This is a genomic window from Rickettsia massiliae MTU5 (genome assembly GCF_000016625.1).
Taxonomy (GTDB): domain Bacteria; phylum Pseudomonadota; class Alphaproteobacteria; order Rickettsiales; family Rickettsiaceae; genus Rickettsia; species Rickettsia rickettsii.
This window is the reverse complement of record NC_009900.1, coordinates 115,344-346,029: the sequence shown is the minus strand read 5'-3', so window position 1 is coordinate 346,029 and position 230,686 is coordinate 115,344. Positions and strand designations below refer to the sequence as shown.

Below are 230,686 nucleotides of genomic sequence, written 5' to 3'. Positions count from 1 at the left end.
CTAATTTCGTCTAATTTAAGAGCAAAAATAGGACTGCCCTTATTCGCATTTAAAACCTTTAATATTGTAGGCTCATCGACATTTTGCTGTCCTTCAATGATAACATTCTCAAGTTTAAACCCAAGTTTTGTTGTTGTTTGGTATATATTTGTTGTTAAGTAGGTTTTTATGCCGGCAAAATATTTTGTAAAAACAAATAGACATACAAAGATAATTAAAGCAATCTTAAGCCCTAATATTGCTTTTTTGTAAATTAGTCCTAATTTTCGGCGTAATGAGATATTATTAGTTTTGTTTGTTTGTTTTTTTTTATTAGAGCTTGTTTTTTTTCTCATGATTCAAAGCTTGCCGTCTTTATAATTTCTTCAATTAAGTTAGTAAAATTTATCCCTGCATAAGCTGCAATTTCCGGCACTATTGATAAAGGTGTCATACCTGGGTGAGTATTTAGCTCCAAAGCATATAACTTGTTTGTCTGCTCTTCTAAAATAAACTCTGCTCTAGCAGGACCTTTACAATTCATTGTTTTATAAATTTTTTCTGATTCTATAAGTAATTTCTCATATAAATTAGCAGGTAGCGGAGCAGGACAAAGATGATCAGCAAATCCTTCGGTATATTTAGTTTCATAATCATAGAAACGATTCTTTAGTAATTTAATCTCTAAAACTCCAAGAGCTTTGCCGTTTAATACCGCTACTTGCAATTCTCGCCCTTTTATATATTGTTCTATTATTACCTGATCACCGTAAGGAAAATCATAATCGGCAAAGTTAAAATTATCTTCTGCAAATATCACCTCAACACCAATACTTGAGCCTTGCGTAAGAGGCTTAATAACGTACGGTCGTTTCATAGGATCATTTTTTATATTATCACTTTTATTTACAACAATGCTTTCTGCCATATTAATATTATTCGTTAAAAACCAGCTCCTAGAATGTATTTTATTGAATGCTAAAGCTGAAGATAACATGCCGCTATGAGTATAAGGAATCCGCATTATATTAAGTAATCCTGGTAAACAACCGTCTTCACCGTATGTACCGTGCAGGCAATTAAAAACGATATCAGGTTTTATTTCTTGTAATCTAACTGTAATATCCGCTCCCATATCAATAAAGGTAACGCTATATCCTAATTCAATTAAAGCTTTACTAACTCCTTCGCTTGACACTAACGATACTTCACGCTCAGCAGACATACCGCCCGCCATTAATGCTATATACTTTTTACCGGCACTACTTAATATTTTGACTATAGAGTGTTCCACCCAATGTGTTTGATATTTATGCATGTTTTTTCCTTTCTTATTAAATCCATTGTAATTCCTAACTAAAAGCGGCCTTGTTGCATAGCTCGAAAAACCTACTCGATGTCATCCCCGCGTAGGCGGGGATCCAGAAAAATAACTTCAATATTGATATAGAAGTTACATATTATAAAATAAACATATAAAAAACTTGTTTTTTATATGTTTTACTGGATTCCCGCCTTCACGGGAATGACATAAACTAGCTGCAACAACGCCATTGTTAATTAGGGATGACGTCCGATTCTCTTAATCTCCCACTCTAACTTAACCCCGCTATCTTCAAATACTTTCTGCCGGACGAAATCACCTAAATCTTCTAAATCCTTAGCAGTAGCATCACCGTTATTTATCATAAAATTACAATGAAGTTCTGACATCGAAGCACCGCCTATTCTATAGCCTCTAAGTCCCACCTTGTCAATAAGTTCCCAAGATTTACGCCCTGCAGGATTTGCAAAAGTACTACCACCCGTACGCTCTTTAATAGGCTGTGTAGATGATCTTGCGTTATTTATTTCATTCATCCGTAACAATATATTTTCACTATCGCCTTTATTTATTTTAAAAACAGCTTTGAGAATAATTAAATTCTTTGGTAAATTATTACTGCGATATTTAAAACCGATTTCTTCATTTGTGAATGTTAAAAAGTTTCCTGCAAAGTCAATCGCTTCAATCTGCACTATAATATCTTTAAATTCAGAACCGTAAGCACCGGCATTCATAGCAACACCGCCGCCGATAGTCCCTGGAATACCTACTAAAAACTCAAAACCGGAAATAGCATTTGCTTGACAAAATTTTGCTAAATTATAATTAAGGCAGCTGCTACCTACTATTAAATGATTATCTATAAACTCAATATTGCTAAAATTCTGACCAAGTTTTATAACGACCCCTTCTATGCCGCCGTCTCTTATAATAATATTTGAGCCTGCTCCAAAAGTCTTTATAGGTAATTTTTGCTTATTTTGTATTAAGAAACTTTTTAAATCTTCTCTATCTAAAGGTTTAAAGAAAATTTCAGCATTACCGCCTACTTTAAACCATGTTAAGTGTTTTAAATTATAATCTTTTTTATACTCGCCTTTTACTATCGGTAAAATTAACATATTTAGTCCTGCTATTCGCTTTACTGTTATCTTCACTCTTTTGTCCCCTAGTTCGCTTGACCCTATGCTATATGAACAGATGTCATGCAATAAGACCGGTCAAACCACGGTATGACAGCTGAAGCCACGGGATAACAATCTCCTATCTAATTCATTAGCAAAACTTGAAATATTACCTGCTCCCATCATAATTATCATATCACCGGAAGCTGCATTATCTATAATAACTCCAACCGCATCATCTAGCTCTGCTAGAAAATTTGCTTTATCGTGATGTTTATGCTTAGTAATCTTATCAACTAAACTTTGTCCTGTAATTCCTTCTATAGGGTTTTCACCTGCAGCATATATATCGGTAATATAGAGTATATCGGCATCAGCAAAGCAAAGCATAAAATCATCAAATAAATACTGCATTCTTGAATATCTGTGAGGCTGAAAAATAGCAATAACTTTACCGTTTTGTTTATTTGCTATATTTTTAGCCGTCGCAAGCGTTGCTTTGATTTCCTCAGGGTGATGAGCGTAATCATCGATAATTGAAGCCTTATTATATTCAGCTACTTTAGTAAATCTCCTCTTCACTCCTTTAAAATTATTAAAACCGTTTTTAATAGCTTTAATACCGAAATCTAATTCGATCCCAACGGCAATTGCAGCAAGACTATTTAAAATATTATGTCTTCCGGGCGTTGGAATAGTAATTTTTTCAATAATCGTTGTACCTAGTACATTTGGTAGACTAATTTTTACATCAAAAGTAGAGGAGGCAATATCAGTGTTAATATTAAACGCTATAATATGAGCATCTTCCGAATCGATGCCATAAGTAACAATCTTCCTTTCAGTAATATCGTCTACTAACTTACGAACTATTTTATGATCGGTACAACAAACGGCAAAACCGTAAAATGGCAAATTAGTAATAAAGCTTCTAAAAGCACCAATTAATGTTTCAAAATCTTTATAATAATCTAAATGTTCAGGATCAATGTTAGTTATTATCGCAATAGTTGATGGAATATGAATAAACGTTGCATCCGATTCATCAGCCTCCGCAATTAAATAATTACTTGAACCAAGATATGCATTAGTCGATTTATTATTTATGATCCCACCGTTAATAACCGTAGGACATAAACCGGCTGCCTCAAATAAACAAGCAACTAAAGAAGTAGTAGTGGTTTTACCGTGCGATCCCGAAACTGCTACTGAACATTTTAATCTCATAAGTTCAGCAAGCATGTCCGCACGTCTAATAATTGGAATTTTACGCTCCAAAGCTTCTTTTATTTCAGGATTCTTTGGATTAATTGCCGATGAAATAACAACATACGACACATTGGTAATGTTCTGCTCGGCGTGTCCTAAAAATATTTTAATGCCGTATGACTCAAGTCTTTTAGTATTATAATTTTCTACTAAATCGGAACCTTGTACTTTATAACCTAGATTATGTAATATCTCGGCAATACCGCTCATGCCAACGCCGCCGATACCTATAAAATGTATAGTTTCTAAGGTTTGATTAGTTTTTTTTAATTCAAGTAACAGCATCTAAGTTTAATCATTTAAAATTGAGTTCTGCATATAGGTTTTAAGTAACATTGTCAAGCACTCACTGTGTCATACCGCGACTTGATCGCGGTATCCAGTTTAAAATATTAAAATCATTGATATCAAAAGTTATTTTTATGGATACCGTGGTCAAGTCACGGCATAACATCGGAGTCTTTTTCAAGAGCCATACAACAAAACCGGTTCAGTATGACAATCATTAAACCTCATCCACCCTATCAAATTTTGCTTCGGAATAGAAGTTTCCTTGTAGCCCACCGACTTTTAGATCAATTAAAAATTTAGCTATTTCTCCGTTTTCTACGAATTCAGCTACCGTTTTAATACCTAAATCTTCTGAAATTTTAATTAACCTTTCTACGAAATACCTACTTTGTACATCACTTGTAATACTACGCACATATTTACCGTCAATTTTGATAATATCAATTGGTAAGCTTTGAAGTTGTTTAAAAGAAGTAAAACCCGCACCAAAATCGTCTAATGCAAATTTACATCCGTACTTACGTAGTTTATTAATAAATAAAGTTATTTTATCGTAATTCTCATTGAAAGAAGTTTCCGTAATTTCAATAATTAAACGATCCCGCACATTATGAGCTTTTAATAAGTTTTCTGCTATTTCCCATAAAGCTTCATCGCCTATTCCTATATTTGAAATATTAACGGCTAACATTAAGTTTGGGTTGCGGGCAAGTTCATTAACAGTCATTTCTAAAACAATTTGATCAATTATAAAAATTAATCCTTTATTTTCAGCAATAGGGATTATAGGACCTACGGAAATATAAACACCGTTCTCGTCAGGTATACGAAGCAGACATTCATAATAATGAATCTTCATAGTATTACGATCTATTATAGGCTGATAAGCAAATCGCATAGTCTTTTTTGCTAAGGCTTGTCGTAGTAAGTTAAGCTGAAGATTAGATTTTCTTATATTTTCCAAATCATGTTCTGTACTGCTATATTCACGGTAATAATAATTATTATTTTGTGAAAGTAACATATTTAACGTTTTTTCAATTTCTTTAGCATTATTACTTACTTTTGGAAATTTAATACTAGCAATATAACAATTCATATAAATTGCCGGCTTCTGTTCATTAATATAAAGCTGCAAAAATAAATATAATTTTCTAGCAAAATTTTTAATTAAGTCAGAATCAGTAGTATTTAGGATAAATAATATTCTATCTTTCTTTATTTTCTTAAACTTTGAAAAAATCTTAAGTTCTTTGCTTACATCTTCAATGATTTGATCTAAATCTTCAATTATAAAATGCTTACCCTGCTCTATAAATTCTATTTCATAATAGTTAACTAATCTACAAGCAAAACATACGCCTTTTTCCAATTTATCTATCGCATCTTGTAAATCTTTATAATCCGTTATTAATTCCAACATTGCAATGTGTATCATAAAATTATATACTTAAGAATATTAGGATATTTTTACTGTAAATGAAATAAAAATATGAGCCGCATAGAAAGGATACAAGAAAAATTAAGTGTGTTAAAACCACATTTTCAAGAAATAATAGATGAAAGCTATAAACATGCTAGTCATTATAACGGAATTCACAGCCATATAAAAATAAGAATTTCTGCAGAAACATTACAGGGAAAAAGGCTAATTGCCAATCATCGCACTATTAATAACTTACTTGCCGATGAATTTAATAGCGGCTTGCATGCTTTATCGATAGAGGTACTATGAAAACAAATAATATTTTAAAAGTAGCCGTTGGAGCTAGCAGCGTAGCACAAAAAGCCTTAAATAGTATAACGGATAAAAGCTGTGGCATAATTGAGGATAAAATACTTAAAGGTAATTACGTCACTCGCGAAGAATTTGAAAAATTACAAACTTTAGTAATAAAACTCAAGAAAGAATTAGCAGAGTTAAAGAGCAAATAATTTTAATCAACTAGTTTCAGAATTTTCTATTTTTGCTTTTAGCTCTTCTATTGCTTCTATAGTTAGCCCTGTTGAATCTGCTATTATATTGACATCTATATCTTTAAGTAACAAGTTCTTTGCTATTTCTATGCTTCTTTCAGCTTTCCCTTTTCACACCTTGCTTCTAAAGCTATTTCCTCGGCATCTTCCATTAATTTCGCTCTTATATAGGCATCATATTCTTCGGCAGTGAGGTTATGCATTTCTATTATATTGTATACATCTAATACTTGCTCGCTCTTTATATTTGCAGGTAGGCTGTTTTCTGTTTCTGCACACTTAAATAAATGTAGCCACGCATCTATAGTAGTTTCAAACTTATCTTTATCAAATTTTTTAAGCTCTATAAATACATAGGAAAAATCAAATAAATATTGCTTATTTGTTTTAGTTTCAAGCATTTTATGAAGACTTATACAAGGTACTTCATCATCAAACATTTTAGTCTTAATAAGTGAAATAACTATTACCAGTAATAAATCTTTATGCTTTATTCCTTGTGTAAGTTGCTGTACGTAAGAATGAGCAGAATAATATTGCACTCTTTTTAAGTAATCGCTTTCATTTCTTTTTTGCATCTCGATGTTATATACCAGCAACCGGCTTCATCTTTAACCTTTAAATCAAATATGCTTTTTGTTCCCTTTATCGAGCATAGGTACTTGCTCTACAGATATAAATTCTATTGCTTTAATTCTAAGCCCCTCAGGTGGTTCAAGAACTGCATTGATAAATTCCTTGAACCTCTCTAAATCACGAAAGATTTTTTTAAATACACTATCATTAGTGGGATCTAAATATCTTTGCATATTAATTATTACTTTTGGTATTACTCATATTATTATAGCTTTTTAAGTAAGCAGTAAATAATACTAGAATATGTACTTATTAATAGAATAATTATTGCTATTTTTTAACAAAAATTACGTACTTTGATCCGTTCTAATGGATACGATTGCTGACATGCCGGGAACTAGATTAGCATTTGGGGATTCAAAATCTATTAAAACAGGTACACGTTGTACGCTTTTAGTAAAATTACCGGTAGCATGATCTGGTGGGATTAAGCTAAATTTAGAGCCGGTAGCAGGAGCAATATTACGAATCTTCCCGTAAATTACCTTTTTAGGCAAAGCATCAAATTCAATTTTGACTTTCATGCCGGACTTAAATTTCTGAATTTGTGTTTCTTTAAAATTAGCCTGAATATACATAGTATTATCTTGAACTATAGAAAACAACGCCCTACCCGGTACTATGTAATTTCCGATTTCTAAACTACTATTACCGAATATACCGGGTACCATAGCAATAAGTTTAGTATTTTGTAAGCTCCTTAAGGTTACTTTTTTATTTTCTGTTAGCTCTTTAAGTTTTTCCTGTTCTGCTGCTTTTTCAAGCTCAAGAAGCTGTAAATGTTGCTTAGATATATCTAAATCTAACTGTGCTTGTTTATAATCCGTTTTGGCTTTTTGATATGCGTTTTTAGAATCATCTAACGTTTTAGAGCTAGCAAATTTTGCCTTATTTAATTCCTGCACTCTAATAAAATCTGTTGCCACAATATCAAAGCTTATTTTATTAAGCTTTAATTTTTCAGCTGCTTGCTCTAGGCTAATCTGCCCTATTGAGATTTTTTGCTCTATAATTTCTATATTTTTTATGCAAGCTTCAATAGATGCTTCAAGTGCTGCAAGCTTTGCCTTATAATCTCTATCGTCAATTTCACCTATCAGATCGCCTTTATTAACTTTAGTATTATCGGTAACAAATAACTTTGTTAAAACACCGCTAACTTCAGCACTAACATTTGAAATATCTGCATCTATGTAAGCATTATCCGTGGATTGTGTATTTGCCCAAACATAAATTCTATATCCCAAATAAATAAATATGATTAAGGCTATAATAATTACATATTTAGTAAATGGATGATGTTTATATTTGTCGATAGCTTGTTGTAATACACTCGGCATAATTAACTTTACCAATACCCTCTATGTTTAAAAAAATAACAAATTGGTATAGAAAGAATATATATAACTGCAATTAACGGCAGTGAGTACCATGGATATATGATAAGATTTATAATAACAATAGCAACTAAAATCATTGCAAGCGATAAATATTCAGGTTTAATACTCAAATTTTTTGTTGAGATTGTAGGAAGCCTACTAGCAAGTAGAAAAGCTATAATAGCCAAATATATATTAATTGTTATAGTGTGAGTACGGATATTGATATTTAATAACGTACCGATTTCAAAATCTATCATTACAGGCATTAAAGCAAGTAAAGCACCGCATGGGGCAGGTACACCAGTAAAAAAATAGTCAGTTTTTTTATCTTGTTTCGGTTGATAAATACCAACGTTAAAGCGAGCTAAACGTAGTGCCATACACACTATAAATAATAACATTACCGCTGATGAAAATACCTTATACTCATATTGTTGAAAAGACCATAAATATATCAGATAGGCAGGAGCTATACCGAAATTAGCAAAATCGCATAATGAATCAAGCTCTGCACCAAATGGGCTAGCTGCATTTAGCATCCTTGCTATTCTACCGTCGATACCGTCAATAATTGCCGCTACTATAATGCAATATACCGCAAGTTCCCATCTGCTATCCAAAGCAAATTTTATAGAACTCATACCGGTTACTAAACCAAGCAACGTAATAGAGTTGGGAATTAATTTTATTAGAGGTACAGGCTTAGTTATTATAGATTTACGAATTTTTAACAATTTTTATACTCAAAATGTATTTATTTATAACGTGATTGCAAGGAAAAAACAGTTTTTTATACGTTTCACTGGATTCCCGCCTACGCGGGAATGACATAAACAAGCCATGCCTACGGCTGCTCGCAATAACGGTTTTAAAGTTATGAGGCTACTTCCTCTCAAACTTAAATTCTGTTGTCTTTTTACGTCCAAAATCAGCAATGATAGTTTCACCGCCTATAGCAGTCTGCCCTTTACTCACTAATAAAGCTGTTTTCAACGGTAGATAAACATCTACTCTGCTACCGAAACGAATTATACCGTATCGCTCGCCCGTTTTAACTTCATTACCCTCTTCTAAATCACAAACTATACGTCTTGCTATAAGTCCGGCTATTTGAACAAAAACAATTTTCTGCCCTTGAGCAGTTTCCATTAATACTGATTGACGCTCATTATAAATACTAGCTTTATCGAGTGAAGCATTAAAAAATTTTCCCGGATTATAATGAAGTGCTAAAATTTTTCCGTTTGCCGGGATTCTATTAACATGGACATTTAAAAGATTTAGAAAAATACTAACTCTAATCATTTCCACATCACCAAGCCCTAATTCCGGGGGCGGCAATGCTTCCTTAATTTCTTGAATTATTCCATCTGCAGGACTTATTACCAGATCATCACTTATAGGCACAAAGCGATCAGGATTACGGAAAAAATAAATACACCAAGCAGTAGCAATACATCCAATACAGCCAAGTTTTTCATTAAATGATGCTAATAAAAAACTTACTAATGCAAAGCTAGCAATAAATATATATCCTTCGCGGTGAATAATTTTAAATAAATCATTATATTGTTTCATTTTAATCTCTATGAATCTCCTTATTATTTTTAACTATGCCTGCTCTGCTTTATCCTCTTGGTTCTCACTCTCGTCTGCATCTTCGTCTTGAGGGGTAGCTTGGGCTTCGTGCGCAAAACCAAGAGCATATACGCATAAATCCGGGAGTGGAACACCGTTTTTTTTGGCAAGATCATTTAGCTGTGATATTGCTTTCATAACATCATCAGGAATAGTACCGCCTCTTTCGTCAGATAACCATTTTGCTTGAAATTGTAGCGGATGATGCCCTTCTTGAGGCGTACCTATATAAAACTTAAACTTGGCTCTTTGTCCACCAAAATCGCAGTCAAATTCAAACTCTTTATAATGTGCCATAACTTTATGAATTAATAATTATATTAATATTATTATAACAATAAAAATGCAAATCTAAAATAATTTCTTGTCTAATATTTTTTAAGTTTTTTAGCAATATAACGATTTGAATATAGAAATTTATCGCTAGAATCTATAATTATCCCGCCTGCTTCCTTAATAAAAAGCTCAAATGCATAATATAATGTAAAATTTAATAATGATAAACATATTAAATCCGCTTTACCTGACGCTACAAGTGTAGCCCCGTAGCAAGGAGAACCAAAAGATCTAATATTATCTACCTCTATCGCCTCCAAATCATTATGATTTACATCTTCAATAATTGCTAAACAGTTTTTTAAATCGGCATTATCGGAAACTCTAAGTCTTAATCCTTGATAATTAGAGTTTAAATTATTTTTTTCTATCCAAGCTCCCTTACCTTTTTCAGCATAATAAATTTCATTAAGAGCAGGAAAATATATTACTGTAGAAGTAGGAGTTAAAACTGCTTGATTCCTTTTTAAATAAGTTACGGATATCGCAAAAAAAGGTATGCTTCTGGCGAAATTATTTGGGCTATCTATAGAATTAATTAAAAAAACACTCTCATAATTATTATTTAAATCGAATTTATCCTCCGGAAAAAATAAATATTGTGTATGTTTTTGTAATTCTTCACATAATAAAGTTTTTAATTTTAAATAAGATCGCTTACAAAATTCTTCATTTCTTACAGAATTTTTTTGTAGCATTTCGAGTTCTAAAAAATCTCTATGCAAAAACTTAACAGCTTTACGCAGGGCATTAATTAATAAATTAGTTATAGGTTGCATTTGATATTTTTAATTTAAGATATTAGTTTTAGAAATTATGTCATATGGCTTTAAAAAATCGATACCATTCTCCTAGCTAAAAGCATTGCCTGAGTGGATGCTGAAAGTCGTCATTGCGAGGAAAAACTGTACGTTTTGACGAAGCAATCTCAGGATATTTGGCGAGATTGCCACGCAGCCTACGGCTGGCTGCTCGCAATGACGGGGTGGTATCCACACGGGCAATGCCTTCGCTGGAATGGTATCCATAGTTCAATAAAACAGCTTACTTCGCTCGCTCGACATATGTCATATCATCAGTTTTAACAACAATTTTTTCTCCTATTTCTAAATATTGCGGGACCTTAACTTTAATACCGTTTTCTAAAATTGCTGGTTTATAAGAAGCGGTAGCGGTTGCTCCTTTTATTACTGGATCAGTTTCACTAATTTCAAGTATAACAGTTGGAAGAAGCTCAATATTTAAAGGCTTGTCATTATAAAATTCGACTTTAACAATCATATTTTCAGTTAAGAAAGATAATTTTTCTTCTAACATTTCCTTGGGAATATTTATTTGATCAAAATGTTTGGTATCCATTAATACCAAATCATCACCTTCAAAATATAAAAATTGATAATCTTTTTGTTCAAGCTCGGCTTTTTCTAAATAATCGGAAGAACTAAATCTTGCGTTACGCTTTGTCCCTGTTTTTAAATTTTTCATCTCAACTTGTACATAAGCTCCACCTTTCCCGGGTTGAGTATGTTCCGGTGTTTTGCTTACAACCCATAAATCATTATTATAAACTAATATGTTACCTGTTCTAATTGAATTTGCTGAAATTTTCATATATCATACATTTAAGACTCAAAATTAAAGTATAAATATACAAATTATTTCCTTTAAACACAAGAATTTAATCTTATACAAGAATTTAATCTTATGACCACAATATTAGTAGTAGATGATATAGAACCCAATATTAAGTTACTAACAGCCAAACTTTTACAAGAGTATTATACGGTGCTTACTGCAAATAGCGGCAAAGAAGCACTAGCAATTCTTAAAAAGGAAAAAATTGATATTATACTACTTGATGTTATGATGCCGGAAATAGATGGATTTGAGGTATGTAAAACGATAAAAACCGATCCGGCAACTACTCATATACCGGTTGTAATGGTAACTGCACTTTCCGATATTGATGATCGAGTTAAAGGTCTTGAGGCAGGAGCTGATGAGTTTTTAACAAAGCCGATTAACGATACTGCTCTATTTGTAAGACTTAAATCGCTATCTAGAATGAAAAGCTTAATTGATGAGTTAAAGCTTCGTAATAGCACTAATGCATTATTAGGCGTAACAAATATCGAAATGCATGACACTTTTGCAGATAAAAAAATATTACTAATTAATGATGATGTGGTACAAGCTAAAAATATAAAACAAATGTTACTTAAGATTACCCAAAACGTAAAGGTAATAAGTAATTCCGATGAATTAGATATTATAAATGAATATACCCCCGATTTAGTAATTATCAGTAGTACGCTCGAAAATGACGATCCTTTGAGGATCAGTGTTATTTTAAGAGGTAAAGCAGAAATAAGCGGCGTGGTAATAATTTTACAAATTGATGAAGACGGTATGCCTTTGGTTGTGAAAGGTATTGAACTCGGTATTAATGATTATTTCGTTTATCCTATAGAGGAAAGCGAATTGCTTGCTAGAATTAGAACACAATTAAAACGTAAGCAATATCAAGATAATTTACGTAATGATCTTGAACAAAGTGTCAATTTAGCAGCTAAAGACGGTTTAACCGGCTTATTTAATCGTCGCTATTTCGATATACATCTCAAACAAATGATTGAGAAAGCTAATAAAGAAAGTATTAAATTATATTTACTTATGTGCGATATCGACAATTTTAAACATGTAAATGATACTTACGGTCATCAAGCAGGCGATAAGGTTTTAACAATTGTATCTCGTATTTTGAAGAATACTCTCAGAGTAACAGACTTAATAGCAAGATTCGGCGGTGAAGAATTTACTATACTCTTAACGGATATAGATATTTCTAAAGCAATTGAAACTGCGGAGAGAGTTAGAGTTAAAATAGAATATATGGATTTTCACATTGAAGATCAAATTGAACCTTTAAAAAACACTATTTCAATCGGAGTTACGAAATATAAAAAAGAAGAATCAATAGAATCTTTCATTGAACGTGCTGACAAAGCTATGTATGAAGCTAAAACAACGGGTAAAAATAAAGTAGTAAAATTATAATTGATTTTTTAAAGTAAAAAAATAATGAGCAATTCTTCCAAAAAACATCTTGATTTACCATATAGACCAGGGGTCGGCATGATGATATTAAATGCCGATAACCATATATTCGTCGGTAAAAGAATAGATACAAAAATATCTGCATGGCAAATGCCGCAAGGTGGGATAGTTCCTGGCGAAACACCAAGTATTGCAGCAATGCGTGAGATGTTAGAAGAAATAGGCAGCGATAAAGGATATATTATTGCCGAAAGCAAATGCTGGTATAGTTATGATGTACCAAGCTTTTTAATACCTAAACTGTGGAACGGTAATTTTCGTGGACAAAAACAACGCTGGTTTTTAATTAGGTTTACCGGAAATAACGAAGATATTAATATAAAGACCTCTAATCCGGAATTTGACCAATGGCGTTGGGCATCACTTGATGAACTCTTATCTATTATAATACCGTTTAAACGTAAACTTTACCAAGCCGTCGTAAAAGAATTTGAATCATTAATTCAGTAAAAATTTTATATATATAGTAAAAGAAGTTGAATTATGTTCAATTTCTTTTACTATACTTAATTATTTAGAGCCTCTTGATCCTCTATTTGACCTAGACATATATTATGTTGATCGCTATCATCATGGTAATCAGAATTGATATGTACCTTAATTTTATTAGCTATGTATCTTATGCCTAATATACTTAATATTACTGCTGTTGTAATATAAATAAATATAGTACTTGTAGCAGCACTATTTACCTCTTTATCACCTTCAATTCATTCATTTATAGCACTAAATAATGAAGTATCCTTATCATTGCCTAAAGTAAATACAACACACTCATTTGTTCCTCTAGACAATAAACTAATATCTTTATCGCAACTAGGGTCAATCATATAATATGTACTATCATTCTTTATTAGGTTATAATTATTATCACCAATTATATGTGCAGTAAATACATTTGCTAGATTAGCTATAGTTATATTAGCAATAAAATCTTTTACTTCTCTGATATGAAACAAGTTTATAATAAAATTACTTAAACAGTGATTTGTTGTTGTTTCAGTTGCCCAATTAACCGTATCAATTTGAGCTTCCGGCATTAAAAATCATGAATTTATATCTTCAAACGCAAATTTTAGCTTTCTAACCAATCCACATAAAATATATTTTTTATCAGCAATATGTACAAAGGTATGATCAGGATGCTCATCTAAAAAATATGTAGAGGTATTAGAAAAAGGTTTTAAATGTACAGAATATACCTTATTTCTATCAAGGCTTTGGTCATAACTATTTTCACTAGAATCAGCTGGTATTAAATTTGGTAATAAAATAAGTCTACAAAAATAACCGATTAAATTAACTATATTTGGTACAAATTTAATATGATAATTTGGCATAACGTTACTTTATGTTTATTATAACATGTCTTATTATTAAATATAATTAAGATTATTGTTATAATTCAATTAATTTAATAAGAAACCATCGTTTAGCTGTTGATACTTGTGTGATTTTTGCTATTATTCTTTTCACTTAAGTAATTAATTATTACAACCTGAAAATAATTAGATTTTACTTTCTATCTTTGCAGCCAATATAAAGTCGTTTTCCGTAAGACCGTCGATTTTATGAGTCCATATTTCTACACTACATGCTCCCCAAGATATAGTTAAATCGGGATGATGTGCTTCCTGCTCTGCAATTTCAGTTATCTTATTTGCAAATTCCATAGCTTTTATAAAATTAGAAAATTTATATTTCCACTCACTTTGTAATTGAACTAATAACTTATCAATTTCTTTTTTCTCAAGTGGCGGAACTCCACCCTCACATGGTATGCATCTTTTCTCACTTAATACTGTCATAGTTTTTTCTATATCAAAGTTAAAATATTGATCTTTATAAGGCTCATCTGCAAGTGTATAATGCCACTACTCAATTTTACATGCTTTAAAATTATGTTTTTGCATCTTAGAACGTACATAATTACGTTTTGCTAAATATTGCTTATCAATTAACTGTCATGAGGTAAAGCTTCATCAAATAAGTCAAAAGAAGTATACATGTCTACCGTATTGTCACCTAAATAGGATTATAACACGCTCGTCTTTCAGCTTTCTCTTAATGACTTCAGAATTATTATTACTTCTGAAGCTTTATTATTGATCAATCTACAGTACTACACCCCTACTATGACTAGAGCTTTCAGCTATATAACCTAATATAAAACATTTAGACGTATCTTATATATATGGGTAAAAGCTTTCCTTATTTTTTGATCAATACTATCTTTGCTCCATCTTAAAAAATGTTGTACAGCTTTTTGTGGTCTATATGCATCATATATAATCAGCGAATAACCATCTTTTTGTATCTCAGCTTGTACTGCTTTAAGAGCCTTAACAGCTTCTATGGTTACTTCCGGTGCTTTATAACCATCTACCTTTTTACCAACAAAATTTTCATCTGAATAATAATGCATATTTTGAATAATTGTAGGGTCGATATCTTGCAGATACACGAACCCTTTAGGTAAGGACTTAGCATATATTGGAAGAAAGCTCATAAATATAAAAATTAAACTTGTTAAACTCAACCACTACCGGCTGAGAGCCGGTAGGTTGATGATAGGCACTAGAAGTGCCGTAGAGTTTAAGCTAAAGCTTATTCCAATCTAATGTTAGAAATAGAAGTTGGTTTATGAGCTTCTGTATGGTTATTTATATACTCATTAATTACTTCATCTGTGATATGACCACTTGTTGTACTAAAATAACCTCTTCCCCAAAAATGCTTCCCCCAATATCTCTTTTTTAATTCTGGGAATTCTTGTTGTATTCTACGTGCAGTTCTACCTTTTGCTCTTTGTACAAATTCACTTACTGCTATATTAGGAGGTATCGATACTAAAATATGTAAATGATCAGATGATATCACCCCATTTACTATCCTAATATTCATTTCCTCTGAAACTTGAGCTATGATTTCCCTAATCCTTTCTTTGATAACTTGGGTTAATACTTTATAACGGTATTTTGTTATCCATACTATGTGATACCTGTGATAATATACCGTATGTTTCCCTTTTTCATATTCTGTCATAGTCATCCTATAAAATAAGTCCTACTTACTTATTTTATATAAGACGACTATGACTTATTCAAACTAAAGTTTCTCCACCTGAAGGTGGAGGTTTGAACCATCAGCTGGATAATCAATTTCATAAAATGCTAGGCTTTGTAAAGATTTCTAATTGATTTGTTATTTTGAGATATTTTATAAAATAGACTTCTTACATAATCTCTTGCTAAAGGTAATTTGTATGTCGATCCGGTACTCGAATCCTTACATAGATTTGGCTACGCTCCGGTTCTATGTTCCGCGCTTCCTTCAAATTCCTCTTTATAAAATAGGTTATGCAAGAAGTCTAATATTTATCTTATACAAAATTTTATTAAACACTATGGGATTGTTAACAGCACTATAGTAAACTCAACCCCATTTTGTGACAGGCACGAAGGTAGAGCCTATATCTATATATATAATAGACGAGAGGATGAACAACGAAGCACACAGTTCAAATCAGAGTTTACTATAGAACTGTCAAAAAGACGAATGAATGGTAGCGAGGGAGGGATTTGAACCCCCGACACACGGATTATGATTCCGTCGCTCTAACCAGCTGAGCTACCCCGCCAGGGGAAAAGTGTTTACATAATTTGTTAAGAAGTGTCATTCTAGATAAAAGCGGTTGCATGGCTTGGAAAATGTACTGAGTGTCATACCGTGGCTTGACCACGGTATCCCCATCCCCCAAAAAAATAACTTAAAATACTAATAATGTAAATATTTTAAGCTGGATCCTACGCCCACGATCAAGTCGCGGGATGACAATAAAAAATTGATCCATGCAACAATTGACTAGCAACTTCTCAAATTTTATCTTAACGTTTAGAGAATTGTGTTTTCTTACGTGCTTTACGTTGTCCGTATTTCTTACGCTCTACTACCCTAGAATCACGTGTTAAAAGACCGCCTTTACGCAAAATAACATGAAAATCCGGAGCAGATTTATCTAAAGCTTTAGAAATTCCATGTAAAATAGCACCTTTCTGTCCTGAAATTCCTCCACCTCTAACAGTACAAATTACATCATACTGATCAATAGTTTTTGTTAAGACAAACGGCTGTAAGATAGTTTTCACATAAGTTTCAGAAGGAAAATACTGGGCTATTGTTTTTTTATTAACAACTATTTTTCCTTTTCCTACTTTAAGCCATACTCGTGCTATAGCATTTTTTCTTTTACCTGTAGCATAAAACTTGCCTGAATTATCTATTTTTTCTTTAGGAGTTTTTAATACTAAAGGTTCTTTAGTTAACTGCTTTTCTACTTTTTCTGTTTTAATTTTTAACTCGGGCATATTCTATTACTTTTTATTTTTTGGATTTTGGCTTGCAAAATCATAAACAGTAGGTTGCTGTGCCATATGAGGATGATCACCATTTGCATAAACATACAAATTACTCATTTGCTTCGCACCTAAAGCATTTCTTGTAATCATTCTTTTTACGGCCATTTTAATAACTCTCTCAGGGTATTTACCACTTAAGATTTTACCTGCCGTAGTATCTTTTATCCCACCTGGAAATCCTGTATATCTGTAATATATTTTTCCGTCTTTGGGATTCGCTTTTTTACCTGTTAATTTTACATGCTCCGCATTTATTATGATTATATTATCACCACAATCTAAATGAGGTGTAAAGCTAGGCTTATGCTTACCGCGTAGCATATTAGCAACTCTGCTAGCGAGTCGTCCTAGCACAATATTTTTTGCGTCTATGACCCACCATTTCTTTTCAATTTCCGATGGCTTTGCCGAGTAAGTTTTCACAATAGTATCTTTTTAATTAGAATTTAAAATTAAAGAATCAAACAACATGTTTAATAGCATTAATACCCGCTATCTGTCAAGCTAAATATAATTTATTTACTTCCGAATATTATTTTTCTATCGGTAGAAAAATATAAATTATTATTTGCTCTTAGCCCATAATAACGAATATTTTTTATAATTTTGACAATATGAGGTATCATGTTTAATCCATTATTATCAACATCAAAACTATATAAAACACCATTAACGGAAATAACATTTAAACTTCGCTCATTGTTATTATCAACTCCAACAAAAGGTACTAAAAAAGCAGCAGATTTTAGTTTCTTAGGATCTTTTCCATCATTTAAATCAGCTACAAACTTTACTTTCCCTGTTTCAGGATTAAATGCTGCTATTTGTCTAGCATTATTTGTTACAAATAGGCTATTACCGATTAAAGACATTGATTGAATATCCTCGGCATTTACCTGCCAAATCACACTGCCGGTTGCTACATTAAGCTTAATAAGCTTACCAAGACCGGTTGCTATATACAGATTCATATTATCATGAACGGGAGTACATAAAATACTTGATTCGTCAAAATTCGGTATAGCTGTACGATCATTAAGATTTGCAAACTCAAAATTCCATTTTACTTCACCGTTTGTTATATTTAAGGCAAGTATTTGCCCGGAATTATAAGTTACTATTACATTATCATACTGTACGATCGGCGTCATAAAATAACTAGCCGACAAAACTTCCGCTAGACTTTCATGTTCCCATACGGTTTTTAAAGTTTCTGCATTTAAAGCAATAGTTTGATTACTGATAGTTTGCACTAAGACAGTATTATCATTGAGCACAATAGGCTTAATTCTAATAATATCCGGAAGTTCTTTTCTAATTATTTCATAACCTGATTTTGCATCTAGCACTACTAACAACCTTGAACCGTATGTTACGTATAATTTTCCGTTATGGTGTAAAATTCCGCCGCCTATATAATTATCTTTTTTATGTCTACTTAAATTATAAGACCAAATAATCTTATTTTTCTCTATAGAAAATGCAGAAATATTCGCTCTAATATCCAATGCATAAATCATATCGCCTATAAAAACCGGCTCGGTAATCGTTTTGCTTCTAGCGAAACTATACTGTTTATTCTTAAGCATATTTGCATTAAATGCATATATATTTGCATTAGAATCTAAATATATAGGCTCATGAGTCTGAATTGCTAATTTAGGAGTCAACTCAACAATATTTTTTACCCTTTTTGGTCCAAGCCCGTTACATGAAATTAAAATAAACGGTAATAACAGAAGTGCTATTTTTTTTGTCATATTTTTCCTTAAGTACGAATTATGATTTATTTAAATTTACAAGCAATGCTTTAGCCTGATCTTTTATTAGATCAGATACATTATTTGAAATTAATAAATTTTTTAGATTTTTTTCTGCTTGCGGTTTCATATTATTCTTAATATCCCACATAGCTTTTATAATAGTTGCTGTAGCCCAAAAAGGTTTTTTCTCGTCATCAAAATAGTTTAAATATTTGGTCAATTTCTCTTTATCTTGAATATCTAGATTTTGATCATCAATAACAAGACCACACCATGAAATACGTGCATAAGAAGTAGAAATTTCAGAATATTCTTTATTTTCAATAATTTTATTAAGCAGGTCTTTCGCTTCTGAATATTTTTTTTCTGAAATCTTTATGGCTACTTGTGCTAATGCAGCTATTTCTTTGATTTTAGTATTACTAGTAGTAACTAAATTCTCTAAAGTATTAAAAACTAATTCTTCATTATCTTTTGTTGTTTTCAAACCAACAGTCTTAACAAGAATATCTCCGTTTTTTTGGTTATTTTTAATTCTTTTATCTTTATTATTATTAATAACAACCATTATAGTAATAGCTATTATAGAAATGATTATTATTATAGGTAAAAGCTTTTTGAAAAAAATTAACCTTTTTTCTTCATTTTGATCACTCAGTACTTCATCCAAAATATCAGTCATATTTTATTATTTTTATTTATTTTTACAGCCAAATTTAATCTTAGCATCTTCTGCCATTTTCTTGGATGCGGCAGTTCTATTAGTTGGAAATTCGTTATCAAACTTAGCAAGCATATTACATGCTTCCTGAGTTTTTTTTAGTTCGCCTAAGGAAAGCGCTAACTTCAATAACCCATCGGAAGATTTTGCCCCTTTCGGTGACTCTTTATAGCCTTTTAAATAGTTAACCGCTGCCCCGTTATAGTCTTTTTGTTTAAAAAAGCATTCCCCATACCAGAAATAAGCATTACTAATTAGCGAACTGTTAGGATATTTTTGGATAAAATTTTTAAACTTATCTTTTGCTTCAGTCAGTTTATTATCTTTATAAGCAGCAAGAGCCAAATCGTAAGCTTGCTTATCAGGAGCTATATCCTTATTAACCGCAATAGGTTTTTTAGGAGCATTATCCAGCATATCTTTAAGCAAAGCTATATCAAAAACATCTTGTTTTTTTGAATCACCGGCTTCTAAAACTTCAGTATTTTCTTCTTGATTTGCAATATTTGAGTTCTGCGTTAGCATATCAATTTTATGCTGTAAAACCTCAACTTTACCAATTAGCCTTCTGATTGCTTGTTCCTGTTCATCTAGTCTATTTTCAAAATCATTATTTGCTGCATATTTTAAAGGCTTTCCTTTAATAGTTTCGCTTTCTCCGAAAGAAAACATAGAAAATAAAAAAGTAAATAATAAGACAATTAGTTTCATATATTTTTTAAAAATTTATAATTTTTTTATAATACCGAAAAATTTTTAATATTCCACACAATTTTTTATATTTCAATACTACCGTCATATGTAAAAGTTATTGTTATGGTGGTACCTTCATTTATCTTACTTTGCAAATCAAATTTACCGTTCATAAGTTCAACCAGCTTTTTAGTAAGCGGCAACCCAAGACCAGTACCTTCATATTTTCTACTAAGCTCACTATCAATTTGACCGAACACCGATAAAGTTTTTGGGATATCTTTTTCCTCAATACCGATACCGGTATCTATAACTTTTATATATACTAATTTTGCTAACTCATCTTTTTCAAGTGCAATAGTAACACTTCCTCCGGAATTTGTAAATTTCACGGCATTTGATAAAAGATTTAAGAATACTTGTTTTAGCCTTTTTGGATCAGCCTTTATAACCACATGCTCTTTCGGTAATCTACTAATTAAAGCCACTTCGGCTTGATCGGCACGAGGCTTAACAAGTATAAGCGAAGAACTAATTAATTTATTTAAATCAAGATCCATACTATCTACTTTTAATTTATCGGCAGAAGCTTTAGAAAGATCTAAAATATCATTAATCATACTAAGCAAATGCTTACCGGCATCATTTATATCTTTAATATAATTTTTACTTTTTTCTGCATCTCTTTCCGACATAAGAATTTCCGAAAAGCCTATTATAGCATTAAGCGGTGTACGCAATTCATGACTAATATTAGCAAAAAACTTTGTATTTGAAGAGCTGGTTTTTTCTACTTTTACTATTCGAGCTTTTAAATTTCTATTTGTTTCAAGCTGCTCCTCAATAATTTGTCTAGCATAGTTAGTATTACTAATAATTATAGTGCAGAATATTATAAAAATAATGATAAAAGTTATAAAAACCTTTTGCTCAAGAGAGGTTATATTTTGCCACTGGCTGGTAATATTAGTGTTAATCTCCAATACTGCAGCTACGGGAAAATCTAAATTATTATCTATAACAGGGATATAGCTAGTAACAAAAGAAGCCTCTTCCACTGTTAAATCACTTTCATTTTCTATTACTACCCTTGGTAATAATATATGACTTGTAATACCTTCAAAAGCATCTCGAAGCGGAGCTTTTGAAGTAAAGGATTTAAAAAAAAATTTATCGATTTTTGCGGTAACCATCTCAACCAAACTATCATCTTTATAATTGTCTACACTATACATATGTAACATATTACTAGTGATGAATTTATTACCTTTGAGATCGTAGAGAGAAATATTAATATTAAGACTGGTGAACCATTGAGCGGTAATCTTTGCAAAATTAATAAAATCTTGATCTTGTAATAGTTTTAAATAACCGAATTTATGTAATTTATTGATTACGTTCTGATGAGTATTCCAAATATTATCAGTGTAAAGTTCTACAATTTTAGTATGTTCCAAAGCCACTTGTTTTACTATCATTTCTTTTATCATAAAATAACGATAAAACATCATATTTATGACAATATTAAGAAACAATATAATGAATGACAATCTTACTATATACTTATTATGGTTCATTATAAGACCTAGTAGTTATTTTTAGCTCAACTGATGTCATCCCTGCGGAAGGCTTGCTTGCATACCAAATCGTCATTGCGAGTGACTAAAAGGAGCGTGGCAATCTCATAAACCAGGGTTCCTGAGATTGCGTACGTACACAACTTACAGTTTTTCCGTAGCTTATGACGAAGAATCTATCCATGCAGCAACACCGAAAATGATATTATCCTTCCTACTTATCTTCTTGTTTAACTTTCTCTTTTGTTTCCAGCTTCTTATTAATAATCAACCCTGTAATTACATCATAAGCACGAGCAAATTGATAATCTTTTTTGTATAATTCCGATAATTCATTCTCTTCTTGTTTATTATTTTTGGCTTTTGTTTCTTTTGTGCTATCTTTGTTTTTTTCATTATCATTCTTCAAATAATTTTTTAAAGAACTCTCAGAAAAACGCTTATCTATTTTTTTCACTTCTGGATACTCAACTTTCGCCGGCTCAATTAAAATATCAGGCTCTATTCCTTCTGCTTGAATAGAACGACCGCTTGGGGTGTAATATTTAGATATAGTCAGTTTTACGGCAGCCCTAGAATTGATTTGCGTTAAAGCCTGAACTGATCCTTTACCGAAAGACTTAGTGCCAAGTATTATTGCTCTTTTATGATCTTGCAAAGCTCCGGCAACTATTTCCGAAGCAGAGGCAGAATTACCGTTTATTAAAACTATCATAGGTACTTTGGGAGCTTTTAACGAAAACTCATTTGCTTTAGTTTCGCTATTACTTGATGTAGTTCTACCTTTTGTTGTTACAATTACACCGGAATCAATAAAATAATCACTAACGGCAATAGCTTGATCGAGTATACCTCCAGCATTATTACGTAAATCTAGAATTATACCTTTAAGGTCATCTTTACTCTCAGTTTTTAACTTCTTTACTGCTGCCTTCAGCTCAGAAATTGTTGACTCATTAAAAGTAGTTATACGTATATATGCAATATTATTTTTTTCTAAATGTGCTTTTATCGGCTTGATTTTTACTATTTCGCGAGTAAGCTCTAGCTCTTGCGGTTTTGCCTCTTCTTCCTTAATTATCAACAATTTAACCTTAGTACCAGGCGTACCACGCATCTCTTTTATAGCTTTATTAGGACCAAGCGTAGAGACTAACTCGTCATTCACGCCTACTATATAATCCCCGCCTTTAAGCCCTGCTTTGAAAGCCGACAAATCGTCGATAGGCGATATTATCTTAATTGCTCCGCTATCATACATTATTTCAACACCGATTCCGCCGAATTCACCTTTTGTAAAAGTAAAAATATCTTCTAAATCCTCATCGGTATAATAGCTTGAATGAGGATCAAGTGAGTTTAACATACCGTTAATTGCTTCATCTATCATTTTTTGCCTATCTGGTACCTGTACATAATCCTTTTCGATACGTTCAAATACGTCTTGAAATTGCTTATAAGCTTCCTGATTTGATATTTTATTTTCAGTTTCTTTTTCTCCTTCTGCAAATGCACAAATAGAATTTATAATAAAAAATAGTGTTATAATTAAACGTAATAACATAATACTCCAAATATGTGTGTTTTTTAAGTAAAACGTCATTGCGAGGAAAATTACGAAGTAATTTGACGAAGCAATCTCTGGATATTTGACGAGATTGCCGTGTCGCCTACGGCTCCTCGCAATAACGATTAAATATCCAGCTCACTAATAATTTTATCCATTTTAACTAAAGCCTGTTCATAAATAAATTGAAATCTTTTCTCCGGCTTTTTACCCATTAAATCATCTACTATTTTATCGACATTTTGAAAATCTTCTAAAGTTACCTTTAAAAGCGATCTTTTCTCCGGATGCATAGTAGTTTCCTTTAATTGTGCAGGCATCATTTCACCGAGACCTTTAAACCTACCTACTTCAATTTTAGCTTTACTAGCTTTTAATAATTTATCCGTTAACTTAGCTTTTTCCTCTTCATCGCCTGCATAATAAGTTTTATTAGACTGCGTTAAACGATAAAGCGGAGGCTTAGCTAGATATAAATGCCCCTCTTCTACCAATTTCGGCATTCGTAAAAAAAAGAAAGTCATTAATAGCGAAGCTATATGAGCACCATCAACATCTGCATCAGTCATAATAATTATTTTTTCGTAACGCAGATTTTCTTTTTTATAATTCTTTAAACTACCACAGGCAAGAGCTATTTCTAAATCTTGTATTGCTTGATTATTAACAATTTTCTCAAGCGTAGAACTCGCAACATTTAGAACTTTACCCCATAGCGGTAATACTGCTTGCGTTTCTCTATTACGTGCTTGTTTTGCAGAGCCTCCGGCCGAATCACCTTCTACAATAAATAATTCCGTCCCTTCAGGTGAAGTGCGTGTGCAATCGGCAAGTTTACCGGGTAAACGTAATTTTTGAGTGGCATTTTTACGGGAAATATTTTTTTCGTTTTTCTTACTGATTCTAAACTCAGCAATGCTAATTACATGCTCAAGTAAATTAGTAGCTAAAGCTTTATCTCTACTAAGAAAATGGTCAAAATGATCTTTTATTATATTCTCGACCGGTTTACTTACACCGTTTGATACTAATTTTTCCTTAGTTTGTCCTTGAAAAGACGGCTCAGCTATAAAAATAGAAAGTACGACACTTGCGGTTTCTAAAATATCCTCAATAGTTAGATTAGCAGCTTTTTTATTCCCTATCATTTCACCATATGCTTTAAGACCACGTAAAATAGCCGACTTAAGTCCTTGCTCATGTGTTCCTCCTTGAGGAGTCGGAACAGTATTACAATATGATTGAATAAATGCCGAACTATCGTTATTTTGCCAACAAATCGCCCATTCAAGTTTTATCCTGTCCGGCGTAGACCCTATATTACCTGCAAAAATTCCCGGAATAACTAAATTATCTAAAGTTATTTTTGAACTTAAATAATCTTTTAAACCGTTCGGGAAACTTATTAATGCCTTTTTAGGTATATCTGACGGTACTTCTACTTCGCATACCCATTCTATAGCAACACCGCGATATAAATACGCTTTTGACCTTGCAAGCTCATAAATCTTTTTAGGATTAAAATGTAATTTTTCACTAAAAATTTCCGGATCGGGAGTGAAATTTATTGATGTACCTCTTAGCCTTTTAGATGCTTCTTCACATATTAAATCAGTTAATTTTTCTCCTTTAGAATAACTTTGGCTATATAATTTACCTTGTTTATAAACCTTTATTTCTAAATGTTTAGATAAAGCATTTACTACCGATATTCCAACACCATGCAATCCGCCTGCAGTATGATAAACATTATTTGAGAATTTACCTCCTGAATGAAGAGTAGTTAAAATTACTTCTAAAGCTGATTTGTCAGGAAATTTAGGATGATGATCAATAGGGATACCGCGACCGTTATCAAATATAGTAATACTATGATCATGATGCATTTTTATCGTGATGATACTTGCAAAGCCGGCGACTGCTTCATCCATAGCATTATCCAGCACCTCAGATACTAAATGATGCATAGCATTTGAATCAGTACCCCCGATATACATCCCCGGTCTTTTACGAACAGGCTCAAGCCCCTCTAATACTTCAATATCTTTTGCACTATAGTTATTATCGACTAGCTTATTTTTCTTTTCTTTGTTAAAGCTGAATAAATCGCTCATATATTAGAGATTTAATTAATTATTTTCTCTCCTAAATTAAACTATTTAACATAGAAAAGCAATTAAGCTTTAAAGAAATTGTTTGAAAATTCTACGTCATTGCGAGGCAAAACTGTAAGTTTTGACGAAGCAATCTCAGGATTTTATACTATTTCATGAGATTGCCACTCTCCTTACAGTCGCTCGCAATGACGATAAAAATAATCTTATCAATTATATCCCTTAGCTTTGATTAACATACAAGCTATGTTAGCGTTTCCTTGAGCTAATGCAACATCTAATGGATATTGGCACTCATTATTTAGAGTAGAAATTTTAATACCTCGTATGACCAAAAATTTTGCTAAATAGTAATTATCGTTATAAATAGCGGCAGTTAGTAATGCCTCACCGCTTCTACCTTTTTCTTGCAATATAGGATAAACGTCAAGTAACGCACGCAACCCAAAAAGATTGTTGCTATCCACTGCTCTAAAAGCATTCTCTACTGCACTACTATAAGATAGATTGGCATAAATATCTTTCTTTTTATTTATATCATTATCATATTTAATAAAACTCTCTACAACTTTTCTTCTTTCGGTACTTGCTATCCATTCTTCTTGCTTTTGGAACAGCTCTATATATGCATACATATCCATCTGCTCTAAAGTCGCCTGCTCTGTTAGTTTACCAAGAACTATATCATCATCAGGTAAAAGTAACATTTGTGTTTCATCTTTAACAAATTTTGTTACCAACTCCGATGTTTCATTATTTACGTTATTATCTTGTTTTTGAATCGTGACATTTGGAGAGCTTACCGGAGGTGATTTCTCTTGATTATTTGTAGTTTGATTATTATTAATTTGCTTCTCTAAAGGCTGAAGTTGATTCGGCTTCACTACAACAACGGGTATAAGCGGCATATTCCAATCTTGGTTTTTTGAAACAGCCACAAATGTCTCTTGCGAGTTATTGAGTTCCGCCGAAGAATCGGTTGTAGGAACTACTTGAGACGGAGTAGTAACGGGTGTATTTGGGCTAGTCGGTGTTATAGGCTGTGTAGAAGGTTGATTTGTAGGCATTACCGGAGGTGCAGGTACATTACTAAGTACTGCAGGAGGTACTGTTGTCGGCATAGTACTTGATGTAGTATCTTGGGTTACCGGCGGGCTAACTACAGGCGGAGAAACAGCGGGCATATTAGGTATAGAGGGCGGTGCTATCGGTGCTACGCTTTCTTCCTCTTTATTAGCATCAGGAGGGGGATTAAGCGGAATAGGCTTATGCACAGGCGGCAAATTGGTTGGTTTATATATTTGCACCGGTCGCTGCGGAGGCACTACATAACTTCCTGCTTGAGCCGGAGGCATAGATACTATCGGTCTCGGTACGTTAGGAGTGATAATATTAGAAGCTAAATTTGTATCACTATGCTCATTAGAAGCAACTTGTTCTTCATGCATTTCATTACTTGTAACACTAGGTAACGTTGCACTACCAATATCTATAAAAGGTTCAGATGCCTCGGCTTCATTAGATTCCTGCATGTCATGAGAAGCTAAATTTACACTACTTTCATGACTGGGATTTGTATGAACGTTATCACTTGTAGCACTAGGCAATGCTGTATTACCGACATCTATAAACGGCTCAGCTTGTTCATTGTCATTAGGCTCTTGGGAAGCTAGCTTTAGTTCTTCTTGATGGGCTGCTTTAGTTTGTTCATTTGCTTGTTTAGGGGGTATATCTTTCTTTTTTGATTTACTAAAAAATTGCTTAAATTTATCAAAAAAAGAAATATCGGCACTAGAGCGAACATCCTTATCTTTAGTATCTACTGCGACAACCGGTAATGATGGCGGCAAGGGCGGAGGTGAAGCATAACTTTGAACTGTCACTAATAACAAATTTATAAAAAATAATATCTTACATAATTTATTTAACATATAATTCCTTATTAAATAATTTATTTGATAGCAGGAGGTTGTTCGATGTCATTCCCGCAAAAGCGGGAATCCAGGGTAAAGCAAGATAAATCGAGCTTTTAATATTAAAAACTTACTGTGTATATACCTTTTAATTGCTGGATTCCCGCTTCCGCGGGAATGACATAAACGAGCCATACACCTCCCCCCGCTTTTAGCTAGCAATGACATTCACTCCCCTACCTCTTACTATTCTGCACCAATTTCTTTATCTCAATCTCTACTAACTCTTTAACAAGTACAGGTAGATTTTTATCAAGCCAAGCTTTAAGTTCTGGTTTTAACATCTCAACGACTAATTCTTCAAGTGCATTTTTAGATGAGATATTATTATCCAGCTTTTTATCTTTAATAGTATCGGTAAAATTTTTAAAAATATCACCTACCTCTTCAGCAGATTTAGTTGATATTAACTTTTCTTCTTCATCTTGATTTACTATTTCCGTTAGCTCTAATACATCTTCATTTTCATGAATAGGATTTTTACGCTCGTTTATTACTCCTTTAATCGATTTTAATATGTCTTCTATCGACATGTCTTGGTTCTTTTTATTTTCCTTACTCACGTTAGAAACCTATAAACATTTTCTTTTTAATAGTCTTAAACTCTTCTTCAGGACTAAAATATTTTACTTTAAGTTTTAAACGTTGAGCCGTTAGCTCGCCGGTTAACAATTTCATTTGATATGCCGCAAGTACTGAAGATTTATACGCATCCACACGAGTTATTTTGGCTTCGTATAATTTTTCTTCGGCAGTTAAAACATCTAATATTGTTTTAGATCCGACTATTTCCTCTTGCACAGTACCATCATATGATATTTGAGCAGCATCCACTCCTTGATTAGCGGCAACAATACGAGATTTTGCTGCTTCAAATCCCTCCCACACGCTTACAACCCCTGCTTGGGTCTGCTTTATCGCACTATCAAGTTGAACTGCACTATTTCTTGTTTGATTTTTAGCCGATCTGATTCTTGAATATTGAGCTCCTCCCTCAGGATAAATAGGGATATTTACCGAAAGAGTAGTAGTATAGCTTCTATTATTTATAGCATTTATATCATCTTGTGGATTGTAGTGTGTTCTACCGGATTGCAGTTGCACACTTACTTGCGGTAATAATTTCCCTTTTTCTGCCATTTCTAAAGCTTTAGCCGAAGTTACATTATGCCTTGCTGAATCAATATCAGGATTGAGCTTAGCAGCTCTTCTGGTTAACTCATCTAATGAAGCAGGTAACATTTTAGGTAACTCAGGCATAGTTATATTAGTCGGCTCTATTCCAAATACTCTAATAAAATTTGCTTTTTTTCCTTGAAAATCGGCATAAGCAGCTAGTTTATTCGTTTCTGCTGCCGCAAGCCCCGCTCTTGCGGTTGCTATATCTACTTCCGTTGCTTCTCCAAGTCTTAATTTTTCCTCAACGGTGTTAACTTGTTGTATGTTAGTGCGAACTCTACTTTCGGAAATATCATATTTCACTTTGCTCTCAACACAATCAAGATACGCAGTTATTAAATTTAATAATATTTTTTGTTCACCGGCATAATATGCACCCCGTGCGGCTCTAAATCCTGCTTGAGCAGCTTTAAGAGCCGCAACGCTAGAACCACCATTAAATAGAGACTGTTGAATTGTTAATGCACCTTGATCACTATCTGTTTTCCTTGGAGTAAGACCAAGCCTATCAGCATATTTTTTATTATATTTAGTCTTATTATTTTGTCTATTAATCTGTAATCCGGCACTAGGCATAAACCCCGAAAAAGCTCGCGGAAACTGCTCAATCGAGCCTAAAAACTTAATTCTAGCAGCTTTCAGCTCCTCATTATTCTTATATCCTTCAGTTAAAGCTTCCTGCAAATCAACTGCTGCAACCGAACTAGTTAGTAATAATGTAACAATAAATGTAGTTAATTTACACATAAATTTCTTGAATAATTGATAATATGTTAGTTAGATTAGTTTAATCTTTCAAGAATATACCTATATCCTAATAAAACAATATAAATCTATTGTAGCAATGTTAGCACGTAATATAACAAAAATTAATCTCAAGGGCAATGATAACTATTTTACATTTTATTTTACGGTTATAAAGCTTTAAGATTAATTAATATTTGATAACAAAATAATAAATTTTATGTCTATAATTGATTCTTCTAGTTTCAGCGGATTAAATAAAGAACAACAAGAAGAACTACAAAGACTTTTAATAAAATTAAAAGGTTTTACAAAAGCTTTGAAAATGAATGTAAAAGATTTAGAAGATCATTTATTTTATATTTTACAAAATTCTTTAAATGAATTATCTCACACTGAAAATATCGATGTAGCGAAAATAGAAAAACTTTTTAATAGGACATCCAAGAATCTATAACTACTTTATCTGAAGCGCTTGAGACAGCATATCAAGAACAGTTAAAAACAAAAGATATCTTTTTATTTGACGGTTATTGTAGAAAAATGTTTAAATGTTTTAGAACAAATTTTAAAATTTCAAAAAGAATTAGATAAACTCTATCCTGGAGCTTCTAAAAATTATAGAATCATTAGATAATATATTAGTCGGGGTTATATCGACTCAAATACCGATGCTTGGAATATTTATACAAACAAGCGGAATACTTGAAAAAGTAAATAATCTTATTGAATCTGAAAAATTATTGCCAAAAATAACAAAATTGCATAATGATATAAAAGAAATAAGGGAAGAGGCTAAATCTCATGAGAAGCTTGAAAACATCTATGAAAAAGCCAAAAAAGTTGCCACAATTTCAGAAATATCAAAAGAACCGCCTTGAAAAATTATTGAAATAGCAAATAAAAACCCTAATAACCAAACTTCACTAGAGAATGTTGTAAAAGCTGCTAAAGCTATACCAAAAAGCAAAGATGAAGTAGAAGAAAAAATAACAGAACTAAAAAGTAATATTGAAAGTGCAATTCCACAAGATATAAATATTGACAAATTAAACTCTGTAAACAATACTATTTCTGGTAATCTAAATGAAGCTAAAACAGAATTATTAAAAGTATTAAATCCGGAAGCTTCTTGTGGCGAAAAGATAGAATCCTTATGTAAAGCAGCAGAAAAAGCTACGGGAATTGCAAGCGACATAAAAAAAATAGTAGAGTAATACCAGGAAGTAAAGAACTCGGAAATGTTATAAGTCTAACAATAAAAACTAACTTATTACCACCTCCGGTCTTAGCAATTGCAAAGCTAACTCCTGATATAGCTAACTTAGTTAATGCAGGTAAAGCAGTGGTTACTATACTTGCTAAAACACACAACTTAACTCAACAACAAGGAAGAGCAAAGATAGTGTCTAATTCTAATACTCATATTTTAATTGCCATAGGTTGCTTAGCATTATTATTAATATTTTTAATGTATAAGAAAATAGCAGCACGTAAAAAAAATATATTACCTGCTGAAGGAGGTAATATTGATGATTCGCCAAATGTTGCCCTTAATAGTCAAAAACCAGAAAATAAAAAGCTGACATTACAAGAAAGAATAGAACTATCTTGGAAATTCCTTTATAACATCACGGAAGTTATTTTAAATAAATTCTCTAAAGAAGATGTTATTCAAGTGAATAAATGCGGTCAAGTTTTATTTGAAAATGGCGTTAGATATGAACATGTAGTCGATCTTGCAATCCCTCAAGTTAAGTCTCATACTCAAGCAGTTGAACAAGAACAATCTAAAGAAAAAAAAGCCTTAGGGGTATAACTCTTTTCTTTGAAAAGTAGTATTTTATACTTTTCTTTAAAGCATGTTTAAAATCAATTATGTTTTTTATCCTTTACTTATATACTAATATAACTATTTAGGAGTTTATTCCTAAATAGTAAGCTTTTTTCACTCCAATTAAGTTAGATTATAAAAGGCAGCATTCTTAGCTAAATAGGTAAATTTTATTTAAACTATGTCTAATATATATCTTGTTACTATATCGTTTAATAAAAGTAAGCAATTCTTATTAAAGGATTACGGAAAGGCTTGGCATTTACTTTGTAGTTTTATCGGTTCTTTATACCAAAACGGTAATATATTAAATAATGGAGATTTTTTTAGTCCTACAAAAATAAATTGGTTTTTTATGCAGTAATTCCTAATAAAGATGCTTTGCATGCTTCACATTTAAGCTATCATGCATTGAAAGAGAAAGATGAATTAGAAGAGCAATTGGGCGTAATAATTAGTTATAAAATAACAGCAGACTAAGACTATGTTAGTGAAACACCTATTGATATCGAAAAAAATATTGAAAATGCAAAATTTCTCTATTTATATCCTATTTCATGGTCAAAAGCTTATGAAGAGCAGCTTGTATTACGTACAGATGAGGGGAGATATCTACCTTTATATATAATAAATGATAAAGACCGATATCTCGGAGGCACAATTACTTCTTGGCAAAATGATTATGCGGCGGCTTACAGCTTATGGCTTTCAAGCTATAAACATTAGAACCTTTAATGGAAAAACAATTAGCAGAATTAGATAGTGATATTTCTCTATAAAAGGAAGAAAAATTAGTAAGCGAATACAAAAATGTTTAAAAAAGAAAGTTTTTTATCCTATAGCAGAACCGGTATCAGGAAACTCCTATGCACGTTCTAATTATTCAAATTGTCCATCTTGTAAAAAAGATTGACAATTCAAAACAACATTTCATGAAATATTTGATTATAAATGTAATAAATGCCTTTTATTAGGTTATGAACTTCATAGTTAGCTTTTTGTTGCCTAGAGATACCTTACATATTCTTAATAAACACCGGTTTAAACAAATCCGTTAACTTGATGCTCCCAGAGTTCCTTAAATGCCGTCTTCTACGATCTTGCCTTTATTCATAACAATAATTCTATCCATATGCTTGATAGTAGATAATCTGTAGGCTATAGCAATTAGCGTTACATTCTCAATATCAAGCATGGTATTAATAGATTTTTTTGCTCTGTATAACTATCAAGGCGTGAAGTTGCTTCATCTAAAACCAAAATCGGAGCGTTTTTAAGAATAGCACGGGCAATTGCTATACGTTGCCTCTGTCCGCCACTTAGCTTTACTCCTCTCTCACCGACAATGGTGTTATATTTTTCCGGTAAACTTTCGATAAATTCATGGATATTTGCAGCTTTGGCGGCATTTTCTATTTCCCAAGGCAAAGCATTCTCTTTTGCATATCCGATATTCTTACCTACTGAGCGATGAAAAAGCATAATATCTTGAGGAATTAATGATATCTGCTCCCACAGGCTGTTAGAGGAAGTATCGTAAAGGCTTTGGTTATCAATTATAATATCACCAATTCCGACTTTAAAATTTTTCAATAATAATGCAGTTAAAGTGGATTTACCGCTACCTGAATGCCCGACAATACCCACTTTCTCACCGGCTTTAATATGCAAATTAAGAGACTGGAATACACTACTCCCCTCTTTATAAGCAAACGATATATCCTTAAATATAATCTCCCCTTTGAAGATTTTTAATTCAGCAGCATTTTCTTTATCTTATAGTATCTTGTGGGATTTGCATGATTGTAAAGGCGGAGCGAAACGCTGCTATATCTTCTAAAAAGTCTTTAAGTTCCATAGTGGCATGCCACGAATTTTCAGTAACTAAAAAAGTAAGGGACATAATAAAAGCAATATCGCCGATACTAATTTCACTAAGATTACGTAAATGAATTACATACAAAAATACACCTGTTAAATATACCCAATATACTAAACTGAATATTATACAAATAATGTGAGTTTCGAATTAATAGAACATAGAATTTAGACTATCAAGAGAGATGTAATAGAAGGTTTATTATCAGACATTTGATAATTTTTATCAGTGCTGCAACCATATGAACAAAGGCATTTGTAACTGATCTATGCCTTGAATGCTCAAACTTACTCAATAGTTTAATTTTGCTAAAAATAGATTCTAGCAATGATCTTTTAAGCAATAATATTTTATCCAACATAGACATAAGCTTATTTTTCATATTTTTCTTTACTCTAGTTACTATAAAAACTCCTTGCTCTAAAAGTTGTTGAAATAATTTTTGTGAAATATAATCACGATCTCCAAATATTTTACCAAAAAGATTTTTTATCATCAATTCTAGCTGTTTTCTATCATCCTTATTACCAGGACTAAAAGATGCTTTAACTTATACCACCAGCTCTATTAATTATTAAATGTAGTTTGAGTCCATAGAACCAACCTTTTGTTGTTGCACCACGTGCTGCTTATACCAGCAAACACTTTATTCATTGAAATACGATATTTCTTGCATACCTCTATACTACTTGAATCTACAAAAGATAGTCCGTCACACTGATCCAAAATAGAATTTAATATTAATACTAATAGTGGTAAATGTGGACCTATTATTTTTATAAATTGGCTATAAGCTTACTAACTGAAAATCTCTTTGATGATGAATTCATATCTGTTTCAGATAAAATAGTTTTTAAAACAATCATAAGATGACTGTCAGTAACCTATTATAATCGTTATTACCTCACTTCTATGCAGTCTACTTTTTGGACCAGATTTGTTGTTATTTTGAGTCATTGAATTTGTATGCTTATCTAATTCTTGCAAATCGACGTAGCAAAATATTTCTATAAAATCTATGCTCATAGGTTATTGCTCTTTATATTATTTTTCAATAACCTATAAACTTTTTTCTAATACTGTAAAGACACTACCTTAATTCAAAACGTGTGTTTTCTCACTAATTTTATAACAAAAACAGTATTATTAATACACTCGTAACCTAGTGATTATCAGCTATAAAACGCCTTTATTAATACAAAACTCGCATAAATAATTAAATCATATTTGTAATATTTTATTGTTAGAGGATTATGTACATTATGGTAATAATCATTTACTTTATTTAATTCTCACTGCTTTGCTGCAAACGAAAAAATAGTAAAGATGTTTGTAATACAATCAACTACTATACCAAAAATCTTGCTTATCTCTTATCTTATTCCACTTTAGCAAGTTTAGTAAAAAACTGTAAAGCAAGCGGTAAGTCAATAGCCATAAAGGTACTAATGACAACAAATACTTTAATATTAGTAAGACCCAGTGCAATACCGGAAAGCAAGGTAATTAATAACGGTTTGCTTAATTGATACTCGATTGCTTGGTGCATTTTATAATAATTATCACCTATGCCCCGTACTCTTCCGACGATAGAACCGGAAAGGTTATTTTGAAAATAAGTATACGGCAAATTAAAACAGTGATTACATATTTTATTCATCATGCCTTGAAAGATATGAGGCATTGCTTTAAGTTGTGCAAAGTTATGAGCACGCCAAGCACCATCAAGCATAGCTTGTGCTGCTACAAACCATATTATCGGTTTATAACTTTGAGCAAATATAATCTTTTCATTTTGGGTAAATAAATCAAGCAAAAGCTTTACGGCATAATTATAATATAATAGGATGAAAGCCGCTTGCAATAGGCCCAGCATCATAACAAAATACCAATATTTATACGGCTTTATAACAGACCATAAAAAAGAAACAGGATAAGTTTTGATTTTCATAAGTTGAGAAATGTATGTTATTCTTAGATAAAAGCGGCCTTATTACATGGGCCCGTTTTATATCATACCTGCGTGCCCTTGTTGCATGACTCTTATGTCATTCCCGCGAAGGCGGGAATCCAGTACCTTAAAGCTTTATTTGAAAAGTAAAATTTATAAAAAAATCTTGGTCTAAAAGATTTTTTGGAAAGCTCGATTTATCTCGCTTTACCCTGGATTCCCGCCTTCGCGGGAATGACATCGATCCTTAAGTTGTCACCCATGTGCGATCAACGGAATGACATTATTGTAGATAATCTATTAATATATTAATATCAAAGGTAGCTTTCATTCGTTCCACTCATTACGTAATTTAGCCTGATATTCTAAACTATCTAGATTTTTATCTTTCCAAAGTCCAAAAGCGAAATGCCTTATTATTGTGGTCATTACTAGCAATGTAACTAGTTAAAGCTTGCCCCATAATCTTATCTCTTGATATTTTTTTCTTGGATAGTTTATCTAGAATTTTAATTTGCGAATCAGCTATATTAATAATAGTTCTCACATAATCTCCTTAGGATTTTTCCTAATTGGGATATCATATCCCTATGATACGTATTATTATCTTATATCATCCTTTAGATTTAAAATCTACAAATATTTCTCATTCTCTTCTTTAACCACAGCTATTAACTGCTCAACCGATAATACTTCTTGGTCAGTAGTTCCGAGCCTTCTAATCGCTACTTGTTTATTTTCTTGCTCTTGTTTACCGATTACTGCAATCATCGGTATTTTTTGATTAGAAAACTCACGAATCTTATAGTTAATTTTATCAGGTGAGATATTAAAATCCGTTCTTACCCCGTTATCAATTAAAGCTTTCTGCACTTCCAAAGCGTAATCGTTCAAATCGCTGGTAATAGTTGCAATAGCAACCTGCACTGGTGCAAGCCAAAGCGGAAACCTACCTGCATATTCTTCGATCAATATACCAATAAAACGCTCAAGTGAGCCAAGGATCGCTCTATGTAGCATTACGGGTCTTTTTTTCTCTCCGCTTGCTGCAACATAGCTAGCGTCTAACCGCTCCGGCAAAACAAAATCCATCTGAAGCGTACCGCATTGCCATTGCCGCCCTATCGCATCGGTTAATACAAACTCAAGCTTCGGACCGTAAAATGCCCCCTCACCTGGGTTTAGTGTATAAGTAAACCCTGCTTGTTCTACTGCTTCTTTTAAAGCATTCTCAGCCTTATCCCAAACTTCATCGCTCCCTGCTCTGACTTCAGGACGATCAGAGAATTTTACCTTTATATCAGTAAAGCCGAAATCCTTATAAACTTCAGTCAGTAATTTACAAAAACTAACCGTTTCATCGGTAATTTGTTCCTCAGCACAAAATATATGTGCATCGTCTTGCACTAAACTCCGCACCCTCATTAAACCGTGCAACGCACCGGACGCCTCATTACGATGGCACAAACCAAACTCCGACATACGAAGAGGTAAATCACGATAACTCTTGATACCTTGTTTGAAAATCTGCACGTGGCAAGGACAGTTCATCGGCTTCAAAGCTAATGTCTTGTCGTCTGTTTCTAACACAAACATATCATCACGAAACTTTGCCCAATGTCCTGAAACCTCCCAAAGGCTTTTATCGACCAAAACAGGAGTCTTAACTTCGGTATAACCGTTTTTACGAATCTTTTTCCTAATATACTGCTCAATGGTATTATATATACTCCAGCCTTTATCATGCCAAAATACCATTCCTTGAGCTTCTTCTTGGAAGTGGAATAAATCAAGCTCACGCCCAAGCTTTCTATGATCACGCTTTTCGGCTTCTTCAAGCATCAAGAGGTAACTATCTAGCTGCTCCTTCGTGGCCCAAGCAGTACCGTATATACGCTGCAACATCTCATTACGACTATCACCTCGCCAATACGCTCCTGCAACTTTCATCAACTTAAAATGCTTAACAACCCCTGTAGAAGGAGCATGCGGACCTCGGCATAGATCAATAAAATTACCTTGCCTGTATAAAGTAATTGGCTCACCTGCCGGAATTGAAGCAATAATTTCGGCTTTATAATGCTCTCCTATCGATTTAAAAAACTCTACGGCTTTATCCCTATCCCATAGCTCTCTTGTTACTTTCTCGTTCTTTTGTGAAAGTTCTTGCATTTTAGCTTCTATAACGGCTAAATCATCAGTGGTCCAAGGTTTATCACGAGCAAAATCGTAATAATAACCGTTTTCAATTGCAGGACCAATTGTTACCTGAGTTTCAGGGAATAGTTCCTTTACTGCTTCTGCTGTTAAATGTGCCGCATCGTGCCTTATTATCTCGAGACATTCAGGATCTTTCGCAGTTAAAATACGAAGCTTGCAATCATTTTCAATTACGATACTTAAGTCTTGAAGCTCACCGTTTATTTCAGCAACTATTGCTGCTTTAGCAAGTGACATTGAAATTGCATTTGCTACTTCATAGGCGGTAATGTTTTTTGCAAATTGTTTTATACTCCCATCGGGAAAGGAAATATTAATCATTCTTTTATAACTTATTTTTTCTTCAAATTTTTTACTTGTGGACCTTATCTCGTAGCTCTTATGTCATTCCTGCAAAAGCAGGAATGACACTTAGAAGACTACTTTCTTTCTTGATCTATCATAGCCATGGCATTCATAAATTCTAATACTCTTGCATCACTAAGGATCTGATCAATAGCTTTATCGTTAAAGGTTAGTCCGGCGTCTTTATTTTTTACATCAACTACTAAAGATTCACCGTCTTTTAATTCAGAATTTTTACTAAAAACTTCTATTGCCCTAAAACCGTATTGCTTTATTACTGAAGATTGTTTTCCTAGATTTAAAGCAAATTCCTTAGAATCTGCTATTTTATTAAGCACCGGTACAATAGCATTATTAGTATAATGCACAAAATTATTTATAACCGCACTCGGATCCGATAATTTTATTACGCTTTCTAGATTCAGAGGATTATCTATAGTAGGCATATCAATATCAATAGCAAAATTAAAATCATCCATTACAAGATTAGTTTTACCGGATAATTTTTTTGCTTCAGGATCAAACTCACCTTTTAAATTAAATTCGGAATTATTTATTTTTGCAAAAACACCCATTACTCTTTCCCCATCTTCTTGAGTAATAGGGCTAGTTAGTTTAAAAATTTTATCTAACTCAGCTCTTTTGTTTAAACCATTACTAAAGTAGCTTCCTAAAGCTTCAGCTGCCGTTTTTTGGTATGTTTCAGAAGGTTCTATAGTAGATTTAATATTTAAAGCAAAAGCAAAAATTTTATCTTTTTCTATATTTAATTTATATGCATTACTTTCTACTTTTCCTTTTCTTTCAATATCACAAGCAAATAAAAACGGCTTACCTTTTACTAATTCTCCTAACATCTGCATAAAAATAACAGCATGCATATTCTCATCTTGCTTTTGATCTAGAGAAAAATTTTGAATTAATAATTTCCCAAGAGCTACTAACTCATCACTATATTTTAGTTTTAATTTGGAATTATAAGAAACAGGTAAATTCAATATATCTAACTTTGTCAAACCATACTCTGGTTTGACAAAGAAAGCAGTATCAGAGTTATTAGCTATTTTATCTCTCAAAAATTCAAAAATTTTATCATATAAATTTCTTCTGTAATTTTCAGAAATAAAAGAAACAGTATTTTTTCCATCCAAAATTAACAAATTAAGGTTATCCGATGTCTTAGTATTAGTAATTACAGAATTACTAATATCACTCTCTGCTAATTTTTCTGCATCTAGAGAACTATAAAGAGTTGATTTATTGTCACTCAAGCTTAATTTCCAATAATCAGGCTCTCTATTAAACAAAGATTTTCTAAACCAAATTGTTGTATGATGATCAGGTGAGTAAAAAATATTTTTTTCATCTTGAGCGGTAGTAATTTTTACATTATTTCCGTAAGAATCAATTTTTGTAATATTCAAAAACGGTATATGTCTAATAACTATTTCATCAAAATAAAAATCTATAGGTTTTAACATTACTTTATTTAAAGTAACACTAAATCCATGTTTATTAACTTTTATTGCATCATAAGTTATATATTCTTCATATTTATCAAGAATAGAGATAATATTTTCTTTACTTTGATGTTCAAATTTATAGGCAGCATATCCCCACCCTACTAGGATTAGAACTATAAAGCTTATTATAATAAATCGTATTTTCATCTTTTTGACTGTAAAAAATTATTAAAAATCAGAAATGTTGTTCCTGAGTAGACACCTAATCGTCATTGCGAGCAGCCGTAGGCTGCGTGGCAATCTCGTCAAATATCCTGTGAGATTGCTTCGTCAATTACTTTGTAATTTTCCTCGCAATGACGAAAAACCGAACTTTGTAATAAAACCTTAAACAGTCCAAAATAGCATATATCGCTTAAAAAATATATTTATTTTTCTTTTAAACGATCAGCTATTAGCTGATATGATTCAAAAACCTTATTTGGTTCTTTTTCGAGCAATTCAAATCCCAATTTTTCATTACTGTTAATATGCCATAATCTACAATTATCCGGACTAATTTCATCAGTTAACATAATGATAGATTCTTCACCGTTAAACACACGCCCAAATTCTAATTTACACTCAACAAGCCGAATCCCGACACCAATAAATAAGCCGCTTAGAAAATCATATATACGCAAAGCCTGCTCTTTTACCGCTTTAATTTCATCCCTAGTTAACCAGCCGAAATTTAATATTTGATACTCATTAACTATCGGATATTTAAATTCACGACTTCGGACCTTAAAATCAATGATAGGTTTATCAAATACATACCCTTCATCCATTCCGAATTCTTTTACAAATCTACTGCACGCTACTGATGATATTATTACTTGTATCGGGAAAACTTCGACATATTGAATTAATTGCTCCCTCATATTTATTTTTTCGATAAAATGATTTTCAATGCCGATCATTTCCAGTTTATCCATTAGAAAGGAAGAAATATTATTATTAAGTACTCCTTTACCTGATATATCAACAGTCTCACCGGTTTCTAAAATAGCCTTATCGGAAAAAGCCATTATAAGTAAAAAATCTTCTTCGGCAGAATATAAAATTTTACTTGAACCTTCATATATTTTTTTTTTCATTTATTTGTCTCAAAATTCATTTTCCTCGTCATTGCGAGAAAATTACGAAGTAATTGACGAAGCAATCTCAGGAGCTTGTTATTATTTCATGAGATTGCCACGCAGCCTACGGCCGCTCGCAATGACGACTCTGGGATCCACACAAGCATATCATTAAAATCCTTGAAGATCATTCGGACCGATAATTGCCGACGTAGTAGTGCCACTAAATATTTTATTTGCCGTATTAATAATATCATCAGCTTTTATGCTCATGATAATTTCCATAATCTCTTCAGGAGAAATATATTTACCGAAAACAGAATAATTTTTACCTATTTCTTCTGACTTATAGGTATTTTTCTCTTGAGCCATTTGTACATTACTACGCAGTTGTGTTTTAGCTCTAAGAATCTCTTCTGTGCTTACTTGTTCAGTCATTTTTATTATTGCGTTTTTAATCTCTCTATATAATAATTCTAATTTATCATGTGCAGTGGATGCATAAATTATAAACACTCCACTATCAAAATAAGCACTATTATAACTACCTACTGCATATGCTAAACCTAATTTCTCACGAATACTTTGAAATAAACGCGATGACATACCGCCACCGAATATTATAGAAAGTAGATGGGTTTGGTAAAGCTTTTCTAAATTAATATATGATGTACCTTCAAACCCTAGCACTAAACTAGTTTGCTCTAACTCCTTATTAATAAAGCCGTTTCCACCTATATATTTTGCCGGAATAAAGCTACTTTTGACTCCTTGCTTCAAAGCAGAAAATAACTGTTCCGCTATAATTACTATTTTATCATGATCAATATTACCAGCAATTGATAAATAGAGATTTTCAGCATTATAATGTTTATCTATAAAATTAAAAAAATGTTCTTTCGTAAAAGTTGCAAGGGTTTTAGCAGTACCTAAGATTGACTTACCCAATGGTTGTTCTCTATAAACTTTATTATAAAATTTCTCATATACTAGGTCATCTGGATTATCCTGATGATGAGCAATTTCCTGCATGATCACCTGATATTCCTTAGCTATTTCCTCATCAGCAAAAATAGAATTTTGAATTATATCGGCAAGTATATTAAGTGCTTTATCACAATTTTCAGACAAGACTCGTGCATAATATACCGTATTCTCATGACCGGTATAGGCATTAAAATGTCCGCCTATAGAGTCAAACTCTTCTGCTATCTGTTTTGCCGTTCTAGTTTTTGTACCTTTAAAAGCCATATGCTCAAGAAAGTGAGATATGCCTTCCTCTTCTGCATTCTCATAACGTGCTCCAACTTTAGCAATTAAATTTATTGCTACCGAGTTAACATAAGACATATTATATGTTAAAATTGTCAAACCGTTTTTTAATTTACTAACATTAAAATTTTCTTTCATAATGTATCTTTTATTTTCTAAATCGTCATTGCGCGGAGATGCATAGCATCGACGCGGCAATCTCAGGAATTTTATATTACTTCATGAGATTGCCACGCTTCTTATAGTCGCTCGCAATGACGTTTTTTGATTTAAGCGATGACTCTCTTAACTTCGCAAGCCTTAGAAATCTTGCAACAGCAAAAATTATTGAATCTACAAAACCGTCAAAACCAAATACAAAATAGCGTCTGATAAAAAACGCTTTAAAAAACCACCATATCATTTCAGTTGTTAAACGAAAATTTGAAAGCTTTTTTCCTTGCTTAACTAAATCTTTTACTTGCTCGCTAGAATAAAAATTTGCTTTAGTGACCAACTGCTCAATTGAAGTACCCGAGTAATGATAAGCAGCTTCATTTAATAGATAAATTTTACCTGCAAAATCAACATCTTTATTAAATATTACCGAATCATGAGTAGTACTATTTACGGTATTTGCAAAGCTTGCAAATTTTGTATTATACAACCGAGTACATTTATTAAATGGAGCAAACATTCGTGGCTTTTGGTCATTACGATGCATTATTAACAGCTTTATTTGATAAGCTAAATAACGATCTTGATTATGAGAGGCAAAAATATACTCTATTTCGTCTTGTAACTCTTTAGACAACTCCTCATCGGCATCAATATTAAGAACCCAATCATTTACGCAAAGGCTTTCGGCAAAAGATTTCTGTCCTACATAACCAAGCCACGGTTTTATTACTACCTTTGCTCCTAATTTTTCAGCTATTGCTACCGTATCATCAGTACTTTCGCTATCGACCACTATCACCTCATCAGTAATATTTTTTACGCTATTTATAGCTCGTGCTACCCTTGCGGATTCATTTTTGGTAATAATAAATGCTGAGATTTTTTCAGTTAACGACTTATTCATAATGCGTATACATTCTAAGAATTTTTACAACTTTTTCTTGTTTATAAACTTCATAAACCAACCTATGTTGAATATTAATTCTTCTTGAATAGCAACCGCTAAAGTCACCAACGAGCTTTTCATATGGAGGGTAAATTTTCCAAGGATCAGTACTAACTATGTTTAATAAAACTTCTACTTTATTCTTTAAACCGGCTTGCACTATTTTCTTAGCATCTTTTTGTGCTTGTGTAGTATAACGAATTATATACATTTATAAAAAATTACCAATTTAATTTATCGCTACACTTTTCTATAGGCTCTGCTCGTCCTGCAATTATAGACTTGTGCATATTTGGAATAGATAATAAATATAAAGTTTCTTCCATATTACGATAATCTTCTTCTGAAATTATAACTACATTATTTCTTTTACCTTTAATATAAACAGGTTTGTGTACATCAGAAACATAATCTATAAGTTTATAAAGCTTACTTCTTGCTTCGCTTGTATTATATATTTCCATTATTTTTTCCTTATAGTTAGTGAGACTTAATATTAATAACGTACTATAAACAGTACGTTTTGTCAAGGTTATATTCCTACTATCACCCTAAACACCAGCTTAACTACATAAGTTAAAAGTAATGTGGATAATAATCCGCTAAGCCATAGGATAATAAACCATTGCCACCCTTTGAGACAAGAGGTTATTTTTTTAAATTTTTTAATATATTGGATGATGAGATGATTTGCCACGGAATATATAATAACAATAGAATGTGTAGCCAAGTATGACAGGTAGGAATATCCCAGCCCCTATCAACAGTAAAGACTGTGACTCCGGCGCTGCTGCTGCAGTTTCAAGCGTAACTTTATAAGGAACGATATATGGCCATATGCTTATCGCGAGCCCTAAATATCCTAATAAAAATAACAAGATCGTATAAATAAACGGCTTTACTTCTTTTTTCTGCTTAACGGCTTTAATTAACTTGATAAATATTAAAGCAGTTACAATAGGTACAATAGATAAATAGTAAATATTAGGTACACTAAACCAACGATGATGTATGTGGTTATTTAAGAAAGGAACCCATAAGCTTACAAGCCCCATAAAAAGTGCAACGTAAAATAAAATATATAAAGCAGATTTATAAGCCCAATCTTGTGTTGTCTTTTCTGTTTTCAGAATAAGCCAAGTAGCACCCAGGAGTGCATAACCGAATATTAATGCTATCCCCGTCATAACGGAAAAGGGAGTAAGAAAATCAAAGCTTCCTCCCGCAAATTCTCGTCCTTCTATCTCTATTCCTTGGACAAACGTACCAAGCATTAAACCTTGACAAAAAACAGCAAGCATAGAACCGAAATGAAAAGCGTAGTCCCAAATATAACGATGACCTATATGAGCCTTAAAACGGAATTCAAAAGCCACACCACGAAATATTAGACCGAGTAACATCAATATAATAGGAATATATAAAGCCGGCATTAATAGCGAATATGCCAACGGGAAAGCCGCAAATAAACCACCGCCGCCAAGTACTAACCAAGTTTCGTTACCGTCCCAAAAAGGAGCAATAGAATTGATCATTTTATGACGGCAATCATCGGTAGGTGCAAACGGAAATAAGATTCCTACTCCTAAATCAAAACCGTCTAATAAAACATATAAACAAATAGCGGTAGCTATAAGCACACCCCAAACAAGCGGTAAATCTATATAAGGTGCAAAATTTAACATAAGCTTATTACTTTTCTAATAATGGGTTATTCAAACCACTCTCTCCGTACATTTCTTTATTATCTATCGCTTCTATACCTTTCTTTATCAAATGCATTATATAATATATACCCGCTCCGAAAATGAGCACATACACTACTATAAAAGCAATTAGAGAAATAAATACATATTTGCCGAGTACCGGTGATACCGTATCCACGGTTTTTAAAATATTATATACTATATAAGGTTGTCTACCTACCTCGGTTACGAACCAACCGGCAAGTACTGCAATAAAACCTGAAGGTGACATTAATATATACCAATATTGAAACCAATGTGTAGTATATAATCTTTTCTTCAAGTAAAGATATAACCCCGCAATACCTGTAAATACCATTAAGCAACCGATTCCTACCATAATACGAAAGCTAAAAAATACTACTGCAACCGGCGGACGCTCTTCTTTTGTCCATTCTTTTAATCCTTTCACTTCACCGTCTAAGCTATGCGTTAAGATTAAACTACTAGCATAAGGTATTTCTACAGCATATTTTGTTTTCTCTTCTTCCCCGTCAGGAAAGCCGATAAGATTAAAAGCTGCTCCTTTTGCTGTATTCCAAATACCTTCCATAGCCGAGACCTTGACCGGCTGATATTTAAGAGTATTTAAACCATGCAGATCACCAATAACTATTTGAATAGGTGCAACGATTAACGCCATTAACACCGCCATAAAAAGCATAATTTTAGCATGCTCTTTATAACGATTATTTAGTAAATAAAAGCTAGCTACACCACCGATAACAAAAGAAGTAGTTAAATAAGCCGCCGTAATCATATGGAAAAAGCGATATGGGAAAGAAGAGTTAAAGATAATTTCTAGCCAATTTAAAGGATAAAAGAATCCTTCGCCTCGCAGTTCAAAACCAGCAGGCGTATGCATCCAGCTACTAGCTGCAAGTATCCAAAAAGCTGAGATTACAGTACCAACGGCAACTATTAACGTAGAAATAAAATGTACTTTTTTACTGACTTTATTAAAGCCGAATAACATTATACCTAAAAAAGAAGATTCGAGGAAAAAGGCAGTAAATACTTCAAAACCGAGAAGCGGACCGAGGACATTTCCAACCTTATCTGAAAAATTCGACCAGTTAGTACCGAATTGATAAGACATTACAACGCCCGAAACTACTCCCATACCGAAAGTAACGGCAAAAATCTTCACCCAAAATTTGTATATTTCTTGATAAACCGGCTTTTTTGTTTTTAACCATAACCCTTCAATTACCGCTAAAAAGCTTGCAAGCCCTATAGTAAAAGCAGGGAATATTATATGAAAACTTATGGTAAAAGCAAATTGAATCCTTGATAATAATACTTGATCAAATTCCATATTTAAGCTGCTGTTTTAAGATAATAAGCTTTGTGGCAATAACAATATACTTCCAATGTAATAACGTATACTTAATACGTAAGTACCACAGTACTTATAGGACGACGTAGCCAATTTTTCAAATTAAACGAGTATACAGTATTTGATTTAATCATCCACCTTTGCTATTATTAAATTCTATCTGATTAGCTTTAACAAATTTTCCTTTTTCGGAGTTCCAATTATAATGAACATTTACTATTCTTACTTCTGTAACATTAATATCACCATTGGGCAATTGCGTTACATCATACCCTTTTCGGATAGAATCCGTAATTAATAAACTTGCTTGACAAATATATTTTACATCAAAGAACGGAGAATCGTCTTCCGTAGACTTTTCTTGTTCTTCTAAAAAATTATTAGATAATTCTTTTTCTTGCATTTCTAATGATGTTGAAGTTATTTTCTGAACTTTGTAGCATTATTTAAGGTAAGAAGCAAGGCTTGTTTATTATTTTCCACAGATTTAATATTTTTAGGTATATTTTTGCAAAATAATTAAATTAAAATATGCTCCAAAATAACACGAATCAATATATTATTTTAAAATCGAGGTACATTATCGTGATAAAATACCCTACTTTATCTAAATCAACATTTAGCTTAGGTATTTATTTTTTAAAATTCGATAAAGTTAAAATGACTTTATTGACTGTAATTTGTATTTTACTTGGTATAATTCCGGCGATTGATAGTATATTACTTCAGAAAATCATTGATTTAATAGAATCTTTCAGCGATGAGAACGCTAATAATCTTTTATCTTCCATGATTTACTGGGCAGTATTTTATGCTCTTTGGTGGGAGAGTATTAATATAGCATACCGTTCATATGATTATTTGTATATCAAGACTATGCCCGTAATAAAAGGGAAAATACTAAATGAACTTTATAATTATACCCAATATCATAGCCATAAATTCTTTCAGGATAATCTAGCAGGACATATTAGCAATCGTATTACCGAAACTGCAAGATCGTTTGAGATGATTATTTCAATATTCGGTGAAAAAATTCTTCGTAAACTCGCTATTATTGTATTTGCATTAATTGCTTTATATTCGGTACATTACGTTTTTGCTACGATATTTATTTTATGGATTACGTTTTTTTTAGGACTTAGTGTTCTTTTCTCGGATAAAATCAATAAATACTCATTAAATTATGCTAAAAGCCAATCTTTTGTTGCCGGTAGTATCGTAGATGCAATTAGCAACATTAATGCGGTTAGAATGTTTACAGCCCATAAATTTGAACGTCAATATCTAGAAACAAGAGTAGAAAATGCCGTAGCCGATGAGCAGACTATGCAATTCTTTATGTTCAAATTGCGTTATGCTCTTGGGACTTCTTGTTCAATAATGATTTTTATAATGATTTATTATTTATCTAAAATTCGTAGCGAATTATCTATAAGCATAGGTGATTGCGTATTAGTGCTAACATTATGTATAAATGTAGCAGACGATATTTGGGATTTAACGCAAGAAATCGGTGATATGTTCGAGCAGGTCGGGGCATTTAATCAAGGCTTATCTTTAATGGCACCACATATTATAACTGATATTGAAAACGCTACTCCATTAGATATCAAAGAAGGGGTTATTGAATTTAGAAATGTTACATTTAATTATCATCATAATAACAATCTATTTTATAATAAATCGGTATTAATACCGAGTAAACAAAAAGTAGGACTAGTGGGATTTTCAGGTTCAGGGAAAACCACTTTTATTAGTTTACTCACTAGGTTACATGATATAGAAGAAGGAATGATTTTAATAGATAATCAAAATATTAAAAACGTAACTCAAGATTCTTTAAGAAAAGCCATTAGCCTTATACCTCAAGAACCGGTGCTTTTTCATCGTACCATTTTGGACAATATCAGATACGGAAAAAAAGAAGCTACTCTTGAGGAGGTTATAGAAGCAGCAAAAGCTGCACATATTCATGATGTTATCGATAATCTACCGGACGGTTACGATACTATGTGCGGTGAACGGGGGAATAACTTATCAGGCGGTCAGCGTCAAAAAATTATCATAGCAAGAGCCATCTTAAAAAATGCTCCTATTTTAATTCTCGATGAAGCAACAAGTAGCTTAGATAGCAAGACGGAAAGCCTGATTCAAGAGTCAATAGATTATTTAATGCAAAATAAAACCGTGATAGTCATTGCCCACAGATTATCTACTTTACTCAATATGGATAGAATTTTAGTTTTTGAAAAGGGAAGTATAATCGATGACGGTAGCCATGCAGCATTACTAAAAAATAGTAAGCTATATCAAAAATTATGGAACTCTCAAGTTAAAGGGTTAATAGTGTGAGGAGGTATTACCTATGTATTATGTCATTCCTGTGAAAGCAGGAATGACATAATACCAGCCTCAACCTTTAAACTAAATCATTATGAGCCACTGTTTCTCCTGTTGCTTCAACTTTAAGTGGTCCGTGCTCTGTCATCGCTTTTATTACACTCTCAAGTAATTCTATCTTATCTGTAGCGTTACTATCAATAATATCTTCAATTTTTAAAATACATAAAAACTCTAAAGGCGGTATCAATTTAGCTATCTTTTCTCCTAATTCTATTAATGGTTGTTTTATAGAATCATCCGAATCCAAACTCATTTGACCATTTATATAGTTCTAATAGGCTTTTAATATACTCATCCTCAAAAACATCTTTTGCAACCGGTAATATTGCTGCTTTCCATTGAACAAATGCAGCTAAATCTTTCTTGTCAATAACCTTAATTTTCTTGTAATCATTCTTACGAAATGCGGATTTAAGCGTTAAAAGAGCTTTCAAAGGTTCATAAATTGCTTCCTTGTCGGACCATTTGACCGTCAGGATCGAGTATATCCGGATTAGCACCATACGCGAACAATTTAGTTACCATGGCTATATTTAGGTATAGGAACGTACATATTTCTAAATAAGTCATATTGTCACCTGTTACGTAATTAGGATCCGCACCATTTTCAATTAGAAATGCTGCTATATCAAAATGTTGAGCTGTTAGGGCAGTGTGAAAAACGGTCATACCGCTCTGTTGTGGTCAAGGATTATATTTGCACCTTGTGCAAGTAAAAGCCTTACTATCCCTTTCTGATTATTATGACACACAAAATATAAAAAAGATTGAGCCTCACCTTCCAATGTATATACTTCTGTATTTGGATCAATATTTAAAGCGGTTAAAATACTATCAACTAAATCATAATCACCTTGACAAATTGCTTTAACTATAGCAGTGTCAGGAGATCTTGCTATTTTATCTACAGTGCAGTATGCCATATTGTACACACTAGAAATATTTGTATTTGGATCTTCAATCAAAGCTTTGAATTCTTTGACAAAACTTTCTCTAAAAAATTCATATCTTCATATCTTTTTATTTTATATATATTATTAAATCCCATACTTTGCTGTTCTTCTATATCTTTACTGCTTAATATCTCATGAAATTTATTTCTAATGATATCATCGGTTATCATAGTATTTCCCTTAATGATTCAATTGATAGTATTTTGTATCGTACAGAAAAAAATTATTTTATCAACAAATAGTTTATTTATTAGTAAGCAATCAATAAACTAAAATATTATATTAAATATTGTCATATGATGTTATAATCACTTTTTTAGCCACTACACTAATATTTAAACAATGAAACTATCTGATTTTGACTTTGATTTACCAAGCGAACTGATCGCACAATATCCATCTAGTGAACGTGATAACTCAGATTTACTAATTGCTGTTACGCCGCCTATTAAAACCAAATTCTACAACATAATAGATTACTTAAAAGAAGGGGACTTATTAGTCTTTAATAATAGTAAGGTAATAAAAGCAAAGTTAAATTTGGGGAAAAATATTACAATAAATTTGAATCAAAAATTATCAGATGATAGTTGGTCGGCTTTTGCTAAACCAGCTCGAAAGCTTCATGTAAATGATGAATTTTATTTTGATAATCATAAGGTAATTATTACCGAAAAACTTGCAATGGGTGAGATTAAAGTAAAATTTGAGCTTAATGATATTTCTGTATTCGAGTTCTTAAATAAATACGGTGAGATGCCGCTACCGGTTTATATTAGGCGTTCACACTCATTATGTCATCCCGTGGCTACGACCACAGGATCCAAAAAATATTTAAATAATGACTGGATACCGTGGTCAAACCACGGAATGACAAACACTCCAAAACGACAACGACCGCTATCAAACTGTCTATAGCCAAATAGAAGGTTCAGTTGCAGCACCGACGGCAGGCTTGCATTTTACAAAGGATATACTTAATAAGCTTAAGGCAGAAGGCATACAAGCTACATTTTTAACATTACATGTGGGAGCTGGAACTTTTTTACCTGTAAAAACCGAAAATATTCATGAACATAAAATGCATACCGAATATTGCTCTATTACTCCTGATACTGCTGAAATCATCAATAAAGCAAAGCAAGAAGGGAAACGTATTATCGCAGTCGGCACTACAACACTTAGAACACTTGAGAGTTCTTGCAATAACGGCATCGTAAAAGCAGGTAGCTTTGAAACCGATATTTTCATAACCCCAGGTTTTAAATTTCAAACAGCCGATATGCTACTTACTAATTTCCATTTTCCTAAATCTACTTTATTTATGCTTATATGTGCTTTTGCCGGATTTAAAGAGATGCATGAATTATATAAATATGCTATAAAAGAAGCAATGCGTTTTTTTAGCTACGGCGATGCAACGCTTTTATGTAGGAAATAATAATCACAACCGTCATTGCGAGCGACTAAAAGGAGCGTGGCAATCTAGCAAAAATAACAAAAAAACGCTAAAGGTTAGCATTTTTCACTGGATCCCGTGGCTACGACCACGGGATGACGGAGGTGAAATTGATCCACGCAACAAAGCCTTCCTGCTTTTAGCTAGGAACGACATTTTAGAAAAAACCTATAACAAACTAGATAAAAAATATTTTGGATGATTAAATCCTCTATTTCATTAATACTAGATTCAAAACAAACTGCTTTACGAGAAGAATTAAAACAGCTGGCAGCAGCACTTAATAAGCCTAAAAGTTTATTCAAATTCTTTAATCAAAACAACTTAAAAAGCGGAATTTATTTATACGGTCCGGTGGGCAACGGTAAAACTATGCTCATGAATTCTTTTTTTGAAGAATTAACCACACCTAAAATAATAATACATTATCAGAACTTTATGCAGGAAATTCATAAATCTATGCATAAATTACAAACAGCAAATCAGAAAGATGTCATCCCTAAAATTGCTAAAAACTATGCTAAACAAACTAAAGTGTTATGTATAGATGAGTTTGAAATTAAAGATATTACTAATGCAATGATAATCGGTAGATTATTTAATGCATTAATAAAGCAAAATATTTTTATTTTTATAACTTCTAACACGAGTCCCAATAATCTGTACAAAGACGGATTACAACGAGAATCTTTCTTACCTTTTATAAAGATAATCAATAATACATTTTATGTTAAATATCTAGATAATCACCATGATTATCGATTTGATAAAGCGTTAGGATTTAAAGAGGCAAGGATAATTTATCCTTTAACTTTAGAAAACCAAAACAAACTTGAAAAAATTATCACGGATATTAGTGATAATAATCTTGCTCCTCAAAATATACAGGTTCTAGGTAGAGAAATATCCTTTCAAAAAGTGCATAAAAGAATATTAGTAACAGATTATAATGAATTATGTACAAGAGACTTAAGCTATATCGATTATGTTAATATTTGCCAAAATTTCAACGTTATTATAGTGGGGAACGTTCATACTATCGATGCTAACGATACAAATACAGCCGTTAGATTTATCAACTTTATCGATAATGCCTATTTCTATAAAATACTCTTATTTATGAGCCTAGAAGATAACCCAAATAAAATATATCAAGGTTCAGCACGAGCCGCAGAATTTAAACGCACTATTTCAAGACTAAATGAAATGAATAGCGAATCTTATTTATTCAATAATGATTTTAAGAATTAACTTCCTTGAGAGGTTGAAATGGATATTATAGTAAATCACCTTAAATTAAGTACGATTTCTATTTTATCTTTTAATTTCTTATAAATCTCACCTAAGTTAAGATGATTTACTATATTCTTTCAAAAATCTTATCAATTTTCGCTAAAAAAGCTCTTTAATTACTAATTAAAATTTATTTACAGGACCTCTAAGAAACTTAATAAATTCATCAATATTGATCTTTATATCGTCTTCTAAATGCTCGTCTGTTGTCTGATCTACATAAAAAGGATAATAATCGCATGACATATAATTTGCCATTCTTTTATAACAACTTCTAGAGGGAGTTGTACCATAATCAATCTCTACTACTTTGCATTTTGGAGCCGCAAAAATGAAAGTTAGCAAATCCTGATCCGTGCGGCCCAACTATTATTTTTGCTTTATTAAAAAGCTGGGCCTGTTCATACGGGGAGGATAGCTCTAGATATATTACTTTAAAACCGAATCTCTCAATTTTTTCTATTAATTCCTCTTCATTAACTATTTTGCGGGTAGAAGCGTATTTACGAGCAATATATATTTTATCGTATGCTTTACTATTATCTTTAATAAAAATATTTCTTAAATCTTTTTTTAACCATAAAGGCAAAGGCGTACCTTGTACTGGAATAAACGGTACAGATGGAACAATTAGTCTAGTAGCTTGAATTATACAGTCACTATTTTACTACAAAAAGCTTATTTTCCGGTATATTTAAATAATTTAATACTATTTCTAATGACTTAATTTGCCATGAATATTTTAAATTATTAATATAGATACGATCATATTCAAGAGCTGATTCTTTTAATATAATTAATCTAGGCAAAACTTGTAGTAGCCAATGATACCAATTTTCAGAACCAGAAGATGAAATTACTGCTAATTTTCCATTAAAATATGAAGGATTTTCAGTATTAATATCTCGTTTTTTTAATAAACGATGTTGATCACCTAAGCTTGTTTGAGTATCTTGTAGAAGATAACCTTCTTGAGTTAAAATTCCACCTTCATTAATTACTGTGCCATTTGGTCACTCTCAAATAAGCGTAAGCATTACTAATATAGAGAAAGGTAAAAATTATGAATATAAAATATCTCATAAAGAGAAAGAAAGATAATTAAAAATTTGCATTGCAAGCTTGGCAGCGACTTACTCTCCCATGCCTTATGACATAGTACCATTAGCGCTACGAGGTTTCACGTTCGAGTTCGGGATGGGATCGTGTGTTTCACTCATGCTATAACCACCAAGCTAGCAATACAAACTTTTAAAAAGATAGATTTGTATTATAGTTTGCTGTTAATGTTGTTGCACGACTCAAAAAAATTCTTAACATCATATCTTAACTTTTACTACGATACTCAGCAAAATAATTTTTGCTAGATATCGTGGCGGGGCTACAGTATAACATTAGTGATGCAATAACATTTTTATTAGTTGATAAAGCTATTTAACCTGATAACTTTGTGAGTTGATACTACACTCTTATAACATTAACACTATATGCATATGTAATCTCACAGCAAAGTAAATCAATCGAGCTATTAGTATCGGTTAGCTACACACATTACTGTGCTTCCACACCCGACCTATCAACGTGGTGGTCTTCCACGGCTCTAATGGGGAAGTCTAGTTTTGAGGTGGGTTTCCTGCTTAGATGCATTCAGCGGTTATCCCTTCCGTACTTAGCTACCCAGCTGTGCCGTTGGCACGACAACTGGTCCACCAGGGGTACGTCCACCTCGGTCCTCTCGTACTAAAGGCAGATCCTCTCAAACTTCCTACACCCACGGCAGATAGGGACCGAACTGTCTCACGACGTTCTAAACCCAGCTCACGTACCACTTTAATCGGCGAACAGCCGAACCCTTGGGACCTTCTTCAGCCCCAGGATGTGATGAGCCGACATCGAGGTGCCAAACGATTTCGTCGCTATGGACGCTTGGAAATCATCAGCCTGTTATCCCCGGAGTACCTTTTATTCGTTGAGCGATGGCCCTTCCACTCGGGACCACCGGATCACTATGACCGACTTTCGTCTCTGCTCGTCTTGTCAGACTCGCAGTCAGGCTAGCTTATGCCATTGCACTCTAAAAGTTGATTTCCGACCAACCTGAGCTAACCATCGCGCGCCTCCGTTACTCTTTGGGAGGCGACCGCCCCAGTCAAACTACCCACCATGCATTGTCTCGGATCCTGATTCAAGGATCTCGGTTAGATGTCAAGAACCAAAAGGGTGGTATCTCAAGGGTGACTCCACAAAGGCTGACGCCTTCGCTTCGTAGTCTCCCACCTATCCTGCACATCTGATTCCTAACACCAGTGCAAAGCTATAGTAAAGGTTCACGGGGTCTTTCCGTCTGACCGCGGGAACTCCGCATCTTCACGGAGAATTCAATTTCGCTGAGTCGATACTGGAGACAGTGGGGAAATCGTTACGCCATTCGTGCGGGTCGGAACTTACCCGACAAGGAATTTCGCTACCTTAGGACCGTCATAGTTACGGCCGCCGTTCACTGGGACTTCAATTCAGAGCTTGCACCCCTCCTTTTAATCTTCCAGCACTGGGCAGGCGTCAGACCCTATACGTCGTCTATTGACTTTGCAGAGCCCTGTGTTTTTAATAAACAGTCGCTACCCCCTAGCTTGTGCCACCTGCACATGGTTGCCCATATACAGGTCATCTTTCTTCCGAAGTTACAGATGCAATTTGCCTAGTTCCTTCAGCATCGTTCTCTCAAGCGCCTTGGTATACTCTACCTGTCCACCTGTGTCGGTTTCGGGTACGGTCTATAATGAAGGTGTTATTTCCTGGAAAATATTCACCGCACAATCAATCCAATAAGACTGTACAATTTACTATTGTCGTCACATCCTTCAGGTTCAGGAATATTAACCTGATTCCCATCAATTACGCCTTTCAGCCTCATCTTAGGGGCCGACTAACCTTGCGCAGATTAACTTTACGCAAGAACCCTTGGACTTTCGGCGAGAATGTTTCTCACATTCTTTATCGCTACTTATGTCAGCATTCTCACTTCCGATACCTCCAGCAAACCTTACGGTTCACCTTCGCAGGCTTACGGAACGCTCCGCTACCATTTATGCCAAATGCATAAACCCGCATCTTCGGTACATGACTTGAGCCCCGTTACATTGTTGGCGCAAGAAAACTTATTTAGACTAGTGAGCTATTACGCTTTCTTTAAATGATGGCTGCTTCTAAGCCAACATCCTAGTTGTTTTGGTCTTCTCACATCCTTTAACACTTAGTCATGATTTAGGGACCTTAGATGGCGGTCTGGGCTTTTTCCCTCTCGACTATGGACCTTAGCACCCATAGTCTGTCTGCTATGCTGTACTCATCGACATTCGGAGTTTGATTGAGTTTGGTAAGTCTGTGGGACCCCCTAGCTCATTCAGTGCTCTACCTTCGATGGTAATCGCTATAACGCTCTACCTAAATAGATTTCGCGGAGAACCAGCTATATCCGAGTTTGCTTGGCCTTTCACCCCTAACCACAGCTCATCCCCTACTTTTTCAACAGTAGTGGGTTCGGTCCTTCAGTGGATTTTACTCCGCTTTCAACCTGGCCATGGCTAGATCACCCGGTTTCGGGTCTAATTCATCTAACTAAACGCCCTATTCAGACTCGCTTTCGCTACGCCTACACCTAACGGCTTAAGCTTGCTAGATAAACTAAGTCGCTGACCCATTATACAAAAGGTACGCCGTCACAAGACATATAAATACGCTTGCTCCGACTGCTTGTAAGCATTTGGTTTCAGATACTATTTCACTCCCCTTGTCGGGGTACTTTTCACCTTTCCCTCACGGTACTTGTTCACTATCGGTCACTAGAGAGTACTTAGGCTTAGAGGGTGGTCCCCCTATGTTCAAACAGGATTTCACGTGTCCCGCCTTACTCAAGGGCTTCAAACTTTTTACCTATACGGGACTATCACCCTCTATGGTCAACCTTTCCATGTTGTTTTAGTTATTTTTTTGAAGCCACTGGCCTGGTCCGCATTCGCTCGTCACTACTAACGGAGTCTCGGTTGATGTCCTTTCCTCCAGCTACTTAGATATTTCAGTTCGCTGGGTTTGCCTCATATAGCTATGTATTCACTATACAATACCTAATAAATTAGGTGGGTTTCCCTATTCGGAAATCTTCGGATCAAAGTTTATTCGCAACTCCCCGAAGCTTATCGCAGCGTATTACGTCCTTCATCGCCTTCTAGTGCCAAGGCATCCACCAAATGCTCTTATTATATTTACTTATGCTTTTAACTTGAGATTACACGATGCATACAGAATTAATTTCACAATTATTTTCAGCATCTACTCACGATATAAATTTTTATTATCGCAGTGTATTTAGTTTTTAGCTTTATCAACTTTTTAAACAGCTACAAAGCTTTACGTTTCAAACTTTGTGTGATGATTTTATATCTATATTTTTAAAGCTTGTCAAACACTAATTTCAAATAATTTTAATTTTATTTCTTAATGAGAGGGCTTAAAGTTATTTAAACCTCTTTTTAAAGTAGGCTTTGTCGGCTTTTTGTTTAGATTTGCGGTCCCTAATTTTGTATCTACCTTACCGCCTAAATCTTCAAACAAAAATCTGCCTTTTTGTAAAACATGATTTACTACTGTCATTTCTCCTTCTCTGTTTATCAAACCGCTTTGCGTTTTAACAAACAATAAATTACCGTCTTTTCTAAAGACTAGATTTTCATCAATTGCAAAATCTTTAGTGATACTTAAATTACCGTTCTTATTAAATTTACCTAAAATATTTTTCTGTAAATCAGCAAATGCGGCATGAGCGTAATTTTGAAATTTCTTTTATTTGCTTTGGATCGTTTATATGTTCGGCGGCTTTGTTAATAAAGCCGCTAATTTCATATTGAGATGTTTTACCATGTGGAGTTTTTTTCACAAGAAATTGAGTTTCCGTAAATAGCTTAGTTTGATCCTCTACTTCATCATCTACTATATTAATTACTTTCCTTTTTACAGAATAAATATCACTATTCTTTTCAAGCTTTGAGGTACACTCCTTAACGTCTCAATTATCATTAAACCTAACTTCTTTTTTATCTTTACCCATAATAATACTGTTATTTTAATACTGTATCTTTTAAAATATTTGTACCACGTAAAAATTCTTCTATATTCAAAGCTTTTTTACTCTCTTGCTGCAGTTTTTTCACTCGTAATATACCGCTTCCACAAGCTATTTCCAGCTTATCGCTAATAACGGTACCGGAAGTAAAGTGATGATCCGCATTTAAATATTCTGCTTCAAGGATTTTAATTATTTTATCATTATAACTAAAATATGCTCCGGGCCAAGGATTCATGCCCCTTATTTTACAATCTATTTTATATGCGGATTCATGCCAATTAATTTTTCCTTCTTCTTTAGTTAATTTATGAGCATACGTAACGCCGTCACTTGACTGTTTTATTGGTACTATATTATCGATATTTGCAAGTATTTTAATTAATAACTCCGCTCCGAGATTTGCACATTTGTTATGCAGTTCTTCCAATGTTGTTCTTTCTTCTAAATCAAAATCTTCTTTCATCAATATATCACCTGTATCAAGCCCTGTATCCATACGCATAATACATACACTACTTTTCCGGTCACCCTCTATAATAGTACGCTGCAGAGGAGCCGCTCCTCTGTGACGAGGCAAATCGGATGGATGGATATTAAGACAGCCGTATTTCTTAGCTTCTAATATAGCTTGCGGCACAATAAAACCATATGCAATAACAACTATAATATCAGCATTAACTTTATTAATTAGATTTATTACATCATTACGAAGAGTAGAAGGAGTATAAACAGGAATTTGATGCTCAAATGCTAATTGATGTATTGGAGATTTAGCTAAGTTAAGTCCTCTGCCCTTAGCTTTAGGTTGCTGTGTAAAAACAGCTTTAACTTCGTGATGAGTTATAAGTTTTTTAAGAGCGGGAACAGCGAATTCAGGCGTTCCCATAAAGATTACTTTCACACTATATTATTTTTGAGTTTCTTAAGCTTACGAAGTACTACATCTCGTTTTAAATTACTTAAATAATCAATCATAAGCTTACCTTCTAAATGATCATACTCATGCTGGATCACTCTTGCAAGCCAATCATTTGCTTGAAGCTCTTGCGATTTACCATGATAGTCTAAACACCTAATCTTTATAGATTCCGGTCTTGCCACCTCAATACGTTGCTCTGGTAATGAGATACAACCTTCGTTAGCCGTAACTAGTTCTTCTGATTTTTCTATTATTTCAGGATTCACTATAAAAAGCGGATAAAAATCTTTTGGTCTTGCTACCGAATCATGATCTTTTATATCAATTACTAAAATACGTTTCAATACCCCTACTTGTACTGCTGCAAGCCCTGCACCGTCTTTATGGTACATAGTTTTAAGCATATCATCCATAAATTTTCGTGTTTGATCGGTAAACTCTAAAACCGGCTGAGATTTCTGCTTTAATCTTTCATCAGGTGCCGTTACTATCGGTAATATTGACATAATAAAATCTTAATATTTTATTTTAAAATACCATAAAATCACCAAAATGTAAAGAAAGCAAACCTGCCTAATTCCAGCAATAGTTGCATAATAAACTCACCTATTTGCAATAATTTGTTGAATTAATAATATTTAGTAAAAAATAATAGCAAATATCAGATAACATGTTAATAAATAAGGCTTACATAAAATTAAGGAGGAATAATAATGCATTGGGGTGATATTGAAGAAATTGCCGAACAACTCGAAGAACATTGTAGCGATCAGTATAATGAAAAAAAAATTTCATTATTAAAGCTAGAGAAACTGATTAGAGACTTAAAGGACTTTGAAGATGGAGAGAAAAAAGTCGAAGAAGTTACATTAGAAGAAATTTTAGACAAATGGGAAGAATTACGTGAAGAAATTAGAGAAATCGATTAAGTAGCTTTTGAGTTATTTTCAGACATTTATAAATTAACTTTATAAAAATACATTATAATCAATAAAAATATAGCAACTGCCTGAAAAAAAACTCTTAAAGTCATTAACTTTGAACTAAATTTCTTATCAAACTTTCCTCCGATAACCATCGACACTACCCCTATAATAAGAACCGCAACGGTTAAACCAATCGCAATTAATAACCACATCATAATTTATTACCAATATATCACTTTCCACACAAAGATTATATGCTTTTTCTCTTTTAAATCAATTATCTAATTAATATTTGAGATTTGGTTAAAAAATTCACTAATTCTTCGTAAAAAAATAATAATTCAAGGAACACAAATTTATCAAATATAGATAATTCAACAATTACTTTAAAAGAAAAAGAGATATTAGGCTCTTGCGTTCTTATTAATTTTTGCCCTAAAATATCTAAAAATACAAATAATTTAATTTTCTGCACGCAAGAACCTAGAGTATTTTATTTTGAGAAACCTAGTCCTATGGCTAAAATATTTATTAATGCTCATGGTGGAACATGACTTGCTCCATGCAAATTTGTTTAAATTAAGCTTTCTGAGTTACACTAATATTATCTATCAGTTTAACAAAAGCACCATTTCCTAAAACATTAGCACAAGTGATCACAGGATCAAATAAGATATAAAAAGAGCTGTAATCAGAGACATCATATTAGTATTAAAACCTAGATATTGTTCAAGTATAGGGAGCATTACAATAATTCCGCCACCTGGTTAGGTGCTACTGAAAATTTTGCCAATACAAAATAAAAAGTAAAAATAAAATAATTAAATAAAGTAGGTTCAGCTAATCCATAACTTTTTAGTATAGTATAAGCCAAAATCGGTATAACAAAACAATCGCCAACAAGATGTATATTTACTGTTATTGGACAACGGTACGAGCGAGTGCTTTATTATTTGTATTATTTTCCGCTCCTATTATACTAAGTGGCATACTTATAACACTAGACATTGCACTAAGTCCACTCATAGACACTGGCATCATATTACTGAGGCTAGCTATGAATTCCTTAACTCGACAGTTACTTAAAATAAGCAAGAAAGATATAACCAAACTGAGCAAATGCGATCGTCACAAAAATGAACATATAATCTTTAATAATTATATCTAATACTTCATCAAACTGTAGTTTTACGATAAAGCCCATTATAAATAAGGGAATTATATAGATAAACAATCGCAATATTTTTGCAACAACTGCTTCTAGCTTGCAAGCCAATCCAATTGCAACTTCAGCACACAATTTTGAAGAAATAAAGCCTAAGATTAATACTACTAAATACGATTTGATCATTAGAAACAATATTAGGAAAATTAAAGCAACCATAAAGGCTTTAAGCTATCATTTTCTATAGGAGAGATCATTGATAAATCGAATTGATATATGTATATACCTACATAATGACTTATGCAGGTAGAACAAAAATTAGACCCACATACTAGTAATAATATTAAGAAAACTATACGTATTGCATCTTTGGCTAGCATTACAACAGATTTAAAAAGTAAGCCAAAAATAATTAAAGGCAGAAATAATCCAATTATATAGATTTAATAGATAGACTTATTGAATACAATAACCTTTGTACTTCTAAACTCATTAGTGGGTTTAACAATATGATAGCTATGGATAATAGCCATTAAAATAAGTGGCATTTTACGCAACATAAAACTTACCTAATAATAATTAGTTAATTTAAATAGATGGATATAATTAAAAGAAAGATATAGAGATATTGTTACCGTCTTAGACCGGTTGTAGTAGTAAAAAAAGACTGGAAAGTTAATATTTGCATATTCATAAATTCAATATACAGTTATGATAGAGAGAAAAATTAGTGTTGCAATACTTTTCTAGAAGTTCTTTGGGGGGTATTGTTAACTAAAAGCAGATCAATTAATAAATTAACGTCATTGCGAGGAAAATTACAAAGTAATTTGTACGTCCGCAATCTCAGGAGTTTTATTATTTCATGAGATTGCCACGTAGCCTATAGCTGCTCGCAAGGTATTGTTGCGTGAATCAATTTCACCTCTGTGTCATCCCGTGGTGTGACCACGGGGTGACACAGTGGGTTTTACCGGTCCACGCAACAATACCTCCTCGCAATGATGACTTAGGTATCTACGCAAAATGCTTTCGCAAGAATGACATCGAGAGCTTTTTAAGAGCTATGCGGGCATAACAACGCCTCAGCCCTTACACCTCTTCAGATTGCTCTAATCCCTCTTCCTCTAACTCACTATCTTCTTCACTTTCAGAAGTTTCAGCAATTAAAGAGACAGACACGACTTTTTCACCATCATCTAGCTTAAATAGGATTACGCCGCTAGTGTTACGTCCCGTAATACGTACTGACTCAAGTTTACAGCGAATTAACTTACCGCTATTGGTAATTAGCATTAACTCATCATCCATTTTAACCGGCATAACACCAACGACTAAACCAGTTTTGTCGTTAATATCCATATTGATTATACCGCTGCCGCCACGGTCAGTAATTCTATAGCCATAAGCTGAGCTTCTCTTACCAAAACCGTTCTCAGTTACGGTTAAAATGAATTCTTCAGACTTTGCCATTTCCAAAATAGCCGGGGCAGTTAAGCTTACGCCAAGTTCTTCAGGATTAAACGCCTCACCTTTAGCAATCTCTAATCTCTGCTCCCACGGCACGGATAAATAAGCATCTCTATCCTCTTTTGTACTACTAATACCTTTAAGCACAGTCATAGAAATTACGGAATCCTCTTTGGCAAGCTTCATACCTCGTACCCCATCGGAAGTACGGCTCTTAATAACACGCAGTGATTCAACAGCGAATCTTAAAGCTTTACCGGCTTTGGTAGCAAGTAAAATATGCTCGTCTTCTTTACATGGTTTTACGTCTATTAATTTATCGTCCTCATCAAGCCTAATAGCAATTTTACCGTTCGACTGAAGCTTTTTGAAAGCTAATAAATCGCTTCTTCTGATATTACCCTTGGCAGTTGCGAACATAATGTTTAAATTATCCCTCTCATCCTGATTTTCAGGTAACGGCATAATATTCGTAATATACTCATTTGCTTTCAACGGTAATATATTAACCATCGGTCTACCCTTGCCCTGCGGATTACTTAAAGGCAGTTTATACAGTTTTAAACTATAAACCTGACCGATATTTGAGAAGAACAACATAGGAGTATGAGTACTACCAACAAAAACTTGCGTGGTAATATCTTCATCACGCATTGAAAGCCCTGATCTTCCTTTACCGCCACGTTTTTGCGCACGATAGCTACTGAGAGGTACACGCTTGATATACCCGCCAAGCGTTACGGTTACCACCATTTCTTCACGCTGAATTAAATCTTCTATATCTTGATCAAATTCGCCGAATTCAATTGAAGTAAGACGAGGAGTCGCAAATTCTTCTTTAACTTTAATGAGCTCTGCCTTTAAAATTTCAAGTAACCTTGTACGAGAGCCGAGTATATTAAGATATTCGGTGATTTCCGTAGCGAGGTTCTTTAAATCCTCTTCAAGCTTGTTTTTCTCCATAGCGGTCAGGCGTTGCAATCTCATTTCTAAGATTGCCTTAGCTTGCACTTCGGTAAAGTTACATTTACCCTGTTCGTTTAACATTGCTTTATCATCAACCAACTTTACAAGAGGTAGGATATTTAATGCTTCCCACTGACAAGCCATTAATTCTTGTTTAGCTGCATTCGGGTCATTTGAAGCTTTAATAATACGTATTATTTCATCGATATTACTAACGGCAATAGTGAGTCCTAGTAAAATATGAGCTCTATCTCTTGCTTTATTGAGTAAATATATAGTACGGTTAGTAATTACTACTTCTCTAAAACTAACGAAAGCTGCAATTACTTCTTTCAAATTCATCACTTTCGGTAGCCCGTCTTTAAGAGCAAGCATAATAACACCGAAGCTAGTTTGTAGCTGCGTACATGCGTATATTTGATTTAAGACTACTTCAGCAACTACGTCTTTCTTTAACTCAATAAAAATCCTTACACCGTTTTTATTCGATTCATCACGTAAATCACTTATACCTTCTATACGCTTTTCCTTAACCATTTCAGCGATTTTCTCAATTAGCCTTGCCTTATTTACCATATACGGTATTTCGGTAATAATAATTGCTTGACGGTTATTACCGATATTCTCAATCTCGGCTCGACCTCGCATAATGATACTACCTCTACCGGTAAGATATGCCGACCTAATACCGCTAATGCCTAAAATCATTGAACCTGTAGGAAAATCCGGTCCTTTAACGACTTCAAGTAAATCTAATATTTCTATATCGTTATTATCTATATATAAACAGCACGCATCGATAACCTCACCAAGATTATGAGGCGGGATATTAGTTGCCATACCGACCGCAATACCTCCGCTACCGTTCACCAATAAATTGGGAAACATTGCAGGAAGTACGGAAGGCTCTTCTTCAGAACCATCATAATTAGGGTTAAAGCTGACAGTCTCTTTATCGATATCCTCTACGAGCTTATGCGAAACTTTGGCCATTCGAGATTCGGTATATCTCATTGCTGCCGCCGCATCACCGTCCATCGAGCCAAAATTACCTTGCCCGTCTACAAGCGGTAAACGCAAGGAAAAATCTTGTGCCATACGTACTAACGAGTCGTAAATAGCACTATCGCCGTGCGGATGGTATTTACCCATCACGTCACCGACTATTCTAGCGGATTTTCTATAAGGTTTACTAGCATGATTACCGGCTTCATGCATGGAATAGATAATTCGGCGATGTACCGGCTTTAAGCCGTCCCGAACATCCGGTATAGCTCTACTTACTATAACGCTCATAGCATAATCAAGATAAGATACTTTCATCTCATCTTCGATATTTACCGGTACTAAATTAGAAGAAGATTTATCAGTCACGATTACTTAGCCTTAAATTTAATAAATTATATTTAATAATAGAGACATAATAAATTTCTTTCAAGGATTGCTTGTATTTATAATCGTAGCATTGTTTCTAAGTTACCGATGTCATTGCTGCGGGGCATTGTTGCGCGGATGCCGATGTCATTTCCACGAAAGCGGGAATCTAGTTTTTTAAGCAAATTATATACTAAATTTTTATGTAATTTTCTTTTGTTTTATCATTTTTTACTGGATTCCCGCTTTCGTGGAAATGACATCGGCATCCGCGCAACAATGCCCCGCAGCAATGACATCGAGTTGGTTTTACCAAACCACTTAATAAAGCTTGTAGTTGATATAATGATAACTTTTAAGAATGTTCCTCTTCTTGCTGTTTATACCAAAGTTCGGCATAATAGCCTTGGTGCTGTAGCAAGGTTTTATGGTTGCCCCGCTCAACTATATAACCGTTATCTAAAACGATAATCTCATCTGCATCGATAATAGTTGAGAGTCTATGGGCAATGATAAGGGTAGTATGGTGAGCCGAGATCTCTTTAAGGCTTGCTTGAATTAGCTTTTCGGTTTTAGTATCAAGCGAACTTGTTGCCTCATCAAAAACATATATTGCTGGATTTTTTAAGATGGTTCTTGCAATTGCAATACGCTGTTTCTCACCGCCCGAAAGCTTTAAGCCTCTCTCGCCTACCTGCGTCTCATACCCTTCGGGTAACGTGCTAATAAACTCATGAATATGAGCATTTTTCGAGGCTGCTATAACCTCATCGTAGCTTGCTGCATTATTACCGTATGCGATGTTGTAATATATAGTATCGTTAAACAGTACCGTATCTTGTGGGACAATTCCAATAGATTTACGCAGCGATTGCTGCGTGACTTCTCGTATATCCTGACCATCAATAGTAATATTGCCGCTATTAATATCGTAAAACCTAAAAAGCAAGCGTGATATCGTCGATTTCCCTGCCCCACTACTACCGACTACTGCTAAAGTTTTACCACTCTTGATCGTAAAACTTATATTATGTAAAATCGGACGTTCCTGATTATAAGCAAAGCGAACATTATCGAAACTAACCTCACCTTTTAAGATAATTAGCTCCTTAGCGTTCAAAGCATCCTCTACTTCTGCCGGTATATCAAGCAGCTTAAACATATCTTCCATACTCACTAGAGCGTTTTTAATTTCTCTATAAGCAAAGCCAAGTATTGAAAGCGGAATTGATAGCTGAAATAGATAAGTATTAACCATTATTAAATCGCCGACGGTCATTTTATTTTGGTTAATAGCATTTGCTGAAAGTATCATAAGGGTAACAAGCCCTAAGGATATTATAACATCCTGCCCGATATTTAAAATCGATAGGCTGTTAGTAGTTTTAGTAGCTGATTTTTCATAAGTTTGTAAAGCCTCATTAAACTTTATCGCCTCATATTCTTCATTACCGAAATATTTAACGGTCTCAAAATTCAGTAAACTATCGATTGCTCTATTATTGGCGGTGTTATCGCTTTGGTTCATTTCCCTTGCAAAAGAAATACGCCAAGTACTGATTAGGCAAGTATAACCAACATAAACTATCATTGTTATTAAAATAGTTACGGCAAACCAAATACCGTAAACATACCATAACATCCCGCTGACTAATATAATTTCTACGCTTGTCGGAAAAATATTAAATAACGAATACCGCAGTACCGCTTCAATACCTTTAGTACCACGCTCTATTGACCTACTTAAGCCCCCTGTTTTTCTAGTAATGTGAAAACGCATACTTAAATTATGCATGTACTTAAAGACATTTAGAGCAACTAAGCGAGTTGCTTGATGCCCTACTTTTGAAAAAATGATATTTCGTAATTCACTGAAAATTTGAACAAGTATTTTTGTTCCGCCATATGCAACAATAATCCCGATAATAACCGAAAGAGCAAAGTTTTTATTTAGCCCATCTATTATATATTTATAAACAATAGGAACGAAAATATTTATTACTTTAGCTATGACTAGACAAATAAGAGAGGTAACAATACGCAGGCGTATATCAAAATCCTTCGACCATAAATACGGCAGAAGTAGATAGAATGAATTTTTGCGAGTTTTGTTTTTGGACATTTTGATTGTAGTTTTCAGCATCATTACGAGCGGGCATTGCTCGCGTGGATACTAAATCATCATTGCGAGCGACCGTATGGAGCGTGGCAATCTCATGAAATAATAACAAACTCCTGAGATTGCTTCGTCAATTACTTCGTAATTTCCTCGCAATGACGTTTTTATTAATTACGCTCCGGCAGCAGGTGAAGTCTTCTTTGGCTGATTTTCTAACAGCTTATCTAGCCTTCCCTCTTTTTCAAGATCAAACAGAGCATCACAACCGCCAACATGCATATTATCTATAAATATCTGCGGGACGGTCTTTTTTCCACCGGATTTCTTAATAAATTTTTCTTTCTCTTCCTGAGTAAAATTACTTACTTCAATTTCCTCATAAGCAACATTTTTCTCATCAAGCAATGCTTTAGCTTTTATACAATAAGGACAACTAGCGAGAGTATAAATAATAATTGTGTGTAATATAGCTTTATTCATAATGTTATATTTTTTTGTTAGATTTTATAATATATTATCTTAAACTATAGTTTTTAAAGCAAGTAAAAATGCATGAATAATTTTTCTATTATCTCAGAATATAAACCAGCAGGCGATCAACCAAAAGCAATAGATGAAATTATAGCAGGGTTAAGTAGCAAAAAACGCTCACAAATATTGCTTGGTATTACGGGATCAGGCAAAACCTTTACTATGGCAAATATTATAGAAAGAACTAATCGTCCTACTCTTATTATGGCTCATAATAAAACTTTAGCTGCACAAATCTATTCAGAGATGAAATCGATTTTTCCAAAGAATGCCGTTGAATACTTTGTCTCATATTATGATTATTACCAGCCCGAAGCTTATATAGCACGCACCGATACTTTTATAGAAAAAGACTCATCAATTAACGAACAGATTGATTTAATGCGTCATGCCGCTACAAGATCGCTATTAGAGCGTCGTGACGTTATAGTAGTTTCTTCCGTTTCCTGTATTTACGGGCTTGGCTCTCCCGATTTATATTACCAAATGATGGTTAATCTAGAGCCTGGTCAAAGCTACCCTCGTGATCAGCTACTAAACGATTTGATAAATCTACAATATGAGCGTAACGATATCGGATTTGAGCGTGGCTGTTTTAGAGTTAAAGGCGACAACATCGATATTTTCCCCTCACATTACAGCAATAAAGCTTGGCGTTTATCGTTTTTCGGTAATGAACTCGAATATATCCATGAATTTGATCCCCTAACAGGTGCAAAACTTGCTAAGCTCGATAAAGCTATGGTTTTTGGTAATTCACATTTTGTGATGCCTCAAGAAACGGTCAATAATGCCATATCAGGTATTGAAGAAGAATTACAAAAACGCTTAGAGTTTTTAAAGTCACAAGACAAACCACTTGAAACTCAAAGGCTAAATCAACGTACTCAATATGATCTTGAAATGTTAACGGAAACCGGCAACTGTAAAGGCGTTGAAAACTACTCTCGCTTTTTCACAGGACGTAATGCCGGTGAGCCGCCTCCTACATTATTCGAATACCTACCAGAAGATGCATTATTATTTGTTGATGAAAGCCATGTATCCGTACCGCAAATTAGAGCGATGTATAACGGCGATCGCGCAAGGAAAGAAGTTTTGGTAGAGCATGGGTTTCGTCTACCCTCTGCACTTGATAACAGACCTTTAAAATTTGAAGAATGGGAAAAATTTAGACCACAAACTGTGTTTGTATCTGCAACTCCAGGACCGTTCGAGTTAGAAGAAACCGGCGGCACGGTTGTAGAATTGATTATCAGACCTACGGGGCTGCTTGATCCTGAATGTATTATTAAACCCGCTACCAACCAAATTGAGGATTTAATTAGCGAAATTCAAACCACTATCGCTAAAGGTTTTCGTGTTCTAGTCACCACCTTAACTAAAAAAATGGCAGAAGATTTAACCGCCTATTTGCAGGAGCTAAAATATAAAACTTCTTATTTACATTCTCACGTTCATACTCTAGAGCGTATAGAGATTTTACGAGATTTAAGACAAGGTACTATTGATATTTTAGTCGGTATTAATCTATTAAGGGAGGGGCTTGACATCCCTGAATGCGGCTTAGTTGCTATACTTGATGCAGACAAAGAGGGGTTTTTGCGGTCGGAAGTATCGTTAATACAAACAATAGGAAGAGCTGCAAGAAATAGCGAGGGTAGAGTTATACTTTATGCCGATAAAATGACTAAATCTATTGATAAAGCCGTTAGTGAAACGTTGCGTAGAAGGCAAATTCAGCAGGAATATAATGCAAAACACGGCATAATTCCAAAAACCATCAACCGTACTATTCACGCTTTAGCAGAATTTGAGAAAATCGATAGTAAGCTTGATAAAAAACAAGCTCATACTTTATTTGATAATCCTGCTAAGCTAAAAACCCATATTGATAAATTAAAGAAAGAAATGCTTAAAGCCGCAAGTAATCTTGAATTTGAACAAGCCGCAAAACTTCGTGATCAGCTAAAAACTCTAGAAGAGGCGGCACTCGAGTTGAGTTAATGGTGTGCGTTGTGGGTACCAAAATCGTCATCGTCATTGCGAGGAAAAACTGTAAATTTTGACGCAGTAATCTCAGGAGTTTGTTATTATTTTATGAGATTGCCACGCAGCCTATGGCTGCTCGCAATGACGATTCAGTGTCCACACAGGCAATACCATTAACAACACCTAAAACTCCTACGATGATACGGTGATAAGCCGTGTATATTAATAGCTTCGATATGTTCTTTGGTACCGTAGCCGGAATTTTTGTGCCATAAATATTGAGGCAATTCAGCACTTAAGTCTAGCATCAAACGATCCCTAGTAACTTTTGCAACAATAGAAGCCGCAGCAATCGATAATGATAAATTATCACCGTTAATTATACTGACAAATCTTTCATCCTTAAACTGCATATTACCGTCCACTAACACTATTTCTGGCTCAAGGCTAAGATTTGCCACAGCAATAGAACAAGCTTTTTTAGTTGCCTCTAATATATTAATATCATCAATTTCGGTATGAGAAATAATAGCAGTTGCCCAAACATAATTACTAGTGATTTGTTCATATAGTAATTCTCTTGTCTTTTTGGAAAGCTTTTTAGAATCTTTAATGCCCGTTATAATATTGGCGTTATCTATTATAACGGCACTTGCTACTACCGGACCTGCGAGCGGTCCTCTACCTGCTTCATCTATACCTGCTACAATACAGTTATGATATTTTTTTTCAAAATATAATAGATCTACTTCCATAATTGTATTTTTTTAATTTTTGATATATGATAGAGCAGTTTAGAATTACAAAAAAGGAAAAGTGCAAAATTATTTTCAATTATTAGGACTTCCGCAAGAATATAATATTAATTTAAAGATATTAGAAAAGCAATATTTTGCTATGCAGGTAAAATATCATCCCGATAAAGCAAAAACTTTGCAGGAAAAGGAACAAAATCTAATTACTGCGGCTGAATTAAATAACGCTTACTCTACTCTTAAAGATGCCTTAAAGCGTGCTGAATATATGCTACTTTTGCAAAAGATAAATTTGAATGACGAAAAAACACGTAGTTTACTTTCGCCGCTAGAATTAAGCATATTCTGGGATGAAATGGAAATAATCGAAAATACTATCTTATTTAGTGATTTAGAAAAAATAAAAGACAAATATGAATTAATGAAAAAGCTTGAAATTGATTCTTTAAAACAAGCTTTTGAAGAACAAAATCTATCAGACGCAACTATAAAAACTAGCAAGCTTAAATATATTAGGACATTGCTGCATAAACTGCAAGAAAAAATAAAATCATGCAAATAATAGAAATTAGGGAACCGGAGCAAGCTGATTTTAAGCAAGAACGGCAAATAGCAGTCGGTATCGATTTTGGCACTACTAACTCATTAATAGCTATTGCAGCTAATAGAAAAGTTAAAGTTATTAAATCTATAGATGATAAAGAATTAATCCCAACTACTATAGATTTTACAAGTAACAATTTTACTATAGGTAAGAATAAAGGACTGCGTTCTATTAAAAGACTCTTCGGTAAAACATTAAAAGAAATTCTAAATACTCCGGCACTTTTTTCGTTAGTTAAAGATTATCTAGATGTAAATAGTAGTGAGCTTAAGCTAAATTTTGCAAATAAACAACTGAGAGTACCCGAAATTGCAGCAGAAGTTTTTATTTACCTAAAAAATCAAGCAGAAGAACAATTAAAGACTAATCTAACTAAAGCAGTAATAACAGTACCTGCACATTTTAACGATGCAGCAAGAGGCGAAGTAATGCTTGCGGCTAAAATAGCAGGTTTTGAAGTATTAAGGCTAATTGCCGAACCTACTGCAGCTGCCTATGCTTACGGCTTAAACAAAAATCAAAAAGGCTGTTATTTAGTATATGACCTAGGTGGCGGCACTTTTGACGTATCTATTCTTAATATACAAGAAGGTATTTTTCAAGTTATAGCAACAAACGGCGATAATATGCTTGGTGGCAACGATATAGATGTAGTAATTACACAATATCTTTGCAATAAATTTGATTTACCTAATTCTATAGATACTTTACAACTTGCAAAAAAAGCAAAAGAAACTTTAACATATAAAGATAGTTTTAATAATGATAATATATCAATTAATAAGCAAACATTAGAGCAATTAATTTTACCTTTAGTAGAACGTACTATCAATATAGCTCAAGAGTGTTTAGAACAAGCAGGAAATCCAAATATAGACGGAGTTATTTTAGTAGGGGGTGCAACCCGCATTCCTTTAATAAAAGACGAATTATATAAAGCATTTAAAATAGATATTCTATCAGATATCGATCCTGATAAAGCAGTTGTATGGGGGGCTGCATTACAAGCAGAAAATTTAATAGCACCCCATACCAATTCATTATTGATTGATGTAGCACCTTTATCGCTGGGTATGGAATTATATGGCGGTATAGTTGAAAAAATCATCATGCATAATACTCCGATTCCTATTTCGGTAGTAAAAGAATTTACGACTTATGTCGATAATCAAACCGGTATACAATTTCATATATTGCAAGGTGAACGTGAAATGGCTGCCGATTGCCGCAGTTTAGCTCGATTTGAGTTAAAGGGACTTCCTCCTATGAAAGCAGGATATATTAGAGCCGAAGTTACTTTTGCTATTGACGCAGACGGTATATTATCCGTTTCTGCTTATGAGAAAATCAGCAATACATCACATGCTATAGAAGTAAAGCCAAATCACGGTATTGATAAAACAGAGATTGATATTATGTTAGAAAACGCGTATAAAAATGCTAAAATAGATTATACTACAAGATTATTACAAGAAGCAGTAATTAAAGCAGAGGCTTTAATCTTTAGCATAGAACGTGCTATAGCGGAATTAACAACTTTATTATCGGAAAGTGAGATATCTATAATTAATTCTTTATTAGATAATATAAAAGAAGCCGCACACGCTAGAGATCGGATCTTAATTAATAATTCTATTAAAGAGTTTAAATCCAAAATAAAAAAATCTATGGATACAAAGTTTAATATAATAATTAATGATTTGCTAAAAGGCAAAAATATCAATCAAATTAAATAGCCTCAGTTATATATAAAATATTATAATATATAATTAATCGAACTAATTTAGATAAGGAAAAATAAGAAGAATGTCAGGAAAAATAAAAGTAACATTTATTATAAATGATGGAGAAGAAAAAACAGTAGAAGCACCGATAGGGCTTTCTATTTTAGAAATTGCCCATAGTAACGATCTAGACCTTGAGGGAGCTTGTGAAGGATCGCTTGCTTGTGCTACTTGTCACGTTATTTTAGAAGAAGAATTTTACAACAAATTAAAAAAACCTACGGAAGCAGAGGAAGATATGCTTGACTTAGCCTTTGGTCTTACCGACACTTCTAGATTGGGATGTCAAATTATTTTAACCGAAGAATTAGACGGCATAAAAGTGCGCCTTCCTTCTGCTACTCGTAATATAAAATTATAATGGATTAAAAAAGTGATACGTAAAATACTTCTTTTTGTGTTTTTAGCCTTTACTATAATATGGTTTGCAACTGCATATACTATAAAAAATAACGTTGTAAGTTTAATTAAGAATTCTGAATCTGATAATCTTAAAATATCTTATAATGCAGTTAAGTTTTCAGGCTATCCTTTTAATTGGAAAATTACCGTAACGGATCCTAAAGTAAAATTAATTGATCATGTAAATTCTAAAGAATTTACATGCAAAAATATTGTCCTAAATATAGCTTTTAGTACTAAAAGAGCCGCTCTTAATTTCGGTCCTTTTATTAGAGAAGTCGATAATTACGGCGACAAAACATTTACCTATGATGTACGCAGCGATGATGACCTAAAGGGTATAGGAAAATTTAATAAACCTTTATATAAAATATCAAAAGATGATAATTTAAAAGAAATATTAAAATCAATTCAGTTAAATAATAAAGCATTATTGATATTTAAAGATAATCAAGAAATCTTTAAAATTAATGATTTAGCATTTCTTATAAGAAAACAGAATTTAGCAAGTGAGGAAAATATATCCTTATTTTTAAATATGAATTATTATTCAGAAAAAGATATTTTGAATTTTAAAAATGCTAATTTAGATATTGCTGCTTCTTTAAAATTTGCTGAAGACGGAGAAGATTCAGCTATTTTACAAAATTTTAATATAGAAAGATTTATTTTTACTTGTGATAATGATTCTACAATTAATTTAAACGGTGCTTTACAACTCTTTGCCAATAAATTACCGAAAGGAAAACTACATTTTGAGCTGGAAAATTATAATTCCATAGTTGATAAATTATTACCGAATAATATTATTTTTTCTAAGAAAATAATTAAAACAATTAATAAAGCTTCCGACGCGCAATTAAATACAGAGCAAAATGATTCAAATTCGGCTTACAACAATATAGAAAAAGCTAAGTTTGATATTGAGTTTTCAGACAAAGGAATAAATATCGGTTCTATTAATTTATTAGAACTAAAACTTGGTGAACATAAAGAAGACCAAAATACCGCAAATAATGCAAATTAGTTTTATGAACAATTTTAAACTAGCGACTATTATTAGCATATTTCTTATTTGCAGTAATATTTATGCTGCTCCAAAAGTCATTAAAATCGGTACCGGCTCTATTTTAAAAGGATATTATGCTATTGGACTTGATTTATGCAAGACTATTACAAATGACGATAAAAATAATGAACATATTAAATGCGAAGTTGTTGCAACAAACGGTAGTATAGAAAATTTAAAATTATTACAACAAGGCAAAATTGATTTAGCCCTAGTGCAAGCTAATATTGCAGTAGAAGCATATGAGGGCATAGGTTATTATCACGATCAAGAAAAAATGCAAAATTTACGTCAGGTGCTTAATCTACATGATGAGTTTTTTACGGTTATTGTAAAAGATGAGGATAAAATAAAAGTTTTTGCTGATATTGACGGAAAAAAAATAACTAACGGTCCGGCATTTTCCAGTAGTAATATTACTTATGATGCCGTACGTTCTTTATATAAATTTGCTAAGGAACCTGAAGAGCTACACATTAATTATGAAGATTCTAGTGATAAATTCTGTAATAAGGAAATAGATGCTATAATAATGATGGTTGGACATTCTAACCCCTTAGTAAATTTAATAGCTAATAAGTGTGGAATTGATTTCGTTTCAATTGACAATGATAAAATAACGGAAGTAATAAAACAAAATAGAGCTTTTCATAAAGCCATACTTCATAAGGGCCTATATCCAGGGATTACCGATGATCAAACTACAGTAAAAGTATCAGCAATCCTAGTAACTAGAGATGAGGCGAATCGTAATATTTTAGATAAATTTATCGGAGCTTTTCATAGAAACGTAGCAAATTTTAAACTTTCTAATTACTTATTAAATAACCTGGACATTAACTATTTCGCCGATACTAAAAATTTTGTTCTACCAAAACATGATTCAGTAAGAAACAAAAACTAACAATATCTTATGTCTGAAAATACTATATTTAAAAATATACTTATACCTATAGATTTAAATGATAAAAAATCTATAAAAGGTATTCTTTCTAAGGCTTTAATGCTTGCGACGCACTTTCAAGCAAAATTACATTTTATGTATGTAATTCCTGAATTCGGTACGAAAATGTTTGAAGATTACTTACCTAAAAATTGGAGAACGGAGAAAAAAGAAAAGTATAAAGCTCAAATTAAAGAGCTTATCAAACAATATATTCCCGATGCAATTGAAACAGATTATTATATAGGTAGCGGTGCCGTTTATGATGAAATAATTAAGCACTCTAATGAAATTAAAGCCGATTTAATAATAATATCTGCAGTCAGACTACAATTAAAAGATTATATGCTTGGACCTAATGCTTCTAAAATCGTCCGTCATTCAGATATATCAGTGTTAGTAGTAAGAGACGAGTAATAAGTATTATTTACGACTCTTGGGAGTGCAATTGCTAGCGTGGGTCCATAATCGTCATTGCGAGCAGCCGTAGGCTGCGTGGCAATCCACAAAAAATAAAAAAAATGCTAATTTATAGCATTTTTTTACTGGATTGCTTCGTCAAAACTTACAGTTTTTGCTCGCAATGACGATTTTGGCTGTTATAACTTCACTTTCAACTGCATAAAGCCTTGATGGCTTTGATATTTCTTTTGTAAATGACAGTTATATTCAAGTAATACGCTTACATTATCTTTTTCAGTTAAAACGCTAGCACCGATATTATAAGCGACTTTAGGTTGCTTCGGTAATGCGATAGTGTCATTAACTTCTCTATCTTTCCATTTTACTTTAGCATTAAGTTTTTTCCTATTGTCATTAAAGTAATGTTCTACAGATGCTTGAAGTGCAGACGTGACACTGAAACCTTCAGCTATTTTCTGCGGTGCTAAAGCTACCTTACCGCCTAAAATACCGCTCCATAAATGCTGCTTTTTAGAAGCGATACTCAAATGCTGAATACCTACATCACTTTCTTGATATGTATCGTCTTTAGAGTGGCCGTATCTTATACCAAGATTTGTAGTAAAAGTAATATCACCATTCATAAGATGATTATAACTTAATAAAGTTCCAAAGTTATAATTATTATTCTTATATTTACCGGTTGCAATAGTACCTAAACGGTTGATTTTACTCTTTACTATATTATGATTGTAAGCAAACATAGCTTATATCATAAAGTTTTTCGGTAATTCTTTTTGTCCGTATAAAGTTACGATATGGCTATCGATATTAGTATTTGACCTACTACCGTTAGATTTAAACTTTGAATCCAATTTAGTATAAGCAATACCGACTAAATCTTTGTAGTTATCAGAACCAATATCAAAACCTATAGTACCCGCCCGAAGCATGACCTTTATAACCGGCAAAACCTTTTTGCATATTAGTACCGTAAGTACCTGCAATCCAAAGGCTTTTATCTAACACTTTTGCATCTTCATCCCCGCAGCAACCGCAGCACTAGAGAACATTCTATGCGATATAATATTACAGCTCATTTGAGTGATATCATGAATCGGATTATATATTGCTCCAATCATTTCTTCGTCTTGTTTTACTGCATTTTGCATTTTTACAACTTCCAGCAGCTTCAACTCTTACAGCTCCAGCAATGCTTGCTTCTACAGCTTCCTTTATAGAAGCAACTACTTTTGCCTCCTCTTCTTGTCTAGCTTCCTCTTGCTTCGAGTTGTCAAGGCTAACTTCAGAATCCTTAGATGCTGATTTATTTGTACTACTAGATACTTCTACTTTTGTTCGCTCGCTGTATTATATTATAATCATCATCAAAGCCTTCAATATTGCCCTCTACAGGAACAATCCTCTCTATACGTTGAACAATCATAATTTCTGCACCAGTATGTGGAGCTTCTTCCACCGGAGGTAGGGAACTACCCCTACATCTTTCATATTAATAACTACCGGTGCCGGTGCTAATGGAGCTGCAACTGCAGGAACAGCTATTACCTCTTCTGCGTCCTCTTCAGGATCTGCCGGTAAAACCAATAGTGCAACAGAAGCCACAGAAGCAACAGCATGAGCTACTACAACTACTCCACCATAGCTTACGTCTCCATTTGCTACTGCGCTTGTGCTGCTGCCTGACTTAGGACGTCTTGTAGCCACTTCTGCTTCATTTATAGCTGCCGCTTCTATAATTGCTGCTAACCTAGAATTATTCGCTTTAAGTTACTGCATTAATCCTGCATCTTGATTCATTCTAACACATAGATTTCTTGTTGCCTGATCTATATATAACTTGCTACTTCTCTTTTAGGACCTATGAACTCAATATTGGTTCCTTCTTTTATAGCTTGAGTTAATTGATTTATATTAACATCAAGTGCATCTGCATTTTTAGTTGTATATTTCTCAAAAACTTCTTCTACAATTAATGCTTTTAGTTTTTCCTTTCCTTGAGTCTTTATTGCTAACTCTCTTTTTAAATCCGTGTCAACTGAAGCTGCTATAGCTTGAACAGCGGTTTCATATTTTTTCCCCTATTTTAGAAGTAGGAGCAATATAAGCTACTGCCACTGCAACCGCAGCATTTTTTTTAGGAAAAAGATTTTCGATAGGCTTTAGACTGTTCCTCTTTCTGACTAAACCGTCCATACCAAGCCCATTATATCCTACCCTCGTAGGTAGTGGCGGTGTGTCCACCTGTTACCACTATTACCGGTGCCACAAACAGGGGTATTAGCAGCTTTCGCTGCTTTTACTCCTTTTAATACCGCTTCTATTTTCTCATCACTTATTATATTAAGAAATTTTACAATTGCCTCTTGGGAGAAATCTTTAGTATTAGGTATTAAAGCTTTCATTTTTGCATTAAAATTATTTTGTACGGCGTCTGTTATATTTTTCTCTGTAATGGTTTTAGAAGCTTTAGATAAACCAACTGCATTATCGGCTAAAACTTTTCTTAGTAATCTAGCGTTAATATTAACTGCCGTTTCATAAATTCTTGATAATGTTGCCGGTGCAGCTTTATTTTGTAAAAATGTTAGCCGCTATCTATATTACTTTCCACTGTTAAATTAACAATATTGTTATTAATCCAATTATTTATTTGAGTATTTACGTTTACTTTAGGAGTAAGGGCTATATTATCGCGTACGTCTCCTTTATTAAGAGCTAGATCTAGTACATCGGAAAATTTTAAAGTATTAAAATTATCAACAATTCTCTCTATTTCATTATTTAAAGAATTTGCTCCTAAAACATTTTCATTTTTAGCAATATAATCTATTCTTTATATAATTGTTTTCTTATCTTGTAGTTCATCTTTTATTTTTATTTCAGTACTTCTTGCCGTAATATGATTTTGTAAGTCCAGCGGTAATGTATCAAAAGTATAGTTTAAACGGTCTATTGCATTATGTTCTTCTTCATTAAATAGCTCTTTAAAAAATTCCTGGTTGGCTATTTTATTATTTCAAGTTAAAGCTTGCCTTGAAATTTGCTTTATTACATTATCATCTTTTAGTCTATTCCAAATATTCTCAGCTTGTATCATTAATTGTGCTTTATCAGGCTTTGCTTCTGAAAATAATGCTAAAGACTCGAGTGGACTTTTCCTTTCTTCTAAAGTTAAAAGTGTTTTGATAGTAATCCTTAAATCTGTTTCTGCACCTAATGTTCTTACTTCTAGCTTTCCGGGATTTCCATTATTTTTAGCTAAATACATCTCATTATGAAATATTCTGTCTAAAGTATTCGGAGCTACAAGAACTTCTGCAACTGCTCTGCCTACAACCGGTGCCAGTGCAGCTATTCTTCCCCTTAATGCAGCATCTTCTTTTGCCTTTAGATTTATAACCTACTAATTTTAGTTATCATCACCTATGGCATCTAGATTTGCTATATCCCTAGCTATTGCAAGTCTTATACCTACACCTGCCGGAGGAGGAGCTGCTACTCCACCCGGTAGAGACGGAGGAGGCGGTACTACTCCTGCCATTGCTTGAGGTGCTATATTACAAGACCTACTAGACCCTCATTATCTATTCTTATTTCACCTACAGTCTTTTTTAGGACAAGTGCCAGATCGCTCATTGTTAAAGCATTTTCTTACCATCCAAATCTTTAGTTATTAAAACGACATCTTTCAAAATCTTGTTATAACTTTTTAGACCTTGCTCATCAACTACCTTATCGTTTTCATTCACTATCTTAATTTTACCGTTATCAATATATGCTTCTTTTCATCTGCTCTAAATAATTAACTACTATTGCAGGATCAGCTAAAACTTCATTACGGATGGTCTTATGGGAATACTAGATTGTTTAGACTCAAGCTCAACTAAGTTTTGATTAACATAGTTTTTAAATTGATCTAATAATTTATGTTTTGCTTCCGGAGTAGCTACGCTTTTAAACTTATTTAATAAAGGACTGTTTCCTGATTCAGAGTATTTAGCATTAATATCGATGCTTCTTACAGTAGGATCAGTAATATTAGTACCAAAAAATACATGTTCAAAAGCTTCTGTTGTTAAAGGAGCTTCAACATAATTATTTACAACTTTTAAATCGTCATTAGCATCTACACCGCCTGTCATAGCTATATATTTTAACTGCTCCAAAGGTGTATTTAAATTTTCTATGTTATTAAAATGTATAGCCTTTTTAATTTTATCGTTAATACTGACAGCATTTGCCCCTTCAGCTTTAGCAAGGATTTCCAATACTTGAAGTCTATTTTCTAGAGCCATCTCTTGCTCGTTACGTCCTGTTTCTACTGCTGTATCACCTGTTAAAATCAACAACTTCAACACCGGGCTGCACGTACTTCTCTTCTTTCTCTAGCACCGTTAAGTACAAGAGCAACTGCTTGAAGTCTAGTGACTTCTATTATTTCATTATTGAATAATCTTCTTTCCCCCGGCATAAGATCGTCAACAAGGTCACCAAAATCCGTACGGTCCTGAATTCCTTTTATAACATTAAGCTTTTGAGCAGGAGTTAATATTTGGTAGTCAGCAGTATGGTTTAATATATCATAGATTTCTATATCTGCTCTTGCTTCCTTGGTCACAGCGGTAAGGATTGCAGCATTAGCACAGCTAAGTAAGAATAATTTTGTAAGTTTAGAATTTATAGATTTAATATTTTTTCCATAATATCTAATTTCTCTTGAAATCTTAACAATTACTTAAAATATTAATACTTGTTTGTTATTAAAGATAATGATACATAAAGAAATATTATGTCAAAAATTTATATTGATGGGCTTTATATTGATGGGCTATAAAATAGGATAGTAACGTGGATTTTATATGATATTTTAGTATTTATAGGAAGTGTAAAGCTTAATTTTGTTAACGTTTGGTTAATTGATTAAAATCTCGTAGAGTATTATACGATATTACTTCTATACATGCAAGCTATATTATTAAAAATTTCATTATTTTTAAAATGCTTTATAATGATTGTTATATAACATGATGTCATTATGATGTCATTCCAGCATGAATACCCAAGTCGTCATTGCGAGCGAACGTTAGTGAGCGTGGCAATCTCAGGAATTTTTCCAATATTGCTTCGTCAACACTTACAGTTTTTCCTCGCAATGACGAAAAAATCGTTCCACGCAACCGCGCTTTCTTGCCTACGCGGGAATGACATTAAACTATAAGGTATATACTTTGTCTCTCAAAACCAAATTACTTTTTATTACAATCAGCGGCATTATAATATTATATTTTGCTATTCCTCCTGCACCTTTACTTAAAGACGTAAGTTTCTCACAAAGAGTATTTGACCGAAACGGCGAGTTAATGCGTATTTCGCTTTCTAAAGACGATAAATATAGGATATTCACTCCTATACGTGAAATACCGGCAAGTTTTATAGACGCAGTACTATTATATGAAGACAAGCATTTTTATGAGCATTTTGGCGTTAACCCCGTTTCTTTAGCCAAAGCTTTTTATTCTACTTATTTACAGAATAATCGTAAAATAGGCGGCTCTACTATAACAATGCAAGTAGCACGTTTAAGATATGGAATACACTCTTCTACTATTCTTGGTAAAATCCATCAAATCATTAAAGCTATTCATGTAGAGCTACATTATTCAAAAGATGAAATCCTAGAAGGTTATCTAAATCTAGTGCCTTACGGTAGTAATATTGAAGGGATAGCAGCCGGCAGTTATATTTACCTCAACCGTGACCTAAAAGATTTAAATTTGATCGATATTCTAAGCCTTGCAGTAATCCCACAAAATCCGCTTAAAAGAGGCGGGAATGATATTAATATTTTTAAAGCACGTAAATATCTATTTACCGAGTGGCTCACGATTCACCCACAAGATATTATTTATAATCAGTTAATTAGTTTGCCGATTAAATTTAATCAAAATAAAAAGCTTCCTTTTATTGCACCGCATTTTACTTTAGACATACTAGCAAATAATGATAGCCCTATTATACGCACTACTATAGATAAAAATCTGCAAGCTACTATAGAAAAACAAGTGCGGCTATATATTAATGATCGGAAAAAATATGGCATTAATAATGCCTCCGTAATTCTTATTGATTTTACTACTATGGAAGTGCTTGCAAGTATTGGCTCCGGAGAGTTTTTTAATAACGATATTTGTGGACAGATTAACGGCACTAAAAGCCATAGATCTCCAGGCTCAGCTTTAAAACCGTTTGTCTATGCACTTAGTTTTGATCAATCACTAATACATCCATTAACTTTACTAAAGGATACACCTACTTACTACGATCATTATAAACCGGAAAATTTTGATAGTAGGTTTGCAGGCGGTTTAAGTGCTAGAGAATCGTTAATAAAGAGCCGTAACGTACCTGTAATCTTTCTGGCGTCTAAGTTAAAAAAACCGAATTTTTATGAGTTCTTACAACAAGCAAAAATTAGCGGCTTACGAAAACCTGAAAATTATGGTTTATCTATAGTACTCGGCACAGCAGAAATTACTCTTGAAGAGTTAACTACTCTTTATGCTATGCTTGCTAATTTCGGTACTTATAAACCGCTTAGAAAAGTATTGGATTCTCCTATGTCATTCCTGCGAAAGCAGGAATCCATAAAAAATGACCTAAATATTGGAACAAAAATTTCATATGATTTACTGGATTCCCGCTTTCGCGGGAATGACACAGGAGAGGACAAGGATGACACGGACACCGTACTACTATCCCCCGAGGCAAGCTATTTAACACTTGATATTATAAAAGATACGACTCGTCCTATTACCTATAATAATACAAGGCATAACTTACCGATTTATTGGAAAACAGGTACTTCCAGCTCATTTAGAGATGCACTTAGCGTCGGCATATTCGGAAAATACGTACTTGCTGTTTGGGTTGGGGATTTCAAAGGGCAAACTCACGGGACATTTACGGGTAATATTTCTGCAGCCCCTTTATTCTTTAATATTATTGAATCCATAGCTAGACCAAATAAAGATGAGGATTTAATCCTTTCAAAAATTAATGCACTAAATATTACTAAAGTAAAAGTTTGTGCAGATACGGGAGATATCGATAACGATATGTGTCCGGTTAAAGCAGAAACCTTATTCATTAAAGGCAAATCACCGATAAAACAATCCGGTATTTATAGAAAAATGTTGATAGATTTAAAAACCGGTATGCCTGCTTGTAACTTTATTAAAGGACAAACAGAATATAAAACAGTCAATTTATGGCCAACAGATATGCTGTCGGTTTATCAAAAAGCAGGAATACATATATTACCGAAACCGATACCTACAAACCATTGTAATAGGTTGATAAATTGGCATCATCAAAAACCTAAAATTATATACCCGTTAAAAAATTCCGTACATTCAATTAAAAATAGTGATAACATTACTTTTAGTGCGATTAGCGATAATAAAACCAACAACATTTTTTGGTTTGTGGAAAATGAATTAATAGCAACCGCAAAACCAAACGAAGCAGTAATATGGAAAGCAAAAGCTGGTGAATTTATTATTAGAGCTATCAGCGATAGCGGCGAAAGCGACAGTATAAAAATTTATATTAAAGAATAGATTAGCGGTTATATATGAAATTTAAAATTCCCACAGAAGTTGATATTAAACCTTTCACAGAAGAAGAAACTGCTCTTGATTCTTTAAAAGCAAATATTCTAAATGCATTGACTGAAGTGAATTATTCACTAATACCAGCAGGAAAAACACCAGAAGCTACAGTAGTAATAGGATTACCTTATAGCGGAAAAAGCACATTTTTAAATGCTCTTGGGAACAACCTTAAGATTATCGCAAACGGTAAAGAATTTACATTTGATAAATTATTTGATTTTGAAACAACGCCGGAAATTCAGCATAAATATGAGCCGGCTATATATGTGATCCCAAAAAATTTGAAATTGCAGAAAAAGTATTTTGGGAATGCTCTAACGGAGTACCCGATACAGTGCAAGAGTTAATCAATGTATTTTTCATTAAAAAGCTAGTTCAAATGACCGATAAATTAAAATTTATCATAGTAGCAAAAGAAGAGACCGTAAAATCCCCTATTATCTTTAACAGGATTATAGAAGACTTTAAAAATATTTTTCCTACAGAAAAACACAAAACTACAGAAAAACACAAAAAATTAAAAGGAAATGTTATATGCGTAATAACACAACATAATGAAAATAATCATGAAAACATTATACCGATGTTACAAAATAGCATTGCTATTAACAAGGATATATTAGAATTCTCTGATATAAAATTTTTCTATAAACCTACTTCTCAAAATGGGGAAATAAACCTCTCGCTAGAATTAAAACGCCTAGAAGAGAAAAAAGGAGTACAAAATTTAGAGATAAAGAAGCTCAGTTCATTGCTAAAGGACAAGACAGTCTGATAGAAAATTTACATACACAAATACAGATAAATGTAGAATGTATAATTAATACTATCCAATCAATTTTTGAAGACTTTAATGTATATACACCTCTTAACTACTCAAAATTTTTAGATAATAACTATGAGGGTTATATTAAACCATCTTTACCAAGTTCTCTAATACAATATCCGGCTACAGAAAAAACTCTTTCTTGTTTTGAAGGATTAGCACAATTATCAGAATTTCAAGCTATCATATTAAACAAACAAGCTAATAACCTTATAGGGGTAATATTTCAAATTTTAGACTCTATTGAGCAATTCACAGATAATAAACCGGTTATTCAAGCTTACCGATATGTATTAAACCTACAAATTAAAGAATTATCATTATTTGAAGAAATGTTATCTACAACATGGTCTCAATCCAATGATTGCTATAGTTCCTTAATTGAAATATGTGATTTATTCATACAAAATAACTATCTATCTTCTATAAAAAATATAGAACCTAAACACGATCAACCAGTGCAATATTATAAAGAAGCCATAGAGTGGTTAAATAAGTACTCGGACAAAGAGCAGAAGTGACTCAAACTATAACTAGCTGCTACTCTAAAATAGGCGATATATTGAGCGAAGAAGAAGATTATAATGGAGCTTTAGCTAATTATAATGCAGCTCTAACATGTAATGAAGAACTTAAAGAAATGTACAATAAAATCGGCGATATGCTACTTAACTTAGGACGTGAAGACCCAGCTATCATATTTTATAGAAAGAATAATAAATTAGACTCTATATGAAAATGTTATGACAGTCTTATAAATAAGGCTGAAAAGCCTATAAAATATGATTTATATATGGCACAAGGAAACGAACTTTGCTTTCAAACACAACAGGCAACAAATGCTGCAGAATCATATTTTAAAGCAGCTGGTGTTGTACGTGATCCTCAAAAATAACGAGATGCAATGCTTATGGCATACAATACTTTCTTAGGAACCCCAAATAATAACGCAATTCAACAAACAGATATTTCAGAACAACAACAAAGAGAGGGATATCTTAATGGTATAATCGGCGATATTATTGATCTGTGATCGTTCACTGGTGTTAAGCGGCTTATTATTCCTCTCTATCATCCCGTGATTTATTCACGGAATCCAGTAAAACATATAAAAATTTATTTTTATATGTTTATTTTGTTAAACATGTAGTGTAGGTACAATATTGAAGTTATTTTTTCTGGACCCCGTGGTCAGGCCACGGGGTGACAGTGAAAAACCCATGAACGCTCACATTGATCTATCTATCTCAGTAAATCATTTATGTTTACTTTAGCTCTAGTAGTTTTATCGACTTGTTTTACAATAACTACGCAATAAAGTCCAGGCTTACCGGCTTCCTTAGCAGGTAATACTCCTGGAACTACAACGGAATAAGCCGGAATTCTGCCGTAAATAATTTCACCTGTATCTCTGTATACTATTTTTGTAGAGCTACCGATAAACACCCCCATACTAATTACTGCTCCTTCCTCTACTATTACACCTTCTGCTATTTCCGATCTTGCACCGATAAAACAATTATCTTCAATGATAACAGGCTTTGCTTGCAACGGCTCAAGCACCCCACCTATTCCCGTACCGCCTGAAATATGGCAATTCTTGCCGATTTGAGCACATGAGCCAATAGTAGCCCATGTGTCAATCATTGTTCCCTCATCTATATAAGCACCTATATTAATGAAAGAAGGCATAATTACAACATTTTTAGCTATATAAGTACCGGTTCTAACAACAGCTCCGAACACTTTGCGTATAGCTGCTTCTTTGAATGTATTTTTATCAGTATCTGCAGAAAATTTAGGAGCAACTTTGTCATACCAACTATCATAATTGTTATTATAAAGTTGTGATTCCGTAGTGATAAAATATAGCAATATAGCTTTCTTTACCCATTCATTAACTTGCCAACTATTTTCTTTCTTTTCACAAACACGAATCATACCTTGATTTAAGCTTTCTATACTATCATTAAGAGTTTGCTTTAATGTTATAAGCTTTGAAGAATCTTGAAGAAGTTTGTCCTTCATTTGCCAAGCTTCTTCAATTTCTTTAATAAGAGAGGACATATCTTTTAACTGTTTTATTGCCAAAAATAATAAATGAGATTATCATGAAGTCAAACATAATAATTATAATTAACTATGTATATTACTTGCCCAAATTGCCAAACAAGATTTATTGTCACAATCAATCAAATAGGTATTAACGGACGACGAGTAAAATGTTCCAAATGTAGCCACTTGTGGTATCAGAAATTAGACTATAATACTAGTACATTAAATGATTTTAAAGATAAAGTAAACACGGGAACTATTAAAACTCCTATTAAAAATCATTACAATGCTAATGTGCCGGTTATTTTACCGTATATGCCTCCTAAGAAAAAATATAATATATTTCCAATATTATGGACTAGCTTTATAATTTTTTGTTTAGTGATATTACTAATAGATAGCTTTAAATTCTTAGGTAAATATGATCAATTAAAGATAGAAGAAATTAATTTAGGCAAATCTCATCATATAGGCGGTATGAAGATATTCTATAAATTATCTAATGAGTCTGATTATTTAATTTCCGATCCTATAATCAAAGTGAGAGTAATGGATACTAATAATCAAGCTTTAGATGAATATGTATCAATTACAAAACTACAAACAAAAATCCCTGCAAAACAAGCAATATATCTAGAAATGAATATTGAAGGGATCCCTATTACAGCAAAATATATTGATATTGCTATAGGTAATAGATTAGGACTTTTATTTAAGTGAGGACGTTGTTGCATAGACCGACAAAATCCACTGTCATCCTGTGGTTTAACCACGTGGTCCATCAAAACAATTAAAACACTATTGAGTATTGTACAAATGTTGCCGTTGACCTGAGTATAAAGGCAATTGATGTTATTCCCACGTAGGCGGGAATTCAGTAAAACATATACAAACTTGTTTTTATATGTTTATTTTTATTAAATATGTAACCTATATTCAGGTTGTCTTGTCCCTGCTTTTGCAGGAATGATATACTAAACGTTCATACAATAGAGAGTCAAGCCACACTATAACACATAACGCATTTTTCGCCCCACGCAACGATGCCATGTGGGAATGACATAGAAGCTATGCAACAACATCACTTAAAAATAAAATACCCATAAGCTTCGGCTTATGGGTATTACTAAAGATATAATAATTTTTTCGTGTATTAGGAAACACCACAACTTGAGCTATTAGTATCACTTGATACCATATTAACAATATCTGGAGCTTTAAATAATATAATGATTGCAGTAACTACCACTAAAGCTACTTCCCACTGCAATTTTCCTCTTAATGTTTGAATTCCCAGAACAATTATACCGACAACAGCTATACCTTTTGCAGTATTGCCTCTGAATACTTTAATTAACTTACATAATGCATCACCTACAGGATCGTCGACATTACCACTACCTAAGCTATCAAAAGCTACCATAATAATAGCCACGCTTAGAATAGTAAATAATATGCGTAATGATAGATTATAATCGATTAACTCTTCGTTTAATTTACGAATAGGAAAGTTCATATGTTTTACCTCAATAAAATAATTAGCATTTAAAAAATAATGTATAATTTATTTATATATAAATCAACTCCTAAATATATGCAATTTTAATTAATATGCAAAAATATTTTAAAAACACTTATTTTAAGTCACATTATAATCACATATAGTATAATTTAACTTCCAAATATATAAACAAATGTAAATAAAAATAACCAAACCACATCCACAAAATGCCAGTACCATGCAGCACATTCAAACCCTAAATGTCCATTACCTTCTGTAGTAAAATCTCCTCTTTTTGCTCTAAAGTAGCAAATTATTAGAAATATAGTACCTATAATTACATGAGCTCCATGCAAACCCGTGGCTAAATAAAAATTAGAAGCATATATACCATCTGTAAATTTAAACTCCGCATGATAATATTCATATGCCTGCATAGTTGTAAAAAATATTCCAAGCAATATGGTAAGAGCAAGTGCAGTTACACAATCTTTTTGATTTTTTTCTTCTAAGGCGTAGTGAGCCCAAGTAACGGTAGTGCCTGATAAGAGTAGTATTAAAGTATTGATAAAAGGAATATCAAACGGCTCAACAGTTTTAATTGTAGGTGGAGGCCACATGCCCTGCTTTACAACCCATACACCGTCTAAAAGACCTACGGGTGATAGACTTGATTTAAAAAAAGAAGCAAAAAATACACCAAAAAATACTATTTCCGTTAAGATAAATAACGCCATACCTATTTGTAAACCTTTTCTAACAGGACTAGTATGCTGATGTTCGACTATTCCTTCTTTCACTACATCTCTCCACCAAGAATATAAACAGTAACCTACTGAAATAATCCCTGCAGATAAAATATATATATTAAATTTGTAGCCATGCATACACGAGACGCCGCCTATAACCAAAAGAAGTAAAGCAAAAGATGTTAGGACGGGCCAAGGGCTTGGGTCTACTATATGGAATAAGTGCGATTTAGTAATAGAATATGAATTATTTAAAATTATCTTTTGACTCATATTGTTATTTTATATTTCCTAATTATCACCAATAACAAACTACAAAAGTAATCTGCTATTCTCGCATGAGTGAAAATAAATATAAATTATTATTGATGTAAAAGCAAATTCTAGAAGCAGATTATATAGAAAATATACCCCGTAACTCAGAATTACATTATTTATTATTAATGACAACTAAAATCTCTTGACTCTTTATATTATTCAACTAATATATAAGACCGCTAATAATGTTTAAGCACCATTGTTGCAAGACCAATCTGTCAAAACTTAATATTTAAGTTATGCCAGGGGTCTATTATTATAAGTGAGTAAAATCATGAAGTATAATGGAGGTTGTTGTTGTCTTACAGCAACGGAGCTTAAAACCCCTGGCACCTTTATTTATTAATTCTAGATTAGGTTTAGGCATAAATTAAATAAAGGAATTGCGAGTAGTATTAGCTATGTTTGATAAAAATAAAGATTTATTAATTCTAAAAAATACAAATGCAAAAAATAAAAAAAATTTAAAAAAGTTTTTCTTTTCATCACCATTTCTAATAATATTAATGTTTTTTTATTATCTTCTTAATGTCTTAGAAGTAAAATATTTCTAGATTTTTCAACTAATTAAGCTGTTAACTCTAAATTTTCTTACTTAAAAGTATAGAGATACGACAAATTATCTTCACTATTTTACTAGTTATTTCTGTAAATATTGCCTCAGTACTATCATTCATTATAGCAATATTTTTATGTGCAATTTCATCAAGTCGAAATTTAATAATATTATTTAATAATTCTGGCTCAACATTTTTATTTTCTAAATAATTTATTTGCTGTTCATAATGTTTTTCTATTACTTCTTCTACACTCTCGGTAATAAGCATCGCCGTTTTTATTCCCATCAAGGAAGATAAAGCACCAAGTAAAAATCCGTAATGATGCCAAAAAAATAATAAAAACGTGGGTCTTACTTCTTTTTCCAGTAATTTTTTTTCAAAATAATTTAAATGCACTTCTTCATGGTCAAGCATTTCTTTAATCAATATATGACCATTTTGAGATTTAATATATTTTAGCTGTCCTTGATAAATTCTTTTTGCACCATATTCCCCGGCATGATTAACTCTAATGATCTCGTGAATTTGTTTGTCAGGGTCAGAAAAATCAGGTCTAGGCATAATGTATACTCGTTTAATTTGAAAAATTGGCTACGTCATCTTAAGAGCTACGGTGCTCACGTATTAAGTATACGCTCCGCTCCTCGCCTTATAGTCTCCTTGCTCTTTTCCAAATTAAACTTCGTCTACTCTTCATTTACTTTGGAGTATACTTTGGAATAAATCGAAACTAGCAGGATTTAACTTATAATCCACTTCTGCCTGTTGTAGTACTTTTAAAGTCTTTAGACATTCAGTGAGGCTAAGACCGTTTGCTATCTTCGTAAAATCATTAATATACTGATAGAAAATCGGTGGTGATAATGATTTTATTGCGAGTTCCAAACGCTCACCGTTTTTTACTTTCGACAAAACTATATATAAATTTAAATAATGCCTTATTAATGCTCTAATAATTAAAACTTCATTGATATTTTGTTTTTTTAATATATCAAGCTCTTGCAGAAAATTACTATAATCTTTTTTTGAAAAATACATTGCTAAATCACTGCCGTTTGCCGTAATTTCGCTACTTATAACTTCTAGAACATCGTTTAAAGTAATTTCGCGTGCGTCGTGAACAAAATATATTAATTTATTTATTTCGCTACAAATTAAATCATGATCACCTTTTAAATGAGCTTTTAAATAAGTGATAGCTTCTTTACTTATAACTTTATTAGTTTTTTCTACTTTACCTAAAATAATTCGTTCAATTTTTGCTTCATCGTCATGATAACAAGCAACTGCCGCTAAATATTCTTCGGTTTCAAAAAACTTTCTAATGCTCCCACTAGAAATCATTTCTTCACCTATAAATACAGGAAAATTTATATAATCACTGCTTAGAATTGTTTTTAAATTCTTATCGATTGAATTCCCAACTGATCTAATTTTAATTAATTCTTTTTGACCAAAAAAATTAGACGAATTAAGTAATATTTCTAAAGATGAAATATTAAGATCTGCGTATTCTATAGAAGTTTGTAGCATATTTAAGCTTTTTACTAAATGCTTACAAATTTTTTCTATATAACCTTTATCAGGACCATATAGTAAAAGAGCTCTAATCTTTCCGGATGTTATTAGTTCAAATAATCTACCTATTTGTGAAAAATAAAATTTCATAGCTTAACTATTTCCGTGTAAAATATAAAATTAATCTGCTACGAATTTCTTCTGCTGCTTGATATGCCAAGTCTATTCCTGTTGCATCTCTTTCAACATTTGTTGCATATGGTGTAAAAATAGCATTATATGACGTGTTTTGGTAAAACTGCTCTTCAATTAAAACCTTTTGGCTTTCTATATCAATTAATTTATATCTAACTAATTGATTAATATATTCCCTTAAAACATTGGAGTTTTTTTCAATAGTAGCAGGCATAGTTGTTGCGATAAGCTTTACTTTAAGCAGGTATTTTGCTTGTGCTTTCTGAGGTAAAATACTAGTTAAACGATGATAAAACTCAGCTCCTTCAATTGTTCGAATCGGTTCAACTTCAATAGCTTCTAAATCATTATTTCTACTGTATGTTTCACTATATACCGGTTTTAAATTACAACAATTACAACTGCTCATTAGAAAGAATATAATTATTACAAATAAAGAACGCATATATTAGATTAAGATTGTTTTTTTATATTAATAACAGTTTATTTCGATTTTGTGCAAGAAAATTATAATAATTAGCATTTATTAATATTTATAGTAATAACTTATGTTGACATTAATAAGTGAGGCTTGTATACTGCCGCTTCAAAAATTTTAAGGTATTATTAAATAGATGGTATTCAATAAACTTGTTCTAAGTATTCTAATACAAATACAAATAGCATTGGTAAAAATAAGAACATATTTTCCACTCCTAGAAAAAGAAAAAGTAACTTTAACAAAATATAGCTTAACAGCAAATATTGAAACACTCAAAGTAAATACAGATGAAGCTAAAACTGTAAAGACAGATGAAGCTAAAACTGTAAAGATTACAAAAGAGGATTTAGAAAAATCTTTTGAGTTATATGAAGAAAAATTGATAATATTAGCACAAAAACTATCATCACAAACATCAATTAGTTATGATGCTTATAACCCTCAAACAGAGTATCACCTATTGATAGGAGAAGATGGAAATATCCAGTGTATCCCTACTACTGAATTATAATTTTTTAAGCTTTAAATTTAATCGGTAAGTTTTACATACTTACCGTTTTTTATTAAAGAACTCTCTATATCTTCCTTGCAAATCTAATACTCTATGTTAAATTTACAAGGAAGATGCTTGTCCGATAATTTACAAATTTTTTATACAAGCTCCATTATTGTATGCTGATTTTTTCCGATTATAGACATATTATCTTCTAAATATTTCTTCTCTGCCAACCGTGCCATGGTTCTATATTAAGCCGGTCTATAATAATATATCTCGTTCACCATTTTGCAATATTTCTAATATTTCTTTACTAGTATTATAATATCATAGAGTAAGACCTGAAGCATCTTTGATCATTACTAAATAAGGATTTTTTGCTAATAAAGCTTTGATAATCTCTTTGTTAGCAATTCCTGTAACTACTGAATGTAACACTGTTGAAGCGTTATAGGTTAACACTGTTACGTATGTAGCTAATTCTAATATTTTTTCAACTAATGTTTGTTCTTTATCCTCAACCGCATCATGTAAGATATACTTATTATTTTTATCAAATAGAAATGCTTTTAGTTCATCTTCATCATTCTTGTCTATTAATACTTTGAATTTTCTTAATAAGCTTCTTTTTTAGAAACATCCCTCTCTATATCATCACCTGAACGTGGTGATGTTAGTGAATCCTGAGTATTAGATTTTTTGTAAAAAACTAAAAAAAAGATGTTTTTTGTTTTATCTACTGTAGGTATTTGTTCTTTAGTCATTAATTCTCCTAAATTTATTAATTATTTTAGGAGGAATTGTTAATTAGCTATGTTTCTTAGGTGGTGAGTAAGGGGCGTTTTTTCTGTCATTGCGAGGAAATTGCATAGCAATTGACGAAGCAATCTCAGGAGTTTGTTATTATTTCATGAGATTGCCACGCAGCCTAAGGCTGCTCGCAATGACGGTTTTAGTATGTATCCACGCAACAATGCTGTCTCGCTTTTGCAGGAATAACATAAAGAATATTTATCAATCCACACAAAAATAATGGTATGGACCTATCCTATATACAGAATGAGAAGCAGAAGCTAATCTTCTAGGATAGGAAATGAATCCTAAACAACAATAAGGAGGTCCATATGGAAGTTACCACAATTGGTATAGATATTGCAAAAAGAATTTTTCAAATTCACGGTGTAGATAAAAATGGTAAGACAATATTAAAGAAAAAATTAATGAGAGAGCAGGTTATAACTTTTATGGCTAATTTACCAAGAAGATGTCTAGTAGGCATGGAAGCTTGCGGTGGTTCTAGCTATTGGGCAAGAGAATTAACAAAATTAGGTCATAATGTAAAACTAATGGCTCCACAATTTGTTAAGCCTTATGTTAAAACTAATAAAAATGATCAAGCTTGATGCAGAAGCAATATGTGAGGCAGTAGCAAGACCTAATATGAGGTTTGTGCCTATCAAAACTGTAGAGCAACAAGATATTTTATTTATTCATAGGGTAAGACAGAGATTGGTAAAAAATCGTACAGCTCTTGCTAATGAGATCAGGGGATTATTACATGAATTTGGTTTTGTTATTCCGCAAGGAATCAATAAGATTATGACAAAATTAACCGAAATTTTAGATGAAGGGGATTTAAGTCAGCTAAGCTATCGAACGTTTAGTGAGTTAAAAGCAGAATTTCTAGAGAATGATAAAAAAATAAAAGAATTAAAACAAAGATTAAAAATTATAGCTAGCCAGTATAGTAATCACCAACAACTAATGACGATACCAGGTATAGATTTAATAACTGCTACAGCCTTAATAGCATCAATAGGTAATGCTAGTTGTTTTAAAAATGGCAGGCAATTATCAGCATGGCTAGGATTAGTGCCAAGGCAACATTCTAGTGGTGGCAAAGATAAGTTGCTTGGTATTAGTAAAAGAGGTGATATCTATTTACGCACTTTGTTGATTCAAGGAGCAAGAGCAGTACTGAATAGTAAGATAAGATTTACCACGGAAGAGCAAAAATCTAAAAAAGATTATAGCAAGTTTACCAAGTGGATGTTTAATTTATCTGAACGAAATGGGCATAATAAAACAACTGTTGCAGTAGCTAATAAACTAGCAAGAGTGGTGTTTACAGTACACAGTTCAGGTAATGATTATACTGAGAGTAAAGTTTGTAGCTAAAGAATTGGTACAAATAGTTGACGAGATAATATTATAGGTAAGTAGAAATTTAATAGATTCTAATCCGGAATATGCGAAAGAATGATAATATTGATGGTAAATAAGACGAACCTTAGCTTACAAAAAAACTGAACTGGACAATGACTCTTTAGAAGTCGACAAAATGATAAGTAATATAGTTTGTAAGCCAGCGAATTCCATCAGGGCTATAGGGTAAATTTAAAGTGATTTATTAACTATAAGCCGGATACATGACTGCATTCGATTTTTTTGCTGTTATATATTATTTTTTTCTTGCATTATCGGGTAGGTCCATACATGACCTAGTTGGCGAACTACTCTGAGCTAATTTGCAATTCTCCTAAAATATAAGATTATAAATTTAAGAATAATAACACAACAAACCAAGTTGAATTATATATTACTTCATTGATGAAGAATTGTTAATTTATCACAATGTCATTAGTTACTGAAGTTTTATATTTTCCATATCCCAATCATGAGAAATAGTATTATACTTTAATATAGAAGGCTTAGTATCTATAGAATCTAGAGTTACATCAGCAATCATATCATCATGCGACGAGATAAGTTCATTATAACCGAAATTAGCATAATAAGGTTGATAATTTCTAAATCTAACCGTTATAAACTTCTCTTTAGTAATAGCCGGTAAGAATTTCACCAAATCATCAAGATTACTTAAAGCTAAATCTTTCATCTCAAAAATTTGCAATCTGTAAACATTTTTATAATCTTTAGTAAAAAACGTTGGTATAGAGCTAAAACTACTACCGGATTGAACGGAAGCTATACTTAGAGCTTTAAGCGGAATACCTGATTTATGACTAAAATAATCATCGGCTTCAAAAAATACTGCACCGCCGAAATTTATCATTTTAGCGATTTTATTATTGTTCACATCATATAAATCTACTGCTTGTTCTAGCTTTTTTCCTTCACGAAATATAGTCAGTTTAATAGCTATTCCTTTGAAATTATCCATTTCTCTATCAAATAATGCTAGATTGCCGCCGAGTTCCTTATCATTAACTGCCCAAATAATATCACCGGCTTTTAAAGATTTTGCAGCAGGTGATCCGGCTAGAACTGTCTGAACGCTTATCACTCTATTTCTACTATCAGGAAATTTCTTTATATATTTATCCATTTCTTCTTTAGGGAAATTGTGATGTCTAACTGCTTTATTTAAAGAATATAACTCACTTATTATTCCTATATGTTTTCTGCCTGGTTGTTTATTATTCTTTAAACTTTCTAAAGTGCGAACTACATAATCACCGTGCAGCGCTAGAGAATGAGTTTTACCGCCACCATATAATACTCCTATAGCCTCAATCTTATCGTTTAATACCGGTGAACCGCTAGCACCTCCTGTAGTATTTAAATTAATAACATAAGTACATTGCGGCATTAAACCTGCAATATTATAAAGATCGGACAAATAACCGGTATGGAAAGAAAAACCTTGTGCTTCTGTGTTACCGACTACAAAAACTTTTTGATTTAATTTTGGAAGTTCGCTTGCAAAAGATATTTGCGTTGCTGATGCCGGTATATCTTTACTCTCTACTTTTAAAACGGCATAATCTTGCCAAATATCGTAATAGATAAGTTTTGCTTCTGCCTGCTCACCGTTATAAAAAGTAACAAAATAAGTTCCGATAGACGCACCGCCGACAACATGAGTATTAGTAATTATATAACCATTGTTCTTATCGTTGATAAATCCCGTTCCAGTCCAACTACTTGTATCGTCATATGCCGATACGGCAATTCTAGTATCGATCGTTACGATTGCTTTCTTTGCTTTTTCAAATATAATAGTGCTTGTTTCGCTAGATGCTAAAACTATATTATTTAGGAATACTAAATTAATAATAAATAAAAGTTTTAGTAAAATCGGTAGTTTTTTCATTGTCACCTCTTGTAAAATCATTTAAACCACACTATATCAAATTAAAAGTTATAATAAAACAAAAAAAGAAAACGAGGAATCTTATGGGAAAAGTAATAGGTATCGACCTTGGGACTACCAATTCTTGTGTTGCGGTCATGGAAGGTAAAGAACCAAAGGTAATAGAAAATGCAGAAGGTGAAAGAACTACGCCGTCAATAATAGCTTTTGCAAACGGCGAAAAATTAGTCGGGCAATCTGCTAAGAGGCAAGCAGTAACTAACCCTCGCAATACTATATATGCGGTAAAGCGATTAATCGGTAGAAATTTTATCGATCCTATGGTTAGGAAAGACCAAGGTATTGTACCGTATAATATAGTTAAAGCCGATAACGGGGATGCATGGGTCGAAGCGGATAATAATAAATATTCACCAAGTCAAATTAGTGCATTCATTTTACAAAAAATGAAAGAAACTGCTGAGAATTATTTAGGGGACAAAGTAACACAAGCAGTAATTACCGTACCTGCTTATTTTAATGATGCACAGCGTCAAGCAACGAAAGATGCCGGTAAAATAGCAGGTCTTGAGGTCCTTAGAATAATCAACGAGCCGACTGCTGCAGCTCTTGCTTACGGTTTCGAGAAATCGGCAAGTAAAACTATTGCAGTATACGATCTTGGCGGCGGAACATTCGATGTTTCAATTCTTGAGATCGCTGACGGTGTTTTTGAAGTGAAATCAACAAACGGCGATACATTCCTTGGTGGTGAAGATTTCGATACAAGAATATTAAACCATTTAATAGATGTATTCAAAAAAGAAAACGGTATAGATTTAAGTAAAGATCCTTTAGCACTTCAACGTTTGAAAGAAGCCGCAGAAAAAGCTAAGAAAGAGCTATCTTCTGCAGTAACTACCGATATTAATTTACCTTATATTACGGCTGATAGTAGCGGTCCAAAACACTTAAATATTAAATTTACTAGAGCTGAACTAGAAAAATTAGTAGATGATTTAATTGAAAAAACAATTGAGCCTTGCCGTAAAGCATTACAGGATGCAGGTTTTAAAGCTTCTGATATTCAAGAAGTAGTATTAGTAGGCGGTATGACTAGAATGCCGAAAGTACAAGAAGCCGTAAAAAAAATCTTCGGACGTGAGCCGCATAAAGGCGTAAATCCCGATGAGGTTGTAGCTCTCGGTGCTGCTATTCAAGGCGGAGTACTTAATAAAGAAGTAACGGATATATTATTATTAGACGTTACACCTCTATCCCTTGGCATTGAAACTCTTGGCGGCGTATTTACAAGATTAATCGATCGTAATACTACTATACCTACTAAGAAAAGTCAGGTATTCTCAACTGCTGATGATAACCAGCATGCCGTAACTATTAGAGTATTCCAAGGTGAACGTGAAATGGCAAAAGATAATAAATTACTTGGTCAGTTTAATCTCGAAGGTATACCTCCTGCACCAAGAGGTTTGCCGCAAATAGAAGTAACGTTTGACATTGATGCTAACGGAATAGTGCATGTTTCAGCTAAAGATAAAGCAAGCGGTAAAGAGCAGAAAGTAACTATTCAAGCTTCCGGTGGTCTTAGCGATGCGGAAATTGAACAAATGGTTAAAGATGCCGAACAAAATGCTGATGAAGACAAAAAGCGTAAGGAACTTATTGAAGCAAAAAATGCTGCCGATAGTTTAGTTTATTCTACTGAAAAAACTCTTACAGAATATGGCAATAAATTATCATCAGACGATAAAGGAGCTGTTGAAGCAGCACTAGCCGCTTTAAAAGCCGTGCTTGAGTCGGAAGATGCTGCTTTGATTAAAGAAAAGACCGAAAGTTTAACTGCAGCTAGCATGAAAATCGGTGAAGCGATGTATAAAGCACAAAGCGAGAGCCAACCTGCTGAAGAAAGTGCCGCTAATGATGAAAAAATAGTAGATGCCGACTTTCAAGATGTAGAGAAGAAGTAGAAGTAATGTCGTCATTGCGATCAGCTATAGGCTGTGTGGCAATCTCGTAAATATCCTGAGATTGCTTCATCAAATTACTATGTAATGTTCCTCGTAATGATGTTACAATCTCATTTTATAAATTAAATTATGTCACAAAATTATTACCAAATACTAGGGGTTAGTAAAACAGCTAGCCAAGCTGACCTTAAAAAAGCCTACCTCAAGCTAGCCAAGCAATATCACCCTGATACTACTGATGCTAAAGATGCTGAAAAGAAATTTAAAGAAATCAATGCAGCTTATGATGTTCTAAAAGATGAGCAAAAAAGAGCTGCTTATGACCGTTTGGGACACGATGCTTTTCAAAATCAACAATCACGAGGGGGAGGAGGAAATCATGGCGGTTTTCACCCCGATATTAACGACATATTCGGTGACTTCTTTAGCGACTTTATGGGAGGCAGCAGAAGATCATCACGCCCAACTTCAGCTAAAGTTAGAGGCTCAGATTTAAAATATAATCTGACAATTAACCTAGAGGAAGCATTTCACGGTATAGAAAAAAATATTAGCTTTTCTAGCGCAGTAAAATGCGATACTTGTCACGGTAGCGGTTCTGAAAAAGGTGAAACCGTAACTACTTGCGATGCTTGCAGCGGTGTTGGAGTGACTAGAATGCAGCAAGGATTCTTTACGATCGAACAAGCTTGTCATAAATGCCAAGGTAACGGACACATTATAAAAAAGCCTTGCAAGAAATGTCATGGCATGGGACGTTACCATAAACAACGAAATTTATCGGTAAATATTCCTGCCGGTGTTGAAAACGGTACTAGAATAAGACATACCGGAGAAGGGGAAGCAGGTATTAGAGGCGGTAATAGCGGTGATTTATACGTTGATATAGCAATAAAACCACATGATATTTATAAAGTAGATGGAGCACATCTACATTGTAAACTACCTATTAGTTTTGTGAATGCTGCTCTTGGAGGAGAGATAGAAGTACCGGTAATTGAAGGCGGAAAAGTAAAATTAACAATTCCTGCAGGCACACAAAACGGTGATCAATTAAGGCTACGTAACAAAGGTATGTCTAAAATGAGATCAACTATTAGGGGTGATATGCTTACGCATATGCATGTCGAAGTACCTAAAAATTTATCTAAAAGACAACGTGAATTACTAGAAGAATTCAAAAAAGAATCCATAAATGAAAAAGAAAATGACGGCAGCTTTTTTAATAAAATGAAAAGTCTGTGGTCGTAAATTTTATTTACCTTTCCTATAGAAATGAAACCTCCACTCCAATATTATAAAATTTTATAATAATTATTTGCATAATATTACCGGAGGTTTTTATGCCTTATAAAAATAATAACAATTTACCTGATTCAGTTAAAAATCATCTTCCGAGCCATGCTAAGGATATTTATCGCGAAGCTTTTAATCATGCATTTGAACAATATAAGGATGCCCGATAAAAGACGTGGAAATGACTCTAGAGAGACAGTTGCACATAAAGTAGCATGGTCCGGCCGTAGAAAACAAATACCATAAAAATGATAAAGGACATTGGGTAGCGAAATAAGTCCAAGAATATAGACCTATTCAGAAACTCTACTTCTAGGGGTAGGTAATTTGTAAGTCGATCCGGTACTCGAATCCTCACGTACAAAAGTGTACGCTGCGGTTCTGCGTTCTGTGTCTCCTTCAAATTCCTCCCTATAAACGAGTTTCTGAATAGGTCTAATTTATAAGTTTGTGAGATTTTAAATTGAATCCTTGAAATTCTGTAAACCTATATGTATATTTAGTTATTAACTGAATTTAAGTTCTTATGAAATTAACAAAATTATTGAGTACCCTTTTAGTTATAGGGTTAGTTTTAGGCGGGTGCACAAACAAAAAAAACAGTGATGACATAGTAGTCCCTATGCCTACCCTTTATAATGAAGGTATTACCTTATTGGAAAAGAAAAAATATAAGAAAGCTGCAGAAGAATTCGGAAGAGTATTTTACCAGCATCCAGGTAATGAAATGACGCCGCAAGCCGAATTGATGCAGGCTTATTCTTTATTTCTCGCCGCTCAATATGAAGAAGCGGTTGATGTGCTTGATATGTTCATTAATTTGCACCCTGCAAATGTTGACATTGCTTATGCATATTACCTTAAAGCATTATCATATTATATGTTAATTTCAGACGTAAATCATGATCAATCTAGAACTTTCCTAGCTAAAGATAGTTTTGAAGACGTAATAGCAAAATTCCCAAATACTAAATATGCTATTGATTCATCTTTAAAAATTGACCTAGTAAACGATCATTTAGCAGGTAAAGAGATGATGGTAGGTCGGTTTTACTTAAAGAAAAAGAATCCGATGGCAGCTATAAATAGATTTGAAGAGGTAATTGATAATTATCAAACTACTTCTCACTCGGTAGAAGCTCTTTACCGTTTAGCCGAGAGTTATATGATGCTCGGACTTCCGGATGAAGCAAAAAAATATGCCTCAGTGCTAGGGTACAACTATCCTGATAGTCAATGGTATAGTTATGCGTACAGGCTAGTTCAGAACCACCAAAATTAAGCAGCATATGTTCTGCAGTCTCTCAGTTAAAAACTTCATTCTAATAGACGAGCTGGAAATTGAGTTTAATAAAGGTTTATGTGTTATTACCGGTGAAACGGGAGCCGGTAAATCTATTTTACTTGATGCTATTTTATTTTGCTTAGGTTATAAAACTTCAAATAATATAATAAAGCGTGGAAAAGATTACGCTGTTGTTAATATAATATTCTCTTTAAATGAAGAAATAAAAAATTTTCTGATTCAAAATTTGATTGAACCTGAAGAGTTATTGTTTGTAAAGTGTCTGCAAAAAGCCGAAGGACGAAAAAATTTTTTCATTAATAATCAAGTGGTTACTAAAGCTCTTATGCAGCAATTAGCTACTTATTTATTCGAGCTTCATGGACAAAATAATAATATTTCTCTTCTAGAAGCAAATACGCAGCGTGATATTTTAGATAGTTATGGAAATCTTTTGGACTTTCGAGCGGAGCTTTCCAAATGCTATCAGACTTGGCAAAATACTCGGAAAGAAATGGCCGAAATAACACTTAAGCAAAATGCTATAGAAGAAGAAATTGATTATTTGAGCTTTGCAACGGAAGAATTAACTAAACTGAACATTCAAACAGGTGAAGAAAAAAAATTAGCAAATCTACGAAAAGATTTGCAAAATAAAGATAAGGATTTACAGCTAATAAAAGATATTCTAGAACAGATTAATAACCCTGAAATAAATACATCGATTAATAGAGCAGAGAAATTATTAGCAAGGCAAGGCAACAATGAGCGTTTTGAAGCTATCGTTACAAGTTTAGAGGAAGCCTATAATAATCTAGAAGAAGCACGCCAAGAATTATCAAATCTGTTAGATAGTTTTAATTATGAGGAATATAATCTTGAAGAAACAGAAGAAAGATTATTTTTAATAAAAGCTATTAGCCGTAAATATAATGTTCCTGCTGATGAGTTAGGTGTATTTTTAGATAAATCTTTAGAGCAGCTCAGTATATTAAAAAACAAAATAGCAAATAGTAATGAGTTAAAAGCTCAAGAAGTACTACTGCAGAAAAAATATTATGAACTAGCGAGTAATTTATCTGCAAAGCGTCTTATTGTTGCAAAACATCTAGAAGAATCGTTGCATCAGGAGCTAAAGCAGCTTAAAATGGCGAAAGCAATTTTTGAGATTGAGATAAATGCTAAAGAACCAACAGCCGACGGTAATGACGATATTGTGTTTAAAGCGTCTACTAACCCGGGAACGGCAGCTGCAGCAATTAATAAAATCGCTTCCGGCGGTGAATTATCAAGATTCATGTTAGCTTTAAAAACTTCTTTGTTTGATAAAATGGTAAAACCATCTATTATATTTGATGAAATAGATGTCGGGATTGGCGGAGAGGTCGCAGATAAAGTAGGTGAGCGATTAAAAAAACTTAGTAGCGTTACTCAAGTAATAGTTATTACGCACCAGCCGCAAGTAGCAGGTAAAGCGGATTTGCATATAAAAATCGAGAAAACACAGCTAGAGAAAGAAACGAAAGTAACGGTAAAAGCTTTAAATTTAGCTGAAAGACAGGAGGAACTCGCCCGCATGATTTCAGGTAAAACAATCACCAAAGCAAGTTTAAAAGCAGCAAAGGAGTTGTTGCATTTGTAATAGGCACTAGCGGTACGGTTTTTATGTCATTCCTGCGAAAGCGGGAATGACATAATAGGGAACATATGAACAACAACTACACAAAATTAGAAAACGAATTTGCAACCATCTCACATTTTAATAATATCTTGAGCATATTATACTGGGATGTTGCCGTAAATATGCCTATGGGTTCAGGTGAGAATACGTTTAACTACTAGGTATGATAAAGATAATTTCATAAGCGGTTTAATGGGAATTATTCACGAAACAGGACATGCTTTATTATGAGCAGAATCTACCAGAAATGTATAAAGGGCAGCCGGTTGGGCTTGCTAAAGGTATGGCCTTCCATGAAAGCCAATCTTTATTTATGGAAATGCAAGTAGGTAGATCAAGAGAATTTACCGAATTTTTAGCTAAATTACTTAGAAACGAATTTGCTTTTAAAAGCGAAGAATATTCAGCGACCAGTTTATATAGAAAAATTACAAGAGTTACGCCTGATTTTATAAGAGTAGATGCAGATGAAGTAACCTATCCGATGCATGTAATATTACGTTTTGAGATAGAGGAAATGCTTATCAATGGCGACTTGAATCTCGATGAGTTACCAAGCTGTTGGGATAGTAAGATGCAGGAATATTTAGGCGTTAAACCGATAAGTTTTAGTAACGGCTGGCTTCAAGATATTCATTGGTCACACGGAAATTTCGGTTACTTTCTCGCCTATACAAACGGTGCAATTATCGCATCAATGGTGATGAAAAAAGTAAAAGAGATGCATTCAAATATAAAAGATGATATATTAAAGGGTGATTTTAGTAATCTAAATAAGAATTTTAGAAATCTCGGTTCGTAAAAAAATTCAGCCGATTTATTAAAAAGTGCTAGCGGTGAGGAAAAAATTAGCCCTGAGGTGTATATAAGATATTTAGAAGGGAAGTATTTATAGTAATAAAATCGTTATTGCGAGGAAATTGCATAGCAATTGACGAAGCAATCTCGGGAGAATTGCTGAGATTGCCACGCTCCTTGCAGTCGCTCGCAATGACGATTAGGTATCTTCGCAATGACAGCTTATGACAAAAACTAAACAATACAAACAATAATATGGAAGAAAACTTAAAAAAAACAGGTTATTTATTTGGCGGGAATGCTGTTTTTGTTGAAGAGCTATATAAGCAATATCTAGCCAACCCTGCCTCGGTTGATCAAACTTGGCAAGAATTTTTTGCCGGCATTAAGGATAATAATACTTTACTCAATAAAAGTACTGCAAAAATAATTATCCCTGATGAAATACAAAAAGAATCGTTAAATAATAATTTATCTTCTGAAGACTTAAATAGTTTAAAAGCTAAGGAAATGATCAATGCTTATCGCAAGCATGCTCACTATTTAGCGAATCTTGATCCGCTTGGTCTTGAGCTACGTAAAACAAAAAATGATTTAAAGCTTAATATAGAAACTTTTGGTCTTGATAGCGGTCAGCTAGAAGAAAATATCAATATTACGGATGAATTTGTCGGTACTTGGAACTGTAAATTATCTGAATTAGTGACCAAGTTCGATAAAGTTTATACAGGTTCTATAGGTGTAGAGTTTGAGCAAATAGAAAATGTAGAAGGAAAAAACTGGTTATATAATAAGCTAGAAAGCGAAGTTACGTTTTCTTCTGAAGACAAAAAAACTATCTTAAATGATTTAGTAGAAGTAGAAGGGTTTGAGCAGTATTTACATACAAAATTTCCCGGAGCTAAGCGTTTTTCCGTTGAGGGTGGTGATGCTTCTATAGTTGCTATGAGTAAAGCTATAGATTTATCCATGCATCAGGGCGTCTCAGAAATCGTTATCGGTATGGCACATCGAGGGAGATTAAACACTCTAACTAAAGTAGTAGGTAAGCCATATAAAGCCGTTATTGCGGGCTTCATAAGCGGCAGCATATTTCCTGATGAGCTAAATGTTTCAGGCGATGTAAAATACCATTTAGGCTATTCGTCCGATAGAACTCTAGAGGATAAGAAAATACACTTGTCGCTAGCCTATAACCCTTCACATTTAGAAGCGGTCAATCCTATAGTTGCAGGAAAAGTAAGAGCAAAGCAAGATATTCTTGGAGATACTAAACGCAGCAAAGTCAAAGCTATTTTAGTGCATGGCGATGCTGCTTTTTGCGGTCAGGGCGTGGTTGCCGAGAGTCTATCAATGTCACCTTTAGCTGCTTATGATATCGGCGGGATATTGCATTTCGTCATTAATAATCAGTTAGGTTTTACGGCTAATGCTGCAGATACTAGAGCTAGTAGATATTCTACGGAGTTTGCTAAAATCATAGCTGCCCCGATTTTACACGTTAACGGTGACGATATAGAAGCAGTGTTAAAAGCCACCAATATTGCGGTAGAATACAGGCAGAAATTCGGTAAGGATGTTGTAGTAGAAATTATTTGTTACCGTAAATACGGGCATAATGAGTGCGATGAGCCGATGTATACTCAAGGCAAGATGTATAACATTATTAAAAACAAACTGACCCCTGGAAATATTTACGCAAATGAGTTAGTAAAAAGCGGTGTAATCGACAATAATTATTTTGCTAAGTTAAAAGAAGAATTTAAAGCAAAACTAGATAAGGAATATGAGCAGGCAAAAAGTTATAAGCAAGAAGCACATTTCTTAGGCGGATTATGGCAAGGTATTTCTCGTACTCGTACACAAGCTACAATAACGGGTATCAGTAAAAAAACATTACACGATTTAGGAACTAAACTATGCGAAATACCGAAAGATTTTGCCGTTAATCCAAAACTTGTAAAACTATTTGAAGCTCGAAAAGCCACTCTAACAGCTGATCAACCTATTGATTGGGCGACGGCAGAGCAACTAGCTTTTGCAAGCTTGCTTGTTTCAGGCACAAATATAAGGCTAACCGGACAAGATTCGGGACGCGGTACTTTCTCGCATCGTCATTCAGTGTTGCACAACCAAATTGATGATACTACCTATATACCTCTAAATAATTTATCTAAAGAACAAGCAAAATACGAGGTAGCCGATAGTAATTTATCTGAATATGCGGTGCTTGGTTTTGAGTATGGTTATTCACTCGCAAACCCAAAAAATTTAGTTTTATGGGAAGCACAATTCGGTGATTTTGCTAATGGAGCTCAGATTATTTTTGACCAGTTTATTTCAAGCAGCGAAACTAAATGGCTTCGTATGAGCGGGCTTGTGGTTTTGTTACCTCATGCATTTGAGGGACAAGGACCGGAGCATAGTTCGGCAAGACTTGAGAGGTTCTTACAACTGGCGGCTGAGAATAATATGTATGTTACATACCCTACTACCCCTGCTTCGATTTTCCATCTGCTACGTCGCCAAATACTTGATGATACCCGTAAACCGTTAATCGTAATGTCGCCGAAATCATTATTACGTCATAAATATGCCGTATCTAAACTTGACGAGCTAGGTGAAAATACTACTTTCTTACCGGTTTTAGATGAAGTAACTAAAGTAGATACAAACAATATTACTAAAGTAATTTTATGCAGCGGTAAGGTATATTACGATCTATTTGAAATGCGTGGCAATAATAGTAATATAGCGATTATTAGGCTTGAGCAATTATACCCTTTTGAAAAAAAACTTGTAGCATCGCTATTAAAAAAATATAATAGGACGCAGGAATTTATTTGGTGTCAGGAAGAACCAAAGAATATGGGAACTTGGTGTTATATAGTTTCTCACTTAAACGATGCTTTAAAAGAAGCAGGAATTAATAATGAATTTAAATATGTAGGTAGAGAGGAATCAGCCTCTCCGGCAGTAGGTTCGCTGCAAGCACATAATAAACAGCAAGAGAAGCTATTAAGGGCAGCATTGGGAATATGATTCTTAGAGTATTGCCTAATAATCGTCATTGCGAACGACTAAAAGGAGCGTGGCAATCTCAGGAATTTGCCTGAGATTGCTTCGTCGACGCTTATAGCGTCTTCTCGCAATGACGATAAAACTATACAGGGCGATGCTATACAAATATAGGAGTAAAATAAATTATGAGCGTTAAAATTATAGTACCGTCACTTGGGGAGTCCGTAACGGAAGCAACTATTGCCAAATGGTATAAGCAAGAAGGCGATTCGGTTAAAACCGATGAATTACTGTTAGAAATCGAAACCGAAAAAGTGACTTTAGAAGTGAATGCTCCTTGCAACGGTACTATAGGTAAAATATCGAAAACTGACAGTGCAAATGTAGCAGTTGGCGAAGAAATAGGCGAAATAAATGAAGGGGCAGCTGCAAATACTGCCGGTACTCATCATAATGAATCTGCTAAAGCTCAAGCAGCGACGCAACCTACTTCAGAAAAGCCTGTAGAAAAACCTGCCGTGGCTAATAATACTCTTGCTCCTTCTGTACAAAAATTAGTTACCGAAAATAAGCTTGACCCCAATAATATCAAAGGAACAGGTAGAGACGGTAGAATTACCAAAGGTGACGTGCTTGAAACAATAAACACTACGGCTACTTCTGCTCCTGCAATAAGTAAATCTAATGAAGAAAGAGTGCAGCGTGTTCGTATGTCACGCTTGCGTAAAACTATTGCACAGCGTTTAAAAGATTCACAAAATACAGCAGCTATTTTGACTACTTTTAATGAAATCGATATGTCAAAAGTAATTGCTTTGCGTAATCAATATAAAGAAGAGTTTGAGAAAAAGCACGCTGTGAAACTTGGGTTTATGTCTTTCTTTGTTAAAGCAACAATTGAAGCTTTAAAGCTTATTCCGTCGGTAAATGCTGAAATAGACGGCGATGATTTAGTATATAAAAATTACTATGATATAGGTGTAGCTGTCGGAACAGAGCAAGGGCTTGTTGTACCGATTGTTAGGGATGCCGATAAAATGGGATTTGCCGAAGTGGAGAAAGCTATAGGAATTTTGGCTAAAAAAGCTCGTGAGGGTAAGCTTTCTATGGCTGATTTGTCAGGTGGGACATTCTCGATTTCTAACGGAGGCGTATATGGCTCATTATTATCTACACCGATTATTAATCCTCCTCAATCAGGTATTCTAGGCTTACATAAAACCGAGGAAAGAGCTGTAGTTATAGACGGTAAAATTGAAATACGTCCGATGATGTATATAGCTTTATCTTACGATCATCGTATAATTGACGGGAAAGAAGGAGTATCGTTCTTAGTAAAAATTAAGCAGCTTATTGAGAATCCTGAAAAGTTATTGTTAGATTTGTAAAAAATTGTCATTGCGAGCAGCCGTAGGCTGCGTGGCAATCTCATGAAATAATAACCAAACTCCTGAGATTGCTTCGTCAATTGCTATGCAATTTCCTCGCAATGACGTGGTCCCGTTTTTACTCTTTGAAAAAAAGTAAAATCATTCAAAGAAAGGAAGTATATAATAATGATAAAATGTACTCGTCGTATTGAGTTCGATGCAGGACATAGAATTATAGAACATCAAAATAAATGTCAATTCCTGCACGGTCATCGCTATGTTCTTGAGATCACTATAGCCGCAAACCAAACCGATAAACTTGGTATGGTAATCGATTTTGGTTTAATTAAGGATTTAGCTAAAAAATGGATTGATGAAAATTTTGATCATAGCTTAATCCTACATCAAGACGATAAGGAAATGGGGCAGCAAATAGAAAATTGTACCGGTCAAAAAATATATTACATGCAAAATAACCCGACTGCAGAAAATATAGCGACACATTTAAAGAATGAAATTTTTCCTAAACTTTTCGTAAGTCAAAACTTCTTCGTAACGAGCCTCAAACTATATGAAACACCGAATTGTTTTGTTGAGGTTTAGGCATGCAAGATTGCTGTTTAATTTTAACTACTACTAATGATTTACAAATTGCCGAGAAAATAGCATCTGTTTTGTTAGAATTAAATCTTACTGCCTGCATTCAAATTGACGATGTCAAAAGTTACTTTAGATGGGATGGTAGAGTAACTTTAGCAACTGAATATAGACTTGTAATTAAAACAAAATCTTCTAATTATAACGAAATTGAAAATAAACTCCTTGAAATTCATAATTATGAATTACCGCAAATAATAAAAATAAATATTGACTATGGCTTTCAAAAGTACTTAGAATGGATTGACCAAAATAATAAATAAATTTATAGTTGAGCAAATTTAAAAATTAAGTAAGTAAATTATGAAATTATGGCAAAAAGTTACCTTAGGGTTAATCTTAGGTATTATATTTGGTATATACTTACCACAATATGTTAATTATATTAAACCTATCGGTGACATTTTCTTACGTTTGATAAAAATGATCATTACCCCTGTAATTTTCTTCAGTTTGGTTTCCGGTATCACTAGTATGAATGATAATTCTGCCCTTGGTAGAGTAGGAATGAAAGCGGTAGCCGCTTTTTTAGGTACTACTTTTTTTGCCACGGTTTTTGGACTCACTGTTGCCTTAGTATTAAAGCCAGGAGTCGGCATACATATAGATTTCACCTCTTCAGGAACAACAAGCAGAACTGCATTTAATATAATTGATTTTTTTGTAAATATCGTCCCTGATAATGCTGTTGGGGCTTTTGCAAACGGTGATGTCTTACAAGTTGTATTTTTTGCTATTTTTGTTGGAATTACCTTAAACAAAATGAAATCTATCGGTGAACCTATTACTGATTTAATTCATGTAATGTCAAAATTAATATTAAAAATGATATCGTTTGTTATTCAATTATCCCCTTACGGTGCTTTTGCTTTAACAGGCTGGATTGTAGGTATGCAGGGAGTTGAGGTAATGATTAGTTTATCGAAACTTGTTGTAGCGGTAGTTGTGGCGATGACATTCCAATATTTAGTTTTTGGCTTACTTATATGTGTATTCTGTCGTGTTTCACCTATACCTTTTTATAAGAAAAGTTTTGAGTATCAGATACTTGCTTTTTCTACTTCAAGTAGTAAGGCGACTCTTGCAACTACTATGCAAGTTTGTCGTGAAAAGCTTGGCATTTCAGAGTCTAGTACTTCGTTCGTACTTCCGATAGGTGCGTCAATTAATATGGACGGCTTTGCTATAAATTTATCTCTTACCACCATATTTTTTGCTCAGATGATGGGAGTAACGCTTGCTCCTCACGACTATTTAGTAATTATTCTCACCTCAACACTTGGATCTATCGGTGGTGCCGGTATTCCCGGTGCCTCTTTGATAATGCTTCCTATGGTTCTTTCTTCGGTTCACTTACCTATAGAGGGAGTAGCAATTATTGCTGGTATTGACCGAATACTTGATATGCTACGTACTACTATCAATATTACCGGCGATGCAACAATTACTATGATTATAGATAACAGCGAAGATACTTTAGATAAGGAAGTATATTTATCTTAATGATTCTAATAAAGTAGCGGCAATATTCCCAAAAGAAAAAATATCTGAAATAGTACATCCTATACTTTGCATAGAAGATGCTCATATTAATACTATAGGTATTTTTTTTCATAATAATATTTTTGAAGAAGGGGATTATCTCATCATTGCAGATACTAATATTGACTATGAATAATGCGTGCTATGATGTTTGGAGGAAAATTTTAGATGAAAAAACTTGTACAGCAAAATTAGAAAATTTAAACAATAAAATCGTTAGATTAACTAGCTGGTTGAAAGAAAACAACGATTTATATTTAGTAGATACACAATATGTAGATCCTTTCGGTATTATTATGCTTCTAAAAATTGGAACTCAGTTATAAAAAAGATTTAGATAAATTATGAGAAAGGAAATTGATCTAAAAAATTTTAATATTAATAGTGATGAGATTTTAAACAATTTTACTAAAAATCCATATAAATCTACTGTATTTTTTAAAAATTTTTTAGAAACAAAATATGTAAATTATACAAAAGAAATTAAAGATACCGTAAATAATAATGCAGAAATTATACATATAAAAAATATCGATCAAAAAAATTATAATATAATGACTCCTCCCTATGACGGTGAGGTACGGATTAGCGGAATAGAAGAATTAATTTGTCATATGTATGGAGTAATAGGGATAATGGGTAGTGTGCCTGTATTATATAAAGAGGAAGATAAGAATATTATTAGAACAGTAGCACCAAGACGTAATTCTCATAATGAACGTAGCTCGCAATCGCCGTATAATGATTGAGATTGGCATGTAGATGCTGCATACCGTCCAATGACCAAGAAGAGTGATAACTTATCTCCTATAGTTGACTATTTAATTTTTGGGATTGTACATAAAGGACATGAGAATCTACCTATAGTATATATTAGCCTTAAAGATATATTAAATCAATTGAGCTACCAAGATATCTTAATCGGGCTTAGTAATGAATTTACAGTAATAAGTGCAGATTCTTTTTCATGTAAAATAGTGAGCAAGAGCCTCCCTTTATTAGTAGAACATGCTACCGGTTATTATAGCAGAATAAAAATGGATGCTATTCCTGAAATACAAAGAGCAGCAGGGTTTTTAAATCAAATGAGAGAAATCGTAGATCAAAAATCTATTCAAAACTATATATATGTTACGTCCGGTGATATTGTTGTATTAAGCAATAAAACGGTTTTACATAAAAGAGATAGCTATAGTCCTAAATGGGATGGGAAAGACCGTTATTTTATTAGAATATATTCAGTGAAAGATATAAAAACCACGGTATATTAGCAAATGCTGCTCAACCTTGGATATGGGTATAATAACCATTATACCAGACGGCTTTATGTAAATCACGTAAAAACGTCATTGCGAGCATTCATAGAATAGTGGTACTTGTCCAGTAGATAGGATCTTGTTGCATGGATCGATTTTTCAGTTGTCATACCGCGACTTGATCGCGGTATCCAGCTTAAAATACTAAAATTATTAGCATCAGAAGTTGTTTTATAGATATAATAGTCAAACCACAGCATGACATTGCATGCGTTTGTCTGATACATGCAACAACATCGCAGTCGTAGACTGCATGGCACTCTCCAAAAAATAATAAAAAAATTCTGTAAATCAGAATTTTGTCTCTTCCTTACTTCGTCAATTGCTATGCAATTTTCTTGCAATGACAGAGACAGAACATAAGGCAGAAAATTAAGATAGGTTTTTATCCTAACTTGTGAAGTATAAATAGAAACGCTACAAAAATTTAACGGTGAGAATTGAGAAGCTTTTTTATTTCTTTTTTCTTTTCTTTGTTTTGAGTCTTTATGCTATTTCTTTCTTTTATAATTTTCAGTTTAGTTTTAAATGGAGCAACAAATAAAGCAGTATAGTATTCTGCGTTAGAAGCATGTAAGGTTCTATTAGGGTCCACCGCTATCCAATCTAAAGCTCTTTTCCCTTTGAAATCTTTAATTTTTTGATCTGCTCCATATTCTAATAAAATACGAGTAGGTTCAACATTAAGATATGATGATGCATAATAAGGAAAATCATTCTAGTTTTAGAATTTTGAACATTAGGATTAACACCTAACTTAAGCAAAAGTTTTATTAAATCAAGATTATTTCTTTCTTCTTTCTGCGGCTAGCATCATTCCGGTAATACCGTCTTCATATCTTAAATTAGGACTCATTCCCTGATTAATTAAAAGTTCGGCAATTTCCGGCTTCATAAATCCTATATTTATATGGATTAAATTCATGGATGCACCACACTTTAATAAAAAATCGGCAATTTTTATATTATTATTCGATATAGCATAATCTCAAGGAGTCCAGCCCAAGTATGGTTGATTTACTCCATATCCCTCATCTAATATTTTTTTACTTCATCAATATTATCTGCTTTAATAGCATCTGCTATCGGTGTAATGGGATTTCCGACTTTTTGATCATACTCAACACCATTCACATATATCTTTTCGGTCTTAAACTAAAGTTTACATTCCATAACATGAATAGAAGAAATAATAAAAATAATTATAAACTTTAAAATTACTTGAATAATTTTCATATAATCAATCTAGGTACTATGTAGCTATGCAGCATTAAACCTTTGTCGGTAAGATAAATATTTTTATCTAGTCTAATTAAGTCTAACGCTTGATAATGCTTAAGATTATTCATGTCTAAAATATTCTCTAATTTCGTGTTTAATTTCTGCTCTAATGTAGAAATATTTATACCTTTGCTAAGGCGTAAACCCATCATTAGCATTTCTTCAATAACCTCTTGATGAGTTAACTTAGTATTAGTTTGAATACCAACATTTTTTGTAACCGAATCTAACCATTTTGCAGGTTTATGCCACATCATAATTGCCGATACCGAACTTGAGGATTCAATGATTCTACTATGAGCTCCGGGGCCTATACCTAAATAGCTATTATAATTCCAATAAGTTAAATTATGCAAACATTCATACCCTATCATAGCATAATTGGATATTTCATATCTAAAATACTTTTTAGATTCTAGATAATGATTCGTCCATTCATACATTTCAGCTGCCGCATCTGAATGCGGCAAAATCAGATTACCCTCCTTAAATAATTTATAAAACGGCGTGCCTTTTTCGATAGTCAATTGATAAAGAGAAATATGCGAGGTAGCGAGCTGCATAGCTTGTTTTAATTCTTCTTGCCAGTCTTTTAATGTCTGACCGCTACGTGCATATATTAAATCAAATGACACTCGTAGAAAAATCGTATTTGCCGCCTCAATTGTTTTAATGGCTTGTACACAATCATGAGTTCTACCTAATTTTTTTAAATCGTCTTCTTTTAAGGATTGCACTCCTATTGAAACACGATTAATTCCGGCGGCTTTGAATGCTTTAAATTTTTCAGTTTCAAAGGATGTGGGATTAGTTTCTAGAGTTATCTCAGTTTGATTATCAATAATTGCTAGATTACTGATTTTATTTATTATTCCTTCAACTATTACAGGATTCATTAAAGAGGGAGTACCGCCCCCAAAAAAAATAGATTTTATATATTTATTTTGAATAATATCCTTAAAATATTCAATTTCAGTTTCATAAGATTTAAGCCACTGATTATGATCTATAGTACTTGCCACATGAGAATTAAAATCACAATACGGACATTTTGACAAACAAAAAGGCCAATGAATATAAATACTTAAATCATTAGCCATAACTCTCATATTTTGTATTTTTGCTAGTGCTAGCTTTTAGGTTTTGTGGACATTGCTAATTGATTTACTATTTTGAGGTCTTTTTTAGCGAAAATTAATAAGATTTTTGTAGAAATAGTTATTCATATTTCAAAAAAATCTTATAATTTGTAGCAAAAAATAACCAAAATTAAATCTTTTTAGAAATGTCCACAAAACCTAGCATTTTCTTTGATTTTATTCAAGGTGTATGATAAAATACTATTCTAATTCAAAGAAAACTTTAAATAAAGCTTTTAATTTAATAGATATTATTAAAATTATGAAAAAAAATTACCCACTATTTTATAATTTTTTTATTAACTTTTTGTGTTCAAGCTATGGGAAAGTAATAATGAACAAATATATAACCCAAAAGACACTAAATTTCTAGAAGAAGCTGAAGCTCTAAAATGGGCAAAAGAGCGTACTGATAAAATAGAAAAGGCTTGCCAATCTATGCCTACTTATAAGATAGTTAAGAAAGAAATAGAATCTGTTTGCTATGATCAAAGAAAAACTCCTTTTGGTGCTATACGTAAAGGTTACGTGTATAATTTTTGGATGGATTATAAAAACCCGCAAGGGTTATAGCGTAGGACATTGGTTGAGAATTACTCGAAAGATAAACCAAATTGGGAAGTTCTAATCGATTTTGATAAATTATCCAAAAAACTCGGTAAAAAAGTAATGTATCGAGGTGGGAGTGATTGTTTTCAAAACCCTAATTGTTTCTTAATTACCATGTCATTTGGCGGTAAGGATGAGATGTTTTTTAGAGAATGGGATTTAGAGAAAAAAGATGTTGTAAAAAATGGTTTTGAGCCAAAAACAAGTAGCGGAAAATTACTAGCAAGTAAATTTACTGTCCCTACTTGGGTTGATCAAGATACTATTATATTTAATCCAGTTTTGTATCAAGAGGAAGTGACTGACTCTTTATATCCTAGCTCGCTCTACATATGGAAGCGAGGAGCACCTATAGAGAAAGCCAAAAAACTATTTGAAATACAAAAGAATTATATACGTGTATCAGCCAGTAAGCTTTTATCCGATAATATTTCTTCATCTTTAAATATTTATATCTGCAGACAAGGATTTTTATAATTACGATAATTATATTTTAGATACTAAAGATGAGAGCTTAAAATTACAAAAAATAAATATGCTATCAGAGGCAACACCTGAAGGTTCTTTTAAAGAATATGTATTTTGGCTACTGCGTTCCGATTGGCAATTTAAAGATAGTACTATAAAGCAGGTTCACTTGTTGCCATACACTACGCTGATCTTCTAAAAGAAGATAGCGATAAAGCTAGCTTAAAAATATTATTTACCCCAACAGAGAGGGAAGTATTGTATTTTGTAGGAATGACTAAAGATACGGTATTTTTAACTAGCTATGAGAATGTTATTTCAAAAGTAGTAACATTTACATTAGAAAATAATTAATGGACAAAACCGGTAACTTTAAAACTGCGTTATGAAAATACAATTTTTGGTATGTTGTCTGATGATGAGGAAGAAGATGCATTAATTACTATAGAAAATTCTATAGTTCCTCCAACTATCTATTTATGGGATAAAACTCATGAATTAAAAGTTATTAGAAAGCCTTTATATCCGTTTGATATCAAAAATTATGTTGTAGATCAAAAGGAAGCTACAAGCTCGGATGGAGTTAAAATACCATATTTTATTGTCTATAAAAAAGGTACAAAATTTGATGGTAAGAATCAAACATTACTTGAAGCATACGGCGGTTTTCAAGTAATCAACTCTCCATATTTCTCTCGCATGGAAAATGAAGTATGGGTTAAACATGGCGGGGTTAGTGTTCTTGCTAATATTAAAGGTGGCGGAGAGTTGGGTCCTGAGTGGCATAAGGCGGCTCAAGGAATAAAAACCGGCTTGAATGATTTTATTGCGAGGATTTAATAAAGCATCAAAATATTACTAGCCCTGAGTATTTAGGAATTAAAGGAGGAAGTAACGGCGGATTGCTAGTAAGTGTTGCAATGATGCAGCGTCCTAATTTATTTGGAGCTATAGCATGTGAAGTGCCGATACTTGATACGATATAAAGAATTCGGAGCAGGACATTCATGGGTTACAGAATATGGTGATCCAGCAAAAGTAGAAGATTTAGTACATATCAAAAAATATGCACCGCTAGAGAATTTATCCTTAACGCAAAAATACCCAGCTGTGTTAATTACAGATTCAGTATTAGAGCAGCGTGTACACCCATGGCATGGAAGAATTTTTGAGTATGTGCTTGAGAAAAACCCAAATACTAAAACTTACTTTCTAGAAAGCGTAGATAGTGGGCATGGTAGTGGTAGTGATTTAAAAGATAGTGCTAATTACTTGATCAATATTTATACATTGCTTTGAAATTAAAAATTAATTAAATTTAATACTAGGTCAATATTGTGTTACTTATTATACTACCGGATAGTTAAAAAAAAAACCGTCGATGTCATTCCTGCGAAGACACATGGGTGTCAACTTAAGGAAAAGGTCACCCCGTGGCTTGACCACAGGGTCCATATAATTTTAGTATTTTTAACTAGATCCCGCGATCAAGTCGGCATTGTTGCATGGATCGGCAAACCTACTCGATGTCATTCCCGCGTAGGCGGGAACCTAGATAACTTCAATATTGCTACAGAAGTTACATACTTGATAAAATAACCATATAAAAACTTGTTTTTATATGCTTGACTGGATTTCTGCCTTCGCAGGCATGACATAATGTAGATATAATATAAATTCAAGAAAACAATTTTCCAATTCCGCTACGTAATAGATTTTTAGGATTCATTTTACTGGTTTTTTTCATCATCTCGCTTATTTGTTTATATTGCTTTAGCAAAATATTTACCTTTTGTACCGTAGTTCCTGCTCCAGCAGCTATACGTTTCCTACGAGAAGCATTAATTATATCGGGATTTTTACGTTCTTTTGGCGTCATAGATAAAATAATTGCTTCTTGATGTTCAATTATTTTACTATTTAATTTTGATTGATCTATTTGATCCATAATTTTACCACTACCCGGTAACATACTAAGTATACTTCCAAAACCTCCCATTTTTTTTATACTTCTCATTTGCTGAAGATAATCATTTAAATCAAACTTACCCTTTTTTAATTTAGCTGCCGTTTTTTCGGCTTCTTCTCTATCAACGATACTAGCTGCTTTTTCAACAAAAGAGATAATATCACCCATATCCAGTATTCGAGAAGCTAAACGTTTAGCATCGAATTCTTCTAAATCAGTTAGGTTTTCACCGCTACTTAAAAATTTAATCGGCTTTTTAGTAATATATTTTACACTGAGTGCTGCACCACCCTTGGAATCACCGTCAATTCTAGATAAAATTAATCCTGAAATTTCTAATTTTTCATTAAAACTACTTGCCGTAACTACTGCATCCTGCCCTGTCATACTGTCGATTACTAACAAAGTTTCTGTAGGCTCCACTATCTTTTTTATTGCAAGCGCTTCCTCCATCATCGCTTTATCAATGTGTGTACGACCTGCCGTATCATAAATTACGACATCATAAGCAGAAATTTTAGCCTCGGCAATAGCTCTTTTGACAATATCGAGGGGTTCCTCACCTTGCACAATAGGTAATGAATTAATCTGTACTGAGTTTGCAAGTATAGCGAGTTGCTCTTGTGCGGCCGGTCTGTAAGTATCCAAAGAAACAAGTAAAACTTTCTTATTTTGATTTCTAAGCCGTAAAGCAAGCTTACTACTCGCCGTAGTTTTACCGCTCCCTTGCAGCCCTACCATTAGGAAATTTACGGGCGGCTTTGAATTTAAATTTAGCTTTGTCTCACTTTCACTTGAAGCTAAGAGATTTATCATCTCTTCATGGAGAATTTTAATTATCATCTGTCCAGGTGAAACAGACTTAATAACCTCCTGCCCTAAAGCTTTCTGTTTAACTTCCGCTATAAAATCTTTTATCACCGGTAATGCAACATCTGACTCTAAAAGAGCCACTCTTATATCCCGCATAGCAGCATCTATTTGGGCTTCCGTCAAAATACCTGAGCTAACTAGCTTATCAAAAATCTTCGTTAAATTTTGTGTTAAAGTTTTAAACATGCAAATAATTTAATTTATAAAGTTCCTCAAACCTAATATACTACGAATAAATGAACAATAGTCAAAATAAAACATAAGTTAAATTTATATTCTAGAGGGAAACCGCTTGCTATCTTGAATATCTATTAACTATTTAAAAAAAAAGGAGTATATTTCTCTCAATATATTTTGTTGTTTTATGGATAACATAGAAAGGAACGTAGTGATATCGTGTTAATTACTAGAAAACGCATTCACCACTAATATATAACTTGTTTTTAAGTCCAAATCATAATCAATGGTATTATATATTAACTTTTTTATGTCGGTAAATTTTTGCAGTAAATATGAAGGGTGTCTATTTGATAGTTTATTAAAAATCTTATTTTCCAAATCTAGAAGTTCAATATTAACGTGGGCAGATTTTTTAAGGATTCTATTCATTAATAATAATAAATTATCAATAAAATCTAGCCATAATTCTCGGTCTTTAGTAGTAAAGCGATTAATAAAATCTAACGTTTTGTTATCTGCTATCGACTGAATAAACTCGGAATATAATTCGTTTTTAGTATGATTGATAGATGATCTAACATTAATTTTAAAACATCTTGATCTAATTGTAGAAATAATACTTGCAGCTCTTGAAGTAATTAAAAAAATGTAACTATTCTTTGGTGCATCTTCAAGAATTTTTAAGCATGAATTCGCTGCATTCAAATTCATAAGATCCGCCGAATAAATTATTGCAACTTTATAACCTGAAATTGCAGAAGTTTTACTTAAGAAGTCTTGTAATTTTCTTATTTGTTCAATAGAAATATTTTTAGCATTAGATGTAGCTGAAGTTTCCCTAGCGATGAAATGATAATCAGGATTGTTTTCAAGAGGAATGCTATTCTTAAAAAGCTTAATATATATAAACTCTTCTAAATCTTTTAAAGCTTGCTCTATATTTTCGGCTTCAATAAGCCAACTATTGTATAGCTTATTATGTTTTAAGTTAAACTCTAGGCGTTCAATTATCAATGGTTGTAATATCGTTATGAATTGTACTTAAGAAGTATGCTATATCATTCCGGCTTTTGCAGAGCATTGTTGCATGAGCCGGTTTTTCTAGTGTCACCCCGCAAGCTTGCAACGGGGTTCGGAAATTATTAGTACTGTAAATACGTTACTTCTTTTAATTACAAGCTTCTTTCATTTTTCTTCCGGCTCTAAAAGTAGGTTGATTGTAAGCATCTATTTTCATTTTTGCTCCGGTTTTTGGGTTACGACCCTCACGTGCTTTTCTATGATGTATTTCAAATGAACCAAAACCTGTTATATTAATATTATGGTGGCTCTTTATAGCACTAATCACACTATCAAGAACTAAATTAAGTGCTTTCTCGGCCTCAGCTTTTGTTAATGTTTTATATGAAGTATGACCATGGTCGGTCATAAATGCTATAAATTCGGTTTTATTCATTTTTTTTGGTTCTTTTTTGTTATGTGTACTCATAATAAAATCAACTCTCCTTTGATAGGTTAATATGTATTGATGTTTTTTTATAAAACAATATATACAACTGGCAATAATATACATCAATATATTTTTTATGTGAGTTAATTATAACAAACTACCCACATACTGCAAATGCCAGTTATTTACAAAGTTTAAAATATATACGTTATTATATTAATTTATAGAAAAATGTAGCCATTTTACATCAGTTATACTGTTAAAACTATCTTAATCAAGTAATTAAAGTGAAAATTTATCATTAAAACCCTAATTTATTGTCAGTAGTAAATTACAAAAACTAATTTTCTACTCTATAAAAAATTATAAGTTTTTTAATAAAAAACAATATATACTTAATTTACATAAAAAGTGGAAACCGTCTTTCACCTTTTATATAGAATATTTCTAACCGAATAGCAGATTATGTAATAATTCGCTATTCACATTAATTTAGAATAAAATTTTTAAAGAAAAATATATTAAATCCAATGTTATTGTCTGAAATTTGTATTAAACGCCCTGTCTTTGCTACAGTTTTGAATTTGGTTATCGTAGCTCTTGGAGCAATTTTTTTTACCAAACTACAAATTAGAGGCACTCCGGATATTTCAGTTCCCATTATAAATGTCAAAGCTCATTATGCAGGTGCCGATGCCTTATATATGGAGCAAGAAATAACGACACGTATAGAAAAAGCTTTAAAGACGGTTGAAAATTTAGATTATATAACTTCTCAAAGTTCTACCGGCGAAAGTAGTATTACTTTATCGTTTCTATTATCTACCGATATTGAAGTAGCACTAAACGATGTCCGCGCCAAAATATCGGATATCACTTATATGTTCCCGCAAGATATGAAAGCCCCGTCAGTTGCAAAACTTGATGCCGATAGTTTCCCAAGCCTCTTCATAAGCGTTGAAAGTGATCAATATAGCGATTTAGAATTAACAAAGATCGTCGAAGATAATCTACAAACACCGTTAGATAAACTTGAAAGCGTAGGACAGTCACAAATTTACGGCGGTCGGGAATATATAATGAGAATCGAACCCGATTCTAAAAAATTATATCAACATAAAATTTCTTTATTGGAGCTTGAATCCGCAATAAAAGCGCAAAATAAAGATTATCCCGCAGGTACGATTAAAACAAAAAGTAATAATTTTATAGTAACTCTTGAAGGTTCTTTATCTACACCGGAAGAATTCGGTAATATTATTCTAAAAGTACAAAACGGAGGTATCATAAAATTACGAGATATAGCAACAATATCTTTAACTTCTCCCGATGAGGACATAATTTTTAGATATAACGGCAAAAGCTCTATTGCCCTTGGTCTTATAAAAGAATCAAAAGCTAACGTCATAGATTTATCACATGAAGTAACGAAAGCACTAGAAAGAATTAAAGAATCCATGCCCAAAGGAATAAGCATGGGTATCGCATATGATGGAGCAACGCCTGTAAAAGCATCAATTTATGCAGTATTTCAAACAATTTTTGAAGCTTTAATATTAGTAATTTTAGTCACTTATTTATTTCTTGCTTCTGCTAAAATTAGCTTAATTCCGTTTGTGACGATTCCGGTATCGTTGATCGGTACTTTTAGCGTAATGTATGCTTTTGGATTTTCTATTAATATATTTACGCTCCTTGCTATGATACTTGCTATAGGTTTAGTGGTCGATGATGCGATAGTTATGCTTGAAAACATTTTTAGATATAATGAAATGGGGCATAAACCCATGGAAGCGGCTATGCTTGCTTCTAAAGAAATCGGCTTTGCAATCATTGCTATGACTATTACGCTTGCTGCCGTATTTTTACCCGTGGGTTTTATAGAGGGTTTTATCGGGAAATTATTTATTGAATTTGCTTGGACTTTAGCATTTTGTGTTTTGTTCTCAGGATTTGTTGCTTTAACTTTAACTCCTATGATGTCAAGTCGTATGGTTACAAAACATAACACGGACTTACCGCAATTCTTAGTAAAGTTTAACGACATTCTACAATTTATTCAAAATAAATATATTTACTATCTAAAGCTAACTTTTGACAATAAAAAGAAATTTGTCATCATTATTGCATCATCATTTATAGTGCTGATTATTAGTTTTAAATTTACTCAAAAAATTTTCGTACCCCAAGAAGATGATGGATTTTTACAAGTTTCTCTTAAAGGTCCTGAAGGTTCTAGTTTAGCATCTTCTACTAAAGTAGTGAAAGAAGCCGAAAAAATCCTTGCTAATTATAAAGATATCTTAGGTTATCTGATGGTAATAGGTGCAGGCGGTAGCGATAATGTTTTTGGATTCATTCCTCTAAAAAATTGGGGTGAGCGTTCTCGTTCCCAAGAAACTATTAAGAATATGTTAAATAAGCAGTTTTCTGAAATACCGGGCATGTCGATTTGCGCTATGGATCCACGTTCAATGGTTAGCGGGAATGCAAGTAGCCCTATCGAGTTTACTATTCAAACGAACCTTGAATATGATGATCTAGATAAAATATCACAACAATTTATTGATATAATGAAAACAAATCCTATTTTCTTAAACGTCAATAGAAATTTACAATCGGCAATGCCGACTATAAGTATAGAAGTCAACCGTGATAAGGCTTATTTATACGGAATGGATTTGGCAAATATAGGCAAAACGGTACAATATTTACTTGCAGGTCAACAAATCGGGGATTTTAGAATGAGTAATGATTTATATGACGTTATATTACAATTTAATCAAAAAGATCGAAAAGATATTAGCGATTTTAGTAAAATTTTAATCAGAGCAAAAAATAATAATATGTTACCGCTTGAATCGATAGCCAATATTACGGAAAAAATATCAGTAAAATCATATAGTCATTATAATAATTCAAAATCCGTTACTATTTCTTCCGATCTTGCTCCTGACGGAAAAATTGATGATGCAATTAATGAAATCAATAAAATAGCCGCTAAGTTACTTGATCCTAGTAATACTATAATTGAATATATCGGAGAAATTAAACAAATGAGAGAGGCAGACAGTAATATGCTTATAACATTTGTGTTCGCTCTTATATTTATCTATTTAGTGCTTGCAGCTCAATTTGAAAGCTTTACTGACCCTTTATTAATATTACTCGCCGTACCTTTCTCAATAACCGGCGGTGTACTTGCTCTCTGGCTTGCCGGTAATAGCCTTAATATGTATAGTAATATCGGACTTATTACTTTAATTGGATTAATTACTAAGAATTCTATTATGATAGTAGAATTTGCTAATCAGCTAAGAGAAAAAGGAGTAAAGGTTCAAGAAGCTATAATAGAATCCTCAAAACTTCGCTTGCGTCCAATTCTTATGACTACTCTTGCTGCCGTAGTCGGAGCTTTACCTCTAGTTTTTGCAGACGGGGCCGGTGCTGCTGCTCGTAATTCTATAGGCTTTGTAATAGTTGGAGGATTAAGCATCGGTACTATATTTACAATTTTTGTTATACCTGTAATATATCAAACTTTTAAGAAGGATTAATAAATTATAGAATTATAAAATTTAGTAGACATATAGCTCAAAATGAGAAATGATTATTTTACGTTAGTTTTGTTGCATGACTCGGAAAACGCACACAGTGTCATCCCGAGGCCTTGCCACGGGATCCAAAAATGTAACCCATAATACTAGTAATTTTAGTATTTTAACTGGACCCCGCTATCAAGTTGTGGGATGACAGAGGTATGAGCCACGCAACAAGGTCTTTTACGTTTAACTAAAAGGAGCTTAAATATGTTAATAAATACTTCTAATAATCCGCTTATTACTACTATACATTTATTATCTTCTATAGGTGCTATAAATTGGGGCTTAGTCGGCTTATTCAATTTTAATTTTGTCACACTTTTATTTGGCTCATTTCCAATTATTGTTACAATACTTTATATAATTATAGGCTTTTGTGGTGTATATTCTTTCCTTTGTTTAGGTAAGCTATTTTGTAAACCCGGAATAGAAAAGGTGAAGTAACTCTACCTTTTCGTCATTACGAGCAGCCGTAGGCTGCGTGGCAATCTCATGAAATCATAACAAACTCCTGAGATTTCGTCCATTGCTATGCAATTTCCTCGCAATGACGACCTAACAACCTCACTTGTACTATAGCAGTTATTGCTGCTGTTTCAGCACGTAATATATTCCTTCCTAAACTTATAGATTTTGTATTCTTATATGAGGCAAGAAGTTCCAGCTCATCATTAGTAAAGCCTCCCTCCGGTCCTACAATAATAGTTATATCACTATTACTAAGTGATGATGAAATGCGTAATATAGAATTGTCTTCTTTTTCATGTTCATTAGCATATAACATCAAATTATTATTCTTTTTTAGATAATCTTGTATTGTGATAGCTTTTTCAATTATCGGGGGAGTAAGACGTTCTGATTGCTCTGTTGCCTCAATAACACATTTCGTTAAACGTTCAATATTTACCGATCTAAATTGACACCGCCTAGTAATTAACGGAATAATTTTAGTTATACCGAGTTGCGTAGCCATATTTATTGCAAGCATTAATTTATCTTGCTTTATTATAGCAACAGCAAGAGTTAACGTAGATTCTGTATAAGGCTTTTTTAACTGTTCTTTAAGTCTAACCGATAGGTTATTTTTACCTATATCGTTAATTTGTGCTAGAAATTCTCCATCCGTACCGTTAAAGAGACGCAAGCCATCATTTACTTTAAGACGTAGCACCGTTTTAACGTAATGAACATGATCACTTGCTAATTCTATCTTGCTATTTTCAGCTAAACGACTATTAATATAAATACGGTTATATTTCATATATTTAGTACTATGAACGATAAAAAAGATAATAGACATCTTTCCAAACCAGCTTATAGAGAGGAATTTACAGGAGACACGGAACGCAGCACCACAGCGTATATGGACATACGTGAGGATGCGAGTACCGGATCGACGTCTAAATTACCTCTAGAAGCGAAGTTTGTAAAGATGTCTATTAATATATCAGAAGAAGAAAATTTACCAAAAGAAAAAGAAATTGGCGGTGTTAAAGGTCTAGAACCGACAAGATACGGGGACTGGCAGTATAAAGGTAAAGTCACAGATTTCTAATGCCTTGCCTTCAACACACTAAAATTTTACCCTATAAACCGCAAGAATTGTTTGATTTGGTCTGGGATGTAAAATCTTATCCTAAATTCTTGCCTTGGTGTTCTGCTTCTAGAATTATTTCAGAAAATAATCAAGAGGTTATTGCTGAATTAGTAATTCAGTTAAAAGGCTTTTCAGAAAAATATAACTCACGAGTTACAAACGAAATAACAGATGATGGAATATATTTGATTAATACGGTAGCTATTTCAGGACCTTTTGAATATTTAAAAAGTACTTGGCAATTTATTCCATACACGGCAGGAACTGAATTAAAATTCTTTATTGATTTTAAAATGAAATCCGTAATACTGGATAAATTAATCGGCACTTATTTTACCAAAGCAACCGAAAAAATGATTATAGCTTTTGAAAGGAGAGCTAAAGAGGTTATTAAATAAAAAAGAGTAAGGTTATAGATCTATAACCTTACTCTCTAGAAAGTTTTGTATTTAGTTACTAGGCAATATCAGATATATATCCTTCATCTCCCTCATCTCCTAAGATTTGAGTTTGATCATCATTAAGATTATTATAATCAAGGCTATAAAACTGCCCTTCTTGTTCTTCACTAGTACTGGAAGTATGATCATTAAATAATACTTCATAAGCTTCATTTATTTCAGCATATTTCTGTATTTCTTTTGAAAGTTCTACTTCTTTATTTTGCATAGCTTTTTCTGTACCATGCCATAACGTACTTGTCAAATTTGGCTTGTATTCTGCTAATTGCTTATTTTTGTAACTTTCTCTCTTTGCAACAGTTCCTAAACTTAAAGCTTTTTCAACATCTTCACTTGAATAACCATTTTGTATTAGCTGCTGAATAATACAAGCATGTAAAGAAAGAATACTAGTATCTAGAACTAATTTATTTGTATATTGTCCTTTCACGCCAGGTATTTCCTGATATAACGCACGATCTGTTGATTCTACTATTTCATAGCCACCATTATGTTTGTAACCAACGCCGTCTTCCGTTAAACTTAAGGTTGGTACACGAGTTATTGCATTAGATATTATCTTACCGTTTATTCCTTCAATATATTTACCGGTAAATTTATCTATACCGTTTTTATCTATAGCAGTACCGTATACAAAACTTCCTAACCCCGAAGTAGCCAAATACTCTTCAACTTTAGTTGCTTCATGAGCTTTAGTAAAAAGCTTTATTTGTTCATTACTATCCATAATGCCTTTTGCCCCATAACTAGTACCAAAAACAGCCCCTATTATTAAAGGTATTTTGCTTAACCAACTACTAGATGAAAAAAAACTACTCATTCCTGCCAAAAAGCTTCCTGATGCTAATTTTATATAAAAACTATACTCTGCTTTTGCTTTTTCTATTAAAGATAAGTAAGTAATCGGTTTATTACTTCCGAATAAATTATGTGGTAATAATGTAAACATAGTCTATCTCCTTGTTTGAATCACCATATTTCATGGTTGTTAAATATTAATGCAAATGCACTATATAACCAAAGTAATCAAATGTCAATCTTTATTTAATAATAGATTAATAAGTATTAATATTTGACTTGACATTTTTTAGAAAAAACCATATTTTATGGTAAAATTGATCAAAAAGAGGTAGATATGTCTACGTACAAAAATTCTAAACATATTAGCACTAAAAAGCTTGCTTATATAGGGTTAGACCTCGCATATAAAACAGATGATTTAAATATTTATAAGCTAAAAGCATCAAAGGTCAATGAACAATTAACAGATACCGGATGGGAAATACTGACTGCTTCATGTGATAATATCAGCACTGCTAAATATGCTTATAAAGCCGTCGCATTTATAAATAAAGAAACTAAAGAAGTTCATATTGCTAGTGCCGGCACAAAATTTAATATATATGATTTATTAGACGACTTACTTATCGCTCTGCACTATTTACCTACTAAACTAACTCCACTTCAGGATTTTGTTAGTGCAATAATTAACAAATTAGGCGGCTTAAGTAAAGCCACAGAATATAGTTTTAATACTAGCGGTCATTCACTTGGAGCAATAATTGCAGATTTAACCTTAGTAGAAATACATTCTCGCAACCTACATTTTAATAAATCTACAACTTTCGATAGTCCTGGTTCAAAACCGATAATTGAAAGAGGCATAGAAAAAAATTTATTTACCGGAAAAGTAACAACTCCAATAAAAGAGCTAGCTACCCATTCTAAGATATATAATGCAAAACATAATCTTATTAATATTACTAATAAGCATTTGGGAAAAACAACGATGGTACTTCCTGGTAAAAAAACAGAACTATCACAATCAGAAGAATGGGCATCATATTTATATAATTTTGCCAAACAAAAAGTTACAAAATATCTAGGAATTAATGGAATAGTCGAAGGCTTTGAAGAAATCATAGCCGGAATCAGTAAACATGGACTTGTTAATTTTTCTGATTTGAAACAGAATATTACTTTAACCGTAGATGATTGGGAAGCAGCAACACAAAAATATGCTAAAAATACTCTAAATTTAAAAAATAATTTATATAATCAAATAGTTGAAACTGAAACCGGAGCTAATTTAGTTTGGATGTATAATAATTTTCAAAGCTGCAGTCAAGAATATGCTCAGGAAGTCAAAACAACAGGAGATATAAGTAATTATCATCTATATCCTCTAATATGCTAAATAAAAAAATAACATATATAATAAATTTATAGGCAGAAATCACCTTTCGCCTTTTATATTCATTATTTCTTATTTAGAGCCACTAAATAGATTTCTGTAGATTCACTGCGGCTGGATGAAGGTTTAAAATGTTTCACTGTTTTAAATTCACGCTTTACTTTATTTAATAATTCATTTTCTGCACCGCCACGAAAAATTTTAGCAATAAAATGACCGGAGGGTTTTAGTACTTTTAAAGCAAATTCAAAAGCTTGCTCACATAAAAGTAAGGTTCTTATATGGTCTGTAGCTTTATGACCTATGGTATTTGATGCCATATCACTCATTACTATATCAGCTCTACTACCGTCTAAAGCCTGAATAATTAATTCTTCCGTATCTGCTTCAAAAAAGTCCTTTTGAAAAAATTCAACTCCAGCAACAGGTTCGATTTCTAACACATCGATAGAGATTATTTTATTATTTAGGTTATTATCCGAAGCTTTAATAAGCTTGGAAGCTACTTGACTCCATCCCCCAGGAGCTGCTCCTAGATCAACAATTTTCATGTTAGGAGTAAAAAGTTTAAATTTTTCATGAATTTCAAGTAGTTTATATGCAGCTCTCGACCTAAAGCCGTCTATACGTGCTTTTGCAACATACGGATCGTTTAATTGGCGTCTAAGCCAATTACTAGAAGAGACGGTGCGTTTTTTAGAAGTCTTAACTCTAATGAATTTATTTCTATAACCGCTTAAATTATTTGTCATAAAATCTTTTATACTTATAAATAAATGAAGAATAAGTAGACGAAGTTTAATCTGGAAAAGAGCAAGGAAATCCACAAGACAAGGAACGAAAGCCGTTAATAATACTTGAGTACCACAGTACTTGTAGCCAATTTTTCAAATTAAACGAGTATGCTCTTTTGCTATTTTATCTAATACAGAATTAACAAAACCAATTTCATGCTCATTTAACATATCATTTGCTATGTCCGTATATTCGTTGATTACTACTTTAGCAGGCGTAGTAGGGCAAAATAATAGCTCACATATACTAACACGCAATAAAGCTCGGAGTAAGATCGGCATATGTGCAGGATCTTTATCATTTGTTAAATGATTGTCGATAATTTCGTCTAGTTTATTAATATTTTCAAATACTGACTTTACCAGCATTTTAAAATGACTTATACTTAATGATATTTTTAAATTCTCAGGTAAATCTGTTATAGAATTATTATTTTGATAAAAAGAAAGTACATTTTGCATGATATCATCCATATCGTCGTTATTTTGCAATATGTTTTGATAAATAGCTTGCACTGCTGCAATACGTGCAATCGACTTTTTATTAATTTTATTTGAACTCATAGAGAAAAGAAATTTAAAATTTAATTTTCGTCATTGTGAGTGGACGTTGCTCCTTGGTTTTCGATGTCATTCCCGCAAAAGCGGGAATCCAGTAATTAAAAAACATAAATACTATTAGTTTTTAAAACTAATACATTTGGATTACTTCATTTTTTGTGGATTCCCGCTTTTGCGGGAATGACATCGAAAACCAAGGAGCAACGTCCACTCACAATGACGAAATGATATCTATACCCTTGCAAGGTATACCTTAAAATAATTTATTAGTAAACTTATAAAATTTTTATGCTCTCTATAATAGGATTTATTATAACAATTAGTATCTTGGTATTTATCCATGAATTTGGGCATTATTGTATTGCTAGATATTTTAATGTAAAAGTTGAGGAGTTCTCGATAGGTTTCGGTAAAGCACTAATAGGCATTACCGATAAAAAAGGAGTTAGGTGGAAGATTTGCCTTATACCGCTTGGTGGTTATGTCAAGATTTACGGCTATGATCGCAGCCTTATGGATAAGACTAAAGACGTTAACGAAAAAGTAGCTTTTTATGCTAAATCTTGTTTAGAACGCTTTTTAATAGTTGCAGCAGGTCCGTTAATTAATTATTTACTTGCCGTAATAATATTTGCAGGTTTTTATTGTTACTTTGGAAAAACAGCGATTCCTCCTATAATAGGTGATGTAGTAGCTTCATCACCGGCAGAGAGAGCAGACTTAAGAGCAGGAGATAAAATTGTTAAGGTTAACGATAGATCTGTTAAAGATTTCGGGGACGTGCAGAGAGAGATATTAATTAACGGTTTTAACTCTTCTACTTTAACTATAGAAAGAAAAAGTGAGGAATTTATCGTTAATATAATGCCTCAAGAAATAATTATATCACCTCCCGAAGAAAAGCAATTTAAGAAAACTCTTCGCATCGGTATTATAGCTAAAAATGAACCTATTCATACTAAAATAGGAATTTTAGGAGGATTTTGGGAAGCTATTAATACTACTATAGATATGTCTGCTTTAACTCTAAACGCAATATCACAAATGATTGTAGGAAAACGTTCATTCGATGAGATAGGAGGGCCGGTAGCTATTGCTAAAGAGTCAGGCAAATCTATAGCTGGTGGAACCCAAATGTATCTGTTATTTATAGCAATGCTTTCCGTTAATTTAGGGTTACTTAACTTACTACCTATACCGGTGCTTGACGGCGGACATTTAGTATTTATATTATATGAAGCAATTACAGGTAAATTACCGAATCCTAAGATTAAAAATATTTTGTTACAATTAGGAGCAATAATCATAATTTTTCTTATTATAATTTCTGTTTCCAACGATATACAAAATTTGTTTTCCTAAATTATAGATTTGCTTGCTCTCGTTTATATTATCTACTATAGTGGAGTACATTAATTATGTTTGAATGCATTAGTTAGGAGAACTTTGTATTATTCTTAGCTAAAAGCGGGAATCCAGTTCTTTGTCATACCGCGACTTGCACACGGTATCTAAGTTATTATTTTTACCGTGGTCAAGCCACGGGATGACATCGGGTTTAAACACAGAAATTTAAATTAAATCTTAAAGAAGGTTTTAGGTGACAATCAGATCAATTAGTAAGTTAACAATTTTATTATTAACGATTTTTTATTATCATATTTCATTAGCTGACTCTGTAATTCGTAAAATAACTATCGAAGGTAACCATAGGGTTGAGCGTTCTACTATTGAGAGCTATTTAAAGCTTAAGGTAGGAGAAACCTATAATAATTCTAAAGAAGATGAGGCAATAAAACGTTTATATACCACCTCACTTTTTAGAAATATAAATATGCATATAACAAATGATGGTCATTTAATAGTTAACGTTACTGAAACGCCTTTTATAAGTAGTGTAGTATTTAACGGTAATTCTAAAATCAAAACGAATATGCTCGCTAAAGAAATTTATACAATGTCGGGCGAGTCTCTTAGCCAAGCTAAAATTGAATTAGATGTAAAGAAAATATTAGAAATTTATAAACGTAGCGGACGTTTTGCTACTACAGTAACACCTAAAATCGAAAATTTAGAAAACAACAGAGTTAAGGTTATTTTTGATATAGCAGAAGGACCAAAAACCGGTATTAAATATATTTATTTTAGCGGTAATGAAAATTATAGTGCTGCAGAACTTAAATCTATTGTTTTAACTAAAGAATCTCGTTGGTTTCGTTTTTTAGAAAGTAACGATACTTACGATCCTGATAGAGTGGAGTATGATAAAGAATTACTGAGAGAGTTTTATCAATCTGTAGGTTTTGCAGATTTTAGAGTAATTTCGGCATCAGCAGAACTCAATAATACTAAAGAATATTTCACCCTTACCTATTCCATTGAAGAGGGAGAAAAATATAGCTTCGGTAATATTACAATAGACAATAAATTAACTAATATAGATATAACACCGCTTAATAAAATTGTTAATATTAAGCAAGGCAAGGTTTTCAATATGAAAAAGGTTGATGATATAGCTGAAAAAATCGGAGAATATTTTACAGCGAACGGTTACCCTGCGGTAAATGTTTATCCGGATATAATGAAAAATGCTAATCATACTGCAGATATTAAATTTATTATTGAAAAAGCCGATAAGGTTTATATTAATAAAATTAATATTATTAATAACCTTAAAACCGAAGACCATGTTATAAGAAGAGAATTTAAAATAGAAGAAGGTGATATAATTAATCGTTCATATATTGAAAAAGGTGAGCGTAATCTTAGAAATTTAGATTATTTTGAGAAAGTAGCAATTAGCTTAGCTCCGACTAAAGCTAAAGATAAATATGATGTTAACGTTGAAGTTGATGAAAAATCTACTTCCTCTATAGGTTTTGATTTAGGATATAATACTGCCGGCGGTTTATTCGGACGTTTCTCTTTCTTAGAGCGTAATTTAGTCGGTACCGGGAAACTGCTTAATGCCGGTGTACAAGTAAGTAAAAACACTACAAGCTATTACGGTGGTATTACCGCACCGCACTTTTTAGATCGTGATTTATCACTTGGCGTAAACGCATTTAGAAACTATACCGGACGCGGTGCTAGTGTATTAAATACAACTGATCAAAGCTATAAGTTACACTCTATAGGAGTCAAAACTTCTCTTGGTTATGAAATTAAAGAGGATTTAGGTCACGAAATAGATTATTTAATCAAACGTGATATTTTAAGTGCTCCAACTCCATCAAGCTCAATATTCTTAAAGGAGCAAATGGGAAGATTCATTACTTCTGCTATAGGACATACTATTACTTATGATCAAACCGATAATAAAATTGTTCCAAAGAACGGTTATTTAGTAAGCGGCACACAAGAATTTGCCGGCGTTGGAGGTGATAACAAATATATAAAGCATGAAGTTGACGGTAAATATTATAAATCTTTCATACATAACAAGCTTACTTTAAAATTATCTGCTTCCGGAGGCGATATTGCAGGGCTTGGAGGAAAAATTATTAGAATTTCCGATCGCTTTAATTTAGGTGATTATAGTTTAAGAGGCTTTACAAGCGGTGGTGTAGGACCTCGTGAAAAGGTCACTAACGAAGGACTTGGCGGTGAGCGATATTACACATTCTCAACAGAGCTTAATTTCCCAACACCTGTACCTGAGGAATTTAATTTAACCGGTGCAGTCTTTATGGATTTAGGAAGCGTTTGGGGAGTAGGCCTAAATAAGAAACAATATCAAACTCCAAACGGTTTTTATAACGATAAATCTCTTAGAGCTTCCGTTGGTTTCGGCTTTATTTGGGTAACACGTTTTGCACCGATCAGAATGGATTGGGGTTTCCCGGTTAAGAAGAAGAAATATGACGATACGCAGCATTTCCATTTAAGATTTTCAACGCATTTATAAAGATATTTCATTGTCACCCCATGGCTTGACCACGGGGTCCAATTAAGGATGCTAGTCTTGAGCATTTTAAAATTTTTTTATTGGATTGCCACGCTCCTTATCAGTCGCTCGCAATGACGAAACATGTCTCGTAGGAATCCATATCTCAGCATAATATAATCATATTTCAGCCGATGTAGCTCAGCTGGTAGAGCGGCGCATTCGTAATGCGTAGGTCTGGGGTTCAAATCCCCACATTGGCACCATTTTCTAAATAAAACTATAGCCCTATTTTGTGATAGGCGCGGTAGAACCTGATATACTAATAATGTGTAGAAAAACGCATTCGTGTCATACCGTGGCTTGACCACGATAAAAATAATAACTTAAAATACTAATCATTTATTATCACCATCAATCCAAGTGGTCAAAAAGTCCAGCATCTAAAGAACCTAAAGCGGTTTTAAAAAATGCTTATAAAATAAGTAATGATACTGCAAGACCTATTGCTGTTGATATAAAAAATGACCAGTTTGTAATATTTGATAATACAGGTGGTAATGTAGCGCATGTAAGGACATATAAAGAAATAGAGAGAGATGCTGTTTTAAAAAATAACCTAATCACAACAAAAACATGCAAATAAGGTAATAAAAACTTTAATGAAACCTCGAAGCGGTATAAATTATTGGAATAACAAAATGAAATAAACAATATTTCTGATCCAAATATAAAAAACTGAAATAAACAATGACAGATAAATTATGGTATGAAAAAATAAATGAAGAAGATGCATATATCAGAAAAACGCTTCAAGAATATATAGATTTATATTTCTTTGATTCTGTAGAATTTAAAGCAGTAGAAGATATAACCTTAGAAAATTTAGGTGAATTTTTAGAAGTAATGTTAAAACATTATCAACAATATCATTTTCATTTAGGCGAATTATATGATACTGGAGAAATATTAGAAGAATATTTCGATTATGTTTTTATGGATGATGAAAAATATATAAATTATCCTAAATATTCTAAAGAGGATAGACCTAATTTAGGTTGGTTATTGATAGTAAATTATATACAAATGTGTAATCCAAGACTATTTCCAGAAGATGTCCCGCATTTAATAGAATTTTTACACGCTAAAGATGGAGAAGTGATAAAGGCTCAAGAAAAGCTAAATACCGACCTTGCCCAATTTGATTTAATGAAAAGACAAGATGAAGATTACAGATGCTGGAAAGCAATCATGAAAGAACGTCAGCAAGCTATAGCAGAAAATAAACCTTTACCAATAAGACCTATGAGTATTGAACTATCAAAATGCTTGCAAGATTGAAGTTGGAAACTTTTTTAAGACCATCATAGAGCTAGCAAAAGCATCGGGAGTACAGCTGGCGAAGATGATAGCGATAGAGAAAGTAACGGAACTTGCAGTAAATGCTGTAAATAACAACGCACTATCTATCTGGTTTAGGGAAAAAGATAGAGAATAAAATAGCGGGGAGCGTTACTCCAGCTTTAAATTCTAATAACGGGATATTGCTAAGTGCTTACAGTCGTTTAGAGCAGGACGGTAACAAGAGAACATGACGCCATTCGTGATTCCCTGAGCCATAACTATAGGCAAGATTGCAGCAACTGCGGTAATGCACTTTATTAACCACAAGATCACCTTAGTATTTTAAACTGGATCTCGCTACAAATGAGCTAGGATGACAGGGTGGAACTAATCCATGCAACAACACCAATGCTACACGGAAATGACAATAAGGTCTTTTTAAGAGTGGTGTAAAAACAAAACTACCTTTTTTAGGTAATTCCATTATATTTTGTAAAGAATTATAAGTTTTTGCTAAAAAATAATATATACTTAGCTTTATATAAAAAGTGAAAGCCAATTGTCACCTTTTATATTCAACTTCTTAAGCCGAATAGCAGATTATGTAATAATTCGCTATTCGTGTTAATTAACTATTATCTTTTTTCTTGGAGGAATATAGATTGTTTCATCTTCAGCATACGAAATCTTTTCTAAAAGTCCGATAAAACGGTCTTTATTAGGTACTAGCTTTACTATCGCCCACCCCTCTTCTATTGATTTCTTTATGCGTTCTATATCAGATTTATGCTCTGAAAAAGATATAACTTTTTGTGCTGGGTTTTGCATATTGATAAATCAATTATAGTTAATTAATATTATAGTAAATATTTTGAGTAAATCAATCACATATTTATTATTTGCTAAATATAAATAACATGATTACCATATATTATGTCTTGTCTACTTATATCCTAATAAATAGTTTAATTAAAAATTAAAAGTTGTACAATAATTTTTTATTTTAAACATATACGTCACTTATTAACTTTATTTAATTTAAACTGTATAATTTAATTATGTCAAATGATAATTTACAACCGCCTGCTCTTTCTAAAAAGCAATTATTTGCTTTTTTTGGTATGGTTGTCGGCATGTTTATGTCGGTACTTGATATTCAAATTGTCGCTAGCTCATTATCCGTAATAGCTGCCGGTCTTGCCGCTTCAAACGATGAACTTTCTTGGGTTCAAACATCGTACTTAATAGCTGAAGTTATCATTATTCCTATTACCGGCTTTTTAGCAAGGTTACTTGCTACTAGAATTGCTTATTTTATTGCAGCTTTAGGGTTTACGGTTATGAGCGTATTATGTTCGCTTGCAACTAATATTGAATCCATGATTATCTTTAGAGCATTACAAGGCTTTTTTGGCGGTGCTATGATACCGACGGTCTTTAGTACCGTTTTTATACTTTTTCCTGCATCGCAACGTCCTATTGTTACTATCTTAATTGGACTTGTCGTAACTGTTGCCCCTACTTTAGGACCTACACTCGGTGGATATATTACGGAGATTTTATCATGGCATTTTATGTTTTTATTAAACGTCATACCCGGTATTTTCGTATGCACGGTAGTTTTTTTATATGGGGATTTTGATAAACCAAATTATAAATTACTGAAAAATTTTGATTTTCTCGGTATATTACTAATGGCTTTAACGCTCGGCTTATTACAGTATGTGTTAGAAGAAGGAAACAAAAAAGGTTGGCTTGAGGATAATTTAATATTATTCTTAAGTATTGCAGTAATTTTAGGTTTTATTTTATTAATCATTAGAGAACTAACCTTTATTAATCCAATTTTAGACTTAAAAACATTTCTTTATAAAGACTTTACTTTTGGTTGCCTTTATTCGTTCGTTATGGGTATCGGATTATACGGGGCAGTATATATATTACCGCTATTTCTCTTTACTATTGCCGGATATGATACATTACAAATCGGGGCTACTATGATGGTGACGGGCGGAGCACAATTTTTATCTGCACCACTCGCCGGTAGAATGTTAGGGCTAGGGGTAGATTTACGCCTGATGCTTATTATAGGGCTTGGAGGGTTTGCTCTTGGATGCCATTTGAATAGTTTTCTAACGCCTGATTCTCAATTTGCTGCATTTGTACTTCCTCAATTTGTTAGAGGGCTTTCATTAATGTTTTGTTTTATACCGACTAATAATATAGCTCTTGGCAATATGCCGAAAGAAAGAGTAGGCAACGCTAGCGGGCTTTATAATCTTACTCGTAATTTAGGAGGAGCGGTAGGGCTTGCAATAATCAGTACTATACTTACTAATGATACTAAAGCCTTTATGCAATATTTATCGGAAAATATCTCGTCTACTTCTATAATGGCATTAGAACAACTAGATTCTTATACTGAATTATTAAGCGGGAAAGTTTTGAATCCCGAAAAAGCATCATATTTGTTATTAGCAAACAAATTAAATCATGATGCTTTTGTAATTGCAATAAATAATATATTTAATATGATAGGGCTGTTATTTGTATTTATAATGCTACTAATACCTTTTACTTCAAATATCAAATTAACTGAAAATGTTAATGCTCACTAAAATTAAATTTATATTATATTTTCCTTGGTTATTATTAGAAATATGGAAATCGGCTTTCGCGGTTATTAAAATAATTTGGCAAAGAAAGATAGGAATAGAGCCGGTTTTTGAATGGGTGGACGCAGAAGGGCTAGAAGAAATAGGCGCAATAATGTATGGTAATTCGATTACTCTAACTCCAGGTACAGTAACACTTGATATAAATAATAATATGTTATTAGTGCATGCACTCCATAAATCATCGATTACCGACCTACAAAGAGGTATAATGATTAAAAAAATTAAGCAGATATTAAAAACAACTTGAAGCAGAAAATGATATCAGATATAAACGCTCTAAAGTATAAAAAAGTTTTACTTAAAGTGTCAGGGGAAGCTTTAATGGGAGATAAGCAATTTGGGCATGAATATGACGTAATAAAAAAGATTGCCGGCGATATTAAAGAAGTTATCAATTTAGGAGTAGAAGTCGCTATTGTAGTCGGCGGTGGAAATATTTACCGCGGGATTAATGCATCACTTGTCGGTATGGACCGAGCTTCAGCGGATTATATAGGTATGCTTGCAACGATGATTAATGCTTTAACTTTACAAAACGTTATGGAAAGCCTCAATATCTATACAAGAGTTCTATCGGCTATTCCTATGATGAGCGTGTGCGAGCCTTATATTCGCCGCAAAGCTAAAAGACATATGGAAAAAAAGCGTGTAGTAATTTTTGCCGGCGGTACGGGTAACCCGTTTTGTACAACCGATAGCGCCGCAGTACTTCGTGCAATCGAAATGAATTGCGATATTTTATTAAAAGCAACTCAGGTTGACGGTGTATATGATTCCGACCCTAAAAAAAATCCGGATGCTAAAAAATATTTCACTATTAGCTATAAAGATGTTATAACTAATAGCCTGCAAGTCATGGATACGGCAGCTATTGCAGTTGCAAGAGAAAATAAATTACCTATAAGGGTATTTTCGATAAAAGAACAGGGAAATTTTGCTAGAGTAATACAAGATAAAGGGGAATATACGACAATTGAGGAATAATATATTGTAGTGTGAATTGTTGTATGATTTTTATGTCATTCCCGCATAGGTGTTGTTGCGTAGAGACCAAATCGTCATTGCGAGCAGCCGTAGGCTGCGTGGCCAATCTAACAAAAATAATAAAAAATGCTGTAAATCAGAATTTTTTACTAGATTGCTTCGTCAAAACTTATAGTTTTTCCTTGCAATGACGGGAAAACCAATCTACGCGGGAATGACATCGGGGGCATTTCCTAATACACATAACAATGTCTCAATGCGTGTACTAATAATAATATATGGATAAATAAAGATGGATAAAGAGCATTTAAAGAAAAACTTACAAGGAAAGATGGAGAAAGCTCTAAAAGTTTTAGATCATGAGCTTAAAGGGCTACGTACCGGTAGAGCTTCAATTAATTTACTTGATAGCGTAACCGTGGAAGCTTACGGGAGTAAAATGCCGCTTTCACAAGTTGCTTCTCTATCCACCCCTGATGCACGAACAATTAACGTGCAGGTTTGGGATAAATCTATGGTATCATCGGTAGAGAAAGGAATTACGATAGCAAATCTCGGCTTAACTCCTGCAACGGACGGTCAATTAATCAGACTGCCAATACCGACTTTAACTGAAGAAAGACGTCAAGAACTGGTAAAGCTTGCTCATAAATACGGTGAAGATACTAAAATTTCATTACGTAATATTAGAAGAGACGGCAATGAAGAACTTAAAAAGCTAGAAAAGGATAACGTTATCGCAAAAGATGAGCATCATAGCTTATCTGAACAAGTACAAAAGCTAACCGATGATTATAGTAGTAAAGTTGACTCGGTAATAAAACAAAAAGAACAAGAAATAATGACTGTTTGATTTTCTATGTCATTTCTGCTTTAGATTTGTTGCGTGGATACTGAATCGTCATTGCGAGGAGGCATTGTTGCGTGGACCGGTAAAATTCACTGTATCACCCCGTGGCTTGTGACCACAGGGTCCATAAAAACAATAAAAAATACTAATAATTTTAGTATTTTTAACTGGATCCCTCAATCAAGTCGCGGGATGACAGCGGTGGAATTGATCCACGCACCAATGCCTTGCAAGGAGCGAAGCGACGTGGCAATCCAGAAAAATCGATCCATGCAACAATGCCAAGCGAGAATGACATAAATTGAATCTATACTGACCAAATAAAATGACAAAATTAGTTAGAGATTTAATTCCAGAAATTATCTTAAAATCAGGCCAGGATACCAGTTACTCATATTGCTGAATCATATGAGTATAAAGAATTATTAAAAAATAAACTACTAGAAGAAGTAGAGGAATTTTTACAAGATGAGTATATGGAGAAGTTGCCGATATATTAGAAGTACTTGAAACAATCTGTAATATTAATGGCTATAAACTAAAAGATATATTAAAAAACAAAAAAAGAAAGTTAATGGTGGTTTTGATAACAAGATAATTTTAGAAAAAATAACTAATTAGCTTTTTTGCCTTAATAAAATAAAGGAGTCATGCAATAAAATCGGCTATAGAACCTTGTATCACAGGCTGTATCCAGGATCTAGCTCAACAAGTCGCAGGATGACAGCAATACCGTTACACACAGGCAAACAGGCAAGCCTTCACGGGAATAACATCATACTATACCACTCAAAATAATAAAACTATGATAACAAAAGAAGAAGCACAGAAAATAGCAAAATTAGCTAGATTAAAATTTGAAGAAGATACTGTAGAAAAATTTTCTACTCAGCTTAGTACTATTATGGATATGATCGATATTTTAAATGAAATAGATTGCAAAGATATAGAGCCTTTAACTTCGGTTTCTAATATAAATGCTAGAATGCGAGAGGACGCCGTTACAAGTTCTGATTTATCAAGTGAGTTATTTGATAATGTAAGTGGAAATAGTGCTCAGCTGGCTAAAGAAGTAAAATATTTTATCACTCCAAAGGTTGTTGAATAATTATGACGGAACTAAACAAATTAACAGTAGCAGACAGTATAAAAGGTCTAAAAAATAAAGATTTTACAAGTACGGAATTAATAGGTGCACATATTAAACAAATAGAGAAGCATAGAAACCTAAATGCTTATGTTACCGAAACTTTTGACTTAGCTTTAAAACAGGCTGAAGCAGCCGATCAAAATTATGCTCAAAATACCGCAAGAACCCTTGAGGGTATCCCGTTTACCGCTAAAGATCTTTTCTGCACGAAAGGAATTAGAACTACGGCATGTTCTAATATACTGAAAAATTTTATACCTAATTATGAATCAAGTGTTACACAAAATATTTTTGATAAGGGCGGTGTGATGCTCGGCAAAACCAATATGGATGAGTTTGCTATGGGTTCAGCAAATATCACTAGTTGTTTTGGAAATGTAATTAGCCCTTGGAAAGCAAATGATGATAATGCTGATTTAGTTCCAGGCGGTTCTTCAGGCGGTGCAGCTGCGGCAGTTAGCGGATTTATGGCATCTGCTGCTCTTGGTAGCGATACGGGCGGCTCGGTACGTCAACCTGCAAGCTTTACGGGTTTAGTCGGTTTTAAACCGACATATGGTCGTTGCTCAAGATACGGAATGATATCGTTTGCTAGCTCCCTTGATCAAGCAGGAATATTTACTAGAAGCGTTTTAGACAGTAGCATTATGCTTGAAGTGATGATGGGGTTTGACGAAAAAGATTCTACTTCGATTAAAGCAGAAGTTCCAGAGCTACAATCCGCTATCGGAAGTTCTATGAAAAATATGAAGATAGGCGTACCTCTTAGCCTTGGTGAGGGCAGTATTATTGAACCTGATATTATGAAAATGTGGCAGGACACCATAGAACTACTTAAAAACGCCGGTGCTGAAATAGTTGATATTACTTTGCCGCATGCTAAATACGGTGTTGCTGTTTATTACGTAATAGCACCAGCTGAAGCTTCTTCAAATTTATCTAGATATGACGGCGTTAGATACGGTCTTCGAGTAGAACGTGAAAATATGACGCTTGACGAAATGTATGAAATGACTAGATCAGCCGGATTTGGGGAGGAAGTAAAACGTCGTATTATGATTGGAACATATGTGCTATCATCTAGTGGTATGGATGAATATTATCTAAAAGCTCAAAAAGTACGTCGTTTAGTTGCAAACGATTTTAATAATGCTTTTGCAAAAGTTGATGCCATTTTATTACCGGCTGCCCCGACCGCAGCTTTTAAGATTGGTGAAAAACAAAATGATCCGACTATTATGTATTTAAACGATTTATTTACTATTCCTGCAAGTTTAGCCGGTTTACCTTGTGCATCGGTTCCGGCCGGATTATCGGCACGCGGTTTACCTCTTGGGATGCAGATTATAGGTAAACAATTAGACGAATATAATGTTTTGAAAGTAGCATCGACAATTGAGTCAGGTGTAAAACATATTAAATTTGAGCCAAAGGGTTTTTAATTATGACATATATTGAAGGTAATACGGGGAAATGGGAATATGTAATAGGGCTTGAAATCCATGCTCAAATTTCCTCAAAATCTAAGCTTTTTTCAGGCAGTAGTACTATTTTTGCAGCAAGTCCAAATTCGCAGGTTTCCTATATTGATGCAGCAATGCCCGGGATGTTACCGGTATTAAATAAGCATTGTGTACACCAAGCAATTAAAACAGGGCTTGGGCTTAAAGCTAAAATAAATAAATATTCGGTATTTGATCGTAAAAATTATTTTTATGCCGATCTGCCGCAAGGTTACCAAATTTCGCAATTTTACTATCCTATAGTACAAAACGGCACTATGGAAATACCGACTAGTACTGGCAATCTTAAAACTATTCGTATTAACCGTTTGCATTTAGAGCAAGATGCAGGTAAATCTATGCATGATCAATCACCACATTACAGCTTTATCGATTTGAATCGTGCCGGTATTGGGCTTATGGAAATTGTGACCGAACCTGATATATCATCACCGGCAGAAGCAGCTGAATTTGTAAAAAAGCTAAGAAATTTGTTACGTTATATTGGCAGCTGTGACGGTGATATGGAAAAAGGCTCGATGCGTTGCGATGCTAATATTTCAGTAAGACGTAGCGGCGAACCACTCGGCACAAGATGCGAAATTAAAAATATTAATTCAATTCGTAACATCATTAAAGCAATAGAATTTGAAGCTAAAAGACAAGTAGACTTGCTTGAAAGCGGTGAAGAAATAATTCAAGAAACACGCCTATTTAATGCCGATAGCGGCGAAACAAGAACTATGCGTTTAAAAGAAGAAGCACTTGATTATAGATATTTTCCTGATCCCGATTTATTACCGCTTGTTATTTCTGATGAGTTAATAAATGAGCTAAAAGCAAATTTACCTGAGCTACCTGATCAAAAGATTGAAAAATATACGAAGGAATTTAGCTTAAGTCAATATGATGCCGAAGTAATAGTAGCCGATGAATCGGTTGCTGAGTATTTTGAGAAAGCAGCAAATGAATGTAACCCTAAAATGCTTGCTAATTGGCTAACTAGTGAATTGTTCGGCCAATTAAATAAAACATCGATAGGAATAAATGAATGCAAAATTACCCCTAGTAACTTTGCAAAACTGGTAAAATTAATAGAAAATGATACTATTTCCGGTAAAATTGCAAAAACCGTTTTTGAAATTATGTTTGAAACCGGTAAAGCACCTGATAAAATAGTAGAAGAAAAAGGACTTGTACAAGTTTCGGATAATAACGTGCTAAACACGGTAATTGACGAGGTAATAGCTGAAAATCCTGAATCAGTAGAGGGTTATAGCAATGGTAAGGATAAATTATTCGGTTTCTTTGTAGGGCAGGTAATGAAAAAAACCGGCGGTAAGGCTAATCCGACGCTTGTGAATCAGCTTTTAAAGGAGAAATTGAGTTCTGGATGCTATTCCTTTGAAGGTATCTCGCGTGGATAGATTCTCCTGTCATTGCGAGCAGCCGTAGGCTGTGTGGCAATCTCGCCAAATATCCTGAGATTGCTTTGTCAATTACTACGTAATTTTCCTCGCAATGACGATTTGATATCCGTACAACAAGGGCAATGCCTCGTAGGATGACACAGAACATACTCAAACTTAAAACGTTATTTTTATGAAATTTCTGAAAATATTTTTACTATCTTGCTTACTAGTTTCTTGTGAAAAAAAAGAAACGGAAAAAACTTTAATAGTCGGTACTGCCGCAGATAATCCTCCTTATGAATTTATCCAAGACGGAGAGATTGTTGGGATTGATATTGATATTATCAAAGCAATAAGCGAACGTCTAAATAAAAAAGTTATCATAAAAAACTTCGACTTTAACGGTTTACTTGCAGCTTTGGTTAGTGAAAATATTGATGTTGCGGTGGCGGAGCTTTCCGTAACACCGGAGCGTGCCGAATATATCAGCTTTTCCGATAATTATGCTACTGCAAGATTTGCCATAATATATAGAACAGGCGATAATATACAAAATAGCAAAGATCTAGAAAATAAAATAGTAGGGGTACAGCTCGGTAGTGTTTTAGAAAAAAAAGCACACGATCTATCACAGACGATAAATATTAAAGTTCATTCTTTAGCAAATCATTTAATGTTGGTTGAAGAATTAAAAGCCAGAGTCATAGATGCTATTATTTCTGAGGAATTTCAAGGCAAAAAATTAAAAGCAAATAATTCAAATTTAGAAAGCAGTACTTTAGAAGAATTTTCATCCGATTTTGCTATAGGCATGTCTAAAAACTCAGGACTAATTAATGAAATTAATGAGGCAATCAATTCATTAAAAAAAGACGGAACCATTAACAAAATTATGAAAAAATGGCTGGGACAGTAACAGAAAGTCAATTTAAAGATGCTATGAGCCGATTCCCTCAGGGAGTGACTATTATAACAACAAATTGCAACAACGAACTTTTTGGCTTTACTGCTAGTTCTCTTACTTCCGTATCTTTAAAACCGCCGTTAATATTATTTTGCCTTAATAAAAACTCTTTTAGTATAAACAGTTTTCAAAAAAGTGATAAGTTTGCAATTAGTATTTTAGCAGAGAATCAAATTGATATCTCAAAACATTTTGCTAAATCACAATCTAATAAATTTACAAAAATTGATTATGAGCTTGGCAATAAAACTGATTGCCCTTTAATAAACGGTGCAACTTATCATATAGAGTGTAATAAGTATGCTTCTTACGATGCCGGTGATCATGTTATATTTATCGGTGAAGTAATAAATACCGCTATTAAAAATGATTTAAAGCCTCTATTATATTTTCATAAATCTTATACAAAGATTTAATTTTGGTTATTTTTTGAAATATAAGTAACTATTCCAGCAAAAATCTTATTAATTTTCGCTAAAAAATACCTCAAAATAGCCAATCAATTAGAAATATTCACAGCACCTAGTTTAATTTGAAAAATTGGCGTCGTCTAATAAGATCTGCGGTTCGAACTATATTAAGTATACACTGCGATCCAAGGACTTTAGACTCCTTGCTCTTGTCCAAATTAAACTTCGTCTACTTACTGTTCATTTATTAGGAGTATACATTGCCAATATGTTAAATATCGGTCTTAGTGGTTCTACCGGTAAAATGGGAGAAACCATTCTAGAGAGAATAGATAAATTTAAAGATTGTAAAATTTCAGCAAAATTTAATAGTACTAATAATTTAGATGATTTAGATAATTTTTGTAAAAATTCTGATGTGATCATCGATTTTTCTACCCCTGAAATATTAGAACAATTAATTAATTATGCATTAAAACATAATACAAAATTAGTAATCGGAACCACAGGTCTCCAACCTCAACATTTTAAGCTTTTAGAAAAAGCAGCTCAAACTTTACCTGTTTTATATGCTGCAAATATGAGTATAGGAGCTAATTTGCTTAGCTATCTAGCTAAAGAAGTAACAAAAATACTAGATGATTACGATGTTGAAATTCTAGAAACGCATCACCGTAATAAAAAAGATTCACCCTCAGGAACTGCTGTTATGCTTGCTGAAACAATCGCAAGCAAAAAAGGATTAAATATAACATTTAATCGTGGTAATAGACTAAGAAGCGAAAAAGAAATAGGTATTTCCTCGCTTCGTGGTGGAAATGTTCACGGTATACATGAAATATCTTTCCTAGGTGACGATGAAATAATCACCTTAAAACACGAAGCTCTGAATAAAAATTCTTTTTCTATTGGTGCAATTAAAGCCGCTATTTGGCTACAAGATAAACCTTCTGCTTTATATTCAATGCAAGATATTTATAAAATATAATTAATATAGCTTGAAAAAATACCTTTAAGAGGCTATATTTTATTATGTAAACAACATAATCCTAAGGTTACTTATGATCGATTATACAAAAACTTTAACTACTGCCTCAAAAAATAAAACTTTTGATGAAGGCTTAAGAAAATACATGCTTAAAGTATATAATTATATGGCTTTAGCACTTTTACTAACCGGTGTAGCAGCCGTAACGACTATATCAGTTGAGCCTATTTATAATTTAATGTTTCAAACAGGTTTCGGTACTATTATAATGTTTGCTCCGCTCGGTATTGCTTTATATTTCTTTATGGGCTTCGGACGAATGAACCTGCAAACGACACAAATATTATTTTGGGTTTATGCCGGTTTAACCGGTATGTCGCTTGCATATTTAGCTCTTATTTATACCGGTGCATCAATAGCTCGTACTTTCTTTATTTGCTCTTCCGTTTTTGGAGCAATGAGTTTATACGGTTATAGTACAAGTAGAGATTTAACATCTATGGGTTCATTTTTTGCAATGGGTCTTATAGGTCTTATCATTGCTTCATTAGTCAACTTGTTTTTAAAAAGCTCGGCTCTTTCTTTTGCTACTTCTCTTATTGGAATAGTAATATTTATGGGATTAATTGCTTGGGATACTCAAAAGATTAAGTCTATGTATTACACGGCAGGAAACGATGAAGTAGGACAAAAGCTTTCTATTATGGCAGCCTTTACTTTATATTTAGATTTTATAAATCTTTTCCTATATTTAATGAGATTTTTAGGCAATAGAAGAGATTAATTGGTATCATTCTTGCAAAGTAGTCATGATTTTATTTCATTGCTTCGGTTTGTTCATTGTTATATCACGCTCAAATCTATTAGTACTGAATAGTTTTTAAAAAGACCTCGATGTCATATCCCCGCAAAAGCGGGGGCATTGTTGTACGGCTTGAAAAACTTATTCAATGTCATTCCCACGTGGCATTGTTGCGTGGATACCGAATCGTCATTGCAAGCGGTCGCAGAGCGAACTCGGCAATCCAGAAAAAATAATAAAAAAATTCTGTAAATCAGAATGTTTACTGGATTGCTTCGTCAGTTGCTGCACGGTTTCCTCACAATGATGAGGATTTTGACCCACGCAACAACACTTTTTCACTATTAGTTAATATTAAATCAGGTTATTTTTATGTCTCAAGAGAAAACTCAACAGGAGTTATTATTACAAGAGCAACTTTTTAAAGCCCTGAAAACTAACGATACAGAATTGAATGCCAAAATATCTAGAACCTGCGAAAACATTGCCGAATCTGTTATTGCCCTTTCTAATGACCAATCTCCTACTACTGAAAGCCTATATATTAGCTATATGGCCCTAGCCGATTTAAACACTAAGGATTTAGCTAAAGTTACAACAATAATAAAAAACTCGTTTCCAGGGGATAAAAACAAGGAATTAAGGGAAATAATCGATGCACCTCTTTTACAGCATTTAGTTATGGCAGAGGCAATTGAACGACAGGTTGGATTAGATGATAGCCGATATAACGCAGATTACAGCAAACTTGAAGGAATAAGAAATCCTAATGACCCTAAAAAAGCAATTGATGCTATGCTACGTGATAAGAGGGTGGCACAGCAAGCTGAGTTTGAGGGGAAAGGAAAAAAGGCAGCAGGAGTCTCGGCCGGTTATGTTGCTAAAGATAACGCCGGTAATACTTTTATTTTAAAACATTTTTATAAAACTCATGCTGCATGCCAAAAAATACAAGATAATAAGGCACAAAAACAGGCTATTGCTGACCGAAGAGACGGAGTACAAGAATTAATAGGCTCTACCATGTATCAATTTTTATTACATGATCGCGCACCAAAAGAAGGGCTGGTAACAGCGGATGAAAAACACCCTGATTCACTTTATGTACGTTCTAAATTTTTTGATAATGCTGTCACACTAACAGAATTTTCTGGTTTATCAGGTCAAACTAGAGTCAGAGCTAATGATCACAATTTAAAAAAATTGGAAGGATTTGAAAAAGCCATAGCTGCTTGTCATATGCTGGGGGAAGTAGATTATCATGCTGGTAATTTCATGGTGCAGGATGGTAAAACAATAACCAAAATTGATCATGGTCGCTCTTTTTTAGCATTTCATAAGAATTTTGGCAGTATGATTCAATCAACAGCTGCAATGTTTGCACATCCTGGTGTTGGCTACAGTGCTGCTATTAAAGCAGGTAATTTCTCATTCAGTATCGATAAATATAGCGAATCGTTAAATCAAATGATAAGTCAATTTGATGAGAAACAGATGGAAGCAATAGTTGATCAAAAAATTGATGAATTAAAAAAAGCTGGGTTTGATCCAAAAAATATTGCGTTATCCACTAATATTAAAAATTTTGATGATTTGCGAAAACACTATAAAGGCAGCATAAAAGAAAATCTTGTTAATATGCAAGAAGTGGCCAAAGGCGCTGAGATAGTAACAAAATTCAGTAATGTTTTACCTGAATTTCACAATGGTGGTTGGTTAGAGGCTTTCGCTAATTCACCTGTAAAAGACCCGGTACTCTATGCAATAGATAATAACATTACAATTGAAGGTAAAGATGCTAAAGAGTGGGCGTATGAAAATAATTACCAAATTAAAATTCCTATAGGCTTGAAAAAAGAAATAATCAAGGAACAGCAATGGAGCAAAGATTTGGACGGAAAATGGAAAGAAACAGAAGTTGAGGTTAAGACAGGTAAAGTAGAAGTACAAATTTCTGATCCTGCAAAATCAATGCGTATACAAGACAAATCTACAGGCGAAAAATTGGCATCACTAATTGTTGATTTTACAAAGCAGACAACAACTAAAAATGTAACCGATAAAGCAGTAGCAAAATTCTACGACAATATAATGAAAGCGCTAAAAAAAGAAAATTATCTTACCGACCAAGATATTGAGGGTATAAAGAAAAATTTTAAATATCAGGATAATATCGAAAACACGACCAACTTATTAAATGCTAAATCTTTCAAGTTAACTGCTAAAGATACTATATATTACAAGGTAGGAAATTTTTGTGAAAAGAGAGGTTTACCTAATATCGCAAATTATTTTATGAAACAAATTTCTCCTGAGAATTTAAATAAAATTCATAATACAGAAAAACTTATAGCGGAAAGTATAAAAATTGGTAATGTACTACTACAACAGAAGAAGCAAGAAGGACTCCAAACAAAAAGAGTAGAAACGGTAAAAGGAATCGCATTCTCTAAATTACAAGCTAGGAAGGAAAGACATCAACAAAGGTAAGCACTGTTGAGTGTATGCCTTAAACGTCATTGCGTCGTTGCATAGGCCTAATGTCATTTCTAGCTAAAAGCGGAAAGCCAGTACTTTTCGCTGTCATACCGTGGCTTGACCACGGTATCTAGAAAAAAAATTTAAAAAAGATTAGATCCTGCGATCAAGGCACAGGATGAGATTAATAGTTACTGGCTTTCTGCTTTTAGCTAGAAATGACATACTATAGGCCAAGTTGCGGTATGACATAATAACATACAACAACTATATACATTCTTATTCTTTTTCTGCATTTTTTCTAGCAGACGGTGAGAGCATAATGCTTAGCTCTTTTAGAGCTTTATCCTCTACATAGCTTGGGGCGTTCATTAGTAAATCTTCAGCTTGCTGGTTTAAAGGAAACGCAATTATTTCCCTTATATTTGTTGCTTCCGCAAGCAGCATAACGATTCGGTCAATACCGGGGGCTATTCCACCATGTGGTGGAGCTCCAAACTTAAATGCTCTAATCATCCCTCCAAATCTCTTATCAACTTCCTCTTCACTATAACCTGCTATGGAAAATGCTTTATACATAATTTCCGGCTTATGGTTTCTAATAGCACCGCTGGAAAGTTCAATACCGTTACAAACAATATCATATTGGTATGCGGTAAGTTCTAATAACTCTTCAGTGGTTTTAGCTTGCTCTAAAGCATCTATTCCGCCCTGCGGCATAGAAAACGGATTATGGCTAAAATCAATTTTTCCTGTTTCTTCATTTAACTCATAGAATGGAAAATCGGTAATCCAGCAGAATTTAAAACAATCTTTTTCAAGTAAATCAAGCTCTTCACCAAGTCTTATTCTAACCTTACCGGCAAGTTTAGCAGCTTTCTCTTTCTTATCGCTAGCGAAAAATACAGCATCACCGTTACTAATACTAGCTGTAGCTTTTAGACTCTCTAATTGCTGCGGGCTTAAGAATTTTACTACCGGTCCTTTTGCTTCACCGGTTTCACTAAACTGAATATAGCCAAGTCCACCTGCTCCTTCTGATATCGCAAACTCTATCATTTTATCGAAGAAACTACGAGGCAGTGCAGCTGCCTTAGGTGCAGGAATTGCACGAACTATGCTACCTTTTTTAATATTCTCTCTAAAGATTGTAAAATCGGAATCTCTAAATATCTCAGTTACATCGGCAATTATAATAGGGTTACGCAAATCAGGCTTATCAGAGCCGTATTTTAGCATAGATTCATTATATGGAATACAAATGAAAGGAGTCTCTGATACTTTCTTATCCGTAAATTTAGTGAATAAATCATACATCACAGGCTCAAGAGTACTAAATACGTCTTCCTGTGTAACAAACGACATTTCTACATCTAGCTGATAAAACTCGCCGGGTGATCTATCGGCTCTTGCATCTTCATCCCGAAAACAAGGAGCAATTTGGAAATAACGATCAAAGCCTGATACCATCAATAACTGCTTGAATTGCTGAGGTGCTTGCGGTAATGCATAGAACTTACCCGGATGCATTCTACTCGGTACTAAAAAATCCCTAGCCCCCTCAGGTGAGCTTGCTGTTAAAATCGGAGTTTGAAATTCGGTAAAACCGCTTGCCGTCATCAAATGACGAATATGAGAAATAATTTGTGAGCGGAGTATTATATTATTATGTAATTTCTCACGTCTAAGATCTAAAAAGCGATGTTTAAGCCTAGACTCTTCGGGAGCGTCTTTTTCGGTATTAATAACAAAAGGTAGAGTGTCCGCAGCTGACTCAACACTAAATTCCACAGCTAGCACTTCAACATGACCTGTCGGAAGCGTATTATTAATCGTGTCCTCTGATCTTGCTACAACTGTACCCCTTACCGTAATTACCGACTCATAACGCAAACGACTTGCATCCTCCATAAGCTGAGGGTTTTGATCGGTAAACACGATTTGAGTTATACCGTAATGATCACGTAAATCTATAAAAACTAGATTCCCGTGATCTCTTCTTCTATGTACCCAACCAGATAGCTTAACTTCTTTTTCTACATCGGATATTTGTAATTCGTTACAATTATGAGTTCTGTATTTATGCATTTTTATTTTTATTATACGATTTCCCCTATATTATATACATAAAATCGCAAATTTTCGCAAACAAAAACTAAAAATTTATCTTGCCAAAGTTTTATCTTGATATTGCAGCAGCTTTTGGCTTTGATGAGCGTTGCTGATAATTTTGTTGTTGAGGTTTTACTTGATTTAACTCACCTTTAATCCATTCATATATTGCTTTCTTAGGATTTTTAATTATCTCTGCAACATTTTCGACTAGATTTATTATTCCTTTAACTAACGATAATACATCTTTTGCTATTTCACCTATAGAATTATTACCTGCTTGTAGTTTTTCTTGGTCTTGCTTAGACAAATTACTACGTATCCTATTCATTCTTGATTTAAGCTCATCTTGTTCTAGCTCTTCTTTTGTAAAATGTGACTTAAGTTTTCTATCAACAATTTTTTGTTCTTCCGGAGTTAAATTTTTATATTGATCAACAAGCTTATTAACTTTTTCTTGTTCTTCCGGTAGTTTTGAAATATTTTCAGCAATATTTGGCATTTGTTTCTTGGTTTCTCTTATCAAGTGAAAACATATTAATTTTGCACATTATATATATATTTTAACTTTATACAAGAAAAACGTTAATAGAAATTAACCTTTGAACACAGCCTTAATTAATATCTAGAAAGTCTAAAAAATCTCGTAATTCTTGACGTGCAAGCACGTGTGAGCTATTAAATGCTCTATCATATTTTGCAGTTTTTAGATCAAGTAATGTTAGACCTTGTAAAAATAACTCCCTATATATTACACGTTCACTAAATCCTTCTGCGAGTTTAAAGTTAATTCTTTTAGCAAGTTTAGCTAATACATTTCCTACGCGTCTTTTATTTAATGCATCAAGATTACTTAAACGATTACGAAGTATTACCCAATCTATACTAATTCTATCACGACTAGCACGTTCCATTTTCTGCTCCCAAATCATTTGACTATATATTGATGGGCTAATAATTTCATCTTTGCTATCGACTTTTGCTATTACGTCTAAATCTAGAAAGCTATCATTAATCGGTGTAATAATTGTATCGGCGTAAGAATGAGCAACCCTTGATAAAGGAGTATGACTGCCTGGGGTATCAATCACTATATAATCGACATCCTGATTATTTTTGAGTATCTGCTCAAAACTCTTTGCTTGCTCTTCTACTTCGCTTTCCGATATATGAAAATGTTTCGGTACTAATACAGGTTTATCAGGATTTTGTTTATTATATAAATCTCGATTTTTTAAATAATTCGTTAACGAACTTTGACGTGAATCGGTATCTATACTTACTACCGAATAATTTTGATAAAGCAGAGCGATTATTAGATGCATAGAACAGGTAGTTTTACCTGCTCCGCCTTTCTCATTACCTATAACAAATATATAAGGTTTATTTATTGTGTTCATAATTATATTCAGAATAAACGAATAGTAAATAGACGAAGTTTAATGTCATTCTTAGCTCAGTATTGCCCATGTAGATAGTTTTTTCCGTCATTGCGAGAAAATTACGTAAGTAATTGACGAAGCAATCTCAGGTATTTGATGAGATTCCACGCAGCCTAAGGCTGCTCGCAATGACGACTCGGTATCCATGCGGGCAATGCAACGCAAGAATAGCATTTAAGTATATTCTTTGATAAATTTCTCTAGTAATCTCACGCCGTATCCTACTGCCCCCTTAGGACCGAGTGCTGAAGCTTTATTACTATTTGCAACGCCTGCTATATCTAAATGAGCCCAATCTACTCCATCTTTAATGAAACGTTTAATGAAATGTGCAGCTATGCAGCTTCCGGCAGCTCCCGGTACGTTTCCGATATTTGCCATATCGGCTATGTCGGAGTTAATCATTGCATCATACTCATCGTGCAGCGGCATTCTCCAAAGTTTTTCATTAACTTCTTCCCCTACTTTTATTAACTTATCAGCTAACTCATCATTATTGGAAAAACAACCAGCATATGTATTACCAAGTGCTACGGTTATTGCTCCTGTTAGAGTTGCAACGTCAATCACGCATTTAGGCTTAAATTTTTCTTGTGCATACCAAACAGCATCAGCAAGTACTAAACGCCCTTCTGCATCGGTATTTAAAACTTCGGCAGTTTGCCCTGACATGGTAGTTACTACATCCCCTGGACGCTGTGCATTACCGGACGGCATATTTTCGACAAGCCCTACAACACCGACTATATTTATAGGTAATTTTTGACCGGCAACCGCAATGATGGTACCCACAACTGCTGCAGAACCTCCCATATCGTATCTCATTAAGTGCATATTACTTGACGGTTTTAATGAAATACCGCCTGTATCAAAAATCACTCCTTTACCGACCAAAGCAATAGTCGAAGCATCTTTACTGCCGCCTTTATATTCCATCACCACTAACTTTGACTCGTTTTGTGAACCTTGCCCTACACCAAGTAATGCTCCCATACCAAGGTTTTTCATCTCACGTTCACCGATAACATCAACATCTACCCCTAGCGGTTCAAGTATATCAACTATTCTTTCGGCATACACTTGAGGGGTTTTAATATTTGACGGTTCATTACTTATATCTCTTGTAAAAAATACTGCTTCAGCAATTAATTTTTTGATTTCAAATAATTTTGCCGTTTCAGTGCTATTATCGGTAAAAATTTCAATTGACTCTACTGCGAACTTCTCTGCTTCTTTTAAGGTAGTTCTATATTTATCAAATCTGTAAGAAGCAAGAAACGCACCGCTAGCAACTAAAGATGCAAATGTTTGAGATGTAAACCTGCTAATTCTATTTGTAAGTTTTAGGCCGATAGTAGAAATTTTACAACCGGTTGCATGCTGTAAGATTTTGCCGCCTAACTCTTCAATTTTTGCTTCAGTTAATTTTTCTTCATTCCCAAGACCTGCTATTATCAAATATCTAACCTCGCCTGATTTAATGACGGACGGAATAACCTTGATCTGTCCATATTTACCGGTAAACTGCAGTTTATTCTGAATAGTTTTAGAAATTAATCCATGATGTTGTTGATCAAGTCCTATTAAATTACTATCAAGCTTTAACTGTTCATCAATAAAAACTACTAGACCTTGATTAGTAGATGATTCTTCATTCACAAAGTTTATGTTAAGCATACTTACTCCTTATATTATTTTTGATTTTGGATCATTCTATTTATCTTGATAAAACTTTGCAAGTATTATAATTGAAACAAAATCTCATTAAATAGCATTTGACAAATGTTAATGTTTTTTATATCTTAACTGATGAATTAGTTAAATTTAAGTAATAATATGCCAGTACATGACATCACTTCTCATTTAATTAAGCAGAAGTATAAAATGATTAAAGCATCATGTGAGTTAAACCAAGATATGGCTAAGGTTTATAGTCTCACGCCTCATCCAACACGATATACTTTCCTTAACTATTTAAAGTTATTATCTCTACCTATATCGCTAGCATTTTATGTAACAAAGCTTTGTTTTACGGCTAATCCTGCATGGACATGGATCGGGGTTAATATTTTGCATGAGAAGATGGGTCAAGCAACAGCAAAAAAAATATTACACGGCTTACCTGACGAAGTAGAATCAGATCAAAATATACCTAAAATTGTCGAGTATGTATTTAGAAAATATGAAGCAAATCCTACATTGACCCCTCTTATTGAACCTACATTTATACAAAAATTTTTAGCAAAGGCCGGTAAATATATTCCTGTTTTTTCTAAAATAGTCAAGTTTTGGAATGAAGGAGGAATTAACTATTCTGATGAAATACAAACAAAACGAGCATTAATTGACGTTATTTATAAACAAATTATTGCTAAAGCTTATGAAGTAGGTAAAAAAGGAGGCAAACTTGAAATAACGGATGTGACAGCACTTTTCCCAGAGATAAATTTTGAAGAAAAAATCAATACTGAATCAGAAAATCTTGCAATAGAGAAGGTAGAAGTAAGCAATGAAGAGTCTTTAATTTCTGAATTGCCTGTTAGACACTTTTCTAAACCAGCTTATAGAGAGGAATTTAAAAGAGATACGGAACGCAGCACCGCAGCATATATAGACATACGTGAGGATGCGAGCACCGGATCGACGTCTAAATTACCTCTAGAAGCGAAGTTTGGAAAGATGTCTATTGATCAAAAACACGAAGAAGCTACGATTACTACTAATGCACATAATGATATTAACCTATTAGTAAACTTACTCATGTTAAAAGCTTTACATGATGCAATTCGTCAAGAAGTACTGAAAACTTATGTTGAACATTGTTTAGCAGAAATTCAGATATCTAAAAATCAAGAAACACTTGAAAACTTCCCATATGAAGATTCTTTAGCAAGATTACAATTATACGGTAATTATAATTATGATAACAATAATACGTATATCTTTGAACAACCAGTATCTTATTTAGGTCAAACCTACGAGCATTTAACAGCACCGATTGCTTGTTATTAAAGCGTCATTTCTGCAAGCGGGAAATAAGAAAAAGCCTATAAAAAACCAAGTTTTTTATAGGCTTTTTTTTGTCAATAATGCGTAGTAAGGTTATTTTTCTGGATTCCCGCTTCTAGCTAGGAAGGCATTGTTGCGTGGATACCACCCCGTCATTGCGAGGAAATTACAAAGTAATTGACGAAGCCAGCTCAGGAGTTTGTTATTATTTCATGAGATTGCCATGCCAGCATAAATGCTGGCTCGCAATGACGGGTTTTTTATAAACTATCCGGTACATACGAAGATCAACTTGGAAAAGAGCAAAGAGTCTGTAAGTCGAGGAGCGGAGCGTATATTAAACGTTCAGCATCCTAGGACTTACAAAGACGACACAGCCAATTTTTCAAGTTCTATCTCAGTATATTTATACATTCTCTTCATCAAGCTTTATGGCTGCTTTACGCATTTTATCCATAAAGTAACCGGTTCCGGCAGGTACTAATCGTCCAACTATCACGTTTTCTTTTAGTCCTCGCAACTTATCGACTTTACCGGCAATAGCTGCTTCAGTTAAAACTCTAGTAGTCTCTTGGAATGATGCCGCAGAGATAAACGATCTAGTTTGCAGAGAAGCTTTAGTAATACCTTGTAATATTAATTGTGCTTCAGCAGGTTTTAAACCGTTTTTCATAGCTTTTGCATTTATCTCATCAAATTCATGTCTATCTATTTTTTCACCTGCTAATAACGTAGTTCCACCTGAATCCGTAACCTCTACTTTTTGTAACATCTGACGGATAATAACTTCTATGTGCTTATCATCAATCTTTACACCTTGTAGACGATAAACGGCTTGAACCTCCTTAACAATATAATTTGCAAGAACCTCTACGCCCATTACTTTTAAAATATCTTGAAGTACCGGATTACCGTCAATCAATAAATCACCTTTTTTAACAAAGTCACCTTCGTTAACTACAACATGCTTGCCTTTTGGTACCATATACTCAATAGACATTGTTTCATCAATCGGATGTATAATAATACGTCTTTTAGATTTATAGTCTTTACCGAATTCTACTCTACCGTCAATTTCGGCAATAACTGCATGATCTTTAGGGCGTCTTGCTTCTACAAGCTCGGCAACTCTTGGTAAACCACCGGTAATATCTTTAGTAGTGGTTGATTCTTTCGGTATACGTGCAATGATATCACCTACCGATATTTGTACTCCGTCTTCTACGCTTAAAACTGCTCCAACCGGCAAGTAATATCTAGCTTCTAAACCGTTTGATAAGGTGATAACTTCACCTTTAGCACCTAAAAGCTGTATACGCGGGCGTAATTCTGCACCGCGTGAATATTGCTTTGATTCAATAATAACTTTACTCGGTATTCCGGTAGCTTCGTCAGTTACGTCACGAATAGTAATACCCTCAACCATATCTTTGAATAAAACTTTACCTGACTTCTCCGTGATAATCGGTATAGTATAAGGATCCCACTCTGCTAGTTTTTGAGTTTTAATCACCATATCACCGTCATCAACAAGTAATCTAGCACCGTATGGAATTTTATGACGAGCCTTTTCATTACCGTTATTATCAAGCAATAATAATTCACAATTTCGGCTCATAACAATTTTGCGTTCTTCGGAATTAATAACAACGTTACGGCTTATAATTTTCACTTTTGCGTCATAGGAAGCGTCTACGGAAGAAACCTCAGCACCTTTTGTTGCCGCTCCTCCGATATGGAAAGTTCTCATTGTAAGCTGCGTACCCGGTTCACCGATAGATTGAGCAGCAATAACCCCGATTGCTTCACCCTCCGATACTAATGTACCGGTAGCAAGATCCCTACCGTAACATATGCTACATATACCGGTAGTACTTTCACAGGTTAATACGGATTTTATCATAATTCTGTCGAGTCCCGCCGACTCAATCTGCTCTAACTTTGCTTCACTAATAAGCTCGCCTTTATTGAGAATTAGATCATTAGTTACCGGATGAAATATATCAATAGCAGCAGTACGACCTAAAATCTTTTCAGCTAAAGGTACTATCACTTCTCCGCCTTCAATAACACTCTTAACTTCAATTCCTTTATCAGTTCCACAATCTTTTTCAGTAATAATACAATCTTGTGCAACATCTACTAATTTTCTTGTTAAGTAACCTGAGCTTGCCGTTTTTAAAGCCGTATCTATTTGCCCTTTACGCATTCCGTTAGCAGAATTAAAACACTCAAATTCAGTTAATCCTTCCTTAAAGTTAGAGATAATAGGAGTTTGTATAATTTGACCGTTTGATTTGGTCATTAAACCTCGCATACCGCCTAGCTGCTTAATTTGCTGGAAAGAACCTCTTGCTCCGGAAATAGCCATCATATATATAGCATTTATTCTCTGATGATTTGGATCATCATTAACCGGCGGCGTAGCAATCTCTTTCATCATGTCGTTTGCTACTCTATCGGTACATCTGGACCAAGCATCGACTACTTTATTATATTTCTCTCCGTAAGTAATTAAACCGTTTGAATATTGTTGTTCAAATTCTTGTATTTCAAGCTGAGTTTCGTTGATATGAGTACTCTTAGATTCCGGTACTACCATATCGTCCATTCCAAATGAAATACCTGAAGAACAAGCATATTTAAAACCTAGTTTCATTAGCTGATCGGCAAAAATTACCGTAGCTTTTTGACCGCAGTGACGATAAACTAAATCTATAACTAATGATATGTCTTTTTTAGTTAGTTGTTTATTAATAAACTTGAATTCTATATTAGGGTTAGAAGGCAATAACTCACCAACCATTAACCTACCGTAAGTAGTATCAATGATAACAGGGACCATTTTACCTTCGGCATTTAACTGATTTCTGCGATATTTTATCTTTGTATGAATAGTTATAAATTTATTATATAAAGCATGTTCCATCTCAGCTAAATCTGAGAACATCATCCCTGCGCCTACTTCATTATCAAATGCAAGGGTTAGATAATATAAACCAAGCACTATATCTTTATCCGGTACAATGATAGGACGACCGTTTGCGGGGCTTAAGATATTATTCGTAGACATCATAAATACCCTAGCTTCAAGCTGTGCTTCAATCGATAACGGGATATGTACTGCCATCTGATCACCATCAAAATCCGCATTGAACGCAGTACACACAAGCGGATGAAGCTGGATTGCTTTACCTTCAATTAATAGCGGTTCAAATGCTTGAATACCAAGCCTATGTAACGTCGGAGCCCTATTAAGTAAAACCGGATGCTCTCTAATTACCTCTTCAAGCACATCCCACACTTCGGATTTTTCAGCTTCCACCATTTTTTTAGCGGCTTTAATAGTTGTAGCGATGCCGTACAACTCAAGCTTAGAATAAATAAACGGCTTAAATAACTCCAGAGCCATTTTTTTAGGTAAACCGCACTGGTGAAGTTTAAGCTCAGGTCCTACCACGATAACTGAACGTCCTGAGTAATCAACTCTCTTACCTAGCAAGTTCTGACGGAAACGCCCCTGCTTACCTTTAAGCATATCACTTAATGACTTAAATGGACGCTTATTAGCATTTTTCGCTGCTCTACCGCGACGACCGTTATCAAATAACGCATCCACCGCTTCTTGTAACATTCTTTTTTCGTTTCTGACTATTATATCAGGAGCTTTTGACTCTATTAATTTCTTTAAACGATTATTTCTATTAATTACCCTTCTATAAAGTTCATTTAAGTCTGAAGTAGCAAATCTTCCGCCGTCAAGCATAACAAGCGGTCTAATTTCAGGAGGAATAACCGGTAAAACATCCATAATCATCCATTCCGGCTTGTTTTCCGACTCTAAAAAATCCTCTACTAATTTTAAACGCTTTACTAATTTTTTCTTTTTGACTTCTGAAGAAGTGGTTTGTAATTCCTCGTATAATTCTTGCTTTAACTTTGAAAAATCAAGCTCTTTAAGCATTTGTTGTATTACTTCTGCACCTATAGAGGCAGTAAATGCATCTTCACCGTACTTATCTTTTGCTTTCTGTAATTCTTCCTCTGTTAAGAGTTCGCCTTTTTGTAAAATCGATAGCCCTGGGTCAACTACTACATAATTTTCAAAATAAAGAATCTTTTCTATATCTCGCATTGTCATATCAAGAAGTGTACTAATTCTTGAAGGTAGCGACTTTAAAAACCAAATATGAGCAACAGGAGCTGCAAGTTCAATATGCCCCATTCTTTCACGTCTTACTCTAGAAACCGTAACTTCAACGCCGCATTTCTCACACGTAATTCCACGGTTTTTCATCCGCTTATATTTACCGCAGAGACATTCATAATCTTTGACCGGACCAAAAATTCTTGCACAAAATAACCCATCTTTCTCAGGTTTAAAAGTTCGATAGTTAATTGTTTCAGGTTTTGTTACTTCACCGAAAGACCAAGAACGTACCTGATCGGGACTTGCTATATTAATCCTTATCTGATCAAATTGTTGAGTATTACTTAATTGTCCGCAAAAATTTACTACGCTCATAAAAATACTTTTCCTTAAAAATTACTCGTATATACTCGGTGAATTTCAAAAATTGGCGTTGTCGTTCTACAAGTTCTGCAGTGCTCACGTATTAAGTATACGCTCCGCTCCTCACCTTGTGAACTCCTAGCTCTTTTTGAAATTGACCTTCGTCTACCAAGAGTTCTTATTGCACCCTATATGTCATTCCCGCAAAAGCGGGAATCCAGTAAAACAGATAAAAAACTTGTTTTTTATCTGTTTAAATGACCTATCTTTCTTAACTTGAAGTTACTTCAAGCTTTACGTTAAGACATAAAGATCTAAATTCTTTTATCATAACATTAAATGATTCAGGAATGCCTGATTCAAAATTATTTTCACCGCGTACTATAGAATCATAAGTTTTGATCCTACCGTTTACGTCATCCGACTTAACCGTTAACATTTCCTGTAACGTATACGCTGCACCGTAAGCTTGTAATGCCCAACATTCCATTTCCCCGAAACGCTGTCCGCCGAAATGAGACTTACCTCCAAGCGGTTGCTGCGTTACTAAGCTATAAGGTCCTATAGAACGGGAATGAATTTTATTATCGACTAAATGATGCAATTTCAGCAAATATTTCTGTCCAACGGTTACTAGACGGTCAAAATATTCACCGGTTCTACCGTCAATTAATTTCACTTGTCCTGAAGGGTCTTGACCGGCAAGCTTTAGCATATCTTTGACGTCCTGAACTTTTGCTCCGTCAAATACAGGAGTTGCAAAATGTACGCCTTTACTTACTTTCTTACAAAAAGAGATAATCTCTTCTTCCGGTCTTTCAAGTATAGAATTAATATTTTCTCCATACAGTTCAATTAAGAATTTCTTAATCTGCTCAATACCTATATGTTTATTTTTATATTCCTTTACTAAGGTAGATATTTTTTTTGCTAAATTTATTGATGCCCACCCAAGATGCGTTTCTAAAATCTGTCCTATATTCATACGGGACGGAAGACCTAGAGGATTAAGAACGATATCTACCACAGTTCCATCTTCTAAAAACGGCATATCCTCTTCAGGTACGATACGTGAAATAACACCTTTATTTCCGTGTCTTCCTGCCATCTTATCCCCGGGTTGTAATTTATGCTTAGTTGCAATAAATACTTTTACTACTTTTAAAGCTCCCTGAGGTAAATCATCACCACTTTGCAATTTCTCTACCTTAGTAGCAAATCTTTTATCAAGAGCCTCTTTTTTCTCATCATAATGAGTCTTTATCTGCTCTATTTCATTCATTACATTTGCATCTTCCACGGTAATCTGCCAAAATTGCCCTTTAGATAAGCCTTTTAGCATTTCAGTAGTAATAGTTTGTCCTACTTTTACTTGCTTAGGACCGTTAATAATCACCTGCCCTACTAAAAGCTTTTCAAGCCAACTAAACACAAAATGCTCAATAATTTCTAATTCATCGTCTCTGTCTTTTGCTAATTTTTCAATTTGTTGTTTTTCAATAGCAATAGCTCGCTGGTCTTTTTCTACACCTCTACGAGAAAATACCCTTACTTCTACTACAGTTCCGCTAACTCCGGAAGGTACATGCAGCGATGAATCTTTTACGTCAAAAGCTTTTTCCCCGAAAATAGCACGTAGTAGCTTCTCTTCAGGAGTAATAGGCGATTCACTTTTCGGTGTTACTTTTCCGACTAAAATATCACCGGCTTTTACTTCTGCACCTATATAAATTATTCCGACCTCATCAAGATGACGCAACGCTTCTTCACTTACATTCGGTATATCACGGGTAATTTCTTCAGGACCAAGGCGTGTATCTCTAGCTATTACTTCAAACTCTTCAATATGAATAGATGTAAATACATCCTCTTTTACTATACGTTCGGATATTAAAATTGAATCTTCAAAATTATAACCGTTCCAAGGTAAGAAAGCCACAAGCACGTTCCTACCTAAAGCAATTTCACCGTTATCCGTACTAGGACCGTCAGCTATAATATCGTTTTTCTTAACGTAATGACCGACCTTAACTAAAGGCTTTTGATTTATACAAGTATTATGATTGGATTTTTGGAATTTTAGTAAGTTATAAATATCAACCGAAGGAGAACCGTCAACTTTTTGTTCTAGAGTTCTAATCACGATTCTATTTGAATCTACCTGCTCAACAATACCGTCATGTAATGCAAGCACTGACGCGCCGGAATCTTTAGCTACTACCCCTTCAACTCCGGTACCTACAAAAGGTGCATCCGTTTTAATTAAAGGAACGGCTTGTCTTTGCATGTTTGAACCCATCAAAGCACGGTTAGCATCATCGTTTTCTAAGAACGGTATAAGAGAAGCCGCAACCGATACTACCTGCATAGGAGTCACATCAATGAAGTCTACCTCATACGGTTCTACCATTACAAAATTACCGCCTTCAACACGGCAATTAATAAACTCTCCTTGCAGCTTTCCGTCTTTATTAACTTTAGAATTTGCTTGTCCGATTTTGTATTTACCTTCTTCAATAGCAGAAAGATATACCACTTCATCGGTTACACATCCATCTTTAACTCTTCTATACGGACTCTCTATAAAACCGTGTTTATTTATTCTAGCATAAGTAGCCATAGAGTTAATTAACCCGATATTCTGACCTTCAGGTGTTTCAATAGGACAAATGCGACCATAATGAGTCGGATGTACGTCACGCACCTCAAAACCTGCTCGATCTCGACTAAGACCTCCGGGACCGAGTGCCGACAGCCTTCTTTTATGAGTTATTTCCGATAATGGATTTGTTTGATCCATAAATTGGGATAATTGGGAGGTATTAAAAAATTCTTTTACTACTGAAACTAAAATTTTAGAATTTACTAAATCATGAGGCATTACGGTATCAACATCACCTGCCGACATCCTTTCAATTACAGATTTTTCCATTCGGACTAAACCTATTCTAAATTGATTTTCTATCAATTCACCTACCGATCTAACCCTTCTATTACCTAAATGATCAATATCGTCTATGATACCTTTACCGTCTTTAAGCTCTACTAAAACTCTTACGATATTTTTAATATCATCAATTGTTAAAACCGTAACTTCTTCAGAAATATTCAGCTCTAACCTAGAATTCATTTTTATTCGCCCGACTTCTGAAAGATCATATCTTTCCACATCAAAGAATAAATTATAAAACAGGCTTTCAGCCGCTTCGATATTAGCAGGTTCGCCTGGTCTTAGCACTCTAAAAATATCACATAATGCTGCCTCACGATCCTGATTTTTATCAGCAAATAAGGTGTTCCTTATATATGGACCGGATTGAGGATTGATTACTAATACGTTAACATTTTTAATTTTAAGAGCATTAATTACATTTAGCATATCAGCAGTAATCATTTCACCGATTTTTGCTAATACTTCATCGCTTGTAGGATCTCTTAAATCTTCGGATAGATATTTGCCGATTAAAGTTTCATGAGCTACTAAAATATTATTAAGCCCTTCCCCAAAATATTTTTTAGCCAAACGCGGAGTAATTTTTTGTCCTGCTTTCAGTAGAATATTTCCGGTATCTGCATCTACTAAATCACTTGTTAAACGATGCGCAGTAATATGCTGAGGTATAAATTTAACCGCCCAACCTTTATTTTTAACAAGCTTATAAGTTACTGAATTATAATAAAATTTTATAATTTCTTCAGTACTCATACCTATAGCTCTAAGCAAAGTAGTAATATAAAGCTTTCTTTTTCTATCAATCCTGAAATAAATAACATCCTTAGCGTCGAATTCTAAATCAAGCCAAGACCCTCTATATGGAATAACACGAGCAGAATATAAAAGCTTGCCGGAAGAGTGGACTTTTCCTTCATCATGATAAAAGAATACACCAGGTGAGCGATGCATTTGTGAGACAACTACTCTTTCCGTACCGTTGATAATAAAAGTACCGTTTTTAGTCATTAATGGGATATCACCCATATATACTTCTTGCTCTTTAATCCCTTTAATTTCTCTAGTACCGGTATCCTCATCTATATCCCAAATACTTAATCTTAAAGTCACTTTAAGAGGAGCAGCATAACTTAAACTTCTTTGACTGCACTCTTCTACATCATATTTTGGAGTATCGAATTCATATTTTACAAATTCTAAATTAGCAATATTGGAGGAATCTGAAATAGGAAAAATTGAGTTTAATATAGATTGTAAACCTTTGTTTTTTCTTTCAGAATCTTTAATATTTAACTGTAGAAAGTTTTTCTCATATGAATTTTTTTGAATTTCAATCAAATTCGGTATATCTGCTACTAAATTTATGTGACCGAAATTTTTTCTTATTCTTCTATTATGTGACAAGGGTTGTGCTTCTATATTATCCCTTAATGAAACCATATAATCTCCTGACTGATAAAATTACTGCCCGTATTGCAGTGATTAGGTCCTATGCACTTTTAATAGAATGATTATAATTATGGCTCTTTTTAGCTGTAAATCATAAGATTTTTTTGAAATAGTAATAAACTCTCCTCTCAAAAATCTTATTAATTTTTGCTTAAAAATATCTCCTAATTATAATCATGAATCAAAAGTGTTCAGAACCTAGGTTCTGTATATAAAATTTAAATTATTTATATTTTAAACAATAAAGTTTTTATTGAAATAGATACCTATTTCAATAAAATGCTTATAATTTGCAGTAAAATAAAATTTACTGTTTTAAAATTTTTTACATAGAACTTAAATTAAAGAAACCTAGTAAGTTTCTTATTTAGATCTTGTAGGCTCTACGAACATTTCCAAAAAGATTTGATTTTGGTTATTTGTTTGTTGCAACAAATTATAATAATATTATTTTTTTAAAAAAAGGTAGCTATTTCTTCAAAAATCTCATTAATTTTCACTAAAAATCAATTATAAATGTTCACAGAACCTAGAAATTTTCAATAATTTAAATTTCTAGACGAATGGTAGTACGTTAACAAAATTATTTTAATCAATAAGATGTTTAATGTAATAGCTTTATCCTATTTCAAAACAATAACTTAAATTAGCTTTAAAATAATTTTTAAACAAAAAAGCCTTATTCAAATTTAATTACTAAAATAAGGCTTTTTTGATTTTAAGAAGTTAATTTAAAGCTATAAAATATTGCTGCAAAACATTAGGTCCTGTAAAAAATTAATCTATACTTAGTTGTTTTTGATTGAAAATTATAAGATTTTTCTTGGAATAAAAACAAATTATTTTAATTCAACTTTTGCTCCGGCAGCTTCTAACTTACCTTTGATTTCGTCTGCTTCTGCTTTTTTCATATTGCTTTTAATCGGCTTTGGAGCTTCATCAACTAATTTCTTAGCTTCAATTAAACCAAGACCTGTGATATCTTTCACAACTTTAATTACTTCAACTTTCTTGTCACCGGCAGCTGTTAAAACTACTTCAAACTCAGTTTTTTCAGCTACTGTTTCAGCCGCAGGAGCTGCAGCACCGGCAGCTGCTACAGCTACAGGAGCTGCTGCAGATACACCCCATTTTTCTTCTAGCATTTTCACAAGCTCAGCTGCTTGCATTAATGTTAATGATGATAATTGTTCTTCAATTTTAGCTAAATCTGCCATAATTTTTTCCTTTTTACTTTTTTTATATTGAGAGATTACTGCATCAGGTATTTTAAGTTAATTAAATTCTTTTTTGCTTCAAATTTATAAGACTTTTTTAAAATAAGAATAATATTCTATAACAAACCTTATTAATTTTCACTATAAAAGCTCTTTAATTATCAATTAAAATACCTGATGCAGTAACCTTTAAGTTAATTTTTACTAGCATGTGCTTGTATTACTCTCGCCATACTCGAAGACGGGGCTTGTAAAACACCTACAACCTTAGTAGCCGGTGCTTGTAATAACCCAACAATTTTACCCCTAAGCTCATTAAGTGCAGGTAGCTTAGAAAGTTCTTTTATTGAATGTTCATCTAATACGTGATTATCGACTATTCCACCGATAATCTTAAGATTATCATTAGCCTTAGCAAAATTAACTACTAATTTTGCCATCTCAACCGGTTCTTTAGAATAAACAATAGCAGTAGGACCCGCAAATAAATTAGCAATACTATCAAGCCCTGTTTGATTTGCAGCTATTTTTGCTAAAGTATTTTTAACTACTTTAAAACCTGCTTCTTTAGATTTAAGTGATTCTCTAAGCGAACTCACTTGACTAACGGTTAACCCGTGATAATGAGTAATAATTATAGAGGGCGATTCTTTATAAATATTTACAATATCCTCTACTGCTACCGGTTTTTCTGATCTTAACACCTTTTAATTCTCCTTTTATAATACAGTTTAATATATTTAAACTGATACAAATGCTTAAAATAACAAAATTTTTTTATTATTACTATACTACCGTTAAACGGCTATAAAAATTATGCTATACTAGTTAAATCTATTTGTACCGATGCTCCCATAGTAGAAGATAAATACATTGCTTTTAAATAACTTCCTTTTAATTCGGCAGGTTTTGCTTTAATTACTGCCCCAATAAATGCATTTAAATTTTTTAATAAATCTTGGTCTGAAAAAGATAATTTTCCAAGCCCTGCATGAATTATACCTGCTTTCTCTGCTCTATATTCTACCTGACCGCTTTTAGCATTTTTAATAGCATTTTTAATATCTAAAGTTACGGTACCAAGTTTAGGGTTAGGCATTAAACCTTTTGGTCCTAAAATTCTTGCAACTGAACCTATAGCTGCCATCATATCGGGAGTAGCTATACATACATCGAAATTAATTTTCCCTGCTTTAATTTCATCAATAATATTTGTTGAACCTACTAAATCTGCTCCGACACTTTTAGCTTCTTCTTCTCTTTCTTCTTTACAAATAACGGCAACTCTTACGTTTTTGCCTGTACCGGCAGGTAAATTAACTACACCACGTACCATTTGATCGGAATGCCTAGGATCAATTCCAAGCTTCATAACTATTTCTAAGGTTGGATCAAATTTAACATATGATGCTGATTTTAATCGTTCAACTGCATTTGTTAAATTATATAAAGTATCTGATTTTACTTTTTCTCTAGCTTCTCTTATTTTTTTACCGCCGCTAATTTTTACAGCAACATCTTTCTTATTTGACATAATAATTAATTCCCTACTACTTCAAGTCCCATAGATGCAGCACTACCACAAATAATTTTTGTTGCTGCTTCAATATTTTTTGTATTTAAATCAGGCATTTTTAACTTTGCAATTTCACAACAATCATCCATAGTAACTTTACCTACTACGGCTTCTTTTTTAGTAGCACTAGAACCTTTAGTAATTTTAGCATACTTCTTTAAAAAGTAAGAAGCAGGAGGAGTTTTTATTTTAAAAGAAAAACTACTATCTTCATAAACGGTAATTACGGTTGGTAGAGGTATTCCTTTTTCCATACCTTGCGTAGCATCATTAAAATCTTTACAAAATGCTGCAATATTAACTTTTCTTTGTCCTAGGGCCGGTCCTATAGGAGGTGCAGGAGTGGCTCCGGTAGCCGGGATTATCAAGTTAATATAACCTTTTATTGCTTTCTGAGACATTTATAAATATCCTTATTTTTCTCTTAAATTAATATTACTTTGTAACAATTGCATGGATCTTGTTTCCCATCATTGCGAGGAAAAGCTGTAAGTTTTGACAAAACAAGGAAGAAAAAAAATTCTGTAAATCAGAAGTTTTTTATTATTTCTTCTAGATTGCCACGCAGCCTACGTCTGCTTGCAATGACGACGCATTATCCCGCAACAATGACATCCTGAACATTCGTACAATACAGCTTAAGTTAATTTATAAACCGTATTTAGTCCAACCTTTAATCATTTTTCTTTACTTGATTAAAATTTAGTTCTATTGGAGTTGCTTTACCAAATATTGCAACTGAAACTTTTAACCTATTTTTTTCTTGATCTATTTCTTCTACTGTACCCATAAAAGTTTCAAAAGGACCGTCTGTAACAGTCACTATTTCACCAACTTCATACAATTTAGAATTCTTTGCTTCTTTAGCTTCTGCTTCCAAATTATTAAAAATATTTTGTATTTCACTTTCTGTAAGAGCTTTTGGCGTGGTTTTGCTTCCTAAAAAGCCGGTTACTCCAGATATATTTTTTACTAAATGCCAAGATTTATCAGTCATATTCATCTTTATCAAGATATAACTCGGCATTAGTTTTTTTTCTACCTTGACATTTTTACCGCGTTTAACTTCAGAAACTCCAAAAACAGGTATTAATATATCTTCAAAAAAATCCGTCATTTTCTGTTTAGCGATTTTTCTAAGCATATCTTCTTTAATGCGTTTCTCTGCTCCTGATGCCGTATGTACTACATACCACTGCTTCACATTTTTTTCAGAAGAAGGCGATATATTATCTATACTCTGTTCTGTCACAATTTATTCCTTATACTATTTGCCGATATTAAGCAAAAGCTGCATTATGTTATGTATACTATAATCAAGTACCAAACAAATTAGGCTAAAAATAAAAACTGCTACTACCACTACTAATGTTGAAGCAACAAGCTCTTTTCTAGTTGGCCAAACTACCTTATAAGTTTCTTGTTTAACTTGTTCAAAAAACTTATAAATTTTATATTCTTTAAACATATTTTTGTTAGGTAATTTATTAGACTTCTTACAAAATTCTACTTCTAGAGGCAATTGAGACGATGATCCAGCACTGGAATTCTCATATACTAGTATGTACGCTGCGATTCAAGGTGAAGTACCTCTTTCAAATTTCTCTCTATAAGCAAATTTTGCAAAAATTCTATATTTTATAGCAAAAAAGCTCTAAGCCTATAATGGCAGGAGCGACAGGCATCGAACCCGCAACCTCCGGTTTTGGAGACCGGCGCTCTACCAATTGAGCTACACTCCTATCATATTTTTAATAAAAAATCAATAAAAATTTATTAAAAATATTTGTTATTATTAAAAAATTACTATAATAAACAGTACTTCTAATTTATAAGCTGCCACGGCAAAACAACATTTATTTCTGTAAGACGTGACATCTCTACCCCTAAATTATTTTTTAGCTTTAATAATATCAGCTACTTGACTCGGCACTTGATCATAATGAGAGAATATCATACTAAACTGAGCTCTACCTTGAGATAAAGACCTAAGCGTATTAACATAACCAAACATTTCCGCTAAAGGAACATTCGCAGTAACTACTTGAGCATTTCCTCTTGGATCCATGCTTTGAATTTGCCCTCTACGACTATTTAAATCGCCTATAATATCACCCATATATTCATCAGGAGTGATAACTTCAACTTGCATAATCGGCTCAAGTAATTTAGGATTACCTTTCGGCATCCCTTCTCTAAATGCTGCCTTTGCAGCAATTTCAAACGCAAGTACACTAGAATCTACATCATGAAACGCACCGTCAACTAAAGTTGCTTTAAAATCAATCATAGGATAACCGGCAATAACACCGGTTTCTCTAATATTATTTAATCCTTTTTCAACACCTGGTATATATTCTTTAGGCACGGCACCGCCGATGATTTTACTTTCAAAGACAAAAATTTTATCTTCATCTTTTAGATCTTTTACATCTTTTAGAGGCTCAAAAATAATTTTTACACGAGCAAATTGTCCTGCACCGCCGGATTGTTTCTTATGGGTATAATCAATTTCACAAGCTTTTGTTATAGTTTCACGATATGCTACTTGAGGAGCTCCAATATTTGCTTCGACCTTAAACTCTCTTCTCATACGATCAATGATAATTTCTAAATGGAGTTCTCCCATTCCTTTTATCACTGTTTGTCCTGTTTCATGATCAGTGGACACTCTAAATGATGGATCTTCAGCTGCTAAACGAGAAAGTGCGAGACCCATTTTTTCTTGATCGGCTGTTGATTTAGGTTCTACCGCCAGCTCAATTACCGGCTCTGGAAATTCCATTCTTTCTAAGATTACTGGCTGATCAATATCGGATAACGTATCACCTGTGGTAGTATCTTTAAGACCTGCTAAAGCTACTATATCACCTGCTGATGCTTCTTTTACGTCTTCACGATTATTAGAATGCATTAATAGCATTCTACCGATTTTTTCTCTTTTATTCTTTACGGTATTAATAACAGTTGTTCCTGAAGTAATTTTACCTGAATATATTCTAATAAAAGTTAATGAACCGACAAACGGGTCATTCATAATTTTAAATGCTAAAGCTGCAAAAGGCTCAGTTACCGAAATAGGGAAATCTTTTTCTTCACCGGTACTTACTTCCATACCTTTTACTATACCTATATCAGTAGGCGAAGGTAGGAAATCTACTACGGCATCAAGTAAAGGCTGTACCCCTTTATTTTTAAAAGCACTACCGCATAAAACCGGATAAAATGCTGCTGAAATAGTACCTTTTCTGATTAATCTTTTAATCTCTTCTGCTGTTACTTCTTCACCTGATAAATATTTTTCCATCACATGATCATCTAACTCAACAACCATATCAAGTAATTTAGCACGATATTCTTCAGCTTTATCTTTCATATCAGCAGGTATATCTTCTTCAAAATACTCAGCTCCAAGTGATTCATCTTTCCAAATCACTACTTTCATTTTAACAAGATCAATTATACCTTTAAAATTTTCTTCAATCCCTACAGGCAACTGAATAACAAGCGGTTTTGCTCCTAAACGATCTTTGAGCATTTCAACGCATCTATAAAAATCTGCTCCCATTCTGTCCATTTTATTGACAAAACACATTCTAGGAACATTATATTTATCTGCTTGTCTCCAAACCGTTTCTGACTGCGGTTCAACACCTGCTACACCGTCAAATACTGCAACCGCACCGTCAAGAACACGAAGCGAACGCTCTACTTCGATAGTAAAGTCAACGTGTCCAGGAGTATCGATAATATTAATTATTTTATCTTGCCATCTACAAGTAGTAGCAGCTGAGGTAATGGTTATACCGCGTTCTTGTTCTTGTTCCATCCAATCCATGGTAGCACCGCCCTCATGAACTTCACCTATTTTATGCGATTTACCGGTATAATATAAAATACGTTCGGTAGTTGTGGTTTTACCGGCATCAATGTGAGCACATATACCGATATTACGAATATGCTCAAGTTTATTTATTTTACTCATTATTACCCTACCTTATTTCATTTTTTTAGGGCTAAAATGAGAGAAAGCTTTATTAGCTTCGGCCATTTTATGAGTATCTTCTTTCTTCTTAATGGCAACGCCTCTATTATTAGAAGCTTCAAACAGCTCTTCAGCAAGTTTATCAATCATCATTTTTTCAGAACGTTTTGACGCAGCATTAATAATCCAACGGCTAGCAAGGGCATATCCTCTTCTTTCATCAACATGCGTCGGAACTTGATAATTAGCTCCTCCAACCCTAACCGAAGTTACTTCTAAATGCGGCTTCACGTTATGCATAGCATTATTAAAGGTTTGATACGGATCAACTCTATACTTCTTTTCAATTTTATTAAAGGCTGAATAAACAATTTTCTCTGCAAGGGCTTTCTTCCCTTCTTTCATAATATTATTGATAAATCTTGACAGTACAATACTGTTATATTTCATATCAGGTAAAATTACTCGCTTTTCCGCGGCATGACGACGTGACATTTTATTTTTTCTCTCTAACTAATAATTTATTTTTTTGTAACTGCAACTTGTTTACGAGGCGCACCGTAACGTGACCGACCTTGCTTACGTCCTTTAACTCCGGCAATATCATAAGCACCGAGTACGATATGATATTTCACCCCCGGCAGATCAGGAACCTGCCCGCCTCTTACTAACACCCTATCATGTTCCTTTACACTATGCTTTTCACCAGGAATATATGCATTTACGGTTCTTTTATTACTTAAACGCACCGTTGCAATCTTACGAAGTGCAGAGTTAGGCTTTTTAGGGGTAACGGTTTTTACAACTATGCAAACACCACTTTTAAAAGGATTAGATTCTAAGGCAGGAGATTTGGTCTTACGAGTTTTTGACTTTCTCCCAAAACGTACTAATTGATTATATGTCGGCATTAAAAAAATACTCCAAAAAAACTTATATATACGATAATTAAAGGGTGGAAAATACTTCCACCCTTTATTTTCAATCATTTCTAAATACAAATTATTAAGAACTTGTAAATTACACTAAATTTAAATTATAATTACTTTTTCCATAAAAGCAAGTATGTTTTAATTAACAATCATTTTTTTCTCAATTATTTTTGCTATAAAGCTGATTAACATCACTAAAATATAGTAACAGCACGCAGCAATAAGCATTGGAAAAAAATAATTATATGTTTCAATTGATACAATTTGTGCTCTACGCATTAAATCCATTTCTCCAAGCATAGAAATAATGGCTGATTCTTTAATCAAATTTACAAGCTCATTTACTAATGACGGAAAAATATTTTTAACTGCTTGCGGCAGAATTATATCTTTCGTTATTAAAAACTTTGGAATAGCAAGAGCTTCAGCCGCTTCAAACTGCCCTTTATCAACTGTATTAATCCCTGCCCTGATTACTTCGGAAACATATGCTCCCGAATTAAGAGAAAAAGAAATAGCTCCCGCCATAAACACACTAAATTTAACGCCTATGATATAAGGTGAAGCAAAATAAATAATACTTAATTGAATTAATAAAGGCGTTCCTCTGAAAATAGAAGTATAGAAATTTGCAAAAAGCCTTAAAGCACGATTTTTATTTACCTTACAAATAGCGAGCAGCATCCCTATTACTAAACCGAATATAACGGCAATAACACTATATTTTAAAGTTACCAAAGTTCCCTCTACAATAAAAAAGATTTTTGGATAGAATTTTATTAAATACTCAAACATATTTTATATATATTTTTTTCTTGTCATTCCGCGATTAAATCGCGGGATGACACTAAAGGTTTCTAGATTCCTGCTTTCGCAGGAATGACATCAGAACATTAATCAGTACACTCTCTTCGCCGGCGGGACTGCTGTTACTTCATCGGTTAAAGTAGTTAAAGTCACAGGTTTATAATCAAGAACTACTTTACCTGCTTCATCGATAGAACTAAGAGTATGCTTCATCCAATCCCCATCATTACGATCAGGATAATCTTCACGTGCATGAGCTCCTCTGCTTTCTTTTCTTGCAGCTGCCGAATATACCGTTACTAAAGCTTGATCAAGTAGATTATCTAGCTCTAAGGCTTCCACTAAATCGCTATTCCAAATTAAAGATTTATCGTTAATTTTTATATCTTTATAGCCGCTTCTTATTTCACTAATCATTCCTACTCCTTCATCTAGTACCTCTTGAGTTCTAAATACCGCAGCATGGCTTTGCATAGTTCTTTGCATTTTAAGCCTTAACTCTGCAACTAAAATATTACCGTTAGCGTGACGGACTTTATCAAATCTATTTATAATTTTTTCAAGGCTTTCTTCGTTTATAGACTTGTGGGGACTCGCAGGCTTAATAAGCTCGGCTGCTTTTAATGCAGAACTTCTACCAAATACTACTAAATCAAGCAAAGAATTTGATCCTAATCGGTTAGCACCGTGTACCGATACGCAAGCCGCTTCACCGATTGCCATAAGCCCTTTTACTACGCTATTATGATTTTTACCGTCTTTGATTATGACTTGACCGTGATAATTCGTCGGTATCCCGCCCATATTATAATGTACCGTAGGAAGTACCGGTATCGGCTCTTGAGTCACGTCAACACCGGCAAAAATTTTAGCCGTCTCAGAGATACCGGGCAAACGACTATGTAAAATCTCAGGCGATAAATGATTTAAATGTAAAAATACATGATCTTTATGCTCGCCGACTCCTCGCCCCTCTCTGATTTCTATAGTCATTGCTCTTGAAACTACATCTCTTGAAGCTAAATCCTTTGCAGCAGGAGCATAACGCTCCATAAAACGCTCACCGTTTGCATTAACGAGATATCCCCCTTCGCCTCTTGCCCCCTCGGTAATAAGACAGCCCGCCGAATATATACCTGTCGGATGGAACTGTACAAATTCCATATCTTGCATTGGAAGACCGGCTCTAATCGCCATGCCACCCCCATCACCCGTACAAGTATGAGCAGACGTTGCCGAAAAATAAGCACGCCCGTATCCGCCCGTTGCAAGCACTACATTATGAGCTCTAAAACAATGCAGACTACCGTCATCTAAATTCCACGCAACTACGCCTCTACATTCACCATCTTCCATCAATAAATCAATAGCAAAATACTCAACGAAAAACTGTACTTTATGTTTTAGTGACTGTTGATATAAAGTATGAAGTATGGCATGCCCCGTACGATCTGCCGCAGCGCATGTACGCTGAGCTGCTTTTCCTTTGCCGTACTCTGTTGTCATTCCTCCAAAAGGACGCTGATAAATTTTTCCCTCTTCAGTTCTTGAGAAAGGTACGCCGTAATGCTCTAGCTCTAAAATCGCATCGGGAGCGTTTTTGCACATATACTCAATGGCATCCTGATCGCCTAACCAATCAGAACCTTTTACCGTATCATACATATGCCAACGCCAATCATCTTCGCCCATATTCCCAAGAGCCGCACTAATTCCGCCCTGAGCAGCCACAGTATGACTACGGGTTGGGAACAGCTTAGTTATACAAGCGGTATTTAGCCCTTCTTTAGCCATACCGAATGCAGAACGCAGACCTGCTCCACCTGCACCTACAACTACTACGTCAAATTGATGATGAATGATATTATACGCTTTGGTCATTAAATTAATTTTTTACTATTTTGATACGTGAATTGTCTACCTCTGTCACACCCTATGGCTTGACCATGGGGTCCAGTCATTCAATACACAATAATGCTATAAATTGTTTTCTGGATACCGCGGTCAAGCCGCGGTATGACAATTTTTATCCTTTATAAAATATCGCTACTACAAAAGCTACAATAGTCACAATGCAAAATAATTGCACTATTATAATCAATGTATTACGTAATTTGTAACAACTTATATAATCCTCAATTACTACACGCATACCAAGCATCGCATGATACAACGAAATAACCACCGTAATTAACAAAGCTACTACATTAAAAGGCTTTTTAAGCTCCCACATAATAATATTTATATCATTATTTTTGTTGGTTAACGTAAAATATATTAGCCACACAGAACATAAAGCTAATATAATCCCCGTTACTCTTTGCAATAACCAATGATGAGAACCGCTTTTAGCAGAACCGCTATTTTTTGCTTTTACAATTGCTGCTTTAAAATCATATACCATTAATTTTCTCTATTATTTGTTTTAGCTTTTCGTCATTGCGAGGAAAATTACAAAGTAATTTGTACGTCCGCAATCTCAGGTATTTGTTATTATTTCTGAGATTGCCACGTCGATGCTACGCATCTCCCTCGCAATGACGTTTTTAATTACTACACCCATAACAATACCGTTAATAATACAGATCCTACCACTACACACCAACCGGTGATATTAACCAATTTTATAGAAAAACCGTAACCGATATCCCAAAATAAATGCCGAATGCCATTACATAAATGATAAAACCAAGCATAGCTAACAGCTACTAAGCATATTTTTATAATACAGCATTCAGCAAGCTGTAAATAATTATTGTCATATTTACTAAGAATCAACCACCACACCAAGATTGACACCACAAAAAACAAAGCTACGCCGGTCATACGATGCAAAATTGATAATGTAGAACTTATTTGCGGTTTATATATAGTTAAATGCGGCGAAGTTGGACGCTTATTATAAATTTCTTGTTTGGTTTTAGTCATATATTTCTAATAAATAAAAAAGGGTTATGTCATTCCCGCGGAAGCGGGAATCCAGTAATTAAAAAATACACATATACTGAAAAGCTCTCTTTTTGCTGGATTCCCGCTTCCGCGGGAATGACATACTACACGTTTCAATCGGTCAACGACATCTATCTCTGCAACCAATGTCTTTCTACGGGCGATAAATCATCTGTCACTGCTCTCCTATCATCGAAAACAAAACATTCACCTTGCCATAAATTGTTCTTGTTTTGTGTATCTTCTAGATATTGCAGTATTCCACCCTTTAAATGATATACCTCATCATAACCTATGCTTTTAAGTAAGCTGGTGGATTTTTCACACCTGATACCACCTGTACAAACCATAGCAATTTTCTTACCTTTGAGCAATTCTTGATTCTGCTGAACCCAAGCAGGAAATTGTTTAAATGTTTTGGTATTAGGATTAATTGCTGATTTAAATGTACCGACCTCTACTTCATAATCATTTCGAGTATCTATTACTATAACATCTTGTTTTGTGATAAATTCATCCCAATCTTTCGGCTCTATATATTCGCCTTTAAACAAATCAACATTTAAATCATCAACGTTCATTGCTACGATCTCTTTCTTAAGTCTGACTTTCAATTTCTGAAAAGGATGAACATCACTATAATTTATTTTAACGTTAACATCTTTGGGACCGGTCAGCTTTATCAATTCTTCAAGTACAAGATTTACATTTTCATATGAACCTGAAAAAGAACCGTTAAAGCCTTCATTAGCTAATAAAATAGTACCTCTAACATATTTTCTTTTACCGATAAGCAAAAGTTTCGGTATCAAATTCGCCGGTTCTTCTATATTAACAAAACTATATGCACTTAAAATTGCTATTTTTTCATTCATAAATTATTTAGGTATTATTTTTACATTCTATGTCTTACATAACCTGCAATGGTACAAACATATTACTACTACCCCTTTCAATCAGGAGCAAAATATTTTGCTTATCTGATTTTTTAGCATTTTCATATAATTCTTCTAGCTTACTTATATCGTCTATGCTTTCCTGATTAATATTGGTTATCAGATCGCCAATTTTGAAGCTACTTTCTTCTTCATCAATATTGGTTATAACTATTCCCATTTTATCTTGAGGAATAGTATATTTTTGTCTTAGTTCTTCAGTCAAATTACCAAAAGTAATATTATTTTTAGTAATAGATAAATTGTTTTCTTCTTTATTTGTTATGTCTGTCTTATTGGTCTCTTCTGTAGAATCTTTGGTAACCTCTTCATTATCCGAAGTAATTTTAATAGGTAATTCAAGCTCCTTTTTATCGCGCAGTATTTTTACTTTTACTGCCTGATCAATAGGAGCATCTGCAATAATTACACGTAATTTTTTAGTATTTTTAACCGGTATATCTGCAAACTCTATTATTATATCACCTGTTTTAATTCCCGCTTTATCACCTGGACCGTCTTCTTGTACTTTAGCTACTAACACCCCCCTAGTATCTTTAAGCCCTAGCCCTTCAGACATTTCCTCGGTTAAATCTTGTATTGTTACGCCAAGGCGTCCTCTACTTACTTTTCCATCTTTCTTAAGACGTTCGATTATAGGCTTTGCAGTATTTGACGGTATTGCAAAACCGATACCTATATTAGTACCGAGCGGTGAAAAAATTGCCGTATTTACGCCGATTACTTTCTGATCCAAATTAAACATAGGGCCACCGGAGTTACCGTTATTAATTGCAGCATCCGTTTGAATAAAATTATCGACTATATTGTCCGTATCTATATCAATATCCCGCCCTTTAGAAGAAATAATACCGCTTGTCACCGTACCGCCTAGATTACCAAACGGATTACCGATCGCAATAACCCAATCTCCTACTCTTGCATCATTTGAATCTCCAAACTCAACAAAAGGTAGAGGTTCCTCGCTATCTATTTTTAAGAGAGCTAAATCGGTTTTAGTATCGTTACCTATTAATTTAGCCGATAATTCGGTATTATCTGCAAGTTTTATATTAATTTTATCAACATTTGCAATTACATGATAGTTTGTCACTATTAAGCCGTTAGGTTCAATAATAAATCCTGAACCAAGCGGAACACTTTTCGGAGTTTGATTGATCTCTTCCAAATTCAGCGGTATATTAAGCTTTTCTAAAAAATCATTAACTTTTTCTTGCAGAGGATCCTTCTCGGCATTTTCCGATTTACTATTAACATATTCTATTGTTGAAATATTAACGACTGCAGGAATTAACGGTTCAACTATATCGGCAAAGCTATAACGGGCGGCTTCACTTACTTTTAAAGGAACAGAATTTATTTCCGTAAATTCATTCTCTTCTTGATCTGCTACTTTTAAAGACTTACTATTTTCTTGTGCTAGAACAACGTTACTTGATGTTAAAACTATTATAACAAGAACTATTTTCAGATTAACCATATACTCCAAGTAAATAAAAAGTAGATAGACTAGTACACTACTTAGTTAGATTTAGATATTTTAAAACTTCAGCATCCGGTGAAATTACAAAATTAGTATTCTCTTGCTTTAAAGAATTTTTATATACTAAAAGTGATCTATAAAATTTATAAAATTCCGGGTCGACTGAATAAGCAGAATTATATATTGTTGCCGCTTTCTCATCGCCGTCACCTTTAATAATTTGTGCATCTCGATAAGCTTTAGCAAGTATTATTTTACTTTCTTTATCTGCTTTTGAACGAATACGCACGCTTTCTTCTTGTCCTTCCGCTCTAATTTGGGTTGCTTCTTTTTCACGTGCCGTTTGCATACGACGATAAATAGCCGCACTATTTTCTTTTGGTAAGTCTGCTCTTAAAATTCTAACATCTACAACATCAATACCGAAGCTTTTAGCTTCACCGTCCACTTGATTTAAGATATTTAACATTACGTTACTACGTTCCTGACTTAAAAGGCTACTTAGCGAGATTTTACCTATCACCTTACGCATTGACGATTCAAGATTACGAGTCAGCCTAATTTTCACACCTTGATAATCATGTACCGTTTTATAAAACATTACGGGATTATTAATTTGGAATTTGGCGTAGGCATCAACAATAACTCGTTTACCGTCAGCAGCCGTTAATTCTTTTGCCTCAACCTCAACATCTAAAAGACGCTTATCAAAAAATTCAACATTTTGAATAAACGGGATTTTAATATTCAGTCCTGGATTTTCTATAGTTCTAACTGCCTCACCAAACTGGAATACTACTGCAGATTGGCGTTGGTCAACTGAAAATAAGGAGCTAGAAATCAGCATCAGCCAAAAAACAATTGTAAAAATTATATAATAAATCTTGTGTTGCATTTAATATTCCTTGTTGTTTAGATGTCATTCGTGTATAGCGTGAAAAACACGCTCGATGTCATTCCCGCGAAAGCGGGAATGACATCGCATCCCTATGGTTTAATAGCCATGTGCGGCAGTAGTGCATTATTAATAATCGTTTTATTTGAACCGCCTAATATCTCTTCGACTACTTCTAAATATAATCTATCTCTAGTTACTTGCCTACCTGTAGCATATTGTTTATAAATAGCATTAAATCTTTGGCTATCACCTTCTGCTTTCGATATAACTTCTTCTCTATAACCTTCTGCTTCTTGTATAATCTTTGCAGCCGCTCCTCTAGCTTCCGGCAAAATCTTATTATTATAGGCTTGAGCTTGATTTATTTCTTTTTCTTTATCTGCTTTTGAAGTTTGCACGTCTCTATAAGCGTCTATTACTTCGGCAGGCGGCTCGGCTTTTAATAATTGTACTTTCTCAATCATAACGCCGGCATTATAACTATCCAATATCTTCTGTGCTAATTTCTCTATTTTATAAGTAATCTCCTGCTTTTGATCGGATAATACCCAAGAAATAGGAGTATTACCTATGACTTCCCTAACGGCACTCTCGACTGTTGCTTTTACTGTTTCTTCAGGTCTTTGTACGTTAAAAATAAAATCTTCAAGATTATTAATATGCCACATTACGTCACAATTTAAAGCAACGATATTTTCATCACCGGTGAGCATTATACTTTCACCGGCAATATTTTTAGTATTATCGCCACCGCTACGCAGAAAGCTATTTGTACGATAACCAATCTCAATCCGGCGTGATTGTTTAACTTTCTCAACTATTATCTTTTCAAAAGGCGCCGGTAAATGATAATTAAGCCCGGGGGAGCCCTTACGCACAAGACGCCCAAATCTTATTACCGCTGCTTCTTCGCCTTCTTTTATTTCATAAATACCCGAAGCGAGCCATAAAGCAACCACTGCGACAACAGCTAAAATTATTGTTTTAGCATTGAAATTAAACGGGCATTGAAATTGATCAAAATTAAATTGATTTTTACGCGGTCTTGTGAATATGTTATCTTCTTTATCAGAATCAAAATCTCTCCATGGGGATTTTTTTAAAATTGAGATATATTTTTTATTAAGCATTTGCTTTGTTGTTTTATATTATTTTCAAGATGAGATAATTATATATATTATAGTATATAACGTCAAGTTACGAGCTTCAACAGCTTTAAAAAGGAAATTTAATTATGGCGAATTTACACCAACGACAAATTATAGATAAAATTCAGCATATTACCTTTAAAGACGGTACTTTTTTAAATGAAGTTATATCGGATATTATAATTAAAGGTAATAATATCGGTTTCTCAATAGATATATCAGGTAAAAACAAGTTAGAAGCCGAAGAAATTAGACTTAAGGCAATTAATAAACTTAACGAGATTTCGGAAGTAAATAAAATAACAATTGTTTTTACCGAAAGTAAACCGATGGAGAACAAAGTTCAAAAACCAAAATATTTTGTAGAAAATGTAAAAAAAATTATCTTAGTAGCGTCAGGTAAAGGCGGAGTCGGAAAATCTACCATATCGGCTCTTATTGCTCAGCAGTTAAGTCTAGAAAATTACCGAGTCGGGATAGTAGATGCGGATATTTATGGTCCGTCAATTCCGCATATATTCGGCATTAACGAAGTACCGAAAACGAAAGATGGGCGAATAATACCGGTACTTGCTCAAAGCATCGAAATTATGTCTATAGGCTTCTTCGTTAAAGACCACTCGGCAATTATTTGGCGTGGTCCTATGGCGAGTAAGACTATTTATCATTTATTATCGGTAACAAAATGGGATAATTTAGATTATTTAATTATCGATATGCCGCCGGGGACAGGTGATATTCATTTAAGTATACTAGAAAATTATCATTTAGACGGCGTAATAATCGTAACTACACCACAAAAAATATCAGAAATAGACGTAATACGTTCTATAGATTTATATCAAAAACTAAATTTACCTATTTTGGGAATAATTGAGAATATGAGCTATATGCTTAAAAATAATAGCGGCGGACATTTATCGCAAAAATATAATATACCACTAATCGCTCAAATTCCGATCACACCGCAAATAGCCGAGGCTTGCGATAAATCACTACCTCTAACAAACTTATTAACATTACCTTTAGAGAAGTATTTACAATGAAAATACACATATTGGCAGATGATAGAACAGGCAACACCCATCAGGCTATTGCACTTGCTGAAAAATTAACGGAAGAATATACAACAATTAAGCTTGAATATAATTGCTTAGCTAAGCTACCGAACTTTTTACTAAAATATTATCCTATTCATATAAAAAGTGAGCTATTGCAGTATCTTTTGGATAAGTCCCCGCCTGATATGATAATTACCGCTGGAAGACGAACGGCAGTACTAGCATTTTATTTAAAAAAGAAATTTAAAGATATCAAGTTAATACAAATAATGCAGCCTAATCTTCCTTACAATGCATTTGATGCTGTTATTCTGTCTTATCATGACCAACGTCATTGCGAAGCTACAAAGTGGCTGAAGCAATCTCAGGGCTTTTTTACTAGACTGCTTCGTCAATACTTCGTATTTCCTCGCAATGACGACTTTAAAAACATCATCCCCATCAACGGAGCTATCAACAACGTAACCGAAAAGTTCGCCGCGGCGAACTTGGAACTCCAAAAACATTATCCTAATCTTAAACAGTTTATTGCAGTGATAATCGGTGGGAATAATAAAAAATTTAATTTCCATGAAGATGAAGCAGTTTTATTTGCTTCATTATTAAATAAAATATATACTAATCAAAAAATACCTTTTTTCATTAGTTTTAGTAGACGTACACCACACACTGTAAAATCAATTATTAAAAATAATACGCTATCTTCCACAATTATTTATGACCCGAACGAAGACGCAGGCTATAATCCTTATATAGCTATGCTCTCCAAGGCAAAATATATAATCTCTACGGCAGACTCAATCTCAATGTGCAGTGAAGCAGCTTCAAGCGGCAAGCCTCTTTATATATTCTGCCCACCAAACTTTAATTCTTCAAAGCATAAGATTTTTATAAAGCAGTTAGTAGAACAGAAGATAGCAAGAATTTTTGATAAGTCAGCTATTGCTCTAGAAGAATATAGCTACAAACCCTTAAATGAAGCAGAAAGAGTAGCTGAAATTATTAAATCTTTAATCAAAAGCTGGTAATTATATGGATAAAGATATACAATCATATATATTCATTAATAAGCTAAAATCTTTACCGTTTGTCAACGAAATATGGCTTTTTGGCTCTCGTGCTAGAGGGGATAACGATGAGCGTTCCGATATTGATATTGCAATTATCTGCCCTAATATTACAAATCAAGAATGGCTAGAAGTTATGTCTATTATAGAGAATGCCGACACGCTTTTAAAAATAGATTGTGTAAGGTTTGAAAGTACTAAAATACGCTCTGAGCTTTATAAAAATATATTAAAAGAGAAAAAAATTATATATGTCAAAAATAAACCTTAAACTTGAAAAATTTCGTAAAGCTTTTATGACGCTTGAAGATATTTATTTAAAACCGACAACAGCAGATAGGGCTTATATTGATGCCACTATACAAAGATTTGAATTTACTTTTGAACTCGCTTGGAAGTTTTTAAAAGAATATTTTTCTCAAAAAGGCACAGTTCTTCACTATCCTAAAGAAGTGATAAAGGAAGTTTTTGTTGCCGGTATTATAAATGATGAGAGTTTATGGATTTATATGCTTACTGATCGTAATATGACACCTCATACTTACAATAAAAAGCTTGCCGATGAAATATATGACCGAATAAGAAATTACGTTCCTGAACTTAAGAAATTACTAAATATCATTGATTTAAAGATTTAATAATACCTTGCAGAGTTTGGACTTCAGGGGAAGAGAGACTATTTATACGTGTAAATATATTAGTGATATTTTGTTGCATAGCAGGTTTTTTGTCGGGAGCCTTGAAGAATCCGGCTTTATCGAGTTTGCCGAATAAATTTACTAAAAAATGCTCTATTTCTTCTTTAGTAGCTAATTTTTGAATGTTATGTACATCCTCTCTGGGCGTAGAATTACGAAACAACTCATAGCATATAATAATAACCGCTTGAGCAATGTTTAATGAGCTAAATTTGGTTGTATTAATAGTGATAATCTTATTAGCAAATGCGATTTCTTCGTTGCTAAGCCCATTATTTTCCCGCCCGAACATTATCCCGACTTTTTCAGAATTTGGATAATCTAAAGGTAAATTTTGTGAAAATACATAATCTTTATTCATAGCCCTTTTAATGCAAGTAGTAGCATATAAATATTCGAGGTCTTTAATGCTATCCTCTAGGCTATCAAAAATTTTTGCATGATCTATAATATTAACCGCTCCGACTGCATTACTACGTGCTTGCTCATTAGGCCAACCGTCTCTTGGAGCTACGATTCTAAGCTCATTTAAGCCAAAATTCTTCATTGCTCTTGCAGTAGCACCGATATTCGCACCCATTTGCGGGGCAATTAATATTATTATTGGATTCATTTTAATAATTTTTTGTAACTAAGCAGGTATAGGCAATCGCTACGGCATCAGCTTCATCGGAATTGGTAATTAAGAAAGTGCCAGGCAGCAAAAGCTTTATCATATGCAAAATTTGGTCTTTCTCTGCATGCCCATATCCTGTTACGGTTTTTTTTACCGTATTTGGCTTAAACTCTCGCATGTCCAAATTATATCTACCGATCAGCGACATTATCGCCCCTCTAGCATATCCAAGCTTTAAAGAAGTCACGCTATTAGTATTAACAAATGTTTCTTCAATCGCTGCCATATTTGGTTGATATTCTAATATTACTTTTTCTAATGTACTATTAATAAAAGCAAGTCTATGATGAATTGCATCCTTACTATTTGTTTTAATAATACCACTAGCTAAATATTTCAACTGTGCGGTCTCCTTTGCCACTACTGCCCATCCAAGACTCCCAAGTGCCGGATCAATCCCAAGTATTATCATGATTATTTAATGTTATTTTTATTGGCATTATTATATGGCTTTTGTGTCATTCCCGCTTTCGCGGGAATGACATCAAAAACCATCCAACAAAGCCTGTCAAGCCACAGGGTAACAGCGTTATATCTTCATATACTGATAAAATGCTTGATTATTCTCCCACAGCTCACGCACCTTAACGAATAAAAATAAATGAACAGGAAATCCAAAAAACCTCTCCATTTGCATTCGGGATTTTGCTCCTATTTCTTTGATTTTAGAGCCGTTTTTACCGAGTATTATAGTTTTATAGCTCTCTCTTGAAACTACTATAACTTGATTAATCTTTACGGATTTGTCTTTAAGCTCTTCCCATTTTTCGGTTTGTACGGTTAATTTATAAGGGAGTTCTTTCTGCAAATTTAAAAATAACTGCTCTCGTGTAATTTCTGCTGCAATAAAACGCATAGGTAAATCCGTTATGTCGTCTTCTGCATAAAGCCAAGGAGAAATTTTGGCCTTACTTGTTATATATTCAAGTAATCCATCAATATTTTTGCCTGATAAAGCAGATATAGGAAAAAGCAAGCTATCAGGATGATTTTCTGTTAAAAAAGCTTTAATGTCATTTAGATATTTTGATTCGATGTCTATTTTGTTCAATAAAAATATCGGAACAATATTAAGTGAGCGAAGCTTATCTAAAATATTATGCGTTATATCATCAAACGACTTTAGACTATCAATAATTAACAGAACTAAATCCGCACTATGCAAACTAGACCACGCACATCTTACCATTGCTTTCTCTAAGCTCCCTTTCGGCTCAAATATACCAGGCGTATCGTATAAAATTACCTGCGTATCTTTTAAGGTAATAATACCGGTAATAATTGACCTAGTAGTTTGAACTTTTGGGGTAACGATTGAAAGCTTCTCACCGATTATTCTGTTTAATAAAGTTGATTTTCCGCTATTAGGTCGCCCGATTATACAAACCGATACCGTTTTCTGATTAGACATCTTCTCAAACTTCACTTCTAGAGGTAATTTAGACGTCGATCCAGTACTCGCATCCTCGCGTACTAGTGTGTACGCTGCGGCGGCAAGTGCTTCCGTGTCTCCTTTAAATTCCTCTCTATAAGCTGGTTTGGCAAGATGTCTATTAGTCATTTTTAAGTCTATGCAATAAGCTTCGTGCTGCGTTTTTCTCTGCTTCTTTTATTGCGTGACCAGTGCCTGTTTGTTCATAATCTTTTACTTTTACAAGAACCGTAAAAGTCGATGAATGGGAGGCTCCTTCTCTTTTTATCAGACGATATATAGGTAGGTGATGATCACTAGCTTGAGCCCATTCTTGTAAAGCAGTTTTTGGGTCATAATCCGTTAAATTCTGAACTTTTATAAATTCTGCCCATAACTTCTCGATAATATCATAGGTTGTTTCAATATTGCTATCAAGATATATAGCTGCAATTAAAGCTTCCGTGGCATTTTCTATATTATTAAGATTATCACGCCCACCTGCTACTTCTTCGCCATGAGTCATAATTATATAATTTTTTAAAGTAAGTTTAGCTCCAACCATGCATATTGTTTCTTTGCAAACCAAATATGATCTAATTTTAGCTAAATGCCCCTCATTATAATTTGCAAAATTTCTAAATAAAATTTCTGTGATTACTAAATTTAATACGGCATCACCTAGAAATTCTAATCGTTCATAATCTTTATCATCCTTGTACTCGTGATGTTGCCTTAAAGACGGGTGACTCAACGCCTCTATTAAAAGCTCTTTATTTTTGAAACTATAGCTAAGTAGCTTTTCTAACGTCTCAAATGATTCCATTACACATCCGTGTTATAAAGATTTCTGAAAATTCGATTTAACCTAACAGATTCAATCCATGGCTTTAACTTTAGTACTAGATTAATAACTCCTATATCATTATCCCACCAAGTTATTTTTGTTGAGAACCAAATAAATTGTGCTTTAGCAATAAAATTTTCAAACGGTACAAATCCAAGATTTACTCTACTATCATTTGACTGATCTCTATTATCCCCTAAAAAGAAATATTTCCCTTCAGGTACATAAAAAACATCCGTATTACCGTATCTATCATTATATATAACACCATAAATAGGAGCAAGCTTATAAGAAAAATATGTTCTACCGTTTGGCAGTGTTTCTTTAAACTTTAAATATTTTATTCCCTCTTCGCTTATATAAGTTCCAACTTCTGTGCGTTCTATTTTTTTGTCGTTAATATATATTACGTCATCAATCAATTGAATTTTATCGCCGGGTAGCCCTATTAAACGCTTTATATATCTAACACTCATATCGTGAGGCGGACGAAAAACTACAATATCGCCACGCTCCGGTTCACGAGCAAATATTCGCCCTTTAAAAAGAGGAATAAAATCAAAAAAAGATAAAGAATAATTACTATAACCATAACTATATTTCGTAGAAAATATATAGTCATTCTCAAGTATGGTTGCTTTCATAGACCCGGTCGGAACGGTAAACGGCTCCATAATAAGTATTCTAATAAGTAAAGCGATACATATTACAAAAACAAAAGACCCCCACTCTTGCTTAGCTGTTTTATTAGTGTTTGATTTTGTATTATCTGTTTGCATAATTTCTTAATTATTTATAAATTGGAATCGTCATTGCGAGGAAATTACAAAGTAATTGACGAAGCAATCTCAGGAGTTTGTTATTATTGCATGAGATTGCCACGCTCCTTGCTCCTTTCAGTCGCTCGCAATGACGGCTTAGTATCCACACGCGGGCAATATCTCCTCGCAATGACGATAAAGTCAAACCACGCTATAACTCTTTATCCTCGCCTCAATCTCACTTCTAAAATGGCGTATCAGCCCTTGAATCGGCCAAGCTGCCGCATCACCTAAAGCACAGATAGTATGCCCCTCTATTTCTTTCGTAACGTTAAGGAGTTCGTCTATCTCAGATTTTTTGGCATTACCTTTAACTAGCCGCATCATAACTCGCCACATCCAGCCCGTACCCTCACGGCAAGGAGTACATTGCCCGCAAGATTCATGCATGTAAAATTTACTAAGCCTTGCTATTGCATAAATAATATCGGTAGATTTATCCATAACTATAATACCGCCTGTACCAAGTCCGGAACCTGCGGTTCTTAAACTATCAAAATCCATCTCCACTTCACATAATAACTTAGGAAGTAAAGGCACGGAAGAACCGCCCGGGATTATGGCTTTAAGATTATCCCATCCACCACGAACACCGCCCGCATATTTCTCAATCAATTCTTTTAACGAAATTCCCATTGCTTCTTCAACATTACAAGGCTTGTTAACATGCCCTGATATGCAGAAAATCTTAGTTCCCGTATTGTTAGGTTTACCTATACCGGCAAACCAGCTAGCTCCTCGTCTTAAAATGGTTGGCACTACTGCGATAGACTCAACATTATTTATAGTAGTCGGGCAGCCATATAACCCAAAGCCGGCAGGAAAAGGCGGCTTTAAACGAGGCATACCTTTTTTGCCCTCTAAGCTTTCAAGCAATGCCGTTTCTTCGCCACAAATATAAGCACCCGCCCCACGATGTAAATAAATATTACAATCAAAGCCCGAATCGCAAGCATTCTTTCCTATTAACCCTTCTTTATAGGCTTCATCTAAGGCACGCTGAATATTAGAGGCTTCATTATAAAACTCACCTCTAATATAGATATAACAATTATTCGCTCCTATAGCAAAGCTTGCAAGCAAGCAACCTTCTATTAATTTGTGCGGCTCAAACCTTAATATATCACGATCCTTACAAGTGCCAGGCTCAGACTCGTCGGCATTTACTACTAAATAGCAAGGCTTCTCTGAATTTTTAGGCATAAATGACCATTTCATACCGGTAGAAAATCCGGCACCTCCTCGCCCTCTAAGCCCTGATTTCTTAACCTCTTCAACGATGAAATCTCTACCTTTATCAAGCAAAGCTTTGGTATTCTCCCAATCACCTCGCTTCTTGCTAGATTTCAAATCATGGCTTTGCTGCCCATGCAGGTTAGTAAAAATTTTGTCTTCTTCTTTTAGCATAAACTATTCTCGTTATGGCTTAAAAACGTCATTGCGAGGAAAAATTGAAAATTTTGACGAAGCAATCTCGTGCCAAAATCCTGAGATTGTCACGCAGCCTACGGCCACTCGCAATGACGATTCTTTACCTTTCTATTACTTTTTTATTAAACTTCCTATTAACAAACATTGTAAGTATCGGAGCAGAGATAAAAATTGAGGAATAAGTACCGGCTATTATCCCAAAAAATACAAGTACGCTAAAACTACGGATTGCCTCACCGCCAAAAAGAATAAGGGCTAAATTGGCAAGTAGCGTGGTAATGACAGTTAAAATAGTTCTTGATAAAGTCTCATTAATACTTAAATTTATAATTTCCGTGATATTTTTTTTATGATATTTACGTAAATTTTCTCTAATCCTATCATATATTACTACCGAATCATTAACGGAATAACCTATAATAGTTAACACTGCAGCAATAGTACTTAAGTTAAAATCAAGCTTTGTCATACTCATAAACCCAAGAGCGAGTATTACGTCATGCACTAAGGCGATAAGTATACCAAGACCGAAATACCACTCAAAACGCACCCAAATATAAACCATAATCGCTAAGAAAGAGAATAGCATTGCCATAGCCCCCGCTTCTATTAGCTGCCTACCGACTTGCGGACCGACAAAATCTACCTTACGATATTCAAACTTATACGGAAAATTACTTTGCAAAGATGCTTTAATTAACTCAATATTTTTCATGAGATTTTCTTCGCTACTACTACCGAATCTAATCGATAAATCACGCTCACTACCGAAATTCTGTAAGACCACCTCACCTATTCCAAGCTTGCCTAGAACCCCACGCATTTTTGGCAAATCAGGAGCTTGATCAAGCCTTACTTCAATAACTATACCGCCGGCAAAATCAATACCGAAATTAAATTTATATATACCGATCCAAATAAAGCTAATGAGTGATAAAATAATTGAGAAAGTGTAGCTAACTTTTTTAAAATTCATAAAATCAAAATCGATTTTATTAGGTAAAAGTCTTAAAGGATAAATTTGCATTATTATATATTTTGTTGAATAAGGATTATATTTGTATTATATAGTAAATTCAAAAAGGTTAAATGATTTTTTATGTCAGAAGTAGTAGTAAAAGAACAATTAGAGCAATATATAAGCAAAATAGAAAGATTAGAACAAGAAAAAGCTGATTTATCTCAAGAAGTAAAAGATATCTTCCAAGATGCTTCTTCACATGGATTTGATGTTAAAGCTATGAAATCTATATTGAAACTAAAGAAATTGGATAAAGATAAACTTGCCGAGCAGGACGCTATGCTTGAGCTTTATAGAGATACTTTAGGGATTTGAGGCATACGTCATTGCGAGGAAATTACGAAGTAATTGACGAAGCAATCTCAGGAGTTTGTTATTATTTCATGAGATTGCCACGCAGCCTACGGCTTGCTCGCAATGACGTATTTAGTATTCACGTAGCACAACGCACTCTTTCGCAGGAATGACATAAGAGATACAAATATATTTAAGCTTTTGCTGCCTTAGTTTTAGCAATAGGGATATGTCTCTCTTTAATTCTAGCCGACTTACCACTTCTATTTCTTAAATAATAAAGTTTAGCACGACGCACTACTCCGTATTTTACTACATCAATAGAGTGTACTATCGGCGAGTAAGTCATAAAGCGTCTTTCGACTCCTTCACCGTGGCTAATTTTACGTACTAAGAAAGATGAAGTGATACCGCGATTTCTTTTTGCGATAACTACACCTTCATAAGCTTGAAATCTTTCCGTTAATTTTTCCTTACCGTCTTTCTCAATCGATCTATCAATAATTTTAACAGTCACCTTAACTGTATCGCCGGCTTCAAACTCAGGAATTTTTGTATTTGCAGTACGCTTTGAAATATTTTCCTGTTCAAAGTGGTCAATAATATTCATTTTTTTAACTCCTTAACTCTATAAATCTATAAATCTTTAAGTAACTCCGGACGGCGTAATTTAGTAATCATATGTGATTGCTCTTTTTTCCATTCATTAATTAGCCTGTGGTTACCGGATAACAAAACACTCGGTACAGCTCGATCACGCCAAATTTCAGGTCTTGTATATAGTCCGCATTCAAGCCCGCCCTTAAATTCCCCGTCTTCTTCAAAAGACTCGGAAGATAAGGTATTTTGATTCATTAAAACACCTGGCAATAGTCTAATTAAGCAATCGAGAATGGTGAGGGTAGGTATTTCTCCGCCGGATAAAATGTAGTCGCCTACACTAATTTCTTTAACATTATACTCTTCAATTACACGTTCGTCAATCCCTTCGTAACGTCCACATAAGAATATGAGGTTTTTATTTTTCAACATCTCTTTAGCAAAGCTTTGGGTAAAGACTATACCGCGAGGTGAAGGATAGTACATTTCAGCATTAGGATTTAAAGCAAGAGCGTGATCTATGCTACTACCTAGAACATCAGGACGCATTATAAGCCCGTTACCACCGCCATAAGCCTCATCATCAATATTTTTATGCTTAGTTAAACCGAAATCTCGAATATTAATAACGTCATATGACCAAATATTTTTATTTAGTGCTTGTCCTGCTAAAGAATGTCCTAGAGTCCCAGGAAACATTTCAGGAAAAACGGTTAAGATTGTGGCATGAAGTATAGACATACGTTTAAAATAGTAGACAGTACCAATTAACGCAATAAAATTATAATTTAATTATTTACCCCACCCACCTGTCCTATAATCTTCTTTTCTTTGTTTTTTAGCAGCAGCTGTTGTAGTACCACTCCTAAATGCTTCAGCTTTTTGTTGACGCGTTTTATGAGCTTGATCACTTTGAAATTTTTGAAATTCTGCTTTCTTAGCAGCTTCTATATAACGAATTGTTATTTTCTCTAAGCGTCTCATAGCATCTTTATCTAAACTAATACCTGCTTCTTTTGCTTGCTGCTCTATTTTTAATGCTGTCTTATAACCTGCTGCTGCGTTTTTAGCTATAACTTGCCTCTGCATAAACCCACTCTAGAATTTTTCTTCATTGCATCATTATATGGATTTATCTTATTATTTTTAATATCCTTATTTAAGTTAAAAATATATCTATAGTTGCATATATTTTATTTCAAAAAAAGTTAATAAAGAAAAATAGAGGTATAAGTAATTAAAAATTAACCAATTTGTGTTATAAAAACTTCATCACTTCCTCAGTGATGATTAGCTCTTCGTTTGTCGGCATAGCGAAAACTTTAACCTTACTGCTTTCAGCACTTATTAGATGCTCATTTTTTTGGTTTTTTGCATCATCTATTTTAATGCCTAGCCATAAAAGTTTTTCAGTAATCATTTCTCGTATTACAGCGGAATTTTGTCCAACACCAGCAGTAAAAATTAGACAATCAACTCCCTCAAGTGCAGCAGTGAGCTTACCTATTTCAAGTACAATGCAATACACAAATAAATCTATAGCAAATTTAGCATCAGGTGAGTTACTGGCAAGCAAAGTACGCATATCGGAGCTTTCACCGGACATACCGAGTAATCCTGATTTCTCTTATATAGTAACTCGGTTACCTCTTTCGTAGTCATTTGCTCATGATCGATAAGATATAACACTACTCCAAGATCAAGGTTACCTGTCCTTGTACCCATCATAACAACGTCAAGTACGCTAAAACCCATGGAACTTGTTAGACTAAGACTGTTTTTAATAGCACATAGACTACTACCGCTTCCTAAATGAGCTATAATAGTCTTTGTAGGTAAATCTTCCTTTGTCATTTCTTTAAAATGGCTGCTAACATATTTATATGATAACCCATGAAAACCGTACCGAATTATCCCTTTATCATAATATTTTTTCGGTAAACCGAAAGCTTTTGTAATAGGAGGATTGGTAAAATGAAGCGACGTATCAAAACAAGCTATATGTGAGATTTCTTTATATTTTTGAAGAAATAAATCCAGTACCTGCAAATTATAAGGTTGATGCAAGAGGCTTAGAGGTATTAATGCTCTTAAATCTTCACTCACTTTTTCATTAACAATAACCGATTTATTAAAATTTTTCCCGCCATAGACAATACGGTGACCGGTTGCAATTCACTTGAGATTTTCTTGTTTTTTCCACCAATCTTCAAAAAGATCAATCATCATTTCAATAGCATCATCTTTAATGTCGGTAGCAGATGCCTGTTTTCTATTTATATGAAATAATATTTTATCCTTAACTTTTTTATTCTGAATTTCAAAAATAGAAATTTTTAAACTAGATGAGCCGGCATTAGCTATTAAAATAACATTTTTCATTATTTACCTGCTTGGATATGTAGCTTCGCCTTAGTGTGATTATAAATAAATGAAGCAAGTACATAGGAAATAACACGCATATCCATAGGATCGGCTCTACTTGTTAAAATAATAGGCACACGGGCTCCAAGAACGGATACCCGCCATAACCGCTTGACCCAAATATTTTAGCTGCTTTGCAAGCATATTGCCTGATTCAAGATCAGGTACTACTAATATATCGGCATTTCATGAAACTGAAGAGCTAATGCCTTTTGCTTCTGCAGCAAATAAAGAGATAGCATTATCAAACGCAAGCGGTCCGTCAACTATAGCATTCGTAATTTGCCCTCTATCTGCCATTTTCGATAAAGCAGCAGTATCAAGGGTTGTAGGGATTGCAGAAGTTACCGTCTCAACTGCCGATAATACCGCAACTCTAACCTGCTTGTCTTCTTTGATCATATGCATTAAATCAATAGCATTCTGCACTATATCACGCTTATCTTCTAGAGTAGGACGAATAAGTAATAGCAGCATCGGTAATAATGAACGGTTTTGGAAAGGTAGCAACTGCCATTAAGAAAGCATGGCTTATACGACGTTCGGTACGTAGTCCATTCTCCTTATGAACTACCGCAGACATAAGCTCATCAGTATGAAGCGACCCTTTCATAATAGCTGCAACTTCTCTTTTCTTCGCAAGCTCTACGGCTTTTTTTACTGCTTCGTGGCTATACTCAACATTAATTACTTGATAATCCTCAAGATCGACATTATTAACTTTTGCTACTGATTCAATTTTATGTTGCGGACCAATCAAGACCGGTTTTATTACATTAAATTGTGCTGCTCTAACTGCACCGAGTAATGATTCTGTATCGATCGGATGAATTACTGCAGTTTTAACATGCTTAAAGCCATCGGCTCTAAGTAATAGATCGATGAAATGCTTTGCTGCTTCATCAAAGTCAGGATCGTTGATTTCTTTTGGAGGAGTATAAGTAGTGCCTAATTTCTTAGCTAGAATGGCATCTCAAAAAGTCTCGTTTATTATATATTGCTTCTTCATAAACCCCTTAATAAATTAATCACTAACTTAATTAGATAGTATATAAGTTAATTAATAAAGGGAAAACTAATTATTGTTTTTAGCGGGCATTGCTTAAGTGCTATTAACGCAACAGTGTATATTCGAATTCCGTGTAGGCATTATTGCGTAGTTCGGAAAATACCCTTAATGTCATTCCCGCGGAAACGAGAATCCAGTAAAGCATAAAAAAAACTTGTTTTTTATATGCTTATTTTATCATATGTAACTTCTGTATCAATATTGAAGTTATTTTTCTGGATTCCTGCTTTCGCAGGAATGACATAAGAGCTATATATTAATCATTTAAATAATTTCCAATTTCGTTCTTGCGGTGGAGAATCTTCTCTTCCTTCAGAAAAAAATCATTAGTAGGATTTGAGCTTAGTTCTGTAAATATTTCGTCCCAACTTTTTTTGCGGTTTTAAACTTTTATCTGATGATAAATACTTGAGTTCTTCAGAACCATTTTTAGTTTGATCGTTCATAAATATTTTTGTTTTTACATATTCTATATACTATAATTGTTTAAAAAACAACTATTAGTTATTCTACTTCATATTTCTTAAATGATCTTCTAATTTTCTTAGCTTTCTACCCTCGTTTACTATAGGCTTTACATAGGTTTGCATTTTGGCATTTTCTCTATATTTATTAATCTGATCGATCTGAGCATTGATTTCATCGGTAATGACTTGCTTTCTATCCTCTATTTTATTTAATACTTCAGTACTATATTCATAATTTTTAACATTAGCATTAAAGTTATTAAGCTCTTCCATAATCTTTTGGTCTATTTCAGCTCCCTCGGCGGTATCTTTAACTTTTTGTGCTATTAATGCCGGCATTTCTTCGATCTTGATATCATCTCTTTTGAAATGATCTTTAAGCTCTTTATAAGTTTGCTCTAAATTTTCCTGGGCTTTCTCGTGCATAATATCATAATGCTCTTGGCGACGAATATATCGATCTCCATCTATAAATTCTGCATGTTTTCTATGAGCGTTATCTATCATATCTCGCATCTGAGAATCAGTAGCTTTCTCACGCATAAATCTGTCGCCCATCATTACCGGTTCACCTTCCTCAAATAACCTACCATGCACCTCATGAATAAGCTTTCTATGAGCTAATTCTTGATAATATTCCACATCACTATGTCTACCTGCTTGTTCTAGTCTTGCTAGATATTCCGGTGATAAGATATCTGCTTGAGCAGCTAGCGCTTCCTTATTAATATGCATTTGGAGCTCTTCGTGTTCTCGTGCTTTTTCATCATCTTTTAATTTTTCGCTATAAGTTCTAAGCCTTGGATCGTTATATTCAAAATCATGCCATTCGGCACTGGTTAGATTACCCTCATAAGCATCACGTAAATCTTTACCGACTATTGCAGTTAAAGCTCCTCTTTTTATTCCTGTATAACCTGCATATATTTTTTCGCCTATACCTTACACGCTTTTCTTCTTTTAATTTACGTTTTGTATCAATACGATGCTCTATCTCTTGCCAACTTCTAAGCACTCCTATATTCTTACCGAACAGACCAACACCTCGCCCTGACATTTCTTGGTGAGCATTTTTATAAGCATCTTGATAATCTCTAGTAAAGTTTGCATCGCTAGCGAGTTCACGTAAGTTAGCATCTTTTAATGACTTATCAAGCTCAGCTTTTTGTTCTTTACTTAAAGCGGCGTAATCTTTCACTCCATATTTATTTGCAGCAATTTTATCTCGAAGCTGAGTAAACTTCATTTGCGATAGTTCTTTTGCTTTTAATTCATTCCCCTTAGGTAAATTCTTTAATAATCCTGCAATACCGTTTTCATAATCCGTAATAGCATTCATTTTTACATCTTTAGAATCTATACCGTATTTTCTCTTAACCTCATTTTGTACGGTTTTATTTGCTGAAGAACCGAGAGCTTGCTTTTCAAGCCTTCTCATCATCATATTTTCAAATTTCTCGGCAAAGAACATACGAGCTTGCTCTTTCCCTGCACTTACACGGCTAGTTACAGGTGCACTTACCGTCTTAGCCACATAATTTAGCGGTCTATTCATTTGTTTCGCTGCAGATTCATAAGATTGCTGATTAACTTTTTGTATGTCTGTTAAATTACCTGAAGTACCGGCAATAAATTGTGCCGTCGATATAGCAGTATCGTTAAATTTACTTAGCAAATAAATAGACACAAAAATTAGTAATATCCCGTCAAGTTGGACAAATTGCCCATTTATAAAATTACTAATTCTTTTTGCATCTTTAACTAAATCTAAAAACGGTAATTCAATATAGCGTTCATCTATACACTCATACGCAGCACAATGCTTACATTTATCAGGGTCATTTTTACAAGAATCATCTACTATTATATGATCTTCAGGAACTAATATATTTGCTTTGTGGAAATTATTTATACCGCCTTTCATCGGTACTGGGAACCACCAATAAAATATTGAATGACCCAGGCTTGGATCTATATCCTCAAGGAAACTACCGAATATTTCATTTATCGGACCTAAATTAGGAAAATCATGTTTACATACCGCAAAACCAAGCGTTGAATATATTTCGGTTCTGATGATCATTGAAATAAAAGCGATACCAGCAAATAAAATTATAGGCTGTAATGCATATGATATTAATTGTCTTAACCAATTCTCAAATAACGAACGAGTTATATTAAACAACATGAAACAAATAAATATCGGTCCCATAATTATAATCATACCGATAGTTATAAGAGCGGTTAGATAGATAATAGTGGCTTTAAATATAAGAAAGAAAATAAAATATAAGGCTATTAAATATAGAATGATATATATAAAACCAAGCCAATCAACAAATAGTAAAGAAAATAATTTAGATAAAGTTTGAGGAGAAATAAGTAACCCAAGCAAACTTTGAGAACCGGGGCCGGTAGCCGAAGCTTCATTAATTATTTGCAGTATTTGCTGAACCCCATCAATAAAAAATACGAATAAATAATCATGAAAAAATGTCCAAGCTTTATCCGTACTTAATAATATTGAGACTATACTAACTTTTAATATTCTAACTATAAGTTCGACATGAGTAAGGTTTATATTACCTATTAAAAAGGAAAAGCCCGTAAACATTATATATAGAGTTAAAATAGCCGAGACACTCATCCTATAACCTGACGTATCAATTATTTGTTGATAAGTTTTCTTTATAATCCCATCCTTACCAAATAATACTCCTTTTATTAAATCCGTTAAAAATTGTAGCGGATCGGGTCTAGTATCAGTAACTCCGGACTTTATTACTAATCTATATTGCCCGCTATTATCATCATAAAATTTATCTATAATCTTAAAATAAAGAGGAGATTGAGCATATTTTGACTTATCTTCACCTTTATATTGATAATTTATACCGCCGGCTTTCAAGAATTGTCCTGTACTACTAACACTATAAAATTCATAGCCTACACTCGAAGTAAGCTCTCCTAAATGCTGAGTTATACCTTGCGGTTTACGCTGTGAGTCCGGTGAAATATTGGGATCGGTATTTTTAGCGGCAATAAGAAAATAAAGCCCAACACCGTCTGTCATTATACATGGAGCATTACTAATCATTGCATCATTTTGATTTGCGGGATTAGGAGTACACATATCAAGTCTAGCATTATCCCAAAAAGTACACGGTTGTAGCTTAACGCAAAAAGCAGCCAAAGTAGTTGTGTTATTTTTTTGACCATACCATGGACACCATGCAGATAACTGACCTGAAGTATTTTTATCGCCAAGTATATAACTCCACGGTTTTACCATAACGGTTAAAGGATAGCCGTTTACTTTATAAGCACTATCACGCCATGGTGCTACCTGATCACCTTCCTGTCTTGAAGTAATTTCTTCTGGATCATATCTAGAAGAGACATTGAATTTGATAAAACCGAAATCATCAGGGTCAATACAAGTATCGCCGGTACAACCGGAAAGCAGCAATAGCGATATTAATAATGTAATAAAAATATTTTTGTTCATTTATTATGTGTTATTTCCATATGTCTCAATTTCAACGTCATTGCGAGCGACCATAATAGGGAGCGTGGCAATCTCATGAAGCAGTACTAAATTCCTGAGATTGCTTCGTCAATTGCTATGCAATTTCCTCGCAATGACGGTGAAAATATTTACAATTATTCTTTCTTCTCTCCTTCCTCTTTCTTCATATCATTACGCTCAGCAAGAAATTTATTTGTAAATTCACTACCTTCTTCCGGTTTTCTAGCTTTATAATTTTGATCAATTATCTTGTCTTTGAAAACTCTAGCCGGAGCCATTGCAGCCTTTTTAACCGGTTTTGTTACCGAATCTATATCCTGCATAACGGCTCCCACAGGATCAGAACGTTCTTGATAATTTCCTGATATTCGTGCCGGTGTAACATTTGTAAGCATTCCAACTACTATATTTACAAAAGTTACTAAACCATATGACATCAAGCAATATGAATAAAATAATAAAGCCGTAGTAAATAATACTAAGAAAGTATTAGCATTGTTCGTTAGAATATTCGAGCTACTAATTTCCGGAACATCCGGTACATAGAAAGGTATTCCGGGTAAGAACGGTAATGTAAAAGAGAAATGAATCGGAATACCAAGATTTGTTAAATCAAGCCCTATTTTTATTGGTATAAGAGTATCCCAACAGGCTCTCACTACCACTTTTAAAAGCTGCTCAGATAAAACCTGATCTATCAATAAAAAGAAAATCAATAATATTGTCGGCTGCACTACATAGCTAAGCAATGTCGATATCCAATTATCAAATAAACTTTTAGTTTTTTCAAATAACATTAATATTATAAAAAACGGTGCCAATGAAATCATAACAGTTACCCCTATGAATGCAATAACATAACCTATTATAACTTCTAAAATAGCTCTAAAATAAGTAATAAGTGAATAAATGGTTATAATAGCGATAAATGCTAAACCATTATGTATTTGTAATAATTCAATAAATAGTAATCCCCAAATCCTACCGTTAGTATATTTATCAAATATAGGATCAATAAAACCAAAAATATTAGATCTAGAGCTTGTAGCACCTACTACGTTAGTTACAAAGAAATCAATACCGTCAGTAAATGCACTAAAGAAGTATGTATTAAAGAAGCTCCAACTGTCTTCTCTAATTAAAAAAGCTACTATAGCTATTTTGCATATACGTGTTATTACTTCTACGGCAGTTAATTTTAATGCTCCTGCAACGAACATTAACCCAAATATAGTAATATAAAGGGTTAATGCAGCTTTAGCTAAATTCTGCACTGCAGAATTTTTAACTAACTTAATATAAAAGTTTTGACTAAAAGTTCTAAACTGATCGGTAATAGGTTTAATAGCACCGTTATATATTATATCAGAAAACCAAGTTGTACCGGTATAACTAGCATAATTTACACTAACTACCCCTTGTATATTACTATTAGGATTTACCACCCTTAACCATAAATATCCATCTTGCGGTGCATCAGCCGCAAAGTTATAATCTACCGGCGTACCACGAACAGATGGATCAGGTAACGTACCATCAGATGTTATTAAATATTCTAACTTTATATTTTGTTGATCACCAGGATTAATTGAATTTGCCCCATTACCTATTTCAACAATCATCGAATAACGACCAAAATATAAAAAATTAGCTGACCAATCATTCTTATTGATATAATCTACAAAACTAGCATAATTTGAAAAATTTTGGCTCCAATCACTCATTAAAACTGAATTACTAAACATGTTACTAACTTGCCAATCGCTAGTAAAATCCATAGCACCGCCGCTAGTGGCTTGATAATATATAAAGCTACTTTGAGTGTTGCCTGAATTTACAAAACTCTGATCTCGTCCCTTAATAACCTGCCCGCCTACTTTAATTATCATCCCTCTACCTTGATCGTAATAGCAAGCAGGGCTAGTATTTATACTGGCATTAGCAGGACAAGCATTAATTAAACCCATGAAATACTGTACCGCTCCCGTTATCATAGGCTTACCGACTATTACTCCATTATCGGTATTTTTATACTTTGTAGCAGTACCCGTGCCGCTACATACACTTTTTCTTTCCTCATCTATCATATTACACACCTGCTCTGCAGAAGAGTAAATTATTCTATTATCAAAATTTCCAAGGTTACTTTGAGTATAAAGTGCAGCAGCAGCGAATATCGAGTTATCAAGTTCCTGTGTTAAAATATTATCTACGGTATTAGGAAGTTTTGGAGTATTAGGGCTAAAAAAATTATCTTTACCAACTAAACTAATATTTACTACATCGCCGGCCTTAACTTCAATTCTCGAATTACCGTTAGAATAGTTAAAATATTTAACAGAATCAGACATTTTAGTAAATGAAAGTGCATCAAGGTCTTTATCAGGCGGTATAGCCCCCGGTGTTTCACTGTTATTGTCCGTAACAAAACGAGGAAATCCTAAAGCTTCAAATTGTAATTTAGAATAATTATAAGTTTTAATGAAAACTTGCGGCGTACTAAACCTTGGATCAATTCTATATAATACTAGATATTTTCTAGGTTCAGGAGTAATACCTGAAGTAGACCAATTTATTTTTAACAATTTACCTTTCGCAACAGTATTACCTGTTGATTGCCAAATTCCGGCTGTAGATAAACTAATTCCTATATTACCCTCTTGAAAACTTGTAAATTCAGGCACTTCTAAACAACCGAATAAGCTTTTTAACCCACTAAAACTGGTTGACATCCATGAAAAAGCATCATCGGCTTTAGCTGGCATCGCCATAAACAAAACTAATAAAACTAAACTCTTAAGAATTTTCATAATTTTAAATTGTTATCCAACACGTCATACCGTGGCTTGTCCATAGTATTAAATAGTAAACCCGTCATTGCGAGCAGCCCCGTATGGGGCTGCGCGGCAATCTCATGAAATAACTCCTGAGATTGCTTCGTCAATTATTTCATAATTTCCTCGCAATGACGATTTTCGATTCACCCTCTATTTCGGTGTTTCAGGTTTAGGTGGTTCTTCATTTGTCTTCTCGCCCCCTTCTTTTGACGTATTTTTCCTATTTTTCTCAGCCTGATCTAATGTCTTATTGCGTTGTTTTAATCGTGCTTCCGCCCTGCCGGCAATACCTTGTCTTGTTTTATCATCCATTCCTATTGGACTTAATGCTTTTTGTCCTGCATCATGAGACATTTTACCACCAATTTCAGTAGCCGAAGGCCCAACAGCACTAGTTAATTTTACTACCATACGTCCTGAAAATTCGACATAACCGTACATACCGTAAGCAATAATAACTAGAGCTACGATATTTTGCATATTTACTCCCATCATACCCGACATATAATCCATTCCCCAAGGGGCAAACCAATTAATACAGAAGATAGGTACATTCAGCAATGCAACAGGTAAAATAGTACCGATAAACGGAATTTTTATCGGTAAAGCACATTTCCAACACACGCTATAACCTAAAACAAAATCTAGATAAATGGTAAATAGCTGTGTTAGCACTATAATACCTGCCATCATAACTACCGGTTCTATCATATAGCGGATCGTAAACCTCACCCAATTATCAAATAAATACCTAGTAAAATCAAATAATAAGAAACTAATAAATAAAGGGGCTATACCGATTAATATACAAGTTGCCATAAATGCCATAATATAAACGGCAACAGCTCTAAGTGCCGTAATAATTACTATACCAACCGCAATAAAAGTAATTATAAAATATATAATACCGCTAAGCCCAAGAGCAAGAAGTGCAAGTAATTGAGCGATAAAGGTTTGACTAAAAAATATTTTACTCATTACTGCATCTAAAAACATGAAAGGATTAGAAATAGTATTAGTAGAAGTAAACAAACTATATCCACTCATATTAGCAATAATTGAGTCTGAAAAATTGGTAATTGCATCAAAAAGATAGTTATTAAAAAATTCAAAGGTATTACCGTTCATAAGTCCGCTAACTACCCCGATTTTTGCTATTCTAATTACTAGCTCTTTTTGGTTTATCTTAGCAAAACCAAGCAAAAACATTGCTCCGTAAGTCATCACATACAGAATTAAAATTGCTTTAATATAGGTAAAAAAGTTAGTACAGGACGAGCTATCATTAGCTTTATAACATACCATATTTTTAAAAATAGAAGTAGCAGCCCCTTGCACTTTAGTTTTAAATAACTGAAGTAACGGATTCATTACTTTAATAGTAAAACTTCCTACTTTTAAGGATGTTGAGAAATGTACTTTATAGCTACCTTCACTATCTTTATAGTCCCTTAAATTATTACCAGGATCATTTAGAATTTTCATCCATATATAACCCGCCTCATTTGCGTTAAAGCTATATTTACCTTCACTATCAACGCTAATTCCTTGAGGTGAATAGGTTTTACCGCTAGTATTCGGGTTTTCCGAAGGCTTTACTATTATGTATTGCACTCGTCCTCGATCAGCAAAAGTATCGTTAAAACTATTACCGTTTTCTCTATAGCATTTAGTCTGTTTAATATTTAAAACGTATCCTCCCGTATTCTTACTACTATCTTGTGAGGTAGGAGACCACAGCCTATATTGTAAATAACTTTTTTCAATATTACTGTTAAAAGGTATATTATATATAACTTTATATAAATATTTACCGTCTTTATCTTTATAGTCAGACGGTTGATCTGTATCTACAACAAATTTAGCAAATTCTAGCTTAGAAGGCAGAGCTTGACTTACAGAACCCGCATCATTCATTTGATATATTAATCCAGTTGGTCCTTTGCCTCCTTTACCGTCTGCCGTATACCAAAATCTCCGATGCTTTTGAAAATCTCCATCGCTACATATTCCCGAAGTACAATTTACACCTCCAATATAATCTTTATCTTTTGGACTACGATCGCTAACACTATCAGGACATTGACCATTTGGAGGAATATTAGCATTATTAGAACATTGAAGGGCTGAATAGTCGGTAAATAATTTACCTGTGTCGTCAGACCACGAAAATGTAAAACTCCCATCATCTAGGTAGTTTTCTGGTGCTGGTCTAGTTATATTAACCCAAGCCATACATTTCTCTTTACATTCTCGTTTCTTATCACACTTAGGATTACAGCCGAATATTGCCCAGTCGCAACCTCCTTGCTCAAACCAGTTAAGGCACCTCAATGTGACTTTACAATTCCAATACTTCTCTTTTAACTCGCAAGCATTGACATACTCACCTGAATAAACAGAATATTTTCCACAAATTGGATTATAAGTAGTTTTATTCTCTGAACAATCTTGCGTAACTTCAGCACCTTTAAAAGTATCCTTAACTGTTGCATCCGTATTGGCAAAATTAGGAGATACGGAAACTAAAACTCTATCATTAGCGTATAATTCGGCAATATTACGCCATTCATTATTTTTTGCATCCATTATTAGAGAGATAGGTGGAGTATTTGCATCGTTAATACGAGGAATCGAGATCATTTGACCGTTATCGTCTAAATTAGATCCAGCCCCTGTACGTTGTAAATTATCTTTCGGTATATAAGCTAAACACAAACTAATCTGACCGACCACTTGTAAATTCACCGGTTGGCCGTTTTCTACTAGCACCTGAGTATTTAGCCATTCACCGTAACGAGTAGGATCAGGAATAAGCCGAGTCGTGCCGTCGGGCAACATCTTAGAAGTGTTTACATAATTAGCATTAGCATTAAGGGTTATAGTACCGGTTATTGAATCCGCTCCTCCTTTACCGTCCAACGCATATCTCATGTAGCAGCCATCACCGACTTTTACTGCTCCTATCATACCAAGTGCTGCAAAAATAAAGCAAACTAACGTTGCTACTATAGCAAGTACTCCTAAAACTTTTAATAAGTTACTCTGCATGTTCTATCATTTACCTCCACCCGAACCGCTTGCTAAATCCCCGCCTTGCTGCTCTCCCGCTTTACGCTTACCTCTAACATCCGGCTTATCTCTTACCGGCGGCTTACCTTGCGAAGCCATAGCAACATCCTTAAGGAAAGCTGCTCCTTTCTTTACTAAATCAACGATTTTAGTTGGACTTGCCGTTACTGCATCCATATTAGGACCATTAGTTAAATCAGAAGCAAATCGCCCTATAGATTTAGAGAAGTAATAAAAAATAACCGAAAATACTAATACGCATAAAAGTTCCGCTAAAATAGATACAACATCTCTAACAATTGATTTTATTGGAAAAAGTATCAATAAATGCTCTTCCCAACCTTCACCTGCATAATATTCTAACATTTTATATCCAAAACTTTCCTGACATTTATCTGCCCCGCCGACAGGAAGCCTTAACTCAAAAGTACTAAATCTAATATCCCCTTTTTCATAATCATATCTAAGGAATTCACAATTTTTAAATATTGCGGAATCATACATAGTTATTAATAAAGCTATAAAACCTGCTATTACTGCCGGCTGCAATGCACATGAAATACATACTTTTAGCCACCCGTCAAAATAAGCTTTTGTACGAGTAAATAGAGCCATAGGAATGAATATAGGAGAAATATATGTCATAACGTAAATAGTAATCATGCAAACTAAATAATGCGTAATAAAATATAAAAGTATAGATAAAAATATTACAGAAAATACTAAACCTGCTGCAAGTATAATAACGTTTCCGGCCATAAAGAATCCAAACATAACGGTAAAAAATCTAAGTGCTCCTGCTTTACTTAAATCCTTCGGTCTGTCATTTTTGCCGTCAGGCTCAAAATTAGGTATAGGTGTATTATTACCACGGGGACCATTGCCGACCACATTCCCTAACACTCCATTTTTATCTATATTATAAAGTAAATCCAAACCAAGATAATAACCTATACGGCAATCAATCGCGTCCCATAAACCGTAAAATTTATAACCGTCCTTATATTTTGAATTATCAAATTGACATAATCCTCTAGAACCTGCTGCATTAAAGATCATCTGCGCAAAGTCCGGTGCTGCTCCTGTCAAAAGAGGCAATCCATATTTTAACATACCGTTTTCTTTTGTCGGCTGACCGCCGCTAAAATCTAAAGGTCCAAGACCGATAGAAAAATAAGCAACAAATAAGAATTTTATTACAAAAAGAGCTATTTTTTCAGTACTTGCATATTCTGTATTTAGAGCCATATTAAAGGCAAAAAACATAGTATAAAGAATTAATGCCGCACCTATAATTCTCTTTAAATAACCTTGAAACGTAGAAAAAGCAGCAAGATTAGTTATTCTAGAATTGTGATCTTGAACACTACAACTCTTTTCAGCAAAAAATATTTTATTAAGCGTTTCGCTCAAACACTGAACTGCAAGACCGGAAAAATTAATTAACGATTGACTATAATTTGCTCCCATATAGCAACTTTTTCCTATATTACAATTCTCATCCTCAGGAGGAGGTGGAGTCGGTGTAGCACTCAAAGATTTACATGCTACCGGCATCGGTCCCCTTGACGTAGGCATAACTAAACATAAATCATTACCCCATTTTTTAACCGTTAAAACGATATTCTTTAATACAGGATTTGCTCCAAGATCAGGATTATTATCGATACTTAAATCACTAATCTTTTTAGAGTCACCTTCATTTAAAGTATACATGGTGCAAGGGCTACTACTACCTTCTACATTTTTAAAACAAAACGTTATACTAGACGCAACTGAGTTACAATTACCTCTCGGATCTTTCATATCAATATTACGAATTATATAGCCATATGCCGTGTCCGTTTCTAAATACCCATCTGAAGTAGTCGGTAAACTAGAACATGATTCTCCAAAGCCAGCAAAGCTAGCTAAGCTTACAGACGCTATACAAACTATAATAAATATCTTTAAGGTTTTAAGAGTTTTCATTAGAACTATTATCTTTTTTTTCTGTGACTACACCGCTTTTTACTAACTCATCCCATGCCTTTTCAGCATTTGCACGTCGTTCTGATATTTCTCCTCCTTCTTGTTCTCTTACTCTTCCTCCTCCGCTTGCTACTAGTTCATTCCATGCTTTTTCTACTTTTACACGTTTATCTCGAATCTCTGCATTTTCCCGTATCTGTTTTACACCTGTCGGATTATCATGTTCCTTTAAGTTAAAACTATAATCAATTATTCCTGACCCCTTACTTGTACTGTCAACTTTTTCTTGCGGTGACGTAGTAGTATTATCTTCTTTTCTGTCGTCTTCTATATTTTTATTTTCTTCTACCTTTGCTTTTTCTGACTTATTAAGTTCATCAGCTAATTTATCAAATTTATGAGTGACACTATTATCCCTTTCTCTTATCTCAGTTACTACACCACTATCGACTAATTCATTCCATTTCTTTGCTGCATTCGCACGTCGCTCCGATGTTTCTTCGCCTTGCTGGTCTCTTATTCTTCCTCCCCCGCTTGCTACTAATTCGTTCCACGCTTTCTCTACTTCTGCACGTTTATCACGAATCTCCGCATTTTCCCGTATTTGCTTTACTCCTGTCGGATTATCATGTTTCTGTAAGTTAAAACTATAATCAATTACTCCTGTACCTTTACTTGTGCTGTCAACTTTTTCTTGTGGAGCTGCATTATCAACTTTTTCCTGTGAAGGCGGAGTATTATCAATCTCTTTTTTACTTTCTTGATTATTAGCTCTTATGATTTTTCCAACACTTTCAGCTTCAATATTACTTTGTGGTGCAGGTGTAGAAATAGAAGTTCTAATACTAGCAGGCGGTGGTGAAACAGCTTCTGTAGGAGCAGGAGGAGTAACAACATCTGATCTTGCTTCACTACTTACAGTTTTTGGGCTAGAAGTTGCTACAGAAGACGAAGCTATCGGCGTTGTTACCGCAGGTGCCGACGTACCTCCGCTTGCAGCAATATTATCCTTTGGTAGTCCGCCTTTCCCTACCTCTAAATCACTTGCTCCTCCACCTTGACCAGCTTTTAAATCACCAACTCCTCCTCTATTTGCTATCTGATCGCCCCCCTTAGTTGCAGCACCCGCAGTAGCAAGTACTGCCATAGCTGCCTTAAATATTGCTTGCGGCTTTATAGCAACATTATTAAGAGCTACTCCTTCCGTCATATCTGCAGCAAATTCAGCTAGCTGACTACTAAAATTATACATTAAATACAATGTAAAACATGCCGTAACTAACGCAAGCAATATATTTTTAATTTTCTCAAAAAGCACTTTTGGAGACATGAAAAACATTCCGGGACCCAAAACTACTCCCGATAAAAACTGGAATTTAGCAAGAAATTTATCGGTAGTGGTATTACCCGGTTTACTATCGACAATTTCACTTACACTATCTTTTGCAAAGTTAAATGCCGTGGTAATAGGGTTATTTAACATATAACCTAAACTATTTTGACAGCTTTCTACGGCATCTTTATCAGGATATTGTGATGTATCATCCCAATCATTATTAATGTAAAATATTAAAACATCCCTCTTAGAAGTAATGCCACCTTGAATTTTGTCTTCTATACTATTGTGAATTAACTTGCTCTTATATTGACATTTACCGTAGAAACCATAATCATATACCGAAAACATCGTGATCATAAAAGTAACTACCACCATAGGTTGTAGCAAGAACGAGATCATTAGTTTAACCCAGCTATCAAAATAATTTCTTGTATATGCGAATAAAAACATAGGTACAAAAAGAGGAGCCAAAATACCGAGTATTACTATAGATATCATACACATAATCGTTGCATTAACCATAAAGGCAGCAACCGAAATCACAAGTAACGGATAAGAAAGAGCGAGTGACACCAACATCATATTACCGGAGATTATCGCCGGAATTAGCAAATAAATATATGGTGGAGCACTAAAACTAAAGAAATCAAAATTTAAAAAATCATGACTGCGATAAGCATTTTCGACAAGTAACGTAGATAATATATCAAGCCCTAAATAATGAGCTACCCTACAATCTAATGCATCCCATAATGCAATATAAGAAACGGTACCGTCATAAGAAAGATTGTTAAATTTACATAAACCGGACGGAGCAGCATTCATAACCCAACTTGCTAAAACGTTTATACCGTCAAGTAAGAAAGGAAACGCCCACTGAATCATGCCGTCTAACCGGTCATACGGAGAACCATTACCAGGGGTTATATTAATTCCTATTGAAAAATAAGTTACGAATATCATTTTCAATATAAAATTTATATACTCACTTTTTGGCGGTACTTCACCTGCAAGTAATAGTTTAAAGCCAAAAAACATAACATATAAAGTTAGAAAAGCCGTAACTATTTTATACATTCCTACTTGAAACTGAAAGAATGCACTATCTTGCCTTGAAGCTAAATTAACCACTTGGCTTACATTATCAAAACTACAAACATCTTTACTAATTATTAATCTAGCAATCATTTGCCTCATACATTCTATAAGAGGAGAAGTCATGACTACTGCAGTTTTTGAAGCATTATAAGCTTTTTGATAACATCCATCACCCGCTGCACTACAGGAAACTAAAGCTAAAGGATCGGTAGGAGTGTCATTTGGATCCTCAATAAAATCCTTATCTGCTACATCCATAAAGCTATTATACATGGATTTTGGAAACGGCTCTTTCATATATTTACAGCCGACGGGAACGTCTCCTGTAAATCCTTTTGTCGATACGCATATTCTATCTTTATCTTGAATAACTTTCCAATATATTACAGGAAAGCCTACATCAAATGCAAAACCGTCATCACCGGGCTTACCACTATATGGAACATGATATTCCTTTTTTTTATTTACCCACACTTTCTTTATATCATCCCAAGGGTCGCTCCCTGTTAAGACCGCTTTAGCAATAGCAAGTGCCGATTCTGCAACAGATTTTGCCCGAGATACAATTAATTTAGCATTATTACATAAAGCAAAGCGTAATTCTGGATTTTTAGGATCAATTCTGTTTTCACGAGTACATTGACCTCCGGGGAAATTCCCAAAATTACTATCGTTAAATAAATCACTATCGTTTATTTTAAGCTTTAAAAACGTATTCATGTATAAAATGGGAGAGACAAGATTCATTACCGCAAAAGTAAAGAACGGAGCAACAATACATGTATGAGAAAATTCAGTACGCAGCAAATCGCCTACGCCTTGGGTTTCGCAAGTTAAGCCACTCAAAATATCTACAATGCTATCAAGAGTATCTTTAGCATGCGTTTTAGTAACTAGCCCTAAATTTAGGGCAAAGCTTAATACTAATGTTATAAGTATACTACGAGGAAATAATTTCATAACTAGTTACTTGCCTCACATTGTACAAATGTCATCCCGTGGCTTATCCACGGGATCTCAGAATACAGTCTGTGAAACAAGATCCCGCGGTCAAGCCGTGGGATGACAGACAGGAATCTATAATGTTTTAACTGCTTCATAAAATATAGGTAACCATTTATCCGGATCATTGCCGTGTTTCTCTCTAATTTGATCGAGCAATACTACAGTCTCAACTCTACCGGATAAAACACTGATTATGTTATCCATACCATCTAAGCTAACTTTTGCAACTACGGCATCTATTCCTTGTTTTATTAAAAAATAACGTGTAGTAGGGTCGGTAGTTTTAATTAAAATATATTCTCGCTGACTTAACATAAATGCACTACGATAAATATCCGTAGCTTTCAAATTAGGTAAAAAAATCTGCGTGGCTGTTTGTTGAATCAACGTATCACTAATTCTACTTTTTGCGGCATCTTCAACACTCTGCGTAGCAAATATAACAAAAGTATTTAATTTTCTCAACACTTTTAACCAATCTTTGATCTTAGGTGCAAATACCGGATTATCGATTAAAGCCCATGCTTCATCAAGTACTATCATAGTTTTCTGCCCATCTAAAGAGATATTAATACGATGGAAAATATATAATAATACCGGTGCAAGACTTACAGGATCTTTAAGTAATTCAGTCATATCAAAACCGAATACTCTTGCTTTTTGTAAATCAATATCATCTATTTCATTGTCAAATATCTTAGCGTGTGAACCTTTACCGACCCACATTGCAATCCTACTTGCCAAACTATTTGGTGTATCAATACCAAGAAATGCTATAACATTACTAAGCCTTCTGTCTTTTTTTTCTAATCTAAAATTACCGCTTACCGCTTGAGATAAGATTTTATTATCTTGTGCAGTTAAACTTTCACCGTTAGAAGTTACAAGCACGCGAAACCACTCTAAAATAAACGTTCTATTCTCACTAGTATCTTCAAGCTGTAAAGGGTTAAAGTTGCATTTTAAACCCGGATCAATTACTGTATAAACTCCGTTTAAAGCACGTATAAATATTTCTGCTCCTCGATCTTTATCAAAAAAGAACATACGAGGTTTGAATTTTTGTGCTTCAGCACATAAGAAATTCATAAGAACTGTTTTACCGGCACCGGTTGGACCGATAATGAGAGTATGTCCAACATCCCTTACATGGAAATTAAAATAAAACGGTGTACCTGAAGTAGTATCAAGTACTGTGACATATTCTCCCCAATGGTTATCTCTAATTTTACCGAGCGGATAATTATGTTGTGAGGCAAAGCTAGCCATATTAAGAGTATTTATAGTGGATTTACGCACTATATAATCCATATTTCCCGGCAACTGTCCCCAATAGCTAGGTTCCATGTTAACTTTTTCTCTAACCGGCTGAATTCCTGAATTAGAAAGCTCAACTGCTGCCATTGACAATATATCTTCCAAAGCTTTAATATTATTTGCGGAACATAAAAGCGATAAATGATGCTCACCGAAAGCGATATCACCGCTAGTGGCCATATCAAGGGCCGTATTAATTTCAGCAATTTGTGAAGTAGCTTTATCACCGGATTGTATCATTCTATTTTGCTGTAATTGCATTCTACCGATCGCTACTGTTCTATTAACAAAGACAAAGCTTTGCGTCATAACAAATTCAAAAGGCATTTGCAGAAATCCGTCAAAAATTCCTGCCGAAGTATTAGGACCGTATTCAAGTATACTGATCATTCCGGCATATTTCTTGCCAAGTGGACTTCTTGCTTCAATAGTACGAGAATCAAAAAATAAACGATGAGTCGGTAAATATTCGTCAATAGTACCACGTGGTAATGCTATAGGACCCGGTGAATCGCCGCAATTGATTAAAGATGAAAGGAATTCTAAAATTTCACAATAACTACCTGACTGCGTTTGACGAACTCCAAGTAATCTTGCTCCGTAACTTCTGAATGTATTAACCACTCTAGTTGACATTTCTTGAAGATTTTCTTTCATCTCTTTCATATCGTTTTCCCAAGCGGTTTTATTAGATTTCTGTCTAAGCTTCCTTAGAAAATACTCAACTATAGCAATACCGCCAGTATCAGGCTTATATAAAATACTAACATATAATTCGTTAAAAAACGACCTAGCCCCAGCATGTTTCTTACGCCATTCTGCACCTAAATAAGTAATAAAATCATTAGGGACTTTTACGGTAGGATCATAAGTAAATTCCGTATCGTCAAATATTACTGCTTTACGTCTTCTAATAGTATGGAAATACATAATGATATTTCCCGAAGCCATATTTTTAAGTAAGGCATTTCTGATATTCTTTTTAATGTCTAGATCTTCATCATCAGCAGTTTCAAAAGAAAATCCATTTATTTTAATAACTTGTAATAAAGAATTATCTTTTGTTAAAATAGTATTACTATCCCAATGACATTTATAAGGAATAAAATGCGAAGTGGGTCTTTCTTGTTGAGACCTTAATTCTTTAGCTGCTCTAGTTCTAAATAACTTCATTACCTCACCTGATTTAACTATTTTGATTTATTTTGTCAGTTATACCTCTTTTTATGTCATTCCCGCGTAGGCGGGAATGACATAAAACTCAAATATTATACGAATTTGCTCCGTAGTAAAATTTATTAGGACATTGGTTAGTTCTTGACATTTTATTTAAATATAGCTCTATGAATCTCGGTTCTTTAAAACATATAATATAAGCTACCAAATGCAAAGCAGCTGCAATGAATAAAATCATAATGCCGTTATTCCAAATAAATACTATCATCGTCATTATCATATTTAATGCAGCAAACTTAATACTTACTCCAAATATCATAGGCGGTCTAGTTAACCCTACAAATAAAAGATCGGATGCTAATGTTCCTACCATACAAAACCTCTATTAATTTATATTAATATCAAACATAGTTGACAATATTGAATTCGGTGCTTCACTATTCACAAAATGTACGTAACCGTTATTATTTTCAAGGGCATTAACTGCTATCTTAATTAATGCTTCTTCAATGAAATTATTACTATCATCTAACATTGATTTCAATAAGTTAATATCTCGTATTTTTATATTATACGGAAACGTCTCGGATACCTGTAATATCTCATATGGCAATATTAAATGTTCTGCACTTAATGCAGAAGCAATTGTTGCTACCGTTAAGTTAACATTTAATAAATGCGTTTTCTCCTGATCGTCGCTCGCAAACGGTGCTATCACGGGTATAATATTATTATCTGCAAAATTTAATAAAATTTCTGGATTAATCATAATAGGCTCGCTTAAAAAGCCAATATTTATAACACCATGATTTACAATTTTTCGGTGAGATAGTTTTGATTTTTTTGCTTGCAGTAAATTAGCATCCTTACCTGAAATACCAACTGCATAACAACCTATACTACTTAACTTTGTTACTATAAGCTTGTTAACGTAACTGGATAAAATTTCCATAATAATAGGATTATTTAGAGAACTATAGTCGCTTATTTTACTAATTTTTTGACTAAAATTTTCATCTATTTGTGATATTAAAGACGAACTTCGTAAATCAATATGATCATGTACTATATATATTTTAGCACCACACATCTCAAGCGATCTAACAGATTCAATAAAAGCCGTAAATAATTTATCGTCAATAATAATAGTAGCAGGTAATTTTAGAACTATTGCTTGATTCTTCAACTCACTACTACACTTTATTATATTCTTAATTATAGCAATGTTATTTAATGAAGAAATACTATCTACCTCTTTATTTTTGAGGTTTGATCCATTTTGCCAAACTAGCTTTAAGTTCTCTTGCACCTTCTTTACTCCTACTACTTACATACATAACATTACATGAGTAGTTTAAAGTTGCAAGAAAATTCTGTGCTTCATCGTTAAGGTTTTTATGATCCGTAACTTTATCGGATTTTGTGAAAATAATTTGAAATTCTCTTTTATTTGCCAGTAATAGATCAGCTACTTTCTTATCATTTTCTTTTATACCCCTTCTTGAATCAATCAATAAGTTAACTAACCTTAAATTATAACTATTTCGTAAATAATAACTAATTAACACTCCCCACTGCTCTTTGACTGATATAGGAACATTAGCAAAACCATAACCGGGAAGGTCAACTATAATAAGTTTATCTGCAAGGTTAAAGAAATTGATTTGCCTAGTACGCCCTGGAGTATTAGAAACTTTAGCAAGATTTTTATTATTACATATCGTGTTTATTAGGCTTGATTTGCCGACATTTGACTTACCGACAAAAGCAATTTCCGGTAATGAAAAATTGAGGATTTGATTTATATTCATAGCACCGGCTACAAATTTAGCTTGATGACGAAAAAGCTTACTGCCATCAGTTGATTTTGTAGGCACTATTTTCTGAGTAGTCATAATTTACTTTCTAACCATGCAACAACACTGAGTTAGGAATGGCATCAGCAGACTTCAATAACGCTATAAGTGAGCTAGCATGACATTAAAAAATATGGTAGCGGGGGCTGGATTTGAACCAACGACCTTCAGGTTATGAGCCTGACGAGCTACCGAGCTGCTCCACCCCGCAATAATTGAGAATTGACGATTTATCTGTGTTATATTTTGACTTAGTCCAATACTACGTGAATATTGTTAATATCATTCTTGCATAGATACCGAGTAGTCGTAGACTGCACGGCAATTCAGAAAAAATAATAAAAAAATTCTATAAATCAGAATTGTTTACTGGAGTGCTTCGTCAATTGCTATGCAATTTCCTCGCAATGACGATTTGTTATCCACAAACAAAGCCTAGCTAGCTTCTTTCTTACTACCGCAAAAAAGACCTGAGAATCTTTTATTGAAATCACTAACACTTTTGTTCGATTGATTTACTACATTTCCGGACTCTTTATTCCATGCCGGATGCTTTCTAAAATCAACATCCATTAAAATTTCACCTGTAGGATGAGTAGACATTGTTTCAAAAACATCGCTTCCTACTTTAATCAAAAACTTTTTATATTCTGGATGTATACCGCTTTTCATAATGATTTTGCTGTTTTAGTCTGAATTATTTTTTTCTTAATAGCTCTAGCGTTACTTGATAAAACATTATCATCGGCTTTTAGAATATATGCATCAAAACCCCCGGCTTTTTCCACTGAACTAATACATCTAGCATTAACCGATAATCTATATTCCCCGGCTGTTATATCACTTGTAAACTTAACCGATCTTAGATTAGGTTCAAAACGTCTTCTAGTTTTACGCTGAGAATGTGATACATTGTTACCGTATAAAACACCCACACCTGTGAGTTCGCACTTACGAGACATAAGTTAAATACCTTAAAACTTATAAAATATACTTCAAGTAAATGAAGAGTCATATACAAAGATCAACTTCAGAAAGAGCTAAGAGTTCACAAGCCAAGGAACGGAGAGTATACTTAATACGTGAACACCGCAGATCTTGTAGAACGACGTAGCCAATTTTTGAAATTCATCGAGTATATACAGTATATAAAGCAATACTCCCCTAGTGTCAAGAGATAATTATTTTGTAGCTAAGTATTAGCTAATGCTTGATTTTGATTAAATAACAGAGTTTTATATAAAAATATAAATTAATTAAACTATTATAAATCTATGCTTATTAATGGGAAGCCAGTTCAAGGTAATATCACCGGACTAATTAAAAAATTAGGAAGTTGCCTTCAAGTTTTCCTGAATATATTAGTAATCCTACTCCAAAACCATTAAGTACAAAGGAGCAAATTGATCATAATCAAGCAGCTTTTTTGTATAATGAAGGATTAAAATTATATAACAAAGGCAATCATCTTGTTGCTCTTAAACAACTACAACAAGCTGAACAAATTGCTATAGGTCAAACTGACATTAATTTTCTTTCCTATATTAATACTATGATAGGACGTAGCTATCAACAACTGGGAATGTTTGATAATGCTATTCAAAAATTTCAAGATAGCCTAGAGAATTCTTTTGAAGCAAAGCAATATTATAATGTAGAAAATTCATACAAAGAATTAGTAACTGCACATCAACAACAAGGAACATTAGATAAATTTATTAAAAAGCAAGAAGCACTTTTAATAAAAAGCCAAGCTAAATAATGACCAAGCTAAAGAATTAATGGCAAGATTAGCTTTAGGAGCTCTTATAAAACTCAAAACCGTAAAGAAAATTTAATAGCGCAGTATGCAGCATATGCTTACTCGTTACAGCAAGGTATAGTTGATTATGAAGCTGTTCGTGTGGAACAGCATAAAGTTGGTTTTTCTGATAAAAAAAAGATAGGCACTGATAACCTTCAACAATGCGTTGCTGTAATTTTACATGATCCATTAACTAAAAAAACTGCATTAGCCCATGTTAACAGATTTACTGATGCTAGTTCTTTAACACATGATGTAATAAGCAACTTTCCTCCTAATACTAAATTAGAAGCTTATTTAGTAGGAGGGCGTGATAGATCTGCAGTATCAATTGCGGTATCAGATGGGTAATATTCGTAAAGTAACACAAGAATTAAATAACCACTCTAACGTAAATATAAAATCTGCAGATATAGAAGACAAGGGAGCTCCATCAGGAATGATATTTGATCCAATAACAGGTAACTGTTCCGGGTAGAGAGGATAAAACAACCGCTGCTAGACAAGTACATTTAAGTATAGGAAGTAATACTCCTGCACTTTATAAAGCTTTTGATTTAACTAAAAATAAAAATATACCTAATCGCTCTTTAAATGAAATCCAACAAAAACATATTATTCAGCAATATTTATTAGGATCTAATCAAAATCCTAATTCTATGGACACATGGCAATCTAATCAAATATCAAGACCACTTACTAAAGTAGCAGCGGAAATTCAAAAAACTAATCCAAAATTAGTAAAAAATGTAGTAACTAAAAATATTAGTAATCGAGTTCACGAATTGAATCTAAATGATCAAGAACAAACAAAAATTGTAAATAATTTAATAGCTAAAACTGATTATTTATTATCTAACAATTTAAATCCGGATTTTTAGTAGTAATAAAACAAAAAATGAACCAAAATTAAACTTAATAAGTGATAAGATATTAAAAAAATATAAGTACTAAGACAAAAATAGCTGCACCTAGCTATACGCTTCCCAATAAAAATATTGCTTTACACCAAAATAATCAACAAAGCAAATAAACTATGCAAATTGAAATTAACGCACAAGAATATAAAATTTATGATATAAATGATGATTTAGTAATTTATACTAAAGATTTAAATGAAGAGATTGCCTGTAGTTTCTTTTCCGTAACGCGAGTTTCGTATTAATACACTCGTAACCTAGTGATTATCAGCTATACAACACCTTTATTAATACGAAACTCGCGTTTTCTGTAAAATTAAATAAAATAGCATTAGCTAGAAATATTAATTCACAACAGTTAGAGCAATTAATTACTGACTTTAATCAGAATTAATTGATAGAACAAGATTTAATAAAAGTACGAATAATTGGAGGTAATGATTTGCCTGAATCATCTAAATACTTGGAAGATATTCGTACTACTTTAAATGGTATTGATAATAATAATATGATTAATATAATAGGTTTAGATGCATGTAAAAATATACATCCCAATTCTTTTGAATGAGATTGCTATCACGGGGGGGTTAGAGCTTTAGATTAATTGTAGAATATTAAATTGATACTATTAGAAGAGAAAATAGCTGAGATGTGGGGCGTAACTAATAGCAATATTTATCTTTATGGTCCATTTAGTGAAGAAATAAAGATAGGTACGATGTATTTATACGTGAAATAGGCACAAGCCAAGCCTAACATAGTACCGATAACGATTATACGAAATTGTGCAGGACTAAAAATTAAAATAACTATTCCAAGAATAATTACTATTTTTATTATATCATCTGTCGTATAAGAGCTAGAATTTATAGCATAAACATTTAGATTTATACCTAGAAATATTATTATACATAATAAGTTCTTAAACATTTTATACCTCTATAGGCCCAGTAGTTAATCCATTTATAAATTGTTTTAAATAAGGATTATCACTATTACGCATTTCATCTTTACTACCGTACCATTTAATTTTTCCTTGATAAATCATAGCTACTTCTTTAGCTATTTTTGCGGCACTAATCATATCATGAGTTATAGTAATCGTAGTTGCCCCTAACTCTTCTTGGATTTTTATAATTAATTCGTTGATAACATTTGCCATGATAGGATCAAGCCCTGTGGTCGGTTCATCAAGAAATAAAATCGACGGTGTACTACAAATAGCCCTAGCAAGGGCTACTCTTTTTTGCATTCCTCCCGATAATTCGGCAGGGTAAAGCTCGAGTATCCTAGGGGATAAACCAACGGAATTAAGCTTTGCACCGGCAAGGTCGTTTTTTTCTTTCTTAGATAATTTTTTAGTCTCGAAAGTAATATTATCACGTATATTTAAGGAGTCAAATAATGCTCCGCCTTGGAATAAAAAACCTATACCGTCCATAATCTCAAATTTTTGTTTACTTGAGATATCTTGGATTTCTACATTATCAATAAAAATTTTACCTTTATCAGGTTTAATCAATCCTACTATATTTTTAATTAGAACCGATTTGCCGCTACCGGAACCACCTAAAATCACTAATGAACTGCCCTTTTTTACATCCAAATCTATTCCGTTTAACACCTTATGATTAGCAAATGATTTATATAATGACCGAATTTTAATTTTAAATTCTTCTACACTCATGCATACTCCAAATAAACAAAAAAAACTGTATACTCGTTTAATTTGAAAAATTGGTTTTGTTGTTTTATATTTTTTGCTCCTCACGTACGTTTATGTACGCTGCGGTTAAAAAATATAAAACGCCTAGCTCTTTTCCAAATTAAACGAGTATACCTATACTTTAAAAAATAATTCGGTTATTAAATAATTACTGATTAAGATAAGGATAGAAGAATTCACTACTGCCGAGGTAGTTGCTCTGCCAACTCCCTTAGCCCCTTTACCTGAATAATAGCCGCTATAGCAACTTATTATAGAAATAATAAACCCAAAAACTCCCGCTTTAACAAGACCGGAAATTACGTCAATCGGTTCTAAATACTGAAAAGTACTGGTTAAATAAGCTGCACTATTAAAATCAAGTTTATATACCCCTACCAAATAACCGCCCATAACACCAATTATATCCCCGATTAAAACAAGACAAGGCATTGTAATAATAGCTGTTATTACTCTTGGAAAAACTAAATATTTAATAGGATCGGTAGATAAAGTATATAAAGCATCTACCTGCTCCGTTACTCTCATTGTGGCTATTTCGGCGGCGATTGATGCCCCAACTCTTCCCGCTACCATTAGTCCGGCTAAGACAGGTCCAAGCTCTCTAGTCAGCGACAATACTACTACCGTTGCAATAGAGCTTTCAGCTGAGAAACGGGAAAAACCGGTATAGCTCTGTAATGCAAGTACCGCCCCTGAGAAAAAAGTCGTCATCGCAACAACCGGAAGCGAGTGAAACCCGATCAATAATAATTGTCTGATGATTAAACTCAAATATAAAGGCGGTCTTATGATACTGCTAACGGCAGCAAAGCTAAATAGAGAAAAACTACCTACACTTTGTGCAAACTTTATAGTACGTTTACCAACCGAATTAGCTATATTTAATAACATTTGTATTTTTTCTATTTAATTTAAGTACGCTATGTCATTTCTGCGAAAGCAGGAATCTAGTAACCTCTAATGTCATCCCGCGACTTGATCGCGGGATTCAGTCTTTTTTAATTTTTTTATACCGTGGTCAAGCCACGGTATGACACAGATATCTACCCGATATACTTTCTTTTATACCTACTACCAAGGTTAGTTAATACCTCATACCCGATAGTACCTATAATACTCGCTATTTTATCGGGCGTGCAATAATTTCCGATAATTTCCGCTTCCTGCCCTAGAAAAATCTCGGACGGTGGTAGATCGGTAACATCGATATTTATTAAATCCATCGATACTCGCCCTACTATAGGAACGCCACGACTGTTAATAAATACTTCGCCTTGATTGCTAAAATTACGACTAAACCCATCGGCATAACCAAGCGGTAACGTTGCAATGACACTATCACGCTTAGTTGTAAAAGTCATATTATAACCAATATGGCTATCTAGTGTCAAATTCTGTAAGTGAATTATAGGAGCTTTTAAGGTTACAGGATTCTTTGTTAAGGGATTAAGACCGTATAAGGCTGCCCCCGATCTTGCTAAATCAAAATGGTAATCCTGTCCTAAAAATATGCCGCCGGAATTAGCAAGGCTTGCTTTGACGTTTGGGAAATATTGTAAATAAGCTTTAAATCTGTTTAATTGTTCTAGATTATAAGGATTATCTATTTCCTCGGATATAGCTAGATGGCTTATAATATATTGTAAATCTAGCCCTTTTAACAAATCACGATCATTAATTAGCTGCTCTATCTCATCAGAGCTTAAGCCAAGACGATTAATCCCCGTATTGAAATGTAAATAACAAGGCAATAATCGGTTTTTCAAATTACTAAATTTTTGCCAAATTTCTATTTGTTTTAAGTTATTTAGGACAGGTGTTAAATTATATTCTATCAGCTCTAAAGCATCATGTTCAAAAACGCCGTTAAGAACTAAAATATTAACATCTAATCCTAAAGCGTTGCGTAAATTCACTCCTTCTTCACTTGAGGCCACAAAAAAATGCCTACAATTTTCTTCTATTAAAGCTTTAGAAATCTGTACTGCTCCAAGACCGTAACCGTTAGCTTTAACGGCAGCACCGACTAATGAGGTTTTGCAAATATCTTGTAATAAAAGGTAATTATTTTTTATTGTAGATAGATTTATTTCTACAGTACACAAGCTCATAGTATATTTATTAACTCTTTTACGATGATAGGCAATACGGGTAGTATTATATAAAATTTTGTAGATAAGTCACTTGTTTCTATAGTATCCGTGATAAAAATATTGTCTAATAGACCTCTTGCATAACTTGCTTCTAAAGGTAATTTGTACGTCAATCCAGTACTCGCATCCTCACGTACTAAAGTGTACGCTGCGGTGCTGTGTTCCGTGTTTCCTACAAATTCCTCTTTATTAGCTTCGTTCTCCAAGAGGTCTATTATCGAATTTTTAGAACCGGCAGAAAGCACTGCATGAGTTATAAAAGCACTAACCGATAAAGCCGAATGTTCTTTTAAAAATCTCGCTGCTTTTACGATTGTTTCTCCACTATCTATAATATCATCAATTAATATGCAATTTTTGCCCTCTACACTACCTGTTATTGATATCATCTCACAATTATTATTTATATCCCTTTCTTTGTTTATATAAGCTGAATCTATATTTAGTAAATTACTAATTTTTTGAACTCGATTGATACTTCCTTTATCAGGTGCAACTATAACGAAATTGCTATAAGTTCTTAAAAACGGGATATATAAATTTATAGGTTCAAGATTAGAAACAGGAATATTAAAAAATTTCTCTATCTTATCGGAGTGTAAATCAATAGTAATTACATGGTTTACTCCGAGCTTCTCTAAAAAATCTGCTATTAACTTAGCAGGAATTATATTTTGAGAATTTATATTATCTTGCCTTGCATAACCAAAATAAGGCATTACTAAAATTATTCGATTTGCTCCCGCTTTTTTTGCTGCATCTACTAGCAAAAACAGCTCAATTAAGCGCTCATTAACGGGTTTTGATGTGGATTGTACTATGATTATATCTTCATTATGAAACGATTTTTGAATTTCTACTTTTATTTCGGAATCATTGAAATAGGTAATTTTCGGCTCAATATATTTAATATTTAATGCTATAGCTAAACGCGTTGCGAGTAACTTATTACTACTGCCTGCTAAGATTTTCATGTGAGTGATTTATGTTGTTTAACGCTATTAGCGAGCGGGCTTTGTTGCGTGGATATCTAATCGTCATTGCGAGCAGTCGTAGACTGCGTGGCAATCTCATGCAATAATAACAAACTCCTGAGATTGCTTCGTCAATTGCTATGCAATTTCCTCGCAATGACGATTTAAGATGACAGTGAAATAAGCTTAAGAACGACTGTCTAATTTTTGTATTAGTGCTTCAAAGCCTTGATTTTTTAAAGTATCGGTAAACTCGTCTTGTTGAGCTCCAATAAGACTTACACCTTCCGTAATTATATCAGAAACTTTAAAAACGTCTTTTCCGTTTCCTTTCATTTCACGTACAAGATATTCTACTTTAATAGGGTCTTGCTCTTTATTACTAATGATATTCATAGCAACCATAAAATCGGTCGAGCTTAAAGGACGAACTCCTACTATTTTAGGCTGTTCGCCTTTATAATCTTTTATTAAATCAGTATAAGATTTAGTAACATATTTAGAGTAAACTTTGATGAATTCCTGAACCTGCCCACCTGATAAAGTTTTTATCCCATTTCTGCCTAATGTATATTTAGCCATCCAATCAAAATCTAGGTTCTGAGAAATTAACTCACGTGCTTGAGCAATTTTTACTCGCTCAGATAACTTACTATCGTTTAATATACTAGAAGCTTCATTTACTAAATTAGTAACATAACTGTTCAAACCGGCAGGCACTTTTTCATTAGAATAAGCGGAAAACGTCATAACTAATAAAAATAAACCTGTAATAATTTTTTGCATATAATCCTCTTTAATTTCATTAATTCTTAGGTTTAGGACATTTAAAATTTTCAGGATATTGAACCGATGCTTCACGAGCACGATGTAATGCTGATCTAATAGCCACATAAGGATCGGTAGAATTCTTCATCACATAATCACTAAACGGTAATACAACATATCGATCGTTTATTGTACTAACTGCTAGTACTCCTAAGTCAAAATCATTATGAGTGTAGTACATTAATGGATTAAGAGCATAATTAGTAATTACCAAATCCGTCATATCTCTTGCGTTAGTACTGCCGATTATCGGCAATACTAAATAAGGACCTGGGGCAACTCCATAATGTGCGAGGGTACTACCGAAAGTTTGACGATTAGACGGCAAACCTACTTTACCTGCCACGTCAAATAAACCGCCTATGCCAAGCGTCGTGTTAATGAGAAACCGCCAAACGCTTTTCATAGTTTTATCGTAATTTAACTGAAGCCCGTAATTTACCGCCGTAAGCAGTGTATCGACATTACTGACGAAACTATTAACGCGCGCTTTTACGTAATCATTCGTGATGTTCTTATAACCTATCGCTAAAGGACGCAATATTATATAATCTAACACAGAATTAAATACAAACACTTTACGGTTAAATTTTTCGTATGGATCATAAACCTCCAAGCAACCGTTTTTATTTCTTCCACCATTATAGTTATATATGTCATTATCAACATATTCAAGATCAGCTCTTATCGATAATGAACATAAAATAATGGATAATATAATTAATATTTTCATTGATTTATGCTGTTTTCTTACAAACAATAATACTATATTTATTGTTTTCCGCTAGTATTATTTCTTCCGAAGTTAATATAGTAAAATTATTTTTTTGTAAAAAATTATTTATTTCATTCAAGTTAAAAATGAATTCTTTGCGTGTTACTGAAAATTGTGTCTTCGTCGCATTCGGTAAATAAAGGGCAAAATACCCTTGTTTATTAAGAGATGAGTATATTAAATTAAAATATTCTATTAAATTGTTAGTAAACGATAATCCGCAAAAACTAAAAATAATATCAAATTTATTAGAGTTTTGTTTTAAAAATTCATCGATAGCAATATTATATATTTGATCGTAAATTTTAGTGTTCGGGTAATATGTTTCTTGTAACTCATTCATTAAAGCAGAAACTTCTACACCGGTTAAAGTAAAACTTTCCGGAAAACGTTTTTGTATTTCATAACCTACAAGCCCTATATTACTTCCAAGTTCCAAAATAGAGTAATTATCCGGTAAATCAGATATCTGCTTAAGTGCTTCATTAACAAACCTATACGGAAGATGGATATTTTTATCGTTATTAAAAATAGTAGGATAATATTGTGCAGTTAAATCACGATATTTTCCACAAATTTCTTGAGGTATTTCAGTAATATCCTTATAATTTTTCAAAAAATTTATAAATATAGGTTTATATTTTTCATTAGATTTTTCTAAATATTCTATAGCTTGCCTGTAATTATTTTTTAAAAAATAAACCCATCCGAGTTGATAATATACTTTAGAATCATTAGGATTAAAAAATTTATCGACTAGTTTAAACCTAAGTAATGCATCATTTAAATTACCTCTATATAAATGATCGAGTCCAAGTTGATAATTAGTTTCGGCTAAATGAGAGAATTTATATTTACAATCACTTATATAATTTTTAAATTCTAAAATTTTATTCTTAATAAAATTCGGTATATTTATTATAGTTAAGCAATAATGTTTGATTTTGTCTTTTATTTTACCGAGCATAGTTTAATTACTAAATTAATATTACTTACTATATAATAAAGCATATCTTGATAAATTTTTAAATAAAATAATAATTTTACTTGTAAATTAATGGAATTGAAGCTAGGATGTACATGTTATATGTACATCAGTAGGTAGCTCATGCACTCAATTAGCGGCACTTCATTTAGAAAAAACTTAAGCTCTGTACTAAATACCGTAGAAAACGATCATGTCCCTTATCTTATTAAAAGAAAGAATCATAAGAATATTATTCTTTTAACCGAAGAAGAATATGAATCTACAAAAGAAACATTATATTTATTATCTAATCCGGCTAATGCGAATCGAATAAAAAAATCTATCGAACAAGCAAAAAGAGGAGAGTTTGCTAAAGTTAATTTAGATGATTGAGATTGAGTGGACACTAGAAGCAGCGGAGGATTTAGCGTATTGGAAAAAATACGATATTAAAAAATATGAACGTATTAAACTTCTAATAAAAAATATCCAAGAAGTACCGTTTACAGGTATAGGTAAGCCCGAATCTTTAAAAGATATATTATCAGATTTATGGTCACGTAGAATTAACCACGAACATAGACTAATATATTCTGTCAATACTAAACAAATTATAATATATAATTGTAGATTTCATTATAAAAATTAATATTTATTTCTTGAAATTACCGATTTTACTATAGTTTTCATTTAATACGGACTCAAATTATGTCAATTATTTCTACGAGGCTAAGTTCTATAAAACCGTCGCCGACCCTTGCAGTCGTTAAAAAAACTCTTGAACTTAAAAAAGCGGGAGTTGATATTATCACACTCGGTGCCGGTGAGCCTGATTTTGATACGCCTGACAATATTAAGGAAGCGGCGATTAAAGCGATTAAAGACGGCTTTACTAAATATACTAACGTTGAGGGTATGCCTCTTTTAAAGCAAGCAATAAAAGACAAATTCAAACGTGAAAATAATATAGATTACGAACTTGATGAAATAATAGTAAGCACCGGCGGTAAGCAAGTGATATATAATTTGTTTATGGCATCTTTAGACCAAGGGGATGAGGTAATTATTCCAGCACCCTATTGGGTTTCATATCCTGATATGGTTGCACTTAGCACAGGAACACCTGTTTTTGTAAATTGCGGAATTGAAAATAACTTTAAATTAAGTGCAGAAGCTTTAGAACGTTCAATTACGGATAAAACTAAGTGGCTTATTATTAACTCACCTAGTAATCCAACAGGTGCAAGCTATAATTTTGAAGAACTAGAAAATATTGCTAAAGTTTTAAGAAAATATTCACATGTAAACGTAATGTCCGATGATATTTACGAGCATATTACTTTTGATGATTTTAAATTTTATACATTAGCCCAAATAGCACCTGATTTAAAAAAGAGAATATTTACCGTAAACGGAATATCTAAAGCTTATTCTATGACGGGTTGGCGTATAGGCTACGGTGCAGGTTCTAAAGCTTTGATTAAAGCAATGACTATTATTCAGTCGCAAAGTACTTCAAACCCTTGTTCAATAAGTCAAATGGCTGCTATTGAAGCATTAAACGGTCCTCAAGATTATATAAAGCCTAATGCTTTAAATTGTCAAAAAAAGCGTGATCTTGCTTTATCAATTTTGAAAAGAGTAAAATATTTTGAGTGCTATAAGCCGGAAGGGGCGTTTTACTTATTTGTTAAATGCGATAAAATATTTGGGCATAAAACTAAATCAGGAAAAATTATTGCAAATAGTAATGATTTTGCCGAATATTTACTTGAAGAAGCAAAAGTTGCCGTAGTACCCGGTATCGCTTTCGGCTTAGAGGGATATTTTAGAATCTCTTATGCTACTTCTATGAAAGAGCTAGAAGAAGCTTGTATTAGAATTGAGAGAACAATCGATGTCACTCCTTCTTAAGGCTTTGCATGGATACCAAATCGTCATTGCGAGCAGCCATAGGCTGCGTGACAATCTCGTCAAATATCCTGAGATTGCTTCGTCACTTACTTCGTAATTTCCTCGCAATGACGGAAAAGTTAAAAAGCCACCTAAACCAACAAAAAAATAATGCGGAAAGTTTTTAAAAAATTTTTAAAAAATAATAAATACGTACTTAGTATAATTACTATTTTACTATATTGGTATTTGCGTTTTGTTTACTTTACTTCAAAGCAGAAATTTATATTTTACGATAACGGCAATAAGGAAAAATTCCTAAACGAACAAGGGGTAATCTTTGCATTTTGGCATAATATGCTTGCCTTAAGTCCGGCTATGTTTATAGGACATAGAAATATCTATGCTTTAATATCACCGCATTTAGACGGAAAAATTTTAAACGATCTAGTAGGAAAATTCGGTTGCAGAGTGATAGTAGGTTCTACTAATAAAAATCCAATTGGAGCTTTACGTAATATTATAGGTAAGTTATCTCAAGGTGCAAATATAATAGTCACGCCGGACGGTCCTAAAGGACCGGTATATAAAGTAAATAGCGGCATTACCGAAATAGCCTATAGATATAACACAAAACTTATTCCTATAGTCAGCTCCACTTCTAGATGTTTCAGATTAAAAAGTTGGGATAAATTAATAATACCCCTACCGTTTGGTACCATTAAAATCATAGTTGGCTCGCCTTTAGAACTCACAAATGATAAAATACAAAACCATATAAGCCTTGAAAAACAATTAGCAAGCTTAACAGAGAGTTTAAAGAAACGATGTTATTATATTATGCTTTAAGCTTTATATTATTACCTATTTATTTTATCATAATTCTTATACGTTTATTAATAGGTAAAGAAGATATAAGACGCATTCAAGAGCGTTTTGCTATTGGCAAACACAGACAAGACGATTCATTAGACTTCGTGCAAACGTCCGCTAATAAAGAGGAATTTAAAGGAGACACTTCACTGCGAACCACAGCTTACACACTAGTACGTGAGGATGAAGGGTTAGGATCGACGTATAAATTACCTTTAGAAGCAAGTTATGCACGAAGGCTGATATGGATTCATGCAGCAAGCGTTGGCGAGTCTATGGCAGCTTTAACATTAATACATAATATAAGTAAACGCTACCCTGACGTTCGTTTTCTAGTAACTTCTTGGACTAACAGCTCCGCTAAAATATTAACTGCCAAATTACCTAAAATAGCAGTTCACCAATTTTTACCGATAGATAATATTATTTTTACTCGAAAATTTTTAAGAAATTGGCAACCTGACTTAGGCATTTTTATAGAATCGGAATTATGGCCGTGTACTATTAATGAGGGAGCAAAGCAGTGTAAATTACTACTAGTTAATGCTCGTATTTCCGATAAATCGTTTAAAGCTTGGCTAAAAAGAAAAAGCTTTTTTCAGCTTATTCTCAAAAATTTCAGTAAAATTATCGTGCAAAGCGAGCGTGACTTACAAAAATTCAATGAACTTGGCGTATCAGATGCAGTGAATTTAGGCAATATTAAATTTGCCAACGAAAAACTTCCGGTCAATCAAGAAGAGTTATCAAAATTAAGCTTACATTTAGACAATAGGCGAGTCGTGCTATTTGCCAGCACTCACCCCGAAGATGAAGAGGTGATTTTGCCTATAATCAAAAACCTAAAAGAGCAGTTTTTAGACTGCTATATTATCTTAATTCCAAGACATCCTGAGCGAGTTAAATCAATTATCGATAATTGTAAGTCACATAATTTATCCGCTACCGCTAAGTCGCAAAATGATTTACCTGTTTTAAGCGATGATCTTTATATAGTTGATAGGTTCGGCGAAATGGGACTATTTTTTTCTGTAGCTACAATTTCTTTTATCGGCGGTTCTTTTAAACAAGGCGGGCATAATATTTTAGAAGCGGCATATTTCTCTAATTGTATTATATTCGGTCCCGATATGAGCAAAAACACCGCTATCGCTAAAGGCGTACTGCAAAATGAAGCAGCTATCCACATCAAAAACGGTGAAGATTTACTAACCAAACTAACATATCTACTCAGGTCTAATAATTCTCTAGAACTTAAAGCTTACCGCGGAAATGCTTTAAAATTTGTTAAGGACAACCAAACAGTCCTAGATGAATATTTAAAAGTAATTACGAAGTTTCTTTGATAGAATTTAACTAAAAACTCTTATTCTCCTAAAAGCTCTATAATAAATTCAGGATCTACGTGACTGATTTCTATACTTCCGTTATTTTCTAGTATTTTCTTATTCAAATACCTATAAAATACCCACTACTTTTATAGGCAAAGAACATAATTCACCTTTATAAACGGTTAAGGCCGGATACCATTGGTTATGAAAAATTATAGGTGGGTTTGGCAACGATAACTTATTTAATTTTCCGTCTCTACCGTAATGTATCTTTAAAAAAGCAGGATCTGCTTTAAGCATGTTTGCCCCATCAGAATATTTTAAAATTAGCAAAATATCAAAAGTTTCTCCCGTATCTTCTGTAGTATCAGGGACAATCATGCTTCTAAATTCTTTAATCTTAACTATCCGCTTGTTATTTAATCTTAATGTTAAGGAAGCTTCAATTGTCTCTTCCAACGCAATACTGCACTTATAACCGTTTTCGGTTTTAAATTCTTTTTGAACAACTTTATGCTTAGTAGGTTCAGAAAATATAAATTTTTCCTTACCGTTGCTGTTAAAATCACTTCCTGGACTGACGACTTCTATTGTACAGGTTATCACTTTATAAGCGTTTGAAAGGGTTTTAGCTCCAATCTTTGCACTACCTACCAGTTTTTTTCCGTATATTTTAGTCTTTTCTCTTTTAGAGGTAGAGGAGTATTAGGGGGAGTTTGCTCTAAAGGATCTACAAGATTAGTTGGCATCGACTGAGTGGGAGTACTTGTATTACCTCGAGACGAAGGATGCTTTGTTATATAAGTTATTTTACTTTGGGCATCAGTACCGAGTACTACTATTTGTCCACTTCCTATCTTATAGGCGTTTTCTATAATTTTACTTCCTGTTACGGTAACTTTTACTGCCCCTTCTATTGCTTTATAACATGCATAACCGGCACATACTATAATAACCCCAAGCAATTCGGCATCATTATCACTATAATTCTCCTACGATGCTCTGCGGCAGTATAAATTTGTGCAGCATATTCCTCTTTTGTCCTTGACATAAAATGCTCTTCATTTAAACTAATAATAATTATTATTGTAAGATTTTCTATTATTAAGTCAATATAAATCTTTTATTATAATATTATAAAGTAAAAAACCGAAAATTATTTATTAATAGATAGTTGATTGTAGTTAGAGAGATATTATAAATACGAGTTTAGAATAAGCACTTATCCTAAATTCGCCTTTGTTTGCTTTGAAAAGGTGTGAGTGAGCATTCACGAGTGTTTTACTGTCACCTAGTTCAATTGACCACGGGAAGGTATTGTTGCGTGGATAAAAAAACGCATTCGGTGTCATACCGTGGTTTGACCACGGTATTCATAAAAATAACTAGTATTAGTTGTTTTTATATTTTTACTGGATCCCGCGATCAAGTCGCGGGATGACAGGATGGAATTGTGTCTGCACAACAACGCATGCTCGCAATGACGATTTGGTATCTACGCGGAAATGACATTGAAGCTATGAAACAAGCCCATTAACCTTGCGTAATGGCAGCTACTTCATCGGCAAAGTTTTTTTCTCCGTGTTCTATACCTTCACCAAGTTCGTATCTAATAAATTTGGCGATTTTAATTGCTGCACCGAGTTCTTTTTCAGCATTTTTAATTACTTCCGCAACGGTAAGTTTAGGCTCAAATAAGAAATTTTGCTGAAGCAATACAACTTCCGAGAAGAATTTACGTATTCTACCTTCTACCATTTTTTCTATAATATTATCAGGCTTTCCTTCTTCTTTAGATTTCTCAAAAAATACTTTTCTCTCACGCTCTACGAGTGCTTGATCCAAGCCTGAATCATCTATACTTTGCGGGTTATTTCCTGCTACATGAACAGCAATTTGTTTAGCTAACGCTTCTAGTTTTGCTTTATCTTTTGCGTTAGACGCAAGACCTACTAATACGGAAATTTTTCCTAAATTCGGTACAACTTCATTATGCACGTACGAACCGATTGCTCCTTCAGATATCTCTAATATATCCATACGACGTAATGTTAAATTTTCACCGATTGTAGCGATATTTTCTATAATTTCTTCTTCAACTGATTTACCGCTTTGCATTTTAAATGTTTTTAGCGTGTCTATAGTTTTTGCAATTACTGCAAGATTTGCAATATCCTTAACTAGAGCCTGAAACTGCTCATTTCTAGCAACAAAATCCGTTTCGGAATTTACTTCAATTACCACTCCGGTAAGCCCATCAACTTTTGCAGCCGTTAAACCTTCAGAAGCAATGCGTCCGGCTTTCTTTGCAGCAACAGCTAAACCTTTCTTACGAAGAAAATCAATAGCTTCTTCAAAATTACCGCTGGTTTCTATTAATGCTTTTTTGCAGTCCATCATACCTGCACCGGTTTTTTCTCTTAATTCTTTAACCGCTGCAGCACTTATATTTATTTCACTCATACCTTACTTTCTCCTGAATTATTATATTTGGCTTGGGTTGTGGCTCGAAGAACGACCTCGGTGTCACCCCGTGGCTTGTTCCTGGGGTCCATAAAAACAATTTAAAATACTAATATTAGTATTTTAAGCTGGATCCCGCGATCAAGTCGCGGGATGACAATGGGAAAGCCGATCCATGCAACAACACTTATGCATTATCAGAATTTTTATTTTCATCGGCATCATTTAATGCTTGCTCAAATTCTGTATTTGTCTCTTCATCAATATTTTTCGTTTTAGAGAATTTTTTAGCTTGTTTTAATTTAGAAACATTTTTAGAAGTTAACGCCTTATCTGTATGCTCTTGCATAGCACCCATATCAACTCCTGAAGCTTTCATTGATTCTTCAAGTCCTTGTAATGCCGCATCTGCAAATAAACTACAATAAAGTCTTATTGATCTTATAGAATCATCATTACCCGGAATCGGATAATCTACATTATCAGGATTAGAATTAGTATCAACTACTGCAACTATAGGAACATTAAGCTTTACCGCTTCATTAATTGCGATATGCTCTTTATTAGTGTCAATAACTACTAGAAGATCAGGTTTAGAATTAAGATTTCTAATACCGGCAAGAGATAGAAGTAATTTATCTTTCTTACGGCTCATATCGAGTATCTCTTTCTTAGTATAACCCATAAGGGCTTCTTCGTTTTCTAAGGTTTTGTCTAACTTATTTAGCTTTTCTATTGAACCCGCAATAGTTTTCCAGTTAGTTAGCATACCACCAAGCCATCTATGATTTACGTAATACTGTCCGCATTTTTCGGCATATTCCGCTATAATATCGCTTGCCTGTATTTTAGTACTTACAAATAATATCTTACCGTCTTTCTTTACGGTTTCATATATTGCATTCAAAGCAACACTCATTAAAGCGACACTTTGTCTTAAATCGATTATATGAACATCATCACGTTCACCATATATATAAGATGCCATTTTAGGATTCCAGCGTGAGGTCTTGTGACCGAAATGCACGCCCGCATCTAATAATTCTTTAATGTTAACAGATGGTATTTTTGACATTTTTAAATTCTCCATTGTTAGTTTATACCTCCGTAAGATGTTCATTCTAATGAACTAACATATATCTTACGTGTGAATTTTTTGCTTAAGTTTTGGATAATCGTCATTGCGAGCAGCCGTAGGCTACGTGGCAATCTCATCAAATACCCTGAGATTGCTTCGTCAATTATTACATATATTTTCTCGCAATGACGACTTATAAGCCTATAAATTATATACGCATATTGCGTAATTTACAAGCTTTTATTCTTTGCGCCAAATAGTAGTACCGTCAGGTTGATCTTCTAGAATTATTTTTTCCTCTAATAACTGGTTACGAATTTGATCGGCTAATAACCAATTTTTTTGTTTTTTTGCTTCCAAACGCTTATTTACAAACTCATTTATATAGAGTTCATCCACACCGCTATTAAACCACTCGTGTGGAGTCTTATTCATTAAACCAATAAAATTAGCACAAGTAATAATAGCAGAGGCGTTAAGCTGCCTTTCTTCTTCAGTTTTAGAAATAAAAACACCTTTAGCGTAGTCATTAATTATTTTAACGGCAAGCGGCGTATTCATATCATCAAGTAAGCTTTGCATGAAATCATGAGGTAAATCTATTTTCTGCACATTAATATTTTCTATAGCTCTATACCAATAATCTAAAGTTTTCTTAGCATCTTCTATAGCTTTATCATTATAATCAAGAGGACGCCTATAGTGACTACTTAATAAAAATAACCTTACTACTTCTCCTTGAATTTGTTTATCCATTAAATCCCTTATGGTAATAAAATTACCAAGAGATTTACTCATTTTCTCACCGTTAACCGTTAGAAACCCATTATGTACCCAATATTTAGCATAGGTAGAACTTGGAAAAGCACATCTACTTTGAGCAATCTCATTGGTATGATGCGGAAAGATTAAATCTGCTCCGCCGCCGTGAATATCAAAATTCTCACCTAAATATTTGTAGCTCATGGCTGAACATTCAATATGCCATCCAGGGCGACCAAGTCCCCAGGGGCTTTCAAAATTCATATTTGCCGATTCATTTTGCTTTGCCGGTTTCCATAATACAAAATCTTGTGGATTTTTTTTGGTTTTACTATTTTCTACATGTACTCCCTCAAACATTTCTTCTAAACTTCGGTTAGATAATTCCGTATAATTTGGAGCTGATAAAACATCAAAATAAACATGATTATCAACAACATATGCGTGCTCTTTTGCTATTAAGCGTTCTATTATTGCGATCATTACATCAGTATGCTTTGTAGCTTTCGGCTCAATACTAGGTAGCATACAACCTAAATATGCCATATTTTTATGAAACTCTTTCGTAACTTTATCAGTCAACTCATCAATAGTAACACCAAGTAGTTCAGCTCTATCGATAATTTTATCGTCAACATTCGTAATGTTACGTACATATTTTACTGTCTTCTCACCGAATATTTTTATAACTATACGATAAAGTAAATCATATACTACTCCCGACCTACCATTGCCTATATGAGGATTATCATAAACAGTTGGTCCACATACATACATTTTTACGTTAGCTTGATC

The 230,686-nt window shown here is 33.5% G+C and carries 211 protein-coding genes, 4 tRNA genes, 2 rRNA genes and 27 pseudogenes (2 of these 244 only partly in view); 84 read left to right on the top strand and 160 right to left on the bottom strand.

Features of this window, described 5'->3' with window-relative positions; genetic code table 11:
• The 5 genes from RMA_RS01835 to RMA_RS01815 form a co-directional block, all read right to left on the bottom strand.
• A protein-coding gene (locus RMA_RS01835) for a cell division protein FtsQ/DivIB (protein ID WP_041404563.1) crosses the window boundary here: on the bottom strand, window positions 1-335 show its beginning. 469 nt of this gene lie to the left of the window's left edge; the window shows 335 of its 804 coding nt (coding positions 1-335); it begins with the start codon at window positions 333-335; its stop codon lies off the left edge, out of view.
• The gene (locus RMA_RS01830) at window positions 332-1,297 is read right to left on the bottom strand and encodes a D-alanine--D-alanine ligase (RefSeq protein ID WP_012152573.1); all 966 of its coding nucleotides are present in this window, start codon (window positions 1,295-1,297) and stop codon (window positions 332-334) included. The genes RMA_RS01835 and RMA_RS01830 overlap by 4 nt, the downstream gene beginning before the upstream one ends.
• A gap of 242 nt (window positions 1,298-1,539) precedes the next feature.
• On the bottom strand, window positions 1,540-2,427 hold the full coding sequence (gene murB, locus RMA_RS01825) for a UDP-N-acetylmuramate dehydrogenase (protein ID WP_014366075.1): 888 nt from the start codon (window positions 2,425-2,427) through the stop codon (window positions 1,540-1,542).
• A gap of 99 nt (window positions 2,428-2,526) precedes the next feature.
• On the bottom strand, window positions 2,527-3,984 hold the full coding sequence (gene murC / locus RMA_RS01820) for a UDP-N-acetylmuramate--L-alanine ligase (protein ID WP_012152571.1): 1,458 nt from the start codon (window positions 3,982-3,984) through the stop codon (window positions 2,527-2,529).
• A 220-nt stretch (window positions 3,985-4,204) separates the two neighbouring features.
• The gene (locus tag RMA_RS01815; protein ID WP_012152570.1) at window positions 4,205-5,428 is read right to left on the bottom strand and encodes an EAL domain-containing protein; all 1,224 of its coding nucleotides are present in this window, start codon (window positions 5,426-5,428) and stop codon (window positions 4,205-4,207) included.
• 54 nt (window positions 5,429-5,482) lie between these two features.
• On the opposite strand from RMA_RS01815, the gene RMA_RS01810 reads away from it, so the two are divergent.
• A complete protein-coding gene (locus tag RMA_RS01810; protein WP_012152569.1) occupies window positions 5,483-5,725 on the top strand; it encodes a BolA family protein in 243 nt (80 codons plus the stop codon).
• Window positions 5,722-5,925: a hypothetical protein gene (locus RMA_RS01805; RefSeq protein WP_004996338.1), complete on the top strand. Its 204-nt coding sequence runs from the start codon at window positions 5,722-5,724 to the stop codon at window positions 5,923-5,925. The genes RMA_RS01810 and RMA_RS01805 overlap by 4 nt, the downstream gene beginning before the upstream one ends.
• A gap of 128 nt (window positions 5,926-6,053) precedes the next feature.
• Here the strand turns inward: RMA_RS01805 and RMA_RS10650 are convergent, their stop codons facing one another.
• From RMA_RS10650 to efp, 8 genes are all read right to left on the bottom strand, one after another.
• Complete coding sequence (locus tag RMA_RS10650; RefSeq protein WP_041404562.1) at window positions 6,054-6,545, bottom strand: PD-(D/E)XK nuclease family transposase; 492 nt, start codon at window positions 6,543-6,545, stop codon at window positions 6,054-6,056.
• A 45-nt stretch (window positions 6,546-6,590) separates the two neighbouring features.
• A complete protein-coding gene (locus RMA_RS10645) occupies window positions 6,591-6,776 on the bottom strand; it encodes a hypothetical protein (RefSeq protein WP_014366082.1) in 186 nt (61 codons plus the stop codon).
• A gap of 114 nt (window positions 6,777-6,890) precedes the next feature.
• Window positions 6,891-7,943 (bottom strand): HlyD family secretion protein, encoded by a 1,053-nt coding sequence (locus RMA_RS01790; protein ID WP_041404561.1) that lies wholly within the window; start codon window positions 7,941-7,943, stop codon window positions 6,891-6,893.
• An 8-nt stretch (window positions 7,944-7,951) separates the two neighbouring features.
• Complete coding sequence (locus RMA_RS01785) at window positions 7,952-8,719, bottom strand: CDP-alcohol phosphatidyltransferase family protein (protein ID WP_012152565.1); 768 nt, start codon at window positions 8,717-8,719, stop codon at window positions 7,952-7,954.
• A 148-nt stretch (window positions 8,720-8,867) separates the two neighbouring features.
• Window positions 8,868-9,563: a phosphatidylserine decarboxylase gene (locus RMA_RS01780; protein ID WP_014408347.1), complete on the bottom strand. Its 696-nt coding sequence runs from the start codon at window positions 9,561-9,563 to the stop codon at window positions 8,868-8,870.
• Window positions 9,564-9,596: 33 nt separating this feature from the next.
• Window positions 9,597-9,920 carry a DUF2610 domain-containing protein gene (locus RMA_RS01775; RefSeq protein ID WP_014408346.1) on the bottom strand — a complete coding sequence of 108 codons (324 nt, stop codon included), beginning with the start codon at window positions 9,918-9,920 and terminating at the stop codon, window positions 9,597-9,599.
• 71 nt (window positions 9,921-9,991) lie between these two features.
• Window positions 9,992-10,738 carry an inositol monophosphatase family protein gene (locus RMA_RS01770; RefSeq protein ID WP_012152562.1) on the bottom strand — a complete coding sequence of 249 codons (747 nt, stop codon included), beginning with the start codon at window positions 10,736-10,738 and terminating at the stop codon, window positions 9,992-9,994.
• A gap of 265 nt (window positions 10,739-11,003) precedes the next feature.
• A complete protein-coding gene (gene efp, locus RMA_RS01765) occupies window positions 11,004-11,570 on the bottom strand; it encodes an elongation factor P (RefSeq protein WP_012152561.1) in 567 nt (188 codons plus the stop codon).
• Window positions 11,571-11,663: 93 nt separating this feature from the next.
• On the opposite strand from efp, the gene RMA_RS01760 reads away from it, so the two are divergent.
• Both RMA_RS01760 and RMA_RS01755 read left to right on the top strand, forming a co-directional pair.
• Entirely contained in the window at window positions 11,664-13,016 is a 1,353-nt protein-coding gene (locus RMA_RS01760) for a PleD family two-component system response regulator (RefSeq protein ID WP_041404560.1), read from the top strand.
• Window positions 13,017-13,040: 24 nt separating this feature from the next.
• Window positions 13,041-13,526, top strand: coding sequence for an RNA pyrophosphohydrolase (locus RMA_RS01755; RefSeq protein ID WP_014366088.1), 486 nt, complete (start codon window positions 13,041-13,043; stop codon window positions 13,524-13,526).
• Window positions 13,527-13,786: 260 nt separating this feature from the next.
• Here the strand turns inward: RMA_RS01755 and RMA_RS01750 are convergent, their stop codons facing one another.
• The 19 genes and pseudogenes from RMA_RS01750 to RMA_RS01670 all read right to left on the bottom strand — a co-directional run bounded on the left by RMA_RS01750 (window position 13,787) and on the right by RMA_RS01670 (window position 29,828).
• Complete coding sequence (locus RMA_RS01750) at window positions 13,787-14,116, bottom strand: hypothetical protein (RefSeq protein ID WP_012152558.1); 330 nt, start codon at window positions 14,114-14,116, stop codon at window positions 13,787-13,789.
• 6 nt (window positions 14,117-14,122) lie between these two features.
• Window positions 14,123-14,416, bottom strand: coding sequence for a hypothetical protein (locus RMA_RS01745; protein WP_041404559.1), 294 nt, complete (start codon window positions 14,414-14,416; stop codon window positions 14,123-14,125).
• Window positions 14,417-14,584: 168 nt separating this feature from the next.
• On the bottom strand, window positions 14,585-14,884 hold the full coding sequence (locus RMA_RS01740) for a 4a-hydroxytetrahydrobiopterin dehydratase (RefSeq protein WP_041404558.1): 300 nt from the start codon (window positions 14,882-14,884) through the stop codon (window positions 14,585-14,587).
• 66 nt (window positions 14,885-14,950) lie between these two features.
• Window positions 14,951-15,084: pseudogene (locus RMA_RS10640) on the bottom strand (peptidase M15).
• A 153-nt stretch (window positions 15,085-15,237) separates the two neighbouring features.
• Complete coding sequence (locus RMA_RS10635) at window positions 15,238-15,585, bottom strand: M15 family metallopeptidase (RefSeq protein WP_238375526.1); 348 nt, start codon at window positions 15,583-15,585, stop codon at window positions 15,238-15,240.
• Between the two features lie 98 nt (window positions 15,586-15,683).
• Complete coding sequence (gene tnpA, locus RMA_RS01730; RefSeq protein WP_041404948.1) at window positions 15,684-16,121, bottom strand: IS200/IS605 family transposase; 438 nt, start codon at window positions 16,119-16,121, stop codon at window positions 15,684-15,686.
• 518 nt (window positions 16,122-16,639) lie between these two features.
• A tRNA-Met gene (locus RMA_RS01725) sits at window positions 16,640-16,716 on the bottom strand.
• A gap of 247 nt (window positions 16,717-16,963) precedes the next feature.
• Window positions 16,964-17,443, bottom strand: a complete 480-nt coding sequence (gene rpsI, locus RMA_RS01720) for a 30S ribosomal protein S9 (RefSeq protein ID WP_012152555.1) — start codon at window positions 17,441-17,443, stop codon at window positions 16,964-16,966.
• 6 nt (window positions 17,444-17,449) lie between these two features.
• Window positions 17,450-17,917 (bottom strand): 50S ribosomal protein L13, encoded by a 468-nt coding sequence (gene rplM, locus RMA_RS01715; RefSeq protein ID WP_014408336.1) that lies wholly within the window; start codon window positions 17,915-17,917, stop codon window positions 17,450-17,452.
• A 92-nt stretch (window positions 17,918-18,009) separates the two neighbouring features.
• On the bottom strand, window positions 18,010-19,254 hold the full coding sequence (locus RMA_RS01710) for an outer membrane protein assembly factor BamB (protein ID WP_041404557.1): 1,245 nt from the start codon (window positions 19,252-19,254) through the stop codon (window positions 18,010-18,012).
• Between the two features lie 19 nt (window positions 19,255-19,273).
• Window positions 19,274-19,939 carry a DUF2659 family protein gene (locus tag RMA_RS01705; RefSeq protein ID WP_012152552.1) on the bottom strand — a complete coding sequence of 222 codons (666 nt, stop codon included), beginning with the start codon at window positions 19,937-19,939 and terminating at the stop codon, window positions 19,274-19,276.
• Window positions 19,940-19,951: 12 nt separating this feature from the next.
• Window positions 19,952-20,689: a tol-pal system protein YbgF gene (gene ybgF, locus RMA_RS01700; RefSeq protein ID WP_041404556.1), complete on the bottom strand. Its 738-nt coding sequence runs from the start codon at window positions 20,687-20,689 to the stop codon at window positions 19,952-19,954.
• Between the two features lie 65 nt (window positions 20,690-20,754).
• Window positions 20,755-22,248 (bottom strand): sensor histidine kinase, encoded by a 1,494-nt coding sequence (locus RMA_RS01695; protein ID WP_041404555.1) that lies wholly within the window; start codon window positions 22,246-22,248, stop codon window positions 20,755-20,757.
• Window positions 22,249-22,462: 214 nt separating this feature from the next.
• Complete coding sequence (locus tag RMA_RS01690; RefSeq protein ID WP_041404554.1) at window positions 22,463-23,812, bottom strand: S41 family peptidase; 1,350 nt, start codon at window positions 23,810-23,812, stop codon at window positions 22,463-22,465.
• Window positions 23,813-23,940: 128 nt separating this feature from the next.
• The gene (gene parE, locus RMA_RS01685) at window positions 23,941-25,929 is read right to left on the bottom strand and encodes a DNA topoisomerase IV subunit B (RefSeq protein ID WP_012152548.1); all 1,989 of its coding nucleotides are present in this window, start codon (window positions 25,927-25,929) and stop codon (window positions 23,941-23,943) included.
• Between the two features lie 209 nt (window positions 25,930-26,138).
• On the bottom strand, window positions 26,139-27,860 hold the full coding sequence (locus RMA_RS01680) for an ankyrin repeat domain-containing protein (RefSeq protein ID WP_041404553.1): 1,722 nt from the start codon (window positions 27,858-27,860) through the stop codon (window positions 26,139-26,141).
• Window positions 27,850-28,070: pseudogene (locus tag RMA_RS10630) on the bottom strand (hypothetical protein). Before RMA_RS10630 ends, RMA_RS01680 begins: the two are co-directional and overlap by 11 nt.
• Before the next feature lie 8 nt (window positions 28,071-28,078).
• The gene (locus tag RMA_RS01675) at window positions 28,079-28,465 is read right to left on the bottom strand and encodes a DUF2497 domain-containing protein (protein WP_012152546.1); all 387 of its coding nucleotides are present in this window, start codon (window positions 28,463-28,465) and stop codon (window positions 28,079-28,081) included.
• Between the two features lies 1 nt (window position 28,466).
• On the bottom strand, window positions 28,467-29,828 hold the full coding sequence (locus tag RMA_RS01670; RefSeq protein WP_012152545.1) for a TolC family protein: 1,362 nt from the start codon (window positions 29,826-29,828) through the stop codon (window positions 28,467-28,469).
• Between the two features lie 217 nt (window positions 29,829-30,045).
• Here RMA_RS01670 and RMA_RS11900 point away from each other — a divergent pair.
• The 3 genes and pseudogenes from RMA_RS11900 to RMA_RS09790 all read left to right on the top strand — a co-directional run.
• Window positions 30,046-31,233, top strand: a pseudogene (locus RMA_RS11900) (hypothetical protein); the annotation flags it as partial.
• Window positions 31,231-31,644 (top strand): DUF2660 domain-containing protein, encoded by a 414-nt coding sequence (locus tag RMA_RS01660; protein ID WP_014366108.1) that lies wholly within the window; start codon window positions 31,231-31,233, stop codon window positions 31,642-31,644. The pseudogene RMA_RS11900 and the gene RMA_RS01660, both read left to right, overlap by 3 nt.
• 196 nt (window positions 31,645-31,840) lie before the next feature.
• Window positions 31,841-32,023 (top strand): hypothetical protein, encoded by a 183-nt coding sequence (locus tag RMA_RS09790; protein WP_187145921.1) that lies wholly within the window; start codon window positions 31,841-31,843, stop codon window positions 32,021-32,023.
• Window positions 32,024-32,832: 809 nt separating this feature from the next.
• Here RMA_RS09790 and RMA_RS01645 read toward each other — a convergent pair.
• From RMA_RS01645 to RMA_RS01575, 17 genes and pseudogenes are all read right to left on the bottom strand, one after another.
• Window positions 32,833-33,330 carry an ATP-binding cassette domain-containing protein gene (locus RMA_RS01645; RefSeq protein ID WP_041404552.1) on the bottom strand — a complete coding sequence of 166 codons (498 nt, stop codon included), beginning with the start codon at window positions 33,328-33,330 and terminating at the stop codon, window positions 32,833-32,835.
• A 100-nt stretch (window positions 33,331-33,430) separates the two neighbouring features.
• On the bottom strand, window positions 33,431-33,622 hold the full coding sequence (locus RMA_RS01640) for a hypothetical protein (RefSeq protein WP_041404551.1): 192 nt from the start codon (window positions 33,620-33,622) through the stop codon (window positions 33,431-33,433).
• A gap of 91 nt (window positions 33,623-33,713) precedes the next feature.
• Window positions 33,714-34,070, bottom strand: a pseudogene (locus RMA_RS11645) (transposase); the annotation flags it as partial.
• Window positions 34,071-34,083: 13 nt separating this feature from the next.
• Window positions 34,084-34,155: pseudogene (locus RMA_RS12195) on the bottom strand (transposase); the annotation flags it as partial.
• Between the two features lie 25 nt (window positions 34,156-34,180).
• A pseudogene (locus tag RMA_RS12190) lies at window positions 34,181-34,264 on the bottom strand (hypothetical protein); the annotation flags it as partial.
• 652 nt (window positions 34,265-34,916) lie between these two features.
• On the bottom strand, window positions 34,917-35,489 hold the full coding sequence (locus RMA_RS01630; RefSeq protein WP_238375524.1) for a multidrug ABC transporter ATPase: 573 nt from the start codon (window positions 35,487-35,489) through the stop codon (window positions 34,917-34,919).
• Window positions 35,490-35,816: 327 nt separating this feature from the next.
• Window positions 35,817-36,036 (bottom strand): annotated as a pseudogene (locus RMA_RS01625) (hypothetical protein).
• An 86-nt stretch (window positions 36,037-36,122) separates the two neighbouring features.
• Window positions 36,123-38,030, bottom strand: coding sequence for a threonine--tRNA ligase (gene thrS, locus RMA_RS01620; protein WP_041404550.1), 1,908 nt, complete (start codon window positions 38,028-38,030; stop codon window positions 36,123-36,125).
• A 98-nt stretch (window positions 38,031-38,128) separates the two neighbouring features.
• Window positions 38,129-39,724, bottom strand: a complete 1,596-nt coding sequence (locus RMA_RS01615) for a hypothetical protein (protein ID WP_012152541.1) — start codon at window positions 39,722-39,724, stop codon at window positions 38,129-38,131.
• A gap of 221 nt (window positions 39,725-39,945) precedes the next feature.
• Window positions 39,946-40,656, bottom strand: a complete 711-nt coding sequence (locus RMA_RS01610; protein WP_012152540.1) for a phosphoribosylaminoimidazolesuccinocarboxamide synthase — start codon at window positions 40,654-40,656, stop codon at window positions 39,946-39,948.
• Window positions 40,657-40,809: 153 nt separating this feature from the next.
• Window positions 40,810-42,048, bottom strand: coding sequence for a M16 family metallopeptidase (locus RMA_RS01605; protein WP_041404549.1), 1,239 nt, complete (start codon window positions 42,046-42,048; stop codon window positions 40,810-40,812).
• Window positions 42,049-42,124: 76 nt separating this feature from the next.
• Window positions 42,125-42,973, bottom strand: coding sequence for a glycosyltransferase family 2 protein (locus RMA_RS01600; protein ID WP_041404548.1), 849 nt, complete (start codon window positions 42,971-42,973; stop codon window positions 42,125-42,127).
• Window positions 42,966-43,226, bottom strand: coding sequence for a Txe/YoeB family addiction module toxin (locus RMA_RS01595; RefSeq protein WP_012152537.1), 261 nt, complete (start codon window positions 43,224-43,226; stop codon window positions 42,966-42,968). The genes RMA_RS01600 and RMA_RS01595 overlap by 8 nt, the downstream gene beginning before the upstream one ends.
• Window positions 43,227-43,236: 10 nt before the next feature.
• Window positions 43,237-43,479, bottom strand: a complete 243-nt coding sequence (locus tag RMA_RS01590; protein WP_041404547.1) for a type II toxin-antitoxin system Phd/YefM family antitoxin — start codon at window positions 43,477-43,479, stop codon at window positions 43,237-43,239.
• A 201-nt stretch (window positions 43,480-43,680) separates the two neighbouring features.
• Window positions 43,681-44,700 carry a cytochrome d ubiquinol oxidase subunit II gene (gene cydB, locus RMA_RS01585; RefSeq protein ID WP_012152535.1) on the bottom strand — a complete coding sequence of 340 codons (1,020 nt, stop codon included), beginning with the start codon at window positions 44,698-44,700 and terminating at the stop codon, window positions 43,681-43,683.
• Window positions 44,701-44,707: 7 nt separating this feature from the next.
• Window positions 44,708-46,078 carry a cytochrome ubiquinol oxidase subunit I gene (locus tag RMA_RS01580; protein WP_012152534.1) on the bottom strand — a complete coding sequence of 457 codons (1,371 nt, stop codon included), beginning with the start codon at window positions 46,076-46,078 and terminating at the stop codon, window positions 44,708-44,710.
• Between the two features lie 151 nt (window positions 46,079-46,229).
• Window positions 46,230-46,502: a DUF2671 domain-containing protein gene (locus tag RMA_RS01575; RefSeq protein ID WP_041404546.1), complete on the bottom strand. Its 273-nt coding sequence runs from the start codon at window positions 46,500-46,502 to the stop codon at window positions 46,230-46,232.
• Window positions 46,503-46,684: 182 nt separating this feature from the next.
• Between RMA_RS01575 and RMA_RS01570 the strand changes: the two genes are divergently transcribed.
• Window positions 46,685-48,454 carry an ABC transporter ATP-binding protein gene (locus tag RMA_RS01570; RefSeq protein ID WP_041404545.1) on the top strand — a complete coding sequence of 590 codons (1,770 nt, stop codon included), beginning with the start codon at window positions 46,685-46,687 and terminating at the stop codon, window positions 48,452-48,454.
• A 67-nt stretch (window positions 48,455-48,521) separates the two neighbouring features.
• On the opposite strand, the gene RMA_RS10605 is transcribed toward RMA_RS01570, so the two are convergent.
• The 5 genes and pseudogenes from RMA_RS10605 to RMA_RS10585 form a co-directional block, all read right to left on the bottom strand.
• Complete coding sequence (locus RMA_RS10605; protein WP_041404544.1) at window positions 48,522-48,758, bottom strand: hypothetical protein; 237 nt, start codon at window positions 48,756-48,758, stop codon at window positions 48,522-48,524.
• Window positions 48,739-48,939, bottom strand: a complete 201-nt coding sequence (locus tag RMA_RS10600; protein ID WP_238375523.1) for a hypothetical protein — start codon at window positions 48,937-48,939, stop codon at window positions 48,739-48,741. The genes RMA_RS10605 and RMA_RS10600 overlap by 20 nt, the downstream gene beginning before the upstream one ends.
• Before the next feature lie 4 nt (window positions 48,940-48,943).
• Window positions 48,944-49,174: an ankyrin repeat domain-containing protein gene (locus RMA_RS10595; RefSeq protein WP_238375522.1), complete on the bottom strand. Its 231-nt coding sequence runs from the start codon at window positions 49,172-49,174 to the stop codon at window positions 48,944-48,946.
• The gene (locus RMA_RS10590; RefSeq protein WP_238375521.1) at window positions 49,171-49,428 is read right to left on the bottom strand and encodes a hypothetical protein; all 258 of its coding nucleotides are present in this window, start codon (window positions 49,426-49,428) and stop codon (window positions 49,171-49,173) included. The genes RMA_RS10595 and RMA_RS10590 overlap by 4 nt, the downstream gene beginning before the upstream one ends.
• Before the next feature lie 33 nt (window positions 49,429-49,461).
• A pseudogene (locus tag RMA_RS10585) lies at window positions 49,462-49,628 on the bottom strand (ankyrin repeat domain-containing protein); the annotation flags it as partial.
• A 172-nt stretch (window positions 49,629-49,800) separates the two neighbouring features.
• Here RMA_RS10585 and queA point away from each other — a divergent pair.
• The 3 genes and pseudogenes from queA to zapE all read left to right on the top strand — a co-directional run bounded on the left by queA (window position 49,801) and on the right by zapE (window position 52,168).
• A pseudogene (queA, locus tag RMA_RS01540) lies at window positions 49,801-50,899 on the top strand (tRNA preQ1(34) S-adenosylmethionine ribosyltransferase-isomerase QueA).
• Window positions 50,874-51,119 carry a hypothetical protein gene (locus tag RMA_RS08015; RefSeq protein WP_081427863.1) on the top strand — a complete coding sequence of 82 codons (246 nt, stop codon included), beginning with the start codon at window positions 50,874-50,876 and terminating at the stop codon, window positions 51,117-51,119. Before queA ends, RMA_RS08015 begins: the two are co-directional and overlap by 26 nt.
• Window positions 51,116-52,168: a cell division protein ZapE gene (gene zapE / locus RMA_RS01530; protein ID WP_041404543.1), complete on the top strand. Its 1,053-nt coding sequence runs from the start codon at window positions 51,116-51,118 to the stop codon at window positions 52,166-52,168. The genes RMA_RS08015 and zapE overlap by 4 nt, the downstream gene beginning before the upstream one ends.
• A gap of 165 nt (window positions 52,169-52,333) precedes the next feature.
• Here the strand turns inward: zapE and RMA_RS11640 are convergent, their stop codons facing one another.
• The 8 genes and pseudogenes from RMA_RS11640 to def all read right to left on the bottom strand — a co-directional run bounded on the left by RMA_RS11640 (window position 52,334) and on the right by def (window position 58,757).
• Window positions 52,334-52,468 (bottom strand): hypothetical protein, encoded by a 135-nt coding sequence (locus tag RMA_RS11640; RefSeq protein ID WP_269208680.1) that lies wholly within the window; start codon window positions 52,466-52,468, stop codon window positions 52,334-52,336.
• 37 nt (window positions 52,469-52,505) lie between these two features.
• Entirely contained in the window at window positions 52,506-52,799 is a 294-nt protein-coding gene (locus tag RMA_RS10580) for a glycosyltransferase family 61 protein (RefSeq protein WP_238375519.1), read from the bottom strand.
• Between the two features lie 70 nt (window positions 52,800-52,869).
• Window positions 52,870-53,019 carry a hypothetical protein gene (locus RMA_RS10575; protein ID WP_238375518.1) on the bottom strand — a complete coding sequence of 50 codons (150 nt, stop codon included), beginning with the start codon at window positions 53,017-53,019 and terminating at the stop codon, window positions 52,870-52,872.
• A gap of 311 nt (window positions 53,020-53,330) precedes the next feature.
• A 5S ribosomal RNA gene (gene rrf, locus RMA_RS01520) occupies window positions 53,331-53,445 on the bottom strand.
• Window positions 53,446-53,717: 272 nt separating this feature from the next.
• A 23S ribosomal RNA gene (locus RMA_RS01515) occupies window positions 53,718-56,478 on the bottom strand.
• A 226-nt stretch (window positions 56,479-56,704) separates the two neighbouring features.
• Window positions 56,705-57,143: pseudogene (locus RMA_RS01510) on the bottom strand (hypothetical protein).
• Between the two features lie 181 nt (window positions 57,144-57,324).
• On the bottom strand, window positions 57,325-58,233 hold the full coding sequence (gene fmt / locus RMA_RS01505) for a methionyl-tRNA formyltransferase (protein ID WP_012152528.1): 909 nt from the start codon (window positions 58,231-58,233) through the stop codon (window positions 57,325-57,327).
• Window positions 58,230-58,757: a peptide deformylase gene (def, locus tag RMA_RS01500; RefSeq protein ID WP_041404541.1), complete on the bottom strand. Its 528-nt coding sequence runs from the start codon at window positions 58,755-58,757 to the stop codon at window positions 58,230-58,232. Before def ends, fmt begins: the two co-directional genes overlap by 4 nt.
• A gap of 207 nt (window positions 58,758-58,964) precedes the next feature.
• Here def and RMA_RS01495 point away from each other — a divergent pair, with 207 nt between their 5' ends.
• Window positions 58,965-59,180 carry a Fe-S cluster assembly protein IscX gene (locus RMA_RS01495; protein ID WP_010976937.1) on the top strand — a complete coding sequence of 72 codons (216 nt, stop codon included), beginning with the start codon at window positions 58,965-58,967 and terminating at the stop codon, window positions 59,178-59,180.
• 26 nt (window positions 59,181-59,206) lie between these two features.
• Here the strand turns inward: RMA_RS01495 and RMA_RS01490 are convergent, their stop codons facing one another.
• The 5 genes and pseudogenes from RMA_RS01490 to RMA_RS10565 form a co-directional block, all read right to left on the bottom strand.
• A complete protein-coding gene (locus RMA_RS01490) occupies window positions 59,207-59,392 on the bottom strand; it encodes a twin transmembrane helix small protein (RefSeq protein ID WP_014365340.1) in 186 nt (61 codons plus the stop codon).
• Between the two features lie 140 nt (window positions 59,393-59,532).
• Window positions 59,533-59,652, bottom strand: a pseudogene (locus tag RMA_RS10570) (peptide deformylase); the annotation flags it as partial.
• Window positions 59,653-59,756: 104 nt separating this feature from the next.
• Window positions 59,757-60,051, bottom strand: a pseudogene (locus RMA_RS11895) (cation:dicarboxylate symporter family transporter).
• A gap of 44 nt (window positions 60,052-60,095) precedes the next feature.
• Window positions 60,096-60,203 (bottom strand): transporter, encoded by a 108-nt coding sequence (locus tag RMA_RS01480; RefSeq protein WP_238375517.1) that lies wholly within the window; start codon window positions 60,201-60,203, stop codon window positions 60,096-60,098.
• Between the two features lie 52 nt (window positions 60,204-60,255).
• Window positions 60,256-60,528, bottom strand: a complete 273-nt coding sequence (locus tag RMA_RS10565) for a hypothetical protein (RefSeq protein WP_238375516.1) — start codon at window positions 60,526-60,528, stop codon at window positions 60,256-60,258.
• Window positions 60,529-60,642: 114 nt separating this feature from the next.
• Here RMA_RS10565 and RMA_RS11890 point away from each other — a divergent pair.
• Window positions 60,643-60,915, top strand: a pseudogene (locus RMA_RS11890) (hypothetical protein).
• A 519-nt stretch (window positions 60,916-61,434) separates the two neighbouring features.
• Here RMA_RS11890 and gyrA read toward each other — a convergent pair.
• The 3 genes from gyrA to grxC all read right to left on the bottom strand — a co-directional run bounded on the left by gyrA (window position 61,435) and on the right by grxC (window position 66,751).
• Window positions 61,435-64,152 carry a DNA topoisomerase (ATP-hydrolyzing) subunit A gene (gene gyrA, locus RMA_RS01460; RefSeq protein ID WP_041404538.1) on the bottom strand — a complete coding sequence of 906 codons (2,718 nt, stop codon included), beginning with the start codon at window positions 64,150-64,152 and terminating at the stop codon, window positions 61,435-61,437.
• A 355-nt stretch (window positions 64,153-64,507) separates the two neighbouring features.
• Complete coding sequence (locus tag RMA_RS01455; RefSeq protein ID WP_041404537.1) at window positions 64,508-66,274, bottom strand: ABCB family ABC transporter ATP-binding protein/permease; 1,767 nt, start codon at window positions 66,272-66,274, stop codon at window positions 64,508-64,510.
• Window positions 66,275-66,442: 168 nt separating this feature from the next.
• Window positions 66,443-66,751 (bottom strand): glutaredoxin 3, encoded by a 309-nt coding sequence (gene grxC, locus RMA_RS01450; protein WP_014365335.1) that lies wholly within the window; start codon window positions 66,749-66,751, stop codon window positions 66,443-66,445.
• A 72-nt stretch (window positions 66,752-66,823) separates the two neighbouring features.
• Here grxC and uvrB point away from each other — a divergent pair, with 72 nt between their 5' ends.
• Window positions 66,824-68,809 carry an excinuclease ABC subunit UvrB gene (gene uvrB, locus RMA_RS01445; RefSeq protein ID WP_012152522.1) on the top strand — a complete coding sequence of 662 codons (1,986 nt, stop codon included), beginning with the start codon at window positions 66,824-66,826 and terminating at the stop codon, window positions 68,807-68,809.
• A 158-nt stretch (window positions 68,810-68,967) separates the two neighbouring features.
• On the opposite strand, the gene RMA_RS01440 is transcribed toward uvrB, so the two are convergent.
• Window positions 68,968-69,549, bottom strand: a complete 582-nt coding sequence (locus RMA_RS01440) for a ribonuclease HII (RefSeq protein ID WP_041404536.1) — start codon at window positions 69,547-69,549, stop codon at window positions 68,968-68,970.
• 61 nt (window positions 69,550-69,610) lie between these two features.
• On the opposite strand from RMA_RS01440, the gene hscB reads away from it, so the two are divergent.
• The 6 genes from hscB to RMA_RS01410 all read left to right on the top strand — a co-directional run bounded on the left by hscB (window position 69,611) and on the right by RMA_RS01410 (window position 74,768).
• Entirely contained in the window at window positions 69,611-70,111 is a 501-nt protein-coding gene (gene hscB, locus RMA_RS01435; RefSeq protein WP_012152520.1) for a Fe-S protein assembly co-chaperone HscB, read from the top strand.
• Complete coding sequence (gene hscA, locus RMA_RS01430; protein ID WP_041404535.1) at window positions 70,102-71,889, top strand: Fe-S protein assembly chaperone HscA; 1,788 nt, start codon at window positions 70,102-70,104, stop codon at window positions 71,887-71,889. Before hscB ends, hscA begins: the two co-directional genes overlap by 10 nt.
• 70 nt (window positions 71,890-71,959) lie before the next feature.
• A complete protein-coding gene (locus tag RMA_RS01425; protein WP_010423662.1) occupies window positions 71,960-72,298 on the top strand; it encodes a ferredoxin family 2Fe-2S iron-sulfur cluster binding protein in 339 nt (112 codons plus the stop codon).
• Between the two features lie 12 nt (window positions 72,299-72,310).
• Window positions 72,311-73,366, top strand: coding sequence for a hypothetical protein (locus RMA_RS01420; protein ID WP_041404534.1), 1,056 nt, complete (start codon window positions 72,311-72,313; stop codon window positions 73,364-73,366).
• 4 nt (window positions 73,367-73,370) lie between these two features.
• Window positions 73,371-74,312: a TAXI family TRAP transporter solute-binding subunit gene (locus RMA_RS01415; protein WP_041404940.1), complete on the top strand. Its 942-nt coding sequence runs from the start codon at window positions 73,371-73,373 to the stop codon at window positions 74,310-74,312.
• A gap of 9 nt (window positions 74,313-74,321) precedes the next feature.
• Window positions 74,322-74,768: a universal stress protein gene (locus RMA_RS01410; RefSeq protein ID WP_012152515.1), complete on the top strand. Its 447-nt coding sequence runs from the start codon at window positions 74,322-74,324 to the stop codon at window positions 74,766-74,768.
• A 182-nt stretch (window positions 74,769-74,950) separates the two neighbouring features.
• Here the strand turns inward: RMA_RS01410 and RMA_RS10560 are convergent, their stop codons facing one another.
• The 5 genes from RMA_RS10560 to RMA_RS09785 form a co-directional block, all read right to left on the bottom strand.
• Complete coding sequence (locus RMA_RS10560; RefSeq protein ID WP_238375515.1) at window positions 74,951-75,517, bottom strand: autotransporter outer membrane beta-barrel domain-containing protein; 567 nt, start codon at window positions 75,515-75,517, stop codon at window positions 74,951-74,953.
• 3 nt (window positions 75,518-75,520) lie between these two features.
• Window positions 75,521-75,724 carry an autotransporter outer membrane beta-barrel domain-containing protein gene (locus RMA_RS10555; protein ID WP_238375514.1) on the bottom strand — a complete coding sequence of 68 codons (204 nt, stop codon included), beginning with the start codon at window positions 75,722-75,724 and terminating at the stop codon, window positions 75,521-75,523.
• A gap of 51 nt (window positions 75,725-75,775) precedes the next feature.
• Entirely contained in the window at window positions 75,776-75,925 is a 150-nt protein-coding gene (locus tag RMA_RS10550; RefSeq protein WP_238375513.1) for a hypothetical protein, read from the bottom strand.
• A gap of 271 nt (window positions 75,926-76,196) precedes the next feature.
• Window positions 76,197-76,481: a hypothetical protein gene (locus RMA_RS10545; RefSeq protein ID WP_238375512.1), complete on the bottom strand. Its 285-nt coding sequence runs from the start codon at window positions 76,479-76,481 to the stop codon at window positions 76,197-76,199.
• A gap of 360 nt (window positions 76,482-76,841) precedes the next feature.
• The gene (locus RMA_RS09785; RefSeq protein WP_187145920.1) at window positions 76,842-77,018 is read right to left on the bottom strand and encodes a hypothetical protein; all 177 of its coding nucleotides are present in this window, start codon (window positions 77,016-77,018) and stop codon (window positions 76,842-76,844) included.
• Window positions 77,019-77,036: 18 nt separating this feature from the next.
• On the opposite strand from RMA_RS09785, the gene RMA_RS01390 reads away from it, so the two are divergent.
• Window positions 77,037-77,318, top strand: coding sequence for a hypothetical protein (locus RMA_RS01390; protein ID WP_081427861.1), 282 nt, complete (start codon window positions 77,037-77,039; stop codon window positions 77,316-77,318).
• A 475-nt stretch (window positions 77,319-77,793) separates the two neighbouring features.
• On the opposite strand, the gene RMA_RS07530 is transcribed toward RMA_RS01390, so the two are convergent.
• The 3 genes and pseudogenes from RMA_RS07530 to RMA_RS11885 form a co-directional block, all read right to left on the bottom strand.
• A complete protein-coding gene (locus tag RMA_RS07530) occupies window positions 77,794-78,045 on the bottom strand; it encodes a hypothetical protein (RefSeq protein ID WP_049749339.1) in 252 nt (83 codons plus the stop codon).
• 4 nt (window positions 78,046-78,049) lie between these two features.
• Window positions 78,050-78,318: pseudogene (locus RMA_RS01380) on the bottom strand (hypothetical protein).
• Between the two features lie 652 nt (window positions 78,319-78,970).
• A pseudogene (locus RMA_RS11885) lies at window positions 78,971-79,395 on the bottom strand (cell surface protein); the annotation flags it as partial.
• 610 nt (window positions 79,396-80,005) lie between these two features.
• On the opposite strand from RMA_RS11885, the gene pbpC reads away from it, so the two are divergent.
• From pbpC to RMA_RS11635, 6 genes and pseudogenes are all read left to right on the top strand, one after another.
• Window positions 80,006-82,396 carry a penicillin-binding protein 1C gene (pbpC, locus tag RMA_RS01360; RefSeq protein WP_041404938.1) on the top strand — a complete coding sequence of 797 codons (2,391 nt, stop codon included), beginning with the start codon at window positions 80,006-80,008 and terminating at the stop codon, window positions 82,394-82,396.
• Between the two features lie 14 nt (window positions 82,397-82,410).
• Window positions 82,411-82,797 (top strand): hypothetical protein, encoded by a 387-nt coding sequence (locus tag RMA_RS10535; protein ID WP_041404533.1) that lies wholly within the window; start codon window positions 82,411-82,413, stop codon window positions 82,795-82,797.
• A pseudogene (locus tag RMA_RS09770) lies at window positions 82,785-83,073 on the top strand (hypothetical protein). Before RMA_RS10535 ends, RMA_RS09770 begins: the two are co-directional and overlap by 13 nt.
• Before the next feature lie 535 nt (window positions 83,074-83,608).
• Window positions 83,609-83,797, top strand: a complete 189-nt coding sequence (locus RMA_RS09765; protein WP_187145919.1) for a hypothetical protein — start codon at window positions 83,609-83,611, stop codon at window positions 83,795-83,797.
• Window positions 83,794-84,012 (top strand): tetratricopeptide repeat protein, encoded by a 219-nt coding sequence (locus RMA_RS10530; RefSeq protein WP_049749338.1) that lies wholly within the window; start codon window positions 83,794-83,796, stop codon window positions 84,010-84,012. The genes RMA_RS09765 and RMA_RS10530 overlap by 4 nt, the downstream gene beginning before the upstream one ends.
• A gap of 174 nt (window positions 84,013-84,186) precedes the next feature.
• On the top strand, window positions 84,187-84,309 hold the full coding sequence (locus RMA_RS11635) for a hypothetical protein (RefSeq protein ID WP_269479122.1): 123 nt from the start codon (window positions 84,187-84,189) through the stop codon (window positions 84,307-84,309).
• Between the two features lie 209 nt (window positions 84,310-84,518).
• Here RMA_RS11635 and dapD read toward each other — a convergent pair whose 3' ends face one another.
• Window positions 84,519-85,343, bottom strand: coding sequence for a 2,3,4,5-tetrahydropyridine-2,6-dicarboxylate N-succinyltransferase (dapD, locus tag RMA_RS01340; protein WP_041404532.1), 825 nt, complete (start codon window positions 85,341-85,343; stop codon window positions 84,519-84,521).
• Window positions 85,344-85,418: 75 nt separating this feature from the next.
• Between dapD and RMA_RS01335 the strand changes: the two genes are divergently transcribed.
• Window positions 85,419-86,051, top strand: a complete 633-nt coding sequence (locus RMA_RS01335; RefSeq protein ID WP_012152512.1) for an MJ0042-type zinc finger domain-containing protein — start codon at window positions 85,419-85,421, stop codon at window positions 86,049-86,051.
• A gap of 433 nt (window positions 86,052-86,484) precedes the next feature.
• On the opposite strand, the gene RMA_RS01330 is transcribed toward RMA_RS01335, so the two are convergent.
• The 5 genes from RMA_RS01330 to RMA_RS01310 form a co-directional block, all read right to left on the bottom strand.
• Complete coding sequence (locus tag RMA_RS01330) at window positions 86,485-86,847, bottom strand: TrbC/VirB2 family protein (RefSeq protein ID WP_041404531.1); 363 nt, start codon at window positions 86,845-86,847, stop codon at window positions 86,485-86,487.
• A gap of 155 nt (window positions 86,848-87,002) precedes the next feature.
• Window positions 87,003-87,854: a cytochrome c oxidase subunit 3 gene (locus RMA_RS01325; RefSeq protein ID WP_012152510.1), complete on the bottom strand. Its 852-nt coding sequence runs from the start codon at window positions 87,852-87,854 to the stop codon at window positions 87,003-87,005.
• 626 nt (window positions 87,855-88,480) lie between these two features.
• Window positions 88,481-89,020: a demethoxyubiquinone hydroxylase family protein gene (locus tag RMA_RS01320; protein WP_041404530.1), complete on the bottom strand. Its 540-nt coding sequence runs from the start codon at window positions 89,018-89,020 to the stop codon at window positions 88,481-88,483.
• Window positions 89,021-89,152: 132 nt separating this feature from the next.
• A complete protein-coding gene (gene holA / locus RMA_RS01315; RefSeq protein WP_012152508.1) occupies window positions 89,153-90,127 on the bottom strand; it encodes a DNA polymerase III subunit delta in 975 nt (324 codons plus the stop codon).
• 7 nt (window positions 90,128-90,134) lie between these two features.
• Window positions 90,135-90,617, bottom strand: coding sequence for a hypothetical protein (locus tag RMA_RS01310; RefSeq protein ID WP_012152507.1), 483 nt, complete (start codon window positions 90,615-90,617; stop codon window positions 90,135-90,137).
• Between the two features lie 169 nt (window positions 90,618-90,786).
• Between RMA_RS01310 and RMA_RS01305 the strand changes: the two genes are divergently transcribed.
• A complete protein-coding gene (locus RMA_RS01305; protein ID WP_012152506.1) occupies window positions 90,787-91,164 on the top strand; it encodes a hypothetical protein in 378 nt (125 codons plus the stop codon).
• Between the two features lie 140 nt (window positions 91,165-91,304).
• Here RMA_RS01305 and RMA_RS11880 read toward each other — a convergent pair.
• Together RMA_RS11880 and RMA_RS09755 are read right to left on the bottom strand one after the other, a co-directional pair.
• Window positions 91,305-91,587: pseudogene (locus RMA_RS11880) on the bottom strand (hypothetical protein).
• A 176-nt stretch (window positions 91,588-91,763) separates the two neighbouring features.
• Complete coding sequence (locus RMA_RS09755) at window positions 91,764-91,913, bottom strand: hypothetical protein (protein ID WP_187145895.1); 150 nt, start codon at window positions 91,911-91,913, stop codon at window positions 91,764-91,766.
• A 360-nt stretch (window positions 91,914-92,273) separates the two neighbouring features.
• Here RMA_RS09755 and RMA_RS01295 point away from each other — a divergent pair.
• A pseudogene (locus tag RMA_RS01295) lies at window positions 92,274-93,327 on the top strand (IS110 family transposase).
• Between the two features lie 466 nt (window positions 93,328-93,793).
• Here the strand turns inward: RMA_RS01295 and RMA_RS01290 are convergent.
• Window positions 93,794-95,287 (bottom strand): S1C family serine protease, encoded by a 1,494-nt coding sequence (locus RMA_RS01290; protein ID WP_012152505.1) that lies wholly within the window; start codon window positions 95,285-95,287, stop codon window positions 93,794-93,796.
• 62 nt (window positions 95,288-95,349) lie between these two features.
• Here RMA_RS01290 and dnaK point away from each other — a divergent pair, with 62 nt between their 5' ends.
• The 3 genes from dnaK (at window position 95,350) to RMA_RS10525 (ending at window position 98,699) form a co-directional block, all read left to right on the top strand.
• The gene (gene dnaK, locus RMA_RS01285) at window positions 95,350-97,233 is read left to right on the top strand and encodes a molecular chaperone DnaK (protein WP_014408273.1); all 1,884 of its coding nucleotides are present in this window, start codon (window positions 95,350-95,352) and stop codon (window positions 97,231-97,233) included.
• 129 nt (window positions 97,234-97,362) lie between these two features.
• The gene (dnaJ, locus tag RMA_RS01280) at window positions 97,363-98,484 is read left to right on the top strand and encodes a molecular chaperone DnaJ (RefSeq protein ID WP_041404529.1); all 1,122 of its coding nucleotides are present in this window, start codon (window positions 97,363-97,365) and stop codon (window positions 98,482-98,484) included.
• A 92-nt stretch (window positions 98,485-98,576) separates the two neighbouring features.
• Entirely contained in the window at window positions 98,577-98,699 is a 123-nt protein-coding gene (locus tag RMA_RS10525; protein ID WP_014408271.1) for a ChaB family protein, read from the top strand.
• Window positions 98,700-98,822: 123 nt separating this feature from the next.
• On the opposite strand, the gene RMA_RS07960 is transcribed toward RMA_RS10525, so the two are convergent.
• Window positions 98,823-98,969 carry a palindromic element RPE1 domain-containing protein gene (locus tag RMA_RS07960; protein WP_081427915.1) on the bottom strand — a complete coding sequence of 49 codons (147 nt, stop codon included), beginning with the start codon at window positions 98,967-98,969 and terminating at the stop codon, window positions 98,823-98,825.
• Between the two features lie 86 nt (window positions 98,970-99,055).
• Here RMA_RS07960 and RMA_RS01270 point away from each other — a divergent pair, with 86 nt between their 5' ends.
• The 12 genes and pseudogenes from RMA_RS01270 to RMA_RS10510 all read left to right on the top strand — a co-directional run bounded on the left by RMA_RS01270 (window position 99,056) and on the right by RMA_RS10510 (window position 110,154).
• A complete protein-coding gene (locus tag RMA_RS01270; protein ID WP_012152502.1) occupies window positions 99,056-99,811 on the top strand; it encodes an outer membrane protein assembly factor BamD in 756 nt (251 codons plus the stop codon).
• A 7-nt stretch (window positions 99,812-99,818) separates the two neighbouring features.
• Complete coding sequence (gene recN, locus RMA_RS01265) at window positions 99,819-101,456, top strand: DNA repair protein RecN (protein ID WP_041404528.1); 1,638 nt, start codon at window positions 99,819-99,821, stop codon at window positions 101,454-101,456.
• A 65-nt stretch (window positions 101,457-101,521) separates the two neighbouring features.
• Window positions 101,522-101,656 carry a hypothetical protein gene (locus tag RMA_RS12185; RefSeq protein ID WP_410526295.1) on the top strand — a complete coding sequence of 45 codons (135 nt, stop codon included), beginning with the start codon at window positions 101,522-101,524 and terminating at the stop codon, window positions 101,654-101,656.
• Window positions 101,640-102,390: pseudogene (locus tag RMA_RS01260) on the top strand (carboxypeptidase M32); the annotation flags it as partial. The gene RMA_RS12185 and the pseudogene RMA_RS01260, both read left to right, overlap by 17 nt.
• Window positions 102,391-102,548: 158 nt before the next feature.
• A complete protein-coding gene (locus RMA_RS01255; RefSeq protein ID WP_012152500.1) occupies window positions 102,549-105,335 on the top strand; it encodes a 2-oxoglutarate dehydrogenase E1 component in 2,787 nt (928 codons plus the stop codon).
• Between the two features lie 164 nt (window positions 105,336-105,499).
• A complete protein-coding gene (gene odhB, locus RMA_RS01250; RefSeq protein WP_041404527.1) occupies window positions 105,500-106,702 on the top strand; it encodes a 2-oxoglutarate dehydrogenase complex dihydrolipoyllysine-residue succinyltransferase in 1,203 nt (400 codons plus the stop codon).
• A gap of 168 nt (window positions 106,703-106,870) precedes the next feature.
• Window positions 106,871-107,287, top strand: coding sequence for a 6-pyruvoyl trahydropterin synthase family protein (locus RMA_RS01245; RefSeq protein ID WP_041404526.1), 417 nt, complete (start codon window positions 106,871-106,873; stop codon window positions 107,285-107,287).
• A 2-nt stretch (window positions 107,288-107,289) separates the two neighbouring features.
• Window positions 107,290-107,604 carry a divalent-cation tolerance protein CutA gene (gene cutA / locus RMA_RS01240; protein WP_012152497.1) on the top strand — a complete coding sequence of 105 codons (315 nt, stop codon included), beginning with the start codon at window positions 107,290-107,292 and terminating at the stop codon, window positions 107,602-107,604.
• A gap of 40 nt (window positions 107,605-107,644) precedes the next feature.
• Complete coding sequence (locus RMA_RS01235; RefSeq protein WP_041404525.1) at window positions 107,645-108,844, top strand: dicarboxylate/amino acid:cation symporter; 1,200 nt, start codon at window positions 107,645-107,647, stop codon at window positions 108,842-108,844.
• Window positions 108,845-109,011: 167 nt separating this feature from the next.
• On the top strand, window positions 109,012-109,209 hold the full coding sequence (locus RMA_RS10520; RefSeq protein WP_187145918.1) for a hypothetical protein: 198 nt from the start codon (window positions 109,012-109,014) through the stop codon (window positions 109,207-109,209).
• Between the two features lie 228 nt (window positions 109,210-109,437).
• Window positions 109,438-109,632 (top strand): hypothetical protein, encoded by a 195-nt coding sequence (locus RMA_RS11875; protein ID WP_041404524.1) that lies wholly within the window; start codon window positions 109,438-109,440, stop codon window positions 109,630-109,632.
• Window positions 109,633-109,662: 30 nt separating this feature from the next.
• Window positions 109,663-110,154: a hypothetical protein gene (locus tag RMA_RS10510; protein ID WP_238375508.1), complete on the top strand. Its 492-nt coding sequence runs from the start codon at window positions 109,663-109,665 to the stop codon at window positions 110,152-110,154.
• Between the two features lie 702 nt (window positions 110,155-110,856).
• On the opposite strand, the pseudogene RMA_RS01205 reads toward RMA_RS10510, so the two are convergent.
• Both RMA_RS01205 and hemW read right to left on the bottom strand, forming a co-directional pair.
• Window positions 110,857-111,178 (bottom strand): annotated as a pseudogene (locus RMA_RS01205) (ankyrin repeat domain-containing protein).
• 253 nt (window positions 111,179-111,431) lie between these two features.
• A complete protein-coding gene (gene hemW / locus RMA_RS01200; RefSeq protein WP_041404522.1) occupies window positions 111,432-112,589 on the bottom strand; it encodes a radical SAM family heme chaperone HemW in 1,158 nt (385 codons plus the stop codon).
• Window positions 112,590-112,939: 350 nt separating this feature from the next.
• Between hemW and RMA_RS11630 the strand changes: the two are divergent.
• A pseudogene (locus tag RMA_RS11630) lies at window positions 112,940-114,995 on the top strand (prolyl oligopeptidase family serine peptidase).
• Window positions 114,996-115,374: 379 nt separating this feature from the next.
• Here the strand turns inward: RMA_RS11630 and ffh are convergent.
• The 3 genes from ffh to RMA_RS01180 form a co-directional block, all read right to left on the bottom strand.
• On the bottom strand, window positions 115,375-116,724 hold the full coding sequence (ffh, locus tag RMA_RS01190; protein WP_041404521.1) for a signal recognition particle protein: 1,350 nt from the start codon (window positions 116,722-116,724) through the stop codon (window positions 115,375-115,377).
• Between the two features lie 213 nt (window positions 116,725-116,937).
• Window positions 116,938-117,732, bottom strand: a complete 795-nt coding sequence (locus RMA_RS01185) for a DNA polymerase III subunit delta' (RefSeq protein WP_041404520.1) — start codon at window positions 117,730-117,732, stop codon at window positions 116,938-116,940.
• Between the two features lie 154 nt (window positions 117,733-117,886).
• On the bottom strand, window positions 117,887-118,207 hold the full coding sequence (locus tag RMA_RS01180; protein ID WP_014365294.1) for an HU family DNA-binding protein: 321 nt from the start codon (window positions 118,205-118,207) through the stop codon (window positions 117,887-117,889).
• Between the two features lie 491 nt (window positions 118,208-118,698).
• Here RMA_RS01180 and RMA_RS01175 point away from each other — a divergent pair, with 491 nt between their 5' ends.
• Window positions 118,699-121,725: an efflux RND transporter permease subunit gene (locus RMA_RS01175; RefSeq protein ID WP_041404519.1), complete on the top strand. Its 3,027-nt coding sequence runs from the start codon at window positions 118,699-118,701 to the stop codon at window positions 121,723-121,725.
• 252 nt (window positions 121,726-121,977) lie between these two features.
• Window positions 121,978-122,214 carry a DUF378 domain-containing protein gene (locus RMA_RS01170; RefSeq protein ID WP_012152490.1) on the top strand — a complete coding sequence of 79 codons (237 nt, stop codon included), beginning with the start codon at window positions 121,978-121,980 and terminating at the stop codon, window positions 122,212-122,214.
• A gap of 85 nt (window positions 122,215-122,299) precedes the next feature.
• Here the strand turns inward: RMA_RS01170 and RMA_RS01165 are convergent, their stop codons facing one another.
• Window positions 122,300-123,031, bottom strand: coding sequence for a 16S rRNA (uracil(1498)-N(3))-methyltransferase (locus RMA_RS01165; protein ID WP_012152489.1), 732 nt, complete (start codon window positions 123,029-123,031; stop codon window positions 122,300-122,302).
• Between the two features lie 12 nt (window positions 123,032-123,043).
• On the opposite strand from RMA_RS01165, the gene RMA_RS01160 reads away from it, so the two are divergent.
• Window positions 123,044-123,325 carry a DUF1674 domain-containing protein gene (locus RMA_RS01160; protein ID WP_014408253.1) on the top strand — a complete coding sequence of 94 codons (282 nt, stop codon included), beginning with the start codon at window positions 123,044-123,046 and terminating at the stop codon, window positions 123,323-123,325.
• Window positions 123,325-123,765: a type II toxin-antitoxin system RatA family toxin gene (locus RMA_RS01155; protein ID WP_012152487.1), complete on the top strand. Its 441-nt coding sequence runs from the start codon at window positions 123,325-123,327 to the stop codon at window positions 123,763-123,765. Before RMA_RS01160 ends, RMA_RS01155 begins: the two co-directional genes overlap by 1 nt.
• Window positions 123,766-123,823: 58 nt before the next feature.
• Here the strand turns inward: RMA_RS01155 and RMA_RS01150 are convergent, their stop codons facing one another.
• Entirely contained in the window at window positions 123,824-124,777 is a 954-nt protein-coding gene (locus RMA_RS01150) for a hypothetical protein (protein ID WP_012152486.1), read from the bottom strand.
• A 186-nt stretch (window positions 124,778-124,963) separates the two neighbouring features.
• Between RMA_RS01150 and RMA_RS01145 the strand changes: the two genes are divergently transcribed.
• Window positions 124,964-126,025, top strand: a complete 1,062-nt coding sequence (locus RMA_RS01145; protein WP_041404518.1) for a hypothetical protein — start codon at window positions 124,964-124,966, stop codon at window positions 126,023-126,025.
• Between the two features lie 62 nt (window positions 126,026-126,087).
• On the opposite strand, the gene RMA_RS01140 is transcribed toward RMA_RS01145, so the two are convergent.
• Together RMA_RS01140 and nusB are read right to left on the bottom strand one after the other, a co-directional pair.
• Window positions 126,088-126,774: an RlmE family RNA methyltransferase gene (locus tag RMA_RS01140; RefSeq protein WP_041404517.1), complete on the bottom strand. Its 687-nt coding sequence runs from the start codon at window positions 126,772-126,774 to the stop codon at window positions 126,088-126,090.
• Window positions 126,775-126,909: 135 nt separating this feature from the next.
• On the bottom strand, window positions 126,910-127,380 hold the full coding sequence (gene nusB / locus RMA_RS01135; protein WP_012152483.1) for a transcription antitermination factor NusB: 471 nt from the start codon (window positions 127,378-127,380) through the stop codon (window positions 126,910-126,912).
• Window positions 127,381-127,665: 285 nt separating this feature from the next.
• On the opposite strand from nusB, the gene rseP reads away from it, so the two are divergent.
• The 5 genes and pseudogenes from rseP (at window position 127,666) to RMA_RS07945 (ending at window position 132,858) form a co-directional block, all read left to right on the top strand.
• On the top strand, window positions 127,666-128,739 hold the full coding sequence (gene rseP, locus RMA_RS01130; RefSeq protein WP_041404516.1) for an RIP metalloprotease RseP: 1,074 nt from the start codon (window positions 127,666-127,668) through the stop codon (window positions 128,737-128,739).
• A gap of 238 nt (window positions 128,740-128,977) precedes the next feature.
• Window positions 128,978-131,284 carry an outer membrane protein assembly factor BamA gene (gene bamA / locus RMA_RS01125; protein ID WP_012152481.1) on the top strand — a complete coding sequence of 769 codons (2,307 nt, stop codon included), beginning with the start codon at window positions 128,978-128,980 and terminating at the stop codon, window positions 131,282-131,284.
• A 169-nt stretch (window positions 131,285-131,453) separates the two neighbouring features.
• Window positions 131,454-131,529 (top strand) — tRNA-Thr (locus RMA_RS01120).
• A gap of 484 nt (window positions 131,530-132,013) precedes the next feature.
• The gene (locus tag RMA_RS01115) at window positions 132,014-132,604 is read left to right on the top strand and encodes a hypothetical protein (protein ID WP_012152480.1); all 591 of its coding nucleotides are present in this window, start codon (window positions 132,014-132,016) and stop codon (window positions 132,602-132,604) included.
• A gap of 64 nt (window positions 132,605-132,668) precedes the next feature.
• Window positions 132,669-132,858 (top strand): annotated as a pseudogene (locus RMA_RS07945) (hypothetical protein).
• A 373-nt stretch (window positions 132,859-133,231) separates the two neighbouring features.
• Here RMA_RS07945 and RMA_RS01105 read toward each other — a convergent pair.
• Window positions 133,232-133,435 carry a DUF2674 domain-containing protein gene (locus RMA_RS01105; RefSeq protein WP_041404514.1) on the bottom strand — a complete coding sequence of 68 codons (204 nt, stop codon included), beginning with the start codon at window positions 133,433-133,435 and terminating at the stop codon, window positions 133,232-133,234.
• Between the two features lie 230 nt (window positions 133,436-133,665).
• Between RMA_RS01105 and RMA_RS01100 the strand changes: the two genes are divergently transcribed.
• The 12 genes from RMA_RS01100 to RMA_RS01045 all read left to right on the top strand — a co-directional run bounded on the left by RMA_RS01100 (window position 133,666) and on the right by RMA_RS01045 (window position 146,837).
• Window positions 133,666-135,225: a DHA2 family efflux MFS transporter permease subunit gene (locus RMA_RS01100; protein WP_041404513.1), complete on the top strand. Its 1,560-nt coding sequence runs from the start codon at window positions 133,666-133,668 to the stop codon at window positions 135,223-135,225.
• Window positions 135,209-135,532, top strand: coding sequence for a monovalent cation/H+ antiporter subunit E (locus tag RMA_RS01095; RefSeq protein ID WP_014365278.1), 324 nt, complete (start codon window positions 135,209-135,211; stop codon window positions 135,530-135,532). Before RMA_RS01100 ends, RMA_RS01095 begins: the two co-directional genes overlap by 17 nt.
• Before the next feature lie 8 nt (window positions 135,533-135,540).
• Window positions 135,541-136,269: a UMP kinase gene (pyrH, locus tag RMA_RS01090; RefSeq protein WP_041404512.1), complete on the top strand. Its 729-nt coding sequence runs from the start codon at window positions 135,541-135,543 to the stop codon at window positions 136,267-136,269.
• A gap of 292 nt (window positions 136,270-136,561) precedes the next feature.
• Window positions 136,562-137,122, top strand: a complete 561-nt coding sequence (gene frr / locus RMA_RS01085) for a ribosome recycling factor (RefSeq protein ID WP_041404511.1) — start codon at window positions 136,562-136,564, stop codon at window positions 137,120-137,122.
• 802 nt (window positions 137,123-137,924) lie between these two features.
• On the top strand, window positions 137,925-138,227 hold the full coding sequence (gatC, locus tag RMA_RS01080; protein ID WP_041404510.1) for an Asp-tRNA(Asn)/Glu-tRNA(Gln) amidotransferase subunit GatC: 303 nt from the start codon (window positions 137,925-137,927) through the stop codon (window positions 138,225-138,227).
• 2 nt (window positions 138,228-138,229) lie between these two features.
• Complete coding sequence (gene gatA / locus RMA_RS01075; RefSeq protein WP_041404509.1) at window positions 138,230-139,711, top strand: Asp-tRNA(Asn)/Glu-tRNA(Gln) amidotransferase subunit GatA; 1,482 nt, start codon at window positions 138,230-138,232, stop codon at window positions 139,709-139,711.
• A gap of 2 nt (window positions 139,712-139,713) precedes the next feature.
• Entirely contained in the window at window positions 139,714-141,198 is a 1,485-nt protein-coding gene (gene gatB / locus RMA_RS01070) for an Asp-tRNA(Asn)/Glu-tRNA(Gln) amidotransferase subunit GatB (RefSeq protein WP_041404508.1), read from the top strand.
• 175 nt (window positions 141,199-141,373) lie between these two features.
• Window positions 141,374-142,099 carry an ABC transporter substrate-binding protein gene (locus RMA_RS01065; RefSeq protein ID WP_041404507.1) on the top strand — a complete coding sequence of 242 codons (726 nt, stop codon included), beginning with the start codon at window positions 141,374-141,376 and terminating at the stop codon, window positions 142,097-142,099.
• Window positions 142,084-142,563 carry a flavin reductase family protein gene (locus tag RMA_RS01060; RefSeq protein WP_010976860.1) on the top strand — a complete coding sequence of 160 codons (480 nt, stop codon included), beginning with the start codon at window positions 142,084-142,086 and terminating at the stop codon, window positions 142,561-142,563. The genes RMA_RS01065 and RMA_RS01060 overlap by 16 nt, the downstream gene beginning before the upstream one ends.
• Before the next feature lie 262 nt (window positions 142,564-142,825).
• A complete protein-coding gene (gene dapB / locus RMA_RS01055) occupies window positions 142,826-143,545 on the top strand; it encodes a 4-hydroxy-tetrahydrodipicolinate reductase (protein ID WP_014365270.1) in 720 nt (239 codons plus the stop codon).
• Window positions 143,546-143,618: 73 nt separating this feature from the next.
• On the top strand, window positions 143,619-144,329 hold the full coding sequence (locus RMA_RS01050) for a Bax inhibitor-1/YccA family protein (protein ID WP_014408234.1): 711 nt from the start codon (window positions 143,619-143,621) through the stop codon (window positions 144,327-144,329).
• Between the two features lie 390 nt (window positions 144,330-144,719).
• Window positions 144,720-146,837, top strand: a complete 2,118-nt coding sequence (locus RMA_RS01045; protein ID WP_041404506.1) for a hypothetical protein — start codon at window positions 144,720-144,722, stop codon at window positions 146,835-146,837.
• A 267-nt stretch (window positions 146,838-147,104) separates the two neighbouring features.
• On the opposite strand, the gene aspS is transcribed toward RMA_RS01045, so the two are convergent.
• The 4 genes from aspS to RMA_RS01025 form a co-directional block, all read right to left on the bottom strand.
• On the bottom strand, window positions 147,105-148,913 hold the full coding sequence (gene aspS / locus RMA_RS01040) for an aspartate--tRNA ligase (RefSeq protein ID WP_041404505.1): 1,809 nt from the start codon (window positions 148,911-148,913) through the stop codon (window positions 147,105-147,107).
• A gap of 91 nt (window positions 148,914-149,004) precedes the next feature.
• Window positions 149,005-149,460 (bottom strand): DUF3106 domain-containing protein, encoded by a 456-nt coding sequence (locus RMA_RS01035; RefSeq protein WP_274377937.1) that lies wholly within the window; start codon window positions 149,458-149,460, stop codon window positions 149,005-149,007.
• A 91-nt stretch (window positions 149,461-149,551) separates the two neighbouring features.
• Complete coding sequence (locus tag RMA_RS01030) at window positions 149,552-150,337, bottom strand: division plane positioning ATPase MipZ (protein ID WP_014365266.1); 786 nt, start codon at window positions 150,335-150,337, stop codon at window positions 149,552-149,554.
• A 216-nt stretch (window positions 150,338-150,553) separates the two neighbouring features.
• Window positions 150,554-152,056 carry a leucyl aminopeptidase gene (locus tag RMA_RS01025; protein ID WP_012152464.1) on the bottom strand — a complete coding sequence of 501 codons (1,503 nt, stop codon included), beginning with the start codon at window positions 152,054-152,056 and terminating at the stop codon, window positions 150,554-150,556.
• Between the two features lie 159 nt (window positions 152,057-152,215).
• On the opposite strand from RMA_RS01025, the gene RMA_RS01020 reads away from it, so the two are divergent.
• On the top strand, window positions 152,216-153,391 hold the full coding sequence (locus tag RMA_RS01020; RefSeq protein WP_012152463.1) for a palindromic element RPE1 domain-containing protein: 1,176 nt from the start codon (window positions 152,216-152,218) through the stop codon (window positions 153,389-153,391).
• Window positions 153,392-153,794: 403 nt separating this feature from the next.
• Here RMA_RS01020 and rpoC read toward each other — a convergent pair whose 3' ends face one another.
• From rpoC to hflK, 20 genes are all read right to left on the bottom strand, one after another.
• On the bottom strand, window positions 153,795-157,913 hold the full coding sequence (rpoC, locus tag RMA_RS01015; protein WP_041404503.1) for a DNA-directed RNA polymerase subunit beta': 4,119 nt from the start codon (window positions 157,911-157,913) through the stop codon (window positions 153,795-153,797).
• Window positions 157,914-158,172: 259 nt separating this feature from the next.
• A complete protein-coding gene (gene rpoB / locus RMA_RS01010) occupies window positions 158,173-162,294 on the bottom strand; it encodes a DNA-directed RNA polymerase subunit beta (protein WP_012152461.1) in 4,122 nt (1,373 codons plus the stop codon).
• Window positions 162,295-163,142: 848 nt separating this feature from the next.
• Window positions 163,143-163,520 (bottom strand): 50S ribosomal protein L7/L12, encoded by a 378-nt coding sequence (rplL, locus tag RMA_RS01005; RefSeq protein ID WP_014365261.1) that lies wholly within the window; start codon window positions 163,518-163,520, stop codon window positions 163,143-163,145.
• A gap of 194 nt (window positions 163,521-163,714) precedes the next feature.
• Window positions 163,715-164,224 carry a 50S ribosomal protein L10 gene (gene rplJ, locus RMA_RS01000; protein WP_012152459.1) on the bottom strand — a complete coding sequence of 170 codons (510 nt, stop codon included), beginning with the start codon at window positions 164,222-164,224 and terminating at the stop codon, window positions 163,715-163,717.
• A gap of 110 nt (window positions 164,225-164,334) precedes the next feature.
• The gene (rplA, locus tag RMA_RS00995; protein WP_041404502.1) at window positions 164,335-165,054 is read right to left on the bottom strand and encodes a 50S ribosomal protein L1; all 720 of its coding nucleotides are present in this window, start codon (window positions 165,052-165,054) and stop codon (window positions 164,335-164,337) included.
• A gap of 5 nt (window positions 165,055-165,059) precedes the next feature.
• Window positions 165,060-165,497 carry a 50S ribosomal protein L11 gene (rplK, locus tag RMA_RS00990; protein ID WP_012152457.1) on the bottom strand — a complete coding sequence of 146 codons (438 nt, stop codon included), beginning with the start codon at window positions 165,495-165,497 and terminating at the stop codon, window positions 165,060-165,062.
• Between the two features lie 272 nt (window positions 165,498-165,769).
• Window positions 165,770-166,348 (bottom strand): transcription termination/antitermination protein NusG, encoded by a 579-nt coding sequence (nusG, locus tag RMA_RS00985; RefSeq protein ID WP_041404501.1) that lies wholly within the window; start codon window positions 166,346-166,348, stop codon window positions 165,770-165,772.
• Window positions 166,349-166,363: 15 nt separating this feature from the next.
• Window positions 166,364-166,564, bottom strand: a complete 201-nt coding sequence (gene secE / locus RMA_RS00980; RefSeq protein ID WP_004996644.1) for a preprotein translocase subunit SecE — start codon at window positions 166,562-166,564, stop codon at window positions 166,364-166,366.
• Window positions 166,565-166,762: 198 nt separating this feature from the next.
• Window positions 166,763-166,838 (bottom strand) — tRNA-Trp (locus RMA_RS00975).
• 149 nt (window positions 166,839-166,987) lie between these two features.
• Window positions 166,988-169,081: an elongation factor G gene (fusA, locus tag RMA_RS00970; RefSeq protein WP_041404500.1), complete on the bottom strand. Its 2,094-nt coding sequence runs from the start codon at window positions 169,079-169,081 to the stop codon at window positions 166,988-166,990.
• A 12-nt stretch (window positions 169,082-169,093) separates the two neighbouring features.
• Window positions 169,094-169,576, bottom strand: coding sequence for a 30S ribosomal protein S7 (gene rpsG / locus RMA_RS00965; RefSeq protein WP_012152453.1), 483 nt, complete (start codon window positions 169,574-169,576; stop codon window positions 169,094-169,096).
• A 26-nt stretch (window positions 169,577-169,602) separates the two neighbouring features.
• Window positions 169,603-169,992 carry a 30S ribosomal protein S12 gene (gene rpsL, locus RMA_RS00960; RefSeq protein WP_014365257.1) on the bottom strand — a complete coding sequence of 130 codons (390 nt, stop codon included), beginning with the start codon at window positions 169,990-169,992 and terminating at the stop codon, window positions 169,603-169,605.
• Window positions 169,993-170,151: 159 nt separating this feature from the next.
• On the bottom strand, window positions 170,152-170,808 hold the full coding sequence (locus RMA_RS00955) for an amino acid ABC transporter permease (RefSeq protein WP_012152451.1): 657 nt from the start codon (window positions 170,806-170,808) through the stop codon (window positions 170,152-170,154).
• A gap of 102 nt (window positions 170,809-170,910) precedes the next feature.
• Window positions 170,911-172,701 (bottom strand): succinate dehydrogenase flavoprotein subunit, encoded by a 1,791-nt coding sequence (gene sdhA / locus RMA_RS00950; RefSeq protein WP_041404499.1) that lies wholly within the window; start codon window positions 172,699-172,701, stop codon window positions 170,911-170,913.
• Window positions 172,702-172,846: 145 nt separating this feature from the next.
• A complete protein-coding gene (gene sdhD, locus RMA_RS00945; RefSeq protein ID WP_012152449.1) occupies window positions 172,847-173,224 on the bottom strand; it encodes a succinate dehydrogenase, hydrophobic membrane anchor protein in 378 nt (125 codons plus the stop codon).
• Window positions 173,225-173,373: 149 nt separating this feature from the next.
• The gene (gene sdhC, locus RMA_RS00940) at window positions 173,374-173,748 is read right to left on the bottom strand and encodes a succinate dehydrogenase, cytochrome b556 subunit (RefSeq protein WP_012152448.1); all 375 of its coding nucleotides are present in this window, start codon (window positions 173,746-173,748) and stop codon (window positions 173,374-173,376) included.
• 152 nt (window positions 173,749-173,900) lie between these two features.
• Window positions 173,901-174,644, bottom strand: a complete 744-nt coding sequence (locus RMA_RS00935; RefSeq protein WP_012152447.1) for a rhodanese domain-containing protein — start codon at window positions 174,642-174,644, stop codon at window positions 173,901-173,903.
• Between the two features lie 34 nt (window positions 174,645-174,678).
• Window positions 174,679-176,205: a Do family serine endopeptidase gene (locus tag RMA_RS00930; RefSeq protein ID WP_041404498.1), complete on the bottom strand. Its 1,527-nt coding sequence runs from the start codon at window positions 176,203-176,205 to the stop codon at window positions 174,679-174,681.
• Between the two features lie 37 nt (window positions 176,206-176,242).
• On the bottom strand, window positions 176,243-177,103 hold the full coding sequence (gene hflC, locus RMA_RS00925) for a protease modulator HflC (RefSeq protein ID WP_012152445.1): 861 nt from the start codon (window positions 177,101-177,103) through the stop codon (window positions 176,243-176,245).
• A 92-nt stretch (window positions 177,104-177,195) separates the two neighbouring features.
• Window positions 177,196-178,236, bottom strand: coding sequence for an FtsH protease activity modulator HflK (hflK, locus tag RMA_RS00920; RefSeq protein ID WP_012152444.1), 1,041 nt, complete (start codon window positions 178,234-178,236; stop codon window positions 177,196-177,198).
• 104 nt (window positions 178,237-178,340) lie between these two features.
• Between hflK and RMA_RS00915 the strand changes: the two genes are divergently transcribed.
• The 4 genes from RMA_RS00915 to RMA_RS00900 are packed head-to-tail and all read left to right on the top strand — an operon-like array spanning window position 178,341 to window position 181,020.
• Complete coding sequence (locus tag RMA_RS00915; RefSeq protein ID WP_041404497.1) at window positions 178,341-179,300, top strand: Mrp/NBP35 family ATP-binding protein; 960 nt, start codon at window positions 178,341-178,343, stop codon at window positions 179,298-179,300.
• The gene (locus tag RMA_RS00910; protein ID WP_041404496.1) at window positions 179,297-180,343 is read left to right on the top strand and encodes a mitochondrial fission ELM1 family protein; all 1,047 of its coding nucleotides are present in this window, start codon (window positions 179,297-179,299) and stop codon (window positions 180,341-180,343) included. Before RMA_RS00915 ends, RMA_RS00910 begins: the two co-directional genes overlap by 4 nt.
• 4 nt (window positions 180,344-180,347) lie before the next feature.
• A complete protein-coding gene (locus RMA_RS00905) occupies window positions 180,348-180,653 on the top strand; it encodes a nucleotidyltransferase domain-containing protein (RefSeq protein ID WP_012152441.1) in 306 nt (101 codons plus the stop codon).
• Window positions 180,634-181,020, top strand: coding sequence for a nucleotidyltransferase substrate binding protein (locus RMA_RS00900; RefSeq protein ID WP_012152440.1), 387 nt, complete (start codon window positions 180,634-180,636; stop codon window positions 181,018-181,020). The genes RMA_RS00905 and RMA_RS00900 overlap by 20 nt, the downstream gene beginning before the upstream one ends.
• Here RMA_RS00900 and RMA_RS00895 read toward each other — a convergent pair.
• From RMA_RS00895 to secF, 7 genes are all read right to left on the bottom strand, one after another.
• Window positions 181,001-181,693, bottom strand: coding sequence for an RNA methyltransferase (locus RMA_RS00895; protein WP_041404495.1), 693 nt, complete (start codon window positions 181,691-181,693; stop codon window positions 181,001-181,003). The genes RMA_RS00900 and RMA_RS00895 overlap by 20 nt on opposite strands.
• Window position 181,694: 1 nt before the next feature.
• Complete coding sequence (gene ruvC / locus RMA_RS00890; protein WP_041404494.1) at window positions 181,695-182,168, bottom strand: crossover junction endodeoxyribonuclease RuvC; 474 nt, start codon at window positions 182,166-182,168, stop codon at window positions 181,695-181,697.
• Window positions 182,169-182,285: 117 nt separating this feature from the next.
• Window positions 182,286-183,317: a GTPase Era gene (gene era, locus RMA_RS00885; protein WP_041404493.1), complete on the bottom strand. Its 1,032-nt coding sequence runs from the start codon at window positions 183,315-183,317 to the stop codon at window positions 182,286-182,288.
• On the bottom strand, window positions 183,310-183,993 hold the full coding sequence (rnc, locus tag RMA_RS00880; protein ID WP_012152436.1) for a ribonuclease III: 684 nt from the start codon (window positions 183,991-183,993) through the stop codon (window positions 183,310-183,312). The genes era and rnc overlap by 8 nt, the downstream gene beginning before the upstream one ends.
• On the bottom strand, window positions 183,993-184,793 hold the full coding sequence (gene lepB / locus RMA_RS00875; RefSeq protein ID WP_041404492.1) for a signal peptidase I: 801 nt from the start codon (window positions 184,791-184,793) through the stop codon (window positions 183,993-183,995). Before lepB ends, rnc begins: the two co-directional genes overlap by 1 nt.
• A 183-nt stretch (window positions 184,794-184,976) precedes the next feature.
• On the bottom strand, window positions 184,977-186,242 hold the full coding sequence (gene nuoF, locus RMA_RS00870) for an NADH-quinone oxidoreductase subunit NuoF (protein WP_012152434.1): 1,266 nt from the start codon (window positions 186,240-186,242) through the stop codon (window positions 184,977-184,979).
• A 124-nt stretch (window positions 186,243-186,366) separates the two neighbouring features.
• The gene (gene secF / locus RMA_RS00865) at window positions 186,367-187,293 is read right to left on the bottom strand and encodes a protein translocase subunit SecF (protein ID WP_014013864.1); all 927 of its coding nucleotides are present in this window, start codon (window positions 187,291-187,293) and stop codon (window positions 186,367-186,369) included.
• Between the two features lie 72 nt (window positions 187,294-187,365).
• Between secF and RMA_RS00860 the strand changes: the two genes are divergently transcribed.
• Complete coding sequence (locus tag RMA_RS00860) at window positions 187,366-187,602, top strand: DUF2312 domain-containing protein (RefSeq protein WP_004996682.1); 237 nt, start codon at window positions 187,366-187,368, stop codon at window positions 187,600-187,602.
• Window positions 187,603-187,774: 172 nt separating this feature from the next.
• Here the strand turns inward: RMA_RS00860 and rplS are convergent, their stop codons facing one another.
• The 17 genes and pseudogenes from rplS to rpmB all read right to left on the bottom strand — a co-directional run bounded on the left by rplS (window position 187,775) and on the right by rpmB (window position 212,303).
• Entirely contained in the window at window positions 187,775-188,191 is a 417-nt protein-coding gene (gene rplS / locus RMA_RS00855; RefSeq protein WP_012152432.1) for a 50S ribosomal protein L19, read from the bottom strand.
• 26 nt (window positions 188,192-188,217) lie between these two features.
• On the bottom strand, window positions 188,218-188,922 hold the full coding sequence (gene trmD, locus RMA_RS00850) for a tRNA (guanosine(37)-N1)-methyltransferase TrmD (protein WP_041404491.1): 705 nt from the start codon (window positions 188,920-188,922) through the stop codon (window positions 188,218-188,220).
• A 51-nt stretch (window positions 188,923-188,973) separates the two neighbouring features.
• Complete coding sequence (locus RMA_RS00845) at window positions 188,974-189,270, bottom strand: hypothetical protein (protein WP_041404490.1); 297 nt, start codon at window positions 189,268-189,270, stop codon at window positions 188,974-188,976.
• Between the two features lie 169 nt (window positions 189,271-189,439).
• A pseudogene (locus tag RMA_RS00840) lies at window positions 189,440-190,563 on the bottom strand (acetate/propionate family kinase).
• A pseudogene (locus RMA_RS00835) lies at window positions 190,563-191,572 on the bottom strand (phosphate acetyltransferase). The pseudogenes RMA_RS00840 and RMA_RS00835 overlap by 1 nt, the downstream one beginning before the upstream one ends.
• A 611-nt stretch (window positions 191,573-192,183) precedes the next feature.
• Window positions 192,184-195,649 (bottom strand): annotated as a pseudogene (locus RMA_RS00830) (type IV secretion system protein).
• 155 nt (window positions 195,650-195,804) lie between these two features.
• A complete protein-coding gene (locus RMA_RS00825) occupies window positions 195,805-198,480 on the bottom strand; it encodes a type IV secretion system protein (protein WP_041404489.1) in 2,676 nt (891 codons plus the stop codon).
• A gap of 177 nt (window positions 198,481-198,657) precedes the next feature.
• Window positions 198,658-201,558, bottom strand: coding sequence for a type IV secretion system protein (locus tag RMA_RS00820; protein ID WP_012152429.1), 2,901 nt, complete (start codon window positions 201,556-201,558; stop codon window positions 198,658-198,660).
• Window positions 201,559-201,564: 6 nt separating this feature from the next.
• Entirely contained in the window at window positions 201,565-203,550 is a 1,986-nt protein-coding gene (locus RMA_RS00815; RefSeq protein WP_041404488.1) for a type IV secretion system protein, read from the bottom strand.
• A complete protein-coding gene (locus RMA_RS00810) occupies window positions 203,537-206,947 on the bottom strand; it encodes a type IV secretion system protein (protein WP_012152427.1) in 3,411 nt (1,136 codons plus the stop codon). Before RMA_RS00810 ends, RMA_RS00815 begins: the two co-directional genes overlap by 14 nt.
• Before the next feature lie 117 nt (window positions 206,948-207,064).
• The gene (locus RMA_RS00805) at window positions 207,065-209,482 is read right to left on the bottom strand and encodes a VirB4 family type IV secretion/conjugal transfer ATPase (protein WP_041404487.1); all 2,418 of its coding nucleotides are present in this window, start codon (window positions 209,480-209,482) and stop codon (window positions 207,065-207,067) included.
• Window positions 209,483-209,570: 88 nt separating this feature from the next.
• Window positions 209,571-209,858: a type IV secretion system protein VirB3 gene (locus tag RMA_RS00800; RefSeq protein ID WP_012152425.1), complete on the bottom strand. Its 288-nt coding sequence runs from the start codon at window positions 209,856-209,858 to the stop codon at window positions 209,571-209,573.
• A gap of 12 nt (window positions 209,859-209,870) precedes the next feature.
• Entirely contained in the window at window positions 209,871-210,794 is a 924-nt protein-coding gene (locus RMA_RS00795; protein WP_012152424.1) for an acetylglutamate kinase, read from the bottom strand.
• A complete protein-coding gene (gene yihA, locus RMA_RS00790; protein ID WP_041404486.1) occupies window positions 210,742-211,380 on the bottom strand; it encodes a ribosome biogenesis GTP-binding protein YihA/YsxC in 639 nt (212 codons plus the stop codon). The genes RMA_RS00795 and yihA overlap by 53 nt, the downstream gene beginning before the upstream one ends.
• A gap of 95 nt (window positions 211,381-211,475) precedes the next feature.
• Window positions 211,476-211,552 (bottom strand) — tRNA-Met (locus RMA_RS00785).
• A gap of 224 nt (window positions 211,553-211,776) precedes the next feature.
• The gene (rpmE, locus tag RMA_RS00780; protein WP_014408193.1) at window positions 211,777-212,013 is read right to left on the bottom strand and encodes a 50S ribosomal protein L31; all 237 of its coding nucleotides are present in this window, start codon (window positions 212,011-212,013) and stop codon (window positions 211,777-211,779) included.
• Window positions 212,010-212,303, bottom strand: coding sequence for a 50S ribosomal protein L28 (gene rpmB, locus RMA_RS00775; protein WP_004996729.1), 294 nt, complete (start codon window positions 212,301-212,303; stop codon window positions 212,010-212,012). The genes rpmE and rpmB overlap by 4 nt, the downstream gene beginning before the upstream one ends.
• Window positions 212,304-212,677: 374 nt before the next feature.
• On the opposite strand from rpmB, the gene RMA_RS10480 reads away from it, so the two are divergent.
• The 5 genes and pseudogenes from RMA_RS10480 (at window position 212,678) to RMA_RS09740 (ending at window position 214,633) form a co-directional block, all read left to right on the top strand.
• The gene (locus RMA_RS10480; protein WP_238375503.1) at window positions 212,678-213,103 is read left to right on the top strand and encodes a tetratricopeptide repeat protein; all 426 of its coding nucleotides are present in this window, start codon (window positions 212,678-212,680) and stop codon (window positions 213,101-213,103) included.
• Window positions 213,104-213,122: 19 nt separating this feature from the next.
• Window positions 213,123-213,623, top strand: a pseudogene (locus tag RMA_RS00760) (hypothetical protein).
• 181 nt (window positions 213,624-213,804) lie between these two features.
• A pseudogene (locus RMA_RS00755) lies at window positions 213,805-214,099 on the top strand (hypothetical protein).
• Window positions 214,100-214,181: 82 nt separating this feature from the next.
• Window positions 214,182-214,310 carry a hypothetical protein gene (locus RMA_RS11620; protein WP_274377921.1) on the top strand — a complete coding sequence of 43 codons (129 nt, stop codon included), beginning with the start codon at window positions 214,182-214,184 and terminating at the stop codon, window positions 214,308-214,310.
• Window positions 214,311-214,459: 149 nt separating this feature from the next.
• Window positions 214,460-214,633: a hypothetical protein gene (locus tag RMA_RS09740; RefSeq protein ID WP_187145894.1), complete on the top strand. Its 174-nt coding sequence runs from the start codon at window positions 214,460-214,462 to the stop codon at window positions 214,631-214,633.
• Between the two features lie 113 nt (window positions 214,634-214,746).
• Here RMA_RS09740 and RMA_RS00745 read toward each other — a convergent pair whose 3' ends face one another.
• The 8 genes from RMA_RS00745 to RMA_RS00710 form a co-directional block, all read right to left on the bottom strand.
• The gene (locus RMA_RS00745) at window positions 214,747-214,995 is read right to left on the bottom strand and encodes a DUF5510 family protein (RefSeq protein WP_012152419.1); all 249 of its coding nucleotides are present in this window, start codon (window positions 214,993-214,995) and stop codon (window positions 214,747-214,749) included.
• Window position 214,996: 1 nt separating this feature from the next.
• Window positions 214,997-215,752, bottom strand: a complete 756-nt coding sequence (locus tag RMA_RS00740) for an ABC transporter ATP-binding protein (protein ID WP_014365174.1) — start codon at window positions 215,750-215,752, stop codon at window positions 214,997-214,999.
• Window positions 215,753-215,905: 153 nt separating this feature from the next.
• A complete protein-coding gene (locus RMA_RS00735; RefSeq protein WP_014408187.1) occupies window positions 215,906-216,685 on the bottom strand; it encodes an MlaE family ABC transporter permease in 780 nt (259 codons plus the stop codon).
• Between the two features lie 152 nt (window positions 216,686-216,837).
• Complete coding sequence (locus RMA_RS00730) at window positions 216,838-217,905, bottom strand: alanine racemase (RefSeq protein ID WP_014408186.1); 1,068 nt, start codon at window positions 217,903-217,905, stop codon at window positions 216,838-216,840.
• Entirely contained in the window at window positions 217,902-218,921 is a 1,020-nt protein-coding gene (prs, locus tag RMA_RS00725) for a ribose-phosphate diphosphokinase (RefSeq protein ID WP_041404483.1), read from the bottom strand. The genes RMA_RS00730 and prs overlap by 4 nt, the downstream gene beginning before the upstream one ends.
• Before the next feature lie 186 nt (window positions 218,922-219,107).
• Entirely contained in the window at window positions 219,108-219,707 is a 600-nt protein-coding gene (locus tag RMA_RS00720; protein ID WP_041404482.1) for an ABC transporter substrate-binding protein, read from the bottom strand.
• A gap of 19 nt (window positions 219,708-219,726) precedes the next feature.
• The gene (locus tag RMA_RS00715; protein WP_041404936.1) at window positions 219,727-220,482 is read right to left on the bottom strand and encodes a VacJ family lipoprotein; all 756 of its coding nucleotides are present in this window, start codon (window positions 220,480-220,482) and stop codon (window positions 219,727-219,729) included.
• A gap of 4 nt (window positions 220,483-220,486) precedes the next feature.
• On the bottom strand, window positions 220,487-221,491 hold the full coding sequence (locus tag RMA_RS00710) for a methyltransferase domain-containing protein (protein ID WP_012152412.1): 1,005 nt from the start codon (window positions 221,489-221,491) through the stop codon (window positions 220,487-220,489).
• Between the two features lie 141 nt (window positions 221,492-221,632).
• On the opposite strand from RMA_RS00710, the gene RMA_RS00705 reads away from it, so the two are divergent.
• From RMA_RS00705 to waaA, 5 genes are all read left to right on the top strand, one after another.
• Window positions 221,633-221,884, top strand: coding sequence for a type II toxin-antitoxin system Phd/YefM family antitoxin (locus RMA_RS00705; protein WP_012152411.1), 252 nt, complete (start codon window positions 221,633-221,635; stop codon window positions 221,882-221,884).
• Window positions 221,877-222,140 carry a Txe/YoeB family addiction module toxin gene (locus tag RMA_RS00700; RefSeq protein WP_012152410.1) on the top strand — a complete coding sequence of 88 codons (264 nt, stop codon included), beginning with the start codon at window positions 221,877-221,879 and terminating at the stop codon, window positions 222,138-222,140. The genes RMA_RS00705 and RMA_RS00700 overlap by 8 nt, the downstream gene beginning before the upstream one ends.
• A 59-nt stretch (window positions 222,141-222,199) precedes the next feature.
• Window positions 222,200-223,405, top strand: a complete 1,206-nt coding sequence (locus RMA_RS00695) for a pyridoxal phosphate-dependent aminotransferase (protein WP_041404481.1) — start codon at window positions 222,200-222,202, stop codon at window positions 223,403-223,405.
• 150 nt (window positions 223,406-223,555) lie between these two features.
• Window positions 223,556-224,233, top strand: a complete 678-nt coding sequence (locus tag RMA_RS00690; RefSeq protein WP_041404480.1) for a lysophospholipid acyltransferase family protein — start codon at window positions 223,556-223,558, stop codon at window positions 224,231-224,233.
• A complete protein-coding gene (waaA, locus tag RMA_RS00685; protein ID WP_041404479.1) occupies window positions 224,212-225,603 on the top strand; it encodes a lipid IV(A) 3-deoxy-D-manno-octulosonic acid transferase in 1,392 nt (463 codons plus the stop codon). Before RMA_RS00690 ends, waaA begins: the two co-directional genes overlap by 22 nt.
• A gap of 111 nt (window positions 225,604-225,714) precedes the next feature.
• Here waaA and RMA_RS09735 read toward each other — a convergent pair whose 3' ends face one another.
• The 5 genes from RMA_RS09735 to cysS form a co-directional block, all read right to left on the bottom strand.
• The gene (locus tag RMA_RS09735) at window positions 225,715-226,194 is read right to left on the bottom strand and encodes a hypothetical protein (protein WP_238375502.1); all 480 of its coding nucleotides are present in this window, start codon (window positions 226,192-226,194) and stop codon (window positions 225,715-225,717) included.
• 44 nt (window positions 226,195-226,238) lie between these two features.
• Entirely contained in the window at window positions 226,239-226,553 is a 315-nt protein-coding gene (locus RMA_RS00675; protein ID WP_238375501.1) for a hypothetical protein, read from the bottom strand.
• 568 nt (window positions 226,554-227,121) lie between these two features.
• On the bottom strand, window positions 227,122-228,051 hold the full coding sequence (gene tsf, locus RMA_RS00670) for a translation elongation factor Ts (RefSeq protein WP_012152406.1): 930 nt from the start codon (window positions 228,049-228,051) through the stop codon (window positions 227,122-227,124).
• Between the two features lie 187 nt (window positions 228,052-228,238).
• Window positions 228,239-229,126 carry a 30S ribosomal protein S2 gene (rpsB, locus tag RMA_RS00665; protein WP_014365187.1) on the bottom strand — a complete coding sequence of 296 codons (888 nt, stop codon included), beginning with the start codon at window positions 229,124-229,126 and terminating at the stop codon, window positions 228,239-228,241.
• Window positions 229,127-229,369: 243 nt separating this feature from the next.
• Window positions 229,370-230,686: the 3' portion of a cysteine--tRNA ligase gene (gene cysS, locus RMA_RS00660; RefSeq protein ID WP_012152404.1), read on the bottom strand. Its footprint extends 63 nt past the window's final position; the window shows 1,317 of its 1,380 coding nt (coding positions 64-1,380); its start codon lies beyond the right edge, outside the window; its stop codon occupies window positions 229,370-229,372.

Coding starts and splice junctions, on each gene's coding strand:
- RMA_RS00900 (WP_012152440.1), top strand. CDS start 180,634: ATGTCAAAAATAAACCTTAAACTTGAAAAATTTCGTAAAGCTTTTATG.
- ffh (WP_041404521.1), bottom strand. CDS start 116,724: ATGTTTAAAACTTTAACACAAAATTTAACGAAGATTTTTGATAAGCTA.
- RMA_RS10550 (WP_238375513.1), bottom strand. CDS start 75,925: ATGCAAAATGCAGTAAAACAAGACGAAGAAATGATTGGAGCAATATAT.
- rseP (WP_041404516.1), top strand. CDS start 127,666: ATGCTCTCTATAATAGGATTTATTATAACAATTAGTATCTTGGTATTT.
- RMA_RS10595 (WP_238375522.1), bottom strand. CDS start 49,174: ATGACCGTTTTTCACACTGCCCTAACAGCTCAACATTTTGATATAGCA.
- RMA_RS01480 (WP_238375517.1), bottom strand. CDS start 60,203: ATGAGTGGACTTAGTGCAATGTCTAGTGTTATAAGTATGCCACTTAGT.
- yihA (WP_041404486.1), bottom strand. CDS start 211,380: ATGACTACTCAGAAAATAGTGCCTACAAAATCAACTGATGGCAGTAAG.
- RMA_RS01060 (WP_010976860.1), top strand. CDS start 142,084: ATGGCTGGGACAGTAACAGAAAGTCAATTTAAAGATGCTATGAGCCGA.
- RMA_RS01245 (WP_041404526.1), top strand. CDS start 106,871: ATGATAAAATGTACTCGTCGTATTGAGTTCGATGCAGGACATAGAATT.
- parE (WP_012152548.1), bottom strand. CDS start 25,929: ATGAGCGATTTATTCAGCTTTAACAAAGAAAAGAAAAATAAGCTAGTC.
- RMA_RS01330 (WP_041404531.1), bottom strand. CDS start 86,847: ATGAACTTTCCTATTCGTAAATTAAACGAAGAGTTAATCGATTATAAT.
- RMA_RS01490 (WP_014365340.1), bottom strand. CDS start 59,392: ATGATGTGGTTATTAATTGCGATTGGTTTAACCGTTGCGGTTCTTATT.
- holA (WP_012152508.1), bottom strand. CDS start 90,127: ATGAAATTTTATTTTTCACAAATAGGTAGATTATTTGAACTAATAACA.
- RMA_RS00700 (WP_012152410.1), top strand. CDS start 221,877: ATGATTGAGATTGAGTGGACACTAGAAGCAGCGGAGGATTTAGCGTAT.
- fusA (WP_041404500.1), bottom strand. CDS start 169,081: ATGAGTAAAATAAATAAACTTGAGCATATTCGTAATATCGGTATATGT.
- RMA_RS11635 (WP_269479122.1), top strand. CDS start 84,187: ATGGCATACAATACTTTCTTAGGAACCCCAAATAATAACGCAATTCAA.
- RMA_RS01810 (WP_012152569.1), top strand. CDS start 5,483: ATGAGCCGCATAGAAAGGATACAAGAAAAATTAAGTGTGTTAAAACCA.
- uvrB (WP_012152522.1), top strand. CDS start 66,824: ATGAATAATTTTTCTATTATCTCAGAATATAAACCAGCAGGCGATCAA.
- RMA_RS01695 (WP_041404555.1), bottom strand. CDS start 22,248: ATGAACCATAATAAGTATATAGTAAGATTGTCATTCATTATATTGTTT.
- RMA_RS00810 (WP_012152427.1), bottom strand. CDS start 206,947: ATGAAATTATTTCCTCGTAGTATACTTATAACATTAGTATTAAGCTTT.
- grxC (WP_014365335.1), bottom strand. CDS start 66,751: ATGAATAAAGCTATATTACACACAATTATTATTTATACTCTCGCTAGT.
- RMA_RS01790 (WP_041404561.1), bottom strand. CDS start 7,943: ATGCCGAGTGTATTACAACAAGCTATCGACAAATATAAACATCATCCA.
- RMA_RS01615 (WP_012152541.1), bottom strand. CDS start 39,724: ATGAAAATACGATTTATTATAATAAGCTTTATAGTTCTAATCCTAGTA.
- RMA_RS01780 (WP_014408347.1), bottom strand. CDS start 9,563: ATGAAACAATATAATGATTTATTTAAAATTATTCACCGCGAAGGATAT.
- RMA_RS00695 (WP_041404481.1), top strand. CDS start 222,200: ATGTCAATTATTTCTACGAGGCTAAGTTCTATAAAACCGTCGCCGACC.
- RMA_RS01745 (WP_041404559.1), bottom strand. CDS start 14,416: ATGCCAAATTATCATATTAAATTTGTACCAAATATAGTTAATTTAATC.
- def (WP_041404541.1), bottom strand. CDS start 58,757: ATGTCAATATTACCGATAGTAACGGCACCTGATGAAAGATTAAAGCAG.
- RMA_RS00720 (WP_041404482.1), bottom strand. CDS start 219,707: ATGCAAAAAATTATTACAGGTTTATTTTTATTAGTTATGACGTTTTCC.
- RMA_RS00730 (WP_014408186.1), bottom strand. CDS start 217,905: ATGAGCTTGTGTACTGTAGAAATAAATCTATCTACAATAAAAAATAAT.
- RMA_RS01180 (WP_014365294.1), bottom strand. CDS start 118,207: ATGAGTACACATAACAAAAAAGAACCAAAAAAAATGAATAAAACCGAA.
- RMA_RS01410 (WP_012152515.1), top strand. CDS start 74,322: ATGTCTGAAAATACTATATTTAAAAATATACTTATACCTATAGATTTA.
- RMA_RS01235 (WP_041404525.1), top strand. CDS start 107,645: ATGAAATTATGGCAAAAAGTTACCTTAGGGTTAATCTTAGGTATTATA.
- RMA_RS01495 (WP_010976937.1), top strand. CDS start 58,965: ATGCATTGGGGTGATATTGAAGAAATTGCCGAACAACTCGAAGAACAT.
- RMA_RS01020 (WP_012152463.1), top strand. CDS start 152,216: ATGCCAGTACATGACATCACTTCTCATTTAATTAAGCAGAAGTATAAA.
- RMA_RS01690 (WP_041404554.1), bottom strand. CDS start 23,812: ATGTTATTACGTTTAATTATAACACTATTTTTTATTATAAATTCTATT.
- era (WP_041404493.1), bottom strand. CDS start 183,317: ATGACTAATAGACATCTTGCCAAACCAGCTTATAGAGAGGAATTTAAA.
- RMA_RS00800 (WP_012152425.1), bottom strand. CDS start 209,858: ATGGTAGGAACATTAGCATCCGATCTTTTATTTGTAGGGTTAACTAGA.
- thrS (WP_041404550.1), bottom strand. CDS start 38,030: ATGATTAATATTTCCTTTCCCGATGGGAGTATAAAACAATTTGCAAAA.
- RMA_RS01155 (WP_012152487.1), top strand. CDS start 123,325: ATGCCTTGCCTTCAACACACTAAAATTTTACCCTATAAACCGCAAGAA.
- nuoF (WP_012152434.1), bottom strand. CDS start 186,242: ATGCTAAAAGAAGAAGACAAAATTTTTACTAACCTGCATGGGCAGCAA.
- RMA_RS00820 (WP_012152429.1), bottom strand. CDS start 201,558: ATGCAGAGTAACTTATTAAAAGTTTTAGGAGTACTTGCTATAGTAGCA.
- RMA_RS00845 (WP_041404490.1), bottom strand. CDS start 189,270: ATGCAGAGGCAAGTTATAGCTAAAAACGCAGCAGCAGGTTATAAGACA.
- ruvC (WP_041404494.1), bottom strand. CDS start 182,168: ATGATAATACTTGGGATTGATCCGGCACTTGGGAGTCTTGGATGGGCA.
- RMA_RS00825 (WP_041404489.1), bottom strand. CDS start 198,480: ATGAAAATTCTTAAGAGTTTAGTTTTATTAGTTTTGTTTATGGCGATG.
- RMA_RS10590 (WP_238375521.1), bottom strand. CDS start 49,428: ATGGCATACTGCACTGTAGATAAAATAGCAAGATCTCCTGACACTGCT.
- RMA_RS10605 (WP_041404544.1), bottom strand. CDS start 48,758: ATGAGTTTGGATTCGGATGATTCTATAAAACAACCATTAATAGAATTA.
- RMA_RS01595 (WP_012152537.1), bottom strand. CDS start 43,226: ATGTATATAATTCGTTATACTACACAAGCACAAAAAGATGCTAAGAAA.
- RMA_RS01630 (WP_238375524.1), bottom strand. CDS start 35,489: ATGAAAATCAAAACTTATCCTGTTTCTTTTTTATGGTCTGTTATAAAG.
- RMA_RS00955 (WP_012152451.1), bottom strand. CDS start 170,808: ATGTTTGAGTATTTAATAAAATTCTATCCAAAAATCTTTTTTATTGTA.
- hflC (WP_012152445.1), bottom strand. CDS start 177,103: ATGCAACACAAGATTTATTATATAATTTTTACAATTGTTTTTTGGCTG.
- RMA_RS10650 (WP_041404562.1), bottom strand. CDS start 6,545: ATGCAAAAAAGAAATGAAAGCGATTACTTAAAAAGAGTGCAATATTAT.
- dapD (WP_041404532.1), bottom strand. CDS start 85,343: ATGTCCTCTCTTATTAAAGAAATTGAAGAAGCTTGGCAAATGAAGGAC.
- RMA_RS00915 (WP_041404497.1), top strand. CDS start 178,341: ATGGCGAATTTACACCAACGACAAATTATAGATAAAATTCAGCATATT.
- RMA_RS11640 (WP_269208680.1), bottom strand. CDS start 52,468: ATGGCAAATTATATGTCATGCGATTATTATCCTTTTTATGTAGATCAG.
- RMA_RS01150 (WP_012152486.1), bottom strand. CDS start 124,777: ATGTTTACATTATTACCACATAATTTATTCGGAAGTAATAAACCGATT.
- aspS (WP_041404505.1), bottom strand. CDS start 148,913: ATGCATAAATACAGAACTCATAATTGTAACGAATTACAAATATCCGAT.
- trmD (WP_041404491.1), bottom strand. CDS start 188,922: ATGTCTATACTTCATGCCACAATCTTAACCGTTTTTCCTGAAATGTTT.
- murB (WP_014366075.1), bottom strand. CDS start 2,427: ATGTTAATTTTACCGATAGTAAAAGGCGAGTATAAAAAAGATTATAAT.
- RMA_RS01575 (WP_041404546.1), bottom strand. CDS start 46,502: ATGCAAGAAAAAGAATTATCTAATAATTTTTTAGAAGAACAAGAAAAG.
- gatB (WP_041404508.1), top strand. CDS start 139,714: ATGACATATATTGAAGGTAATACGGGGAAATGGGAATATGTAATAGGG.
- zapE (WP_041404543.1), top strand. CDS start 51,116: ATGATTAAATCCTCTATTTCATTAATACTAGATTCAAAACAAACTGCT.
- RMA_RS01815 (WP_012152570.1), bottom strand. CDS start 5,428: ATGATACACATTGCAATGTTGGAATTAATAACGGATTATAAAGATTTA.
- sdhA (WP_041404499.1), bottom strand. CDS start 172,701: ATGACCAAAGCGTATAATATCATTCATCATCAATTTGACGTAGTAGTT.
- secF (WP_014013864.1), bottom strand. CDS start 187,293: ATGCAAATTTATCCTTTAAGACTTTTACCTAATAAAATCGATTTTGAT.
- RMA_RS00715 (WP_041404936.1), bottom strand. CDS start 220,482: ATGAAAATATTAATTATATTATCCATTATTTTATGTTCATTATCGATA.
- RMA_RS01165 (WP_012152489.1), bottom strand. CDS start 123,031: ATGAAATATAACCGTATTTATATTAATAGTCGTTTAGCTGAAAATAGC.
- RMA_RS09790 (WP_187145921.1), top strand. CDS start 31,841: ATGTCTAATATATATCTTGTTACTATATCGTTTAATAAAAGTAAGCAA.
- RMA_RS01415 (WP_041404940.1), top strand. CDS start 73,371: ATGAACAATTTTAAACTAGCGACTATTATTAGCATATTTCTTATTTGC.
- dnaK (WP_014408273.1), top strand. CDS start 95,350: ATGGGAAAAGTAATAGGTATCGACCTTGGGACTACCAATTCTTGTGTT.
- rplK (WP_012152457.1), bottom strand. CDS start 165,497: ATGTCTCAGAAAGCAATAAAAGGTTATATTAACTTGATAATCCCGGCT.
- cutA (WP_012152497.1), top strand. CDS start 107,290: ATGCAAGATTGCTGTTTAATTTTAACTACTACTAATGATTTACAAATT.
- lepB (WP_041404492.1), bottom strand. CDS start 184,793: ATGCAAACAGATAATACAAAATCAAACACTAATAAAACAGCTAAGCAA.
- RMA_RS12185 (WP_410526295.1), top strand. CDS start 101,522: ATGAACAACAACTACACAAAATTAGAAAACGAATTTGCAACCATCTCA.
- RMA_RS01335 (WP_012152512.1), top strand. CDS start 85,419: ATGTATATTACTTGCCCAAATTGCCAAACAAGATTTATTGTCACAATC.
- hflK (WP_012152444.1), bottom strand. CDS start 178,236: ATGCTTAATAAAAAATATATCTCAATTTTAAAAAAATCCCCATGGAGA.
- RMA_RS01100 (WP_041404513.1), top strand. CDS start 133,666: ATGTCAAATGATAATTTACAACCGCCTGCTCTTTCTAAAAAGCAATTA.
- RMA_RS01065 (WP_041404507.1), top strand. CDS start 141,374: ATGAAATTTCTGAAAATATTTTTACTATCTTGCTTACTAGTTTCTTGT.
- RMA_RS00930 (WP_041404498.1), bottom strand. CDS start 176,205: ATGGTTAATCTGAAAATAGTTCTTGTTATAATAGTTTTAACATCAAGT.
- RMA_RS10565 (WP_238375516.1), bottom strand. CDS start 60,528: ATGATCAAATCGTATTTAGTAGTATTAATCTTAGGCTTTATTTCTTCA.
- RMA_RS01760 (WP_041404560.1), top strand. CDS start 11,664: ATGACCACAATATTAGTAGTAGATGATATAGAACCCAATATTAAGTTA.
- RMA_RS10525 (WP_014408271.1), top strand. CDS start 98,577: ATGCCTTATAAAAATAATAACAATTTACCTGATTCAGTTAAAAATCAT.
- rpsG (WP_012152453.1), bottom strand. CDS start 169,576: ATGTCACGTCGTCATGCCGCGGAAAAGCGAGTAATTTTACCTGATATG.
- nusB (WP_012152483.1), bottom strand. CDS start 127,380: ATGAGTTCAAATAAAATTAATAAAAAGTCGATTGCACGTATTGCAGCA.
- RMA_RS01160 (WP_014408253.1), top strand. CDS start 123,044: ATGAACGATAAAAAAGATAATAGACATCTTTCCAAACCAGCTTATAGA.
- RMA_RS00935 (WP_012152447.1), bottom strand. CDS start 174,644: ATGAATGAAAAAATAGCAATTTTAAGTGCATATAGTTTTGTTAATATA.
- RMA_RS00690 (WP_041404480.1), top strand. CDS start 223,556: ATGCGGAAAGTTTTTAAAAAATTTTTAAAAAATAATAAATACGTACTT.
- rpsB (WP_014365187.1), bottom strand. CDS start 229,126: ATGTCAAAAATACCATCTGTTAACATTAAAGAATTATTAGATGCGGGC.
- RMA_RS01455 (WP_041404537.1), bottom strand. CDS start 66,274: ATGTCCAAAAACAAAACTCGCAAAAATTCATTCTATCTACTTCTGCCG.
- RMA_RS01750 (WP_012152558.1), bottom strand. CDS start 14,116: ATGCCGGAAGCTCAAATTGATACGGTTAATTGGGCAACTGAAACAACA.
- rpsI (WP_012152555.1), bottom strand. CDS start 17,443: ATGCCCGAGTTAAAAATTAAAACAGAAAAAGTAGAAAAGCAGTTAACT.
- RMA_RS00745 (WP_012152419.1), bottom strand. CDS start 214,995: ATGTTTAAGAACTTATTATGTATAATAATATTTCTAGGTATAAATCTA.
- RMA_RS01025 (WP_012152464.1), bottom strand. CDS start 152,056: ATGCTTAACATAAACTTTGTGAATGAAGAATCATCTACTAATCAAGGT.
- RMA_RS09755 (WP_187145895.1), bottom strand. CDS start 91,913: ATGACTAAAGAACAAATACCTACAGTAGATAAAACAAAAAACATCTTT.
- RMA_RS01305 (WP_012152506.1), top strand. CDS start 90,787: ATGGTATTCAATAAACTTGTTCTAAGTATTCTAATACAAATACAAATA.
- rpoB (WP_012152461.1), bottom strand. CDS start 162,294: ATGGTTTCATTAAGGGATAATATAGAAGCACAACCCTTGTCACATAAT.
- RMA_RS00740 (WP_014365174.1), bottom strand. CDS start 215,752: ATGAGTGTAGAAGAATTTAAAATTAAAATTCGGTCATTATATAAATCA.
- RMA_RS01590 (WP_041404547.1), bottom strand. CDS start 43,479: ATGGAAATATATAATACAAGCGAAGCAAGAAGTAAGCTTTATAAACTT.
- RMA_RS01095 (WP_014365278.1), top strand. CDS start 135,209: ATGTTAATGCTCACTAAAATTAAATTTATATTATATTTTCCTTGGTTA.
- RMA_RS01580 (WP_012152534.1), bottom strand. CDS start 46,078: ATGGAATTTGATCAAGTATTATTATCAAGGATTCAATTTGCTTTTACC.
- rplS (WP_012152432.1), bottom strand. CDS start 188,191: ATGAATATTATTGACCACTTTGAACAGGAAAATATTTCAAAGCGTACT.
- RMA_RS01030 (WP_014365266.1), bottom strand. CDS start 150,337: ATGAACACAATAAATAAACCTTATATATTTGTTATAGGTAATGAGAAA.
- rpoC (WP_041404503.1), bottom strand. CDS start 157,913: ATGAGCGTAGTAAATTTTTGCGGACAATTAAGTAATACTCAACAATTT.
- RMA_RS01740 (WP_041404558.1), bottom strand. CDS start 14,884: ATGACAGTATTAAGTGAGAAAAGATGCATACCATGTGAGGGTGGAGTT.
- RMA_RS00895 (WP_041404495.1), bottom strand. CDS start 181,693: ATGAATCCAATAATAATATTAATTGCCCCGCAAATGGGTGCGAATATC.
- RMA_RS01440 (WP_041404536.1), bottom strand. CDS start 69,549: ATGGAAGTAGATCTATTATATTTTGAAAAAAAATATCATAACTGTATT.
- dapB (WP_014365270.1), top strand. CDS start 142,826: ATGTTAAATATCGGTCTTAGTGGTTCTACCGGTAAAATGGGAGAAACC.
- RMA_RS01140 (WP_041404517.1), bottom strand. CDS start 126,774: ATGACAAATAATTTAAGCGGTTATAGAAATAAATTCATTAGAGTTAAG.
- RMA_RS00735 (WP_014408187.1), bottom strand. CDS start 216,685: ATGTTATTAAATATAGCTAATTCGGTTGGTAAACGTACTATAAAGTTT.
- RMA_RS01605 (WP_041404549.1), bottom strand. CDS start 42,048: ATGAAAGAAAATTTTAATGTTAGTAAATTAAAAAACGGTTTGACAATT.
- hscA (WP_041404535.1), top strand. CDS start 70,102: ATGCAAATAATAGAAATTAGGGAACCGGAGCAAGCTGATTTTAAGCAA.
- RMA_RS01600 (WP_041404548.1), bottom strand. CDS start 42,973: ATGAATAAGTCGTTAACTGAAAAAATCTCAGCATTTATTATTACCAAA.
- RMA_RS00905 (WP_012152441.1), top strand. CDS start 180,348: ATGGATAAAGATATACAATCATATATATTCATTAATAAGCTAAAATCT.
- ybgF (WP_041404556.1), bottom strand. CDS start 20,689: ATGAAACTAATTGTCTTATTATTTACTTTTTTATTTTCTATGTTTTCT.
- RMA_RS01045 (WP_041404506.1), top strand. CDS start 144,720: ATGTCTCAAGAGAAAACTCAACAGGAGTTATTATTACAAGAGCAACTT.
- RMA_RS10535 (WP_041404533.1), top strand. CDS start 82,411: ATGAAATTTAAAATTCCCACAGAAGTTGATATTAAACCTTTCACAGAA.
- RMA_RS01320 (WP_041404530.1), bottom strand. CDS start 89,020: ATGCCTAGACCTGATTTTTCTGACCCTGACAAACAAATTCACGAGATC.
- rpmE (WP_014408193.1), bottom strand. CDS start 212,013: ATGAAAAGCGGTATACATCCAGAATATAAAAAGTTTTTGATTAAAGTA.
- RMA_RS10560 (WP_238375515.1), bottom strand. CDS start 75,517: ATGTTTGCTTACAATCATAATATAGTAAAGAGTAAAATCAACCGTTTA.
- RMA_RS01105 (WP_041404514.1), bottom strand. CDS start 133,435: ATGCAAAACCCAGCACAAAAAGTTATATCTTTTTCAGAGCATAAATCT.
- RMA_RS01805 (WP_004996338.1), top strand. CDS start 5,722: ATGAAAACAAATAATATTTTAAAAGTAGCCGTTGGAGCTAGCAGCGTA.
- gatA (WP_041404509.1), top strand. CDS start 138,230: ATGACGGAACTAAACAAATTAACAGTAGCAGACAGTATAAAAGGTCTA.
- RMA_RS10645 (WP_014366082.1), bottom strand. CDS start 6,776: ATGCAAAGATATTTAGATCCCACTAATGATAGTGTATTTAAAAAAATC.
- RMA_RS00815 (WP_041404488.1), bottom strand. CDS start 203,550: ATGAAAACTCTTAAAACCTTAAAGATATTTATTATAGTTTGTATAGCG.
- RMA_RS07530 (WP_049749339.1), bottom strand. CDS start 78,045: ATGTATTTAGCTAAAAATAATGGAAATCCCGGAAAGCTAGAAGTAAGA.
- RMA_RS01680 (WP_041404553.1), bottom strand. CDS start 27,860: ATGTTAAATAAATTATGTAAGATATTATTTTTTATAAATTTGTTATTA.
- RMA_RS01255 (WP_012152500.1), top strand. CDS start 102,549: ATGGAAGAAAACTTAAAAAAAACAGGTTATTTATTTGGCGGGAATGCT.
- RMA_RS01710 (WP_041404557.1), bottom strand. CDS start 19,254: ATGACAAAAAAAATAGCACTTCTGTTATTACCGTTTATTTTAATTTCA.
- RMA_RS10520 (WP_187145918.1), top strand. CDS start 109,012: ATGAATAATGCGTGCTATGATGTTTGGAGGAAAATTTTAGATGAAAAA.
- RMA_RS11620 (WP_274377921.1), top strand. CDS start 214,182: ATGCAAATTGAAATTAACGCACAAGAATATAAAATTTATGATATAAAT.
- RMA_RS09765 (WP_187145919.1), top strand. CDS start 83,609: ATGTTATCTACAACATGGTCTCAATCCAATGATTGCTATAGTTCCTTA.
- odhB (WP_041404527.1), top strand. CDS start 105,500: ATGAGCGTTAAAATTATAGTACCGTCACTTGGGGAGTCCGTAACGGAA.
- RMA_RS01610 (WP_012152540.1), bottom strand. CDS start 40,656: ATGAAAAAAAAAATATATGAAGGTTCAAGTAAAATTTTATATTCTGCC.
- frr (WP_041404511.1), top strand. CDS start 136,562: ATGGATAAAGAGCATTTAAAGAAAAACTTACAAGGAAAGATGGAGAAA.
- RMA_RS01670 (WP_012152545.1), bottom strand. CDS start 29,828: ATGTGTAAATTAACTACATTTATTGTTACATTATTACTAACTAGTTCG.
- tsf (WP_012152406.1), bottom strand. CDS start 228,051: ATGAGTGAAATAAATATAAGTGCTGCAGCGGTTAAAGAATTAAGAGAA.
- rpmB (WP_004996729.1), bottom strand. CDS start 212,303: ATGTCTCGTAAGTGCGAACTCACAGGTGTGGGTGTTTTATACGGTAAC.
- RMA_RS01755 (WP_014366088.1), top strand. CDS start 13,041: ATGAGCAATTCTTCCAAAAAACATCTTGATTTACCATATAGACCAGGG.
- RMA_RS01050 (WP_014408234.1), top strand. CDS start 143,619: ATGATCGATTATACAAAAACTTTAACTACTGCCTCAAAAAATAAAACT.
- RMA_RS01775 (WP_014408346.1), bottom strand. CDS start 9,920: ATGGCACATTATAAAGAGTTTGAATTTGACTGCGATTTTGGTGGACAA.
- RMA_RS11875 (WP_041404524.1), top strand. CDS start 109,438: ATGACTCCTCCCTATGACGGTGAGGTACGGATTAGCGGAATAGAAGAA.
- RMA_RS01175 (WP_041404519.1), top strand. CDS start 118,699: ATGTTATTGTCTGAAATTTGTATTAAACGCCCTGTCTTTGCTACAGTT.
- cydB (WP_012152535.1), bottom strand. CDS start 44,700: ATGTTAAATTTTGCACCTTATATAGATTTACCGCTTGTTTGGGGTGTG.
- pyrH (WP_041404512.1), top strand. CDS start 135,541: ATGATATCAGATATAAACGCTCTAAAGTATAAAAAAGTTTTACTTAAA.
- gatC (WP_041404510.1), top strand. CDS start 137,925: ATGATAACAAAAGAAGAAGCACAGAAAATAGCAAAATTAGCTAGATTA.
- tnpA (WP_041404948.1), bottom strand. CDS start 16,121: ATGACAGAATATGAAAAAGGGAAACATACGGTATATTATCACAGGTAT.
- RMA_RS00705 (WP_012152411.1), top strand. CDS start 221,633: ATGCACTCAATTAGCGGCACTTCATTTAGAAAAAACTTAAGCTCTGTA.
- murC (WP_012152571.1), bottom strand. CDS start 3,984: ATGCTGTTACTTGAATTAAAAAAAACTAATCAAACCTTAGAAACTATA.
- dnaJ (WP_041404529.1), top strand. CDS start 97,363: ATGTCACAAAATTATTACCAAATACTAGGGGTTAGTAAAACAGCTAGC.
- RMA_RS08015 (WP_081427863.1), top strand. CDS start 50,874: ATGCAACGCTTTTATGTAGGAAATAATAATCACAACCGTCATTGCGAG.
- rplA (WP_041404502.1), bottom strand. CDS start 165,054: ATGTCAAATAAGAAAGATGTTGCTGTAAAAATTAGCGGCGGTAAAAAA.
- RMA_RS01290 (WP_012152505.1), bottom strand. CDS start 95,287: ATGATTTTACAAGAGGTGACAATGAAAAAACTACCGATTTTACTAAAA.
- efp (WP_012152561.1), bottom strand. CDS start 11,570: ATGAAAATTTCAGCAAATTCAATTAGAACAGGTAACATATTAGTTTAT.
- sdhC (WP_012152448.1), bottom strand. CDS start 173,748: ATGACTAAAACCAAACAAGAAATTTATAATAAGCGTCCAACTTCGCCG.
- rpsL (WP_014365257.1), bottom strand. CDS start 169,992: ATGCCGACATATAATCAATTAGTACGTTTTGGGAGAAAGTCAAAAACT.
- sdhD (WP_012152449.1), bottom strand. CDS start 173,224: ATGGTATATGATTTTAAAGCAGCAATTGTAAAAGCAAAAAATAGCGGT.
- RMA_RS01145 (WP_041404518.1), top strand. CDS start 124,964: ATGTCTACGTACAAAAATTCTAAACATATTAGCACTAAAAAGCTTGCT.
- RMA_RS01830 (WP_012152573.1), bottom strand. CDS start 1,297: ATGCATAAATATCAAACACATTGGGTGGAACACTCTATAGTCAAAATA.
- RMA_RS00910 (WP_041404496.1), top strand. CDS start 179,297: ATGAAAATACACATATTGGCAGATGATAGAACAGGCAACACCCATCAG.
- RMA_RS00805 (WP_041404487.1), bottom strand. CDS start 209,482: ATGAAGTTATTTAGAACTAGAGCAGCTAAAGAATTAAGGTCTCAACAA.
- RMA_RS01270 (WP_012152502.1), top strand. CDS start 99,056: ATGAAATTAACAAAATTATTGAGTACCCTTTTAGTTATAGGGTTAGTT.
- RMA_RS10635 (WP_238375526.1), bottom strand. CDS start 15,585: ATGAGCTTTCTTCCAATATATGCTAAGTCCTTACCTAAAGGGTTCGTG.
- waaA (WP_041404479.1), top strand. CDS start 224,212: ATGTTATTATATTATGCTTTAAGCTTTATATTATTACCTATTTATTTT.
- rplL (WP_014365261.1), bottom strand. CDS start 163,520: ATGGCAGATTTAGCTAAAATTGAAGAACAATTATCATCATTAACATTA.
- RMA_RS01325 (WP_012152510.1), bottom strand. CDS start 87,854: ATGAGTCAAAAGATAATTTTAAATAATTCATATTCTATTACTAAATCG.
- RMA_RS00860 (WP_004996682.1), top strand. CDS start 187,366: ATGTCAGAAGTAGTAGTAAAAGAACAATTAGAGCAATATATAAGCAAA.
- RMA_RS01170 (WP_012152490.1), top strand. CDS start 121,978: ATGTTAATAAATACTTCTAATAATCCGCTTATTACTACTATACATTTA.
- RMA_RS01705 (WP_012152552.1), bottom strand. CDS start 19,939: ATGACTGATATTTTGGATGAAGTACTGAGTGATCAAAATGAAGAAAAA.
- hemW (WP_041404522.1), bottom strand. CDS start 112,589: ATGAGAGTTATGGCTAATGATTTAAGTATTTATATTCATTGGCCTTTT.
- secE (WP_004996644.1), bottom strand. CDS start 166,564: ATGTTTAAAGAATATAAAATTTATAAGTTTTTTGAACAAGTTAAACAA.
- prs (WP_041404483.1), bottom strand. CDS start 218,921: ATGAAAATCTTAGCAGGCAGTAGTAATAAGTTACTCGCAACGCGTTTA.
- recN (WP_041404528.1), top strand. CDS start 99,819: ATGTTCTGCAGTCTCTCAGTTAAAAACTTCATTCTAATAGACGAGCTG.
- RMA_RS01115 (WP_012152480.1), top strand. CDS start 132,014: ATGACAGATAAATTATGGTATGAAAAAATAAATGAAGAAGATGCATAT.
- RMA_RS10510 (WP_238375508.1), top strand. CDS start 109,663: ATGACCAAGAAGAGTGATAACTTATCTCCTATAGTTGACTATTTAATT.
- RMA_RS01425 (WP_010423662.1), top strand. CDS start 71,960: ATGTCAGGAAAAATAAAAGTAACATTTATTATAAATGATGGAGAAGAA.
- RMA_RS00710 (WP_012152412.1), bottom strand. CDS start 221,491: ATGCTCGGTAAAATAAAAGACAAAATCAAACATTATTGCTTAACTATA.
- RMA_RS01770 (WP_012152562.1), bottom strand. CDS start 10,738: ATGCAACCTATAACTAATTTATTAATTAATGCCCTGCGTAAAGCTGTT.
- RMA_RS01310 (WP_012152507.1), bottom strand. CDS start 90,617: ATGCGTTCTTTATTTGTAATAATTATATTCTTTCTAATGAGCAGTTGT.
- rnc (WP_012152436.1), bottom strand. CDS start 183,993: ATGGAATCATTTGAGACGTTAGAAAAGCTACTTAGCTATAGTTTCAAA.